Source organism: Flagellimonas hadalis, from assembly GCF_007785775.2.
Lineage (GTDB): Bacteria > Bacteroidota > Bacteroidia > Flavobacteriales > Flavobacteriaceae > Flagellimonas > Flagellimonas hadalis.
The window spans coordinates 1-212,800 of the sequence record NZ_VNIK02000002.1 but is presented as its reverse complement, the minus strand read 5'-3'; the positions used below and the strand labels follow the sequence as shown (position 1 = coordinate 212,800).

Genomic DNA, 212,800 nt, shown 5'->3' with positions numbered 1-212,800 from the left:
CCACAACTGTCAGGTTAAGTAGTGGCTAGTACAATTCAACAATTTGAAAAATCCATAAAAAAGGGGGGGCCTTGGATAAAGTCCACCCTTTTTCGTGTTTCTCGGAATCGAATAATACGTTGTCAGTGTTCTATTCTGGCCATCATCCTATTTTTTCGACCACCAGACTGTTCTCTTTTCCTTTTACGACAGCAGCCTTCACCAAACTTTTTCCTGAGCCCACATCCATCACTTCAATGGTATGGTCTTCTTTTTGGGCCAATAGGATGTTCTTGGTAATGGAAAACCCTTTCACTCTTGGCATGTCCAGAATGGTTTTTCTATTGCTGTTTTCCACATCAAGTTCACAAAGGCTGCTCATATCCGTATAGATGTAGGCCTTATTTTTTTCCATGTTCACAAAAAACTGGTCTTGCTTTTTATCCAAAACAAAGTGGTTCAACCTCTCACCGGTTTTGGCTTCATAGACGAACACATTTTTCTCTCCCTTTACGATTGCCTTATTGCCACAAGCCATCAAATCAACAGGTTCATAAGAGCCATCCCATTTTGCCTTTATGGAACCTGTTTTGATCTTGGAACCTTTAAAAACATACTTATTGAACCAAAATTTTTCTCCGACCCCTCCTCCAATATAACCCAATATCTCCAGTACCATACTTTTGTCCTCTAAAGAGAACATATCACTTGTGGAAGCATCAACCTGCATTTCCATGATTTCATGATCTTCCAATTCATCATCCCCGTCGAGCTTCAATCCATAATGCCCCGAGTCTTCATATCCCTCTTCCTTGAACAATTTTATATCCACCTCTATGATACCACCTTGGCCGGAAGTAAAAACTACCCTTTTGTCATCCAACCAGCCCAGCACCGGACCGCCGATGGTCAGATAGTAGAGCTCGCTCACCTCCCCACTTTCCAGGTTCCACAAAAATCCGCATTCCCCCTCACAACCCAAAGCAATATGTTTTTTGTCGGGCGATAGGGCGCCATTCTTTATCGTCAAGTATTCTGTTCTGAAATGTTTTAGTGTTTCGCCTGTGTGAATATCTATCAAAAAACACTCTGACCCCGAATTGACCACCGCCCACTCATCACTTACCAGAAAAGCCTTTTTCATATGTTGCGGTTGTTTTCCACCATTTTTGGATCGCTTTTGGTCACTCTCCAGTTCTATCACTTTGAATGTATCGCCAAAATCAGGATTGGCCCAGTTGTTTGGGAGGCCAAAACCAATATAACTTCCCGATGGGCTCACTCCCAACACCTTAAAGGTTTGGTCCAATTCAAACGCATTATCCAGATTGAATGTCTTTGGTTCCGGTTCATTGCCTGAAAAAACCATTCCCACATGTTTCTTCGCTTCCAGATCAAAACACAGGACTCCTGGTTTGTGAAATCTTGCGGACAGCCAAACCCTCTTGCCATTTTCTTCTATGCGTATGTTCGTAAGTCGTTTTGCAAAATTGTCACGTACTTCCCTATATTCTTCAGATCCTTGGTCTCCATCGATAAGGACAGGGTCCACATGGTCTTTGGGTATGGCATCGCAGGGAATGCTATATTGCCGTTCCCCAGTGCTCAACCGGAATACTTCAGCCGAAAGCTGGTAATCCCCATCTTCATTTTTTTGCAGTGGGTGATCGTCCAACCGGACCCCAATATCCAATGTAGTACTGATGTCTATGATCGGATCGGAGACCAAGTTCTCTGGGGTCAGTTGTCTGTACTTCAACGGAATGGTTTCAAAGGTCTGTTTTTCAAAATCAACGATGATCAATTGCTGCGTTGCCAACTGGATGTAGAATGCCGCCCTGTTTTCATCCAAGGCGATAGGTCTGCAGCCCCAATCGACAAATTCCGGCTCTATGCCATGCGTAGCCTCTTTTGGGGCATGGACCTTGTTCCCGGAACTGATATCGATTTTCACAAGCTCAACGCCATCATCAGTCACACTCCCCATATAAATGACCTTACCCTTTACATCCGAGTGGGCCAAAACGCAGGACATCTTTGACTTTCCCTTGCGGACGAGTTCCCCGGAAATCGAATGATAGGCCCATTTACCATCTTCATCGACAGAAATGACATGGCCATCCGAAGTAATGCGCAAATGGACAATGGCCTCTTCGTGACGATTGATGGTACAGATTGATTTTTCCGGTTTGCCTTTGGACTTTTTGCTGACCTCATGCAGGTCGATTCGTCCTTGTTTATGGCCTAAGGCCACGATGGTCTCGTCTGGCGAGTACGCGATTTGGATTGCATTCATTTGGTTAAGTTTTAAGGGTTTGGGTGTTCTCAGAAAATTGCTGAGATGATTAAATAAAATTCTAAGTTTTTTTGCGAGTTCTGCCTGAAAGGGAAATTCATACGGATCAATTTGCCCGCTACTGTTGTGAGGAACCACAATAGTTTCGTCTGACGAATGCGCAACTGGGATTGCATTCATTTGGTTAATTTTTAAGGATTTAGGTGCTGCCAAAATATTTAAGATCAAAACAGCACTATGGTTTTTTAACAAATTTTTAAGTTTTATGGAGGGCTTATACCTGTTCCGAAGAATAAATTATAGATGAGTGACACCCGTGAACAATCCTTGTCCAGTTTTTTTTGCACTCTTGTATAAATGGATTTAAAAAATAATCTACATTTAGCACATCGCATACACAACCTCATCGACATCTTATTGGACTGAATTTGAAAAGAGTCATACAACTCCTATGACCTCTGATAATTCTACTGGCCCAATAGGATAGCACAAAAGATTAGGGAAAGTCAATAACCTCAACGGCTTTCGTTCACTCATTCTTTAGAATTAACAAATTGATCGTGTAGATTCAGATCAAACCATTATGAACAATCCCAAACAAGAACAATTATGGACTTAAAAGAACAGTTTGCCCAAAAAATGTTGGATGAAAAATTAAGGTTCCTCCCTATTGAAGATGCCTATGAGCTATACAAGCAAGGAATCATCGTCCCATGCAATGATTATTATGTGCTACCTGAAAAAAGCGATTTTGACGAATGGGATGGCGAAGGGAGCGAAACGGATCATTACATAGACCAAATTCTGAGCGAGTACGATGGCGATTGGGAAAGTGCTCTGGAGGATACACTGGATATCGGGACTGCCGAGGAACTCAACGACGAAGATAGCCTTGAGCTTTTTCCGGCCCCAACATACGAAGAATTGACCAAATGATTTTTCACTTATCCCCATGTGATAAAAGAGACTTTGTATCTTAGCCGAATCCAGAAAAATAGGAAATGGCCAAGACGAAAACTGCTTTTTTTTGCCAAAACTGCGGCACCCAATATGCCAAATGGGTAGGCCAATGTTCCTCCTGCAAGGAATGGAACACCGTTGTGGAAGAGGTGGTACAGAAGGAAGAAAAAAGAAGTTGGAAAACGGACACGACCTCGGTCAAACAGGCCAGCAAACCCCTTCGCGTTTCTGAGATCACCCATGAGAAAGAGCTTCGATTGGACACATTGGATCAAGAGTTCAACCGCGTTCTGGGCGGGGGATTGGTCCCAGGCTCCCTTACTTTGTTGGGAGGAGAGCCTGGGATTGGAAAAAGCACCCTCTTGCTTCAGATTGCCCTAAAACTGCCTTATAAAACATTATATGTTTCGGGAGAGGAAAGCCAACGGCAGATCAAGATGCGGGCGGACCGGATTCTGCCCAGCAGTGACAATTGCTACATCCTCACCGAGACAAAGACCCAGAACATCTTTCAGCAGATTGCTGCCTTGGAACCCGATCTGGTGGTTATCGATTCCATACAGACCTTGCACACCGATTATATCGAATCCGCTGCCGGAAGCATTTCACAAATCCGTGAATGTGCCGCGGAACTCATCAAATTTGCCAAGGAAAGTCACACTCCCGTAATTTTGGTGGGCCACATCACCAAAGACGGGACCATAGCCGGCCCCAAAATTTTGGAACACATGGTAGATACAGTACTTCAGTTTGAAGGTGACCGTAATTATGTGTACCGCATTCTTCGTTCACTAAAAAACCGATTCGGCTCCACTGCCGAATTGGGTATTTACGAAATGCAGGGCAGTGGGCTCCGCGAAGTGAACAACCCATCCGAAGTATTGATCTCCAAAAATGAGGATGACCTCAGCGGTACTGCCATAGCCGCCACCGTCGAAGGCATGCGCCCTTTGCTGATTGAAATCCAAGCCTTGGTTAGTACTGCCGTTTATGGCACACCGCAGCGTTCCGCAACCGGGTTCAATGCCAAACGCTTGAACATGCTCTTGGCCGTTCTCGAGAAACGGGCAGGATTTAAATTGGCCGCCAAGGATGTCTTTTTGAACATCACCGGGGGCATTTCGGTGGATGATCCTGCCATCGACCTTGCCGTTATGGCCGCCATATTGTCGAGCAATGCGGACATCTCCATTGAAAAGGGCATCTGTTTTGCTGCGGAAGTGGGCCTCGCCGGGGAAATCCGTCCGGTACAGCGGGTGGACCAACGCATTTTGGAGGCTGAAAAACTGGGCTTCTCCACCATTTTTGTTTCCAAAAACAATAAAATCGGTCTGAAGAACACGGGCATCCAAATCCGCAAGGTTTCCAAAATCGAGGATGTGGTGCACTTCCTTTTTTAAGCTGCTTTTCTATATCCTTGCTTTTTAAAACCTATATTTAGGAAACCTTCCCTTGCACATGAAACGATTTTTACTTTTCCTGTGGGTTGCCGTATTGGCTTCCTGTTCCAATGAAAAAACAACATCTTCCGACAAAGACTATTTTACTACTTGGGAACATTATTTAGGTGATCCCGAACGCACCCACTACTCCAATCTCGACCAAATCGATACTGCCAACGTTGGTCAATTAAAATTGGCCTGGAGCTATAAAAGTGGTGGGCTTCATGAAGGAAGGACCACCCAAATCCAGACCAGCCCGTTGATGATCGGCAATGTGCTTTATGGGGTAAATGCCGCCATTGAACTCTTTGCCATTGATGCGGCTACGGGCAAGGAAATCTGGAAATTCAAACCCGTTACCAAAGACGAGTCGGGATTGGGCATGAACCGAGGGTTGAATTACTGGAAATCGAACGGCGATGGACCCAGCCGTATCTTTTTCAGTTCGGGACCTCGTCTCTACGCCATTGACATAGAAACAGGTAAACCGATTCTTTCCTTTGGAAATAATGGCAGTATCGACCTACGGGATGGCCTGGGCCGGGATCCCGAAAAACAATCCGTGGTTTCCAATACCCCTGGGGCCATTTTTGAAAATATATTGATCCAGGGCACCCGTGTTGGGGAAGGACCTGGCGCTTCACCTGGGCATATTCGGGCCTACGATGTGCTCACGGGAAAGATTGTATGGCCCTTCCACACCATTCCACAACCCGGCGAATTCGGGCACGATACTTGGCCCGCCGAAGCCTACAAAACGGTCGGGGGTGCCAATAATTGGCCAGGGATGGCCTTGGACAACGAAAGGGGCATCGTTTATATTCCTACGGGGTCGGCGGCCTTTGATTGGTATGGAGGAGATCGGGAAGGGGCCAATTTATTTGCCAATTCCCTTTTGGCACTTAACGCCAAAACTGGGGAGCGCATCTGGCATTTTCAAATGGTGCACCACGACATTTGGGACCGCGACCCACCAGCCCCACCCAACTTATTGGAAGTGAAAAGAGACGGAAAAACCATTCCTGCCGTGGCACAAGTGACCAAAAGTGGACACGTTTTTGTGTTCAATCGGGAAACGGGGGAGCCACTGTTTCCCATTGAGGAAAAAGCCTATCCGAGTTCCAAACTTATTGGCGAAAAAGCCTATCCCACACAACCACTTCCCTTGAAACCGGAACCCTTTGCACGTCAAATTTTAACTGAAAATGATTTGTATGCCCCCAACGAAAAAGCTTTTGTGGATGATTTGGTAAAGGGCAATACAAATCATGATGCGCCAATCGTTCTTGAAAAATTCAAATCCATCACTTCCAATGGGCAATTTGTTCCGATGGACACTACGGGGGTTCTTTTATATCCAGGAGCTGATGGAGGTGCAGAATGGGGCGGTGCCGCCATCGACCCAAGAAACGGTATCATGTACGTGAACGGCAATGAAATGGCTTGGATCATCAGAATGAAGGAAGTGGGCGGAGATGGTGGTTCGAGTATGGGACAATCCTTGGCCCAGATCCATTGTGCGCGTTGCCATGGCGGAGCGCTGGAGGGACTTGCTGGAATTCCAGAACTCCAAAAGGTGAAATTGCGCTTGCAGCCCGATTCCATCAAGACCATCATTCAAAAAGGAAGGGGTGCCATGCCCGGCATGCCCAATCTTTCCGAAGCTGAAATTGATGCGATTACCGAGTTTTTGACCGATATGGAAGAAGCAAAGGACCATCGGGTGGAAAAGATCAAAATCGATGTGCCCTATTCTGTGGCCAGTTTTGCCCGTTTCAAGGATGATAGAGGTTATCCTGTGGTCAAACCACCTTGGGGCACCTTGAACGCCATCGACCTGAACACAGGGGAATTTCTTTGGAAAGTCCCTTTGGGCCATGAGGAAAGTCTGAACGACCCCAATGTGCCTGTTTCCGGGCTTGAAAATTACGGCGGACCCGTGGTCACCAAAGGTGGAGTGCTTTTCATTGCTGCCACCAAGGATGAAAAAATACGGGCCTTTAGCATGCGAACTGGTAAAATGTTATGGGAAGACCAATTGCCAGCAGGAGGATACGCCACGCCCATCACCTATGAAATTGATGGTAAGCAATACATTGTCATTGCCTGTGGTGGTGGCAAAATGGGAACGGCCTCCGGGGATGAATACCGGGCCTATGCTTTAGATTAAGGAGCCGGATTCGGAATAGCATTATGGATGGCCTCGATTCCTTCCAACACCTCATCCGAAAGGTCCACATCAATGCTTTCGATGTTTTCCTCCAACTGTTCCATGGTCGTCGCACCAATAATATTGCTCGTTAAAAAAGGGCGCGTATTCACAAAGGCCAACGACATCTGCGCCAAGCTCAACCCATGTTCTTGGGCCAATTGGGCATATTTCTCCGTGGCTTGGGTGGCCGTTTCCCCACTGTACCTGTTGTAATTGGGGAAAAGGGAGACCCTGGCCTTTCTTGGGGGGATCTCTGTCAAATATTTTCCACTGAGTACCCCAAATGCCATGGGCGAATAGGCCAACAGCCCTATTTTTTCACGGGTCGATATTTCGGAAAGCCCTACCTCGAACAAACGGTTCAAAAGGTTGTAAGGATTTTGGATGGTCAACATCCGTGGGAGGGTCCGGTGTACTTTGCTCTCCTCCAAAAACCGCATGGTTCCCCAAGGGGTTTCGTTGGAAAGCCCCACGTGCCTGATCTTTCCTTCGGCGATCAGGTCGCGAAGGGTTTCCAGGACTTGGTGGATATTGTCCTCCCAACCATCAATGATATGGGCATTGAATCCCCTTTGCCCAAAATAATTGGTGTTCCGTTCGGGCCAGTGCAGTTGGTACAGGTCGATATAATCTGTTTGGAGCCGCTGCAAACTTCCCTCCACTGCACTTATGATGGATTCCTTGCTGAACCCGGTATTTCTGATGTGTGTAGCGGCATGTCCTTTCCCCGCAATTTTGGATCCCAATACCACTTTGTCCCTGTTCCCTGTCTTTTTGAACCAGTTCCCGATAAATTCCTCGGTCACCGCATAAAGTTCCTTCTTTGCGGGAATGGGATACAGTTCCGCCGTATCAAAAAAATTCACGCCTTGGTCCAAGGCATAATCCATCTGTTCATGGGCCTCTTCCTCGGTGTTCTGCCTGCCCCAGGTCATGGTGCCGAGGCATATTTTGCTTATTCGGATGTCGGTATGTGGGATTCTGGTATATTTCATCATATCAAAATTAGGACGGTCAAAGGTAACTAAACCAAAATATTGACCTTTAAGCCAAGGTTATCTTTCCACTTCCAACAGAATGGGGCAATGGTCACTGTGCATGGCCTCGGACAGAATCACCGAACGTTTCAACCTATTTTCCAAGGGCTCTGCCACCATGCCGTAGTCCAAACGCCAACCCTTGTTATTGGCCCTGGCATTGGCCCTATAGCTCCACCAGGTATAATTGTCGGGCTCTTTGTTGAAATGTCGGAAGCTGTCAATAAACCCACTGTTGATAAAACTGCCTATCCATTCCCGCTCCACGGGCAGAAAGCCGGAAACATTCTTGTTCCGAACGGGGTCGTGGATGTCGATGGCCTCGTGACAGATGTTGTAGTCCCCGCACACAATCAGGTTGGGACGCTCTTTCCGAAGTTCATCGGCATATTTTTGAAAATCGGCCATGTACATCAGCTTATGGTCCAACCGGGCCAGGTTGGTCCCCGAGGGCAAATACATGCTCATGATGGATAGGTCTCCATAATCCACACGCAGGTTGCGCCCTTCAAAGTCCATATAATCGATTCCTGTACCATATTCCACATGGTCCGGCCGTTCCTTACAAAGTAAGGCCACGCCGCTATATCCCTTCTTTTGGGCACTGAACCAATAATGGTGTGGGTATCCCGCTTCTTCAAAAACAGTGGTGTCCACTTGGTCCACCATGGCCTTGGTTTCCTGTAGGCAGACCACATCGGGATCTACAGTCTGCAGCCATTCCACAAAACCTTTGTTGAGTGCGGCCCTGATGCCGTTCACATTGTAGGAGACGATCTTCATCTTTCAAATTTTTCCTAAAAATAGCTATTGTAGGCTTCTTCTTAAAATTGAATTTAACAATGGTCCTATTTCAAAATCAGATTGCTGTTCCTTTTGTCGTAATTTTAAGTCCAAACACTACCCAATGACGGCACTTGTTCTCATCGATATCCAACTTGGCCTTCAGGAAATGGCCTTTTATGGCACAGAGCGCAATAATCCCATGGCCGAGGAGAATTGTCAGAAAATCCTGTTGGCTTTTCGGGAAAAACAATGGCCCGTGTTCCATGTGAAGCACGATTCCACCAATCCGGATTCTCCCCTGCATCCTTCCAAAAAAGGGAATGCGATACATCCGTTGGTGCAACCCATTGAGGGTGAGCCCATTTTTGCCAAAAATGTGAACAGTGCCTTTATCGGCACCGACCTTGAGGCCCAACTCAGGGCAATGGGTATTTCGGAACTTGTAATGGTTGGACTTACCGTGGAACACTGCATCTCCACTTCGGTGCGGATGGCGGCCAATATGGGTTTTGCTGTTGTTTTGATCTCCGATGCCACTGCGGCCTTTGACAAAGTGGGCGTGAACGGACAAGTGTATGGGGCCGACCTCATCTACCACACCGAACTGGCCAACCTGAAGGATGAATTTGCCCAGATCATGGATACGGACACGTTCTTGAAGAGTCTGTAAAATTCTTTATCTTTTCATTTTTTCCAATTTTAAATAAAATATTTTATGAAAACTTGAATTGCGCTGCTACGAGGCATCAATGTTGGTGGAAATCACATCATCCCCATGAAGGAACTGAAACAGTTGATGGAATCCAACGGATTTTCCAATGTCAGGACCTATATCCAAAGTGGCAATGTGGTTTTTGAAAGCCCGCAAAGGCCTCTGGACAAAATTGGGCAACTGATAGAGCAGCAGTTTGGGTTCATGCCCTACATTTTGTTTTGGATAGGGACGAACTCATGGGTGCCGTGGCCAATTGTCCCTATGAAAGCGACCAAGGGAAAACCATCCATTATTTTTTTCTGGACAAGGAACCCAAGATTTTTGATGAGGCACTTTTGGATTCCTTGAGAGCTGACAGCGAGCGGTACATCCTAATCGAAAGGGTATTTTACCTCTACGCGCCGGAAGGCATCGGTCGTTCCAAATTGGTGGACAAAATGGGTAAGGCCTTGCCAGGCGTGACCATGACGGCCAGAAACCTGAACACCATCAACAAGTTGGTGGAGATGGTGGGGGAAGGTTGATTTTAAAATTCTTTTGGTCAACCGTTTAAAAAAATTCAAGTTGTTTTGAAATCTCATTTAATATTTAGATATTTATCTAAATAACTAATGAAATGAATTCCCTCTTCAAGGCCCTGAACGATGAAACCCGACGACAGATCGTGGAATTGCTCAAGGAAAGGGACATGAACGCAGGGGAGATTGCCGAACGGTTCAATATTTCCAAGCCCAGCATTTCGCACCACTTGGACATTTTGCGCCAGGCCAACTTGGTGACCAGCGAAAAAAAGGGACAGTTTGTGGAATACTCCCTCAACACCACCATCTTGGAAGATTTGCTCAATTGGATACTAACTTTAAAGAAATGACCATGAAACTGACCAAAGAACTGCCCTTGATCGGCATTGTGTTGCTCCCCTTTCTGTACCTGGCCTATATATGGAACCAACTGCCCGAACAGGTGCCCTTGCACTACAACATCAAGGGCGAAGTGGACCGCTATGGCGACAAATCGGAACTCATCATGATTCCCATCATGCTGCCCTTGCTCATCTACGTGATCTTCTTGGTGGTACCCTACATCGACCCCAAAAAGCAATTGCACAAAATGGGCAACAAATACTACACGCTAAAACTGTTGCTGACCGTTTTCATGTCCATACTGGCGCTGGTCATCCTCTACACGGCGAAGAACCAATCGTGGTACAATCCCAGCTATATCCTGCTGATGATGGGTGTGCTTTTCATCATTTTGGGAAATTATTTTAAGACCATAAAGGCCAATTATTTTATCGGCATCCGCACCCCCTGGACACTGGAGAGTGAGTCCGTTTGGAAGGAAACCCATAAAATGGCGGGCAAACTCTGGTTCGTTGGAGGTATTTTGGTGGTACTTTTTAGTCTGATCTTGGACCAGAAAACCAATTTTATCACCTTCATGTCCATTACCACAATCTTGGCACTGGTTCCCATAATATATTCCTATCTCTTGTACAAAAGACAAAAGGAAACCAAATAACGGCAGGGCCTGTCTCCTTCGACTGCGCTCAGGATGACAGCTCAACTTGATCTGAAAAAACTATCAGTTCAATTTCACTTGTGAAAAAGTCTGTCGACCAGTGGAAAGATGTTGAAAACTTGGTTTTATATTTTCTGCAACCAGTAGCGCATGTCCACTTCCTTGGCGATGATGTCCTTCACTTCGGACAATTTCACCCGATTTTGTTCCATGGTATCCCGATGGCGGATGGTAACGGTATCATCTTCCAAGGTTTGATGGTCCACGGTGACACAGAATGGCGTTCCTGCGGCATCTTGACGACGGTAACGACGACCCACGGCATCTTTTTCATCATAGTCCACATTGAAATCCCATTTCAGTTCGTCCACCAGTTTTTGGGCGACTTCTGGAAGTCCGTCCCGTTTCAGCAACGGAAGAACGGCCACTTTGTTGGGCGCCAACACGGCAGGAATTTTCAAAACGGTACGAGTGGTACCGTTCTCGAGTTCCTCTTCTTGCAACGAATTGGAGAACACGGCCAGGAACATACGGTCCAGACCAATGGAGGTCTCCAGCACGTAAGGCACGTAGCTTTCGTTCAGTTCCGGGTCGAAGTATTGCAGTTTTTTACCGGAATATTTTTCATGATTGCCCAAATCAAAATCTGTACGGGAGTGGATTCCCTCCAACTCCTTGAACCCGAATGGGAACTTGAATTCGATATCGGCGGCCGCATCGGCGTAGTGGGCCAATTTTTCATGGTCATGGAAACGATAATTGTCGGCCCCCATACCTAAAGAAAGGTGCCACTTCATACGTTTTTCCTTCCATGCCTCGTACCACTCCATTTGGGTGCCCGGCTTGATGAAGAACTGCATTTCCATCTGTTCAAACTCCCGCATACGGAAAATGAACTGACGGGCCACGATCTCGTTACGGAAGGCTTTCCCTGTTTGGGCAATCCCGAAGGGAATCTTCATTCGCCCACTTTTCTGAACGTTCAAAAAGTTGACAAAAATACCTTGTGCGGTCTCCGGCCTAAGGTAAAGGTCCATGGCACTATCGGCAGAGGCACCCAATTTGGTGCCGAACATCAGGTTGAACTGTTTTACATCCGTCCAGTTCTTGGAACCGGAAATGGGACAAACGATTTCCAACTCTTCGATCAGGGCCTTCACATCGGCGAGATCCTCTTTTTCCAAGGACCTTGCCATGCGTTTCAGGATGGTATCGGCCTGGGCCTGATATTCCACGACACGCTGGTTGGTGGACAAAAATTGTTCTTTATCAAAGCTGTCACCAAAACGCTTTTCTGCCTTGGCCACTTCTTTATCGATCTTCGCTTCGATCTTGGCCACATGGTCCTCGATCAAAACGTCGGCACGGTATCTTTTTTTGGAATCCTTGTTGTCGATCAAGGGGTCGTTGAAGGCATCCACGTGACCAGAGGCCTTCCAAGTGGTGGGGTGCATAAAAATGGCGGCATCGATGCCCACGATGTTCTCGTTGAGTTGCACCATGGCCTTCCACCAATATTCGCGAATGTTTTTCTTTAGCTCGGCCCCGTTCTGTCCGTAGTCATAAACTGCGCTGAGTCCATCATAAATCTCACTGGATTGGAACACGTACCCGTATTCCTTCGCATGGGAGATTACCTTCTTAAAAATGTCTTCCTGATTTGCCATTGGGCAAAAATAGAATTTTACCTAAAAAGAAATGCGCTATTTCAACTGAAATTCAGTGGAGGCGAGCAATCTTTCGTCCTCAAACACATTCAAGGTATAGATTCCCTCCACCAATGATGCTTCGGGGACGGTTATAGCGTCGCAAATACTGATTTCCTTTCCGGTGTACACAATCTCCACTTTCTTACTGTAGGTGTTCCCGCTCACGGAAATAGTGTTGGCATTGTCCTCGATAACGGCCATGTTCGGGTCCAAAAATTGGAGGTACAGCACCTTGATGTCGCCTTTTTCATTGGCGTCGCTCAAAATGGTGACACATCCCCGCAATTTTTCAATCGTGGAGGCCTTGTTGGTCTTGATGGGCCTGCCTGCCCTCAATCGGAAACCACTTCCCTCGGCGTCCTGTAGTTTCAAATAACTTTTGATCTTGAGTTCCCGTGTGAGTTCCTTGTTGGTTTCCCGCAGCAGGGACTCTGTCCGCTCCATGTTGCTGGCCCTGCCCCTCAAGTCCTCAAGCTGTTTGCGGGTCTCTTCGTACCTGTTGGCCAGAAGACTGTTGTTATACCTAAGAAAATTGTTCTTGAGCTTTAGACTGTCAAATCGGTTCTCCAATTTGAGAAGCTCTTTCCGGGTCTCCTTCAATTTGGTGATGCTGAAGTTCAATCGGCCTACGGAATCCAACAATTGCTGTACCTTGAACCTTGAGGTCTGCAGTTCGATGTCGTTCACCTCATTGAGTCCCGACAAGCGGTCCACTTCGGCCTTCATCAAGGTAAGATCCTTCACCAAAAGGGATTTTTCCTGCTCCAAGAAGGACATTTGGTTCTTGGATTGTGCATAACTGTAATAGAAGGCTATCAAAATACCCACAATGACCGCAACAAGCGCAGCAAAGATAATCTTGTAGTTGAAATTGTTATCTTGGGGGTTCATGGGTTGACAGACTACTCTAACGCGTATAAGATTTGACACCAAAAAGGTTGGCTAAGATAATAAACGAGATTAACAACATCCTATTGCCGAGGGCATGTTTTGGATGTAATGCCCAATTATTTAGGGGAGAACACATTTTGTGTGCAGTTTGTCGACATGATGTGCCACTCACCGATCATAACTTTCTGGAAGAAAACGCAGTAGACCGTATGTTTTATGGAAGAATCCCGATAAAAAAGGCTGCTTCGTTCATTTATTTTCCAAAAAATGGGCTGGTAAAAAACTTGATCCATTGGTTAAAATACAAAAACCAAGAGGAGATCGGAAGCTTTTTGGGAGATTGGTGCGGCGCCCATCTACAAAATGATGCCGGACTTGAAAAAATAGATGTGGTGGTCCCTGTTCCATTGCACCCTAAAAAACAGAAAAAAAGGGGCTACAACCAAGTGTCGCTCTTTGCACAAAAAATAGTGGAGAGCCTTCAGGCCGAGTATAGGGATGACATCCTCGTAAAGGGCGTGAACATAACATCGCAGACCAAAAAAGATAGGCATCTGCGTTGGGAAAGTTCCAAGGAGGCTTTTCGACTGAACCCCGACTGCAATGCCAATTTCAGGCATGTGCTTTTGGTTGATGACGTGATCACCACGGGTTCCACCATGGAATCCTGTACAAGAGCCCTATTACAACTTGAAGAGGTGGAAGTTTCCCTGTTGAGCATGGCCGTGGTGCAGCAGGGTTAAAATTTGTGAATCCCTTGCCCCAGTTTTCAAATTAGTTGTTTCTTTGCCCCACATTGGTTTTAGGCATGGTGTACTTAAAAAAAGTGTTGGGTTTTCTTTTCTTCGCCTTCATCGTTCTGGCGCTTTGGCAATGTGCCAAAAGAGGATCCCCGAGCGGTGGGCCCAAGGACATAACACCCCCAAAACTGGTGCGCACGGAGCCTGAAAACTTCAGCATCAATTTCAAGGCAAAAAAGATCAGGCTTTATTTTGATGAACTCATCAAACTGGAAGATGTACAGAACCAACTGGTGGTTTCCCCTCCATTTAAAAATGCGGCACAGATCATGCCCCAGGGTATTCCGAGCAAGTACATCGAACTGACCATAAAGGACACCCTTCGGGAAAATACCACCTATACCATCAATTTTGGGCAGAGCATCGTGGACAACAACGAGGGCAACCCCAATCGGTTTTTGACCTATGTTTTTTCCACTGGTGATTACATTGATTCCCTTTCCGTTTCAGGTGCCGTAAAGGATGCCTATGACCGAAAAGCAGAAGAATTCATCAGTGTGATGCTCTATGAAATGGACAGCACCTATTCCGATTCCACTATCTACAAAAGTCCCCCGCTATATATTTCCAATACCGGGGACAGTCTTCCGTTGTTCGAGCTCAAAAACCTGAAAGCAGGAAAATATGCCCTCATAGCGCTCAAAGATGTGAACAAGAACAACATGTTTGACCAGAAGCAGGACAAGATCGGTTTTGTACAAGATACGATCACCATACCCACAGACTCCACCTACGTGTTGAGCCTTTTTAAGGAAATCCCCGATTATGTTGCTTCCGTGCCCAGTTATGTGGCCAAGAACAAGGTCATCTTTGGCTTTCAGGGTGACCACAGGGACATGAAAATCGAACCATTGACCGTTTTGCCCGATTCCGTAAGGACCACCATCCAAAAGGAGCGGGGCAAGGACACCCTCAACTATTGGCTGACCCCCACCGACTTGGATTCCATTATTTTTACGGTGGCCAACGATAAGATGAAAATGATCGACACCTTCACCGTAAAGACCCGAAAACTGCCTTTGGATTCCCTGAAGGTGTCCACCACTGCCAGTGGGAAGTTCAATCTGGAAGACACTTTTAGCCTGCTCGCCAATACGCCCATCACCGAAGTCGATACCAGCAAGTTTGGGCTGATGGTCAGTGATTCCATCCCCATTCCATATACCCATGCCCTGGACACCTTGGGGAACAAAGTAGATTTTGATTTTGAGGTGGAACCCAACCAAAAATACCGCTTCTCGTTTCTTCCAGGGGCCATTACCGATTTTTTTGGGATGCAGAACGATACACTTGACTATAGTTTCTCCACCAGTAGCCTAACGGATTATGGCGTTCTTCGCATGAACCTCGGCGGTAGTGTGACCTATCCTGTGATTGTACAATTGACCAATGAAAAAGGGGATGTGATACGTGAGATCATTGCCACGGAACCCCAAGTTTTTGAGTTCAACAGCCTTGAGCCGTCCAACTATGTGGCCCGTGTTATTTTTGACGAGAACGGAAACGGGAAATGGGATACGGGAAGCTACCTCAACAAAATACAGCCTGAACGCATCAGTTACTATCCGGGTTTGATCGAAATTCGGGCCAATTGGGAAAAGGAAGAAAGTTTTATTCTTTCCAACTAAAATTGTCCCTATCTTCTAAAAAACGAAGTTTTTTTCGGGTAGATTCTATTTGATTCTTGTCCAATGTGACATATAGGATTTCCTCTTGATCGGAGTAGGCAATCTGTTTTCCCAACTCATCATAAACGGCCGAATGTCCGGGATATTCATGTTGTAAATCGTCCAGACCGGTTCGGTTTACCCCGATGCAGTAGGCCATGTTCTCAATGGCGCGGGCTTTTAACAGGGTATCCCAAGCCTCTATTCTGGGTTTTGGCCAATTGGCCACATAGATCAGCACATCATAATCTTCCACATTTCTGGCCCAGACCGGAAAGCGAAGATCGTAACAGATCAGCGGGCAGATCTTAAAACCCCTGTACTCTACGATCAGTTTTTGTTTCCCAGCCTCATATACCTTGTCCTCTCCTGCCAAGGTGAAGGTGTGTTTTTTATCATAGGTACTGTATTTTCCGCTAGGTTCCACAAAGAAAAGGCGATTGAATTGGTTTCCATTTTCCTGAAAGACGATACTCCCTATTACGGCCGTGTTCTTTTGTTTGGCCAATCGTTGCATCCATTCCACCGTTTTCTTTCCTTCGGATGGGTCAATATGCCCTGGTTCCATGGTGAACCCACTGGTGAACATTTCGGGAAGCACGACCAAATCCACATCCTCCGAAATGGTATCGATTTTTTCCCCGAACATTTTTCTGTTTTGTTCCGGGTTCTCCCAATGAAGATGTGACTGTATGAGTGCTATGCGTAGAATTTGGGCCATCATTTGTTTTCCAAAAGTTTCACCAATGGTTGTATGCCCAGTTCCTTGGCATGGTCCAAAGCGGATTTTCCTTTGGCATCTTTGATGGAGACATCGGCCCCATGTGCCAAAAGCAGTTCCGCTATATCTTCCCGATTGAAGGTCACCGCATAGATCAAACAAGTGGCTCCCATGGCATTTTTGTGGTTCACATTGGCCCCAGCTTGGATCAATTGCTTTGCAATGTCCACATAACCCTTGAAACAGACCCCCATCAAGGCGGTGTTGCCGGACCCGTCCTTGGCATCTACCTTGGCCCCTTTTTCCAATAAGAGTTCCACCACATCCCCATGGCCGTAATAGGCGGCCAGCAAGAGCGGGGTAGAGCCTCTTTGATCTTGGGTCTCCAAGAGTTTGGGGGCGGCCTGCAACTGGGATTCAACGGCATCCACATGTCCGTTTCGGATATGGTTGAAAAAATCTTCGTTACTGCTCATATTAATTTGAAAGTTATAAAAAAACTGCCACAACCTAAATCGGTCATGGCAGTCTTTTGCAGTTTCTTTTCTTTTTCTATAGACTTAGATCATTTGCCAGAATTAGGCCAAATCGAAACGATCTAGGTTCATCACTTTGGTCCAAGCGGCCACAAAGTCCTTCACAAATTTCGCCTTGCCATCTTCTGAAGCATATACTTCGGCCAAGGCTCGCAAAATGGAATTGGAACCAAACACCAAGTCCACTCGGGTACCGGTCCATTTAAAATCTCCTGTTTTGCGGTCACGCCCTTCATATAGTGATTTTTCTTCGTTGGTAGCCTTCCATTCGGTACCCATATCGAGCAAGTTCACAAAGAAATCGTTGCTCAATACACCGATAGTATCGGTAAGGACACCATGTCTTGAACCATCAAAGTTGGCTCCCAATACGCGCAAACCGCCGACCAAAGCGGTCATTTCTGGCGCTGTTAGGGTCAACAACTGGGCCTTGTCCACCAACAAATGCTCTGCTGGTACTTTTAGTCCCTCCTTCACATAATTTCGGAAACCGTCAAACGGAGTGTTCAAATAATTTACGGAATCAATCTCGGTCTGTTCTTGGCCTGCATCGTTACGCCCTGGAGTAAAGGGTACTTCTGTAACAACACCTGCTTCACCAGCAGCTTTTTCAACGGCTGCACTTCCAGCCAGAACAATCAAATCTGCCAAAGAGATTTTCTTGCCACCACTTGCTTTGCTGTTGAATTCATCTTTGATTCCTTCAAGAACCTGGACGGTTTTATCCGTGCCTTTGTTCACTTCCCAACTCTTCATGGGCTCCAAGTTGATACGCGCCCCATTGGCACCTCCACGCTTATCACCACCACGGAATGTGGCTGCGGACGACCATGCAGTATATACCAAATCAGAAACGGAAAGACCGGATTCCAACACTTTGGATTTCAATGCTTTTACATCAGTGGCATCCACCAAGGTATAATCCACGGCTGGGATAGGATCTTGCCAAATCAATTCTTCTTTGGGCACTTCTGGACCCAAGTAACGGGAAATTGGTCCCATATCTCGGTGGGTCAGCTTGAACCACGCACGGGCGTAAGCATCGGCAAAGGCCTGGGGGTCGTTCAAGAATTTACGGGAAACCTTTTCGTATGCGGGATCAAAGCGCAAAGACAAGTCGGTCGTCAACATCGTTGGCTTCCTGTTGGGGCCTCCAAACGGATCGGGGATGATGGCCTCGGCATCCTTGGCCACCCATTGGTGCGCCCCTGCCGGACTTTTGGTCAATTCCCATTCGTACCTGAACAAGAATTTGAAGAAATCATTGCTCCATTGTACCGGGGTGGAGGTCCAGATCACTTCCAAACCAGAGGTAAAGGCATCGGAACCTTTTCCCGAACCATTTTTATTCTCCCATCCAAAGCCTTGTGAAGCCAAATCTGCTGATTCCGGATCTGCATCCATCATTACTTTATCGCCAACTCCATTACCATGCGTTTTTCCGATGGTGTGACCTCCAGCAATCAATGCTACGGTTTCTTCATCGTTCATGGCCATACGTTCAAAAGTTTCGCGGATATCATGTGCAGCAGCCACTGGATCAGGGTTACCGTCCGGTCCTTCTGGGTTCACGTAAATCAATCCCATTTGAACAGCTGCCAATGGGTTCTCGATCTCTCGTTCCTCTTTATTATGCTGATAACGACTGTTCGGGGTATCGCTAGTAGCCAACCATTCAGTTTCATTACCCCAGTATACATCTTGGTCTGGTTCCCAAACGTCCTCACGACCTCCAGCAAAACCAAAAGTGCGGAACCCTGTGGATTCCAAGGCCACGTTACCGGCCAAGATCATAAGATCAGCCCACGAAATTTTCTGGCCATATTTTTGTTTGATGGGCCACAACAGACGACGGGCCTTGTCCAAGCTCACGTTATCTGGCCAAGAGTTAAGGGGTGCAAAACGTTGTTGCCCACGGCCACCACCTCCACGGCCATCTTGCACGCGATAGGTACCGGCACTGTGCCATGCCATCCGGATGAACAGGCCGGCATAGCTGCCAAAATCGGCTGGCCACCAATCCTGCGAATCGGTCATGACATCCAAAAGGTCTTTCTTGAGCGCAGTGTAGTCCAATTTCTTGAACTCTTCGGCATAGTTGAATTTCTCCCCAAACGGATTTGATTTTTCCGAATGTTGGCTCAAAAGTTCCAACTTCAGTTGGTTGGGCCACCAATCTTTGTTGGTCGTACCTCCACCAGCTACCTGGCTCAGTTCACCGTTTAAAAAAGGGCACATTCCTTCGTCAGCCCCATTCGCCAATTCTTTACTCATGATTGTATGTTGTTTTAATTAGATTTTTCGCCTCCATAAAATTACAAAAATGCCGTTCTTCAGCATAGACAATTCATATTAAAATATTATAAAATCATAGATTAAACCTATTTCAACAAGTGGTTTCATAGATTTTTCCATTTTGGATGGACGAAACCCTCAATTTGGCGCATTTAACCCTCTTGGGGGTGAATATTTACCATATCTTTATATTGGATTACATTGAGCAATCCAAAAACACAATCACAACAACCTAAAACACTGTAGAAATGAAAAAAATGATGCTACCCATGTTGGCGTTGGTCCTCTTCGGCTTTAGCAGAGATACGGGAAAGCTTACAGAGGAAGAGCGCAGGATGGCAAACCAACATTTGGCCGAAACCCGGGACCATATGTTGAACGTTTTGGACGGCCTTACCGATGAGCAATTGAACTTTAAACCAGGTGATGGCTCTTGGTCCATTGCAGAAGGAGTGGAACACCTTGCTATTCTGGAAACCACCTTTGGGGATTTGGTGCACAAGTCCGTGGCCGATGGCCCCAACCCGGCCTTAAAGGATTCCTTGGTGTTCAAAGATGAACAGATCGTGCCCATGGTAACGGACAGGAGCAGCAAAGTGAAAACCTCCGAAGCTTTTGAGCCCAGTGGTAAATTTGGTTCCCACGAGGAAACATTACAAGCTTTTTTGGAGAAGCGCAGCGAACTCATGGATTATGTAAAAACCACTGATGACGACCTGAGAAACCGCTTCAACAGCGATTTCCCATTTGGTACGGTGGATGCATTGCAACTTATTATATTCACTGCTGCCCATACTGAGCGCCATGTATTGCAAATGGAGGAGGTCATGGCCCATCCCGATTTTCCCAAATAGGCGGCCAAACAATACCATTTCATTAACATTAATTGGCAAACCCTTTCCAAAATGGAAGGGGTTCGTTTTTTACCTTTGGTGAAACACTAAAACACACGTATTATGAAAATCGCAAAATCAATTGCACTGGCTATGACGCTGCTGTTTGGAGTTAGTGTCTTGGCCCAGAGCAAAAAAGATCAAAAAATAATGGACGATGCGCAAAAGGCTAAACAGACCCTTTTGAATGCCCAACCGGGACTGGAAGATTTTTTTGAGGATTCGGCAGGTTATGCCCTCTTCCCCAATGTGGGCAAGGGAGGCTTCATCATTGGCGGGGCCTCTGGGAACGGGGTCGTTTATGAAGACGGTACTGCCGTGGGCATGGCCGACCTTAAAAAATTGAACGTGGGGCTACAGGCCGGTGGACAGGCCATCATCGAGGTCATCTTTTTTGAGACCGATGTGGACCTGGAACGCTTTAAGGGCGGTGAGTTCCAATTTGCAGCAGAAACCTCTGCCGTGGCCCTGAAATCTGGCGTGGCCTTCAATGCCAAATATAAGGATGGCGTGGCCGTGTTTGCCCTGCCCAAGGCCGGCTTGATGGCCGATGCCTCGGTAGGCGGACAGAAGTTTGGGTACAAAGCGTTTTAATTTAATTTTTAATCCCGCTGCCCCGGTGTAAAATCCTGTGGGGCATTTTGGGGCTGGTTGATGGTCCCCGCATCACCGGTATCATTAAATATGGTCCATTCCGAGAAGGTATAGACCACATTTCCTTCGGTAATATTGCTGTTCCGCACTGCACGGCCATCCTCAAACTCGTGGTCGGTGCCGGAACCGTCCTCGCGGATTCTTCCAAAGACATCGATTACGGTACCAAAAGGGTCCACCAGTTCCAGATTGTCGTCCCCGTTGGAGTCCGCAGGGCTATTGGTGGAGACACCAAGATTTGGAGGAAAGCCATAGACCAGTTCAAACTCTGGAGCATTTGGGGAAATCACGAGTGTGCTTTCTGCTCCTATGATCAATCCCGACAAATCGATGGTGGAACTGATCTCCGTATTTTCGTTGGTATATCTTCGAAGCGTCCAGAGGTTCAGGTCCAAAGGCTCCGGGGCCGAATTGTAGAGTTCCACAAAACGTGCCCCTGCGTTGTTGTCCGGGTCGATAAATTCTGAAATATTGCTAATTATCTTCTAATTTAATCTTATGGAGGGATTGGTAAATTCCATTAAAAGTTGTCTCAAAGTCGTTTCTGGAGACTGGTTACACCAAGCTTCAGATATAAAAGAATCCTGAGAATCAGAATAAAATAAAAATGGATAATACCGTAGAATTGTACTTAGAACAAAGGCAAATAAATAATTTGACAAAATAGGTCGCCAGACTAAACGCCTTGCACCTACATCTAACTTTGTAATAAAGTACCAGTAATTTTCTTGTAGGTTTTGGTGAGAAGGATAGACAAAAAAACCTGCTAGAGCAATCTGTGCTTCCCTAGAAATTTCTTGTATTCTGACCTGCAAACTGGACCCATTCAAACTTAATGGCTTAAAATTGATTAAAGTATTTCTTGAAAACTGACTAGAATGAACATTGTATTCTGATTTCCAATCAGAAAAATCAAATCTCGATACAAATTTTTTGTGAACTAAAGAATATAATTCAAAAGGCAAATCATTTAATAGATTATTTAAATATTCATCATTACATAAAATTTCAAACCAAGCTTCCTTATTAGAGTATCTTATTGTCGAATAAACTGGAAGCACTTTTTTATCTATCCCATAGAAATTTGTTGACTCATGTTCAATATCTTGGCAATATGATATTATATCACCTACAGTAACTTTAACATTATGATTGAAAGGCCATTCAACCCCAGTTACTGCTTTGTAAAAAATTGCGAATATATTTTTCTTACCCCTGGAGACCTTAGGATGAATCTCGATTTCAAAATCTAGAAGGTTATTAATTGACTGTGTTTGAGCGGATAATCCATGATAAACATTAGTTGAAGCTAAATACGTGCCCGACAAATATCTTTTAGACACAATCAATGCTTTTGCCAAATTTAAAAAGCTATAGTAATAGATAAGTCCTGACGATTTCCAATTTGATTTAACTGCGTCATTAAAATAGGTCTTTGCTTGATCAATATAGGGGGCTGTTACTTTTTTTCCATACGGTGCCTTGCCCCCTCTTAAATATCTGAGCATTTGCAACTCTTGCCATAATTGCAAATAGACATCATTATTCGTGGTCGAAATATTATATATTTCTTTTTGAGTTGGTTTATAACCACGAACACCCATTTTTTAATCCTTTTATTGATTAAAATAATGATTATTTCCCATATTTGAATATTAGGTGAAATCATTCTTAACTGGTTTCCAATTTTCAATTTGAAAAAAATGACAATAAGAATCCCAAAAGACGAAGACAAACACATTTCTGGCACAAGTGATATTGCTCGTATTATGCAAAAGGTGCTGTGGCGACAGAATAAGCTACACAGACAAAAGGAATATTTTTGGACTGTAGGACTTAATGCTGCTAATGATATTGAATATATCTAACTAGTGACCATTGGCACCAGCAATCGAAATATTGTTGATCCTGTGGACGTATTAAGCATGCCTGTATCCAAAAAATGTAAAAAGATAATTCTCTGTCACAACCACCCCTCGGGAAACTTGGAGCCCAGTGAGGCTGATATCCTGTTTACGGAGCGGATGGAAAAAGCGGCAGCCATAATGAAAATAGAGCTACTGGACCATATCATCATTACGGAAACAAACTATGTTGCCATTTAATGTAAGGACAATTACAAAGTAAATTGGATTGAGATTCCCGCCCCTGTCTGCCGACAGGCAGGTTCACGGGAATGACAATTAAGCGAACCACTGGCCCCAAGGGATACGGCTCAAGATGAGCAATAAACCTAGGCCATAAAAAATGGAGATGGTCTTGAACTTTTTGTCACTCTCCATAAACTTTTTGTGCCTGGACCACCCAATGGTGATCAACGCGAGGGCAATGATGTTGATGAAAGGGTGCTCCAAGGCCAAGAGACGCGCAGGGGCATTCAACCCACCCATACCCAAGGTTTGGATGGCCTTTAGGCCATTGGCCGAAACAAAGTACAGCAACAGGCCCACCAACAGTTGGATGTGGCTCAGGATCAATGCAAAGAGACTAATGCGCAAATCCTTGTGCATGGTAAAATCCTTTTTGCCCAACCAACCCATCAGGGCGTTGACGACTGCAAAAACAAGTACGGCCAGTACAACGTAGGCCATGTAAGAGTGAAGGTTCTTGATAACTTCCATCGGTGTAGTTTGTGTGGTCTAAAAATACGGAATTTATGTATAAAAAAACCCTGCCGGGCGGCAGGGTTTTAATTTATTATGGGTTGGGTCGACTTATTAGAAATCGTAACGCAAAGTAACGTTCCAAGTTCTTCCCAAACCAAAATATCCTTGGTTGGTCACGTTTATACCGTCATAAGTTTCGTCTCCAGGCTCCACAAAGTTGGCCGTGGTAAGCTCAGAAAGGTACTCCTTATCCAGAACATTGTTCATGTTGGCCCTGATCTTCAAAGCTTTTGATTTGTCGATTCCCAAAGGCATGGTGAAGGTCACACCGGCATCCAACAAGCTGAATGAGGGCAATTCCAAGTTTTCCTTGATGGCACCAACATCAGCATATAATTTGTCGTAATATCTCCAATCTGAATCCACAGAGAACATGCTGTTGATCCTGTAGGCCACTCCCAAACCTCCTGAAAGTTGGGCAGCCCCTCCTACTTTACCACCATCATAGTCAATGTTTTCTGTGCTGATTACAACACGGTCCTCATTGGTAATCTGGGTCACTGCATCTCCTTTGTACTCCCAATTTCCAACGGAGGCAAAACCATTGAAAGTAAGTCCTTGTGTTGGTTTTACTTTAAAGTCCACCTCTACTCCAGAGTGCAATTGTTCTGTTCCGAAGTTGGACGTATAGGTCAATACATCATCAACTATGTTTGAACTGGTAACCACCCTGTCCTTCCATGACGTTCTGTACAAGTTCAAATTGGCAGAGAACATGGTACTTGAGTAACCGTAACCAGCTTCCAATCCAAGGATTTTTTCATTCTCGGTCAATGGATTGATGGCATTGGTAAAGTTCAAGTAGATGTTATCATGGTAAGGTTGACGACTATAGTAACCTGCATTGGCATAAAAACTGTGCTGACTGGTTGGGTTATAGCTAAGACCTCCCTTAACGTTATACCCAATGTTGTTCACTTTTTCAGAATCCACTCCTGGAGTTATCCCTGCAGGCAAAGCTGTTCCGGTGCCTTGCTCAGAAGTTCCATTGATAAGGGATTGATCGGCATACTGATAGTGATCGAACCTTTGGTGGTACTGATTGGACAATGCGCCTTGGAAGAAAGCAGAGAAATCATCGGTAGCATACTCTAACTGGGTAAAGACACCTCCGTAGGAAATACGCTCATCATTACTATAATCTGTCTTTTGAAGTTCAGAGAAACTTCTAAAGGTATTTCCCCAAGCACTGGGTTTGTAGCTCTCTGTCGCCAATGAATATTTATATTCACCAGAATCACCGTAAGGTTGGTGGTCGTTGTTTTGGTCGACCAACCTGATATTTTCTCTCCAGCCATCCAAGCCATGGAAATCGGCAACCACCCTAAAGTGCTCACCATAATATGTCCTTAAATCCACACCCACGTTCCAAGTAAGGTTTTCGGAGAATTTTTTCTCAAAGTTTGAAACCAAACCGTACCAGCTGTGCAAGTTCATGGAAGAACGGGTGATGTAGGCAGGATCGAATCCTGAGTTGTTATAACCAATACCTCCTGTGACTGCTGCATTTTGGGCATAAATGGCGTCATAATCGATACGGCCCTCAGCAGTCCTGATTCGACGACCCAAGTTCCCTGTTCCACCACCACGGCCCCAAGAGGCATACAATACGGTAGAAAGTTGGGATGTCTCACTGATGTTCCAGTCCCAGTTCAAGTTGGCGACCGGTTTGTGGTAGAAGTTTCTTCTTTCGGTCATGTACTGACCATTATAGACCCCCCAGTTATTGTTGTAGCGGAGACCATACTCCAAGTAGCTTGATATGGATTTGGTAAAGTTTTGATCGTGGAACTGTGGAGCTCCTGTGATCAAAAAGTTGAATCCGTGGGTATCGTTGGGCCTATATCCTACAGAAATGAAGTAGGTCTGTCCCTCACCAAAGTTTCCTTCATTGTACCCATCTCCTTGCCAGTGGGAAAGCATAACGCTCATACCCCATCCTTTTTCGGAGATTCCTGTATTATATCCTGCAGAAGTTTTCAAATAGTTGTTGTTCGCCACAGTGGCATAACCAAAACCTCCTTCGTTCATTTCAGTGGCCTTGGTCACAAAGTTCACGGTACCACCCACAGAAGAAATGGCCAATTTGGAAGATCCGAGACCACGCTGGATCTGGATACCGTTGGCGATATCGTTCATCCCGGACCAGTTTGACCAATACATCAAACCATCTTCCATACCATTGATGGGCTGACCGTTCAAAAGGAATGCGGTGTTGTCCTGTTCAAAACCCCTGACCCTCATGTTGGTGTCACCAAAACCTCCTGCTTGTCCTGAAACATATACAGATGGGGTGTTGACCAAGGTCATGGTAACATCCTGTGTACCAATTTTTTCTTGGATTACTTTGATCGGAACTGAAGAAACCGCAATAGGAGTTCTTCTGTCTGTCGCAAGGTCAATGATACCAGACCCTACTACAACGACACCTTCCAATTCCTCGGCATCAGGCTGTAGGGCAATGGTGCCAACACTGCCTGTAGTAGTAAAAGGAACACTTTTGCTCACAAATCCGATATAGGAAATGAGCAGGGTCCCGGAACTTTGGTTGACTTCCAAAGTAAAGTTTCCATCAAAATCAGTTGATGTACCTGTGCTGGTTCCCTTCACCATCACAGTTGCCCCTGGAAGCGGACCGCCCAGTTCCCCGTCTGTGACCGTACCAGTAAGAGTTCCTTGTGAAAATGCCATTGCGGACATCAAAACAGCCGCAAAAGCCAAGTAGATTCTTTTCATTTAATTCAGTGTTTTTAAGTAATTAATTAGCCCTGCAAATGTGATTTATTTTTGACACACCGCGATTAAGCCAAGGTTAAAAAAGAACGTTTTGATTAACACAAAATTAACAAACAAAGTTAGCTGACAAACAATTGTTTATGGTTTTTATTCACAAATAAGAACCTCGCAGCCTACTCCTTAAAAAATTGCAGAAGATGTAGCGTGGAGCTATCGTGCTTGCCGATTTCTGAATTCCCCATCTCGGAAAGGATGGTATTGGCCAATTGTTTTCCCAATTCCACCCCCCATTGGTCATAACTGAAGATGTTCCACACGATGCCCTGAACGAATATTTTATGCTCGTAAAGGGCAATCAGGGCACCCAAACTCTTGGGGGTGAGTTTTTTGATCAAGATGGTATTGGTGGGCTTGTTGCCCTCGAACACTTTAAAGGGATAAAGTGCCTGAAGTTGGTCTTCGGGAAGCTTTTTCAATTCTGCCTTGGCCTCTTCCGCAGTCTTTCCGTTCATCAGTGCCTCGGTCTGGGCAAAGAAGTTGGCCATTAGTTTGTCGTGGTGGTCCTTATCGCCATAAAGCGATTCCTTGAAACCAATAAAATCCGTGGGGATCAGTTTGGTCCCTTGGTGGATCAGTTGGAAGAACGCATGTTGTGAATTGGTGCCGGGCTCTCCCCATATAATGGTCCCGGTCTGGTGGGAAACCCTGTTCCCGTTCCGGTCCACACTCTTGCCATTGCTCTCCATGATGCCCTGTTGCAGATAGGCCGAAAAGCGATGCAGGTATTGTGTATAGGGAATGATGGCTTCCGTTTCGGCACCAAAAAAGTTATTGTACCAAACACTGATCAGCGCCAAAACAACGGGAATGTTCTTCTGGAATGGGATTTCTTTGAAATGAAGGTCCATTTCGTGTGCCCCGTCCAACAATTCCTCGAAATTTTCGTATCCCACGGATAGCGCAATGGAAAGCCCTACGGCACTCCAAAGGGAAAAGCGGCCTCCTACCCAGTCCCACATGGGGAATACATTTTCATCGGCAATGCCAAATTCCCCGATTTTTTCCAGATTGGTGGAAACTGCCGCAAAATGAAGGGCCACATCTTTCTCAGCGGCACTCTTCAAAAACCATTTCTTAATGGTAAGTGCGTTGGTTAGGGTCTCCTGTGTGGTGAATGTTTTGGAAACGATCACAAAAAGGGTGGTCTCTGGGTCGAGTTCCTTCAGCACTTCATGTACGTGGTCTCCATCCACATTGCTCACAAAATGCATCTTAAGATGATTCTTGTAGAATTTCAGGGCCTCGGTGACCATTACAGGTCCAAGGTCGGACCCCCCGATGCCGATATTGACCACATCGGTAAAGGCCTTGCCCGTAAATCCCTTTCTCTTTCCGGAAATGACCTCTTCGGAAAAGGATTTGATTTTTTCCCTGACCTCGAAGACCTCATCCACGATGTTCTCCCCGTCCACAAAAATTTTGTCCCCTTTTTTTGCCCTAAGGGCAGTATGGAGTACGGCCCTTCCTTCGGTCTGGTTGATAAGGTCCCCTTCAAAATAGCTTTTGATGGCCCCTTTCAGTCCCACCTCTTCGGCAAGCTCAAAAAGCAACGACAGGGTTTCTTCGGTGATCCTATTCTTTGAATAGTCCACCAAAAAATCGTTCCAGGACAGCATCAGGTTTTTACCGCGGTCCTTGTCCGCAGCAAACAGTTCTTTTATCTGTGTGTCCTTATGTTGTTCGTAATGCGCTAAAAGTTTGTTCCAGGCCTTGGTGGTAGTGGGGTCTATTTTGGGTAATGCCATTACTGGTTATAGGTTATGAGGGTTTCTTCAGGTTCTGGGGCGGGTTCCATAAATTCTATGCAGTCCAATTGTGTTCTTAGGGGCTCTATGTGTTCCATATATTGTGTGCGGAGCGAATCGACAATGGGTTCTGCCGTGGGGAGTTCTTCCCTCAGGGGATCCACTTGCCTGTCGTTCTTCCAAAAACGATAGCATACGTGGGGGCCTCCCGTATTGCCGGTCATCCCTATCCAACCAATGACGTCCCCTTGGCGCACAAAATCGCCCTTTTTCACATTCTGGGCCTTCATATGGAGGTATTGGGTACTGTAGATGCTGTTGTGTTTGATCTTTACATATTTTCCGTTGCCACCCCTTCGGGTAGATTCGGTCACTGTCCCATCTGCCGTGGCAATGATGGGTGTGCCTATCGGAGCCGCATAGTCCGTTCCTTTGTGGGGACGCACTTTGTATCCGTAATAGGCTATCCTTCGATTTAGGTTGTACCTTGATGACAGCCTGTACCCAAACTTAATCGGCGCCCTAAGGAAAGTGCTCCTCAGGTTATTGGCCTCCTGATCATAGTAGTCCAAAATATTGTTGACAGAATCGGTCACATAGGGAAAGGCGTAAATGGGCCTGCCCTTGTGCTCAAAATAGGCTGCTTTTATACGGCCACGGCCAGCATAGATGCTGTCGTTGATGTATCGCTCATCAAAGATGACCTTGAATTTGTCTCCCTTTTCCAGTTTGAAAAAGTCGATGGTCCAGGCATAGATTTCCGAAAGTCCGATGGTGACGCTGTAATCCACACCCAAATTGTCCATGGTCAAGGAAAGGTTGTTGTCGATGATGCCACCCACTTCCCTTTCCACCAATTTCACTTTTCGTTTGCTCTTGTAGGCCACGGCACTGTCCCGAAGGTCCACCACGGTATAGTTGATCCTGTCGTCTTGGTAGATGAACACTTTGGCCACTTCGGAAGTGTCCCTGGATTTGAGGATAAGATAGGGGTTGCCAATTTTGATCTTCCGTACATCGAAAGTGTCCCTGTAGTTTTCGGAAATGGCAGCAATCTTGGGGTAGTCCACTTTGTTTCGGAGCATGAGCTCGCCAAAGCTGTCGCCCGATCTTACGGTATCGCGGACCACGTTGAACTCCTCCAAATTGAACCCATAATGCAGGACGGGAGGTTTTTCGATCGTTTCCACTATTGCCACTTCATCGACCGGTTCCTTGGCCTGTTTGCACGACACCAGTACCATCAGTGTCAAGATTGCCCCAATACATTTTTGCATCACTATTCTAATATTCCTTGTATTCTTTATTTGCTGGGTTAAAAATATGATCTACCCATTGTTTTCCCCATGTCTCCAATTCCTCTTCGGAATACAAATTTGGGAAAAATATTATTTTCTGAAAACTCGGAGGCAAAAACTCCTTCCAATTGGTACCTCCCGTGGCCTCCACTTCTTTGCCCTCCCTTGCCAAATATCGGTAGGCAGAGCCCATGTGCATCAATGGCCAGTTCACATTGGCGTTCAGGTCCAATTCCTTTAACGCTTTTTTCAGTTCTTCATTGTTCTTGGACGCATCGGGAAGTTGAAGGTATTTGTGGTATATGGTATTGTCCTTCACTTGGTTGGCTATCCGCAGAAGTCTTGGGGTGTATCGGATCTCGAATTGTTTCAAGGTCAATGTTTTTTGCCCCGTGGCCAAATCGGTCGCTCCTTTTTTCCAATAAATCTGTTCAAAAAGCTCCTCAATACTATCCTGGGACGAAAACGAATCCCTCTCTGAGTGGTGCACCAAGTGTTCCAAAGGGGTCGCGTAAAGTTCGATCATCCGATATTGGGCGGACTGGAAACCACTGGCCGGGAGCAGGGCCATACGGTAGCGAAGGAACTGCTCGCGCTCCATTCCCTTGATCATGATGCTGAACGAGGAGATCAATGCCTTGAAATAGTTGTTGGTCCTGTTCACTTTTTCTATGAAGAACGGAACATCTTGGGATTTGTCCTCCACAATCTGTTTTTGTTCATGGAGGATGAGCTTGAAATAGAGCTCCGTGATCTGGTGGTACATGATGAAGATTTCCTCATCGGGGAAGTGGGTGCGGGGCACTTGGATGCTCAAAAGGGTGTCCAGGTGGATGTAGTCCCAATAGGTAAGGTATCTTTGGTAGAGGAGCCCGTCCAGATAGGAACTCAGGTCCTGGCCCGAATTTTTGTACTTTTCTTCAAGTTTGTTGATCTGGGACTGGATTTTTTCACCATTCTTCATCAATGCCGATCTACTAATTCATTATAATTTTAAACTGGTTCCTTAACCCATTATATGCCTCCAAGTCCGCTTTCAGTGACCCAACGGCCAAATCTGCCTTGATCCGGATGGGAATCTTGTTCAAGTCATTGGATATCCAAAGGGTAAGACTCTCCTTTTCCTTGAAAACACGGCCTGATTGAACATAAGGCCTAAATTTAAGACATTCCACTTTTCCAAACTTGGTTCTGATGACTTCTTTTCCCAAATATTTCAATTTGAACTGGAATACACCATCATCGTCAAAGAGCATGTCCAAATTGATGGACTGTCCTTCTTCAAACGTCTCCAGATTGTAATTGTTCCTTAAATAATAGGAAGCTGAGATCAGGTCCTGGATCTGGTCGTGTACGGGAATATCCATTTGAGTACTGTTCTTATGGTCCTTTAGGACGGCCTTTTTCTCGTTGTAGTCAAAGTTGATCTCTATGTCCTTGGTATATCCTCCCTCATCGATCTTACGGATAAATTTATAGGGTTTTCCGTTCCTGCGGCCAAAATAGCTCTCATAGGTGTCGTCCACCTTGAAGAATATGCTGGCAAAACCCGTAGTCTTCCCAGTGCCCACCACATGGTACACGGGAATGCTGTCGAGGGTCTCGGAGCTCAGGTGCAACGTGGCATAGCTGGCATTGAGCAAGCCATAATGTATCCTGAACTTCAGCCATTCCCCCGACTTGAATGCAGGCTGGAACTTTTGCCCCATCAGAGGGACGGCCATGAGCAGGAAAAGTAGGGGCAGTATTTTTTTCATAGGTTTTTTTATGGATATAAAATTAACAAAATCAGTGTTCGGGGCATTTGGTTTACATATACTTAAACAAAACTTGTTCCAAAATAGTATGTACAAAAAAAGCCCAGTCTTAAAACTGGGCTTTTCCTAAATAACCAACCAAACTTTAAATTATGAAAAACCAATACTTAAAGTTATAAGGGAACCACCCCTTATCGGGAACAAATATACGCCAAGCTTTTGTAGGAAAATGAGTTTTTAACGGACTTTAACTATACTCCTCCTTTTTTGATGGCCAAAGACTATTTTTTTGACAAAATATTAAGAATATTGGGGGTTTTGATAAATTCTTAACACTAGAACCAAAATCCCACACTAAAGAAAATACTGTCATTTTTTATCTCTGGCGACCACGAATAGTAAACCTGTACCGGACCCAAAAACGACTCAAACCCATAGCCCAATCCATAACCGGAATAATTGGGTTGGGTGAACCAGTCCCCGGTCCTAAAAAGATCATCCGCGACATTGGCAAAATTGGCCGAGAAAAGGATATGGTTCTTGGGTGCAAAGTTATAGTCCAATCTGCCGAATGCCTTCACAAAACTGTTCCCGGGTATGCTTAAAAAATCATATCCGAAAAAGGGCACAAAATTGTTCACAAAATCATTCCCGAAACCTCCCAGCACAAAATCAAAGGAAGTCACCTCGGAGGTACCCAGTTTTACGCCGCCCGATGCTTCAACGTTCAGAATCAGTCTGTTCACCAAGGGAATCACGGTGCCCAAGCGGCCCTTGGCAATGGAAAACTCCCTGAAATTGTCATTGAAATCCGAAGAGAACAGGTAAACGTGGTAATCGCTATCGAAAAGCAGTCCCTTTGTGGGGAAATATTTGTCATCATAAGTGTCCAAGGTAATCTTCCCAAAACCACTGAAATAATTGGAATTTTCAAAATAGGTCCTCTCCGAGGTGGGTGTCGCCTCAAGGTCCTCCCCCAACTGGTTGAGCGTCCTTGTACTATACTTCAAGAGTTTGTGCTCCGCACCTATGGTAAAGGCAAATTCTTCCCGTAGCACCGTCTGTAAATAGATCTGATTGGTCAGATCGGTGACATCAAGACTGATTGTGCGGATGTTGGGGTCGGTAGGCACGTTAAAATTTCCCTGGATCAGGGAAAAGTCGATTTCCGAATCAAAGTCCGTGAACTTGGAATTGATCCCTAAACTCCAATAGTAGCCTTTGTCCAGATAATACTGCATGTTGTACCGAATGTGGTCACCGAGGATAAAATCAAAAGAGGCCACATCGTCCTTCATCAAAAAATTCTTCTTGGTCAGGTTGATGAGTGCCGCACTTTTATAGAGGTCATCATAGTGTGCGGACATTTTGATGAACATCTTGGTGGGGTTCTCCTTCAATTTCAAGATCAGGTCCGTGCCCAAGCCATTGGACACCAGTTCATATCTGATGGCCCTGAAGTTTCCGGTAGCCGAAAGGTTGTTGATTCCCTGCTTTAGGTCGTCAAATGCAATTTTCTCGGCCAGATTGAACCTCAATTTCCCCTTGATGTACCCTCTGGTGTACTGATCGTTCCCCCTTATGATCATTCTATTAACGACCAAACTGTCCATTCCCTGTATCCGTTTTCTGGGGTCAGGGGCATATTTCTGGGCCTCCGCAATTTTCTTTAACTCCTCTATTTTGGCCTTGGCCGCCTCCTCCCCGCTCTTGACAATATCCTTGCTCCGACCAAAATCGATCACAGAGAATTCATCGATGGCCGGCCTGATGTAGATGTCTGTTTCTTCCGATTTCTTCTTCATGTCGTTCACCGTGCGATAGTTGTTGATCTGCAACAATATCTCTGTGGCCGAGGAGAGGGATTCGCGTGTGGCCAGATCGTGCTGCACGTCCACCCCAATGATAAAGTCTGCGCCCATGGCCCTGACCCTTTCTATGGGATAATTGTTCACCACCCCACCATCGATCAAAATGGCCTCTTCTATTTCCGAAGGTTCAAAAAGGGACGGGAAGGTGCCACTTGCCACAATGGCTTCGGGAAGATAGCCGTGGTCCAACAATACCTGCTCACCGGTCTCCACGTTGGTGGCCATGCAGAGAAACGGAATCGGCAGTTTATTGAAATCGTTCACATCCTTGACATGGAAGAGCAACCGAACCAGTTCATTATAGATGTTTTGCCCTCCGGAAATGGCCTGGGGAAAGCTCACCTTAAAATTGGTGAACGGTAGGCTAAGTGCATATTTCTCCGAATTTTCCTTTTCGTAGAAAGTCTTGGCTCCCCTGGGCACATTGTCCTGGATAAGCTCCGTAAAGTCCGTCACCCTGAAAATGGAGTCCAGCTCCTTGGCAGAATATCCCGATGCATAGAGCGCCCCGACTATGGCCCCCATGCTGGTCCCTCCAATATAATCCACTTTCACCCCGGCCTCCTCGATGACCTTCAGTGCCCCGATGTGGGCCAAACCCTTCGCGCCGCCCCCACTTAGCACAAGTCCCACTTTGGGGGGCGGGTCGTTGCTCTGGTCTTGGGCCATCCCCAGAAGGCCCAACAAAACAAACACCAAGGTGATCTTTATACGCTTATTGTGCATGGTTCACTAATGAAAGGATTTATAAATTTTTTTTGCCTTTGCCATCCCCACAGATTCCGCGAGGCTCTCCACAGAGGCTTCTTTTATCCGCTTTACGGATTTGAAACTCTTCAGCAGTTGTTCCGCCGTTTTCTCCCCGATTCCCTCAATGCCCACCAGCTCAGTGCCTATGGCTCCCTTGCTCCGCTTGTTCCTGTGGTGCGTGATCCCGAACCTGTGGGCCTCGTTCCGCAATTGTTGGATGATCTTCAATGTTTCCGACCTCTTGTCCAGATATAAAGGTACGGGGTCTTCGGGAAAATAGATCTCCTCCAACCTTTTGGCAATGCCAATGATGGCTATCTTTCCTCGAAGATCCAAGGCTTCCAAACTTTTGAGGGCCGACGACAATTGCCCTTTCCCTCCATCGATCACTATCAGTTGGGGCAGGGGTTCATCCTCGTTGAGCAATCTTTTGTACCTTCTGAAAACCACTTCTTCCATGCTTGCAAAATCGTCAGGGCCCTCCACGGTCTTGATGTTGAAATGCCTATAGTCCTTCTTGGACGGCTTACCGTCCTTAAAGACAACACAGGCGGCCACAGGGTTGCTTCCCTGGATGTTGGAATTGTCAAAACATTCAATATGGGTGGGTTCCACCGAAAGCCGAAGGTCAGCCTTCATCTGGGCCATGATTCGTTTGGTATGCCTGTCCGGATCGGTGATCTTGATCTGTTTCATCTTGTCCTGTCTGTAGAAACGGGCATTACGCTCGGACAGTTCCAAGATCCTGCGCTTGTCGCCCAATTTGGGCAAGGTGACCTTCACATCTTCCTCCACCGTCACAGGGAACGGCAGGTAGATTTCCTTCGTCCGGGAATGGAACCGTTGTCGGATCTCGGTAATGGCCAATTGGAGGAGTTCCTCGTCCGTCTCATCCAATTTCTTTTTGATCTCCAGGGTGTGCGACCTGATGATGGCCCCGTGTGATAATTGCAAGAAGTTCACATAGGCATGGGTCTCATCCGAAATAATGGAAAAGACATCCACATTGTTGATCTTGGGGTTCACCACCGTGGACTTCGCTTGGTAATTTTCCAGAATATCTATCTTGTCCTTTACCCGCTGTGCCTTTTCAAATTCCATTTTGTCGGCCAGTTCCTTCATCTGCTGCCGGAACGAATGCAGGGAACTCTTCAGATTTCCTTTGATGATCTGCCGGATGTCCTCTATCTGGCCGTTGTATTCCTTCTCCCCTTGAAGCCCTTCACAAGGGCCCAAACAGTTGCCCAAGTGGTATTCCAGACATACCTTATACTTGCCGGCCTCGATCTTTTCTTCGGAAAGGTCATAGTTGCAGGTCCGGAGGGGATAAAGACTTTTCACGAGTTCCAAAAGGGTCCTCACCGTTTTCATGCTGGTGTAGGGACCATAATATTCCGATCCGTCCTTGATGAGTTTACGTGTGGGGAAAATTCTCGGAAAGCGTTCATTTTTTATGCAGATCCAAGGGTAGGACTTGTCATCCTTGAGCAGCACATTGTAGCGCGGCAACAGTTTTTTGATGAGATTGTTCTCCAACAAAAGGGCATCCGACTCCGTAGAGACCACAATATGTTTTATGGTATGGATCTTTTTTACCAACACCCGGGTCTTGCCATACTCCTGTTTCTTGTTGAAATAGGACGACACCCTCTTTTTAAGGTTCTTGGCCTTGCCCACATATAGAATTTTCCCTGCAGCATCATAAAACTGGTACACCCCGGGGTTATCGGGCAAGGTGCTTATCTGTACATTGATGGATGGTGGGTTGGACATACGGTTTTTGGAAAAATTACCCTGTTCGACTTTACAACAAAGTTATATTTTAATTACCGTGTTTTCTGTTAAACTTGATTCTTTGCCCTTTTGCATTGATATCTGCCCGGTTTGGATCCATGGAAATGACAACGGCATCAATTTCAATTCTTTCCCCTTTTTGAAGCATGACACCAAAAACTGGGGTTTTCCTCTAAAAAAACTATGGAAAATCCCTAATGGACAATTAAAAAGTGTTAAACTGTTGCAAAAAATGATGCATTTCACCGATAAAAAGTGCATTTCGTGGTAGATTTTAAAATTCTTTTACCTACATTTAACGGTATAAATACAATCCTATGGAAAACTATGTCATCGTTTTGGGAATGTACTTGATCTTGATGCTTTTCTTCAAGATATTCTTCTCTGTTTCAACAAGCAAGGGAGAATAAGACCATAGTGCCCCCAGAACAACCTCTAAATCTTCAACACCTAGATGTTGAAACATGAACTAAGAAAAAAATACAAGAATCTGAGAGCAGGAATCAGCCCATCACAAGCCTCAGACTTCAGTTTGATTTTAGCAAACCATGTACTTCAAATCCCAATCTGGGATTTTTTTTATTACCATATCTTTTTGAGTATCGAGGAGCAGAACGAAGTGGACACCCTCCCTATCATCACCCTGCTACAAGGGAAGGACAAAAACGTGGTCGTACCTAAGGTGAGCGGTGAAAATTCCATGGACAACTATTTATTGACCGACGGCACTGCCTTCAGAAAAAACAAATGGGGCATTCCGGAACCCGTGGACGGCATAACGGTTCCCGAAGAAAAGATCGATGTGGTCTTCATCCCTCTCTTGGCCTTTGATGCCTTGGGCAACCGTGTGGGCTATGGAAAAGGGTTTTATGATATCTTTTTGGACAAATGCAGAAAAGATACCCTCAAAATCGGGCTATCCTTTTTCGGTGCCGAAGAAGAGCCCATAACCGATGTGCATGAAAACGACGTGAAACTGGATTACTGCATTACCCCAGAGAAGGTCTATGCATTCTGATCGGCGACCTCTTCCTTTTTTTCCGCTTGCTTGGGAAATGCCTTCTTGTTGAAAACGATCAAAATACCCACCCCTGTACTGATGGCCGTATCGGCGATATTGAACACAGGTTCAAAGAACCGGAAACGATTGCTCCCCACCGAGGGGACCCAATCGGGCCATGTGGTATCTATCAATGGAAAATAGAGCATGTCCACCACCTTGCCATGGAACAGGCTTCCATATGGGTTATCGGAAAAGAGGGTGGCCACCTGGCCATTGCTGTGATCAAAGATCAACCCGTAAAAAACCGAGTCGATGATGTTGCCCACCGCACCGGCAAAAATGAGTGAAACGGCCAAGATCAAGGTTTTTGGGGATTGCTTTTTTACAATGTCCCAAAGCCAATAGCCAATCCCGAGCACGGCAAAGATCCTAAAAATGGTCAGCACCAGTTTTCCTGTGGGTTCCGAAATGGGCATAAGGTCGCTCAATTTGGTCCCCCAAGCCGCGCCTTCGTTCTCAATGAAAAGTATCTTGAACCAACCGAAGACATCATGGGACTCCCCCAAAATAAAACTGGTCTTGATATAGACTTTGCTTATTTGGTCAACAAGCAAAATCAGAACAATGATCAACAGGGATTTCTTTAAACTCATGCTTCTACTAAAGAGGTTGCAAAAATATGGATATTATTTTGTTTTCTTGAGATGGATTTGACCTTCCACCGTCTTCAGTATAAATTGGTTGTCCCCGAAGGGTATGGTTTCCTGATCCACCTTCCCGTAGGCACTTTCGGCCAGGATGTGCCCGCTGGGCGCAGTGAGCCATATATCCCCTTTTTGGGTGGCCACCTCAACCGTTTCGGAAACGTTCTCCAACATACATATCCCATCGGAAAGGGTGATGTGCAGATTTTTATACTTGCCCGTGGCATTCACATTGCTGTTCGTTCCAAAAACGGAGACCTCCTTATATTCCGGCACGCTGATCTGCAACGCTATGGAAACCACCTTGTGGGCACTGAGCTTGTCGTTGGGGTTGATGAAAATGGGCTGGAACCCGGCACTGACCAGCACCGTTGTCCCCTTTTCCTCTATGGAGACCAACAAATCCTTGGCATACTCGCCCTCAATGCTCGCAGATACCTGTACCTCATCGGTCGGCGAAGTAGTAAGGTCTATCCGATAGCAATATTGGGCATCTATCTGGATGGACTCGGTCCTGGGTCCAATGAAAGCTTTCTTTACCAATTTTTGACCCTGTAGGTGTACAAGGAAAAAAAGGGCCGGTAAAAACAATAAGGTCTTCATAACAAAAAACGCCCTAGGGCGTTTTTATCATTTTTGCATGTTCTTCGCCTCTATGCTCAAGGTGGCATGGGGAACCAGCTTCAACCGCTCTTTGTTGATGAGCTTTCCGGTCACACGGCAGATACCATAGGTCTTGTTCTCGATCCGCATAAGGGCGTTCTTCAGGTCGCGGATGAATTTCTCCTGACGGATGGCCAACTGCGTATTGGCTTCCTTGGACATGGTCTCCGAACCTTCCTCAAAAGCCTTGAAGGTGGGTGAAGTATCGTCCGTACCGTTGTTTCCATCGTTCATATAGGAACTCTTCAAAAGTTCCAAATGGCTTTTTGCCTTTTCCATTTTTTCCTCTATCAAGGTCCTGAATTCCTCCAGGTCCTTATCGGAGTATCTTACTTTTAAATCTTCTGCCATGTCTAATGCTTTTGAATAAACAATTTTGTATTCACCTCGTCGAAGGCAATCGCTATGCCCTCATCCAATTTTTCCTCAAAGTTCAGCACTGCGGTAAGCGTCTCCGTCTTGATGTATTCCTCATTACTGGAAACCGCATTTTCCACAAGGCCGTCCTTCAATATTTTGATGTCGATCTTGTCGGTCACCTCAAACCCGGAATCCTTTCGGATGTTCTGGATCCTATTGACCAATTCCCTTGCGATCCCTTCCTTTTTAAGGGCCTCGTCAATGGTTACGTCAAGCGCCACCGTAAGCGGTCCTGAACTGGCCACCAGCCACCCTTCGATGTCCTGGGAACTGATCTCTACATCGGCTAACTGTAAATTAACGGTTTTATTTTCCAATTGGAGTGTTAATTCTCCTTCTTGTTCCATTTTTTGGATGTCGTCCTGCCCCAATTGGTTCACTGCTCCCGCTATGGCCTTCATGTCCTTACCAAATTTCGGGCCCAAAACCTTGAAATTGGGTTTTATCTGTTTTACCAGAACGCCCGAAGCATCATCCAGCAATTGGATTTCCTTTACGTTCACCTCGGATTTGATCAACCCGGATACCGCTTCGATGTCCTTTTTCTGTTCTGCGTTCAAGATCGGGATCATGATCTTTTGCAGGGGTTGGCGTACTTTTATCTTTTCCTTCTGACGGATGGAAAGCACCAAAGACGATATTTTCTGTGCCAACTGCATCTTTCGCTCCAATTTTTCATTGACCATGGAGGCGTCGTACTTTGGAAATTCAGCCAAATGCACACTTTCAAAACCTTCCTTACCGGTGACTGCATCCAAATCTTTGTACAATCGGTCCATAAAGAAAGGCGCCACTGGTGCGGAAAGCTTGGCAACGGTCACCAAACAGGTGTAAAGGGTCTGGTACGCAGAAATCTTGTCCTGCCCATATTCACCCTTCCAGAAACGTCTTCTGCACAAACGCACATACCAGTTGCTCAGGTTTTCCTGTACAAAATCCGAAATCATCCGTGAAGCCTTGGTCGCTTCATAATCTTCATAGGCCTCATCCACATTTTGGATCAGGGAATTCAGCTCGGACAAGATCCATTGGTCTATCTCTGGCCTATCCGCCAAAGGAATCTCGTCCTCAGCATAGCTGAACCCATCAATATTGGCATAGAGTGCCATGAAGGAATAGGTATTGTAGAGCGTTCCGAAGAACTTTCGCTTTACCTCGACCACTCCTTCAATATCAAATTTAAGGTTGTCCCAAGGGTTGGCATTGGAGATCATGTACCAACGGGTGGCATCGGGTCCGTGCTCTGGCAAGACTTCAAAGGGATCTACCGCATTGCCCAAACGCTTGGACATTTTTTTGCCTTCCTTGTCGAGCACCAATCCGTTGGAGACCACATTTTGATAGGCAATACCATCAAACACCATGGTGGCAATGGCATGGAGGGTATAGAACCATCCGCGGGTCTGGTCCACCCCTTCGGCGATGAAATTGGCCGGAAAGGCAACCCCATCGTCAATCAATTCTTTGTTTTCAAAAGGGTAGTGCCATTGGGCATAGGGCATGGAGCCACTATCGAACCAAACATCGATAAGGTCCGATTCCCTTTTCATGGGTTGACCACTTGGCGATACCAAGGTGATGCCATCCACAATATTTTTGTGCAGGTCGATCTTGTCGTAATTGTCCTCGCCCATATCGCCCACCACAAAATCGGCAAACACATCTTTTTCCAGAACCCCAGCTTCAACGGCCTTGGCCATTTCCGCCTTGAGCTCTTCCACGGAGCCAATGATCAGTTCCTCCTTGCCATCGTCCGTTCTCCAGATAGGCAACGGAATGCCCCAATATCTGGATCGGGAAAGGTTCCAATCGTTGGCATTGGCCAACCAGTTGCCAAATCGACCTTCTCCGGTTGCCTTTGGCTTCCAATTGATGGTCTGGTTGAGTTCGAACATCCGATCCTTCACATCGGTCACTTTGATAAACCATGAATTCAGTGGATAGTACAAAATGGGTTTATCGGTTCGCCAGCAGTTTGGGTAGCTGTGGACATACTTTTCGACCTTGAAGGCCTTGTTCTCTTCCTTTAGTTTGATGGCAATCTCGACATCCACCGATTTTTCGGGGGCCTGGCCATCGTCATAATATTCGTTTTTGACATATTTCCCTGCCAATTCGCCCATTTCTGGACGGAAACGTCCCTGTAGGTCCACCAAGGGCACCAAGTTGTCGTTCTCATCTTTTACGAGCATGGGCGGGACCTCTGGCTCTGCCTGTTTGGCCACCAAGGCATCATCCGCACCAAAGGTGGGTGCCGTGTGCACGATCCCGGTACCATCTTCCGTGGTCACGAAATCCCCAGCAATGACCCTAAAGGCATTTTCGGGGTTGTCGTTGGGCAATGTGTACGGAAGAAGCTGCTCATACCGAATTCCGACCAAATCTTTTCCCAAACAGCTCTGGCCTACCCAGTATGGGATTTTTTTGTCCCCTTCTTTGAAATTGGACAATTCTTCGGCGGTCTCGACCTTGGCAAACTTCCCTGAAAAATTATAGCTGACCAGGTTTTTGGCCAATATCACTTGGATGGGTTCGAAGGTATATTGGTTGAAGGTTTTCACCAATACGTATTCAATTTTTGGCCCGACGGTCAAAGCGGTGTTGGAAGGAAGGGTCCAAGGAGTGGTGGTCCAAGCCAAGAAATAGGCCTCCCCCGACCCCTCCGGTGGAGGGGAAATTTTAAAAGCATCCCACACAGATTTTCCACCATTGGTGGGCAGGAGACTCTTGAACTGTGCCGTTACCGTGGTATCCGTCACATCTTGATAGGTGCCGGGTTGGTTCAGCTCGTGCGAGCTCAAACCTGTCCCCGCCTTTGGCGAATAGGGCTGTATGGTATACCCTTTATATAGAAGTCCTTTATCGTAGATCTGTTTCAGCAACCACCAGACGGACTCCATGTACTTGGGTTTGTAGGTGATGTAGGGGTCATCCATATCCACCCAGTACCCGATCTTTTCGGTCATTTCGTTCCAAACGTCCGTGTAGCGCATCACCGCTTTTTTACAGGCGGCGTTGTACTCCTCTACCGATATTTTCTTGCCGATATCTTCCTTGGTGATGCCGAGTTCCTTCTCCACCCCTATCTCTATGGGCAGTCCATGGGTGTCCCAACCGGCCTTTCGCTTCACTTGAAAGCCCTTCATGGTCTTGTATCTTGGGAAAATATCCTTGATGGTGCGGGCCATCACGTGATGGATGCCGGGCATGCCATTTGCAGATGGGGGGCCTTCATAGAAGACGTAGCTTTCCTTGCCCTCCTTGGTGGAAACACTCTTTTCAAAAATCTGTTTGTCCTTCCAAAAGTCCAGAACTTCTTCCGATACCTTGGGCAAATCCAATCCCTTATATTCCGCAAACTTCATAAACTGCTACTTCTTCTAGAATTCAAGTTTGCAAAATTATAAATTTAGATGGAATTATGGCCTACCCATCGTCTATTAGAATTTCCTTAATCTCCTTAATGTAAATATGATAAGGGAACAATCCCTATTTCAAGTAAATTTTTGTTATTTTGATTCTACATTAACACTAATCCATTATTTGAAATGAAAAAAGTATGTATCGCCGTAATGGCCCTATCGCTATCCCTGTCGGTAATGACCTCTTGCAAGGATGCGCCTGAAAAAGCAAAAGAGGCTTCCGAGGAGGCTGGTGAAGCCCTTGAAGAAGCTGGTAAAGACCTGAAAGAAGCTACCAACGATGCCATCGACACGGCAAAAGAAGTGGGCGAGGACGCCAAGGAATTGGGTGAAAAAGCCATTGACAGTCTTGAAAAGGCTGGCAAAGAGATGAAAGAGGCCGCCAAAAAGGCCATTGATAGCATCTAGAAGCCATTTTTATCAAACCAAGGCTGTCTAAAAAGTGTCATTCTGAATGAAATGAAGAATCTTTTAAAATTCAATTATCTGATAATAGAGATTTTTCGCCTCTCCCTTCGACTGCGCTCAGGGTGACAGCTCAAAATGACAATTTAATCACTTTTTAGACAGTCTTTTTTCTTCTAAAACACATAACCTACTCCCAGAATCAAATTGGTCCCCGGTGCCACTATCCCAGACGAATAGGTCCTGTAACGTTGGTTCGTCATGTTTTCCAAGGCCATGGTCGCTTTGAGGGCATTGGAAATCTGGTATTGCGACCTGAAATTCAAGGTGTACCACGAAGGCGAATACGGATTTCCATTACGATCACTGGCATAGATATAATCCTTGCTTTGTTCAGAAAGGGACAACCCCTTGTTACTGATTTCCCCATTGTAGTTCACGAACACATCCGCCTTTAGTTTTTGGTTCTGCCAGATCAGGTGCACGTCACCAAACGTCGGGGCGGCATGTCGGGCAGGAGTATCCGTACCGCTGTCATCTTCTTCCGTACCTTCCGTGAGGGTGAGGTTGGACAACAGCGACCAATGTTCATCAAAATAGGCTTCCAGCCCGAATTCAAATCCATAGACATAGGCCTTGGCCGCATTTTGGATGGCCTGCACATTGCTCAGTTCGCCATTGTATTCAATCTCGCGCTGCCCATTGAAGGTAAAGTCCCTTCGGACCAAAGCATCCACTAAATAGGTGTAATAGGCAGCCCCTTTGAACACCACCACATCATCAAAATTCTTCTTGATGCCCAGTTCCCCGTTATAGGCATATTCGGGTTCCAGATCTGGGTTGGGCACCACCACGGAGCCGGGTTCCGAGTCGAAAATCTTCCCAATATCGTCAATATTAGGCGCCCTAAACCCTGTGGAACCGTTCAAGGTGACCTGAAAATCCGACCATGGGAACCAACTGACCCCCAAACTGCCCGTGAGTGCCCCGGTCACAATATCGGCCTCTTCAAACGGGAAAGGATAAAAGGTGTTTTCAAATTGGGCATCCACCCAAACCTGGCTATACCGTATTCCCGACAGCACGGTGAGGTTGGGCTTCACTTGATATTCTCCATTGATGTACCCGGCAAAAGTCTGCCATGTGGCCCCATCGGGATATCGGGAGGCGGTCAACTCCCGCTCATCCGTCTCAATATCTTTCACACTTCCTTCCGAGTGGACCTTGTTGAAAATGTACTCCGCACCATAAAAGAGGTTCAGGTTGCCCATTTTTTTGTTCTCAAAATCCAAATTCATAGAAATGGCGTCCACCTTTTCCCGTGTGGAATAGAGCTCTACATCTCCAAATCCACGATCGTGTCTGCTTTCTTCAAAAAATTGATAGGCCGTCGTCAACTTGACGCCGTCATAAAACTTGTTCTTCCCCTTTTGGGTGACCTGAAAATTCCCCATGAACCATTTTTGGGGACCGTAGTACCATTCTGCGGAACGAAGTCCCAAACCATCGCCGGTGGGGCGTATCAACCTATCGTATCTGGAATAGTCCGATGTTTCCGAATAGTACAGCCCCAAATCATAGTTCCACGAAGTATTGGGCCTGTAGGCGAACTTCTGGAGAAAATTGAACTGATCATATCCGGAGGTCACTTGCTTTCTGGGATCATCATTTTCCACCAAAACATCGGTGCCGTTCTGCCGCACCACATAATTGTTCCGCAAATAGGAATCGGGGCCATGCTTTCCCATCTTCAAATCATCAAAATCATTGTAGGTGAAACTGGTGTAGGATGCCCATTTCCGTTGCCCAAAATTAAAATCCACATGGGCCGTGTTCTCATTGTTCGCCGTGGCGTAGCGATAGGTTGCATGACCCGAAAAGGCAAGACTGTCTGTATATGAAAAACGGGGTCTCTCCGTATAGAAGTTCATGACCCCTCCAATGGCATCACTACCATAGATCACGGAACCTGGTCCGAAGGTGATCTCGGTCTTTGCTATGGAAAACGGGTCTATGGATATCACATTTTGAAGGTTGCCACCCCTGAAAATGGCATTGTTCATCCGAACGCCATCCACGGAAAGCAGGAGCCTGTTGGTGGCAAAACCGCGTATCATTGGGCTTCCTCCGCCCAATTGGCTTTTCTGCACAAATACCTTCCCACTGTTCTGCAAAAGATCGGCAGAGGTTTGGGGTGAGGTAAAGTAAATGTCCCGCGCGCCGAGGGTCTCCACTTTTTGGGGAATCCGTTTTTTCTGCTGCTCCCACTTGGAAACGGACATGACCACTTCCTGTAGTTCTTCAGCCTTTGTCTGGAGGTACACCCGATGGCCCCTTCTACCGATCTGCGATTTGGTGGCCGTGTAGGTCTCATAACCAATATGCCGAAAGGTGATTTTCTCATCTTCCCCAAAAATGCCCAGATCGGTATTACCTCGGGAATCCGTAATAGTTGTTTTGCTCTGGTCCTTGTTGAACAGGGCCACATTATCCACAGGTATTCCGCTATCGGCGTCCAAAACGGTTATCTGTTGGGCATAAAACGTGAAGGAGAAAAGTAAAAAAATGAGGGCCGAGGCTAGTTTTTGGTTTTGCATTTCAATGGAATACTTCATTTAGTACGGCAAGCGACTTTGGTTCCCTGAATCCGTGCACATGCAACCGGAAATACAAGATCACCGTTTTCAAAAGTTCCCGCCTTTGGAATTTAGTTAGTTGTACAGTCTGAAGTGCATCAAAATCCATGCCCAAAAATTTCTTAAAACCGATTAGGTTTTCACTCTGTATCAACGGGTTAAGTGATGGTGTTTCACAGAATTCCCCTTCTTGAAGGTCAAAGAAAGGAGCTTCTTCCAAGGAAGTGTCCGGGTAGAAGCCCAGATATTTGGTTAGGTTCAATAAAAAGAGGATATGGAAATTGGGGGAAAGGGCATGTTCATCCAACCATAGCAGGGCATGCTCCAAATAGTTGAAGAGTCCTTGGTCCTGCTCTTGTTCGTGGATGCTGCTGCCCAACATTTCCGCGAGAAAAAGCACCACGCTATTTTTTAGGATGTCTGTGTGGACGGTACGGTAAGGCGTTGCCACCTTCACTTCCCGGATGCCTTCCAAAGTGCCTTTGTTCCTGTGGCTGGCCACAACCTCCAATTGCATCAAAGGAAGAAAATAGGCTGGTTTCAGTTTTCCCTTTCCAGAAGAAAACACCCCTTTCAACAAATAGGATTTCAATCCATCGGATTCGGTAAATGCCCTGACGATGAGACTGGTGTCTCCATACTTCAATGAGGAAAGAACGATTGCCTTTGTGGTGATTTGCATGGGCCAAAAAAAAAGAAGCAGTTACCAGAAGTGTAAAAATAAGCACTCCTTCCGGTAACTGCCAATCAAAAACTATTTTAGGTCAAACGGCCTAAATGACCCCTTGGGCCAACATGGCATCCGCAACTTTTACGAAGCCGGCAATATTGGCTCCTTTTACATAGTTGCAGTATCCACCGTCTTCTTTTCCATATTCGATACAGGCATCGTGGATATCGGACATGATCCCTTTCAATCGCTGGTCCACCTCTTCACGTGTCCAACTGATCCTGAGTGAGTTTTGGGACATTTCCAGACCTGAAGTGGCCACACCCCCTGCATTGGAAGCCTTGCCTGGTGCAAACAAGATCTTGGCATCGTGGAAGGCATGGATGGCTTCCGGGGTGGAGGGCATATTCGCTCCTTCGGCCACGGCGATACAGCCATTTTTAATCAATTGAGCGGCATCGTCACCGTTCAACTCGTTCTGGGTGGCACAGGGCAATGCAATGTCGCACGCCACTTTCCATGGGGTCTCCCCTTTGCGGAACTCTGCCGAAGGATACTTGGCAACATAATCCGAGATCCTTCCCCTACGGTTGTTCTTCAAGTCCATCACATAGGCAAGTTTTTCCTCGTTTATTCCGTCCTTGTCATAGATGTAACCGCCCGAATCTGAAAGGGTCAATACTTTTCCTCCCAATTGGAGGACCTTTTCGGCAGCGTATTGGGCCACGTTCCCAGATCCTGATATCACTACTTTCTTGCCTTCAAAAGATTTTCCTTGGGTCTTGAGCATGCTATCGGCAAAGTAAACGGTGCCGTATCCGGTCGCTTCGGGACGGATCAATGATCCTCCCCATGAAAGTCCCTTCCCGGTCAATACGCCGGTGAACTCGTTGCGTATTTTTTTGTACATCCCAAAAAGGAACCCTATCTCGCGGGCACCTACGCCAATGTCTCCTGCGGGAACGTCGGTGTTCGGGCCAATGTGTCGGCAAAGCTCTGTCATGAAGGCATGGCAAAAGCGCATCACCTCATCGTCCGACTTGCCTTTTGGGTCAAAATCGGAACCTCCCTTTCCTCCGCCCATGGGCAAAGTGGTAAGACTGTTTTTGAATACTTGTTCAAATGCCAAGAATTTCAGTACGCTGGCATTTACTGTGGGGTGAAATCGGAGCCCTCCTTTGTAGGGGCCTATGGCCGAGTTCATTTGAATGCGGTATCCGCGGTTCACATGGATTTCCCCTTCGTCATCGACCCACGCCACACGGAACGAGATCAATCGTTCCGGCTCGACCATTCTCAGGAGGATGTTCTTTCCATTATAGATGTCGTGCTTGGCAATATAGGGTATTACCGTTTCCGCCACCTCTTGTACCGCTTGTATGAATTCAGGTTCATGGCCGTTCCTGGCCTTCACCTCGTCCATAAATGCTTTTATTTTTGCTTCCATAAACGGATTAAGATTAATTGTCCCCTCGACTTAGCTTGGGGTTATTTTTATTGAATTATGAATTTGAGGGCAAAATTATACTATTTCAATATTTCAAATACTGGTTTTTTGAAAATTTTTCAAAATCATTGTGTAAGGGCCTGTTCCAAATCGGCTATCAGGTCTTCCACATCCTCAATGCCGACACTGAGCCTGATCAACGCATCGACCACCCCACTTTTCTCACGTTCTTCTTTCGGGATGCTGGCATGGGTCATGCTGGCAGGATGTCCTGCCAGACTTTCCACTCCTCCCAACGATTCGGCAAGGGTAAATAGTTTCAGGTTTTCCACAATTTTTATGGCATCTCCATAATTCCCTTTGGGCACAAAGGAAATCATTCCCCCAAAACCCTTCATCTGCGCCATGGCCACCTTGTGGTTGGGATGTGTCTCGAAACCGGGCCAATAGACCTTTTCAATCTTTGGATGGGCCACCAGATATTTCGCAATGGCCGCCCCGTTCTCACAATGCCGTTGCATCCGCACATGCAGTGTCTTGATTCCGCGGAGAGTCAGGAAACTGTCCATGGGGCCACACACAGCACCACTTGCATTTTGGATAAAATACAGTTGATCGGCAAGCGATTTGTCCTTCACCACTAATCCGCCGACCACTACATCGCTGTGTCCGCCCAAATATTTTGTGGCAGAATGCATCACGATATCGGCTCCCAAATCCAACGGTTGTTGCAGATAGGGTGTGGCAAAGGTATTGTCCACGGCCAACAGCAGCCCATGCTTTTTGGTAAGCTCGGACACTGCCTTGATATCGATAATGTTCATCATGGGATTGGTGGGGGTCTCCACCCAGACCATTTTGGTGTTCGGGTTGATATGCGCTTCGATTGTCTCCACATTGTCCATCTCCACAAAGTGGAAATGGATCCCGTATTTTTCGAATATTCTTTTGAAAAGTCGGTAACTGCCCCCATACAGGTCACTAGTGCAAATGACTTCATTCCCTGGGGACAATAGTTTAAGCACGGCATCGATGGCGGCAAGTCCACTGGCAAACGCCATTCCGTAGCTTCCATTCTCTATGCTTGCCAGAGCCTGTTCCAAGGCAGTCCTGGTCGGGTTGGCACTTCTGGAATATTCATACCCTTTGTGTCCACCGGGGGTGGATTGGGCATAGGTAGAAGTTTGATAGATGGGGGGCATCACCGCCCCATAGGCCTTATCGGGTTGTTGCCCTCCATGGATGGTCTTGCTGTTGAACTTTAGGTCTTTTTTCATCCTGTTCCGATCTACTTACAAATGTATCGCTATCTTTCGGAGTATTCAATGAAGTCTTATTTTTGAAGACCCAAAAACCTCTTTTATGAAAAAAATCCTTGTCCCTGTCTTATTCCTATGGTTCGTTTTGGGCTGTGAAAGTGAATCCCGATTGACTTTTGAGCCGTTGTTGCTCAATGGGGAAACTTGTGCCACTTGCCCCAATGTTGAGATCAATATACCCAAAGCAATCGATGGGTCATCGGTGGCAACGGCCATCAACCGATCATTGAGCGAAGAGATCATCAGCCTTCTTTCCTTTAGTGAGGGACAGGAGGACATCGACACGGCCGATAAGGCCATCGCCTCTTTCACCAATAGTTATAAGGAACTGAAGTCCAAATTTCCCGATGAAGTGGCTTGGGAAGCAAAAATAAATGGGGATGTGATCTATGAGGACCTCAATATCGTGACCGTGGCGGTCAATTCCTATTCCTTTACCGGGGGTGCCCATGGCTATGCCTCCACTTCCTTTTTGAACTTTGACAAAACCAAAGGGATTGAACTGGACACTCCCGACCTTTTTGATGATATGGAAGGGTTTGAAAAATTTGCCGAGGCCCAATTCCGTGCCCAAGAAAAGGTACCGGAAGGCCAAAACATCAACGCTACGGGTTTTATGTTCGAAGGGGATGCTTTTCATCTCCCCTATAATGTGGGCTACACCCCGGACGGTATCCAGCTCATCTATAACCCATACGAAGTGGCGTCGTATGCCGACGGGCCAATCGTACTGACCCTGCCCTACGATAAGGTCAATCCTTATTTAAAAAGAAAAGTAACCCTTTGATAGGTCTCTATGTCGCATCACAGCACAGACAACTATTTGAAATAATAACGAAGACCGGCCCCCAATAAGAGGGTGGAATCGTGAAGGTCACTGTTAAAATGGTAAAATCCATTGATGGGGACGATCACGGAAAATGCATCCGATAGGAAGAAATCCATTTCAAAGGAAGCGTAGCCGCCATAAATGAAACTGCTCTCGGCCTCTATGGCATCAAAGGGGAAAAAGGTGTCCCCATTATTGATGTACTTGTATCCCAAGGAGGGCCCGCCACCAAAATAAAAAGAGATCCCTCGTTTGGGAGAGGTCAGCACCGTGGTAAAATAGCCCAGGTTAAAAAAATAATCCTCATACGGAAATTCTACCCCTGAATTGGGGGTTTCCTTGGAAAAAGTTGCCGCCAAGGATACCTGAAAATAATCCGTGGCATTGTGGTAATAGTTCGAGTTGAGCTGAATACCGTAGCCATCTGTTTTGTAGGTGGGCACCGCGCCAATGGATAAGTAGCTTCGTTGGGAAAAGCCCTGCTCGCATACCAAGGTAAATAGCAAGCAAAAGAGCCCCCAGCATAATTGGAAGTTTTTCATTTTGATAAGATTTGGGTCTTACAATAAATCAACAGCAAATATAACTGATTTTCAGTGTGTTTTGCTTTTCACCGATTTATCTGGATTTGGGAAGGAAAATTGGGCCTGGACCATCGTCCGAACATATAGTTTTGAGATGAAAAAGAGGCCTTTCAACGGTCTGTTTCCAAGGTTTTTTTCAATGCCCCGATGGCTCCTAGGTGGAGCCCTTCGTGGAAGACGTTGAACGCGATGGCATCCTCAGCGCTGGCCAAGCCTATCTTAGGGGTCGTCATGTACTCCTTGAACGTTTTGAACTTTCCGTGTGAATAATCCAATTGGATCAGCTTTACGGTACTAAAAAGGTAGGCGGATATCTTTTCCACTTCTTGTTTGGAAGGTTCCCCATCAGGAAAAGTTCCTTTTCGGTACTTGTCGATCAGTTCCTTTTCAATGGTAAAGTCAAGACCGCTCAGGCCGTACAACAGCAATTGCGGGGTTACCACCACATGGGCTATGTTCCACCAAATATTGTTGTTGAACCCCTTTGGGATCCTGAACAGGTCCTCTTTTGGGGTGTTCTGCAAATGATCATGTAGAATTTTTCTGTTCTTCAGCACTATATCAAACAACTTTTCCATAACCTTATTTTTCAAAAAGCAATCTTCTTCTGACGTAAAACTAGTTTTAAAATATGAAACGGATCTATGAAAAACACATAAAATCACTTCTTCTTTATAATTGGAACAACCTTTCGAAAAGCTGTTGAATTTGCACTATCTTAATATGAATTGATGGAAATTTCCCTTCCTTTGCAATACAGCACCATTTATCATGAAAAAAATATACCACTTGGGCACCTGCACTACTTGTCAGCGGATCATAAAGGAATTGCAGCCTTTGGACGGAGTTGAATTGCAAGAGATCAAATCGGAACCCATTACTCCCGAACAATTGGAAGAAATGGCAGCCCTTTCTGGCAACTACGAATCCCTTTTCAGTAAAAGAGCCATGCTGTTCCGCCAAAGGGGGCTCCACGAAAAGGAACTCTCTGAAAACGATTATAAAAACCTGATCCTGGAACACTATACCTTTTTAAAACGGCCCGTGATCCTTGTTGATGGACAGATCTTTGTCGGGAACTCCAAAAAAGTGGTCGAGGCCGCTAAAGAGGCCCTGCACGCATGAGCAGAAGGACCTTGGCCATTTTGGCCGCTATTGGTGCCACTACCATTTATGGCATAAACCATACTGTTGCCAAAGGGGTCATGCCCACCTATGTGAAGCCGTATGGGTTCATCATGTTGCGGGTTGCCGGGGCGGCCTTGCTGTTTTGGATCATCTCCCTGTTCGGTCCCAAGGAAAAAATCGAGAAGAGGGACTGGCTGCGGATTTTGGTGTGTTCCATTTTGGGCATGGTCATCAACATGCTTTCCTTTTTCAAGGGACTCCAGCTTTCCACCCCGATCAACAGTGCGGTCTTGGTGACGATTACCCCAATTATTGTTGTGATCTTGTCCGCCTTCTTTTTGAGCGAACGGATCACCCTGAACAAAGGGCTTGGGGTTTTCTTGGGCTTTGCCGGGGCTTTGGGGCTCATCCTTTTTGGAGCGGAAGTTCGGCAAGATGCCCCCAACATTCCCCTCGGCAATTTTTTGTTTGTGCTGAACGCCACTTCGTATGGCGCATACCTTACCGTGGTGAAGACCCTCATTGAAAAATACCATCCCTTTACCTTGATGAAGTGGCTTTTTACCATTGCAGTCATCATCAATCTGCCCATCACCTTGCCTGAGGTCATGGAGATACAATGGTCCACCATGCCACTTTGGGCCTATGGTTCGATAGCTTTTGTGGTCATTGGCACTACCTTTATGACCTATCTGTTCAATGTGTTTGCCCTCACCGAACTCAAGGCGTCCACTGTTGGGGCCTTTGTATATATGCAGCCTTTGGTGGGCATTCTGTTCGCCCTTTTTTCGGGGAAGGACCATCTTACCTTGGTCAAGGTCGTGGCCACGGCCTTTGTGTTGGTGGGCGTGTATCTGGCCAGTAAACGGGCAAAGGCAGGGCTAAAGAACGATTAACCCTCCAAATCCCTCGGAACCTGCACAAACTTTCGGGTGTCGGCCTTGGTCAACGTCTTGAAATCCTTGGATTTTTCCATGGCCTGGAAGGCTTCCAAAAATTCAGTGGGGAGAGCGGTCAATTTCCGTTCTTTCAGATCGATCCAAGCACCCATCATCTCACAACGCGCAAAATTCTTGCCCTTGATGTCATAAAAATTGTGTCTGAATTCAAAGAACATTCCATCCTCGCTCATGCCCACCAACTCCAAGGAAACTTTCACAGGTCTGCCCGGAAAGGCCTCCTTGAAATAATAGACATGTTCATAAAAGACCACAGGGCCGATATTGTGGATGGCCATGCTCACCTGGTTGAATCCCAACTGTCCCAAATAGGCCATTCGGGTGTGGCTCATAAAGTTGATATAGGCCGAGTTGGCCATGTGCCTATTGGCATCCAGATCGCTCCAACGGATCTCAAATTCCTTAAAAAACATAGCGGGTTATTTTGTTATGCGTGCATAATAATTGTAAAAATACCATAGTTTTGAGAACTGGGCCCAATGGGTCAACAGAATTAATCCTATTTTTAAACATAGTTTAACACCGATCCCATGAGCCAAAAAGCAGAATTTGCCAAAAACCTTTCCCTACCCGTCATCGCCGCTCCCATGTTCTTGATCTCCGGACCCAAATTGGTCATTGAGTGCTGCAAGAACGGTATTGTCGGAACGTTTCCTGCATTGAACCAACGCACCAGTGAAGGTTTTGAAGAATGGCTTATCCAAATCAAGTCGGAGCTGGAACAGTTTGAAAAGGAAACAGGGAAAAAGCCCGCTCCATTTGGGGTCAACCTAGTGGTGCACCCCACCAATCCGCGGTTGGAGGCCGATGTAAAACTCTGCATGAAGCACAAAGTCCCCTTGGTGATCACCTCCCTTGGTGCCGTGAGCATGGTGGTGGATGCCATTCACAGCTATGGCGGGCTGGTGTTCCACGACATTATCAAAAAACGCCATGCGGAAAAGGCTGCCGAGGCAGGTGTGGACGGACTCATCCTAGTATCAGCGGGAGCAGGTGGACACGGTGGCACCATCAACCCGATGAGCCTCATCACAGAGGTCAAAAAATTCTTTGACAAGACCATTATCCTTTCGGGCTGTATCAGTACGGGAAGGGATATCGCGGCTGCCATGCAGATGGGGGCCGATCTTGCCTATATGGGCACCCGTTTCATCAACACGGAAGAAAGCCAGGCCACTGACGAATATCGAAAAATGATCGTTGATGCTGGGGCCAGTGACGTAATCTATACGGCTTCCATTTCCGGGGTACATGCCAATTTCTTGGCTGCCAGCCTCAAAGCTGCCGGAATCACGGAAGAAGACCTGAAAAAGGACACCAAAATCGATTTTGGCAAAGAGCTGAACACCGAGGCCAAGGCCTGGAAGACCATTTGGTCGGCAGGGCAGGGAGTGACTTCCATTGACAATGTGCTCCCGGTTTCAGAATTGGTCCAGACCCTAAAAAAAGAATTTAGATCCGCCATTGAGGAACAGGCCAAACTTTTGGCGGTTTTCCCCAAGGATTGATATCAACCTTAAGACCCATGCCCCAAGTTACTTCCAGTTATAGCCCCCCACTGTTCTTCAAGAGCGGCCATTTGTCCACTATTTACTCTGGCATCATCCGTTCGGTAAATGGGGTGGTCCAAAAAAGGGAGCGTATTGCACTTTTGGATGGTGATTTTTTGGATCTGGACTGGAGCGAGGCCAATTCCCCGACCCAAAAGTTGGTCGTGTTGCTCCATGGTCTGGAGGGAGATGCCCAACGCCCCTACATTACCGGCAGTGCCAAGATCCTGAACCAAAACGGGTTCGACACCTGTGCCGTAAACTTTAGAAGTTGCAGCGGGGAACCCAACAAACTTTATCGCTCCTATCATTCCGGGGCCACAGAGGACCTGGTCGAGGTCATTGACCATGTCCTCAATACAAGGGACTATGCGGAAATCTACCTGAAAGGATTCAGTCTGGGAGGCAACCTCTTGCTGAAATACCTCGGGGAAGGAAATGCGGTTCCAAAGGAAATCAAAGGTGCGGTGGCCGTATCGGTGCCCTGTGACCTCCACAGTTCGTGCAGGCAACTGCTCAGCGCAAAGAACATCCTCTATGCCCAACGTTTTAAGAAGAACCTGTTGGACAAATTGCGACAAAAGCAGCTTCTTTTTCCCGACCTCATCCCCGATGCCGACATCAAGCGCATCAAAACATTAAAGGATTTTGACGATATCTATACGAGCCGGGCGCACCATTTTACGGATGCCGAGGACTATTATGCCAAATGCAGTTCCCTTCAGTTCTTGCCCAACATCACTGTGCCAAGCCTCATCATCAATGCCAAAAACGATTCATTCCTGGGACCCGAATGCTATCCTTTTGCGGAAACGGAAAAAAACCCCCACCTCTTTCTGGAAACTCCCCATCACGGTGGACATGTTGGCTTTTGGGGCAAAAACAACATCACCTATACCGAAAACAGGGCCTTGCATTTCTTTAATTCATGGCCAAAGAAAACGTTGTAGTGGGTTTTATGGCTTTGGAAAACAAAAAACCGATGAATTATTCGTCCCTAATTGCCTATCTTAGTAGCTCTATTTGCACAAACAAACTTCAATAGAACGTAAACAATGAAAAAAGCAATCCTGTTCTTGGCCTTGGGAGCCTTTATGGCAAGTTGTGGCGGGAAAAAAGAAGAGAAAAAGGACGGTTTTGAAGTAAGCCGTACGAAAACAGAAGAGAAAAAAGCCGAAACTGGCGGGGGAGTCCCCGTGGATCTGGACAATAAAGGTGTGGGACCCATCAAGAACTTGGATTTCCCTGATGAGATCGACCAAGAAATGGCCGCTCGCGGACAGGCCAAGTTTGATGCCGTATGTGTGGCTTGCCACATGGTGGACCAACGTATGATAGGACCTGCCATGAAAGGCGTCTATGACAGAAGGAGTCCGGAATGGGTGATGAACATGATCCTGAACCCTGATGGGATGCTCAAGGAAGACCCGATAGCCAAAGCTTTGTTGAAAGAATACAACAATGCCATCATGCTGAACCAGAACCTGACCGAGGAAGAGGCCAGGGACTTGGCGGAATACCTCAGGACACTGTAAAAGTCCCGCCCATAAATTCTTTGAAATGCTGTTGTTTTTAAGTAAAGCAACAGCATTTTGCGTTCTATAAACTAAACAAACATGAGACAATTTCTTTTTACCTTACTCGGTTGCCTGTGCGCGACCGCAATGACCGCGCAAGACCTGCAAGGGGCTTGGGAAATGACCCAGAACGATGGGCAGGGGACCGAGGTACAGCACATTGCCATCATAGCAGGGGACTATATCTCCAAGGCCTTTTTTGAGAAGGAGACCGGAAAGTTCATCGGCACCAAAGGTGGGAGTTACAAAGCAGACGGTCAAAATTTTACGTATCTGTTCGAATATGCCTCATTGAACCCCGACCTGGTGGGAACCCAAAAAAGCGTTCCTTACGAATTTGTGGACGGCAAACTCCATTTGGGCGATGTGGCCTGGACCAAAATCGATGATGGTACACCCGGAGACCTGTCCGGCGCTTGGCTCATATCCGGAAGGAAGCAGGATGGCGAGATCGTAAAGCGAGATACATCGGGCCCACGCAAGACCATGAAGATCTTGTCCGGCACCCGTTTCCAATGGATCGCCTACAATACGGAGACCAAGGAGTTCATGGGCACGGGCGGTGGAACCTACACCACCGTGGATGGAAAATACACGGAGACCATCGGCTTCTTTTCCCGGGACGATTCCAGGGTAGGTGCCAGTTTGCAATTTGATTACAGTCTGGAAGATGGGGATTGGCACCATTCCGGATTGAGCAGCAAAGGACAGCCCATATACGAAGTCTGGAGCAGACGAACGGAGTAAAAGTCATTTCAGGTTACGGGGGGCAATGTTTGATTTATTTTTTAGTATTTTTCCTAAACATTAACCATTAATTTCTGTAAAAAATGAAAACCTCTATCCTATTGTTTTTCTTTGCCATAGCCTTGGCAGATTCTTGCAGCAATTCCAAATCCAGCGCCGAGGCACTCTATGGCCCTACTTGGGAACTGGATTACATCACTGGCCCAAGGATTGCCTTTGAAGGGCTGTTCCCTGAAAAAAAACCACAGATCACTTTCGACAAGGAATCCTCCAAAGTTTCCGGTACGGATAGCTGTAACGGTTATTCCGCTGACTATGTTCTGGAAGGAAGCTCCATTTCCTTTGGCGAGCCTGGCCCCACCACCATGATGTTCTGTGGTGGCAGCGAGCGCCAATTTTTGGAAATGATGAAGAAAATCGACGGTTTTTCCTTTGATGAAGATGGAAAACTCAACCTGCTGATGGGCGAAGTCCCGATGATGCGCTTTAAAAAAGTAGGATCATGAAAAAAAACGTTATGGCCGTCTGCTTCCTAGTACTCCTTTCCAACTGTGTGGAAAGAAAAAAGCAGGATGAGGAGCAGAAAGAAGCCACCGAAGAACAGACGGACACCATCAAAGACGAAGAAAACACAAGGGCCCTTGCCGTAGCACACGCCGAGAACTATTTCAAGGCCACAGGGACAGAGCCGTTCTGGGGACTTAAGATCTATGGGGACAAGGTGGAGCTGACCACGATGGAAGGGGACACCATCATTGTGCCCCATACCGAACCCATCAGGGTGCAGGATGCGAACATCAAAATGTACCGCGCGCAGACCGAGGCCACGGCCATGGATGTCATCATCTCCCAAAAAGAATGTACCAATGCCATGTCCGGAGAGGTTTCCCCGTATTCCGTGACCATTTCCTATAAAAAGACCGGGGAGGAAGAAACCCATGCCCTGGAAGGTTGCGGCTCCTACGTGACCGATTATAGGCTCAATGACATTTGGGTGTTGGAGGAAATGATGTCCCAAAAGGTCTCCAAAGAGGATTTCAACGGGAAGGATGTACCCTATATGGAAATCTATACCGAGGACAATCGCTTTTCAGGTTTTTCGGGCTGCAACCGAATGACAGGAAGTCTCTTCTACGAAAAGGACCTGCTGCGATTTGCCCAGATTGCCTCCACCCAAATGGCCTGCCCCAAGATGGACAGGGAATCCGAGTTTTTGAAGGCCCTGCAAAGCAGCACCAACTATAAAGTGGAAAACAATAGACTCTACCTTTCCAACGGTAGCGAAGAAAACCTGCTCATATTCAAAAAAATAGACTGATCATGAAAAAACTACTTTTTGTCTGCTTCGCCCTCTCCGTAGTGGCCAGTTGCAAGACCAAGGAATCCAAAGAGGTGGACAGCGTCCCTCAAGAACCCGTAACCGTGGCCCCGCCCCAGCCTGTTCCTGCTTTGGAGGAAGGTTGTTACACCTATGACGCCAACGGCAACCACATTGTGCTGGAGATCACCGAAATGAACGGATCTGTTCTCGGGAACCTGGACTATGCCCTCAAGGAAAAGGATGCCAACAAGGGAACCTTTGCCGGCGTGTTGAAGGACAGTGTGCTCCTCGGCAGTTACACCTTTATGTCCGAAGGCACGGAAAGCACCCGCGAGGTGGCCTTTTTGGTGAAGGAGGGCCAGTTGATCGAAGGTTTTGGTGCACTGGACGAGACCGGCACCGCCTTTCAGGATCCAGCTACCCTCAGTTTCAGTTCGTCCATGCCGTTGTCCAAAACGGATTGTGAACATGACTAAACTGTAATACGAGTTAGAAAAGGATCAAATACATCGATTTTATACCATATTGGGTGTATATGGATGTATTTTACATCTATATAAACAAGTTAAAAACATGATTATGAAAAACATACTTTTTTTAATATCATTGATACTTTTACTCGCATCTTGTAATAATGAACCTGTAGATTTCCAACCAATTCATAATGACCATTATCAAACTGCTTTAGATTCATTAGTTAATTATGACAATTACTTTATTGGAGAGTTTAACGGAGAAGTTTTAGTTAGCACCGAGCCATTTACATATGGGTGCAGTGTTGGCAATCTATTAAAAGATTCTGTTTCTATTAAATTTCATTATTCATATAAAATATCGAATAGTGAAGAATTAAAAACGCCCTTCATTGAATTTATAGCATATGAATCAATCAATAAACTTGATCCAAATACTCATTATCGATATGATGAATACAATAACTTTTATACTTTTTTCAACAGAAATGAACTTGAATATTGGGAAGTTGACAATTATAAAAATTTGACACCTCAAGTCAGAATATTACATATTGATTATTCACAATTAATAAATAATTCTGCTCTAAGATATCTATCAACAGATTTTGGAAAACCCCCGTTTGATGAAAATAATTTTCAAATTGAAAACATTAGAGAAATAGAAAATCCTTCTTTTGGAATTGAACTAACATATTCTTTTAACTGTACTTTACTTTCGGATTCTAATGAAGTACTAGAAATTAAAAATGGAAAAGGAAAATGTACATTCTTGTATTAAAAACCAGTTGCCAACACTGGCAACCGTTGTACAATGATGAAGTTATAGAAAAATAAGCAGTTCTATCTAGGGGAAGCTTATAAACGCAAACTGTCACAAGAGAAAAACTTTTTCAATGGAATGGTAGAATCGGAAAATAAGGTCGGTAAAATATTTGGAATATCAATAGGAATTTTGGCTCAATAAAACTAACTGCTTCAAAAACATTGCTTTCATCTCCCTTTAACTAAATTCCCTACTTTTAATAAAAGTAAACAACCAAGGGAATCGTTTCGTCATACCAATCCTCAACGACACGAAACCATAACCAAAACTGTTACCAATCCTATGAAAATCAACCTTATCCATAAACCTTTTATGGCCATCCTGTTTTTGGTGATAGGGGCCTGTCCGATGCAATCACAAACTGGGGAACAAATTGTCCTCGGCACAAAACACACCCTTAGGTCCACCATTTTGGAGGAAGACAGGGACTATTGGATCAGCCTTCCCGAGTCCTATCATGATAAAGGACCGACCTATAAAAGGTATCCCGTGCTCATCGTACTCGATGGAAATGTTCACTTCAAGCCCATAGCGGGAATGGTAAACTACATGAGCGCCGACGCTTACAGAAACCAAAAAATCCCGGAGATGATCGTGGTCGCCATCCAAAATGTGGATCGGAGAAGGGACTACACCCCGGACAAAATCATTACCACTAGAGCGAACACTTCCGGCGGAGGGGACCACTTCCTTCAATTTTTGGAAGACGAACTTTTGCCGGACTTGGACCAGAAGTATAGAACGGTGCCCTATCGAATCCTTTTTGGACATTCGTTGGGAGGTCTCTTGGCCGCCCATGCCTACATGAAAGAAAAAACACTTTTCAATGCATTCCTTGCGGTCGACCCGAGTTTTGGAACTTGGGATTCAGAAACCATGGACCATAAACTGGACGCAATAACCGATGCTTCCTTTAAAAGGTTTCTTTACATGGCCACGGCAAATTGGGGCAAAAGAAATATCCGGAACCGGGATCGCCATGTAAGGTTGTATGAGGCATTGAACAGCAAATACCGCGGTACGCTGCCCGCCAAATTGGAATACTTCGAGCATGAAAACCATAGCTCGGTCCCCATCATTGCCTTTCACAACGGAATCTCCGCAATTTTTGAAGGCTACGGAATTTCCTATCGGGACATCGCTGCCAAAGAGCAGCTCACGGAGCATTTTCAGGAAATTTCGGAGCGGCTCTCCTGGGATTTTCCGCCCCCCGAACACCTGGTGAACCAACTGGGTTATGCCCTACTGCAAAGCAGAAATGCGGAGGACAGACCCAAAGCATTGGAGTTTTTCCTGTTGAATGTGGAAAACTTCCCTAAGTCGCCCAATGCATACGATAGCTTGGCAGAGGCCTATGAGACGCTGGGAGACACCCAAAAAGCAATCGAAAACTATAAAAAAGTCCTTGGCCTGGAACCGGACAATGCCAACGCTTCACTAAAAATAAAGGAGTTGAACCGGTAAAATGATGACCCTAAAAATCAGTTTGTTCGATGGACAATAGCTTTTCATTCAATTATGACGAATATGATTTTTGGCCCTTATACCATTCCATCCTAAGGTATTACCCCATCGGGATCAAAAAACACCAGGAGTTTGATATTTACCGACAGTACCTCGGCATACAGGAACTGGAAAAATTGCTCAATGAAAAAATTGTCGACAAGAAGACGTATGAAAAAAATTGGGGGGCATTCCTAAAGAGGGTCAGTGCCGAATTGGGAAAAAGTACCCAAGGAACAACTTTTGGTTTCGTACCCAGTTATAGCGGTTATTTGACATTGGACTCCAATGGCACTGGAAATAGATGGAACTACAAGGAGCTCCATTTTGCGGTCAGCCATTTGGGAAAGTATTTTCAGGTGTATGGCCTCGAAAAATCAGTTTTGAGTTACGAAAACGACTTGATTCCCTATCAAATCCAAAATCTTAAAGAAATCATGGTTTCTCCCATGGGAGCGTACAAAGATTATTTTGAGAAAATGGAAAACTATATCACCGAAGAATTCAAGGACTATCGTCTGGTCCCTTTCAGTATGGGACAAACCATCATCAATGGACTTCAAATACTACATTTGGACAAAGAAAATTGCTCGATAAACATGGCATTGTTCAATGACTTTTTGGGAATGGGGGAACAGGTGAACGAAATGGAGGCCCAAGGAGATTTGACCTATGGGATGGAACATTGGAAAAAACAACGGAACTAACAACACCCCTATGTAACGTTTTTATAAAGGGTGCATTGAATGAACAAGCTGATCTTGGTTCCTCTTTTTGCCAAAAAATGGCCGAGGGTGGCTTTCAAATGGTTATTTTTAACTTAAAAACCATCAATATGTACCCAAGAATCATTTTCCTTGTCTTTTTGATCAGTGGCTTTGCGGGCACGGCGCAATCCACATCGGAAGATACAGCCGTGAAGAAATCTGACGAAGTCCTGTACGATGCCGAAAAAGCGGCAAAGTACGGCGCTGATGACTATGGCATGAAAAAGTACATCTTTGCCTTTCTGAAGCGTGGCCCAAACCGCACGTCGGACAAGGAGGAAGCGGCCAAATTGCAAACAGCCCACCTCGAGAACATCGGAAGGTTGGCCAAGGAAGGGAAATTGGTGCTGGCAGGTCCTTTTTTTGGAAATGATGACCTTCGCGGCATCTACATTTTTAATGTGGAAACCCTGGAAGAGGCCAAGGAACTTACCGAGACCGACCCTGCCATAAAAGCGGGTAGCTTGGTCATGGAACTCAAAGAGTGGTACGGCTCCGCAGCACTCATGGCAATCAATGAAATTGCCCCTACTCTGGCCAAAAAATCGATCATGGATTGATCTATATCAATGAGAAACTTCCCGTACCTTATAATTATCACCCTCTTCAGTGTTGGCCAGATGGAGAATGTGAATGCACAAAACATGGAACTCCCCTATAAAGAAATACCCGCCCATCCCGAAGCATATACCCCTGGAAACTTGGTTGCCCGTATGATTGATGGTCTGGGTTATCGGTTTTATTGGGCCACCGAAGGCCTTACCGAAAAGGACCTCGCCTACAGACCTTCCGAGGACGGCAGGAGCATTTTGGAAACCATGGCGCACATCAACACCATGTCCAACAACATTTTGTTGGCCCCGGATGCCCAGCCTTTTGAAAAGTCCCTCTACCCAACACCAGCTTCGTATGCCGAGTTACGGGCCCAGACCCTTCAAAATTTGAAAGCGGCCAGCGCCAAAATGTTGGGAAAAAGTGCCGAGGAGATGGAAAAATTCAAGGTCATTTTTAAAAGAGGGGAGCAACAATCGGAGTTTGCCTTTTGGAACCTCATCAATGGCATGATCTCGGATTGCATCTACCACACCGGGCAGATCACACTCATGCGAAGGGCGAGTGGCAACCCACAAAACCCCAATGTGAACCCGTTTTTGGGGCAAACGAAAACCGAGTAACCCCAGTTGTTTGTAACATTTCTTGAAAATCCATTACCAATATATAAATATCTGGTCTATGGGTTCTGCAAGTCAACCAATGTTAGTGGTCAAAGCCAATCGTGCTTTGTTGCGAAAGCGGCGTAGTTTCAAAGAAATTCGAGAAGCTTACGAAGGCTATGTGGGCGATACCGAACTGAAGTTCAAGGACCTAACTCCCTTTGAGCAAAAGAAAATCCGTGACAAGATCATTCAACAAGCCAAAATGGATAGATTGGAAGAAATCCAAAACTATTGTATTGCGCTCGTTATCCTAATTGTTCTGGGGGTTGTTCTTTATTATCTTTTTTCGAGTTAGCAGCACCTACTCAATCTTATCGACCACAACCTTATAGGTTGGGTCTTCCAAAACGTTCACTTCGATAATATCGTCTGCATTGGCCAAAAGGCGTTGACAGTCCTTGCTCAAATGTTTCAGATGGAGTTTTTTGCCCACTTTGCGGTAACGTTCCGTGATCTTGTTTACGGCTTCAATGGCGGACATATCCACCAAACGGCTTTCCTTAAAGTCGATGATGACTTCTTCGGGATCGTTCAGCACATCAAACTTTTCGGCAAAAAGGGTGGTGCTGCCAAAGAAAAGCGGCCCATAGATCTCGTAATGCTTAACACCTTTCTCATCCACATACTTTCTCGCCCTGATCCGCTTTGCATTGTCCCAAGCGAACACTAAGGCGGAAATGATCACCCCTACCAATACGGCCAAGGCCAAATTGTGCAGGAACACGGTCACCAAGGTCACGAGTACCATCACCAATACATCCGATTTGGGCATGCGGCGAAAGGTTTTTAAACTGGCCCACTCAAAGGTGCCCAGTGCCACCATGATCATCAACCCGGTGAGGGCGGCCATGGGTACTTTTTCAATCAAACTGGAACCGAACATGATGAACACCAAGAGCATCAAGGCGGCAAAAATTCCTGATAGTCTTGCCCTTGCCCCGTTGGAGGTGTTGATCAAACTTTGCCCGATCATGGCACAACCGCCCATCCCCGAGAAAAATCCGGATAAGATATTGGCCGTTCCCTGGGCCACGGCTTCCTTGTTGCCCCTACCTCGGGTTTCAGTGATTTCATCCACAATATTGAGCGTCAACAGACTCTCTATCAACCCCACTCCGGCCACAATGGCCGCAAAGGGAAAAATGATTTGCAACGTCTCCCAAGTCAAAGGCAGGTTGGGGATATGAAATGGGGGGAACGTTCCTTGAATGGAAGCAATATCGCCAATGGTCCGGGTATCCAATCCCATGAAAAAGACAATGCCGAACACCACCAAAATAGCAGCCAAGGAGGCAGGAACCACTTTGGTCAATTTGGGCAATCCCCAAATGATCAACATCGTCAACAACACCAATCCCAAGAAAATGAAGAGCGTGCTACCCGTTAACCAATGCCCTTCCGGAGTCTTGAACTGTGTCAACTGCGACATAAAAATGATGATGGCCAGGCCGTTCACAAATCCAAAAATTACGGGGTGGGGCACCAAGCGCATCAACTTGCCCAATCGAAGGATGCCCGCCAATAGCTGTAAAATACCAGCCAAAACCACGGTCGCAAACACGTATTCCACGCCATATTGCTGGGCCAGGCTCACAATCACCACCGCAACGGCACCTGTGGCCCCGGAAATCATTCCCGGTCTGCCACCTAAAATCGAGGTGACCAATCCCATCACAAAGGCGGCGTACAATCCGGTCAATGGGGACAGACCGGCAATGAAGGCAAAAGCGATGGCTTCGGGCACGAGTGCCAAGGCCACGGTAAGGCCTGACAAGATCTCTGTTCGGTAGTTTACCTTTTGGGAAAAATCAAAAAGGTTGAGGTATTTTTTCATCTTTCGATTTTAAGGGGGCAAAAGTACCACTTATTATGGGTTTGTCCTCCTCCTGAAAAAGAATTGGGAATATGGCAATCACATGCTAAATCGTTGAAAATCTGTCAGTATTTCCTCAAATGCCTTGATAGATGGTAAAGAGTAGCCAACAAAAAAAACCGCCCTGGACTTTATTGCCCAAGGCGGTTCTTAACTAAATAACCAACCAAAAAAACTTGTTTGTATAGTCGAACAACTTTGTTTTTCCTTACATATTTCGTTGTCGGGTCACGTTCATTTGTGGGTTGGTCACCTTGGAACGTTTTTTGCCCGTATCTCCAGATTTCAAAAACTGCATGTATCCTCTTCCTGTAAACTCATATACCGTTCCGCTGGACACATGGTACAACTCTATTGTACTATCATTGATAACGTACAGTTCAAAATAATCATTGCCCAAGAAGTCATAATCCAGTGTTAAAGTTTTCAGGGAAGCATCATTGGCCACATCATATACCTCATAATCACCCTGATAGTCCCATTGGATGTTGGAAAGCGGGATTCCATTTCCATCAATGGATGATCTAAAATACCCGCCGCCATCAGAAAAGAACTGAAGGTAGTTTTCCTCATCAAACTCGTTCAGGGCTCCATACTCACTGGTATAGGTCTTTTCCCAAACCTGATATTCCTGCAAGAAATAGTGGATGTTGTCATAAAAGACCATATCATAATCGAAGGAGTTCCTGTAATATCCCCTCAACACATAGGACGTATTGGAGCTGGGGTCGTAAAGTTCCAAGGTATTGTTGTTGACGGCATACACATCCAAAAGCCAAAGACCGTCCACATCATGGTCCACTTCCACCGCGCCGCTGTAGGTGCCATACGTGCCCACATCCACTCCCAATCCGTTGCCCGTTTTACCGATTCCCACCAAATTGTTGTTGGCATACACCACCCCACGGTCAAAAGATAGGGTAAAGGCGCGTTGCAAAAACGGCACTTCGCCATTTCCCGTTGTTGCGTTGATGTCCACATACCAGATGTCGTAGTTTTCCAATACCAAGGCGGTGTTGATCGGCGATTCCTCAATGAAATCATCCTCCACGATAACCTCGGTGTAGCAAGAGCTGGCCAAAAGACCTATCATCAAAATTCCCAAGAGTAGTTTTCCATTTTTCATAATCGTGGATTTTAAGGTTCAATGATGGCAGACCAATCTTTGTGCCAAATTTTTTAAACAATTGATAATCAGTATTTGATGAACGGTCAATTTTATTATTCGGTTTTACGGCGTAATTTTGCCTTATGGAAGAAAAATTGAGATTTGGAGTTTTTGGAGGGGGAAGCTGGGGAACCGCCATTGTGAAGATGTTGTTGGAAAATTTGGACAGTGTGGGGTGGTACATGCGGAGTGATTCGGCCATACGGCATATCAAAAAAGAGGGGCACAACCCCAACTATTTGGGCTCTGTGGAGTTTGAAGTGGAGCAATTGCACCTCAGCCACGATATCAATGAGATTGTGGCAGCTTCGGATGTGCTCATATTTGCCATCCCCTCGGCTTTTTTGGAGAGCGAGCTCAGTAAACTGACCCTTTCCTTGAAGGACAAGATTGTTTTTTCGGCCATCAAAGGCATTGTTCCCGAGACGGGGCTCATCGTAGGGGAACATTTCCATGAACATTACGGCATTCCGTTCGAGAACATTGGTGTACTGACGGGACCCTGCCATGCGGAAGAGGTGGCACTGGAGCGTCTGTCTTACCTCACCATTGCCTGTGCGGATGCCGAAAAGGCAAAACTGGTGGCCAAACACGTGAAAAGCGAATACATCCGCACCAAGATCTCGGACGACATCATCGGCACGGAGTATGCGGCCATGCTGAAGAACATCTATGCCATTGCCGCGGGCATTGCCCATGGATTGGGGTATGGCGACAACTTTCAGAGCGTGCTCATGAGCAACGCCATTCGGGAGATGAAACGGTTCATCGACCGGGTGTACAAAATGAAACGGAACATCAATGCATCCGCCTATCTGGGTGATCTATTGGTAACAGGCTACTCGACCTTCAGCAGGAATCGAATGTTCGGAAACATGATTGGCAAGGGCTATACCGTAAAAAGTGCCATGATGGAAATGAACATGGTGGCCGAAGGGTATTACGCTACCAAAAGTGCGCATTTGCTGATGGAGAAATTGGAGAAAAAGTCCAAAACGCCCATCATCAATGCGGTCTATCAAGTGCTTTACAAAAACAAGAGCCCGAAAAAAGTCTTTGAGAAACTGACGGAGAAGTTGGATTAGTGCCTATCCAACGAAAAATTGGAATGGTGGTCCAACTCCTTTTCCAGTTCCTTTTGAAAAGCATCCACTTCCTCAGCGGAATAGTTATATGCTTTTTGGAACTCTTCCAAAACTGGGACCATGTGGTTACGGACGCTGTCAATATCAAAATACAACCGTCCCGTCCTTCTGATGAAAAAATCCAAAGGGGTGAGTGCCATTTCGTATGCTATGGTGAACTGGGCCTCGGCCCTGACCATTCTTTCCAGCGGATCTCCGGCCTTGGTCTGGGCATATAGCTCCAAGATGGTCTCGGTCTGTTTGCCATAGGTGGTCACCAAGTACCACGCATCGTATTCTGAAAAGCCACTGTCGTGCAGTCGGTCAAAGACCGTGGCAATGTATTTTTTGACGTGTTTGAATTTCTTGAAATCGTTGCCACAAAGGGGAATCTTATCCGTAGTGCAAGGTTTTAGGTGGATATCATGGTCTTCCTCCATATTCCTGGCAATGCGGTTCACCACCCGTTCCGCCATTTTTCTGTACCCCGTGAGCTTGCCCCCGGCAATGCTGATCAATCCCGTGTCCGAAGTAAAGATCTCATCCTTACGGGAAAGTTCCGATGCCGATTTCCCTTCTTCATGGATCAAGGGGCGCAACCCAGCCCATGAGGAGATAATATCCGACAGTTCCAGATGGATGTCCGGGAACATATGGTTCACTGCCGAGATCAGATAGATGGCATCGGCAATGTCCGTGGTGACATGGTCCTTGTCCGCATTGAAATTGGTATCGGTGGTACCGATGTAAGTCACCTTTCCACGGGGAATGGCAAACATCATCCTGCCATCCGGAATATCAAAATACACGGACTGTTGTACCGGCAACTTTTCCCTTGGGAACACCAGATGCACCCCTTTGGTCAAATGCAGGCGTTTTCCCTTTTTGGACTGGTTCAAGGTGCGAAGTTCATCTACCCAAGGTCCCGCAGCATTGATGACATATTTGGAGGATATACTGTATTCGCCCCCAAATATCTCGTCCCTAAACGTGACTCCGGCCACACGCTCATTTTCATACACAAAATCGATGACCTTGGCATAGTTCACTGCCTTTGCCCCAAATTGGAGGCTGGTCTTTATGTTTTCCAGGGTAAGTCGGGCATCGTCGGTGCGGTATTCGGCATAATAGCCCGCCCCGTTCAATATCTTTTTGGGCAAAAGGGGCTCCAGTTTCAGGGCCTCCTTCTTTTCCAGCATCTGCCTTTTGTCCTCCCCTTCCACTTGGGCAAGGATATCGTACACCTTCAGCCCGATGGAGGTCAGCCATTTTCCGTAGGATCCCCCCTCGATCAAGGGAAGCAACATTTTCTCGGGAATCACCAGATGGGGTGCCAACTTATGCACAATGGCCCTTTCAGAACCCACTTCCTTCACCAACCAAAAATCGAACTGCTTCAAATAGCGGAGCCCGCCATGAATGAGTTTGGTGGATTTGCTGCTGGTGCCCGATGCAAAGTCACCCTTTTCGAGCAGCAGCACTTTCAACCCACGGGCAGATGCATCCAGGGCGATACCCGCTCCCGTAATGCCCCCACCGATCACCACAAGGTCATAAGTCCCCTTGGCCAAGGTTTGAAGACTGTTTTTTCGGTCTGTGTTTGAAAAAGCTATGTTTTCGCCCATAGTGTTTACTTGTTGAACTCGTATTCCCGTTCCACCCGACAGATCCTGACTTTATACCAGGAATACCATTTTTTGATCCCGTTCCTTTGGGCCTGCCTGTGATCCATGTTCGCCTTCCAGTTGGCAATGGCCTCCAGGCTTTCCCAATAGCTTACGGTGATGCCCAGACCGTCGCGGGCACTTTCCACTCCCAAGAAACCGGGTTGCTGTTGGGCCAGTTCTTCCATTTCTTGGGCCATTTGCCCATAGCCATCATCACCCTCTGTCCTTAGACTGCTAAAAATTACGGCATAATACGGTTTGTCGAGTTCCATATTTTATGTGATATAGTCTTTCTCCAAAAAATAATTGACCAGGGCCTCCTTCATCAAAACGGTCTGCTCCCCGGCCTTGAGTGGCGGCAATTGTTCCTTTACTTTGTAATGTGGCCAGCCCTCATCATCAAAAAAATCAAAATCGTAATAGCCGTAGGGTTCCAACAGCCTACAAATGGCAATGTGCATCAGGTTTACTTTTTCGTCTTTTTTGAACTTTCGATGGTAATTGCCGAGTTCCTGTACGCCCACCAAATAGATGATACCGTCCAATTCCAAGGGGTCCCCATCGGAAAACTGTCCCGACAGTTTCTCCACCAAATGCTCCCATCGTTCCTTTAATTTTTCGTCTCTGGACATCTGTTCTAACTATGATTCCAAAGGTACAAATCAATATGCTATATTTGTTAAAATCAGATATGAGCTTTTTGGACATCATCATCGGGATTCTTTTGGTCTGGGGCCTCTACAAAGGCCTCAAAAATGGCCTGTTTGTGGAAGTGGCCTCCTTGGTCGCCCTCATTGCCGGGATATATGGCGCCATCCATTTTTCACACATCACCGGGGAATATCTTGCCCAACAATTTGATTGGAGCGAGCAATACCTTAAGTTGGCCGCATTTCTCATCACCTTTTTTGCCATCATCATCGTGGTGAACCTTGCGGGCAAGTTTTTGACCAAGATTGCGGATTTTGCCATGTTGGGACTGTTGAACAAGATTGCAGGGGCCATCTTCGGCATGTTGAAGATCGCCATTATCCTCGGGGCCTTGTTGATTTTCTTCGAAAGGTTTGCCGAACCGCTGGGCCTGATCAATGAAGAGACCAAAGAGGAATCCGTTTTCTATGAACCCATAAAGGAAATCGGCGCCCTTGTTTTCTCCTATGTGTTGGATGATGAGGAAAAGGAGCCTGAAGTACCCGAAGAGCCACAGGCACAGACCATATAAAAGGTCGCTTTTTTCCGATTAATGGAGCGTAATCCATCGCCCAAAACCCATCAAATCCCATTTTTTTGCCATTCAACGTAAGAATCTGCCCTCATGTGGAAATTTTATGGCAAAGGACCTGTACTCCATTAGCTTAGCGAACAGAACACTAAGGAGCGTAGAACACTCCTGGAAATACCCCGAAAATGAAAAAAATATATGTCCCGCTGATGGCCATGGCATTGCTATTTGTATGTGGTCAATGCAGTACAACCTCCCCCGAAGAAGAGCAGGAATATACCGAGGCCCAACTCGGAAATGAAAAGGTGACCATAGATCCCGTGACCCTGGAAGATGAAATCGTAAACCTAGTGAACCAACATCGAAATTCCATCGGGTTGGGCCCTCTCCAAGACAATCCCGTTTCATACAAATATGCCGAGGAGCACAACGACTACATGATTTCCAAAAACAAGTTGAGCCATGACAATTTTGAATCACGCGCCACCAAAATAGCACAGGAGACCCAGGCCATAAGTGTTTCGGAAAATGTAGCGAGATATTATACTACGGCACAAAAAACCGTGGAGGGGTGGCTCAATAGTTCCTCCCACAAAAAAGCCATGGAGGGGGATTACACCCACACTACGCTCAGCGTTCAATTGGACAAGGAAGGCAGACCTTACTTTACCCAGATTTTCATAAAAGTGGAATAACGAACCATCTGACCATATAAAAAAGACCCGCAATGAGTGTGGGTCTTTTTTGTTATTCCCTATGTTGCCACCGAGGTTTTTTTTACCTTTCGTAAAATCTTTGATCATGGCGATACAGGCACCCTTCAACCTCAACAAATGGGTCGAGGAAAACCGAGACACCCTCAAACCCCCCGTGGGCAACAGAAACCTTTATAAAGAGTCGGGGGACTATATTGTCATGGTCGTTGCCGGACCCAATGCCCGCAAAGACTACCACTACAACGAAACAGAGGAACTGTTCTATCAGTTGGAGGGCAACATTGAGGTGCACATCCAGGAAGATGGGAAGAAAAGGACCATGAAACTGGGTCCCGGTGATATGTACCTCCACCCTGCCAAGGTGCCCCATTCCCCAGTGCGCCATGAAGGCTCCATCGGGCTGGTGGTGGAACGAAAAAGGGCCGATATGAATGTGGACGATGGGCTGTTGTGGTTTTGTGACAACTGCAACCACAAACTTTATGAGGCCTATTTTACCCTCAACGATATCGAGAAGGACTTTTTGGCCCACTTCAAGCACTTTTATGGTTCCGAGGAACTGCGCACCTGCGACGACTGTGGAACTGTTATGCCTGTTGATGAACGTTTTGTAGCCAAAGAGAAATGATACTGTTCGTCGCAAAGATCATCATCGCCGTTGTGGCCTTGCTCCATTTCTACTTCTTATGGTTGGAGATGTTCGCATGGACCACCAAGGCAAAAAAGGTGTTCCGGAAGTTTCCCGAAGACCTTTTCGAGCCCACCAAGACCTTGGCGGCGAACCAAGGGCTGTACAATGGTTTCCTGGCCGCGGGGCTGGTGTGGTCCCTCATCATCCAAGACCCCAACTGGCAGGTATATGTCGCTTTGTTCTTTTTGGGCTGTGTGGCCGTTGCCGGGATTTATGGGGCACTGACCGTTTCCAAAAAAATCTTCACCGTCCAGGCCTTGCCCGCTCTCTTGGGAATCGCATTGCTATTGATCCATCAAATGCTTTGAAAAACATCATTTTTCTTGTGAAGTATTATTTGTATTTTCGTCAAAATATAACAATTCACATATAAAAAGTTATAAATGTCAAAAACAGCTGCTGCTTTTGGAATAGACGAAGCCTTGAAACAACTTGGTCTTCAAGAAACCAACCATGGAACTTCAACAGGATCGGAAAATTTTGGTTCGGGAGACATTATCTCGTCCTTTTCCCCGGTAGATGGAGCGCTCATCGGAAAAATAAAGACCACCTCCCCAGCCGATTATGAAAAAGTAATGGCCGCCGCCACTTCCGCTTTCAAGGAATGGCGTATGGTCCCCGCACCGCAGCGTGGAGAAATCGTCAGGCAGTTTGGCGATAGATTGCGCGAACTCAAGGAACCCTTGGGCAAATTGGTCTCCTACGAAATGGGAAAATCCTATCAGGAAGGTCTGGGCGAGGTCCAGGAAATGATCGATATCTGCGATTTTGCCGTGGGACTGTCCCGACAATTACACGGGTTGACCATGCACTCGGAAAGGCCCGGGCACCGCATGTACGAGCAGTACCATCCCCTTGGCGTGGTGGGCATCATATCTGCCTTTAACTTCCCCGTTGCCGTTTGGGCATGGAACACTGCCCTTGCATGGGTCTGCGGCGATGTCTGTGTGTGGAAACCTTCTGAAAAGACACCGCTTTGCGGTATTGCCTGTCAAAATATCATTGCTGAAGTACTGAAGAAAAACAACCTTCCCGAAGGCATTTCCTGTCTCATCAATGGGGATTACAAGGTGGGCGAACTCATGACACAGGACAAGCGCATTCCATTGGTCTCGGCCACGGGATCCATCCGAATGGGAAAAATAGTGGCCCAGGCCGTAGCGGCCAGATTGGGCAAATCGCTTTTGGAACTCGGGGGCAACAATGCCATCATCGTTTCGCCCGATGCCGACATTAAAATGACAGTGATCGGGGCCGTGTTCGGAGCCGTTGGCACCGCAGGTCAGCGCTGCACATCCACTAGAAGATTGATCGTGCACGAATCTGTTTACGATAAGGTAAAAGATGCCATCACAGAAGCCTACAAACAATTGAAAATCGGCAACCCATTGGACCAATCCAACCATGTTGGCCCTTTGATCGATACCGATGCCGTGAAAATGTACCTCAGTGCCTTGGAAAAGGCCAAAAAGGAGGGCGGTAACATATTGGTGGAAGGCGGTGTGCTGGAAGGCGGGGGATATGCCAGCGGTTGCTATGTAAAACCGGCCATCGTGGAAGCCCAGAACAGCTTCAAGATCGTGCAGGAAGAGACCTTTGCCCCAATCCTTTATCTTTTGAAATATTCCGGAGGGGTCGAAAATGCCATTGAGCAACAGAACGGAGTGGTACAGGGGCTTTCCTCTGCGATAATGACCAACAGTTTACGGGAGGCCGAACACTTTTTATCGGCTGCAGGCAGTGATTGCGGAATCGCGAATGTAAACATTGGAACCTCCGGCGCCGAAATCGGGGGTGCCTTTGGTGGGGAAAAAGAAACCGGAGGCGGTCGTGAAAGTGGCTCCGATGCTTGGAAAGTGTATATGCGCCGACAGACCAACACCATCAACTACACCACGAAACTTCCTTTGGCGCAAGGCATTAAGTTTGACCTATAAAAAAGCCGCCCATTTAGGATGAACACTAAATGGGCAGTCTTTAAAACCAACTTAACTAACTCAAACTTAATTTAAAACCCTACTCCAATGCCGGATCTTTGTCGGGAGAAATAGGGTTGTTTACCTAATATTCCACCCCAATTTCCAACTATTTTAACTGGTTTCCACAGGGTATCTTACAAGTGGTCAAAAAAAGTGTATGGTTGGTTATTTTTAACCTGTTTCCTGTTTTTGATTTTTCCAACCTCTCTTCATACTTTTTCTAAATAGCTCAAATTGTATGGATTATATTTAAAAATTTAAGATTTTTTTAATATTTTGGATATACTGTTTCACCAACCTAATCAACCTCAACATGAGCCTGGAAATTTCAACATTATGGTTTTGCATCATCTTGGGCGTCACTGGTATCATCTCTGGGTTGATCGGTTATCTTTTTGGAAGGGTCAACGCAACGCAGAATCCAGATAATTCATTTGAAATCAATTTATTGGAAATTCAAAATGCCAAACTGAAAGCAGATCTGGATACTTGTAAAAAGAGATTATCGACCACAAAAACACCTAAGGAAAGTATTGCTGTTCCCCTTGTTGTCCATCAAAAAAACACTCCATTATTTCGTCCATATGAGGCAAAATTGGCCTTCGGGAAGAGCATCAAAGAGGACGACTTGAAAATAGTGGAAGGCATTGGCCCCAAAATCGAGGAGCTTTTCCATAATTTCGACATCAAAACATGGAAAGCACTTTCGGAAACCTCCGCGGACACCTGCCAGAAAGTGCTCAATTCCGGGGGCAAAAGATACCGAATCCATGACCCGGCCTCATGGCCCATGCAGGCGAAAATGGCCTATGAGGGCCACTGGAAACAGCTGGCGGAATGGCAGGAAAAGCACAGAGCGGGCAAATACTAGCCGGACTGACCAGTCTTTCTATATCATTCCATTGGCCTCGACCCATTTGAAGGTCTGCTGCTTTTGGGAAAACTGCATCCGTTCGGCTATGCGCTGCAATCTATCGGGGAGTTTCATCAGGTAATCCCTGGCCTTTTCCGCTTGATCGGTGAGTCCGCCCAATTGTCCTATTTCCCAATAATCGTTCAGCTTTTTCAAAATTTCGATATAGTCTTGGGCCGTATAGACCCCCAATCGTTGTGCACAGTTGGAGAACTGCTCGAAAGCTTCACCGATACTTCCCCCTGATTCCCTCAAAAAGTGGGCAGGCATCACAATTTTTTTCTTCATCATATCGGCAAAGGCAAGTACCATACCATCCGGGTCCTGACCCATAATGGTCTTTACAAACTCGCGATAGGCCAAATGGTGCCGCATTTCGTCCCCTGCAATGATGGTGCACATCTTTGCCAACAATCCATTGCCTTTCTGCCTCGCCATTTTTCCGACCCGTTTATGTGAAATGTTGGTGGCCAGTTCCTGAAAAGTGGTATAAACGAAGTTCTTGTAGGGGTCCCTGTCCGTTCCAATATCAAAACCATCAGCGATCAAGTGCTGGGTGGTGATCTCCACCTCACGCATGTTCACGCGCCCGGACAGGTAAAGGTATTTGTTCAGCACATCCCCGTGCCTGTTCTCTTCGGCGGTCCACGCCCTTACCCATTTGCTCCATCCATTGTCCTTTCCACTGTGTTGATCTATTCCTTCAACATCCATCAACCAGGATTCATAAGTGGGAAGTGCTTCTTCGGTAATGGTATCTGCCACGAGGGTCACCCAAAAATCATAGCCGAGTTCCTTCGCTTCGCCACGGATCTGCTCCACTTGATCAAAAAAATCATCACTCTGGGAATCCGGCAAAAAGTCGGTAGGTTGCCATATTTTCTCAATGGGTACCAAAAATTCTTCCATAAACCCCTCAACCTTAGGTTCTATGGCCTGCATCACCTCCAATCGTACATTTTTAATCGACATATAGCTGCTTTTTACAAAGGTCTCGATTAAAATTCTATTATGGATGGAATAATGCTAATTTCTTCCCCGCTCGCCGGGATAAAACGTATGGACGGGATCGCTTTGCCAAAATTCCTTGGTGTTGGCATCCATCATGGTCAGCTTGCCCATGAACGCGGCGCCTGTATCCACGTTCCAGACATTGGCTGCATTCTGCGGGGGAACCGCTTTGATCTTGGAAATGGGGGTATGCCCAATGAAGACTTCTTTGTAGTGGGTCAATCGTTTGGGGAATCTAGGGTCTGTGGGTTCCAAATCGGGGCTCAGCGCCGTTGCCAATTCCCACAAGGTTCGGTCCCAGTAGAAGGATTGTTCAAAATATTCAAAATCGATGCCCTTGAGGTTGGTGTAGCCAGCATGGAGATACAATCGGTTGTCATTGGCCAGATGATAGTTCTCCAACCCTGCGTAAAAATCCAGATGAAGTGCCCACTTATCCTTATTGGCGTCCAAATACGACTGCCGGGTGGCCGTTCCGCCATGTGCGAGCCATTGTGGATTTTCCCTTTGGGTAAGGAGCCATTCCCTACAAAGCTCATCGTGGTTGCCCCGTATGAAGGTACAATTGTGTGTGTCCTTTATCTGTATCAAAAAATCGATGGTCTCAACGGCCGTGCTCCAGCCATCTACATAATCTCCCAAAAAAATAATGTGGTCCTCCGGTGAAACATTGGCCCTGTCCATGAGTTGTTCCAAGGCCCTTATCCCGGAATGGACATCTCCCACAACCAGCGTGCGCATAAAAAAAGTTTTTCGCAATATTACACACAAATGATCGGGCACCTATGAAATTAAGGCAAAGTTTATCAACCGATCCAAAGCATTTCCCTCAAAAAAAGGGACATCCATTTTTGGTCGTGGTATGATTTTCTATGTACCTTAGGATATTTCGAGAACTATGAAAAAAGTATTCTGTGTCGGCGAACTGTTGATTGATTTTGTTGCTGAAAAACAGGGGAACGACCTTTCCAAAGCCACGGATTTTACGAAGAAAGCGGGTGGAGCTCCGGCCAATGTGGCCTGCGCCATTGCCAAGTTGGGTGGCCGGGGCATTTTTCTGGGCTGTGTGGGCAACGACCCCTTCGGAACATTTCTTTTGGATGTCCTTAAAAAAGAGGGGGTCGATATCTCTTTGGCACAACGGTCCAAAACATTTACTACACTTGCCTTTGTGTCTCTGGCCGAGGACGGGGAACGCGATTTTGTGTTCTGTCGGGGAGCAGACAAAGCACTGGAATATGACCCCACCCTTCGGAAAATCCTCCACGGCAATATCCTTCATCTGGGTGCTGCCACCGCGCTTTTGGGCGGTTCGTTGGAAAAGGCCTATGGCAAATACCTATTCGATGCGCTCACCAAGGAAATGTTCATCAGCTTTGATCCCAATTTTAGGGGAGATCTCTGGAGAGGGGACGAGGACACTTTTATAAAAAAGTGTACGCCCTTCATTGAAAAATCGCATTTGTGCAAATTCAGCCTGGAGGAAGCACAGCTCTTGTCTGGAAAAACCGACCCAAGCGAGGCCTGCGACGTGCTCCATGACGTGGGAACCAAGATCATTACCGTCACCATGGGCAAGGAAGGGACCCTGCTGAGCATGGGTGGGACCAAAAAAACCATCCCGAGCATCGAGGTTTCCCCTGTTGATACCACTGGGGCCGGGGATGCTTTTATCGGTTGCCTGCTGTACCAGATTTCGGGCCTTGGCAATTTTGATCCCGTTTTTGAAGACTTTGCACTTTTGGAAAAGATGGTCGCCAAAGCCAATGTGGCCGGGGCCATTACCACGACCAACTACGGCGCCATCGCCGCCCTTCCCACAAAAGACCAGATCGGAATCTAAATGAACCAGGCTCAGTTACATCGGCTCGTGGCCCAACAGTCAAAGGAAAAGGATGGCACAGCGCTCTTCGAACTTCGATTGGCCACCAACCTGACCCTTATACAACAGTTGTTTTTTTCACTTTATCCTGAAAATCAACACCAAGCACATTTCAAAAAACTGCTGGACCTACTTCCCAAACTGTTTGCTTCCAGGCCAACAGACCTGAAGGAACAGGACCTTCTCCGATTGAACGCCGGGAACTGGTACCAATCCGAAAAAATGTTGGGCATGCAGATGTATGTGGAGCATTTCAACAAAGACCTGAACGGGCTGCGCCAAAAAATCCCTTATCTGAAAGAATTGGGGGTGAACTTTCTGCACCTGATGCCCATCACCTCCAGACCCATGGGCGAAAATGATGGGGGCTATGCCGTGAACAGCTATCTTCAGGTGGACAAAAGATATGGAACCAAGGAGGACCTGCTCGCACTCACCTCCGAATTCAGAAAGGAGGGCATCTATTTGATGTTGGATTTTGTGGTGAACCACACTTCCAACGAATTCCCATGGGCCAAAAAAGCCATCAAGGGCGATAAAAAATACCAGGGATACTACTATACGTTTGACGACCGCACCATTCCGGATGAATTTGAAAAGACCCTACCTGAGGTGTTCCCGGAAACCTCTCCGGGCAACTTTACCTACATTCCCGAAATGGAAAAATGGGTAATGACGGTCTTCAACAGCTACCAATGGGACCTCAACTACACCAATCCGGAAGTGTTTTTGGAAATGCTCATCAATTTGGCAAAGTTGGCGGACATGGGTGTGGATGTGGTGCGGTTTGATGCGCTGGCCTTCCTTTGGAAGAAGATAGGATCCATCTCCCAAAACCTTCCCGAGGCCCATGCCCTTGTTTCCTTGTTCCGGATGTGCCTCCAAGTGGTCGCTCCCGGTGTTATCCTTTTGGCCGAGGCCATTGTGGCCCCAACGGATATCGTAAAGTATTTTGGACAGGGACAAACACTGGGCAATGAATGTGAAGTGGCCTATAATGCCTCGTTGATGGCCCTGCTCTGGAACTCCATTGCCACCAAGAAAACCAATCTGCTCTACAAAAGCCTGGCGCACGTCCCCGAAAAACCAAAAGACTGCACTTGGATCAACTACATCCGCTGCCATGACGATATTGGGCTGGGCTATGAGAACCAGTTGATATGGGAACTGGGCTGGTCGCCCGAACTCCACCGTAAGTTTTTGTTGGACTACTATTGCCAAAAACTGGACTGGTCGCCGGCCATGGGGTTGCTTTTCATGTACAACCCAAAAACGGGCGATGGGCGCATCACGGGGAGTGCGGCATCACTTTTGGGATTGGAAAAGGGCATCTTGCTGAAGGATAAGGAACTCATCGATCAATCTATTGCCAAAATCATTATGCTGCATGGCATCACTTTTGCCTTTGGGGGCATTCCATTGATCTATGCCGGGGATGAGATCGGTACCCTCAACGATTATTCCTTCCGAAATGATGATGCCAAAAAAGGAGACAGCCGATGGGTGAACCGACCGCAACAGGATTGGGAAACCATTTCACGCATAGGGAAAGAACCTTCGCCACAATCCCGGATTTTCCATGCTTTACAGAAACTGATCCAGATCCGGAAGGAAAATCCGTTGTTCGCGGACAACAATGATCTGGAACTGTACCATACGGGCAACGACCACATCCTTGCCTTTGGGCGGAGCAATGAAAGCAAGCAAGGGTTATTGGTCCTTTGCAATTTTGACGAAAAGCCCCAAGTGATCGAAACGGGGTGGATCAAAAAAATGGGCTATTTCACCAAAGGTGAACCTCTAGATCTGGTGTCGGACCAGCAAATCTCCGTGAAAAGTGGACTATTGGAAATCTTGCCCTATCAAATGATCTGGTTAAAAAGGGGCTAAGTTTTATAATTCCTTACAAGTATTTCAAACAATAAATCCAACTTGTCACTTCGAGCGAAGTCGAGAAGTCCTTATAAAATGATTTATTTGTGAAAAGGTCTCGACTGCGCCTGTCTGCCGACAAAGGCAGGCTCGACCTGACATCCGCTCAACAGTTCACTTTCAATTCATTTAGCTGTACCGAACCTTCCTCAGTACGCGTTGCGATTCTTTCAGGGATTGATAGATGCCACTGTCATAGGACTTTAGGATGGGCCTGGAACGGTCCATCTGCTCCTTGGCCTCTTCAAAACCATTCAGATAGCAGATGAGATAGGTGGCGGGAAGATGGGTCAGGTCCCGCTGTTCCGATTCGGTCAAGGGAATCCTGTTCTCCACTTTTTTCAAGAGCGCATTGTTGGTGTTGTACACATGGTAGAGCGTTTTCTTATCGTACTGTGGCGGCTCAAAGACCAGCTTGCTGTTGATGGTATATTTTCCGTTCTCCGAAAATGTGATCACCATTTCTTCCAAAGGATAATATTTCTGTTCGGACCCCAGTCCCAGTTGGACATACTCCAAAGTGGCAAAGGAATCATTGTCATAGTCGATGGTAATTTCATCCAAAGCGGAATAAAACAGTTTCACCTGCTCATTGATGAGCTCAATGTCCACTCGGGAATAATAGGTCTTGTTCTTTATTTTCTTTTTGATGCCTGCCCAGCAGACCACGAACTGTTCCTTAAAGACCTTGTAATTGCTGGTAAGGTCGGGGTGACGGGTATTCATGAAATTGATCACGGCATCCAAGGTGAGTTCTATGTTGTTCCTGGCATGTTGCTCAATGGTCGCGACCTTTTCGGAATTGATGTCCTTCAACTCTATGCCATAAGCCTTGGGAAGGCTGATGCTCCCTTCCCTGAAGAATACCGAACCTCCATAGTATTTCCAGATGTTTTTCCGAAGGGCACAGACCTTTCCGTTGGAACGGATGGTGACCAAGCCGACCACTTTCCCTTCGGGCAGGTGTGGGAACGGGATGTTCTCGTAGGAAATAATGGGGGGATTGTCCAGATAGGCATTGACCAGGTTTTGGATCTTGCTGTCATCAAAGAAATCGACCCCGACGATATCATTGTCTGCATCCTCCACGCCTATCACGATGAAGGAATTGTTCTTGGGATTGCTGTTGGCCAAGGCACAGACATGCTTTAGAAATTTTGCCTTTCCCTCCTTTTCACCTATGGATATAAAACGCTTTTTGTCATAAAAACTGTTCTCATCATTATGCGCTAAAAGATTTTTTACCAGTAGGCGTTTGTTGATCATGACATCAGGTTTCGAGATTCGCGTTGAGGGCAAAAAGCTTGTTTTTTAATCATATTTTGCCCCTTTTCTTTTAGATTTCTTGAGATATGCCATAAATGCCCCTATTTTTTTGCCTTCTATGATGGTCTTTGAAAAAACCCGGTCTAGCCATATATTTCCAAGTCTTCAAAACTGTTCATCTTGCTTGTTTCAAACGTTAAACCCGAAACACAAATCCCGCAACTATGCTTTGTTCACAATTGTGCCGCTTGCTTGGGCCGTGGGAAAGACTGTCAGATCTGCAATGTTGACATGGTAGGGCCGTGTCACCATAAAAAGAATGATGTCCGCAATGTCCTCCGGTTTTAGGGGTTGATAGCCTCGGTACACATTTGAGGCACGTTCGGTGTCCCCTTTGAACCTCACATCACTGAACTCGGTCTCCACCAAACCTGGGTTCACAGCACCCACACGGATACCATGTGCGTTCAGGTCTATGCGCATGCCTTGGTTGATGGCATCCACGGCGTGCTTACTGGCACAATACACGTTCCCGTTCGGATAGACCTCCTTCCCCGCTATAGATCCAATGTTGATGATATGCCCTGATTTTCGCTCCACCATCTTTGGCAATATGGCCTTTGACATGTACAGCAGTCCTTTCACATTGATGTCCAACATGGCGTCCCAATCATCCGGGTTTCCCTTGTCAATAGGGTCCAATCCATGGGCATTTCCCGCATTGTTCACTAAAATATCGATTTGGGAATACCCCATGGGCAGTCCTTCAATGGCAGCAAAAACTGCTTTTCGGTCCCTTACATCAAAATGGAGAAGGTGCACCCCCGTCCATTTTTCCAAGTCTTTCTTGATCTCATCCAATCGTTCCTTCCTGCGACCACACAGAACAAGGTTGAACCCTTGCTTTGCAAAAAGTTCGGCCGTTGCCCTGCCTATGCCACTGGTGGCCCCAGTGATCAATGCTGTTGTTGTCATCTCTTTTGCTCTTTAAGGAACATCATGCCCTTGGCTGGCCACCAAAAGGGCAAACCAATCCTGAAGTTCCAGTTTCATCTCCGCGGCTTTTGCCGAGAGGGTTATCCTTTCTTTGCTCGTGGTCCCTATCACCGGATAGATGTTGGCCGGATGCCTTAAAATCCAGGCCAGAAGCAATTGGCTTTCATCTGCCCCATATTTTTCCATCAATGGCCCCATCACCTTTTTGATGCGTTTTGTCCGATCATTCTTTTCCCGAAAGAAATTACCCAAAGGGCTCCATGCCATCGCCAATCTTTTGTTGGCAATGCAATCGTCAAAGGTCCCGTCGTACATGGGTTCATCATGCGTCAGTGAAAATTCCACTTGGTTTGCGGTAACCGGAATGGCCTTTTCCAATAGAGCCACTTGCGAGGGCGTAAAGTTGGAAACCCCAACTTGTTTTACCTTTCCGCTATCGATCAATTGCTGAAGCGCTTCGGCCATTTCAAAAGGTTCCATCAATGGACTTGGGCGATGCAAAAGCAGCAAATCCAAATATTCCGTTTGGAGCTTTTTCAGGCTTTGCTCGGCCGACCAGATGATGTAATCCTTATCGTATTGGTAATGGTTGATCTTGTTGTCCCTACCCCGGGTCAACTGGATGCCACACTTGGAGACCAATTGGATGTCCTCCCTTTTTATCCCACTATCGGCAAAGGCGTTGCCAAAATCCGCTTCGGTGGAATAACTCCCATAAATGTCGGCGTGGTCAAAGGTGGTCAATCCGTTTTCGATACAATGGTGCATCAATTCCACCATTTCTTTTTGGGAAAGTTTCTTGCCCCAACTTCCCCATGTCATGGTTCCAGATACGATTCTGGAAAATTTGTCTATCTTTCGCATATGGGATGAAAGTATAAAATTAAACCCTTAAATCCTTCATAAAACTAGGGGTTTACCTTTTATTTTAACCATTAATTAACAGGTGGATTTTAAATAAATTTTCATTTTGCACACCCTAGTAAAATCACTGACAGTAATACCTAACAATAGAAGTTATAATGGAAGAAAACACTACTATCGATATTAGTGCTGTGAATGAGAAAATTGCCCAAGAGAGTGCTTTTATTGATCTTCTAAAGGTTGAGATGAACAAGGCCATTGTGGGCCAGAACCACATGGTGGAGCGTTTGCTCATCGGCCTGTTGGGAAAGGGACACATCCTGCTCGAAGGGGTTCCCGGACTCGCAAAGACATTGGCCATCAACACTTTGGCCAAAGCCGTCAAGGGAAGTTTCAGTCGGATTCAGTTTACTCCCGATCTTTTGCCCGCCGATGTGGTCGGGACGCTCATATACAACATCAAGGAAAATGATTTTTCCATCAAGAAAGGGCCCATTTTTGCCAATTTCGTATTGGCGGACGAGATCAACCGTGCACCCGCCAAAGTACAGTCCGCCCTTCTTGAGGCCATGCAGGAAAAGCAGGTCACCATTGGGGACGAGACCTTTAAACTGGCGCCTCCCTTTTTGGTCATGGCCACCCAGAACCCTGTGGAGCAGGAAGGTACCTACCCCCTTCCCGAAGCACAGGTGGACCGTTTCATGTTGAAGACCGTGATCGACTATCCAAAACTCAACGAGGAGCAGCTCATCATCAGACAAAACCTCCGGGGTGACATCGAGGAAGTAAAGCCCGTTGTGTCCCTTAAACAGATCTTGAGCGCACAGGATGCGGTCCGCGAGGTCTACATGGACGAAAAAATAGAAAAATACATCCTGGATCTCATCTTTGCCACCAGGTATCCAGAAAAATATAACTTGGGGGACCTCAAACCCCTGATCAGTTTTGGTGCTTCGCCAAGGGGAAGTATCAATTTGGCCAATGCCTCCAAATGCTATGCCTTCATCAAGCGAAGGGGCTACGTGGTGCCAGAGGATGTACGGGCCGTGGTGCACGACGTTCTCCGCCACAGGATCGGGATCACTTACGAGGCCGAAGCGGAAAACATCACTTCCGAAGAGATCATCAACAAGATTGTTAACGAGGTAGAAGTGCCGTAACGGTTCAATGTTTCTCGGTCGAAGTAGCAATACTTTTTAGCCAACCCGAAAACCTATCTCTTGAACCAAATGGATACAAAAGAACTACTTAAAAAAGTACGTAAGATTGAAATAAAGACCCGGCGTCTTTCCGACCATATTTTTGGTGGGGAATACCATTCTACGTTCAAAGGTAGGGGAATGACTTTCAGCGAGGTACGGCAATACCAGTTCGGGGACGATGTAAGGAGCATTGACTGGAACGTGACAGCCCGGTACAACGAACCTTTTGTTAAGGTATTTGAAGAAGAAAGGGAACTTACCATGATGCTGATGGTGGACGTGAGCGGATCGGAGCTTTTTGGCACCGCCGATCAGTTCAAGAAAGAGGTCATCACGGAAATCTCTGCCACACTTGCCTTCTCGGCCATGCAAAACAACGACAAAGTGGGCGTCATCCTTTTTTCCGATGAAGTGGAACTCTACATCCCGCCCAAAAAAGGAAAGAGCCATGTTTTGCGGATCATCCGGGAACTGTTGGAATTCACCCCAAAGAGCAGCAGGACCAACATTGCAGAGGCCTTGAAGTTCCTCACCAATGTGATGAAGAAAAAAGCCATTGTCTTCGTACTCTCGGATTTCATTGCCGATGATTATGACAACACGCTGCGAATTGTGGGCAACAAACATGACGTGACCGGCATCCGAATATTTGACGAAAAGGAAGAATCCATCCCCAATCTGGGCATGGTGCAGATGCAGGATGCGGAGACCGGGACCCTGCAACTGGTGAACACCCAATCCAAAAAAGTACGCTACGCCTATGGCGAATTCCACAAACAAAAGGTGGCCTATTTTATGGATTCGTTTACCAAATCGGGCTGCGGGGTCATCAATTGTCGGGTGGATGAAAGCTACGTAAAAAAACTATTGGGATATTTTAAACGAAGGGGATAATGCAAGTTGAAAATTCAAAATTGAAAATTCAAAATGTCCCAACACCATTTGTGTTGATGACACTGCTGTGTCTTTTTCTTTTGCCCAACATAGGTTTTTCCCAAACGGAACCCAAAATCTCCACGGAGGTGGACACCCTTTCCATCAAAATTGGGGAACAGATCCATTATAAGATTACTGTTGAAACGGATTCCACCAATGTGGTCCATTTCCCCGAAGGACAGTCCTTCTCCCCATTGGAAACCGTGGAAGCCATCATAGGCGATACCATAAAGAACAAAAACAGGGTCACCCTGCAGCGGATCTATGCCCTGACCCAATTTGACAGCGGCGCGTACACCGTGCCCCCACAAATTGTCACCGTCAACGAGAAACAATTTTTCACGGATTCCTTCCGCATCAAAGTGGCAGATGTGGCCGTGGACACCACCAAGCAAAAGATGTACGACATCAAGCCCCTTATCCAAGTGGAGCGCAGTCGTGCCAAGCTCCTAAAAATAGTGCTCTGGGTGCTATTGGGACTTATCATAGTCGGTGGGCTGGTCTATTGGTTCTTCCTAAGGAAGAAACCTTTGACCGAGGAAGAAAAAGTGGCCTTGCTGCCCCCTTATGACCGGGCGTTATTGGAACTTAAAAACCTGGAAAACTCCAAATACCTCATCCAAGACCAATACAAAGAATATTACTCCGAGCTTACCGATATTGTGCGTTCGTATCTGGAAGACGAGGTACATGTGACCGCCATGGAAAGTACCACCGGGCAGTTGATCGCCAAACTGGAACTGTTGAAGGACGCCGGTGAGCTCAAGCTGGACGACGACACCATCAAACAGTTCCAACAGATTCTGGAAACGGCCGATTTGGTGAAGTTCGCCAAATCAAAACCGGCAACCTCCGTTGCGGAACAGGACAGAAAACTGGTGGAACACATCGTGGTAAAGACCCACGAAGCCATCCCCGAACCCACTGAGGAAGAACTCTTGCGGAACGAGGAGTATTTGGATGAACTGGCCAAGAAAAAACAACGGAAACGCATCTATTGGGCCGCTGCCATCTTCATCGGGATATTGTTTCTCGGAGGTGTTTTCTCGGTGGTCTATTTTGGTTTCAAACAAGTCAAGGACACTGTTTTTGGCTATCCCACCAAAGAACTTCTGGAAAACGAGTGGGTATCGAGTTCCTACGGTTTCCCTCCGATTGAACTGGAAACACCGGACGTACTGGTCCGACAGGAGGTGGAGCTGCCCAAAGAGACCCAAGAGCTCATCAAAGAACTACAGGCCTTTTCGTATGGCAGTTATGTGGGCATTTTTTCGGTAAGCGCCAGTTCCGTGACCTATAAGGAGCAGTCCGATCCCGATTTTGAGACTGCGGTAGGTTCCGTTTTGACCGGTTTTGAACAACTGGGCCTGAAAAACATCATCACCAAACAGGAAGAATTTACAACCACTTCGGGTGTCAAGGGTATCAAAACCTATGGAACGGGAACTTTTGAAAACCCGACGACCGGTGATTCCAAAAGGGCCAAGTACAATATCCTTTCCTTTGGCGGAAAGGGCTTCATGCAGCAGGTAATCATCACATGGGAAGAGGGGGACGAATATGCGGAACAGATCGTGGACCGAATACTGAACAGTTTGGACGTAAAAACACAGGCATAAATGTTTGAGAATATAGAATTTGCAAATCCTGAATTTTTCTGGCTGCTCCTGTTGCTGCCATTGGCTTTGCTATGGTATTTTTTCAAACGGAAAAAGGAAACCGCCTCCCTTCGCATTTCAAGCATCAAAGGATTCACCATCAGCAGTTGGGCCTCAAAGGCCAAGCCCATACTTTTTATTTTGCGCATCTTGACCTTGGCGGCCATCATCACTGCATTGGCACGACCACAGACCGAGGATATTTCGACCAAGACCAAGACCACAAAGGGCATCGACATTGTCATGGCCATAGACGTATCATCAAGTATGCTGGCCCGCGACCTGAAACCCAACCGTCTTACTGCCCTGAAAGAGGTGGCTGCCGACTTTATCGAACAGCGCCCCAACGACCGCATCGGCATCGTGGGCTACGCCGGGGAAAGCTATACCAAGACCCCGATCACCAGCGATAAGGCCATCGTCCTGAACGCGCTCAACGAAATCACCTATGGTGAGTTGGAAGATGGGACCGCCATCGGGATGGGGCTTGCCACCGCGGTAAACCGCCTGAAGGAAAGCAAGGCCATCAGCAAGGTCATCATTTTATTGACCGATGGGGTGAACAATTCCGGGTTCATTGAACCCAAAACAGCCGCTGACCTTGCCACGGAATTTGACATAAAGACCTATACCATCGGGCTGGGCACCAACGGAAATGCGTTGACGCCCATTGGATACACCCGAGATGGTTCATTTAGATATGGAATGCAAAAGGTGGAAATAGATGAGGGCCTCCTAAAGGAAATCGCAGAAGTCACCGGCGGAAAATATTTCCGTGCCACCGACAACGAATCCTTGGGGGAAATCTATGACGAGATCAACAAATTGGAAAAAACGGAGATAGAGGAGTTCAAATATTACAAGTATGATGAGAAGTTCCGGCCATTGATATTTTTGGCAGGGGCTTTGCTGTTGTTGGAATGGGTATTGCGCAATTCCGTGTTTAAAAGTTTTATTTAGGAAATGATTCAGTTCGACGAAAAAATATATTTCTATCTGTTGGCCATTGTTCCCGTAATGGTCCTGGCTTTCCTTATGCTCCAAATCTGGAAGAAAAAGACACAACGCCGATTTGCAGACTCCAAACTGTTGAAGCGTTTGGCCCCGGACAGGTCCAGTTTTAAATCTACCCTAAAACTGATCTTTCTTTTGCTCGGGCTTTCGTTCCTTGTGCTCGGACTCGTCAATCCCAAGATCGGCACCAAACTGGAGACCGTGAAACGGGAAGGGGTGGACATTGTCTTTGCCCTGGACGTTTCCAAAAGTATGTTGGCCGAAGATATTGCCCCCAACCGATTGGAAAAAGGGAAACGCATCGTATCGGAGATCATCAACCAATTGGCCAGTGACCGTATCGGTATCATCGCGTACGCGGGCCAGGCCTATCCGCAACTTCCCATCACCACGGACTACGGTGCGGCAAAAATGTTCCTGCAGAGCATGAACACCGACATGTTATCCTCCCAGGGAACCGCCATAGACGCCGCCATAGATCTGGCCAGCACCTATTATGATGATACCCAACAGACCAACAGGATCCTTTTTATCGTTTCCGACGGGGAAGACCATTCCGAAAGTTCCACGGCAGCAGCAGTGGAGAAGGCCACACAAAACGGCATACGCATCTTTACCATTGGCGTAGGGAAGGAAAAAGGAGCCCCGATTCCGATCAAAAGAAACGGAATTGTGGAAAGTCTTAAAAAAGACAATGAGGGGGAAGTGGTCATCACCAAATTGAACGAACCCATCCTCATCGAAATTGCCGAAAGGGGCAATGGGGAGTATATTGATGGCTCCAGTACCGAAAAAGCTGTGGAATACATCAAGGAACAGTTGGACCGGATGGACAAGACCGAGTTTGAAGCTAAGCAATTTGCAGAATATAAGGACCAGTTCCAATGGTTTCTTGCTGCTGGCTTTTTATTTTTATTTTTGGACATCTTCGTTTTGGACAGAAAAACACAATGGCTGAAAAAACTGAATCTTTTTAATGAACATGACGATGAATAAGATAAGATTGATGTTTGTCCTGCTGCTTTGTTTTGGTTTTGTACAGGCACAGGACGAGACAACTGAAAAAGAGAACAAGGAAGCTGAAAAAGCTCTTCGGTCATCCACCAACATCACGTGGGAGGCCAACAACGAACTTACCGCCAACGATTTTGTCAACTCGGAGGCCAAGTACAGGAAGGCCATCTCCAAAAGCAAGCAGAACGTAGCGGCACCCTTTAATCTGGGCAATGCCTACTATAACCGTGAAAGTTACGGGGAAGCCTTTGGACGGTTCAAACAGGCAGGTGAAGCGGCAACCGAAAAACCTGAAAAACACAAGGCCTACCATAATATGGGCAATGTGTTCATGAAGAACAAGGAATATGAAAAGGCCGTTGAGGCCTACAAACAGGCCCTTCGTAGCAATCCGGATGACGACGAGACCCGTTACAACCTTGCCCTGGCAAAAAAAATGCTTGAAAAACAACAAGACGAGCAAAAGAACGACCAGAACAAGGACAACGAGGACAAACAGGACCAGAAGGATCAAGAACAAGATCAGAACAAGGACCAGAACAACGAAGGGGGCGACAACGAGAAAAACGACGAAGGAAAACAGGACGAGAACAAGGACAAGGGCGACGAAGGGGATAAGGGAGAGAACAAACCCGAGGAGAACCAAGAAGGGGACGGGGACAAGAAAAAGGAACAGGAGAAAAAGCCCAACGAGGGTGACCAGCCCAATGAGCAAAAACAACAGCCCCGACCCAACCAACTCTCCGAACAACAGATCCAGAACCTCTTGGAGGCCATGGAGAACGAAGAGAAAAAAGTACAGGAAAAAATGGAGGCCAGAAAGGTCCGGGGTAAAAAAATCAGGAACGAAAAGGATTGGTGATGAAGGCGTTGAGGGGCAACATTGTGTTTTTATGGATTGCAGTCCTTTTTTGGGGCCACTTTGTCCATGCCCAAGAAGAGGAAGGGGTCGCTTTCGATATGGCACTCAGCAAGGAAAAATTGGGGATCAACGAACGGCTCAGGGTAGATTTTACCATGAACAAGGACGGCGACAATTTTACACCTCCTCCCTTTGATGGTTTCAATGTGGTCATGGGCCCCTCACAATCCATCAGTTCTTCTTGGATAAACGGAAAACGTAGTTTTTCCAAAACCTATACCTATATTTTAATGCCCACGGGAAGGGGCAACTTTACCATTGGACAGGCAACCATAGAGATTGGTGGGCAAACCTACAAAACCTTACCCAAGGAAGTCGAGGTCACCGCTGCTGTGGACAAACCCAATGACCAAAAGACCGTGGACGACGTCGCAGACGAAAGTCTTCACCTGGTAGCGGAAGTCTCCAAGGGCAACCCATACCTGAACGAGGCCGTAACCGTGGTCTACAAATTGTATGTTAGCCCAAATATCAGTGTGACCAACTACCGCCCGTTGGACAACCCCACGTACAACAATTTCTGGAGCCAGGATATTCCCGTTACCAAGCACACGGCCCAAAACGGCACCTATGAGGGCAAACCCTATAGGTTTGTTGTACTGAAAAGGGTAGTGCTCTACCCGCAAAGATCTGGGGAATTGGAAATAGAGCCCCTTTCCTTGGAAATTTTTGTGGACGTGCCCACCAACAAACGTGATTTCTTTGGGGGCAGGATATATACCCAGACCACCAAAACGGTTTCTGCCGGGAGAAGGACCTTGAATGTTAAGCCCCTCCCAGAAGCAGGAAAACCAGCAGACTTTGGCGGTGCCGTAGGTGATTTCGGTTTTTCGGTGACCACCAGCAAAAAAGAATTGAATGCCTCCGAATCGTTACAGGCAACCGTGGAGGTCTCAGGAAAGGGGAACCTCAAGTTGTTCCAACTGCCCGAGCCCGAACTGCCCAGTTCCTTGGAAGTCTATGACCCGGAGCATGAAGAGAACATCCAGACCTATAGTTCGGGAATGGAGGGCAAAGTGTCCAACAACTACACCATAGTTCCTTCCTTTAGAGGCAAGTATCCAATTCCAAGCATCTCTTTCAGTTATTTCAACCCCGAAACGGAAAAATATGTAACGCTGCACTCGGAAGAGATCAACATTGAGGTGTTGGAGGGCCCCATGGCCTCCTCTGGCAATGCGGTTCCTGGACCGTCAGTCAACAAACAAGCCGTAGTGGCCACGGGCAAACAGTTCCATTTTATAAAACTTGACCCTGATCTAAGACCGAAGAAAGTCAGCTATTTTTTGGGCTCGCGAACTTTCTTTCTTCTGCTTTTCATTCCTCTTTTACTTATCCCCATTGCCATCTTCTTCTTCAAGAAAAGAGAGGCCATTGCCAGTGACGTAGTGGGCAATAAGATAAAACAGGCCAATAGGTTGGCGAAAAAATACCTATCCACGGCCAAAAAGGAATTGGGCAACAAAGAAGCTTTCTACGTTGCCTTGGAAAAAGGGCTGCACAACTACTTGAAGGCCAAACTGAAAATAGAGACCTCGGAATTCAGCAAGGAAAAGATAACCGATATCCTAACGAAGAAAGGAGTTGCCGTGGAGGACATCAATGCCTTTATCGAGCTTTTGAAAAACTGTGAGATGGCCCGATACAGTCCGTTTTCCAATGTGCAGATGCAGAACGATTACGATAAGGCCAGTGAGGTGATTTCTAAATTGGACAAACAGCTATGAGCATGAAAAAGATCTTTTTTTTGATAGGCCTGTTATCCATGTCCCTTGGATTCTCCCAAAATGAGACCCTGTTCTCGGAAGCAACAGAATTGTACAATAAGGGGGAATACACCAAGGCCATAGAAAACTATGAGCAGATCTTGGAGAGTGGCCAACATTCGGCGGCCGTCTATTTCAATTTGGGCAATTGCTATTACAAGACCAATGCCATCGGTCCCAGCATCTACTATTATGAGAAGGCCCTACTGTTGTCTCCCAATGACAGTGAGATAAAAAACAATTTGGGCTATGCCCAGAACATGAGGTTGGATGCCATAGAAGAAGTTCCAAAGACCGAGATTGCCCAGGCCTATGATAAAGTCATCAATCTGTTCACTTCCGATCAATGGGCCTACATTGCCGTGACACTGGTGTTGTTTTTTGTCCTAGCCTATCTCGCCTATTATTTCCTTCGTTCGGCCAACCAAAAGCGTATTTCCTTGATCACGGGAATTTTCTCATTGACACTTGGTCTATTGAGTATTTTGATGTCCTATCTCCAACACGAACAGTATAGAAAAGACAATCCGGCCATTGTGTTCAGCAAGGAAGTCAGGGTGTCTTCCGAACCCAATGGGAGCAGTGAAACCATCTTCTCCCTGCATGAAGGCACCAAGGTAAATGTATTGGAGGAACTTGATGGTTGGGAGAAAATAAGGATTGCCGACGGCCAAACTGGCTGGCTTTTGGGCGAAAACATCAAACACATCAAGGACTTTTAGACATTCTTTAACAAAATATCGGGGAGTTCGCCTTATTTTTGGGAAAAATTAAAGTATAGTGCTGAAACTATTGGCTCTCCCTTTTGTATCGGTGATGCTCGTTTCCATTTTGATGGCATCCCCCTTTGTCCCGCTTCTGGGCAGGGAATACAGCACTGCACTTATACTTGGGGCCTCAGAAGAGGAGAACAACAGCCACGAAACAGCAAGCTGCAAAAACTTTGACGGCAAGTTCTTCGTGTTCCGCAATTTTTTCTCAGTCGACCCTTCCTTCAAACAAGAGCAAAATTTAAGCTCGTTGCGGTACATATTCCAAGTTATGGAACACACCGTTGAGATTCTTGACCCTCCCCCTAGGGAATTGGTTTAGTCCCTGAAACATTCACATTCAAATCAATTTTCTAACTGTCTTCAATCCAAAAAGCGCTTGAAGGCAAAACTTTTTTAATTATGTTCAAGTATATCAAAAATGACTTGCCGGCCAGTGTTGTGGTCTTCTTTGTGGCATTGCCGCTCTGTTTGGGCATTGCCTTGGCCAGTGGAGCCCCTCTCTTTTCCGGTCTGATTGCTGGGATTGTAGGGGGTATAGTTGTAGGCGCATTGAGTGGGTCCCAATTGGGGGTCAGTGGTCCCGCAGCTGGACTTGCCGCCATTGTGCTCACTGCCATAGGTACCTTGGGAGGCTTTGAAAACTTTTTGGTAGCGGTTGTACTGGGCGGCATCATACAAATCCTGTTCGGTGTCCTCAAAGGAGGTATCATCGCCTATTATTTCCCCTCATCCGTGATCAAAGGTATGCTTACCGGGATAGGAATCATCATTATCTTAAAACAGATTCCCCACTTTTTTGGCTATGATGCCGACCCAGAAGGGGATCAGGCCTTTTTCCAGGTCGATGGTGAAAACACTTTTAGTGAAATCCTTGTAGCACTGAACAATATAAGCCCCGGAGCTACATTGATCGCTGTTATTGCACTTGCCATTCTTATTCTATGGGACAAGGTGCTGACGAAAAAATCAAAAATATTCCAGTTGATCCAAGGCCCTTTGGTGGCTGTGGTACTGGGCATTCTTTACTTTATATTTACCCAAGGGAATTCCAACTGGGGGATTTCTCCGGAACATCTTGTACAGGTGCCTGTCCTGGAAAGCTTCGCCAATTTTGGAAGCCTGTTCCAGTTCCCTAATTTTTCCGTTATCGGCAACCCTGAAATTTGGATCACGGCCTTTACCATTGCATTGGTGGCCAGTTTGGAGACGCTGTTGTGTGTTGAGGCCACTGATAAATTGGATCCCTACAAAAGGACCACGCCTGCCAACAGGGAATTGTTCGCACAAGGCGTTGGAAATTCAATATCCGGCCTACTTGGTGGATTGCCCATTACACAGGTGATCGTGCGTAGCTCGGCCAACATCCAGTCGGGTGGCCGCACCAAATTGGCGGCCATTGTGCATGGCTTTTTATTGCTGATTTCTGTGTTGTTGATTCCCAGACTGCTCAACATGATTCCCTTGTCCGTACTTGCCGCTGTGCTGTTCATCGTCGGTTTCAAACTGGCCAAGCCCAGCCTGTTCAAGACCATGTACCAATTGGGATGGAAACAATTCGTTCCTTTTATAGTCACCGTGGTGGGCCTTGTCTTTACCGACCTTCTCATCGGTATTGCCTTGGGTCTGGCGGTTGGTATCGTGGTGATCCTGATCAAGAGTTACCAAAATTCGCACTTCCTGCATATCGAGGATAAAGGCAATGGGGAGAACATGATCAAAATGACCCTTGCGGAAGAGGTGACCTTCATCAACAAGGGGGCCATCCTGAAAGAGCTGGATCGCCTTCCAGAAAATTCCTATCTGGAACTGGATGTCCGCAAGACCAGATATCTTGATAACGACATCATTGAGATCTTGGAAGATTTCTCGGGCAAGGCCAAGAGCAAGAACATCAACATAAAACTGATTTCTGAAAGAGGTGTGGTCGAGAACCCAGAGAGTTACATCAAATTTTTCAACCTAAGACCGAAACAAACGGCATAAGATAAAAATATGAAAACACATACACTAGAAACACAGGCCACTATGACGCCCAAAAAGGCGATCCAATTTTTGAAGGAAGGCAATGAGCGTTTCCAAAATAACCTAAAGGCCAATAGAAACCTGTTGCAACAGGTCAACGAAACCAAGGATGGACAGTTTCCCTTTGCCACCATCCTTAGTTGTATCGATTCAAGGGTGTCTGCAGAGCTGGTCTTCGATCAAGGACTTGGAGATATTTTCAGTATAAGAATTGCTGGCAACTTTGTCAACGAGGATATTCTGGGAAGTATGGAGTTTGCCTGCAAATTGGCCGGCACAAAACTGATCGTGGTCTTGGGCCACACCAGCTGTGGGGCAGTAAAAGGTGCTTGTGACCACGCCCGCCTTGGCAACCTCACCACATTGATCAACAAGATTGAGCCTGCGGTAGATGCTGTCAAAGAACCAAAGGACGAGTCATTGAGAAATTCCAAAAACTTGGAGTTTGTGGATGCGGTCGCAGTAAAGAACGTAGAAATGACCTTGGACAACATTAGATCGCAAAGTCCTATCCTAAAAGAAATGGAGGATGAGGAGCAGATAGCCATCGTCGGGGCCATGTATGACCTCTCTGATGGCAAGGTGGTCTTTTTGTAAAATACCGTTCCATACATACAAAGGGTCGAAGGGTTATCAAATCCTTCGACCCTTTTTTTATTCCAGAATTGTTACCTTCACCCTCACAACCGAAAGCCATGTTCAAACATTTTAAAGGAGATCTTTTTGGTGGAATCACTGCAGGGATTGTTGCGCTGCCCTTGGCGCTTGCCTTCGGGGTAAGTTCGGGACTGGGCCCAAGTGCAGGATTGTATGGCGCCATTTTCATCGGTTTTTTTGCCGCTCTTTTTGGAGGCACCAACACACAAATTTCTGGACCAACTGCTCCCATGACCGCAGTGAGCATGGTGATGATCTCAGGTATCCTGGCCCTCAACAATGGAGATATCAATCGAGCCCTCCCGGCCATTCTGACCGTTTTTTTACTGGCGGGACTTATGCAAATTGGCCTTGGACTCATCGGTCTGGGAAAATACATTAAATATATCCCTTATCCTGTCGTCTCTGGATTTATGACCGCCATTGGGGTCATTATACTCATCACCCAAATACTCCCCGCCATTGGTTATTACCCCAAGGAAGACACCTCCTATGTAAACAGTTTCAAACCCAAGGCAGAAGAGAATATCTTGACCCGCATTCTCAGGGAGGAAACCGAAAAGGGCATTCTGGTCCTTGAAGATTTTGAAGAAACCATCAACAGGGCCGGGAACATCACTGCCGATGACATGGACAAAGAGGCAAAGGGTTTGGCAGGAAAGCATGCCTCTGGGGTCATCGGCACTTTCAAGGTATTGCCTAGGGCCCTCACTAATATTGATTGGTTGGAACTGGCACTGGCTTTGGGTACCATTCTCATAGTGTATGGGTTTAAACGCATCACCACCGCTGTGCCCAGTACCTTGGTCGCTTTGGTGGTCGTATCCGGTCTTGCCTATGCCCTTGGTCTGGACTATCGCCCCATAGAACAGATCCCCAGTGGTCTTCCTGTTCCCCGTTTGGAAATTTTCACCCAGTTCAATCTCGGGGCCATTGCACCCTATTTCTTTACCGCACTCACCTTGGCCCTGCTCGGGGCCATTGATTCCCTACTTACATCCGTGGTTGCGGACAATATGACCCAGACCAAACATAACCCCAACAAAGAATTGATGGGACAGGGAATCGGGAACAGCGTAGCAGCCCTGTTCGGCGGAATTCCCGGTGCGGGTGCCACCATACGAACAGTGGTGAACATCAATTCCGGGGGGAAAACAAGGCTTTCGGGCATGATTGCAGGCTTGCTCTTGTTGGTCATCCTACTTGCGTTGGGGCCTGTCGCCTCACAAATTCCCGCAGCAGTATTGGCGGGACTTCTCGTCACCGTTGGGATCGGCGTTATGGATTATAAAGGGCTAAAGGCCATTCCCAATATGCCCAAAGACATTACCCTCGGGCCCATCAGATTAAGTTCTGAGGTCATTGTGATGCTGGTGGTCATGGTGCTTTCCTCGGTTTGGAACCTCGTCTATGCCGTAGGGATCGGTCTGATCATGGCCTCGTTGATGTTCATGAAAAAAATTGGTGACATTACCGCCAAAAGATCAAATGTGACTTCTTTGAATGAAGAAATTTGGCCCGATGAAAAAGACATTCCAAAAAAATTGAGGGACGAGGTATTCATAAAACATATCAATGGCCCACTTTTCTTCGGTTCCACCAATGAATTTCAAGAATTGGCCGACCAAATCCCAAAGAATGCAACCATCGTCATCATTAGGATGGGCCGCATGCCCTATATGGACCAATCGGGCCTGTATGCCATGGAGGAAGTGCTCCATGCCTTGAAACGAAAACAGATCACCGTGTTGTTGGTAAAGATTTTGGAGCAGCCAAAATATATGATGCAAAAAATAGATATCGTTCCAGGTCTGATCCCGAACGAGCATGTTTTTGACAATTTCAAATTGTGCATGAATTGGTTGGGCGGCCGTAAAGAACGCCTTGACACCTGACCACCACCTTTGATTTTTTTGATGTAAGGACAGTACATTTGTCCATTGCCCATTTATTCAGGTACAATTTGCTAAATTTGTCCGCCAATAGCACTAAACATGATCGAGACCATAAAGGAACACTTGGCCGAAGTAGAAAAATTCTCTTCCACCTCAAGCGATGAAATTGAAACTTTCCGAATCAAATATTTGGGGAAAAAAGGCTTGTTGAACACCTTCTTTGCCGAGTTCAAAAATGTGCCCAACGGGGAAAAGAAAGAATTTGGGCAGGTCATCAACCAATTGAAGAGTGCAGCGACCGAAAAGGTAAACACCCTCAAGGAAGCCTTGGAAAACCAAGTGGAGCCCGAAGGTAAATTTGGTGATCTCACCCGACCCGGGGAGCCCATTGAAATCGGGGCAAGACATCCTATCTCCATCGTAAAGAACCAGATCATCGACATCTTTTCCAGAATTGGGTTCAATGTTTCCGAAGGACCTGAGATAGAGGACGATTGGCATAATTTTACGGCATTGAACCTGCCCGAGTACCATCCGGCACGCGACATGCAGGATACTTTTTTCATCCAGACCGATCCCGATATCCTCTTGCGTACCCATACCTCCTCCGTACAAGTGCGATACATGGAAAGCCACAAACCACCCATCCGTACCATTTCCCCGGGAAGGGTGTACCGGAACGAGGCCATTTCGGCACGCTCCCACTGCTTTTTCCACCAAGTGGAAGGGTTGTATGTGGACAAGAACGTCTCCTTCGCCGATCTGAAGCAGACCCTACAGTACTTTACATCTGAAATGTTCGGGAAATCCAAGATCAGGCTGCGCCCATCCTACTTTCCTTTTACGGAACCCAGTGCTGAAGTGGATGTGTATTGGGGACTGGAGACCGAAACGGACCATCGCATGACCAAGGGTACCGGTTGGTTGGAAATCATGGGTTGTGGCATGGTGGACCCCAATGTCCTCAAAAATTGCGGTATCGACCCCGAAGTATATTCCGGGTTCGCTTTTGGAATGGGCATAGATCGAATTGCGCTCCTCCTCCACCAAATTTCTGACATTAGACTGTTGAGCGAGAACGACGTCCGCTTTTTGGAACAGTTCAAGAGCGCCCTTTAGTCGCGAAATGCCTGCTTGAGTCGGCTGCCAGTAAATCGCTCGGAGCCAAGGACCGGGGGTCAGGAATTGGGAACCGGTTTTTAGGATGCAGTTTGCAGTTACCCAAGTCCATATTAAATCCAATGAAAATTAACAAAGTAATCGAACAACTGCGCCCAGAAACATCTCTTTTCTATTTTCTATCGTCCATTTTCTAGCATCCAACATCTGGCAACAAGCATTGAACTTTTAACACAACTTTAAGTTCGTTTGGTTTTGTTTGTTCCGAACCAATATTAATTTTGCGCCTTCAAATTATCAGATATGGTAAAGACGAAGGATGAGTTGATAGAGACCTTGGGGCTCCACTTGGAAGGTGAACATAATCTTCCCCCTTTGGCAGCCCGAATCTATGCCATTTTGGTCATGACCAATGAGGACGGATTGACCTTTGAGGATTGTCTCGAAAAACGTGGGGCCAGCAAAAGTTCAACATCAACCTCCCTTAACTTGCTGCTCAACATGGGCATCGTCACCTATTTCACCAAACCGGGCGACAGAAGAAGGTATTTTACCCTTGCCAAAAAAAAGACATTCTTCCTTACCAAATTACAGGAAAACCTGAAACGCCTTGAAAACGAAAAAAAAATCATCACCTCGGTAATGGGCTACCATGAAAAAAACAGTCCAAAAAAATTTGAGGAGGGCAAGGCCAGAACCAGCATTTACCTTGACTATATCCATAAGAACGAGACCCTTTTAAAAGAATCCATCAAAAAACTTGAAATCATATTGGATTAAAAATCCAATGTCCAACTATCTAAACCTTAACACATTAAGTTCGTACATGAAAACAATCAAGATACCCTTTGTACTGGCAGGAATAGTTCTTTTAATGTCCTGTGGAGGCAAAACCCAGCAGCAATCCGCCCCGCCACCACCATCTTTAAAAACCACTGCCCTGAAAAAGCAGGATATCACTGTTTACAATACCTACTCCACTTCGATGGAGGGGGTACAAAACGTACAGATTTGGCCCAAGGTTTCAGGTTTTGTCCAAAACATTTATGTGGAAGAAGGGCAAAAAGTGAAAAAAGGGCAGCTGCTCTTCAAATTGGAGACCCAGACCCTGTCCCAAGACGCCAACGCCGCCAAAGCTTCGGTGAACGTGGCCCAAGTGGAAGTGGACAAATTGGTCCCCTTAGTGGAGAAAGGCATCATCAGCAATGTACAGTTGGAAACTGCCAAGGCCCAATTGGAACAGGCAAAGAGCAATTACAACAGCATCACCGCAAACATTGGGTATTCCAACATCGTGAGCCCCGTGAACGGTTACATTGGGGGGATTCCCTACAAAGTAGGGGCCCTAGTGAGCAGTACCATGGCCCAACCCCTGACCGTGGTCTCGGACATCAGTGGCATCAGGGCCTATTTTTCCATGAACGAAAAAGAATTGCTCCAGATGAAAACACAAATGGCAGCAAATGCCAATGAAAGTGCTGCCAGTTCTACCCCAGAGGTGGAATTGGTCATGATCAATGGCCAAACATATCCCCACAAAGGGAAAATCGCCATGATCAACAATATCATCAACCCCACCACGGGAAGCGTTTCCCTTCGGGCCGATTTTGAGAACCCAGATCTGTTGTTGAGTTCTGGGAGTACTGGAACAATCAGGGTTCCTTCCACATACAAAGATGTGTGGGTGATTCCCCAATTTGCCACAGTGGACCTTCAAGGGACCAAAATGGTGTATGTGCTCAATGGGGATACCGTGAACACAAAGCCAATCAATATCGTGGCACAGACTGCCACGGAATTCATCGTATCCGAAGGCCTTGAAGAGGGAACGACCATTGTGACCGAAGGTGTCTCCAAATTGAGGGATGGACAGACCATCAACCCTATCAAATAATTGTACCGTCAAACTTATTAGAACAAACAACCCATGTTCCAAAAATTCATAGACCGTCCCGTACTGTCCACAGTCATATCCGTCATCATTTTGATCTTGGGTGTACTGGGACTCAGCGTTCTCCCCGTAGAACAATATCCAGAAATAGCACCGCCCACGGTTCAGGTCACCGCCAACTATACAGGTGCCAGTGCTGAAACCGTGTTAAAAAGTGTGGTCATCCCCCTCGAAGAACAGATCAACGGGGTGGAGGGCATGACCTACATGACCTCTTCCGCCAGTAATGACGGTGCGGCCAATATCAGCGTATATTTTGAATTGGGTGTCGATCCCGACATTGCGGCCGTTAACGTACAGAACAGGGTGTCCCGTGCCAACAGCCTTTTGCCCCAAGAAGTGATCCAAACGGGTGTCAATACCCAGAAAGCGCAGAACAGTGCCTTGCTCTTTTTCTCCATTTTTTCCAAAAATGAAAATTATGACGGGACTTTTGTGGAGAACTACGCAAAGATCAACCTGGTGCCCAAGCTCCAAAGGATCAAGGGAGTCGGTAACGTAAACGTGTTCGGGGCCAAGGACTATTCCATGCGGATTTGGATCTCCCCGGACAAAATGGCCGCCTACAATCTAGTGCCTGCCGATATCCAAGCAGCCCTTCGGGAACAGAACCGAGAGGCCGCTACGGGTAAGATCGGGGAAAATGCCGATGGTATCTTCGAATATGTGATGAAATACAAGGGCCGCCTCTCCGAGGTGGAAGAATACCAGAACATCATTCTAAAAACGACCGAAGATGGAGGGTTTCTGAGGTTAAAAGATGTTGCCGAAATTGAACTCGGCGCATTCAGCTACGTCAGGAAGAACTCGGGGATGGGTAATCCAGGGGTTGCCGTTGGGGTCTATCAGACCTCAGGTTCCAATGCCAATGAGATCATAGAGCAGATAGAACTTATTTTGGAAGAGAGCAAGGCCGAATTTCCAAAGGGGATGGACTATGTGATCCCATTCAACTCCAAGGATTTCCTGGATGCTTCCATAGACCATGTGGTCAAGACATTGATCGAGGCCTTTATCTTGGTGTTCATCGTGGTGTTCCTGTTCCTTCAGGATTTCCGATCCACATTGATTCCGGCCATTGCCGTGCCCGTGGCCATTGTGGGAACCTTTTTCTTCCTTCAGTTGTTTGGGTATTCCATCAACATGCTTACCCTTTTCGCCATGATCTTGGCCATTGGTATCGTGGTGGATGATGCAATTGTAGTGGTAGAGGCCGTCCACGCCAAGTTGGAGGAAGGCGCCACCTCTGCGAAAACTGCATCGAAGAAGGCCATGAGCGAAATTTCGGGGGCCATTATCTCCATCACCTTGGTGATGTCCGCCGTGTTCATCCCGGTATCCTTTATCCAAGGGTCGTCAGGGGTATTTTACCAGCAATTCGGTATCACGCTGGCCGTGGCCATTCTTATCTCGGCCATCAACGCGTTGACGCTCAGTCCAGCTTTGGCCGCATTGTTCCTAAAACCACATGATCCCGAAAAAGGACATAAGTCCAATTTAATGACTCGCTTTTTCAAGGCATTCAATGTTGGGTTCATGGCAATCACCAATAAATACACCAATGCCGTGGGCAACATGGTCAAGAGAAAATGGATCACGGTCGTGCTTTTGTTGGCCTTCACCGGACTTGCCATTTTTCTGTTCAAATCCACTCCATCCGGCTTTGTCCCCGATGAGGATAGGGGTATCATTTTTGCCAATCTGAGCATGCCCCCCGGAACGACCATAGAGAAAACGGAAGAGACCATCATGAAGCTCGATTCCATCTATGAATCCATGGACATCATCGATGCCAGGATGAGTGTGGCCGGTTTCAGTTTGCTGAGCCGTGTAAGTGCCGGTTCCTATGCATTTTCCATCATGAAACTGAAGGATTGGGGCGAGAGAAAGGCAGATTCCCTCTCGGTTGAGGCCACTTTGCAAAAATTGTATGGTATGTCGGCCCAGTTCAAGGATGCCCAGATCATCTATTTTACCCCACCCAGCATACAAGGTTTTGGTACCAGTTCCGGTTTTGAGGTACAGTTGCAGAGCAAAGGCGGTGATGATTGGCTTTCCATCAACGATGTGAAGAACCAATTTTTGGGAGCCCTTAACGCAAGGCCTGAAATCCAGTATGCCATTTCCCAGTTCGACCCAGGATTCCCCCAATATGATCTGGACATTGACATCGAAAAGGCAAAAATGTCAGGATTCTCAGCGACAGATATCTTCAATGCACTGCAAGGGTATTATGGAGGAATATACGCCACGGATTTCAACAAGTTTGGAAAACAGTACCGTGTCATGATCCAGGCCAAGCCCGAAGATCGTGCCGATGAAAATTCATTGAACCATATTTTTGTGAGAAACGCCAATGGCGAATCCGTAGCGGTGAGCCAGTTTGTGGACCTCAGGAAAATCTACGGCCCGGAAGTGGTGGAACGCTTTAATCTGTTGAGCTCCGTGAAGATCACCGGGGTGCCCAATGCGGGCTACAGTACGGGTGATGCCATCAATGCCATTGAGGAAGTGGCCGCCCAAGTGCTGCCCAATTCCTATACCTATGACTATTCCGGACTTACCCGTGAAGAGACCAATGCAGGGTCGCAGACCATCCTCATTTTTATATTGAGTTTGGTGTTCGTTTATTTCTTGTTGAGCGCACAGTATGAAAGTTATATCCTACCCTTTTCCATTTTGTTGTCGCTCCCCGTGGGAATTGCAGGTGCTATTCTCTTTATTAACTTGGCGGGGCTCCAGAACAACATCTATTTCCAGATTGCACTCATCATGCTGATAGGTCTGTTGGCCAAGAACGCGATCTTGATCGTGGAGTTTGCCCTTCAGCGTAGAAGGGCCGGACTATCCCTGTTCGATGCCGCTGCCGATGGTGCACGGGCGAGGTTGCGTCCTATTTTGATGACCTCTTTCGCCTTCATCTTTGGTCTGCTTCCCCTGGCGTTGTCATCGGGCATCGGTGCCATCGGGAACCAATCCATAGGATTGAGCGCCGTGGGCGGAATGCTCATCGGGACCATTTTGGGTGTCTTTGTCGTGCCGGTTCTCTTTGTCGTGTTCCAAGCGTTGCAGGAACGGATTTCGGGCAAACCCTCAGAAATAAATGCATAACCACAACTTATCACACATGAAAATAAAACCCACATATAAACTGTTCCTCTTACTTTCAGCTCCTTTGCTCTTGCAATCCTGCTTTGTGGCAAAAGACTATTCGCGCCCCGAATTGGAGACCGAAAGTTTATACCGAACGGACAATTTGCCCCAAGACAGTATCTCCATGGCCAGCGTGTCATGGAGGGAACTGTTCAATGATGAGCAATTGAAATCCTATATTGCCCAAGGATTGGAGAACAACCTCGATATTCGAATTGCCCTTCAAAATGTAGTGGCCGCAGAGGCTTACCTCAAACAAGGAAAGGCAGGCTATTATCCAACGCTTTCCGGAACGGCCAGTTTCACCAGGACCAAAAACTCCAGTAACAGCCAGTTCGGTAGTTTCTTTACCCGTCCATTGGAGCAATATGAGCTTTCCGGTTCGCTTTCATGGGAGGCCGACATTTGGGGAAAGATCCGAAGCAACAAAAGGGCTTTTGGGGCCTCTTATTTGCAAAGTGTTTCGGCGCACCAAGCGGTAAAGACCAATTTGGTGGCCTCCATCGCCAGTACCTATTATCAACTTATGGCCCTCGACAAACAACGCCAGATAGCTGAGCAGACCCTTGAGGCCCGAAAAAGCAGTCTGGAAACCACTTTGGCCCTGAAGGATGCCGGACAGGTCACCGAAGTGGCTGTCAAACAGACCGAGGCCCAAGTGCATACCACAGAGATCATTCTCATCGACTTGGAAAACAATATCAAGTTGTTGGAAAATGCCTTCTGCATCTTGATGGGTGAAACGTCCCACAAAGTGGAAAGGGGCAGTCTGGATAACCAGACCATCGGCACCGACCTGAAAACTGGCGTACCCTACCTCCTCCTCACCAACCGTCCCGATGTGATGCAGGCAGAATATGGTCTTATCAATGCCTTTGAATTGACCAATGTGGCCAAGAGCAGCCTATACCCTTCCCTGAGCCTTTCAGCCAACGGTGGGTTTCAAAGTCTGGAGTTTGAAAATTGGTTGGATGCCAGCTCGCTGTTCTCCCAATTGGTGGGTTCCCTGACACAGCCCATCTTCAACGGACGAAGGTTGCGCACCCAAATGGAAGTGGCTAAGGCCCAACAGGAGCAGGCCTTGTTGTCCTACAAAAAAACTTTGCTCACCGCGGGCAGGGAAGTAAGCGATGCGCTGTACACCTATAACGCGGAGACCGAAAAACTGGAGGCCCGCTCCAAAGAGCTTGAAGCATATTCGACCGCGGAAGATTATTCAGAAGAACTGTTGAACAACGGTCTTGCGAATTATCTGGAAGTATTGACCGCAAGGCAGAATGCACTGAACTCAGAGCTCAGCTACGTGGATTCGCAGTACGGACAACTAAATGCCATGGTGGAACTGTACCGGGCCCTTGGCGGTGGATGGAGGTAAAACCCTTATATTGTGGAGTCTAGGAAAGAATTGTTGGAATATGCCATAGAAAACTTCACCAAGTTTGGGAGCAAGCGTTTTTCCATGGACGAGCTGGCCCAAAGTCTGGGCATCTCCAAAAAGACCATCTATAAACATTTTGGCAGCAAGGAAGAACTCGTTACCGAAAGCCTTCGGTTCTTCTTGGGAAAGATAAGGAGCAATGTGGACAACTATATGCTTGAAAACCCCAACGAGGACCAACCACTGTCCACCATCATCTTCATTTATAAACAAGGGTTGATGGTCCTACAGGAAATGAACCCTTCCTTTCTTTATGGATTGGACAAATATTACCCCAAAGCATCCGAACTGTATTCAGACTTTAAAAAGGACATTGTTTGGAACATTGTATGCCCTTTGTTGAAAAAAGCACAAAAAATAGGGCAGGTTCGGGCAGATGTAAAAGTTGAACTGGTCTGTATGCTCTTTCTTTCCCGGATGGAGGATACCGTTTACTCCAACAGCAGCCTGTTTGATGAATATAGCATCCAAGAATTGTTGGAACATATCATCATCAACAACCTCCGGGGCATCCTGACCTTGGATTACCTTCAAACTTGCTGCCCTTTGGAAAAATAACCCCTCCCAAAAACCCAAAGTGGTGACAATATGAAAAAAAGAGCCCTCTTATTTTTCAATAGCCATATTTTAAGGTGTTGATTTTTATGTTTTTAGCATAGGTTTTAGCGGAATGATCCCCTAAATTTAAGTTCAGCTAAAAACTCAACTCAAATGGGAACAACCAACATCAACCGAAGAGACTGGATACGAAAAAGTATGCTCACCGCAGGTGGGGCCATGGCCCTGCCTTATTTTGGCTTTGCCGAGACCCCAAGGATGCCCTTACAATTGGACGCCAAGGGAAATGCAATCTATAGTCCATTTTTTAAGGAATACCTTCCAAATTTGGAAACGGGCATGCCCGACCTTGTCGCCAAACTGAATGCGAACGAAAACCCTTATGGGCCATCCCCCATGGCCTTGGAAGCATTCAAAAATGCAGCTGCGGGAGGCAATCGGTACGCTTGGAAGGAACTGTTCCAACTCGTGGGGAAGATTGCTGATTTTGAAGGTGTCCAGAGCAAGAATATCATGATGGGCCCTGGATCCTCCGATCTTTTGGAGAAAACGGCCATGGTGCTGTTCATGAACGGAGGCAATGTGGTTTCCGCGGACCCTGCCTACATGTCGCTCATCCGAGTGGCCGAGTCAGTTGGGGCCACGTGGAAGCCCGTTCCACTTAAAGACGATTGGTCACATGATCTGAAGGCCATGGAAGAGGCCATTGATGCCGATACCAAATTGGTCTATATCTGTAACCCCAACAACCCCACCGGGACCATCACCGAACATCAAGAACTTGTGGATTTCTGTTCCCGGGTTTCCCAAAAAGTCCCTGTTTTTGTGGATGAGGCCTATTTGTGGTTTTTGGAAGACGGGGCCAAAAAAAGTATGGTATCCCTTGTCAATGAAGGCAAGGATGTGATCATTGCCCGTACCTTTTCCAAAATACATGGTATGGCCGGTCTTCGCGTAGGTTATATCGTTGCACAGGAATCCACCTTGAACAAGCTCCAAAATATCACCCGCGGAGGTATGGGTATTTCCTACCCTTCCGTCTATGCTGCCATCGCTGCCATGGACGATGTGGCTTTTATCGACAAGTCAAGGAACCTCAATGCAGAGTGTAGGGACTATGTTTACCAAAGCTTGGACCAGATGGGCATTGAATACGTGCCTTCACACACCAGCTTCCTTATTTTCCCCATTGAGATGGAAGGTAAGGCGTTCTTGGATAAGATGACCGAATTGAAAGTAGGGGTAAGGGCCTTTGAGTTTATGGGAAAAAATTGGTGTAGGGTGAGCATGGGAACCATGGACGAAATGAAAATGTTCACTGCTGCGCTCAATAAAGTGTTGGTATAGTGGATATTGGATTTCAAAAAACTGTCGTATTTCTTTTTTTCATCTTCATTGGAATCTTGCTCAAGAGCAAGTTCAAATCCAAGGAAGAGATTTCGGGCATCAAAAAAATAATCCTCAACCTGGCCCTCCCCGCCACTATTTTTATTGCGCTCTTGGGCATAAAGGTCGAGCCGCACCTTTTGGTGTTGCCCTTGTTGGCCCTTGGGCTCAACCTATTATTGTTCTTGGCCATGCCCTTCATATTGCCGGTAATGGGCATTGGCATGGGGACCCCTGAGTTCCGGACGGCAAAATTGTTGGTCCCGTCGCTTGCGCCTGGGTTGTCCTCCTTTCCGTTCATCTTGGAATTTTTGGGAGAAGACTATCTGGCCAAAGCAGCCATGTCCGATCTGGGAAACAAGGTGTTTGTGCTCTTCTTCCTATATCTGGTCGCCATGAACTGGCATTATGGGATTCAATCCAGCGGCAAAAAAAATGAGGGGAAAAAACTCGTCCCCATGATCAAGGCCATGGTCTTCGAACCGGTCAACATCTTCATTGGAGTGGCGTTGGTATTGCTCGCTTTCGGCATGTCCATGGATTCACTGCCCTTTTTCCTCAGCGAAACATTGGAGAAACTCAGTTTGATCATGACCCCTTTGGTGTTGCTTTTCATCGGCTTGGCCGTAAAGATCAAAAGGAAACAGTTTTTTCAGATTTTTTCCCTGCTTTGCACAAGAGCTGGATTGGTCCTCTTCATCTGTGGCGCCTTTGTCCTGATTTCAGGGATACAGGCCCAAAACGAGATATTGCTCATCCTGGCCTTTGGCCTGAGTGCCTGTAGTTTTTGGCCCTATGCCCATATCGCTGCGGTGGACAGTATGGAAATGGGAGTGGAACCACAGAAAAAGACCTTCAGCAGTAGTTTTGGAGTGGCCGTTTTGGCACTGTCGTTCCCCTTGTCCACCATGCTCATTCTTGCCGTTTTGAACAGTGGTTCCTTTTTTGAGCATTCCTACACCATCTTGTTGGTTGCTCTTTTGTTGCTCGCCATCGGATTGTCCATTCCCCTATGTATCGGACTCAACAAAAGATGGTCTATCCAAAGGATAGTCGGGTACAAATTAAAGTCGGCAACGGAGAATGCTTGATTTTTAACCCTTCTCTTTGGTGACAACGTGGTATGTGGCATTGGCAATCAGGGCTATACTGAGCCAATAGGTCCCTAAAATGACCAAGCTGGACAGGTAGAAGGGTGATTTGAACTTTGCTATGGCTATCATCGTATCGGAAAACATGAACAACAGCACCGCCACGGCAATCCATCGGTAGGGTTTTGCGCGGTCCCGCAAAAAAGTTCCTATCCCCTGCCACGCCATGAACGAGATCAGAAGCACATAGAGTGCTACGGGCACCATGAATGCCCCCAAATCGGGTTTCAACCAAAAAAACAGGGCGGTGGCAATTCCGAATAGGGCCACAAAAGAGCCCCAATGGAGATAAAACCCTTTGTGCTTGATAAAAGCAAGGGCAAAAAGTACATGCCCTACCAGAAAAGTGGCCAAACCATAAACGAAGTATGACTCAAAGAGCAACAGTACATCGCCCACCAAGCAGAAAAACAGCGCGGCCAAAATCCCACTCCTGAAAGAAGTATTGGGAAGAAAAAAGAGATGGGACATGATCAGTATCGTAGTCAGGGGTTTCAGGAAAACATAGATTTCCCTGTTTCCCACCATCTCAAAATAGATGGCCAAACTGGCGGAAACCAGACACAGCAGATTGATGAAAAAAGGTCTTTTGAGTGTTGTTACCATTCCTTGAAAGGTGTTTTGCTCAATTGGGAATTATAATATTTTCGTTGGCCCGTGACCTCTTCCCCGAGCCATTCGGGTCTTTCAAAAGGTTCGTCCTCATGTTCAAGTTCCACTTCGGCCACAATGAGGCCTTTGTTCTCCCCCAAAAACTCGTCCACTTCAAAAATGTGCTTGCCTGATGGCACTTCGTACCGATTTTTTTCAAGAATCCCACTTTCACATAAATCGATAAGGTTCGTGGCTTCTTTGACAGAAATCTCTATTTCCCATTCAAAACGGGTGGTGCCCGAATCGTTGGAAGCCCCCTTCACCGTCAAAAAACCCTTTTCCCCCATGATCCTGACCCGTACAGTTCGGCTTGGATCCGTGTTCAAAAATCCCTGTGCTATTCGTGTCTGGGATGTGGCCTCTTGCTTATAGGCATCCGAGCTGACCAAAAATTTCCGTTCTATTTCCAGATGTTCCATCAAACTAAATATACCCTAAATTTGGGTATGGATTTCGATTTTCCCTTCAGAAAAATCATTCATGTGGACATGGATGCGTTCTATGCTTCCGTGGAACAGCTGGACAATCCAGAGCTGAAGGGAAAACCTGTTGCCGTTGGCGGGGGCTCGCCTCGTGGAGTGGTCTCTGCCGCCAGTTATGAGGCCAGGAAGTTTGGGGTGCGCAGTGCCATGTCGGGCTATTTGGCCCAGCGAAACTGTCCGGATCTCATCTTTGTCAAACCCCGCTTTGACCGCTACAAGGAGGTCTCCAAACAGATCCGCCGCATTTTTTTGGAATATACGGATCTCGTGGAACCGCTTTCTTTGGATGAGGCCTATCTGGATGTGACCGAAAACAAGGTCGGGAATCCGTCCGCGACCCTCATCGCCAAGGAAATCCGGCAAAAAATATGGGACAGAACAGGTTTGACGGCTTCTGCCGGAATCTCCATCAACAAGTTCATCGCCAAGGTGGCCAGTGATTACAACAAGCCCAACGGCCAAAAGACCGTGAACCCCGAAGAGGTGATCCAATTTTTGGAGGAGCTCGATATCCGAAAGTTCTATGGGGTGGGAAAGGTCACTGCCGAAAAAATGTACAAACTGGGCATTTTCACGGGAAAGGACCTCAAAGAAAAGTCCCTGGAGTTTCTGGACGGGCACTTTGGCAAAAGTGGAAAATTCTACTACAACGTGGTCCGTGGCATTCACCACAGCACCGTGAAACCGCACCGCATCCCAAAATCGGTGGGAGCCGAGCGCACTTTCTTTGAAAATCTGAGCAGTGAGGTCTTTATGTTGGAAAAGCTGGATCATATTGCCCAAGAACTGGAAAGGAGGCTCCAAAAGTCCAAAATAGCGGGCAAAACGGTCACCCTGAAGATCAAATACAGCGATTTCACCCTGCAGACACGCAGCAAAACGCTCCCGTACTATGTGGCGAGCAAGGACCTCATCCTTGAAACGGCCAAAGAACTCCTCTACCAATCCGCTTTGGAAAACTCTGTCCGATTGCTGGGCATTTCACTGGCCAACCTCAACACCGAAAAAAAGAAAAAGGAAGAGACCCAAAAAGAAACGGTCTCGGTACAGCTCAAGTTTGATTTCTAAAAAAAAACCTCCCGTTTGGGAGGTTTTGATCTTTAATTTTTAATATCCTTTTCCATCGGTTTGACCGTCGGGGTCTTGGGATTCCCATCCGCATCGATTTCCACGATGTTGTCAAAACCAAGGGCATCCAGTTTGTTGATGATCTCGGCCCTGTCGCCCACCATGAACCAATTGATCTTTTCCGGTTTCACCACTTGGTTGCTCACTTTCTTGATGTCATCCACAGAAAGATTTCTTACATTTTGATCGTACTTTTGGTAATAATCATCAGGCAGGTTGTATCGGACCAAATTCCTGATAGAGCCATTCACAGAGCTATTGGTCTCCCATTGTCCGGGGAGTTTCAGCACTTGATTGTTCTTCACTTTTTCAAGCTCTTCCTTGGTCGCGGGCCGTGTAGAGGTGAATTCTGAAATTTCCTTTCTGATCTCCGTCACGGATTCCGCGGTCTTATCGGTCTGCACGGGGGCATACACGATGAACGGGCGCGCTTCTTTGGACCCTATCACGAAGCCTCCTGCGCCGTAGGACCAGTGCTTGTCTTCCCGCAAGTTCATATTGATCCGCGAAGTGAAGTCACCTCCAAGGATGTTCACCATTTGCTCCAAGGCAATCTCGGAAACATCCCCATACTTTTCGGTCAAGTGCCCTGCCAAGATCACCGATTGTTGCGATTCTGGCCTGTTCATCAGGTAAAGGGTGTTCTTGGAATCGGTTTTGGGTGCGTTGAAGGTAATCTTCGGCACATCCCCCTTCTTCCATTTGCCCAATGTTTTTTCCAATTTGGATTTCAACTCGCTCATCTCCACATCCCCTGTCACGATGATTGTGGAGTTGTTCGGCTTGAACCAAGTGTTGTAAAAATTTACCACATCTTCCCTGGTCAGTTTTGAAACGGTGTCCTCATAGCCTGTTCCGGTATAAGGGCTGCTGTACGGATGATCCTCTCCATACAAATACTTGTTCATGACCCTCAGTGCCATGGTGATGGGTTGTGATTTTTCCTGTTTGATATCGTTGATCTGTTCGTCCCGTAGTCTTTCAAACTCCTTTTCGGGGAACACTGGGTTGAGCACCACGTCCAAAAAGAGGTCCAGACTGGCATCCAAGCTCGGTTTCAGGGTAGTCATATACACATTGGATTCGTCCTGACTGGAGAAAGTGTTCAACGAGGCGCCCAACAATTGCAGCTGTTCGTTGATCTCGAGGGCGTCCATGTCCTTGGTGCCCTCATCCATCAAGTTCATGGCCAATTTGGCGGTACCGGGGCTGGACAGGTAATCGGTCTTATACCCTGCATCCGCGACCAAATTGATCACAATGGTGGGCACTCCCTTGCGTTGGGCCAAAATCACATTCAGCCCGTTGGAAAGTTGAGTACGCTGCAATTCCGGGAATTGGGAACTTTTCTGGGGTCCCAATTCCGGCAATTTGCTCCTGTCCACAGAGGATTCCACAATTCCATATTCTGGAAATGGATTGCAGATCAGGACATGTTTTCCTTTGGAAAGCCATTTGGCTGCTGTGTTCTTCAGATCGGCAATGGTGGCCTCTTCAACATATTTCAAGGTTGTTTTATAATAGGCCGGGTCTTTGTGATAGGTTTGGTTGGATGCCAGGATATCGGAAATTCCTCCAAATCCTCCTATACGCTCCATACCTTTGATGAAACCCGAAAAATAGCTGGCCTTTGCCCTTTTGAGCTCTTCTTCGGTCGGGCCTTCCTTGATGAACCTATCAATTTCTGCCCAAAGTTCCTTTTCCAATTTTGCGGGGTCTTGACCCTGCTTTACGTTCACCCACGTGATGAACTCACTGGCTATTTCACTGGACGATTGGAAAGAGACCGCTGCACTGGCCGATTGGTCTTTGTAAATGAACTTTTGATAAAGTCTTGAATTCTTTCCACTGGAGAGAATGGAGGATATCAGGTCAAAATGAAGGTCTTCCCTAGATCCGAACTGAGGGGTATTCCAAGCAAAAAGTACCCTGGTTTCCGGAACACGGTCCTCGTATACCTGTCGGGAATCATTGACCTTATTGGGGATGTTCACTTCCTGTCGTTCCACAGTAGGGCCCGAAGGGATGTCCCCGAAATACTTGATCACTTTTTGATGGACTTCCTCCGCATCGATGTCTCCTGCGACAGCAACCACGGCATTGGCAGCTCCATAATACGATTTGAACCAGTCTTGTACATCTTCCAAGGAAGCTGCATTCAGATCTTCCATTTCCCCGATCACTGTCCAGGAATAGGGGTGGCCTTTAGGGTACATTGCCTTGGTCAAATAATCCCACTGCATCCCGTAGGGTTGGTTTTCGCCTTGTCTTTTTTCGTTTTGCACTACCCCTCGCTGCTCATCCAGTTTTGCTTGATCTATGGCGCCCAGCAAATGCCCCATCCGGTCGGACTCCAAAAACAGTACTTGGTCCAGCGCGGACACCGGCACATTCTGAAAATAGTTGGTCCTGTCCGTGTTCGTGGTTCCATTGAGGTCGGTTCCCCCGATGCTCTCCAAGGCCTGGAAATAATCGGTGTTGTAGTTCTCGCTTCCATTGAACATCAAATGCTCAAATAGATGGGCAAACCCGCTTTTTCCGGGTTTTTCGTTTTTGGACCCTACGTGGTACCAAACGTTCACGGCCGCTATGGGCGCTTTATGATCTTCATACACCAAAAGGGTGAGCCCATTCTCCAAAGTGTACTTTTTGTAAGCGATGTCTATGTCATCCGCTTTAAACTGAAAACTCTGCCCATAGTTCGCAGGACAGAACAATAGGCCTATGATCAAGGCCAGAAGTAATTTTTTCATTGAAAAAGTTTTTATTGTTTGATTGATAAAATTGAATACAACAAGATATGAAATAGTTTACAATCCACACGATTTTAATCAGTTAGCATCCCTATAAATGAAGTGAATGACCTCGAGAACCTCTTTTATAGCACAATCAACCCACCAACCATGCATCAACTCTTTTGGTATCTTCCTTTTTGTTAAATTTGTAAGCATGCAGCGTCCTGAATTGCACCAACATATCATTACCACAGCGGGCAACCTGTTCTATGTACAGGGTTACAATTCAACGGGGATCAATGAAATCATTGAGAAGTGTGACATTGCCAAGGCGACGCTCTACGGACACTTCAAATCCAAAGAAGACATCTGCGTGGCCTATCTGGAGCAACGGCACGATGCCTTTATGAACTCCCTAAAGAGTTATGTTGGCTTAAAAAAGAAGGGGAAAAGTCGGTTGTTGGCCATTTTTGACCTCTTGCAGGACATGTATCGCGAAGAAAACTTCCAAGGTTGTTGGGGCTTAAAAACCCTTGGGGAACTGTCCCCCCATCAAAAAAAGATACTTGGCGTCATCCAGAAACAAAAAAAAGACCTGTTGTTGTTCTTGGGCGAAGTTGTTGGGGAGAACATTCCCAATCTGTCCCGTGCCGAAATGGAAAAGACCTCGGGAGGGCTTTATTTGCTGTACGAGAGTGCTATTACCGAAAGTCATCTGTTCAAGAACGACTGGCCCATCTACATGGCGAAGAGCATCGCTCCCTCCTTGTTCACGGAGCTGGAATAAAAAACCCTCTCACGACAATGAAAGGGTTTTCTTTTTAGCTGTCCCAACTATTCTTAGGCTTCCACTTCTTCCAAAGGTTGTACTTCGGGAAAATCTATAGGCGTGTCCACCACATTGTTGATATAGTTGGAGATGGTCTTGTCGCCCACCAAAACTATGGTGTCGATCAGGTTTTCCTTGGTCCATCCGGCAGCGAAGAAATTATCCACAATTTCAGGACTGGCAATTCCCCTGTTCTCGGTGATGTTCTTGGCCAATTTTGCCAAAGCGTCCAATCTGTTGTCAAAAGAGGCTTTACCTGCTCTTAGTTCCAAGATCTGGCTGTCGGTAAATCCGTTCATTTTACCAATGGCCGTGTGCGCTGCCAAACAATAGAGACAGTCATTCACCTGGCTCACTGCCAAGTTCACCACTTCCTTTTCTTTGGCCCTAAGGGAAGTCTTGGCATTGGCAAAGGTCAAATAATTTCCCAATGCATTTTCCGAATGGGCAAAGGTGGCATAGAGGTTGGGGACAAATCCCAACGCTTTTTTAAGGTTGTCAAAAATGGTCTGGTTGGCCGGACTTACTTCTTCTCTTGTGGGTACATTGAATGTGCTCATGATTTTCAAATTTTAACTATTTATACTGATTATGATTTTTGTACGAAGGGTTTTTCTGCATCACAGTAGTAATCGTGATGGTATTTTTGCTCACAGTGTTCTGCAACACTTACAATTGGTGGTGCGGTTCTGCGCATCTGCCGAAAAATCTCAATGAGATTAAAAATGGGTCTGTCCATTGCTTTCATCTTTTACCTTGATTTGAATTACATGGCAAAGATGCTGCGAAAGAAGGGGTAAGGGTTAGGAACAATTTCCCGATGGCTTGCCCAATTTTCCCTTAGGTGCCCAAAACGGGATTTCCGCGGTATTCGGAGGGGGTCATTTGGGTCATTTTCTTAAAAAATCGGCTGAAATGGGCAGGGTCGTTGAACCCCAGTTCAAAGGCAATTTCCTGATTTTGCTTATCGGTGTAGTTGATCAGCCGTTTTGCTTCCAAGGCAATGCGGTCCAAGATGATCTGTTGTGGGGATTTTTGGTTGTAGATGGCAAACAGATTGGAGAGGGTCTTAGGCGACTTAAAGAGCATATCGGCATAATCGCTGACCCTCCTTTTGGTCTTATAGTGCAGGTCCACCAAAAAATTGAACCTCCGGATGGTATCGATCTGTTCATTGTCCAGCGTTTGGACGATAAGTTGTTCCTTGGCCAATCGGGTGCCCATGATGATGAGACGTTTCAAGAGCATCTGAAGCATATCCCCCTGGATATTGTCCGGGGTGGAAAATTCCTCCACGAACATGTCGTACAACAAATTGAACTTGGACAGTTGCTCCTTGGGCAAAGTGATGATGGGCACATCCTGTGTACCAAAAAACAAAATCCCATTACAGGAAACCTCACTGTCATGGTCAAAAACACAATAGAACTCCCTGTTGAAAAGAATGGCCGAAAGCGGTAACGTGGTCTTGGCGAGGGACACATGCTGTAAATAGGTGACCGTGATCAACTGGTTGGGCAAAAGTTCCAAGGGCACTCCATCCACTTCAATGGTCAGCGCCTGCTCATTCCTGTTCCATAAAAACTTGATGGTCTTCGAGGTGTCGGAAAACCGTTCTTTATCATTTTTAAAGTCCTCGGCAAGACCCAGAACGGCCCCTAATTTTTGATCCGTGTACTCGTACCTCATGTGTGGTTTGGTGTCAGTTGAAAAATTAGTCTTGCCGGCCCGACCAAACTTACAGTTGGAACAGGCGTAAAAAAAACGGGACCCAAGTTTTGAAAAAACTTAAGGTCCCGCTATTATAGTAAGGAATACCGTAAACTTAAAAATTGCAGCTTGTGATCTCGGTCACCCTAAGAGTGTTCACCATTCCTTTGTCCTTGATGGGCATGGCCGCCAAGCTGACCAACATGTCCCCGACCTCCAAGAAACCTTTCTTGCAGGCCATCTGGTTCACATCTTCTATGGTCTGGTCGGTAGATACAAACTTATCATAGTAAAAAGCCTTGACCCCCCAAAGCAGATTCAGTTGGGTCAATATCCTTTTGTTGGAGGTAAACACCAAAATGTGGGCACTGGGTCTCCAAGCCGATATCTGAAAGGCCGTATAGCCACTGTTCGTAAGTGTGGAAATGGCTTTCGCTTGGATTTCATTTGCCATCAGGGCAGCGTGGTAACATACCGATTTGGTGATGAACCTATTGGTCCTGATATGTGGTGGTGTCTGTGGCACCTTGATCAAACTGGAGTTTTCCACACTGGTCAGGATGCTTGCCATTCTTTCGATCACTTGTACAGGATAGTTCCCTACCGAAGTCTCACCGGACAACATCACGGCATCGGCCCCGTCCATGACCGAATTGGCCACGTCGTTCACCTCGGCACGGGTCGGCGTAAGGCTAGTGATCATCGTCTCCATCATCTGGGTCGCAATGATTACGGGTATCCTGCCTTTTTTGGCCCTCAATACGAGTTTTTTCTGGATCAATGGAACCTCGTGGGCGGGCACTTCCACACCCAAATCGCCCCTGGCCACCATAAGTCCGTCGCAGTGCGTAACGATTTGATCAATGTTCTCCACCGCTTCGGGTTTCTCTATCTTGGCAATGATGGGGATTTTATGATCGGAATGTTTCTTGATCAGTTCTTGAAGGTCGATAAGGTCCTGCCCATGTCGTACAAAGGAAAGAGCCATCCAGTCCACCTTGTGTTCTATGGCAAAAATGGCATCCTTTATGTCTTTCTTGGTCAGTGCGGGCAAGGAAATAGCGGTGTTGGGCAGATTCACCCCTTTTTTTGACTTTAAGGGACCTCCCTGTATCACCGTAGCCGTCACCTCGTTCTCCCCATTGGTAGACTTTACCTCAAAAATGAGTTTACCATCATCCAATAGGACACGTTCCCCAGGTTTTACGTCCTTGGGGAAGTTCTGGTAGTTCATATAGACCTTTTGGGCGGTTCCCTCGAAAGGTTCCCCTGTTGCAAAGACCACTTCATCACCTGGGGCCACAACGGCCTCGCCCCCCATTACCCCTACTCTCAGTTTGGGGCCCTGAAGGTCTGCCAGGATGGATGTGTTCACCTCCAACTCTTCATTCAGTTCCCTTATCATTCTGATCCTTTCCGCTACATCATCATAAGATGCATGGGAAAAGTTTATCCTAAAAACATCCACACCTGCCTCGATCATCGCCTTGAGGGTTTCCTTTTTACTGGTGGCAGGTCCCAAGGTTGCTACAATTTTAGTCTTCTTTCTAGTTGGCATTGTTAAAAGATTAAGTTTCTTTTTGATTTTAATGTCTGTGTTTCCAAAGGGTATGCTGTTATAACCCTGTCTATCTTTTTGATGTCCCTTAGTTTTTGGGAAAGTGTGGCCTCATCGGCCGCCTCCACTTTTAGGAAATAATCGATCTCTTTTCGTTCCTTGATCAGATGATCGGTCCTTGCGGAAACGTTGTTCTCAAACAGACCTCCTGAAGGTATAACTTCCTCGACCACACATTTGTTCGAAATCAGCGTCCAATAAATATCGTTCATCCCATCGTCCCAGTCAAACACAGAAAAAGATAGATTTTCATCCAGATGAAGGTCTATTTTCATCCTTTTCAAATACAATCCGCATTTGGAATTTATGGCATAGGTCATTGCATAATCTTCCAAATCACTGTGTATGGCGATGAGCCTGAAACTATCGTCATATAAGTCTGCCGATATCCTATGTGTTGTCATCATGCCCTTAACACGAAATGTAAATATACTCTTAATCCAATTGAATGCCTAGTCAATACAAAACAATACACTTGTTAAACCCTTCGAAAACGATTGAGTTTACCTTTTTTTAATGTTATTGATTTTCCATTTTGTTCTGTAGGGCAAAATAGGCTCGCTTCGATGCTTTTTCTTCGGCTTTCTTTTTGGATGTGGCCCTTGCCTTGGCCAAAATGCGCCCTCCAATGGTCAGTTTTACCGCAAAATGTTTCAGCTCGTCATTGCCAGTGTCCTCATAGACATTATAACTGAAAGGCGTCTTCTGTTTTTGGCACCACTCGATCACGAGGCTCTTGTAACTGATGACCTTGCCTTCCAATTGCTCAATGTCCACGTAGGGCTCTATGACCCTTTCATGGATGAATTTTTCGCAATAGGGATAGCCCCTGTCCAGATAAATGGCCCCGATGAGTGCCTCGAACACATTGCCATGGATGTTTTCCCCAAAATGGGTCTTGGGTATCCTGCTCTCCACAAAGCGCAAAAGTCCCAGATCTTTCCCCAGCTCGTTCAGATGTTTGCGGCTCACCACTTTGGAACGCATTTTGGTAAGGTAACCCTCGTCCCCTTCGGGCACCTCATTGTACAGGTGTTTTGATATGATGGTCCCCAACATGGAATCCCCCAAAAACTCCAAGCGTTCATAGTTCATTGGGTTGCCGTTGGCGTCCTTTTTATTGACGGAACGGTGAAGAAAAGCTTTTTTGTAGATCTCCAGATTTTTGGGCTTGAACCCTAGAATCTTTTTCATTCCCAAAAAAAAATCCCCATCCGAGCTGGGATGGGAATTGAATATTTTGGAGGTGAATTTCATGTTACAAAACTACCCCAATTTTTTGAATACCAGACACGCATTGTGCCCTCCGAAACCAAAAGTATTGCTCATGGCCACGTTTACTTCCCTCTTCTGCGCCTGGTTGAGCGTCAGGTTGAGCGAAGGATCGATCTGATCGTCCACCACACTATGGTTGATGGTCGGTGGTACCATTCCGTGTTCCATGGCCAAAATGGAGGCAATGGCCTCAATGGCCCCTGCCGCTCCGAGCAAGTGACCGGTCATGGATTTGGTGGAGTTGATGTTGATGTTGGGTGCATGTGCGCCAAACACCTTGGAAATGGCTTTGAGCTCGGCCACATCGCCCAGTGGGGTGGATGTTCCGTGCGTATTGATGGCGTCCACGTCCTCAGGTTTCAGCCCTGCATTCTGTAGACAGTTTTCCATTACTTTGACCACACCGATACCTTCTGGGTGTGGGGCGGTCATGTGATAAGCGTCGCTGGATAGGCCTCCGCCGAGTACTTCGGCATAGATCTTCGCCCCTCTTGCCTTGGCGTGTTCGTATTCTTCCAGGATCAGTGCACCTGCACCTTCTCCAAGAACAAAGCCGTCACGTGTGGCATCAAAAGGTCTGGATGCCGTTTCGGGGCTTTCGTTCCGTGTGGAAAGGGCATGCATGGCATTGAAACCACCCATACCTGCCATGGTAACGGCAGCTTCACTTCCTCCGGTCACGATAACGTCGCAATGGCCCAAACGGATATAATTGAGCGCATCGATCATGGCGTTGGCCGCCGATGCACAGGCCGAAACGGTGGTATAGTTTGGCCCCATGAACCCATGCTTGATGGAAATGTTCCCTGGTGCGATGTCCGCGATCATTTTTGGGATGAAGAAGGGGTTGAAACGGGGCGTGCCATCTCCCTCGGCAAACCCGATTACCTCATTTTGGAAGGTTTCCAATCCGCCGATACCGGCTCCCCAAACAACACCTACCCTGAACTTATCCACTACATTGAGGTCGATTCCAGAGTCTGCAATGGCCTCATCCGAAGAGACAAGGGCATATTGTGCAAACCTGTCCAGTTTTCTTGCCTCCTTACGATCAAAATAATCTTCGGGGTTATACCCTTTCAGCTCACAGGCAAATTTTGTCTTGAACTTCTCGGTATCGAAATATGTGATGGGTGCAGAACCACTCTTTCCGGTCCGTAGTCCTTCCCAATAAGCCTCCAAATTGTTGCCTATTGGAGTAAGTGCCCCCATTCCGGTAACCACAACTCGCTTTAACTGCATTGAACTATTTTTTACCCTTTAGACCTAAATTATAAAAAAAATTATCCATGCGATAATCACCACATGGATAATTTAAAATCTTTAGCGATATATCATAAAATTATTTAGCTTCTTCTATATAGCTAATGGCCTGACCAACAGTGGCGATGTTCTCTGCTTGATCATCTGGTATTTGGATATCAAATTCTTTCTCAAACTCCATGATAAGTTCAACAGTGTCCAAGGAATCCGCACCTAGATCGTTGGTAAAGCTAGCTTCAGCTACAACCTCATTCTCATCAACGCCCAGTTTATCAACGATAATAGCCTTTACTCTTGATGCAATGTCTGACATAATTATTGTGGTTTTAAAAATTTAATCGTTGGCAAAAATATAAAACTTTGGATTAAATACACTATTTGTCGATAAATTGTGTCCCAAATTAAACATCTTAAGGCTCAGTACATTACTTTAGCCGCTTGAAGTTAATCCAAAATCACGTCAATTCCTAACCCAATGAAACGAATTGTTATCTTGGCTTCGGGCAGTGGCTCAAACGCAGAAAACATTATCACTTATTTTACGGAAAACCCAAAGATCCAGGTGGCTGCCGTACTTACGAACAAGAGTTCCGCCAAAGTGCTGGAGCGGTGCGATAGGCTACAGATTCCTGCTTTTTACTTCAATAGGTCCGCTTTTATGGCATCGAACACAGTGGTCCAATTGCTCAAGGGGATTGGAACCGATATGGTCGTGCTTGCCGGCTTCCTTTGGAAGATCCCCCAAAACATCATAGACACCTATCCCAACCAGATCATCAACATACACCCTGCGCTATTGCCCAAATACGGGGGAAAGGGCATGTATGGGGAACGGGTACATCAGGCTGTAAAAGAAAATGGTGAGACGGAAACGGGCATTACCATACATTATGTAAACGAACATTATGACGAAGGTGCCATCATCTTCCAGGCAAAAACTGCCGTGGAACCTTCCGACAACCCCGATAGCATTGCCCAAAAAGTGCACCAATTGGAATATGAGCATTTCCCGAAGGTGATTGAAAAACTCCTTATATAAATGGCAAAAAAGAAGTTTTATGTGGTCTGGAAGGGCAAGCACCCTGGTATTTTTGAGTCCTGGGCCGATTGCAGGGCACAGATAGAGGGATTCAAGGGCGCCCAATACAAATCGTTTCCCACCTTCGCCGAGGCCAAAAAGGCCTATAACGGCAACTACTCGGATTATAAGGGTACCACAAAAGGCAAATCGGAACTTTCGCCACAAGAGCTTCTCAAAATAGGTGACCCCAACTATAACTCCATCGCAGTGGATGCTGCCTCCAGTGGCAATCCGGGCAAAATGGAGTACCGCGGCGTGGACACCAAGACCAAAAAGGTGCTGTTCCACCAAGGGCCCTTTGAGCAGGGAACCAGTAATGTGGGGGAGTTTTTGGCATTGGTGCACGGTCTTGCTTTTTTAAAGCAGAAAAAAAGCGATCGCATCCTGTATTCCGATTCGAGGATTGCCATCGGTTGGGTCCGAAAGGGCAAATGTGGCACCAAACTGGACAAGACGGCCAAAAACGCAAACCTTTTTGAGCTCATCGAACGCGCCGAAGACTGGCTGAAAAAAAACCGATACACCACCCCCATCGTGAAATGGGAGACCAAGGCATGGGGTGAGATTCCCGCAGATTTTGGCAGAAAATGAAGTTTGAGACTTGAGACAAAAGACGTAAGACATAAGACTTGGAAAAATCTTGTCCTTAAAAACATCCTTGAACTGAATTTGAACTTATGCTTGGGGTTGAACGCGTACCTACCCTCTTTTCTTAAATCCTTCACCAATGATTCCAATATGGAATATCAAAACGTATATTTGCACCAAATTTTAACGAATGGGCAAATTGCTGATCGTGGGAAGTATGGCCTTTGATGCCATTGAGACCCCATTTGGAAAAACAGGCAAGATCTTGGGAGGTGCCGCAACGTTCATCGGTCTGGCCGCCACCCAGTTCAAGGTAAGGTCCGCCATCGTCTCCGTGGTGGGCGAGGATTTTCCCGAAGCATACATGGATATTTTGAAGGACAGGGACATCGACCTTTCCGGGGTAGAAGTGGTAAAAGGGGGAAAGACCTTCTTTTGGCAGGGCAAATACCATAACGACCTCAATTCGAGGGACACTTTGGTGACCGAACTCAACACCTTGGCCGACTTCAATCCCATCGTTCCCGATGGTTTTGCCGATGCGGATGTGGTCATGTTGGGAAATCTCCACCCCAATATCCAACTGAGTGTAATTAATCAGATGGAAGAACGACCAAAACTCATTATACTGGACACCATGAACTTTTGGATGAACCACACATGGGATGAGCTTATGGACGTTATCGCCAAAATAGACGTCATCACCATAAATGATGAGGAGGCCCGACAAATGACCAAGGAATATTCCCTGGTGAAGGCCGCTGCCAAGATCCAAGAGATGGGACCCAAGTATGTGGTCATCAAAAAAGGGGAGCATGGTGCACTTTTGTTCCATGAAAACAATATTTTCTTTGCCCCCGCTCTTCCTTTGGAAGAGGTTTTTGACCCGACGGGTGCCGGGGACACCTTTGCCGGTGGTTTTGCGGGCTACTTGACCCAGGCCGGGAACATTTCGTTCGAGAGCATGAAAAATGCCATCATACACGGTTCCAACTTGGCTTCCTTTTGCGTGGAACGTTTTGGTACCGAACGCATGGTGGAACTGAAAAAACACGAGGTGGAGGCCCGTTTGATGCAGTTTAAGGAATTGACACAGTTCAATATTGAATTAACATAAATACCCGCCCTGAAATTTTCGGGGCTTTTTTTATTCGGTTTGTTATGAGTGATGCCATTAAGCACGAATGCGGAATATCACTGATCCGTTTGCTTAAACCCCTGGAATACTACAAGGAAAAGTACGGTACGGCTTTCTATGGAGTGAACAAAATGTACCTGATGATGGAGAAGCAGCACAACCGCGGACAGGACGGTGCCGGTTTTGCAAGCATAAAGTTGGACATGAACCCTGGAGAACGCTATATGAGCCGGGTACGCTCCGCCAACCAACAGCCCATCCAGGATATTTTTGATCAGATCAATGCCAGGATCAACACCACATTGGCAGAGCACCCAGAGCATGTAAACGATGTGCCATGGCAAAAAAAGAACATCCCCTACATCGGCGAACTTTTGATGGGGCATGTGCGCTATGGCACCTTTGGAAAGAACAGTATAGAAAGTGTTCACCCGTTTTTGAGGCAGAACAACTGGATGCACCGTAACCTTATCGTGGCGGGCAACTTCAACCTCACCAACGTTGACGAGCTTTTTGGCAATCTGGTGGAACTGGGACAGCATCCCAAGGAAATGGCCGACACCGTGACCGTTATGGAAAAGATAGGTCACTTTTTGGACGATGCCGTGGCCAAACTCTACAAACAGATCAAAAAGGAAGGGTACAACAAAAGGGAGGCCTCCCCATTGATCGCGGAACGCCTGAACGTGGCCAAGATATTGAAAAAAGCTTCCAAAAACTGGGACGGCGGCTATACCATGGGTGGGCTTTTGGGCCATGGGGACGGTTTCGTGGTCCGTGACCCCGCAGGTATCCGACCCGCCTATTATTATAAGGATGATGAAGTGGTGGTGGTCGCTTCGGAACGGCCCGTGATCCAGACCGTTTTCAATGTAAAGTTTGAAGATGTCATGGAATTGGACCCAGGGCATGCCATCATCGTGAAGAAAAACGGCTCCGTCTCCATCAAGGAGATTTTGGAACCTTTGGAGCGTAAGGCCTGCTCCTTTGAGCGCATCTATTTTTCCCGTGGCAGTGACAAGGAAATCTATCAGGAACGAAAAATGCTCGGGAAGCTGGTCTTCCCCCAAATCCTGAAATCGATAAATGACGACCTGCCCAACACCGTGTTCTCCTATATCCCCAACACTGCTGAGACTTCTTTCTTTGGATTGGTAAAAGAGGCCCAGAGCTATCTCAACAAAAAGAAGGAGCAACAGATCTTGGCTTTGGGCCCCAATATAACAGGGGAACAGCTGCATGAAATCTTGGATGTACGGCCACGGATCGAGAAAGTTGCCATAAAGGATGCCAAGCTGCGCACCTTCATTACCCAAGATAGCAACCGGGACGATCTGGTGACCCACGTTTACGACATTTCCTATGGCTCTGTGAAGGAGACCGACAACCTCGTCATCATAGATGACAGTATCGTGAGGGGAACCACATTAAAAAGGAGTATCCTAAAAATATTGGACAGGCTCTCGCCCAAGAAAATCATCGTCGTCTCCTCCGCACCGCAAATCCGTTATCCGGATTGCTACGGTATCGACATGGCCAAGTTGGAAGACTTTGTGGCCTTTAAGGCCGCCCAGGCCTTGCATGAAGAGCAAGGGACCACACATAAGATCAAGGAGATCTACGAAAAATGCCTTACGCAGTTGAAATCCAAGGACAAGGATGTTGTCAACTATGTGAAGGAATTCTATGCCCCGTTCACACCAGAGCAGATTTCCAAAAAGATTGCCGAGATATTGAGCCCAGAAGGGATAAAGGCCGAAGTGGATATCATCTACCAGACCGTGGAAAGCCTGCACGAGGCCTGCCCCAAAAATTTGGGTGACTGGTATTTCACAGGGGATTATCCCACTCCTGGCGGCAACCGCGTGGTGAACCGGGCCTTCATCAACTTCTTTGAAGGGAAGAACGAAAGGGCTTATTGATTCTATATATCCATCGGCCCATATAAGAGTGTGCATTTCATCGATGAAACGAGTAGATTAGCGGCTTTTTATACGATGGGCAGGACACAATCCTACTTTAGTATTGCCATAGCATAAGTAGGTTAAGTTCATGGTAAGATTTGGGGCAAAAAAGGTGGAATTTCTTCCACCTTTTTTATTTTCTACCATCCCCATTCAGTTCTGTTTCCTCCGACTCCGATACAACTTTCACCAAAGGATTACGGGAAAACCCCGGTTTTTTTAAGGTTTTTGTCCAATGGGGATTGGGGCATAGTTATTATCTTGTGCCAACACACAATCCCCATACTTGCCCAGTGCAGCAGAACCGTATATGAGCACAATGTTCATTTACAACATGTTGCCGTGGATGCTTTAAAGATTCCCCCAGATCTTATTATTAATTTAAAGCTTGACAAGTATGAAACAATTAAAAGACCTACTATCGGCAATACTATTGGTCCTGATGTTTTGCGGTTGCGAAAAAGAGGAGGGAATCCCTGAAAAAGCCGCAAAAGAACAAGAGTTCTCTATTGAAGAAATCAACTTTGGACAGATAAGCGACAAGTCACTCATATCGGAAGTATTCCAAAAGGTCAAGAATCCCACAAAAGGTAGTTTTGCTGACAAAGCGGAACTATACAACTTTACGATTGATTCCTCAAGAATCAAAAGGCTGGAGAGGAACGGACGCACAACTTACATTTTCCTTGTAAAGCGTGACAGTCTGGATCTGGAACGCTTCGAGAACCTTGTGGTATTCAAAGACAGTAACAATACCACTAAAGCATTCCTGCTCGAATACCTTACTGACTATGCCGAACTGATGGAGGCTCATAGCTCATTCTCCTATGCGGGCAACCCAAAGATAACCCCCTTGTTGGACACGGAAGGCCTTGACATCGCCTCCAAACAGGTGCAGTTTTGCTATTCCGTCACCGTGACCTATTGTTCCTGGGGCGGCACCCACATTGCGGGGGCCGCCTGCCTGGCCGCCAACGATGGCCGCACCTATACCGTAAACCAGACCAATTGTGTCTGGTTCGATGATGGAGGGGACGGTGGAGGAGGTCCTGGCGGTGGGGGCGGTGGAGGAGGCGGGGGCGGAGGACCCGACCCTGGGGATGATTTTGACAACTCACCCATTGGTGACGATCTTACCCTTGAACTGAAGAACTTTGTGAAGTATTCCCTCTCCTTAACAGAAAGATCTTGGTTTTATGCAGCATCCGATACCTTTAGGAAACAGATGGCCACTTTCTTGGATGCACACAATTTTTCAGACCAAGCAAAGACACTTGCCGATGAGATGGTAGTGCTAAACCACCGGCTCAATTATTCAATGGGTCACTCAGAACTGTCCTATCTGATAGAGAATCCATATATGGCGGAAGAAATCAATAACTTTTTAGATATAAACACTTCACCAGAAGCCAAGGACTACGCAGTTGAGACATTCATAGATTTTGACAATGCGGAATTAGAAGATTTTGAACAAGACTACAAAGGGAGAATGTCTGTTTCTGAAAGAACAATATTCGATGCCATGACAAGGTTTAAACAGCTTGGTTATCTGCTAAATGCACAAAAAGCAACATGGGAGTCTGAAAATCTCTATCCAAATTCCCTCTACAATGGAAAGGGGGACGCCTTCAGGCATACCTACTTTAATGGATTAAATGCTATTCTATTGGGGGCCACATTGGCAGAGGACTTGGCAACCGCCCATGAAGATAAGCCTGCTCCACCGAATTACCCCAATTATTTTAAAGAAGTACAAATGGACCTGTTCAACAATGCAGTGGGTAGAAATAAAAGAAACTGGCTGTCCGATGGTTATGATTCCTTATCGGAAAGCATTCAGGATGCCATGGTAAATGGTGAGTTAAGGTACTTGTCAAATCTTCAGGGAAGTGGCACAAGTGGAAGGGCAACCAACCAATCGCAGTTAATCCCAACAAATTAAACAAAATGAAAAAGGTATTATTTATTTTTCTTTTATCCATCTTATTCTTGTCCTGTGATTGTAAAAATTGCGGAGATCACAGAAATTTCGTTGTTACTGATTTTTCTAAAAAACGAGTAGATACACTTATCCCATATGAAAACAAAACCTATGTGGGTTACATAATTAAAATTAAAGGCAATGTCAACGATACTATCAAAATCCAGATGGTAAATTATGGAGGCCATTACATGATACCGCCCGGAGAAATTGATACACTTTTGAATGCAGACTATTATGGGAAGGATACTTTAATTTGGGCTTTTGACCCCTATAGGGCAACCAAAGGAAAACTGGAAATTGAATATGGGCTTTAGATAAAAGAGTCAACAGATTGCAACGTTACTCAATGCTAGCTAGTAGAAGACCAAATGACTCTATAATTGGTAATAAGACATAAAGCAATAATGAAGACAGTAGGTTATATTTTAGTGGCGGCCCTCATGGTCATGTGCAAGCCTTTGCATATAAAGGAATTTGAACTTGAAACAATTCCTGGTTTGAGGGGAAAGGTAGAAAAAATGGTGATAACGGATGTTGGTTACGACAGTGATTCCCTGAATACGGGCAATACAGAGATATTAAGAACCGTAAGCACTATTCTTTTAAACAAAAATAATAAGATCTTAAAGCAAATGGACCTTTATCTGTATTCTAAATCAAGGGAAAGACCCATTGTTGCCGATTTCCATTATCAAGATAAATTATTGACCTCTATTGAATCCAATGTATATGGCAGAAGGGACAGGAAAGAATACAAATATGATAAAAGGCGGAATTTAATTGAGACCAGGGATTTCGAAAATGACACATTGGTTTTTATTCTATCGGTAAAATATGACAAGAAAAACAACCCTGTTGAAGTAAAAAGACATAGGATTTCATCAGGAAAAACTTCGACCGAAGAATATAAATATGACTACAAAGAGGGAATTGTCACGATACAAACTGTTCCCGTCGAACATTCAAGTGATTCAAGAGAATACTACGATGAAAATTATTTAAGGAACCACTATGATAAAAAAGGGCGCATAACAAAAACAGAAATCATAACCCAAAATAAGATCATAGATCACACCACTATTTATCAATACAATGCCCAGGGGGATGTTATTAAGAGCTTCTCTCTTGACGAAAACGGTCATACAATTGGTATACTTAAAAGTTATGAATATACATATGATAACGAAGGGAACGTAATTGTTAAGAAAATTTTTGAGAATGGTGGATTGGTCGGCAAAACGACTTATGATATAAATTACAGGTAGGAAGAAAATATAAAGAATTCAAAAAAGCATCATTTAACTGGTACTGATAGCCAAATCAAAGCTCCTAGTGCAACAAGAGGCCAATACAGGTACATAATGGAAGTCTTGTCAAAAAAAGGTGGAAAGAGATTCCACCTTTTTTATTTTCTACCCTTCCCAATCCGAAAAATCACTTCTTTTCTTGACAAATGTCAATTATTAACCAAAGTTGTACACTTCAACGCATTTAAGAGAGTTTCATCCAAAAATTTATCGGGCCGGCTGCCCCTTGGCGTACATTTGGAGGACCATAGCATAAGTAGGTTAAGTTCATGGTAAGATTTGGGGAAAGAAGGCGGAGCATGCTCCGCCTTCTTTATGTTTGACTACCAAGGATTTATCCATTTCATCGACGAACTGCACATTTTCTTTTTTCCACAAAAAGCAAAAATTTCCCCAAAAGCCTTTGTTATTTTACACAATACCAGTATTTTAGTCCCGCCATAGCATAAGTAGGTTAAGTTTATGGTAAGATTTGGGACGAAAAGGGCGGGGGCTTCCTCGCCCTTTTCTATTTACCAATGGCCTGGAAACAAAAAAGCCGTGCACAAGTGCACGGCTTTTCATTTTAAGGAATGCTTTTCCGCTATTTCGCGGCCTTGTAGTTTTCTGAAACCTTATCCCAGTTCACCACATTGAAAAAGGCCGAAATATAATCTGCCCTTCTGTTCTGGTAGTTCAAATAATAAGCATGCTCCCAGACATCCAATCCCAAAATGGGTTGTCCTTCACAGCCAACATTGGGCATGATGGGGTTGTCTTGGTTGGGTGTGGAACAGATTTCCAATTTTCCACCCTTGTGCACACATAGCCAAGCCCACCCGGAACCGAAACGGGTTGCGGCAGCTGCGGCAAATTTTTCCTTGAAGGCATCAAAAGAGCCAAAAGCATCATTGATGGCCGTGGCAAGGTCTCCGCTTGGCGTGCCACCTCCATTCGGGGACATCACTTCCCAGAAAAGCGAGTGGTTGTAAAATCCTCCACCGTTGTTTCGCACGGCTCCGTTGTTCATATCCAAGTTGGACAGAATGTCCATGATGTCCTTTCCTTCCAGATCGGTGCCTGCAATGGCATTGTTCAAGTTGGTCGTGTAGCCGTTGTGGTGCTTGGTATGGTGGATCTCCATGGTCCTAGCGTCTATATGTGGTTCCAGCGCATCGTACGCGTACGGTAACTTTGGTAATTCAAAAGCCATAATATTTGTGTTTTTATGTTAGTACTTAATTCCTGTAAAAATACGGGTTTTAACAAACATATTCCGCTAAAACCCTGTTAAGTTAAAGCTCGGAATCCGTATTTTGCAACAAAAATCTCCTTGGAGGCATCACATTTTAAAATATACAGTGCGTCGGCAGGTTCGGGCAAGACCTATGCCCTGGCCAAGGAATATATCAAATTGTTGCTCTCCAATGATTCCCCTTCGAAGTTCCGTCAAATTTTGGCCATTACCTTTACCAACAAGGCCGTGGACGAAATGAAGACCCGGATCTTGGATAATCTCTATGCTTTTGGACAGGACCCCGTGCCCGAAAAACAGCAAGGCTTGTTCCGCTCACTTTGTGATGAGCTTTCCCTGAGCGAAGACCAATTGCGAAAAAAGGCCTCATTGATCCTGAAGCGCATTCTCCACAATTACTCTTTTTTTGAGATATCGACCATTGACAAATTCAACCACAAGATCATCAAGACCTTTGCCCGTGATCTTCAGATTTCCCAAAATTTTGAGGTAGAGCTCAATCTGGCCCTTCTTTTGGAAGAAGCTGTGGGGAGATTGCTGGAGCGGGCGGGCGATGATGAAAAACTGACCGAGGTCCTGATTGCCTTCTCCCTCGAGAAAATCGATGATGACAAAAGCTGGAACATTGCCTATGACCTTGTGGAAATCGGGAAATTGTTGTTCCAGGAAAACCATGCGGAACATATTGACCCACTGCGCACCAAAACCATTGGAGATTTCCAGGACATCCAACAACTATTGGCATCGGAAACCAAGGTCATCGAGGAAAAGATTAAACAACTTGCCCAAGACGTACTTCAGGAAATAGAACGCCAAGGGTTCAATATGGGTGATTTTCCCCGACAGACACTGCCCAATCATTTCCAAAAAATGATGGATGGGGAATTCAACCCCAAAAACATCTATACGAGTAAAACCTTGGAAAGCAATCTTATCGATGGCAAATTGCTCAAAGCTGCGGATAAAAGGGAGGTGTCCGGTCTGGCCGCTTTCATTTTGGAGCACTATCTGACCATCAAGCAACTCGTCTATCGGCACAGCTATCTGAAAAATGTATATGGCAATATCGTCCCCATGACGGTCCTGAACGAAATCGCCAAAGAGATCAAGAACATTGAACTGGACAGGGACATTGTTCCCATTTCCTCCCTCAATTCAATTCTTTCCAAAGAAATCAAGGACCAACCCGTGCCATTCATTTATGAACGGATGGGCGAAAAGTATCGGCATTATTTTATTGATGAGTTTCAGGACACCTCCAAAATGCAATGGGACAATTTGGTGCCACTGATCGGCAACGCATTGGAGAGCGAGACCGAAAGACAGGAACGGGGCTCCCTTTTTTTGGTGGGCGATGTGAAACAGGCCATTTACCGATGGCGGGGCGGAAGGGCCGAGCAATTCCTTGACCTGCTCACTGGAAAGGCACATCCTTTTGCCGTGGAGCCCAGTATCCATTCCCTGGACACCAACTGGAGGAGCTGTGATGAAATCGTGGACTTCAACAATAGTTTTTTTACAGAAGTGGCACCCGTTCTTGGCAATGAGGATTATCGAAACCTCTTCTTGAACGACTCCCACCAAAATACGAACCATAGGCCCGGCGGTTATGTCCAGTTGTCCTTTTTGGACAAGGATGTGGAAAACAAGGATGAGGCATACTGTGCCCAAGTATTGGGAACAATCAATAAGATTGCTTTGGAAGGGCATGCTTTTTCAGACATCTGCGTACTGGTTCGGGACAATAAAAAAGGTATGTTGTTGGCCGATTTCTTGGCGCAACAGAACATCCCCATCATTTCCTCGGACGCCCTGTTGCTGGACAACAACGACAAAGTGACTTTTTTGATCTCCATTCTCCGGATCTTTGAAAACATACAGGACCGGGAAGCGGCATACCATATTTTATTATACCTCTCCAAAGAAAATTCGGAAAGACACCAGATCATTTCAAAAAACCTGGACCATGTGGCCCATTTTCTGGCCAACGGGTATGGCTTCCATATCGATCGATTGAAGGGAACGTCCGTTTTCAATATCCTGGAGCAGGCCATTGTATATTTTGGCCTCGCCGAAGGCTCAGTGGCCCATATTTCATTTTTGATGGACGAGGTCCTGGATCTGGAAAAAAGACAAGGTCCCAGCATCTATGCTTTCCTTAAGTATTGGGAGGTGAAAAAAGAATCCCTGTCCATAGCTGCACCCGATGGTGTGGATGCGGTGAAGATCATGACCATCCACAAGGCCAAGGGGCTGGAATTTCCCTTTGTCATCTTTCCCTTTGCCAATGCCGTACTGGACGATAAGCGAAAGAAAAAGAAATCGTGGGTGCCCGTTCCACAAAATGAAACGGTTTTGGGCCTTGATGAGTTTCTCATCACCAACAATAAGGATATGTTGGAGTACAATGAGATTGCCCAGCTGAAATATGTGGAGGAAGAGCAGAAAACCTTGTTGGACTCGATGAACGTGCTCTACGTGGCCCTGACCCGTCCGGTAAAAGGCCTGTTCGTGATCTCGGAAACGGCCAAAACGACTTCTTCCATTGACACTGCCACTTCATATACCGACCTTTTTCTGTGGTATATCCAGCAAAAGGGCATTCCTGAAAGCCGCTCTGGTGTATATACCATCGGAACTTTTCCAAAAAAGGAACAGGGCAGTACCCCAGCCATTTCCAACGAAAACCATATTCCCTACATCACCCGCCCCAAAGCGGATGCGGCATTTACCATTTCCACCAAATCGGGCCGTATGTGGGACGATGGGCGCGTGGAGGCCATTGAACTGGGGAACCTTGTCCATTATGCATTGAGCCAAATCCGAACGGCGGCCGATGTCGATCCTGTTCTGGAGCGACTGGAGCGGGAAGGGCATTTTTCCAAAGAGGCCGTTGTTGACATCAAACAAAAAATCATGGCCGTAGTGGACCATCCCAAGTTGCAGGTTTTCTTTCAGGACGGTCCCCAAATATGGAACGAGCAGGAAATCCTCACGGCAAATGGCCCTTCGCTACGCCCGGACAGAATCGTCATTTTTAAAAATGAAGCCACCATCATCGACTATAAAACAGGAAAGCCCTCCCCTTCCCACAAGGAACAGATCGTGCAATATGCGGATATCCTGGAAGGAATGGGCTATTCCATCAAAGATTCCATTATTGTTTATATTGACCAGCAAATAGAACCTATTTTTGTGTAAAATGAATTAAAGATATGTACGGTAAAATCAAAGAACATTTGGCCCAAGAGTTGAAAGAAATCGAAGAAGCGGGCCTGTATAAAAAAGAACGGATCATTACCTCGCCACAAGGGGCCGTGGTAAAGATCTCCACGGGGCAGGAGGTCATCAACTTCTGCGCCAACAACTATTTGGGGCTGTCCTCCCACCCCGATGTGATCCAAGCGGCCAAGGATGCCATGGACACGCACGGTTTTGGGATGTCGTCCGTAAGGTTCATATGCGGCACACAGGACATACACAAGGAACTGGAGCAAAAAATCGCCGCTTTTTATGGCACGGAGGACACCATATTATATGCAGCGGCATTCGATGCCAACGGCGGGGTGTTCGAGCCGTTGTTGACCGCGGAGGATGCCATCATTTCCGATTCACTGAACCATGCCTCCATCATAGATGGAGTACGGTTGTGCAAGGCCATGCGCTACCGGTATGCCAACAACGACATGGCCGATCTGGAGGAGCAGTTGAAGCAAAGTGTGAAAGACGGGGCACGGTTCAAGATCATTGTGACCGACGGTGTCTTTTCCATGGACGGGCTTGTGGCGCCATTGGACAAGATCTGTGACCTTGCCGATAAATACGATGCCATGGTCATGATAGACGAGTGCCACGCTGCTGGATTTATTGGGGAGACTGGCCGTGGAACCCTGGAGGAAAAGGGCGTCATGGACCGCATCGACATTATTACCGGTACCCTTGGAAAGGCCTTGGGAGGTGCCATGGGTGGCTACACCACAGGAAAAAAGGAAATCATTGAGTTACTTCGTCAGCGTTCCAGGCCCTATTTGTTCTCCAATTCGTTGGCACCCGCCATAGTGGGGGCGTCCATTAAGGTGTTTGAGATGTTGGATAAGGACACTTCGCTGCGAGACAAACTCCAGAGCAATACGGAATATTTCAAAAAAGGGATGAAGGAAGCGGGGTTTGACATCATTGATGGGGATTCTGCCATTGTTCCCGTGATGCTCTACGACGCCAAATTGTCCCAAAAAATGGCCGATATGCTCTTGGAAGAAGGCATCTACGTCATCGGTTTCTTCTATCCGGTGGTCCCCAAAGGAAGGGCAAGGATTCGAGTACAATTATCGGCCGCCCACGAAAAGCATCATTTGGACCATGCAATAAATGCATTCACCAAAGTTGGAAAATCCCTAAAAATCGTTTAAATGCTATAAAAGTTCCATGTAATGCGTTAAAAAAAAAGAATATTTGATTTTGTTAATAGTTTTTAACAACTTACATTTGCAGCTGATAAACACTTAAACTTAAAATTTTGAGCATGAAACATCTTAGCAAATTATTGGTTGTTGCCCTAGTATTTGTAGGGTTTAACAACATACAAGCGCAAGACGAGAATAATCCATGGCAAGTGAGCATTGGAGTGAATGCAATAGATGCTTATCCTACCAATGATGAAAACAACCCGTTTTCAAGTACCACGTTGTTCGATGAGTACTTCAACGTCTCTGACCACTGGAACATCTTGCCTTCTGTATCTTACGTAGGTGTGTCCAAGTACATCGGTGACGGATTCTCTGTTGGAGCTAGAGGTTCCTTGAACAGAATCGAAAAAATCGGTGATGTTTCTGTAGATGACCTTTCACACTACGCTATAGATGGTACCATTAAATATAACTTCCTCAAGAACACAACCATCGATCCTTTCGTTGAAATTGGTGGTGGTTACACTTGGGTTGATGAAATTGGTGCCGGTACTGCAAACGGAGGTGTTGGTTTGAACATCTGGTTTTCTGAAAACATCGGTTTGACCCTTCAAACACAGTACAAGCACGCTTTCGAAGATTACTTGGTTAAGCATTTCCAACACCTGGCTGGTCTTAGCATCAAATTTGGTGGTACTGACACTGATGGTGACGGTATCTATGACAAAGACGATGCTTGTCCAGAAGTAGCTGGTTTGGAAGCTTTCAACGGATGTCCTGATTCTGACGGTGATGGTATCGAAGATTCCAAAGATGCTTGTCCTAACGAAGCTGGTTCCAAAGAAATGAACGGATGTCCTGATGCTGACGGTGACGGTGTTGCCGATAAAGATGACGCTTGTCCTAACGAAGCTGGTCTTCCTGCCCTTGGTGGATGTCCTGATGCTGACGGTGACGGTGTAGCTGATAAAGATGACGCTTGTCCTAACGAAGCTGGTCTTCCTGCCCTTGGTGGATGTCCTGATGCTGACGGTGACGGTGTAGCTGATAAAGATGACGCTTGTCCTAACGAAGCTGGTCCTTCTGCCAACAAAGGTTGCCCATGGCCTGATACCGATGGTGACGGTGTACTTGACAAAGACGATCAGTGTCCAGAAGTTGCTGGTACTGTTGCCAACAAAGGCTGTCCTGAAGTAACTGAAGAAGTTCAGAAGCAATTGAACGACTACGCTAGAACTATCTTGTTCGATACTGGTAAATCTTCCATCAAAGCAGAGTCTACTTCTGTAATGGTTGACATCATCCAAATCTTGAACGAGTATCCTAACGCTAAGTTCACTGTAGAAGGTCATACTGACAGCGTTGGTAGCGAAAGCTTGAACCAAAAACTTTCTGAAGAAAGAGCTAACTCAGTAAGAAGCTTCTTGATTGACAAAGGAATCTCTTCTAGCAGATTGACCGCTATTGGTTACGGTGAGGCCAAGCCTATCGCCACCAACAATACAGCTGCTGGTAGAAAGCAAAACAGACGAGTTGAAATCAACTTGGTAAAATAATAAGGAAACCCAAAGTTTTCTTTTCAAAAGGCTCCCGTTTTTCGGGGGCCTTTTTTACTTTTATACATGCACACTACATTCCTTGAACATGTTCTGGACGACCTAGAGAAAAAGCAATTGGCCATTGCATCATGCATCTTCGTGCTGCCCAGCAAACGTTCGGGGACCTTCCTCAAAAAACACATTTCAAAAAGACTGACCAAGAGTGTGTTCAGTCCACAGACCCTATCCATACAAGAGTTCATAGAAGCCCTGACCGGACTATCACAGTCCAGTAATGTGGATCTGTTGTTCAACCTATATGCCGTTTATAAAGATGCCGATATCCGTCAACACGAGGATTTCTCCTCCTTTATCAAATGGGGACAGACGCTTCTCCACGATTTCAATGAGATTGATGGCTATCTGATCCCTGCCAAAGACATCCTCAACTACCTTTCTGCCATCAAGGAACTCAACCACTGGTCCCTGCAAAAGGAAAAAACGGAACTCGTTGAGAATTATCTTCAGCTTTGGGGCAAATTGGAGAACATTTACGGGAAATTTACCACAGCACTTCTAAATCAAAAAACGGGTTATCAGGGTCTCATCCAAAGGATGGCCGTTCAAAATTTGTCCGAACAGACAAAAGCATCCAGTGCCAATCCGGTCATTTTTGTCGGTTTCAATGCACTGAACAATGCAGAGTCCCAAATCATCCAACATTATCTGGAACAGGGGAATGCACACATCTATTGGGACATTGACGCCTACTTCTTGAACGACCCCATCCACGATGCCGGGCTTTTCATCAGAAATTACCAACGTGAGTGGCCCTATCTCAAAAACCAACCCAAAATAACGACACAGGATAGTTTCCTGTCGCCCAAAAAAATATCCATTACCGGGGTTCCCAAAAACATCTCACAAACAAAGTTTGTGGGACAACTGCTCCACAATTTGACAACCAACGAGCAGATCGACCTAAAGAACACTGCCCTTGTACTGGCAGATGAAACCCTGTTGGACCCCATGCTCAAGGCCATTCCGGCAGCCATTCGCGAAGTGAACATTACCATGGGCTACCCGCTGCACAAAACCGTACTGCATTCGTTCTTCCTTACCTATCTGGAACTTTGCCTGAACGTTTCAGAAAGGGGCTGGTTCTACAAAAACGTGTTGGAATTCATTTCAAATCCGTATGTGTCAGTACTTTCTGTTTCCGAAAAAACCGATTTTGCAAAAGCATTGGCGAAGGATATCAAAGAGGGCAATTGGCTGTATGTGTCACCAGATATGCTTTCCACCTATGATGGCTCAAAAGAACTATTGGCAGTGATGTTCCCCGAGAAATCCATTTCGCCCAAAGAATGGGTAGATCATTGCCTTATGCTCATTCAACAGCTGAAAACCATCTTTCAATCCCAAGAAAATGCATTGGAGCTGGAATATCTCTACCGCTTCCATACCCTTTTCAACCAATTGGGGCAATATTTGGAAAAAGTGGACTTCATGGCGGAACTGAAATCCATCAAAAATCTATTCAAGCAGCTGTCATCCGTGGAAACCTTGGATTTTATCGGCGAGCCCCTTACCGGGCTTCAACTGATGGGCATGTTGGAAAGCAGGAACCTCGACTTTGAAACCGTGATCATCACCTCTGTGAATGAGGGCATTCTTCCATCGGGCAAATCCAACAATTCTTTCATTCCTTTTGATGTAAAGCGGGATTATGGCCTGCCCACCTACAAGGAAAAAGACGCCATTTACACCTATCACTTTTATCGGCTCATACAACGGGCAAAGAATGTGCACATCATCTATAACACAGAACCAGATGTATTGGAAGGCGGGGAAAAAAGCCGGCTTATTACCCAATTACTGACGGATGCGAACATACGGCCCTATGTGGAGCACTCCATTGCGGCCCCGGAAATCAAAATAGATGCCAGGCCACTTTTGCATATCGATAAGGGTGCAGTGCTGATGGAAGATTTAAAGGCCTTTGCCGCAAAGGGATTTTCTCCCACGTCCCTGGCCAATTACATCAAGAATCCAATAGATTTCTACAAAAGGAACATATTGAAAATCAATGACCTGGATGAAGTTGAGGAAAACATTGCCGCAAATACCTTCGGCACCATTGTGCACGATAGTTTGGAACAATTGTACACCCCACTCATCAATTCCGTCCTAACTTCAGAAAATGTGTCTCCCCTAAAAGCACTAATTCCGAAGATTGTCACCCAACATTTTCAAAAAAGTCTGGCGGGTGTGGACATTTCCAGAGGAAAGTTCCTGTTGGTCTACAATGTGATCATAAAATACCTACAGAATTTCATCAACATGGAACTGCAACGAGTCAAGAGGCACAATATCAAAATTCTGGCCTTGGAGGAAAAATATGAGGTTTCGCTCAACATTCCTGGCCTTGATTTTCCCGTAATATTGAAAGGCACTTTGGACCGTGTGGATGAAATCGATGGGACTGTTAGGATCATTGACTACAAAACAGGGAAGGTGGAACCCAAAAACGTCAAAATAACGGATTGGGAAGAGCTCATCACTGAATATGACAAGAGCAAGGCCTTTCAATTGCTTTGCTATGCCTATATGTTCCACAAAAAACATGGAACAACTCCTTTATTCGCCGGTATCTATTCCTTTAAAAATCTAAGCCAGGGGCTTTTCTCGTTTGTTGAGGATAAAAATACCCTTATCAATCAAGATACACTTGTCTCCTTTGAAAACCGGCTCAACAATCTGATCATGGACATTTTTGAAGCAGAATTGCCCTTGACCGAAAAAAGGGACTGATCATTTGAGGTCGGGGCGCGTGGGCCTCACCTCAATTTTGCTGGGCAAAGTTCGGGGATGCATCAACAGAAGGTCCACCACAAGTTTTCCAATATCTTCCGGCTGAATCTTCCAGGCATCCTTTTCCGATGGCTCATGGTCATTGAAATGACTGGCCACGGAACCGGGCATTATGGTCGTTACCTTGATATTGTATTGTCTGAGGTCCAACATGGCCGCTTGGGTGAAACCGACCACGCCAAACTTGGTCGCATTATAGCCCGCAGCAGTGGCAAAAAAGTTGGTGCCCGCCAAACTGGCCAAGGTCATATAGTACCCTTCCGATTTTTTTAACGCCTCCACAGAGGCTTTAAGCGTATGGAAAACCCCGTTGAGATTGGTATCGATCATTTGGTGCCAATCTTGCTCCGACATTTCATCAATCGGTGCAAAGTGTCCGACCCCAGCATTGGCCATAACCACATCTAACTGTCCCCACGCAGCAATAATGGCCTCCACGGCCCTTTTCTCGTCTTCCAATCGGGACACATCCGACACAAGTCCGATCACTCGGTCCTTATCGCCCAGTTTCTTGATGGCCGCGTCCACACTTTGGGCGCTCCTTCCGCTGATGGCCACTTTCATGCCCTGCGCCAGAAGACTTTCCGCAATTCCGTATCCTATTCCTTTGGTGCCTCCCGTGATGTAGGCCACTTTACCTTTCAGTTCCATGATCATTCTTTTTATATATCAAAGTTGGGAAATGAAATGGCCCCAAGCAAAAAATCCATCCTAAAGGATGGTTAATTTTGCGGTGATCATTCCTGCGCATTCGTTTCCTGCCGAAAAGCACTACATTTATAACAACTCGAAAGGTTGGATGAAAATTCTTTGAACGCATGGATTATCAACATCTTTTCAGAAACCAACTTTAAGAATATGAAGTTTAAAATCAGACTGTTGGCACTATTTCTTTTAATGTTCAACGGAATATCGGCCCAAGGCGATAATGAAATTGTCCAGTTTAGCAGCACACTCAACCAATTTCTGAATGTCCGTGATTTTTGCATTTCCGAAAGCGGGGACGAGGCCTATTTTACCCTCCAGAGCCCGTTTCAGGAAATTTCGCAAATTGCCCGTATCACAAAAAAGAACAATGAGTGGACAGCCCCCGAACTATTGCCGTTTTCTGACACTTACATGGATCTGGAACCTTTCTTGTCCAGTGATGGAAAACGGCTGTATTTTGTTTCCGACAGACCTTTGGACGATTCTACCCAAGAGAAAAAAGATTTTGACATTTGGTATGTGGAACGAAATGGCCCAAGAGAGGAATGGTCAAAACCAAAGAACTTGGGGGCTCCCGTCAACTCAACCCTGGACGAATTTTACCCAACCCTGAGTGAGAACAACAACCTGTACTTCACCTTGGAATCCCCCGATGGGCTAGGGAAGGATGATATTTACTTCTCACGATGGGAAAATGGCACCTATTCCACCCCCGTTTTGTTGGATGAAAACATCAACAGCTCTGGTTATGAGTTCAATGCGTTTATTTCAAAAAAAGAAGATTACCTGCTGTTTTCCAAATACAATGAAGAAGGGGGCCTTGGAAGTGGCGACCTTTATATCTCCAGAAAAGGTGCCAATGGCAACTGGACAAAAGCGGAAAACATTGGTGCGCCCATTAACACCAAATACATGGAGTACTGCCCGTTCTATGATGAGAAAAACCAGATTTTGTACTTCACCAGCAGAAGGAACGATATGGCACCTAGGGCTTTTGGCTCTGTTTCAGAGTTCCAGGAATACATTTACGGGAGCAACAATGGCCTGAGCAAGATTTACATGACTACATTAATAATTAAATAGTTCCATTTAACCCTGACTACAAAGGCACAAAAAAAGCACCCCGTTTGAGGTGCTTTTCATTTTTGGTGGAGAATACCGGATTCGAACCGGTGGCCTCTTGCATGCCATGCAAGCGCTCTAGCCAACTGAGCTAATCCCCCAAAAGTGTGCGCAAAGGAAACACTTTTTCCAAAAGTATCAAAATTTATGGGCCTTCCTTAGTCTTTTTTAACGCTCAGGACCAATACGGGGATTGGCACGTAAAACTCAGATTTGGGAATGGTGTTCTTTTCCCACAGTTTTTTGAAGAACCCTCTTTTCCTCCGGAAGACGCACAGCACGTCTGGATGTTCATTCTGGAAATGTTCCATGACACCCAAATAGGTCGTGGCATTCTCGGTGATGGTGAGTTGCTTGCTCAGGTCCATGAGGGCCGTGTTTACCTTCAGGTCGGCCTCGGAATAACCCGGTCTTTTGACCAATAACAGACTAACCTCGGATTTGAACTTGTTCTTTATGGTGATCAAGGGGTTCAAGATACTGTTCCTTTTCAAGATCCCAGATCCAAAAGCGGTCAATATTTTTTTGATAGGCTTGAACTGGGCCCCTTTGGGAACAATGAGTGCGGGAATGTCCGTCTGTTTGATCATCTTCCCAGATGTGTTCCCCAGATAAAGCTCTTCCTGAATGTCATTGCTCTTCGGGGAAATGATCATCAAATCGATGCCGAGCTCTTTATCTATGCTCTTCAAGCCATCCACAATGTCCCCGTTATAGGTGGCAATCTTGATGTCGATGCCCTTGGTGTCCACCTTGTCTATCACCTCCTTCAATTGTTCCTTACTGCTCTTGGCGACTTTTTCCTCAACATTGGCCAAGCTTCCTACTGCGGAAATGACCGAAAAAACATCCATCACAAAGATCTTGGCGCCAAAATGGGAGGCAAAGTCTATCGCATATTGCAATGTGTGCGAGGAATCGGGTGAAGTTCCAATAGGTACAAGGATGTTGTTCATGGTTTGGTGATTATGATTAAACCTTAAATTTACAATTAAATTGAAATGAAGCAATGATACGACCCGCAAAGATATCTGAAATCCCCGATATCTTATCCATCACCCGGGCATGCGCCCAAAAAATGGAGCAAAATGGCATCCATCAATGGAACGAGCATTACCCTTCCGAGGCCGCTTTCGTAAATGATGTGGAACGTGGAGAACTTTATGTTATTGTGGAAAAGGGTTCCATTTTGGGCACTATTGTGGTTTCCACCTTCATGGACGATGAATACCGTCCCATCCAATGGTTCACGCCCAATGGCAACAGCACTTATATCCACCGGCTTTCCGTACACCCCGACCATCAGGGCAAAGGCTTGGCGCAACAATTGATGGATTTTGCCGAAACCTATTCCAAAAACCACCGATTTGTGTCCGTTCGATTGGACACTTTTTCACAGAACAAAAGAAACCAAAGGTTTTACGAACAAAGGGGCTATCAAAAATTGGGGGACATCTTCTTCCCCAAACAAAGCATCCATCCCTTTCATTGTTACGAATTGGTGCTGTAACTTGCAGCCGGTTTGAGTACACAGATAAATTTCAAGAGCATCAACCGCCTCGCTGTCCCAGCGACCATATCGGGCATCGCTGAACCCCTGCTTTCCATCACGGATACGGCCATTGTGGGCAACATCCCAACGGACAGCTTGGAATCCTTGGCCGCAGCAGGCATTGTGGGTTCCTTTTTGTCCATGCTGATTTGGGTCTTGGGGCAGACCCGAAGCTCCATTTCGGCCATCATCTCGCAATATTTGGGCGCCGGAAAACTGGAAGAAGTGAAAAACCTGCCCGCACAGGCCATTTTCTTCAACATTTTGCTCAGTATCGTGGTGCTATTGTCCACCGTTTTTGTGGTCGAGGAAATCTTTACACTGTTCAACGCCTCTGGAAAAATCCTGGACTATTGCATCTCGTACTACTCCATACGGGTTTGGGGCTTTCCACTCACCTTGTTCACCTTCGCCGTTTTCGGTATTTTCAGGGGATTGCAGAACACCTTCTACCCCATGGTGATTGCCATGCTGGGGGCAGGACTGAATATTTTGTTCGACTTTGCCCTTGTATATGGGATTGATGGATGGATTCCCGCAATGAATCTGGAGGGCGCCGCTTGGGCCAGTTTGATTTCCCAGGCCATCATGGCCGTTTTGGCCTTCATCCTATTACTGAAAAAGACCGAGATCAGTATGAGGTTGGTACTCCCCCTCAACAAAGAACTGAAACGGGTGGTTTTTATGAGCCTCAATCTTTTTGTGCGGGCCATAGCTCTCAATGTCGCCCTGATCCTGGCCGTTCGCGAAGCCACCGCCTTGGGCGATCGTTTCATAGGGGCGCACACCATCGCCATCAACCTATGGTTGTTCGCGGCCTTTTTTATTGATGGGTTTGCAGCAGCAGGCAACAGCATGGGCGGAAAACTATTAGGGGCCAGCGATTATGATGGACTTTGGAAACTGGCCAAAAAAATAGTGCTCTACGGCATGGTGGTCAGTTTGGTCTTGATGATGGGCGGTTTTCTGTTCTATCGCCCCATCGGATATCTGTTTTCCAATGACACTTTAGTGTTGGATACCTTTTACGGCATATTCTACATTGTGATTTTGGGACTGCCCATGAATACGTTGGCTTTTGTGTTCGATGGATTATTCAAGGGGTTGGGCGAAATGAAATATTTGCGGAATGTGTTGCTCACCGCAACCTTTTTGGGATTTGTACCCTGCCTCTACCTCGGTAAGTTTTTGGGCTGGGGTTTCTATGCCATCTGGGTGGCCTTTGTGGTCTGGATGTTGATCCGTGGATTTGCCCTGCTCTGGAAATTTGATCGAAAATTCAGGCCCTTGGTCCAAAACCTGTAATTTAGCAACATCAGAAGTCGGACATCAGACATCAGATAATTGTAATTTGTTCATTGTAAATTGAAATATGTCCACAGATAGAGTCAACGGAAGTTTATATACCAAAATAGAAAACAGGGTTGCCACCATTGAATTTGGCCATCCTGCCAGCAATTCCTTTGTTTCGGAACTGTTGGACCGCTTGACCAAGGAGTTTAACAAATTGGCCATGAACAGCGAAGTCTCAGTCATTGTGCTAAAATCCGAAGGCGACCGTGCCTTTTGTGCCGGCGCTTCCTTTGATGAACTGGTGGCCATTTCGAATCTGGAAGAAGGCAAACAATTTTTTAGCGGATTTGCCAACGTGATCAACGCCATGCGCAACTGTCCCAAGCCCATCATCGGGCGGGTACAGGGGAAGACGGTTGGTGGAGGTGTCGGTCTGGCCGCAGCCTGCGATTATGTCCACGCCACCGTGGAGGCCGCCATCAAATTATCGGAGATTTCCATCGGGATCGGTCCTTTTGTGATTGCCCCGGCCGTGGAACGTAAGATGGGCAAGGCGGCATTGGCTGAACTCTCCCTCTATCCCACGGAGTGGAAAAATGCCTATTGGGCCAAAGAAAAAGGGCTGTTTGCCAAGGTTTATGACTCCATCCCCGAAATGGACAAGGAGTTGGACATCCACCTTCAAAAGTTGGCCACCTATAACCCTGAGGCCCTATCACAAATGAAAAAAGTGCTTTGGGAAGGTACGGAGCATTGGAGCAAACTCCTTTTGGAGCGAGCCGAAGCTTCCGGAAAATTGGCCCTGTCACCAAACACCAAACAGGCACTGGAAAAGTTCAAAAAATAAATGTTGAAAAGATGAGAAGTATATTCCCCATTTTGGCCTTGGTCGTAGCCGTGATCTACGTTGTCAACAAAATGCGAAACAACAGGAAGTTCAAACGATAGATGAAGGATATTACCTTGCCCGAGGGCAAAAAAGTCTATTTCGCCAGCGATAACCACCTTGGGGCACCCACCCGAAAGGACAGTCTGCCACGGGAAAAAAAGTTCGTGGCCTGGCTGGATTCCATCAAACACGATGCGCATGCCATTTTCTTGATGGGCGACCTGTTCGACTTTTGGTTCGAATACAGGACCGTTGTGCCCAAAGGTTTCACCCGCACTTTGGGGAAACTGGCCGAGCTTTCGGACATGGGTATCCAGATCACTTATTTTGTGGGCAACCACGACCTGTGGATGAACGGCTATTTTGAGGAAGAGTTGAATATTCCCGTTTATCACAAACCGCAACAGTTTTTGATCAACGGCACCTCTTTCTTCATCGGGCATGGAGATGGACTTGGGCCACACGACAAAGGTTTCAAGCGGATGAAAAAGGTATTCACCAATCCCGTGGCCAAATGGTTCTTTAAATGGCTGCATCCTGATTGGGGTGTTCGTCTGGGACAGCACCTATCCGTGAACAACAAGATCATTTCCGGGGAGGCCGACGCCAAATTCTTGGGAGAGGACAAGGAATGGCTCATCCTGTATGCCAAGCGGAAGTTGGAACAGCAACATTACGACCATTTTATCTTCGGACACCGACACCTTCCGTTGGAGATCCAACTCAATGAAACATCCACCTATACCAATCTTGGCGATTGGATTTCCTTTTTTACCTATGCTGTTTTTGATGGGAAAAAATTGAGCTTGGAGAAACTGGAGGGTTAATCCTTTTCGTGCTCATCAATGTCCTTCTGAAGGTCCAGTTTTCTAAACGTAGGCGAGGCAATGGCCGTTGCACTTACGGTGAGCAAGGTCATACAGCCCCCGAACACCACCGCTGTAACGGTTCCCATCAATTTGGCGGCAAGTCCGCTTTCAAAAGCGCCCAACTCATTGGAAGAACCCACGAACATGGAATTTACCGAAGCGACCCTCCCCCGCATATTGTCGGGTGTTTTCAACTGCAAAATGGTCTGACGGATGATCATGGAAACGCCATCGACCGCCCCACTGAGAAACAGAGCGACCACCGATAGCCAGAACAGTTCGGAAAGACCAAACACGATGATGCAGATACCGAAGGCAAACACGGCCAGCAACAGTTTTTTACCCGCATTCTTGTGCAACGGAAACCGGGTCGAGCCCAACATGGTTATGGATGCACCCACTGCCGGTGCCGCCCTCAAAATACCAAATCCTTCGGAACCCACATGCAAAATATCCTGGGCATACACGGGCAAAAGCGCCACGGCCCCACCAAAAAGCACCGCGATCATATCCAAAGTCAATGCTCCAAAAATGGCCTTGCTGCCAAAAACAAATCGGAGACCATCCCTCAAGCTTTGAAAAACAGGCTCGCCAATTTTGGGGTTCAAAATGGGCTTTTTGGGTATCTGGAGCAAAAAGAGCAGGGCCATCAACGAGAACCCGAAGATGACACACATGCTCCAGTGCACGCCTATCCAGCTAATGGAAAATCCTGCCAAAGCAGGCCCCAAAACTGCAGCCAATTGCCAAGTGGAGCTGCTCCAGGTGGCTGCATTGGGATAAATTTTCTTGGGAACGATCAATGCGATCAGCGAGAAAATCGTCGGACCTAAAAATGAACGGACAAAGCCGCCCAAAAATACCAGGGCATAAATGGAATACAGGATGGTGTTGGAGGGCCAAGAATCTTCAAGTCCGGGCCAACTCAACAAAAACAGACCCAAGCTGATCACTGAAAACCCTGCGATACAGGTGACCAAAAGGTTCCGCTTTTCTTTTTGGTCCACGATATGTCCGGCAAAAAGGGCCATGCCCACAGCAGGAATTACTTCCATCAACCCAATGATTCCCAAGGACAATGGGTCTTTGGTCAACGAATATACCTGCCACTCGATCACAATGAACTGCATGGACCATGCAAACACCATGGCAAACCGAACCAATAAAAAAATGTTGAACTCCCTATATCGGAGTGCTGCGTAGGGATCCATAAATGTCTAGCGAATATCTCTTAGTTTCAGTTGAAGGCTCACCGTTCCGTTCCATTCATTTTCATCCAACGAAAATACGGCATCGAAAGATTTTATCCGCTTGACCACATCCAATTTATCTCCCAAATTAAAGCCAATGGCGCCAATGGGGTTTGACCCATTTTGAGACAGGGCCGCCTTCAAGTGTTTTTCTCCATCTCCTACTCCCCTTGCATAGCCTGAATCCTTTACTCCTTCGGCCAGAAAGACCGGGGTCATGTTACCGGGGCCGAACGGTGCAAACTGTTTGAGGATACGCATCAATTTTGGGGTGATTTCTTCCAGACCAATCTGGGCATCAATACTTATTTCAGGCTGCAAAAGGTCTGGGTCGATGGTCTCCCTGACCACTTTTTCAAATTGCTGTTTGAAGGTTTCGTACTGTTCTTCCAAAAGGGTGAGTCCGGCAGCATACATGTGCCCGCCAAACTGTTCCAAACAATCTGAACAGCCTTCCAGCGCATTGTAGATGTCAAATCCCTTTACCGAGCGGGCCGAGGCGGCCAATTTATCCCCACTTTTGGTGAAGACCAGTGTGGGCCGGTAATAGGTTTCGGTGAGCCGGGAGGCCACGATGCCTATGACGCCTTTGTGCCAGTTTTCATTGTACACTACGGAAGTGAAACGTCCTTCTTCCTCATTTTCCCGGATCTGCACCAAAGCTTCTTCCGTGATTTCTTGATCCAGTCCCCTCCGCTCTGTGTTGAAGAGTTCAATTTCTGAAGCGAACTGCTGCGCCGTGGTAAAATCCGTCTCTGAGAGTAGTGCAACGGCATGGTGCCCATGCTTCATCCTTCCCGCAGCATTGATCCGTGGTGCTATGATAAAAACAACATCAGTGATGGTGAGTTCCCGTTTCTTGGTCTGATCGATAAGGGCCTGAATCCCGATTCTTGGGGAGGAATTGATCACCTGCAATCCATAATGGGCAAGCACCCTGTTCTCTCCGGTGATGGGAACAATGTCCGCCGCAATGGCCGTCGCCACCAGATCCAAATACGGAACCAGATCTTCCATGGTCCTACCCTGTTTTGAGGCCAAGGCCTGGATCAATTTAAACCCAACCCCACATCCGCAGAGTTCTTTGTACGGATAGGTACAATCTTCTTGTTTGGGATCCAAAATGGCAACTGCTTCGGGCAAAATATCCCCTGGCCTGTGATGGTCGCATACAATGATGTCGATTCCTTTTTTCTTCGCGTAGGCTACTTTTTCAACAGCCTTTATGCCACAGTCCAGGGCAATGATCAAGGACACATCGTTGTCCTCGGCAAAATCGATTCCCTGAAAGGAAATGCCATAGCCTTCGGAATAACGATCGGGAATATAGGTGGCCACGTTGGGGTAAAACTCCATCAAAAAAGAAGACATGAGGGAGACAGAAGTAGTGCCATCCACATCATAATCCCCATAGACCAAAATGTTTTCCCCATTAACTATTGCCTGTTCAATGCGTGCCACGGCCTTGTCCATGTCCTTCATCAAAAAAGGGTCGTGCAGATGGTCCAGTTCTGGCCGGAAGAATGCCTTGGCTTCGTCGTAATCGGAAATGCCCCTTTGCAATAGCAACTGGGCGATCAACTTTTCAACATTGAGTTCTGCGGAAAGCCGGTCGATGTCTTCTTGGGCAGGTTTTGGTTTTAGGGTCCAGCGCATGGTTTTAAAATTCAAGTTCAAGCTCAATTTCAAGGTTCAGGGATGGCTACTTTTTACTTTTGATTATGGTCGCCAATATTTTGATCAATTGCTCATCCTCGTCCAATAATTTTTTGCGAATCGCTTCATTTCCATAGTCCATTCTACTTAGAATTTTAAGGTTTACCCTCGATTCTTTGAGTTCCCGTAATGATATGGTGGCTTCATGGATATAATCCTTATCCGTATTGGTTCCTTGCGCCTCCCCAAAGTTCAAGGCAGCACTTCCCGCAGATCTGAGCAGTTGATTACCATAATATTGGCCTGTAAAATCATTGGGTAGGTCCTTGCAAAAAAAAGCCGTGGCCGCTGCCAAATCGACAAACCTCTCCTCTAAATCAAATTTCTTTTGGGTCATAGGTCATTTTCTATTTGATTTGAGGTTGACCTAAGTGCTAAATATAGATGAATTATCCCAGTTCAAAGGAACGTTGTATCCCTGAGCTTGAACTTTACTCTTGTACTTGCTCTTTCTTGAGTTTGAGACTTGTTCTTGAACCTTACCGATGATGAAAAATTGTCTTGATCTCCAATTTGGCGAACCTTCGGAACATCTCCATGACCCCGCAATATTTTTCCACCGAAAGGTCCACTGCCTTTTTTAGCTTGTCCTCATTCAGATTGGAGCCGGTAAAGTGGTATTCCACCACCACGGAATCGTAGTATTTGGGGTGTTCCTCGGTCAAGTTGGCAATGGTATCTATTTTGAAGTCCTCCACCTCAAGTTTCATTTTTTTGATGAGAGAGGCCACGTCCAGTCCGGAACATCCGGCCAAAGCGGAAAGCATCAATGCCTTGGGGCGCAGTCCTGCCCCAGACCCGCCATCGTCCGGTCCTGCATCTATTCGGACGGTATGCCCGGAGGGGTTGTTGCTTTCAAAGGCCATTTCGCCCAACCATTTGGTAGTGATATGATTTGTCATGAAGTCAATTTTATTTCTTGTAGATTCAAAAATACGATTTAAATGCCTCTCCCAATTATCAACACGACCAAGTTGCTTATGACAGGGGCACGCTTTCCAACACCCTGGTCTTTAAATTAGGCAGCACCTTTTCCTCAAACCACGGATTTTTGCTCAACCAAAACCGGTTTCTGGGAGATGGATGGGGCAAGACAAAATATTGGGGCAAATACGCTTTGTAGTTTTTGACGGTCTCCGTTAAATTCTTCCCTCTTTTATTCCCCAGGTAATATTGCTGTGAATACTGCCCTATCAACAGTGTCAATTTCAAATTGGGCATATTCCCCAAAAGTGCTGCGTGCCATTGGGGGGCACATTCGGGCCTTGGGGGCAAATCGCCCGTTTTTCCCTTTCCAGGATAACAAAACCCCATGGGCATTTGTGCAATTTTGGTCCCATCATAAAACTCTTCATCCGTAACACCCATCCATTTCCGCAATTGTTTTCCACTTTGATCGTCCCACGGGATGCCTGTTTGGTGGACTTTCGTCCCTGGGGCATGCCCAATAATGAGGATCCTTGCTTTTGGGTTGGCCACCACGATGGGCCTTGGTCCCAGGGGCAAATGTTCCTTGCAATAGGTGCAGCTTCGGATTTGGGAAAGCAATTGTTCCATGGTTCTTTTTTGGTCGAAAAACAGGGATACAACTAACAGGATTATTTCTTCCCACCCACGATGACGACAAATTCTCCCTTGGGCGCTTTTTGGGTGAAATGCTCCAAAACCTCGGAAAGGGTGCCACGAACAGTCTCCTCGTACAATTTGGTGAGTTCTCGCGATACCGAGATTGGTCTATCCGCCCCAAAATAGTCCACAAACTGCGCCAATGTTTTCAACAATTTATGGGGAGATTCATAAAAGACCATTGTTCGGGTCTCTTCGGCCAGTTCTTGCAGTTTGGTCTGGCGACCTTTCTTTATGGGCAGAAACCCTTCGAACACAAAACGGTCGTTGGGCAGGCCACTGTTCACCAAAGCCGGTACAAAAGCGGTAGCACCGGGCAGGCATTCCACCTCAATATCATTTTCTACACACGCACGGGTAAGCAAAAACCCAGGATCTGAAATCGCTGGAGTGCCCGCATCCGAAATGAGTGCATAAACGGCCCCTCCTTTTAGCTTTTGCACAAGTGCCTCCACTTGTTTGTGCTCATTATGCATGTGATGGCTCTGCAATGGGGTCGCAATCTCATAGTGTTTGAGGAGTTTGCCACTGGTTCGGGTGTCCTCGGCCAAAACCACATCGACCTCTTTCAATACTTTTATGGCGCGAAGCGTGATATCTTCAAGATTTCCTATTGGTGTCGGAACCAGATATAGTTTTCCCATAAACCAAAGTTACGCTCTTCTCTAGAATTAAAACAAACTCTTTCCTTGGGTTTTGCAGGGCAATAACTGTTATTCCGTTAATGGGTTGTTGAGTTATTGATTGGTGCGAACCACCCCAATAACTGAGTACCCTAACTTCTGGAGCGTATCCCGTGACTGTTGGACGCACTCAATCATATCATCGGGAAATCAATAAAAGGCGATTATGCGAACCTTCTTCCAATCAAGGTGATAAGGCGGGCCTCATACTCATCCTTACCCTCCCAGTTGTTGTACTCGGGTTTGACCATATTGTTGATGAAAGCGATGGAACGTTCCTCGGTGTCGATGGTGTTGAGCTGCGACAAGACCCGGGTATAATCTTCCATACTGTTGTTGAAAAGGTGCTTTACAAAGGCCAATTTGTCGTTCAGCCCAATCTGAAAGTCCTTGCCCAGCCTATCGTTCAACGATTTTGGAAGCACGGCCTGTCCCTGTTTGACCTCTTCTTTCAATGGGGCAAGGTTTTCCTTGTCGTTCTTCATAAAATCGGGCTTTGCCACAAATTCGGCAAATATTTGGTCCAAGGCGGTTTCAGTGGGCATTTCGGACACAATGTCCTTGATGGTGTCCATTCCCGGTGTCATGATGTCCTCCTCGTGTGGGTTGCTCTCCGGTACCGATGTGTTTCCGCTCAATACGGCATTTGCCACTTTTTCGAAACGAGATGCCACTACGTTCTTTGATACATCTACCTGGACATCGTTCAGTTTTTCCTCGATAAATTTCAGCACGGCCAATTTCTCATAAATGATCCTAGCCTTGTTGTACAGCTCCACAAGCTCCACATCTTCCTTTGCTGTTATGATCTCTGTGGACAGTTTTACCAGTTCTTCCCTTAATTTCTTCATCATAGCTATACTCTTTACAATAAAAATAAGGCCATTTTGTAAATTCTACTGCTTACAAAAGGTTAAATTTCAACCCTCGGTCAGGGGCACATTTTTTTAGTAGCTTTGTGCCTTGTCCCAATATAACGGAAAAACACAAAGTTTCGTTCAAAAATACGGTATGTTTCTCGAAAATACGGTCAACCCTAAAGAACAGTTTGGATGGATAGAGGTCATCTGCGGCTCCATGTTTTCGGGAAAGACCGAAGAACTCATCCGAAGGCTGAAACGGGCCCAGTTCGCCAAACAAAAAGTGGAGATCTTCAAACCCATTGTGGACACCCGATACCACGAGGATATGGTGGTCTCCCATGATGCCAATGAAATACGATCCACCCCTGTACCTGCAGCAGCGAACATCCGTATCTTGGCCGATGGCTGTGATGTTGTGGGCATTGACGAGGCCCAATTCTTTGATGATGAGATTGTTACCGTGTGCAACGACCTTGCCAATCGAGGTGTGCGTGTGGTGGTGGCCGGACTGGACATGGATTTCAAGGGCAATCCCTTTGGCCCCATGCCCGCCTTGATGGCCACCGCGGAATATGTCACCAAGGTACACGCCGTTTGCACCCGAACCGGGAACCTTGCCAATTACAGTTTTCGGAAATCCAGCAATGACAAACTCGTGCTCCTGGGTGAGACCGAGGAGTACGAACCGTTGAGCCGGGCCGCTTTCTACAAGGCCATGCTCAGGGAAAAAATAAGTCAATTGGATGTGGACGCAGAGGAGGTGGATCCCAAAAAGAAAAACTCCCATGGGTAAGGTAGGTGAAACCACCTTGTTTCTGGACTTGAACGCTCTGGAACACAATTTTGCATATCTGCGGTCCAAGATAGCCCCCAGCACCAAATTTTTGGGCGTGGTCAAGGCATTTGCCTACGGAAGTGACATGGTCGCCATCGCCAAAAAACTGGAGCTTCTTGGGGCCGATTACCTCGCTGTGGCCTATGTGATCGAGGGCGTCCTTCTTCGCAATGCGGGCATAAAAACCCCGATTCTCGTTCTTCATCCCTTGGCTTCCAATTTTGAGGAAATGATAGACCGCTGTCTGGAGCCCAGCCTCTATTCCCAAAACATATTGACCCAATTCCTTGAGGCGGCCCGTGCCAAAAAACAAGTGGCCTACCCGGTACATATCAAATTCAATACAGGGCTCAACCGGCTTGGGTTCAAGGAAAATGAGATCGGTTTCATCGCAGAGCGGCTCAAGACAAGCCCAGAAGCAAAGGTTGTCTCGGTTTTTTCCCATTTGGCTGCCTCGGAAGACCCCAATGAACGCGCTTTCAGTTTGAACCAAATAGATACTTTTAAAAAATGTAGTGATGTCTTGGCCCAAAAACTGGGATATGCTTCCATAAGGCACATGCTGAACACCTCTGGCATCATCAATTACGCCAGCGAGGCACAATTTGAAATGGTCCGGAGCGGCATCGGACTTTATGGGTATGGGAACGATGCACTCATCGACCCAAATCTAAGGCCCGTGGCCACTTTGAAGACCATCATCTCCCAAATCCATGAGATAGGTGACGGGGAAACCGTGGGATACAACAGGGCATTCAAAACGGGTGGAACAACAAAGACGGCAACTTTGCCCATTGGCCATGCCGATGGTATTGGCAGACAGTATGGCAAGGGAAAGGCTTCGGTGCTCATCAATGGAAAAGAAGCTCCCCTGATTGGCAATGTCTGCATGGACATGATCATGGTAGATGTGACCGGAGTGGACTGTGAGGAAGGGGACAAAGTCCTTGTTTTTGGACCCCAACGGTCGGCCGAAAATTTTGCTTCAGGTGCGGGCACCATTTCCTACGAAATCCTGACCGCCATATCGCAACGAGTAAAAAGGATTGTCATAGACCATTGATTTTTCGTCTTTTTGATGGAACAAAACCCCTTTTTTGCTTAATTTGTTTCCCATTAACCAATACTACACTATAAAAATGGGATTTCTAAAAGAATTTAAGGAATTTGCCATGAAAGGGAACCTAGTGGATATCGCCGTAGGTTTTGTCATGGGCGCTGCTTTCAATAAGGTGGTCTCTTCATTTACCGGGGGGATCGTTTCCCCTTTGGTGGGACTTTTGTTCCAATCGGATTTCAACGATCTCAAATACACGATCAAGGAAGGCACCGTGAACGATGCCGGAGAGGTCGTGGGGGAAATAACGGTGCTCTATGGGGAATTCCTCACCAATGTCATCGACTTTTTGATCGTTGCCTTTGTGATGTTCATGATCGTAAAAGGGGTAAACCGTATGAAGAAGAAAGAGGAGCCTGCTCCTGAAGCTCCAAAAGGCCCAACCCAGGAAGAGCTGTTGGCAGAGATTCGCGACTTGTTGAAGAAATAAGAATCGTACGTGCCGAAATTATCGGTACGACCGCTATACCACAATAACCCTAAAAACCATCAATGTGTTTCGCAGACATGTTGATGGTTGTTTTATTTATAACATTTTGTTATTTTTTAATTATTGGCAATGAAAATGCTTGTATAACTCCCTGACTGGAGTACCTTTGTCCCAAGAAATTATTTTAAAGATGAAAGTAGCAGTCGTTGGAGCCACTGGAATGGTTGGCGAGGTCATGTTGAACGTATTGAAGGAACGCAATTTTCCCATCACCGAATTGTTGTTGGTCGCTTCGGAGCGTTCCGTGGGCAAAAAGCTCAACTATAGGAACGAAGAACACACCATAATTGGCCTGGCTGATGCCGTGGCCGCACAACCTGATATTGCCATTTTTTCGGCAGGAGGCGACACCTCTTTGGAATGGGCCCCAAAATTTGCAGAGGTCGGTACCACCGTCATCGACAATTCATCTGCTTGGCGCATGGACCCCACTAAAAAATTGGTGGTCCCCGAAATCAATGCGGATACTTTGACCCCCGAGGACAAGATCATCGCCAACCCCAACTGCTCCACCATCCAATTGGTGATGGCACTGAACCCTTTGCACAAAAAATACCAAATGAGGAGGGTGATTGTTTCCACTTACCAATCCGTTTCGGGCACCGGTGTGAAGGCCGTACAGCAAATGGAGAACGAGGCTGCCGGCATTGAGGGCGAAATGGCCTATCCATACCCCATCAACCGTAACGCATTGCCCCATTGCGATGTGTTCTTGGACAACGGCTACACCAAGGAAGAGATGAAACTGGCCCGCGAGCCACAAAAAATATTGGACGACCGCACGTTTTCCGTTACCGCGACCGCAGTGCGCATCCCAACTGCTGGTGGACACTCAGAATCCGTGAACGTGGAGTTCCACAACGATTTTGACCTTGCGGAGATCCGCAAACTCCTCAGTGAGACTCCTGGTGTCGTGGTGCAGGACAATCCCCAAACCAACACCTACCCCATGCCGATGTTCGCCAATGGCAAGGATGAAGTGTTCGTGGGACGCATCAGACGAGACGAGACCCAACCCAATACCCTGAATATGTGGATCGTGGCGGACAACCTACGAAAAGGGGCGGCCACAAATGCGGTGCAGATTGCGGAGTATTTGGTCGAGAACCAACTGGTTTCCAATACTTCCGAAGCGATTTCATAAAATACGTTAAAGCTTGGGCCACAGCCAAGAGATTGTCAGTTTTTATGGTATTTTTATCAGAATCAATCTGAAAAAAAATGAAAAACGTAAGTCTTTTGGCTGCTGCCATTTTGTTTGCAGCCTGTCAAGAAACACCAAAAAGAGAACCAATTGTGGTGAACTATCCCACTACCAAAAAAGTCGATACCGTGACCAACTACTTCGGTACCGATGTGCCAGACCCTTACCGTTGGCTGGAAGATGACCGAAGCGCCGAGACCGAGGCCTGGGTAAAACAACAAAATGCCGCCACTTTTGGGTATTTTGACAAGATTCCATTTCGGGAAGACCTGAAAAACCGTCTGGAAAAGCTCTGGAACTACGAAAAGGTAGGTTCCCCGTTCAAGGAAGGTGACTATACCTATTACTACAAGAACGACGGACTGCAGAACCAATATGTGGTCTATCGGAAAAAAGGCGAAGGTAAGGAAGAGGTCTTTTTGGATCCCAATACCTTCTCCGAGGACGGCACCACTTCGTTGATGGGCCTCAGCTTTACCAAAGATGGTTCATTGGCCGCTTATCTCATCTCCGAAGGAGGAAGTGATTGGAGGAAAGGAATCGTGATCAATGCCGAATCCAAGGAAATTGTGGAGGACACCTTGGTCGATATCAAGTTCAGTGGCATTTCCTGGAAAGGCAACGAAGGATTCTTCTACTCGAGCTATGACAAGCCCGAAGGCAGCGAACTTTCCGCAAAAACGGATCAGCATAAACTCTACTATCATAAAGTGGGCACCCCACAATCCGAGGACAAGATCATTTTTGGCGGTACTCCAGAAGAAAAGCACCGCTATGTGGGCGGTTCCGTTTCCGAAGATGAAAAATACCTGTTCATTTCGGCCTCTGTTTCCACTTCGGGCAACAAATTGTACCTCATGGACCTCACCGACCCGAATGCCAAATTGGTCACCATCTTGGATGATACGGATTCCGACACCTATGTAATTGACAATGTGGGCTCCAAGTTATATCTGGTCACCGACAGGGATGCTCCCAACAAAAAAGTGGTGGTTGTGGATGCTGCCAACCCAACCCCTGACCACTGGGAGGATTTCATCCCTGAGACCGAGAACGTGCTTACCCCAGGTACTGGTGGAGGTTATTTCTTTACAGAATATATGGTCGATGCCATTTCCAAAGTGATGCAATATGATTATGAAGGGAAATTGGTCCGCGAAGTAAAACTACCTGGTGTGGGAAGTGCTGGTGGTTTCGGCGGTAAAAAAGAGGACAAGGAATTCTACTTCTCCTTCACCAATTACAATACGCCCGGCTCCCTCTACAAGTACAATGTGGAAACGGGCGAATATGAACTGTATTGGAAGCCGCAAATCGATTTCAACCCAGACGATTATGAGTCCAAACAAGTGTTCTACAACTCCAAGGACGGCACCAAAGTGCCCATGATCATCACTTACAAGAAAGGATTGGAGCTCAACGGTAAAAATCCTACCATGCTGTACGGTTATGGCGGGTTCAATATCAGCCTTACACCATCTTTCAGTATAGTGAATGCCGTTTGGATGGAACAGGGCGGTGTATATGCCGTTCCCAATCTAAGAGGTGGCGGCGAATATGGCAAGGAATGGCACATAGCCGGGACCAAACTCCAAAAACAGAACGTTTTTGACGATTTTATTGCGGCTGCCGAATATTTGATCGCGAACAACTACACCTCCAAAGAATATTTGGCCATCCGTGGCGGGTCCAACGGAGGTCTATTGGTGGGCGCCACCATGACCCAGCGCCCGGATTTGATGCAGGTTGCATTGCCCGCTGTGGGTGTAATGGACATGCTCCGCTACCATACCTTTACAGCCGGTGCAGGTTGGGCCTACGATTATGGCACCTCTGAGGACGATGCGGAAATGTTCAATTATTTGAAGGGCTATTCCCCTGTGCACAATGTAAAGGAAGGAACGGAATATCCGGCCACCTTGGTCACCACGGGCGATCATGATGACAGGGTAGTGCCCGCGCACAGTTTCAAGTTTGCAGCGGAACTCCAGGAAAAACAGGCTGGGACCAACCCGACCTTGATCCGCATCGAGACCAACGCCGGCCACGGAGCGGGCACCCCTGTGAGCAAGACCATTGAACAGTATGCCGATATATACGGCTTTACCTTCTTCAACATGGGGTATGATGAGCTACCCAACCAAGCGGTGCTCAAGGAATTTAAGGATTAGAGAATTGATAAAGAGGCTGTCCAATATATTTTTGGACAAAATGTTGGACAGCCTCCATTTAAATGTATGCTGAAAGTCCATATTGGGTCCTTTGGTTATAACGACCGGGACATTTTAAAAAACATTTTCTTTGAAGTCGCCAAGGGTGAGCATCTGGCATTGATGGGTGAAAGCGGTTCGGGCAAAAGCACCTTGCTGAAGATCATCTATGGAATGCTGCACGTAGAGGACGGTTCCATTTTTTGGGGAGACCAACAAGCGCTTGGTCCCAACTTCAATCTGGTTCCCGGAGAGCCCTATATGAAATACCTGGCCCAGGATTTTGACCTGATGCCCTACATTACCGTGGAGGAGAACATTGGGCAATTCCTGTCCGTTTTTGAAAGGGAAACACACCGAAAACGTATCGATGAGCTTTTGGCCCTCATCGAAATGGAGGCTTTTGCCAAGACCAAGGTGCAACAGCTCAGTGGCGGACAACAGCAGCGGGTGGCCCTCGCCCGGGTATTGGCACAGGAGCCCGAAATTCTCTTGCTGGACGAACCCTTTGGCCATATCGATAATTTCAAGCGCAATGCACTGCGTAGAAAATTGTTCCCCTATCTGAAGGAAAAAGGGATAACGGTGCTCACGGCCAGCCACGATCCCAACGATGTGCTTCCCTATGCGGAACGGACCATCGTTCTGGAGAAAGGGGAGATCATTGCCAACCAAAAGACCAGGAAACTGTACAAAAACCCTCCCAACCATTATACAGCCTCCCTTTTTGGTGAAGTGAGCGAGGTGCCCATCAAGCTTTTGAAATCTTATGCCAAAATAGAACGGTCGGTGTTGGTCTATCCCCACGAGTTCAAGGTCTCAAGCACGAGCGGGGTACGGGCAGAGGTACAACATTCTTTCTTTCGGGGGGAGCATTACCTCAATGAAGGAAGGGCGGACGATGGGACCCTTTTGTATTTCAACACGCCAAAAAAACAGACTAAGGGACAATTTGTTTTCCTTAACATATCTTTGAAGACCATCAACAAGCGCCTTCAGGTTGAACAAACAGCAAGTACATAGCGAACTGGCCTTCAAGGCCGTTCGGAGCAGTGGAGCTGGCGGACAGCACGTGAACAAGGTTTCCTCCAAAGTGGAGCTTACCTTTAACATCCCTTCCTCCGAAGGACTCTCCGATGCCGAAAAGGAACGTTTGTTGCTTAAGCTGTCCTCCCGATTGACCAACGATGGCACCCTATTGCTGCAATGTGACGAGGCACGGAGCCAGCACAAAAACAAGGAGTTGGTAGTGAAGCGTTTTTTCGAGGTGCTGAAAAAAGCCTTGGAGGTCCCCAAAAAGCGGAAACCTACCCAACCCACCAAATCTTCCATTGAAAAACGGTTGCAGTCCAAAAAGAAGGCTGCTGAAAAGAAGTCCAAAAGAAAACCACCTGATTTGGGGTAGTTGTAGGTGGATTTGGAAAATGATGCTTTGCCATTTCATGTCATCATTAGCACTTTCATATTGTTACAATCGGTTCATCAACAACGCAGCTCCACATCAACAAAAACAATCTTTTAGGCAAATCATAAAACGTGTTTAAAAAACACTTATATTGTGTCTGACAAAAAATGCTCTTTTTGTTGATGAGATATATTTTACCGTAATGATTCAGATGATGTCCCCAACATTATTTTTACGGAAGCAGGAAGATTCCATTCCCTCCACAGTCCCCAAAAAGGGGGCGATGCCCTTTTTTCTTATGCTTTTTATCCTTTGTTGTGGAAGCGCGCAAAACAAGAAGGCGCAAAACCCCATCATTTTCGCTGATGTACCCGATATGTCCATGGTGCGCGTCGGGGAGAATTACTATATGAGCAGTACCACCATGCACATGAGCCCAGGGGTTCCCATTATGAAATCCACGGATTTGGTCAATTGGAAATTGATGAACTATGCCTACGACACCTTGGCCGATGTGGACGCCCTTACTTTGGAGAATGGAAAAAATGCGTATGGGAGAGGGTCTTGGGCCAGTTGTATCAGGTATCACAAGGGCACTTTTTACGTGTTCACCTTTGCCGCGACCACAGGAAAAACCTACGTGTATTCCACTAAGGATATCGAAACGGGTCCGTGGGAGGTGAAATCCTTTGAACCCTCTTACCATGATCTTACAGTGCATTTTGATGATGATGGCAAGGTTTATATGATTTGGGGCAATGGAAAACTGATGATGGCCGAGCTAAAGCCTGATCTATCGGGCGTAAAGGAAGGCACGGAAAGGGTGCTCATCGAGAATGCCAGTGCCCTGGCAGGTGACGATATCATGTTGGGAGCGGAAGGTTCACAATTGTTCAAGGTCAATGGTAAATATTACCTGTTCAATATTACCTGGCCCCACAACGGCATGCGCACCGTATTGATCCATCGGGCCAATGCGATCACTGGTCCGTATGAAGGCAAGGTGGCATTACAGGATAGGGGCATTGCCCAAGGTGGGCTGATAGACACCCATGATGGTGATTGGTATGCCTATCTTTTCCGGGATTATGGCTCTGTGGGAAGAATACCGTATCTCGTCCCGGTCACATGGGAAGATGGCTGGCCTATTTTAGGTGTTGAGGGCAAGGTCCCCGATACTTTGCCCCTGCCTGCGGGTAAGGGACCTATTCCCAATATTGTGGCCAGTGATGAATTCAACAGAACCGAAAACGATCCCAAATTGCCCTTGGTCTGGCAATGGAACCATAACCCTGTGGACAGTCTATGGTCCTTGACCGATAGGAAAGGGCATCTAAGATTGACCACGGGGCGCATCGATGAAGATTTTGTGCAGGCAAGGAACACGCTGACCCAAAGAGCCATTGGTCCGGTCTGTTCGGGAACAACCGCTTTGGATGTATCAAACATGAAAGAAGGCGATTTTGCCGGATTGGCATTGCTTCAAAAGAAATACGGACAGATTGGGGTGAAAATTGAAAATGGCGCAAAAAAATTGGTGATGGTGAGTGCCGAGAACGATCAACCCAAAGAAATGGAAAGCCTGCCCTTACAGCAAAATGTGGTTTACTTAAGGGCAGATTGCGATTTCACCGACCTCCAGGACACGGCCAAGTTCTACTACAGTTTGGATGGAAAACAGTGGTCCCAACTCGGAAGCCAACTGAACATGTCCTACACCTTGCCCCATTTTATGGGGTATCGTTTTGGGCTCTTCAATTATGGAACCAAGAAAATAGGCGGCCACGCAGACTTCGATTATTTTAAAATAGCGGATTCATATTGAGCTGGACCCAAGGCAAAAAGAAAGGGTTTCGGGCATTTAAAAAACCCCTCACCCAACTTCCAAAACAGTATGGGAATTCCCATTGAACACAAAGGTTTCGCCCTTTTTCTTGCCCATCAACAGTTGCGCAATGGGCGCTTCCTGGGAAATGCAGTAAATCGGCTTCCCTCCTTGCTTAAAAGCTCCTGCTGATATGGCAATGAAATAATCGGCCGCATTGGTCCTTACCAAACTGCCCAAACCTATGGTTTCTGTCCTTTTTCGCACGTCCACCCGTTGTAGGGTGTTCTTTATTTTTTCCAGTTCCATGAACTGCTGGGCCAGTTTTTCCTGTTCCAGCTGCACCATGGCCCTGCCTGTTTCGTGCTTGTCCCCTGTGGAGTTCTTGGTCTCGGAGTCCAAGGATTCCTGAAGGTCTGCATGACTGTTCTTTAGCCTTTGGGACTTTTCACCAACGTAATCCCAACAAAATTTCAAAAGTTGTTCCTTTATCACCATCTGCAAATATCATTATACAAATGTCAATCTAAAAATAGTTTCTTGATTTGGTAAGGACCTGACTTGGATGCCCCCTCCGTGCAATTGCACCACTCTTTTGGAAAGGCTCAACCCAATACCGGTTCCCTCACTTTTGGTGGTAAAGAAAGGCACGAAGATCTCATCCATCACCTCTGGTGGAATGCCCGGGCCATTGTCCTGTACCTCAATATATTTGGTGCCGTTCCCATCCTGTCCTGCTACGATGCGCACCTTTCCCTTTTCAATGTTTTCCACGGATTGGAGGGCGTTCTTGGCGAGGTTGATCAGCACTTGGGCAATCTGCTTTTCGTCAATGAAGAACTCCAAATCCTCCGGATGGCAGCCCACTTGAAAATCCACTTCGGAATCGTGCAGCCTGGCGGACATGAGCACATCTATCTTGTCCAAAAGCTCCTTGCCCCTCACAATGGTCTTGTTGGGTTCCGGCACATGCAGCAGGCTTCGGTACGATTGCACAAAATCCATAAGGTTGCCCCCTTGTTCCTTGATCACCTCCAATCCTTTGAGGGTGTTCTTGATCTGGCTTTCCTCCAATTCTTCCAATGGGGTTATCCTGCCATGGTTCCGGTAATACCTGATGATGGAATCCGAAATGGAAGCAATGGGCGTGATGGTGTTCATGATCTCGTGGGTAAGCACCCGGATCAACCGCACCCAGGATTCCGTTTCCTTTTCGTCCAGTTCCTTGTGGATGTCCTGTACCACCACCAACAGCAGCGACTTTCCGTCCAGTGTCAAAGGTGTCGATTTTAATGACAGTTGGGTCTGTTCACGTTCATTGGAAAGTTGGAACAGTTTCCGTTCAAAAGGCTGGAAGTCCTTGAAAACGTGGTACAGTTTTTCATCCACCTGCATCAATTGTTTGATGTGGTTCAATGGAGAATGGTCCAAAAGTTTTTCCAGTGTGGGGTTGGAGAAAAGGATATGCCCCTTTTCATTGTAGGTCATGATCCCTATGCTGGCCTGCTTCAAGATCTCTTGATAGTATTGTTCCCTGATCTGAAGCTGAAGGTGCACTTCTTGGATAAGTCCGTTCACCCGGTTCAGGCTTTGGTTGAGCTCTTTGAAGGACTTTATGGCCACCCTTTCCGGAAAACGGAGCGTAAAATCCTCGTTTCGGATGGCGTCAAAAAAATAAGCAATCTTTCTGTTGGTGCTGTTGATAAATGAAATCAACGCATAGACCTGTGCCCCAAAAAGGATGGTACAAAAAGATAGCGCAAGATACTTCTGCCATGCCACTGAAAAAGCCAATCCCAGTGCCGTAAGCGCAATCAGGATTACCCTGATGATAAGCTGAAAATAAAAGTTGCGGCTGGCCATTAGGGGTTCTTTTTCTTCAACTTGTTGTAGAGGGTCTGTCGCGAAATGCCCAATTGCTCTGCAGCGGCGCTATAGTTCCCTTCGTTCTGGTCCAATGCCCTGGAGATCATCTGCTGCTCCATCTCGTTCAAGGTCAATGGTTGCCCGTCAAAAGACTGTGTGGGTTTGGCATGCAACAAAAAATCCGTGGGTTTGAGCACGTTGCCATCGGACAAGATCACGGCCCGTTCCATGGTGTGCTGCAGTTCGCGCACATTGCCCGGCCAGAGGTATTCCATCAACTTTTCCTGGGCCAGGTTGTTCATCTTCAACCCAGGTTTATCGTATTTGTGCGCAAATTTTTTGAGGAAAAATTCGGCCAGTACCAAAATATCCTCGCCCCGCTCCCTTAAGGGAGGCACCTCTATGTGGATGGTGTTGATCCTGTAAAGCAAATCTTCCCTGAAAAGTCCGTCCACCACCATTTGTTCCAAGTTGCAGTTTGTGGCGCAGATTAATCTGATGTCCACATTGACAGGCTTGTTGGAGCCTACCCTGACCACCGATCGGTTCTGGATGGACGACAGGAGTTTTGCCTGCATCTGCAAGGAAAGGTTGCCTATCTCGTCCAGAAAAAGAGTGCCCTGGTGCGCCGCCTCAAACTTGCCCGCACGGTCTTCCTTGGCATCGGTGAACGATCCCTTGGTATGCCCGAAAAGCTCGCTTTCAAAAAGGTTTTCCGCAATGGAGCCCATATCCACCCCAATGAAGACCTCATCTTTTCTGGCAGACAAACGGTGCAGTTCACGGGCGATGAGCTCTTTTCCTGTACCGTTTTCCCCTGTGATCAATACGTTGACGTCCGTTTTGGCCACTTTGGCCGCAAGATCCAACACGGAGCCAAGGGCCTTGGATTGGCCTATGATCAAATTCTTCCCCTCATTGATGACCTGTTTCAAACTGCTCTCCTTCTTTTTGAGGTTATGGATTTCCTGCTTCGACTTCCTGAGTTCGTAGGCCGACCTCACCGTGGTCATCAACCTTTCGTTGTTCCAGGGTTTTAGTACAAAGTCAGAGGCCCCTTGCTTTATGGCGGTCACCGCCAGGTCCACCGCTCCATAGGCGGTCATCATGATGACGGAGGTGTTCGGGGATTTCTTTTTGATCTCGTTGAGCCAGAACAACCCTTCGTTGCCCGTGTTCACCCCAGCCGAAAAATTCATGTCCAGCAGCACAATATCGATTTCTTCCATGTTCGGGAACGAGGAAATCTGGTTCGGGTTGAAAAGGGTCTGGACGCTTTTGTACTCAAACTGTAACAAAATCTCCAAAGCGCTCAACACGCTCCTATTATCGTCTATGACCAAGATCTTGGCGTCAACCATTTGGATTCTTTTATAGCATCCAAAGCTACAAATTGGAACCATACACTCCGATGGGGTGTAAAATATTTGGACGTTTTTTGTACAATTTTTTTACACCAAATTTTAAATACGTATTTTTAAATAGCCATATTTAATTGATTTTCAGTTTAATACATATTTGGCACAAGAATGGTCTCTATTTTTGGCACAGGATAAAACTATGAACCTTAAAACATACATTGTCAGTCTGTTCTTCTTGGCCTCCTTGGTCGGGTTTTCACAAGAAACCTGGAACTTGGATGAATGCGTGGCCTATGCCATTGAGCACAATCTCCAGGTGAAGAACACCAATTATGACAAAGATTCGAGCAAAGAAAGCTATCGTCAATCCATTAGGGACCTGCTTCCATCGGTAAGCGGATCCACCAACTATACCATCAATTACGGTAGGTCTGCGGATCCGAACACCAACGATTATGTGAACACGGAGTTTTTTAGCAACAACTATTCATTGGGGGCCAGTCTGGATCTGTTCCAGGGCTTTCAAAAAATGAACACCATCAGGGCGTCCAAGTTTATCTACAAGGCCACCCAAGAGGATGTGCTCCAACAAAAGTTCCTTTTGGCCTTTAGGGTAATGAACGCCTTTTATGATATCAAGTTCAACGAGGGCCTTGTGGCCAACAGTCTGGAGCAGTTGGAAATTTCGCAGGCCAACTACGACCTTGTCAAAAAACAGGTGGATCTGGGAATGATGGCCGGAGCCGACCTATACGAAGCGGAGTCCGCTCTATTGGCCGATAAACTGCTGGTGACCCAGAACAGGAACCAATTGGCCAATGCCAAACTGGTCTTATTGCAGGAGATGAACCTTATCGATCAAAACGACATCGTGCTCCAAGAAACATTGGACCCCACTGCCGAAGAGACCCAGGACAGTATTTCCCTTGACACGCTTTACCAAACGGCCAGAAGCTTTGTGCCGCTTGTAAAATCGCAGGAATACCGGGTAAGCGCAGCCAAGAAGCAGTTGCAGGCTACCCGGGGAACGTTGTACCCCTCCCTGTCGTTGACCGCTGGCTATGGAACCAGCTATTTTGAGACCAATGTGGACGAGAACGGCAACATCATTCCCTTCAAGACCCAGTTCAACGACAATGCCTCAAAGTACATGGGCGCCCAGTTGAACATTCCCATCAGCAACGGATGGTCTGCCCACTCCAGGGTAAAGCAGCAAAAAATTGCCTATCTGCAAGAAAAGAACAACCTTGAGATACAAGAGCAGGAACTGTTTCGGCTGTTGCAACAGCTAGTTCAGGACAACCTTTCGTTCACTGTCGAATATGAACAGAGCAACCAAAAGGTGAAGGCTCAGCAACTGGCCTTTGACATTGCACAAAAAAGGTACGAGAAGGGGCTGATCAATGCCTTGGACCTCTTTCAGGCCAAAAACCTTTTTGCCGTTGCACAAAATGAAAACCTACAGGTGGGGCTGAAATTGAAAGTCAACCAAAGTACCATAGACTTCTATAGCGGACTGCCCATTTTTAATATCAACTAAAACGAACCATGGATATACAATTAGAAAAAAAGAAAGGACTCAAACCAAAACATTACGGATACATTGCCTTGGGCTTGCTCCTATTGTTCGTGGGCTGGAAATTGCTCTTTGCCACTACCATGTCCACCTTCAGGACCGAAAAGGAACGCCTTTCCATCTCCGCCGTGACCGCGGGCAAGTTCGATGATTACATTACCATCAACGGAAACGTGGCGCCCATTGCCACCATCTATATGGATGCCTACGAAGGCGGTCGTGTTTCTGAAAAATTGATCGAGGAAGGGTCCATGGTAAAAAAAGGGGATATCATCCTCAAATTGGAGAACATGAACCTGTATGAGCAGATCTTGGCGAGCGAAAGTAATCTGGCACTAAAGCAGAACGACCTCCGTTCCACCAAACTAACCTTCGATTCCAGACAGGTCGAGGGGAAAAAATCTTTGGCCAATGCGGAATATGACCTTGAGCGTCTCAAGCGTAATTATGAACAGAACAAGGCCCTTTTTGAAGATGAGTTGATCTCCAAGGAAACTTACCTCCTCTCCAAGGCGGATTATGAGCTGGCCCAAAAACAGTTCGAGATCGTAAAGTTGCAAACAGAGCAGGACGACCAGCTGCGTGAGACTTCCCTAAAAGGCTTGGATGCCGATCTGGCGCGGATGCACCAGACCCTTTCCATGGTCTATGAGCGGTTGGACCACCTCAACGTGCGTGCCCCCGCAGATGGTCAATTGGGCTTTCTGGACGCGGAGATCGGGCAAAACATAGCGCAAGGACAACGGATAGGACAGATCAATGTACTCACCGACTTTAAGATCGAGGCCGACATCGACGAGCATTACATCGACCGGGTGAAGCGGGACCTTTCGGCAACATTGGAACGCAACGGGAACGAATATGGCCTTCGCCTGCGCAAGGTGTATCCCGAGGTACGAAATGGGAGATTCCGGGTGGACCTCGTTTTTACAGGTGAAAAACCGGAGACCATCCGTGCCGGACAGAGTTATAACATCCGATTGCAATTGGGCGAGTCCAACGATGCGCTGTTACTGCCCAAGGGCGGATTTTTCCAGAGCACTGGCGGGCAATGGGTGTTTGTGGTGTCCCCCAATGGAGAGGAAGCCATCAGGCGGAACGTTCGGTTGGGCAAACAAAATTCGAGATATTATGAGGTCCTGGAAGGACTTCAACCCGGGGAGCAGGTCATTACCAGCAACTATGACAGTTTTGGCGATGCGGAACGGATTGTTCTAAAATAAACGCAAAGTGTAACACCGATCAAATTTTATCAGTCTTTAAAAAACAACCATTTAAAAATGATACAGATACAGAACCTTAAAAAGAGTTTCCGGACAGAAGAAGTGGAAACCTTGGCCCTGAACGGGGTCAACCTAAAAGTGGCCGAAGGGGAATTTGTGGCCATTATGGGCCCTTCCGGGTGCGGGAAGTCCACTTTGCTGAACATCATAGGCATGTTGGACAACCCCACGGATGGCAGCTACAAGTTTGCGGGCCACGAAGTGGGCGGGCTGAAGGAGAGCCAACGGACCCAATTGCGAAAGGGAAACCTGGGATTTGTGTTCCAGAGCTTCAACCTTATTGACGAACTCACCGTTTTTGAAAACGTGGAGCTTCCGTTGATCTACCTTAAAATGAGCAAATCGGAAAGAAAGGAAAAAGTACAGAAAGTTCTGGAACGCATGAAAATTGCCCATAGAGAGAAGCACTTCCCACAGCAACTTTCGGGAGGGCAGCAACAAAGGGTCGCCATTGCCCGCGCCGTGGTCACCAATCCAAAACTGATTCTGGCGGATGAGCCCACGGGTAACCTGGATTCCAAAAACGGGATCGAAGTAATGAACCTGTTGACAGAGCTCAATCAAGAGGGCACCACCATTGTGATGGTAACGCACTCCGACCGCGATTCACACTATGCGCACAGGGTCATCAACCTGTTCGACGGACAAATTGTGACCGAAAGCCAGAACAAGCCTATGGGAGCCATGGTCTAGGGGTTTATTCATCAATCAAAAAAAATCAAAAACCCATTATGTTCAAAAACAATCTAAAAGTCGCCTGGAGAAACCTGAAATCGAACAAATTGTTTTCAGGAATCAACATCATTGGGCTTTCCATGGGGCTGACCATCGTCATGCTCCTTTTTCTGTTTATTTCCCATGAGAGGAGTTTCGACTCCATGTTTCCCAAAAAAGACCGGATCCAACGGGTTCTCTTGAAAACCGATGGTGACTTCGGCTTTGAAATTTGGGCCACTGTGCCTCCGGTAACCGCTTTGGCCATGAAGGAAGAAGTGACCAATGTGGAAAGTGCGACAAGGTTGTTAAAACATAATTTTGGCAGACCCGCATCCTTGCGTATAAACAACCAAAACTTCACCGAGGACCTCTTTTATTGGGTGGACAAGGAGTTGTTGACCATTTTCGATGTTGAACTGGTAAAGGGAGATGCGGCCACAGCTTTGGACAGGCCCGGAACGGTCATTCTTTCCGAAACGGCTGCGCAGACCTATTTCAACCAGGAAAATCCGGTCGGCCAAACCATTATGGTGGATAACGAACGTGAACTTGAGGTGACCGGGGTATACAAGGATTTCCCTGAAAACAGCACACTTGACGCAGAAATCATGGCCTCGAGCAACGGATACTGGTTTTACGATCGAAAATCTTGGAGTAATGCCAGTTTTGAGACCTATTGCTTATTAAAGGAAAACGTTTCTATAGATGCCACCCAAACACAGATAGATCAAATGCTGGATGCAAACCTCGCCAAAGAAAACCAATGGTACTCCTTCGGTTTACAACCATTGGGCAAGGTACACCTGTATTCCGCCTCTTACGGAAATTCCTATACCTCCCGCATTGGGGACATCAACGAAGTACGCAACCTGACCTATTTGGCCATTTTGATCCTTCTGATTGCGTGTGTCAATTACATGAACCTTACCACGGCACGTTCCCAAAAGCGTTCCAAGGAAGTGGGCATCAGTAAAACCTTGGGAGCCTCTTCGGAATCTTTAGTGGGTAGGTTCTATGTGGAAACCGGGTTGATCACCGCTATTTCCATTGTCTTGGGAGTTGCACTGACCCTGTTGTTGTTGCCCAGCTTTAATGCCTTGACAAATCAACACTTGACCCTAGATCTATTGCTCAACCCATCCTTTGTGTTGGCCGCGTTGGGGGTTTGGCTTGTAACGACTTTGTTTTCTGGATTGTACCCTTCCATGTATCTGTCCCGTTTTATGCCGAAGGAAATCCTATCTCCTTCCTTAAAAAGGGGAAAAGGGAATGTGGTCATCCGTAAAGGTTTGGTAGTGATGCAGTTTGCCGCTTCGACCGCATTGATCGTTGGGGTGATGGTCATCTACCAGCAAACCCAATACATCCAAAACAAGAACCTTGGTTTTGCGGCGGACAACGTCATGGCCGTTTCCATAGGTGGATTGCGTGGGGAAGAAAACAAGGATGCCTTGGTACAGGAGTTTAAAAACCTCTCGGAGGTAACCGCCGTATCCATGGTCCAAGGATATCCCGGTATGGATGTGAGCGGACGGACACTTAAGAGAAAAGGCACGGATGAACAGGGTCTGAACATTCAGACCAATGTAACCGATGCAAGTATTGTGGATGCCCTTAAGCTACATCTTTTGGCTGGCAGTAGCCTGCCCAAGTTCAAAAATGAAAAAGATACGTTGGTGGAAGTGGTGTTGAACAAAAAGGCCATCGATTATTTGGGATTCTCCCCAGAAGAGGCCATCGGAAAGGAAGTGTATATCGGGGTTCCCAATACCATTGTTGGGGTGGTGGATGATTTCAACTACGAATCGTTGCACCAGCCCATTGGGGCCTATGCATTCCATAACAGTCAAAGTGAAGGTAAATCGTTCATGCTGGTGCGTTTCAAATCTGGGAATTTGGGCCATACGGTTGCCGGCCTTAAAAGTACATTCACCAGAATTGTTCCCAATCTGGATTTCAACTACTCCTTTTTGGATCAAAATATTGCAAGGATGTATGCTCGTGAAAAGCGGGCGGGACAGATCAGCATTGTATTCTGTCTGTTGGCCATTTTTGTGGCGGCCTTGGGCCTTTTTGGCCTTGCAGCCTATACGGCCGAACAGCGCAGAAAGGAAATCGGTATCAGAAAAGTGTTGGGAGCATCGGTGGGCAAGATCAGTCAAATGCTTTCCATGGATTTTGCCAAGTTGGTCCTTATCGCCTTGCTCATAGGATTCCCGCTTGCCTATTTTTCCATGGAAAATTGGCTCGAAGGTTTTGCCTATCGAATCGATATACAATGGTGGGTGTTCCTGCTTGCGGGAACGATTGCCTTGGGCATAGCTTTACTGACCGTTAGCTTTCAATCCATTAGGGCTGCATTGACCAATCCCGTAAAAAGTTTGCGGACCGAATGAATTGACATCATCAAAAAATAACCATCATGATCAAAAACCATTTCAAAATCGCCTGGAGAAGCCTTACCAAAAGGAAGGGCTTTGCCTTTATCAACATTTTTGGCCTATCCCTCGGCTTTGGTTGCAGCATTTTGGTTTTTCTTTTTGTGAGCCACCATTTACGGTACGATAATTTCCATGCTAACGCTGAGCGCATCTACAGGGTAAATACAGAAGAGCACAGGGACATCATCGATTACGAAGCGGCCGTGCCCCCTGGTTTTGCCAATGCATTCAAGCAAGATTACGATTATGCCGAAATCGTGGCCAAGAATGTGACCAAGGATGATTGGCTGGTGACCACTGAAAACGGAACTGGGAAAAAACAGTTCAAGGTCGATGTGGCCTTCACCGAAACTGGATTTTTTGAAATATTCAACTATCCTTTGATAGATGGCACCAATGGAGCGCCCATATCGGAACCCAACACGGCCTTGATCACTGAACAGCTGGCCAACACAATTTTCGGCGATACCGATCCCATCAACCAGACTTTTGTTTTGGAGAACAGTGAGACCATCCGTGTTACCGGAGTGCTGAAGGACCTGCCCAAAACAACGTTGACCCAATCCCAAATTTTTGTGTCCTTCGAGACATTGAAAAGCTATGATGAATTTACGTCATCCGAAAACTGGGGAGGAATCAACTCTTCACTGCACTGTTATGTGCTCATGCGCCCAAACCAAGATATTGCGCAGATCGAGGAACAACTCAAAGGATATGTCCAAAAATTCAGGCCCGTACACAAAAATGTGCACCGCTATAAATTGCAGCAGCTATCGGACGTCCATTTCGACAAACGCTATGAGGGAGGTATGGATCCCAAAACGCTTTGGATATTTTCCTTTGTGGGCCTTTTTATCCTTATCGTGGCCAGCATCAACTTTATCAACATATCAACCGCACAATCCACCTATCGTTCCAAGGAAGTCGGGGTGCGCAAGGTGCTGGGCAGTTTTAAGGGACAGTTGTTCTGGCAGTTCATGGCCGAAACCTTCATCATTTGCATTTCCGCCTTGGTGTTGGGCGCTGGCCTATGTCTTTTGGCACTGCCTTCCTTCAATGCTGTTTTTGACCTGGAACTTTCTTTCAAGGAACTCTTGAATGTCAAGTTCTTTGTTTTTGTCCTTTCCATTTTGGCATTGGTCACATTCTTGTCCGGAAGTTATCCTGGAGCCATCTTGACGCGCATAGCTCCCGTCTTGGCCCTAAAAAGAAAGATATCCCAAAACGATGCGGGTGGATATCTCACCCGAAAAACATTGGTGGTCACGCAATTTGTCATTTCCATTGTGCTGATCATTGGTACCATAGTGGTAGGAAAACAATTGAAATACGCCATCAATTCCGATCTCGGTTTTGAAAAGGAGAGCATTGTGATGGTAGAAATACCTGATGATATTGAATCCATTAAACTTCAAGGCCTTAAAGATCGGATTACAAAAAATTCTGGTGTGGAAATTGTTACGGCCTGCTTTGCGTCCCCAGGAGCTGGTAACAACTCATGGGGGACCAGTGTAAAGTTCAACAATAACCCTGAATCAGAAGAATTTAATCTTCTGGTAAAGGCAGGTGACAAAAATTATTTGGATGTCTTCAACCTGAAATTGGTGGCTGGCAGGGAATTTTATGAAAAGGATTCTGTGTACGAAGTCATCGTCAATGAAGATTTTGTTCGGAAGGTTGGCCTTTCCAATCCACAAGAAGCCCTGGACAAGTCAATCATCATCAATGGTGATTTGGTCAAGGGAAGGATTGTAGGGGTAGTCGCTGATTTTCATGATGAAGATTTTCATTCCAAAATCAATCCCATTTTTATTGCTCCACATCCAATGCTTTATACAGATTTGGCAATAAAAATCAATTTGGCAAATGCTAAAGGTGCCTTGCAACATATTGAAAGGGAATGGTCTGCCGCCTTTCCCGATTATATTTTTGAGTATGCCTTTTTAGATGACCGTGTCGCGCAGCTTTATGAATCAGAACAACGGTTTTTATCACTGATCGGCGTTTTCTCGGGACTTGCCATTTTCATCGGTTGTTTGGGTATTTATGGTCTTATCCTATTTTTCATAGTTCAAAAGACCAAGGAAATAGGCATCCGGAAAGTTTTGGGGGGCAGCATACAGCATTTGGTGGGCATTGTGGTCCAGGATTTTTTCAAGCTGATCATCATAGCTGGGCTCATCGCCGCACCAGTGGCTTGGTATTTTATGGACAGATGGCTGGAAAACTTTGAGTACCGTACCAATATAAGCTGGTGGATCTTTGTTGTGGCGGTCGCCGTTGTGATGGCCATCACCCTGATTACCATTATCTATCAAGCATTGAAGGCCGCATTGACCAATCCCATAAAAAGTTTGCGGACCGAATGAACTGACATCATCAACATCATCAAAAAACAATCATCATGTTTAAAAACCATTTACGAATCGCTTGGCGCAACATCAAAAAGGACAAGCTTTTTACCACCATTAAAATTGGTGGTTTTGCCGTAGGTATAGCCGCTTGTCTTCTGATTGCCCTTTTTATTGGGAACGAGCTGAGCTACGACACCCATTACCGGAACAAGAACCGGATTTACCGTGTGGTGATGCAGGGCGTTATGGGAGGCGAGCAATTGAAGAGCGTCCATTTTCAACTCCCGTTCGCCGAAACCTTGGAAGCCACCTTTCCGGAAGTGCTGAAGGCAGGCAAAATAAACACCAGCGAGCTTTTTGGTGCCGGAAGAAGACCATTGCGGGCCGCCGGGACCTCCCAGAACAATTTTGAGGAAGGCTTCATCTATGCAGACCAGCAGGTTTTCGATATTTTGGAACTTGAACTGTCCGAGGGCACGCCGGAGAACCTTTTGACCAATCCCGGAAGCGTGGTGATGACAGCCAAAAAGGCCGCCAAATATTTCCCAGAGGGCAATGCTGTGGGGAAAACCGTCTATTTGGACGATAACTCCACCCGACCTTACACGGTGACCGGGGTCATAAAGGAAGACCTTTCAAAGAAAACCCACCTCGATTTCGATTTTCTTCTGGCCATCGAGGACACTAACATGAGCTGGTCCAACAGCAATTACTTCACCTATCTGTTGCTCGATGACAAAGCGGATGTGGCGGCCTTGGAGAAGAAAATGCGTTCCATTCTCGAGCAATATGTCATCCCGGCATATAAGGAAAGAATGAGGGGAGAGGAATTCATGGAAGTTTTAAAAACGTTGGAATACAAACTACAGCCCATTGCGGACATTCACCTAAGATCTGATGCCAAAATGGGTGATGGGCTAAAACATGGCGACATCCGTTTTGTTTGGTTGTTTGCTGCCATTGCCGGGTTTGTACTCTTGTTGGCGGTAATCAATTTCATCAATCTGTCCACTGCAAAATCCGCTAACAGGGCCAAAGAGGTGGGGCTCAAAAAAACTGTTGGTGCCTTTAAAAGCCATTTAGTGGGCCAGTTCCTGACCGAATCTGTCATCTATAGCCTCATTTCCTTTGTTATCGGAGTTTTTCTGGCTTGGCTGTTGCTTCCCACCTTCAATACCATTGCGGCCAAAAGCATCGTCATGCCCTGGTCGGCCTGGTGGTTCTTGCCCACCATTGCACTGGCGGCCTTGTTCGTTGGGATCATGGCCGGTCTTTATCCCGCCTTTTACCTCTCCGCCTTCAAACCGGTGAACGTGCTCAAGGGCACCCTGAGCACCGGGAGCAAAAGCGGCAAACTCCGTAGTGGTCTGGTCGTTGTCCAATTTACCACCTCAGTGGTGTTGATCATCGGCACCTTGATCATCTACAACCAAATGAATTTCATTTTGGACAAGAAATTGGGCTTCAACAAAGATCAAGTACTGGTCATAAAAGGGACCAATCTTCTAAAGGACAACTCGCAGTCCTTCAAAGAAAGGCTTCTTGGGCTGTCCGATGTGAAGGCGGTTTCCATAAGCGATTACCTTCCCATTGAGGGCACCAAGCGGAACGGGAACACTTTCGGGGCAATCTCCAACGGAAGGCAGGAAATTTCAGTGCCCGCACAGATATGGCGTGTGGACCACGATTACATCAACACGCTTGGGTTGCAATTGAAGGAGGGACGCGGCTTTTCGAAGGATTTTGCCAGCGATTCATCCGCTATTGTGATCAATTCCACCATGGCCAAGGAACTGGGTTTTGAGGATCCAATAGGAAAACGCATCAACAACGGGGAGGACTGGACCATCATCGGGGTGGTGGAGGATTTCCATTTCAAGAACCTTAAAGAGGATATTGCCCCTGTTTCCCTGGTCATTGGCGACAGCCCCAGCATGGTGTCCGTCAAACTGAACAGTAGCGAAGCCGCGAACGCCATCCGTGACATACAAGCAATCTGGCAACAATATGTGCCGCAACAGGCCTTTGAATATACCTTTCTGGACCAGGAATTTGCCCACATGCACGACGATGTCCAGCGTATGGGGAAAATATTCAACAGTTTTGCCCTGTTCGCCATTTTTGTGGCCTGTTTGGGACTCTTCGCCCTCTCCGCATTCTTGGTGGAACAACGGAAAAAGGAAATCAGTATCCGTTTGGTTCTTGGAGCTCCCTTCAAAAGCATTTATCAGCTGCTCACCATGGATTTCATGAAATTGATCCTATTGTCGATCATCATCGCCATCCCCATAGGTTGGTATATGATGGGCCGATGGCTGGAGGATTTTGCATACAGGGTCCATATCTCATGGGGAACTTTTCTATTGGCCGGGCTTTTGGCCCTGTTGATCGCATTATTGACAGTAAGTTTTCAATCCATACGTGCCGCATTGACTAACCCCGCCAAAACATTGAGGGCAGAATAAACAGCAACCAAAAAAACGAACCACCATGTTCAAGAACAATCTAAAAATAGCCTGGAGAAGCCTGAAAAAACAGCCATTCCTCACCTTCCTCAATACATTTGGATTAGCTATAGGAATGGCTGGTGGGCTTTTGCTCGGGCTTTACATCCATGATGAGCTGAGCCACGACACCATGTTTGCCGATTCGGAGCGCATCTATCGGCTCAATGCCGATATGAAATTTGGCGGCAAGGAAGAAGCCCTTGCCGAAGTTTCCGCTCCCATGGCCCAAGCTGTGCTGAACGACATCCCTGAAGTGGAACTCACCACTAGGTTCAGGGGCATTGGCAGTACATTTGTCCGCACCCAAGAAGCCCTCAGCAACGTACGCGAAGCCTCGTCGACCTATGCCGATTCCACTTTTTTTAAGATGCTGGGGGTGGAATTGTTGTATGGGGACGAAAGGACCGCCTTGACGGAACCCAATACGTTGGTGATGACGAGGACCGCCGCCGAAAAACACTTCCCGATCGATCAAGCTATTGGAAAGACCCTGGTACTGAACGACAACGAAGTCTTTACGGTAACAGGGGTTATGGAAGATCTTCCCAACAATTCATTTCTCAATGATCGGAGCCTTTTCCTTTCCATGGCAGGATATGAGGATGCCCAACTGGCCGAATGGGGAAGTCACAACTATTATACCCTTATCAAAATGACCCCAGGCGCCAAGGCCGAGGATATCCATGAACAATTGCAGGAAATGGTGGGCAAATATGTCATTCCCTACGCCCAGACATTTTTCCCGGGCATTACGGAGCAGCAGTTCATAGATTCGGGAAATTACATGCGCTACTCCACAATCCCTATGGAGGACATCCATTTGTATTCCAGAAGAAGTCCGGAGTTCAGTGCCGTGAGCGACATCAAGAACGTTTATATCCTTGGGGCCATTGCCCTTATCCTATTGGTTCTGGCAAGTGTCAACTTTATGAACCTTTCCACGGCGCATTCCCTCAAAAGGGCAAAGGAAGTGGGCATCCGAAAAACCTTGGGGTCACAGCGCAAAAGCCTTATCGGGCAATTCTTGACGGAATCGGCATTGATTGCTTTGGGGTCCCTCGTGGTCGCGGTGATCATTGCATCGGCCGTTCTCCCCTTATATAATGACTTGAGCGGGAAGGACCTGTCCCTGCCCATATCCAATCCCCTGTTTTGGTCAATCCTTTTATTGGCTGCTTTGGCATTGGGGTTCCTGTCCGGAAGCTATCCCGCACTTTTTATGTCCCGTTTTGTGGCCGCCAAGGTGCTCAAGGGACAGGGAGACCAATCTGTGGGCGGGGGCCGCGTGCGGAATGTCCTCGTTATCCTGCAGTTTTCCATTTCGGTGTTTTTGATCATGGGAACCCTCACGGTCTTTCAACAATTGCGATTTATTCAAGGTAAAGATTTGGGATATGCCAAAAACCAAGTGCTGATTGTTCAAGGAGTCAATGCCCTTGAAGGTAAAAGACAGGCTTTCAAAGATGCCGTCTCCCAGCTCAGCCAAGTCAACACGGCCACTTTGAGCAGTTTTTTGCCCACTCCTTCGGCTAGGAGCAGTGGCACTTTTTTGCGCGCAGAGGACCAAAGCATGGAAAAAGCCCTGAACATGCAGCAATGGCGAGTGGACGAGGATTACCTCTCCACCATTGGGTTGGACATGGTTGCCGGAAGAAATTTTGATATTGAACATTTTGCCACCGATTCCTCTGCCATCTTGCTCAATGAAAAGGCCGTTGCGGTTTTGGGAAAATCCATTGAAGAAGTGATAGGTTCACAGTTTGTCGATGATTTTGACAATGGCTCCATCGGTACTGTCATAGGTGTCGTGAAGGATTTCCATTTCGAGAGCCTCAGGGACGAAGTAAGTGCCCTGGGCCTGTTCTACGGCTCGGACTTTGCCGGCAATTTGGCCATAAAGCTCCATGGTGGGGATGTTTCCCGAACCCTTTCGGAAATAGAGGGGATTTGGAACGATATGGCACCTGCGCAGCCTTTTGAGCATTATTTTATGGACGATTCCTTCAACACCAGTTATGATGCGGAGCAACGTTTGGGCCAGATCTTCATGATCTTTACGGTACTTTCCATCATCATTGCCTGTTTGGGCCTTCTTGGTCTGGCGGCCTTCAATGCACAAAAGAGGGTGAAGGAAATCGGCGTGCGGAAAGTATTGGGTGCAGGTGTGGGTCAAATCGTTTACCGACTTTCCATGGATTTCCTAAGGCTTGTTGGGCTGTCGGTCATCATCGCCCTGCCCTTGGGCTGGTATGCCATGGACCGCTGGCTACAGGATTTCTCGTACCGTATCGACATCCCTTGGTGGATCTTTGCGCTATCTGCCCTCATGGCCGTGGGCGTTGCTCTCTTGACGGTCAGTTATCAAAGTATAAAAGCCGCCGTGGCCAATCCTGTAAAAAGTCTGAGAACCGAATAACCCATCAATCAAAAACGAAAAATCATGTTCAAGAACTATCTAAAAATTGCGTGGAGGAACCTTACCAAGAACAAGGCCTATACCGTTATCAATGTGGGGGGGCTTGCGCTGGGCATGGCCGTGACCCTCATCATAGGCTTGTGGGTGAGGGACGAACTCAGCCATAACAACTACTTTTCCCACAAGGACAAAATCGCGCAAATTTTTCAGTCACAGACCTTTAATGGGCAGACCGGGACCGGGCCGGCCATTCCCCGGCCATTGGAAAAAGCTTTTAGGGATGGCTATATGGACAATTTTGAGCATTTGGTGATGTCCTCTTGGAACAATTCCCAATACTTGAAATATAAGGAAACCAGCATATCTCGGGATGGCAACTTTATGCAGCGCGAAGCACCTGAAATGCTGGACCTCAACATCCTCAAAGGCGAAAAGGACGGTGTGAGGGAAATCAACTCCATCATGCTGAACGAATCGACAGCCAATGCCCTTTTTGGGAGCGAAGACCCCATTGGTAAGGTTATAGAAGTCAATAGCCAATATGATATGATGGTAACCGGCGTGTATGAGGACATTCCTTTCAACAATTCTTTTAGCGATGCTCAATTCATCATGCCTTGGGACAAATATGTCTCGGTGAATGAATGGATAAAAAATGCCGAGGACCAATGGGGGAACAACTCTTTCCAAATGTTCGTGCAGATTGCCGACAACACTACCATGGAACGGGTAACTTCCACCATAAAAGATGTAAAGAAGACCCTCAACAAAAATACGGAGGAATTCAACCCGCAATTGTTTCTCTTCCCTATGAAGGATTGGTATCTGCGTGGCAATTTTGAAAACGGGAAACAGGTTGGCGGACGCATCAAATATGTTTGGCTTTTTGCCATCATCGGTGCTTTTGTACTGCTATTGGCCTGCATCAACTTTATGAACCTTAGCACGGCCCGGTCCGAGAAAAGGGCCAAGGAAGTGGGCATCCGAAAATCCATTGGCTCCCAGCGTCGTCAACTGATCAACCAATTTTTGGGCGAATCCTTTTTGGTGGTGCTTTTCGCTTTTGGCATTGCCGTGCTCATTGTTGTCCTATCCTTGAACGGGTTCAACGACCTTGCCAAGAAAGAAATGTCATTCCCATGGGCTTCCATTGGGTTTTGGGTGGTGTCGTTGGTCTTCATTCTGTTCACCGCTTTGCTGGCGGGCAGTTATCCCGCCCTTTATCTGTCGTCCTTTAGGCCCGTGGATGTGCTGAAAGGCACCTTCAAGGCCGGGAAGCATTCCGGATTGCCCAGAAAGATCCTAGTGGTCGTCCAATTTACGGTATCGGTGGCCTTTATCATCGGCACCGTGATCGTGATGCAACAGATCAACTACGCCAAGAACAGGCCCATTGGGTATGATAAAGAAGGTCTGATCCAGATTCCGACCATGAGTCAAGATTTCACGGGCAAGTTTGAATTGATGCGGGATGAGTTCATCGCTTCTGGTGCGGTCATGGAGATGTCTACCTCCAGCGCCCCGACCACCAATATTTGGTCCAACCGGAGCGGGTTTGTCTGGGAAGGCAAACCGGAGGGTTTTCAGGAAGATCTTGCTTGGACCGAGGTTTCCCCTGAATATGCCAAAAGCCTTAACTTGAAGATTGTTCAGGGAAGGGATTTTTCCAGGGAGTTCCCATCGGATTCCAATGCAGTGCTCATCAATGAGACCGCGGTCAAATACATGGGGCTGAAAAACCCAGTGGGCCAATTCATCAAAGATGATGATGAAGAGGACCCCGCAACGCCCATGAAGATCATTGGCGTGGTGGAGGACATGATTGCCCAATCGCCCTATGAACCTGTAAAACAGGGTATGTACGTTTTCGATAAGTATGGCAATGGTTCCTATTACAACATGAGGTTGAACCCCAACCAAAGTGCCAGTCAGAACATTGCCGTCATTGAGCGAGTATTCAAGGAACATTTTCCCAACATTCCTTTCCAATATGATTTTGTGGACGAGGAATATGGGGAAAAATTTGCTTCTGAGGTGCGTATTGGCACCCTCTCCGGCATCTTTACGGCCCTTGCCATTTTGATCAGTTGCTTGGGGCTTTTCGGTCTTACTTCCTTTGTGGCGGAACAGCGTACCAAGGAAATTGGGGTCCGCAAGGTTTTGGGCGCCTCCATTTTCAATGTCTGGAACATGCTTTCCAAAGACTTTTTAAAACTGGTCATCATCTCCTGTTTCATTGCCGTCCCCATTGCCTATTATGTTATGAACGGATGGTTGCAGGAGTATCCCTACCGTGTCATCTTGAAGTGGTGGATCTTTGGTCTTGCCATGCTAGGGGCCATGCTGGTCACGGTCATTACCGTGAGCTTTCAGGCCATAAAAGCTGCAAGGTCCAACCCCGTAAAAAGTTTGCGTACAGAGTAAAAAAGAAAACATATGTTCAAGAACCACCTAAAACTCGCCTGGAGAAGCATCCTCAAGAACAAACTCTTCTCGACCATCAATGTGATCGGGCTTTCCATTGGACTTTGCGCCGCCATGGTCATTGGGGCCATTGTGTACTATGATTTTTCATTTGATCGGTTCCATCCCGACAGTGATCGGATCTATAGGATCACCACGGTGTTCAAATCCAACGATGCGGAGTTTTCCAACCGTGGGGTGTCCGTTCCTTTGATGCGCACCTTTCAAGAGGGCGTGCCCGGGGTGGAGCTGACGGCTCCTTTCTTCAACACCTCTTTTTTCAAGGTTGAGAACAGGGAGGCTGACCTGAGTTTTAGGAACGCTGAAAACGCCATACTTGCCGATGATGCCTATTTTAAGTTGTTCCAATACAAGTGGCTGGCAGGGGAAAGCAAATCCGCCCTGTCGGAACCGGGCCAAGTGGTCCTTTCCCGAGAAAAGGCCGAAAGATACTTTCCGCATACCCAAATGGCAAACGTTGTGGGGCGTACCCTGATCTACAATGATTCCATTCCCGTGAAGGTCACCGGAGTGGTCGCCGACTTCGAAAAGAAAAGCGATTTGAGGTTTACCGAGTTCATGTCCCTTGCCTCTGCCAAGATGTTCGATGGAAAAGATGTGGCTTCCAACGATGCCTGGAACAGTACAAGCTCTGGAGATCAGCTTTTTATTAGAATAAAGGATGTGTCCAGCGTCCCTGCCATCCAATCCAGACTGGATGCTTTGGCATTGGAACACAAAAGCACGGAGCCTTGGGCCATCAACGACGAGCGGTTGTTCGTTCTCCAGCCCTTGGCCGATATCCACTTTGGCGGAAAACATGGCGACTATCCATTCAACAATTCAGACCATGTCGCAAGCATGACCGTTTTGAAGAGCCTTGCCTTTGTGGCCCTCTTCCTACTGTTGTTGGGTTGTGCCAACTTCATCAATCTGACCTCTGCCCAAGCTTTGACAAGGGCCAAGGAAATCGGCATCCGCAAAACGTTGGGAAGTTCAAAGAAACAGGTGGTGCGACAGTTCTTGGTGGAGACTTTCATCATGACGTTGCTCGCCGCAGTACTGTCCTTAGTGTTGGCACCTGTACTCTTGCGCCAGTTCACGGACTTTTTGCCCGGGGACATCGATCTTTCGGTGCTTTACAGTGCCAAAGGTGCAGTCGGCATATTGGTATTGGTCATTGTGGTCAGTCTTCTTTCCGGGTTTTATCCTGCTTTTGTGCTGTCCAAGTTCAGGCCAGTTCTGGTCTTGAAAGGTCAGTTCAGCAAGGGGGACAAAGGTGTTCGACTTAGAAAAACATTGACCGTTTTCCAATTTGTCGTGGCACAGGTCTTTGTCATCGCCACCGTATTGGTCGGCAAACAGATCTACTATGTAATGAACAAGGACATGGGCATCAAAACCGATGCGGTGGCCTACGTGTACCTGCCTTGGAGCAATAATTCCGATGTGAAAAAAGAACGCTTGTTCCATCAAATTAAAGACATCAAGGGTGTTTCCAATGTAAGCTGGGGCAACAACCCGCCTACTTCCAATAACACTTCCTCTTCGATACTTACCTATTACAAGGATGGGGCGGAAATGCACCAAGAAACTGAATTCTTGTGGGGTGACCTTTCCTATTTAAAAACATACCAAATTCCCCTATTGGCCGGAAGGGAGCGATTAAATGACAGTATCCGGGAATATGTGGTGAACGAAACCTTTGCCAAGGCCTTGGGGTTCCAAAATGCTCCTGATGTAGTTGGGGCCACTGTTAAATTGGACACCATGAGCATTTCCATTGTGGGCTTGATGAAGGATTTTAACCAACGCTCCCTACGGTCCACTATCAACCCCATGGCGCTTACGGGTGATTGGGGCAATGGCGGATACTCGAATTTCCGAAGCATCCATTTTGACTTGGGCAAGGATACGGGACAGTGGGCAACATCCATCGCGGAGATTGAAAGGGCATGGGCCTCCGTGTTTCCCGACGAAGAGGTGGAGGTCGAGTTCATGGATGAGACCGTGGAAGGTTTTTACAGAAGGGAACGCAGCACCATGCAATTGTTAAAATGGGCCACGGGCCTCGCCATTATGATCAGTTGTCTCGGACTTTTGGGATTGGCTGTCTATACCACGGAACGAAGGGTAAAGGAAATCGGGGTACGCAAGGTCCTGGGTGCCAATTTGGCCCAACTGAACCTTTTGCTGTGCAAGGAATTCTTACTGTTGGTCGGTATCGCCTTCATTATTTCCGTGCCCATTTCGTGGTACCTCATCCATGAATGGATGCAGAGTTTTGCCTACAAGACTTCCATGAGTTGGTGGGTCTTCCTTTCCAGTGGACTGGGAATGGTGATAGTGGCCTTGGCCGTCATCGGGTCAAGGACCTATAGGGCGGCCAACATCAATCCTGTGGAAAGCTTGAGAACGGAATGACCACAGCCCATCAACCAAAAAATAAGAAATCATGTTGAAGAACTATTTTAAGATCGCTTGGCGAAACCTTATCAAGAACAAGGTGTATTCCTTCATCAACATTTCCGGGCTCAGCTTGGGGCTGGCCTGTGCGATGCTGATCATTCTATATGTAAAGGATGAGGTGAGTTATGACAGGTTCCATGAAGGCGGTGAGCATATTTACCGCATCGTAAGCCAAAACTATAACGAAAGTGGTGTCCCGGAAAACAAAAACTCCAGTACCGGCTTTCTGCAAGGGCCAAGGTTTACTGAGAACATTCCGGACATCAAGGAATATGTGAGGATACAAAATGCCAGAAGGGATGTAAAGATTGGGGCGGAGGTCGTTTCCCGAGATTTGTTCTATGCCGATTCCAACTTCTTTTCCATGTTCACTTTCCCGGTACTCTCAGGAAATCCCAAGACCTGCTTGTCCGAACCCTTTTCCGTGGTCATTTCGGAAGAGCTTGCGCTCAAGCAGTTTGGCACCACCAATGCGGTGGGCAAGACCATGATGTTCCGCGACAATGAGGATTTTGTTCCCTATACCGTGACGGCCGTATCCCAGAAAAGTCCACAAAACTCTTCCATAAAATTTGACATGCTCCTGCCATTGCATGTTACTGAAAAGGACCTTGCCAACAATTTCAACTGGTTCAATTCTTTCTTGAACACCTTCGTTTCCTTGAGGCCCGGGGCCAATGTGAGCTTGGTCAATGACAAAATGCAGGAGTTATATTTGGCGCAAACTTCCGAAACGGCAAAAATCATCAAAGAGCAGTATGGGAACAATAGATTACCCCCAAAACACTTCCTACAGCCTTTTACGGACATGCACCTCAACAAGGAACTCCCTGCCCAAAATGGTTTGACGGATGCCAGCAATCCCACTTTTTCCTATGTTTTATCGGGCATTGCCTTGTTCATTTTGTTGATTGCCTGCATCAATTTTGTGAACCTCACTGTGGCCCGTTCCGTAAGACGATCACAAGAAATCGGTATCCGAAAAGTGGTAGGGGGCAAAAGAAAACAACTGATTCTTCAGTTCTTGGGAGAATCCTTCTTGCTGTGCTTTTTTGCCTTTGCAATGGCCGTTCTTTTGGTACAACTGGCCCTGCCCATTTTTAATGGGTTGGCCAACAAACAATTGGCCCTCTCCTTTTTGTTCGATGCCAAATTGGTGTTGGGGTATGTAACATTGTTCGTTATCACGGGTTTATTGGCCGGGTTCTACCCTGCCCTCGTTCTATCCAGATATAGCCCTGTGGATACCTTGTACAGCCGTTTTATCCTCTCTGGGAAAAATTACCTTCAGAAATCCTTGGTGGTGCTTCAGTTTACCTTGGCCTCCTTGTTGATCATATGCACTTTTGTCATTTACGAACAGTTCAACTTTTTGACCACCCAGGAATTGGGTTATGATGATACTGATCTCGTGTTGTTACAAAAAAACAACTTGACCCCGGATGAATTTGACACCTTCAAAACCCGTCTTGCTTCCCATGGAAACATATTGAATGTTGCAGGTAAAAATGCCGGTTATTGGTTCACGGTTGCCAAAGTGGGAGCGGACAAGCAGATAGATTTTGCCAATGAAACGGTAAACCAGTCCTACATCCCCACTTTGGGCATACAATTAAAGGAAGGCAGGAACTTTTCCGAGGACCATCCTTCGGATGCCACACAATCCGTTTTGGTGAACGAGGCCTTTGTGAAGGAAGCTGGGTGGAACGACCCCATCGGCCAAACAGTGGATTTCTGGTACAATGATGAAAAATACACCGTGATCGGTGTGGTAAAGGATTATCATTACGAATCCCTTGGTCAGACCATCCGCCCACAGCTCTTTACCATGAAACCATCCTATGATCTGGGGATGCTTTACGTGAAAATAGCCCCGGGAAGCGCCACATCATCCATAGCGAACATTGAAAAAGTATTCAGGGACATGTTCCCCTTTGACCCATACAGTTACCAATTTCTGGAAGACCAGAACTATCAAAGCTATGAGGCCGAGGCCAAGTGGAAGCAGATCATGCTCTTCAGTGCCATTCTCACGATTTTTATTTCCTGCATTGGCCTGTTCGGTCTATCCGTGCTCTCCGCCGAGAAACGGACCCGGGAAATCGGGATCCGAAAAGTTTTGGGTGCTTCCATAAACAATGTGGTCGCCATCCTTTCCAAGGATTTTATAAAATTGGTGTTGGTCGCCCTGTTGATATCCATCCCTGTCGCATGGGCCATAGCCAATAAATGGCTGGAATACTACCCGTATCGGATTCAATTGGGCTGGCAGGTGTTTGCCATTGCCTCCCTATTGGTCATTTTGATAGCGTTGTCCACCATCAGCTTTCAGTCCATTAGGGCCGCAATGGCCAATCCATCGGACTCTTTAAAGACACAATAAATTGTTCTTAGGAACCTTTAAACCAAAAAACGGAAATCATGTTGAAGAACTATTTTAAGATCGCTTGGCGAAACCTTATCAAGAACAGGGTCTTTTCCCTTGCCAATATTGTAGGTCTCAGCTGCGCCTTTGCCGTGGCCATTCTCTTGACCATGACCGCCCTTTTTGAACTTTCCTTCGACCAATTCCATGAAAACAAGGATTCTGCGTATCAGCTTTACCTTTCCAACCAAACCCCAAGAGGTTCGGAAATCAGTACTTCCAATCCAGTGCCCTTGGCCCCTGCTCTAAAAGAGGAGGTATCTGGTATCAAGCATATTGCACGGGCGGTGAGCGAGGATGTGTTGGTGACCTACAATGCCAAGGAGTTGAGCTTGGATGCGGAATATGTAGATCCAGCGTATTTTGACATCTTTACCTATCCGACCCTTTTTGGAAACACCGAGAACCCATTGCCGGAAAAGAACACCGTCGCAATTTCGGAGGAAACGGCACAAAAAATATTTGGAACCACCGACAATGTGGTCGGCAAGACCATTTCCCTTAAAATGGGAAGGGAAGAACAGCCTTTCACCATTGCCTCGATACTGGCCGAGACCCCAAAGAACAGCAGTGTTGACTTTGAAATTGTGGTGCCGTTCGAGAGCCATCCCGATTACCTGTCCAACAAAGACGTGTGGGACTCCCAGTTCCATCCGATATACCTCCAACTGGAAAAAGGCGTCTCTGTGGCTCAGTTTGAAGAAAACACCATTCCCTTTACCGCCCTCCACTACAAGGGAAGTATAGAAAGTGAGATGCGTGATGGTGCAGTTCCGGATGCCGATGGGAGGTACAAGCAGTTCCATTTGATGCCCATTGCCGATAGACATTTTGCCTCTTACACGTCTGGTGTCGCCAAAGTGGACCGTGTTTTCCCTTATATGATCTTGGGAATCGCCTTCGTGATCATTTTCATTGTAAGTGCCAATTTCATCAACATGAGCATTGCGCTCAGTGAAAAACGATTGAAGGAGATTGGGATGCGAAAGACCTTGGGCGCGATTAAAAAACAACTGTTCTTCCAGTTCTGGATGGAAAGTCTCGTAGTCTTTGCCGCATCCGTGCTATTGGGTTTGGTGGCGAGCAACCTGCTCTTGAATCCGTTCAAGACCCTTTTTAGAACCAAGGCCTCATTTTCAGATGTTACCCAACCCAGTGTCATCATTCTTTTTGTACTTGCCCTCTTTATCATCACGCTGATTGCGGGAGGCTATCCTGCCCTATTGATGAGCAAATTGGGCACATTAAAGGCCCTTAAGGGAAAATTGGAGGTGGGAAGGAACCGTCTGCGCAACAGCCTCATCGTTCTTCAATTTGTCATTGCCATCATCCTCATCAGCGGAACCTTGGTGCTGCATGGGCAGATAGAATTCATGCGCAATAAGGATCTGGGCTATAACAAAGAACAGGTGGTCTCCATTCCCTTGAACGGAAAAAAGAACAGCTACAGTGTGGTGAACCTCCTTCGTGACGAGCTTAAGGGCAATCCGGACATCTTGGGCGTTTCGGGTGCCGATAACAATCTAGGCCGTGGACGAGACGGGAGCCAATCCAGTAGCATGATGGGCTTTGACTATAAAGGAAGGGGCGTCATCACCAATGCCCTGACCGTGGACTATGACTATGCAAAGACTTTGGACCTTCAGTTGGTTGCCGGGCGGGCGTTCGATAGGGATTTTGCCACGGACAGCCTCAGTTTGGTCATCAACGAAACCATGGCAAAACAACTTGGGGACGAGGATCCACTCTCCATCCGCATTCCCATGGACGATGGCGCGGTGACCTATTCGGTGATCGGTGTCATCAAGGATTATCATTTTCAAGAAATAAGCAGGCAGATAGAACCCCTGACCCTGTTCATGAACAAAGATTGGGACCTGTACTATGCCTATGTGAAAGTGGCCCCTAAAAATGTTGCAAAATCCTTTGATGCCATAAAGACCGCTTGGGGGAAAATAGAGCCCCAGGCCGAATTTTTAGGGTCTTTCCTTGATGAGAACGTGGACCGTACCTTCAGGCGTGAAAAAACCATGGCAACCATTGTCTCCAGTGGAAGTGTCCTGGGCATTTTATTGAGTTGCATCGGTCTCTTTGCCATTTCCATGTTGGTGGTGGCACAGCGTACCAAGGAAATTGGGGTACGCAAAGTAGTGGGGGCCAGTGTTTCCTCCGTGGCCCTGTTGCTCACCAAAGATTTTTTAAAGTTGGTGGGCATTGCCTTTGTGATTGCCACCCCTATTGCCTGGTACTTTTTGAATGAATGGTTGCAGAACTATGCTTTCCATGTTACATTGAGCCCATTGTTCTTTATGGGGGCTGGGTTTTTGGCAACCCTCATTGCGTTCATCACGGTGGGTACCCGAACCGTAAAGGCCGCATCGGCCAATCCTGTAACAAGTTTACGAACCGAATAGGTCAAACTGAATTAAGGATATATACCAACAAATCAAAAAAAGAAAATCATGCTTAAGAACTATCTGAAAATTGCCGTAAGGTATCTTCTTAAGAACAAACTGTATTCTATCATCAACATCTTTGGTCTGGCCGTGGGTATAGCTTCATTTGTTCTTATAATGCTCTATGTGAACCATGAAAAGAGCTATGATACATTTGAAGGTTCTGAAAATGTGTACAGGACCTACATGGATTACCTTGAAGGTGATACTTATGTGCCCGGTGATGCAATGACGTACAATTCCTCGGGACCAGCCTTAAAGGAAATGTTTCCCGAAGTAGTGGACTATGTACGATTTTACTATTTTGAAAAATTAACTTTTAAAGTAGGGGAAAAGATTTTGGAGCAGCCTTTTGGCTCTCTGGCAGACCCTTCCTATTTTGAGATATTTGATTATCCGTTGCTAAAAGGGGATTCAAAAAAAGTTTTGGCAGAGCCCAATTCCATAGTGCTTTCAAAATCATTTGCCCAAAAACTTTTTGGGAATGAAAACCCCTTGAGAAAAACAGTTTCCGTCTTTGAGGATGGCAAAGAGACACAGCTTACGGTGACAGGTGTCATGGAAGATGTCCCCGAGACCGCCCATTATAGAAATTCGTTCCTTATTTCCTTTGAGACAGAAAAAACGTTGACAGATTTTGGCCCCACGGCCCATGAGCTGAATTGGAACATGAACAACTATTATACCTATCTGAAGTTGGCCCCAAATACCAATATTGATGTGCTACGTCAGAAAATAATTGACAGTGATATTGAAAAAAATGAAACTGAAAGACACAATATAGAACCGATCGAAGACATTCATTTGTATTCCGATAAGCCTTATGAGGTCACTGCCAACGGTAGCATTCTTAGAATAAAGTTCTTAACGGCCATAGCCTTTATAATCCTTGTTCTTTCTTGGTTGAACTATGTCAATCTTTCGACGACAAAGTCTATGGAAAGGGCAAAGGAAGCGGGTATTCGAAAAGTTGCGGGTGCAAAAAGGTCGCAGCTCATCGTCCAATCCTTAATGGAATCCATACTGCTCAACTTTTTCGCCATGACCATTGCCATATCATTGGTTTTTGGTTCACTGCCCCTATATAACAGCATTACCGGAAATGAGCTCGACCTTGATTGGGAAGCTCTCCTGAAATTTGCCCCCTATTTTATTTTTATTTTGGGCGGCATAATCCTGGCAGGGCTTTACCCTGCCTTCTTGCTCAGTAGATATTCGCCGGCCAAAGCGTTGAAAGGGAAGGTTAAGGCCTCCACAGAGGGCATTGGGTTGCGGAAAGGACTTATCGTCACACAGTTTTTTGCTACCATTGTCCTATTGACAGGAACATTCATTATCACCAAACAGATCAATTTTTTGGACAATCAACCCATTGGTGCCGATGTTGGCCAAGTCATGGCTCTGCACGGGACAGTGGTTTCCAGCAAGTCGGATTCTTTGGTCAACAATGACTTTAGGGTGTTGAAAGAGCAATTGGAAGGTTTTCCGTTTATTGAGAAGACGGCCATTGCCCAGACTTATCCCGGGGATAGTTTTGATAATCTGTCCTCAAGTCGTGGAATTGGGTTGCCCGACGGGAGAAGTGATAAGACCAATGTTTTTTATACCTATCATGCCCAACCGGATTACTTTGACTTGATGGACATTGAATTTTTGGCGGGGGGGACCTTTGTCCGGAATTCTGGTTTCGAGGGAAATCAGATTGTAGTAAACGAGACCTTTTTAAAAACCATGGGGATTTCATCTCCAGAGGAACTACTGAATAAAACGGTGAGTTTCTGGGGGAACAATGAATGGAAAGTTGTGGGGATTATCAAGGACTATTATCACTTCGGGTTGAAAAGCCCGATATTGCCAATGATCATCAGATATCAGGACAACATGAGCAACCTATTGATAAAACTTGATAAATCTGCCATGTCTATTGCCGGACTGGAATCTGCGTTGGACCAAGTTGAAAACAAATGGCGTGAAGTTTTTCCGAAAAGCACATTCGACTATACCTTCTTGGACGAAAAGTTTGAGGCCCAATATGAGCAGGACAAGGCGTTTGGAAAAGCCTTTCAGATTTTCACCATACTTTCCATTCTCATAGCATCATTGGGTCTTTTTGGTCTAACGGCCTATACCGTTGTCCTGAGAAAAAAGGAAATAGGCATAAGAAAGGTGAATGGTGCCACAATAACACAAGTACTGACCTTATTGAACAAGGATTTTGCGAAATTGTTGGGGTTGGCCTTCCTTATTGCCATACCATGCTCATTATATGTGATGAACCAATGGTTGGAAGGATTCACCTATAGAACAAATTTCAGTTGGTGGATTTTCGCCTTAGCGGGAACAACTGCACTTCTGATCACTTTTCTGACCGTAAGCTGGCAAAGCTTTAAAGCTGCTATCGCCAATCCTGTGGAATCATTAAAAGATGAATAAATACAACATACTATGCTTTTACAACTCAACAACTTGTTCAAATGGGTCAACTCCGGTGGCCAACGTATTTTTTTATTGAAGGACATCAACCTCGAGGTAGAGGAAGGGGAATTCATCTCCATCATGGGCCCTTCGGGTTCCGGAAAATCCACTTTGCTCAACGTCATCGGGATGCTGGATGGCTTTGATGAGGGCGAATACCACTTTTTGGACGAGTCTGTCCATACACTCAAAGAAAAGCACAGGGCCAACCTGTACAAGGAATACATTGGATTTGTGTTCCAGTCCTATCACCTGTTGGATGAGCTTACGGTGAAGGAAAACCTTGAAATGCCCCTCATCTACAAAAATTTCAAGGGTTCGGAACGAAAGGCCATGGTAGCCGATATGTTGGACCGTTTCAGCATCGTGGGCAAAAAAGATCTTTTCCCCTCACAATTGAGTGGTGGTCAACAACAATTGGTGGGGATTGCACGGGCACTCATTTCCAATCCAAAATTGATCTTGGCCGACGAACCGACCGGCAACCTCAACTCCAAACAAGGAGAGGAGATTATGGACATCTTCAAGCAACTGAACGATGACGGGGTGACCATCATCCAAGTAACGCACTCGGAGAAAAATGCGGAATATGGCAGTAGGGTCATCAATCTTTTGGATGGAAGGATGATTTGATTAAAAAAGTTCAAGCCCAAGTATCAAGTTCAAGGAATTTCTCTTGCTTTTGAACTTGATACTTGTACTTGCTACTTTAGTCTGCTAGTTCGGCCAATTCCTTGCCCACCAAACTGCCCAGGGCCACACCCATTCCGCCGAGACGCACCCCGCAGAAAACCGAATTGGAAACTTGTGTGACCATCGGGGTCTTTTGCGCGCCCACGCCCATGATACCGCTCCATCTGCGGTCTATTTTTACCGGCTGATGGGGCAAAATGATGTTGTGGAGCAATTCCTCCAGTTTGGCCTGTATGGTCTGGGTCTGTCCAAATTCCATGGTTTCTTCCGTTTTGAAATCGAGGTTGCGGCCCCCACCAAAAAGAATCCGATCATCAATGTTCCTAAAGTAGTAGTACCCCTCCTCAAAATGGAACGTACCCTTGATCTTTAGATCTTTGATGGGTTCCGTGATCAAAACTTGGGCACGTGCCGGCCTTACGGTTTCGGTCTTCAACAATTTGGAAGCAAAACCATTGGTGGCCACAAAAACCTTTCTGGTCGTGAACTGAAAATCGGGGGTTACAAGAGTGGCTCCATTGCCCTGTTCCAACAACTCCTCCACTTGTATCCCATTTAAAATGGGAACCCCTTTGGACAAACACTTTTGGATGAGCGCATGCATCATCTTGCCCGTATCCAATTGTCCCTCAAATTGATGGGTGATATATTTTTCGCGAATATGCCCAAATCCAAAGATATTCCCAGTGACCACAAACGGGTTTTTCCCAAAAACGGGTTGGAGCAGTCGGTTCAAATGCTCCATTTGTTCCAAACAGTTTTCGTAGAGTTCAGGATTGTTTTCCGCAAAAAGTTCATGCCCTCCCCTTTGCTCGAAACCGATGGTCTTATCTCCCAAAAGTTGCCGAAGGTTATGAATGCCCTCCCAGCGTTTCTGTACGAGGTTCACCACCTCTTCCTTGGAATGTGACCTCAGGTCGGACAATACTTCGGAAATGCTCCCGAAACAGGCAAACCCTGCATTTTTGGTACTTGCCCCTTGGGGCAAACTGCCCTTTTCCAACACCAAAATCTTGCTCTTGGGATACCTTTCCTTAAGCTGAATGGCACAGCTCAGGCCGACAATGCCACTACCAATGATGGTGAAATCCACATTGGAGAACCATGATTTATATTCCCAATAGCTGAGTTGCATAAAATAAAAACCCCGATCAGATCGGGGCTTGTATTATTAATGATTGTCTTGATATTTTGGATCCATCTTGAACCCTTCCATGAATTTGGTGGTGTAATTACCCGCCAAATAATCCGGATGGTCCATCAACTGGCGATGGAACGGAATCGTGGTCTTTATCCCTTCTATCACAAACTCGTCCAGGGCCCTGCGCATCTTGTTGATGGCCTCTTCCCTTGTTTGGGCCGTGGTAATCAACTTGGCGATCATGGAATCGTAGTTGGGCGGAATCATATAACCGCTATACACGTGGGTGTCCAAACGTACCCCATGCCCACCTGGAGTGTGTAGGGTCGTGATTTTTCCCGGGGATGGCCTAAAGTCGTTATAGGGGTCCTCCGCATTGATCCTACACTCGATGGAATGCAATTTTGGATAGTAGTTTTTTCCTGAAATCGGCACACCTCCCGCTACCAAAATCTGCTCTCGGATCAAATCATAGTCCACAACTTGCTCTGTGATCGGGTGCTCCACTTGGATACGGGTGTTCATCTCCATAAAGTAGAAGTTCCGGTGTTTGTCCACCAAGAACTCAATGGTTCCCGCACCTTCATATTTGATGTATTCCGCAGCCTTTACCGCTGCTTTTCCCATTTCTTCCCTTAGGGAATCGGTCATAAAGGGCGAAGGGGTCTCCTCGGTCAATTTTTGGTGCCTACGCTGCACGGAACAGTCCCTTTCGGACAAGTGACATGCTTTTCCGTACTGGTCTCCCACCACTTGTATCTCGATGTGTCTGGGCTCTTCGATGAGTTTTTCCATGTACATGCCCCCGTTGCCAAAGGCAGCAGTGGCTTCTTTCACGGCACTCTCAAAGTTTTTCTCTATTTCTTCTTCGGACCAAATGGCGCGCATTCCTTTTCCCCCACCACCTGCAGTGGCCTTGATCATTACAGGGTAACCCATTTTTTTGGCCTCCTTCTTGGCATGGTCCACATCTTTCAACAGGCCTTGGGAACCTGGAACGGTAGGTACACCGGCTTTCTTCATGGTTTCCTTGGCCGTGGCCTTGTCGCCCATTTTGTCTATCTGCTCCCCTGATGCCCCAATGAACTTGATATCGTGCTCGGCACAGATCTTGGAAAACTTGGAGTTTTCGGAAAGGAAGCCATATCCGGGGTGGATGGCATCTGCATTGGTGATTTCCGCTGCAGCTATAATGTTGGGGATCTTCAAATAGGACTCGCTACTTGGCGCGGGACCGATGCATACGGCCTCATCCGCAAAGCGCACGTGGAGGCTCTCCTCATCGGCCTTGGAATATACCGCCACGGTCTTGATCCCCATTTCCTTGCAGGTACGAATGATCCGCAGTGCTATTTCCCCCCTGTTTGCAATCAATATTTTCTTGAACATAGAATACAATTTTAAATTCTGGATTCTAAATTTTAAATGGTTTTAAATAACTAACAATTAGTCAATTAAAATTTAGCATTTAAAACTATCTATGATGGGTCCACTAGGAACAATGGTTGATCGAACTCCACTGGGGAAGAATCATCTACCAATATTTTGACAATCTTACCGGAAACCTCGGATTCGATATCGTTGAAAAGTTTCATGGCCTCGATCACACAAAGCACGTCTCCCTTTTTAATGGATGTACCTACCTCAACAAAAGCAGGTTTGTCCGGGGAAGGTTTTCTGTAGAAGGTCCCAATGATGGGGGATTTTATGGTAATGTATTTTGAATCTTCCGTCTTGGGTGTGGCTTCCGAAGCGGGGGCTGCGGGAGCGCTTGCTGCAGGAGCTGTGGCCACTGGGGCTGCTGCCGGGGCCTGGGCCATTGGAATTTGCTGTACAATGGTGGTTTCGGGATGATTTGAGTCTCCTCCGGTGCGAATGGTGATCTTAAAATCCTCCATTTCCAACTTTACCTCACTGGCACCCGATTTGGCCACAAACTTGATTAAATTCTGAATTTCCTTAATGTCCATCGAATATGAATTTGTTAGTTGCGTGATTTATGAATTATAGGCCCATTTCAAATAAATGGATCCCCAAGTGAACCCTCCCCCGAAAGCAGCAAAAATAAGGTTGTCCCCTTTTTTCAATTGCTTTTCGTAGTCATACAACAACAAGGGCAGTGTGGCCGATGTCGTGTTTCCATATCGGTCAATGTTGATCATGACCTTACCGGGCTCCACACCCATCCTATTGGCGGTGGCATCGATGATCCTTTTATTGGCCTGGTGCGGTACCAACCATTGCACATCTTCGTGGGTAAGGTTGTTGCGCTCCATGATCAATGCGGAAACATCGGCCATATTGGAAACGGCAAACTTGAAAACGGACTTGCCGTCCTGGTACACATAATGTTGTTTGTTCTTCACGGTCTCTTCGGAAGCGGGCAATATGGAGCCGCCTGCGTCTATCTTCAAAAACTGTCGTCCGATACCATCTGAGCGAAGGTATTCGTCCTGAAGGCCGAGACCTTCCTCATTGGGTTCAAAAAGTGCTGCGCCCGCACCGTCCCCAAAAATAATACAGGTGGTACGGTCCGTATAATCAATGATGGAGGACATTTTGTCCGCCCCGATCACCAATACTTTTTTATACCTGCCGGACTCGATATAACTGGCCGCTGTTGACATTCCGTACAAAAAACTGGAGCAGGCCGCTTGCAGGTCGTAGGCGAAAGCGTTTACCGCTCCTATCTCCGAGGCCACATATGCTGCCGTGGACGCGACCGGAAGATCGGGAGTTGCCGTTGCCACCAGTACAAAATCAATCTCGGACGCATCTATCCCCCTTTTTTGGAGCAGATCTTCCGCGGCCTTGATGGCCATGAACGAGGTGCCCGCATTCTCCTCTTTTAAGATTCTACGCTCTTTGATTCCTGTTCTCGTAGTGATCCACTCATCGTTGGTATCTACCATGGTTTCCAACACTTTATTGGAAAGAACGAAGTCTGGAACATATCCTCCTACAGCTGTGATCGCTGCTGTTGTTTTTTTCATTTTAGCCTCTCTTTTTTTGTCAAAAACAATGGTATTTGACCCAAAAGCGGTGAAAATTAGTCATTTTATATGACTTTCCCGCCAAAAATGCCCCGTTTTTGGATTTAACAGTGACCCATAAAAAAACTCCCGCTGTCTTGTAACGGGAGTTGGTTTATGTAGTGGAGTTTACGGTTAGGCCGCAGTTTCTTCCTCTGTTTTGTCGATCAATACCTGACCTCTGTAGTACAATTTGCCCTCATGCCAATGAGCTCTGTGGTAGAGGTGCATTTCACCTGTTACAGAATCTTTGGCGATGGTGGGTGCCACTGCTTTGTAGTGGGTCCTTCTTTTGTCCCTTCTGGTCTTCGATGTTTTTCTTTTAGGATGTGCCATTATAAACCTATTTGTCCGTTAGTAACTTTTTTAAATCGTCCCATCTGGGATCTGTTTTGTCCGTTGGTTTCTTTTTTTCTTTTGGCTGCAGCTCTTCGAGCTTTTCCAAGATATCCGACTTCAACGTTCCGTCCGCAATACCGGGGTGTACCCTTTTTTGAGGAACGGCCAACACCAACATTTCATATATATATTGTGCAATGTTGAATTGGTGCTCTCCGTGGGGTATGATCAGGATCTCATCGTCCTCATCATTGTATTCTTCCCCAAACTTGACAACGAGCTGCAAATCTGAGCTGATGGGCTGGTCATAGGGCTCTCCCGTCAGGTCGCAATCCACATTCACCGTTCCCTTGGCCTTGATCTTCAGCTCCATCATGGTGCCCATCTTTTCCAAGATGGCCTTTACCTGGATTGAAGCTCCGTTAAACTCTTGGTAGTCAAAAGATTCAAAGAACGCATTTTCAATCTCGTACACAAATTCATGTTTTCCCAGCTTCAGACCTGAAAAAGGGATATTAAACTCTTTCAGCTTCATCATTTCTACACTTAAGGTTTGTGTACCAGCCTCTAAAGGCGGGTGCAAAGATACTACTTATTTGCAAAACTGCAATTCCACAGCAAACAAATATCACTTCAGGGCCAACTTTTTAGCTTGCCCGTCGTGTCTTTTGCTTTTGCAATGGGTTTTTGGTCAATTCCAGATACTCGGTCCTGTTCCTGAATACCTGTATCGCGGTGAACACGGCCTCCTTGAACGAGCTCTCGTCCGCCTGTCCTTTTCCTGCAATTTCATAGGCGGTCCCGTGGTCCGGCGAGGTGCGCACCTTGTCAAGTCCAGCTGTGTAATTCACTCCTTTTCCAAAGGAAAGGGTCTTGAAAGGAATCAACCCTTGATCGTGGTACGCGGCCAAGATCGCATCAAAGTTCTTATGGGTGTTGGACCCAAAGAAACTATCGGCCGAGTAGGGCCCATAGACCAGTGTACCCTTGTTGAACAGTTCTTGGATGGTCGGTTTCAGGATTTTATCGTCCTCTTCGCCAATCGTGCCATTATCGCCACTGTGCGGGTTGATGCCCAGCAGCGCGATCTTTGGCCTCCGGATGCCAAAGTCCATCTTTAGGGATTTTTCCATGGTCACCACTTTGTTGCGGATCAATTTTGGGGTTATGGCCTGTGCCACATCCTTCACCGCAATGTGATCTGTCAATAAGCCTACGCGCAAAGAATCGGCCACCATGAACATCAGGCTTTCTCCCTTGAGCTCTTGGGCCAGAAAATCAGTGTGGCCGGGAAACTTAAAGTCCTCGGCCTGTATGTTGTTCTTGTTGATCGGGGCCGTCACCAAAACATCTATGGTGCCTTCTTTGAGTGCCTGCACAGCCGCCTTCAGCGATTGAATGGCATAGGCACCCCCTTCCTTGGTGGCCTGGCCATATTCAATTTGGGGAACTTCCTTCCACACGCTCACGATATTGATCTTACCCTCAACGGCTTGGGAGGCATCCCTTACCCCATTGAAGGTCAGGTCAATCCCTAAATCGTTCTTTTGCTGGGTTATGGTCTTGTTGGATGCGAAAATGACCGGGGTACAAAAATCCAACATCCTTGCATCCTCAAAGGTTTTCAACACCACTTCGCACCCAATTCCGTTGATGTCCCCAATGGAGATCCCCAACCGTATTTTTTGACTTTCTTCCATAAAATCATTGCCGTTATGGCTACTTTTGCATTACAAAACTAGTCAATTAATAAGACACATGTTCACAGGGATCATAGAGACTTTGGGGAAAGTTGAAAAGCTTGAAAAAGAAGGGGGCAATCTGCACCTCACCATTTCTTCGGATATTACATCGGAACTGAAAATAGACCAGAGCGTATCCCATAACGGGGTGTGCTTGACCGTGGTTTCCCTTAACAACGACCAATATACCGTGACGGCCATAGAGGAGACCCTGAACAAGACCAATCTTGAGGAACTTACCTTGGAAAATGAGGTGAACTTGGAACGCGCCATGGTGCTCGGTGCCCGATTGGATGGCCATATCGTCCAGGGCCATGTGGACCAGACCGCTGTGTGCACTTCCATTGAGCAGAAAGACGGCAGTTGGATCTTCACCTTTGAATACGATTCCAAATTGAACAACGTCACCATTGAAAAAGGGTCAATAACCGTGGATGGAGTGAGCCTTACCGTGGTGGATTCCCAAAAAGACCGTTTCAGCGTGGCCATCATTCCCTACACGTATGAGCATACCCGGTTCCATACCTACAAAGTAGGCACCACAGTGAACCTGGAGTTTGATGTGGTGGGCAAATATGTGGCGAGGCTTCTGGAACTTCGAAATTGATCTGGGTTATTTTCCCGATCCCAGAACCTATTATTCCCATAGGTTGATCAGATAGAATTTCAGATAACTTGTTGTTCATTCTAATTGGAATAGGTCAGTTCGTGTGAAATTCCAGCGGAATTTTGCCTGCCTGCGGTAGGCAGGTATCGAGAACAGGTCCTAGGCTAGAACTGATGGTTTTGACCTAAGACACCCCGAGTTGTGGGGTCGTTTTTTTGGGTTACTTTTGTGAACGAGTAAAAAATCTGCATGTTTCTCTCCGCTTTCACCGAAATTTCCGTGGCTGCTTGGGTCATGGCCACTACTGCCGTTTTTCTAATGGGCATTTCCAAGGCGGGGCTCAAGGGCATGTCCATCTTCAATGTGACACTGATGGCACTCGCTTTTGGATCTAGGGCGTCCACGGGTCTTTTTATTCCCTTGCTCATTGTGGGCGATATTTTTGCCGTGGTCTATTACAACAGGCACACCCAATGGAAATACATTCTAAAGTTTATCCCTTGGATGATTGCGGGCATCCTCATCGGGGTGCTTATCGGGAAAGACCTGCCCGAATGGGAGTTCAAGTGGGGCATGGTGGTGGTCATTTTTCTCAGTTTGGGCCTATTGTTGTGGTGGGACAGGCGAAAATCTGAAAGGGTACCCTCCCACTGGGCGTTTGCAGGTTCCATGGGAATCTTGGCGGGTATTTGCACCATGATCGGAAATCTCGCTGGGGCCTTCACCAATATTTTCTTTTTGGCAATGCGACTGCCCAAGAACGAATTTGTGGGCACTGCGGCCTGGCTGTTTTTTATCACCAACGTGTTCAAGCTGCCCTTTCATATTTTTGTATGGAAGACCATTTCCGCGGAAAGCCTGTTGATCAACCTAAAATTGCTCCCCGCCATTTTTGTTGGGCTTTTTCTAGGTGTTTTCCTGGTGAAAAAAATCAATGAAAAAAATTACAAGCGTTTTATTCTGATCGTGACGGCCATTGGGGCTGTGGCGATTCTTTTTAGATAAGAAAAAACTTTCAAGTATAAAAAGCCCCATCCAAATGGATGGGGCTTTTGTACTCAAAGAAGGTTCTCCTTATTCCGAAGCACCTTCATAAATCGCATTGAAAATGAGCTTGTACGTGCCTCTGGGCTGTGCCCTGAACTGTGGCCTGAAGGCAAAAAGGACACAAGAGCCCTTGCCATATTTGGTCTTCACCAAGGCTGGCTTTTTCGCAATGTACCTTTGCTCCCCCAAAGCCCATCCGCTCATGAGCAGGTCCTTGGAGGCATAGGTGGCAATCACCTCTACTTCGGGGGCCGGGGCATCTTTGATGTCCTCTTTTCCTCCCTCACCGGTCTTGCTTTGCTTGTCTATCGTGAATGCCCTACTCCTATTAAAAGAAACGGCAACAGTGTCCTTCATGCCAAAAGCAATGGGATGCGAGGTGTCTACCCCTGTTTTGATAAGCGATCCCGGAATGAAGAAGTCCTTGCTGTCCGCTCCTTCCGTGGCATCGCGCAGTGGCAGTCCGAACTGCTCGATGACAAAATCACTGGCCTCGTCAAAAGCGATCAAGGTGCCCCCATCCTTCACATACTTGCTCAGGGCCATGGAGCCATCCAAGCCTATTCCCCCGGTAAATTTTTCCGGCATGTCCAAAACACTGTTCCCATGGAGTATGGATTTGGATCGTTGGGAGGGTAAAATGATCGCGTCATATTTGGACAGATCCATGGTTTTGATGTCCACATCGTGTAAGGTGTCCATGTCAAAGGCGTACTCATCCATCACAAAACGGGTCCACCCTTCATCCATATTGGACACCCACGATTTGTAGAGCCCCACTTTGGGCAGATGGATCTTGGTCAATTGGACTTCTGGTTTGGCGGCCAATCCGGTAAATTCCAAGCCATATTCTTTGGAAAGGGACTCCACTAGGGCTTCGTCCCCAGAAACGACAAAAGATCCTGCTGGAAAAGTTGATTTCCCTGCCTTGAACTCGGTCATGGCCTTGAAGGCCGTTCCACCTGATTTCAAAATTTTGTTGGTGGCGGCCACCGAGGCATTGGTATTCACGCTAAGGGCATATCCGAAGGAGCCATTTTTGGCAATACTTCCTTCATAGTAGCTCACCTGTGGGGTGGAAACCTTTTCCGTGGGGGCCTTGAAGGCTTCCTTGATCTTGTCCACATCGATTCCCATCTGCATGGGCAAGGTCCATCCGGCCAAATCGTATGGGGTATCCGGCGGACCTCCAGGATATTGGAAACGTGTGGGGTAGTCCTGCTTTTCCATCAGGTCCAGAAGGTACGGCCTGAAGGCTTGGCCTGCATAGATCACATAGGTGCCCTTTTCATATTTTTTGCCGTTCACGGTAAAGTCTTTTGTGGCCTGTTCCACCTCAATGCCTCCACGTAGAAGTACGTTTACCAAATTCACGGCCTCAAAGGAATCCCATTGGTTTTTGTCAATGATATAGGCAAAAGGGCCTTCGGTCCTGCCTTTTTCAATGGCCGATTTCCCCATTTTATAGATGTTGTGCAGGTAGTTCTCCTTTCGGTCCGCAGCCAGGTCCAATGTGGCCCAAGTGGCCGTCAACATATAGTCCACAGCATCCCTGAAGTGCGACTCGCCTCCTTTCCATGGGTCTGGGTACATAATATCCGTCCCGTCCGTGGGAGTTCCTCCGGCAACGGTCTTGGGCAATTTTTCGGGATCATAAAACCTTGGGGTTGGTGTGGTATGGCCTGTTTCGGTAAGGATGCCTATCATATTGTGGTAATAGGGAACGGTGCGTCCGCCGCCATTCCAGAACATGGTATAGAAGTTATCCGCAATGGCCCCAGGCATGTTTTCCAATGAAAAACGCTTGGTCATGGCCGAGCCCACCTCACTCACCGCGGCAGTGACCGCCGGATGTATCTTGGGGTTTACCGGATCGGCGTAGGGCGGAAGGGAAATCTTGGTCCAGGCCGGGGAAGATTGGTGGTGGTTGTACACAATCTGTGGGTACCATTCGTTGTAGAGAATTTTGGTGACATTGTACGTTTCCGGCATGTTGTTCATGAACCAGTCCCGGTTGTTGTCGTGGCCCATATAGTAATGGTACAGTATCGGGGGGCGGGAAGTTTCATAGGGTGTGCCCATGTTCTTTCGGTACCAGTCCACCACAATGTCCAATCCATCAGGGTTCATTACGGGCATGAGCAGGGTGATGACGTTTTCGCGGATGTTCTTCATTTCCGCGGTTTCGGAAGTGGCCAAGGTGTAGGCCAGCTCGGAGGTCATCTGCCCATGTGCGAGTTCGGTGGAGTGCATTCCCCCATCGATCCAAACAATGGCCTTTCCTTCCTGGGAAAGTTTTGCGGCCTCTTGGTCGCTCACCGATGCCCTGGCCAACTTGGCGCCGATGTCCTTCCATTTGTCCAGTTGTGCCAGGTTTTTCTCCGAGGAAATGAACAACAGGTACATTTTTCGGCCCAAAACGGTTTCGCCTATCTCAATTTTTTTGATGCGGTTGGATGCATTGTCCAATTGGGTCAGGTAATCTTCAATCTGGGCATAATCCGCCAGTTTGTAATCGTCTCCCACCCTAAATCCATATACATCTTTGGGGGATGGGACTTTCTGCGCCTCGGCCAAAGAAGCGCAGGCCAATAAAAGTACTGCGGCCAGCAGTGCTTTTGGTGCCTTGGTTTTTGAAATCATTTTTGAATTAGTTTGAATTTTGTTGAAAATTAAGGATTTGTAGGGAGGAAATTAAGCGAATGTGGATTGAATTATCCATACTATTGCGCTTTTTGGGTTGATGTACGACTCACCACTAAAAATCAGTTATTCCATGACTGCCTTTTTTCTTTATGGGCTAAACGCAAAGGGCCTCCCAAATAGGAGGCCCTTTTACTATTGTATAGCCGAATCTATTCGGACCAAGCCTTTCCGCCTGTGAGTTCCTGCAAATCTCCACAGGGAACATACTCCCCGGGTATGGGCAAGTAGGCCAGTACTTCTTCTCCGACCATCTCGGAAGACTTGTAGGCCCATATGGCCAAATCCCTGAGTTCGTTGGCAAATGTATAGCACGCCACTTCCGAATCCAGAGTGGTCTCGCCCCCTTGTTGTATGGTCTGAAAATAGTTCATCACGGCCTCCCTGTGCGCATCCTCTTCTTCGTCGGTGCGCTTCCGAAGATAGGTCGTCAACACGGAATCGATATCTTCCGCCTCCAGGTCCGCCAAGTTGTCCTTTCCAGAGCTTTCCAAAATCTTATCGTAGAACTTCCCCATCTTCATCATGGTGAAATCCCTTTGTTCCAAGGGCATCACCTCATCCATGTAGGAGTCGATAAAGGTGTGCACGTTCACCTCTGTGGCCGATGGTGTATCGGTCTTGGGAAGGATCACGTCCAGGGTCAGGGCCAAGGCCTGTCCTTGTTCCTTGCTCAGGAAGCTGGGTACCCATTCGGCATAGGATGGCTTGTCCTTGCAGCTTTGGAGCAGGCTTAACAGTGTAGGGGTTGCCACGGCGTAGCCGAAGGCCATCCCCATGTTCTTGAGTGCTGATCTTCTTTCCATTATATGTTTCCTTTTTTAAGTTCTTGGGCGGCATGGTCGGCGGCCCTTGCAGTGAATGCCATGTAGGTGAGCGAAGGGTTTACACAACTGGCCGAGGCCATAAAGGCGCCATCGGTCACAAACACGTTCTTACAGGTGTGTACTTGATTGTAGCCATTGACCACAGAGGTCTTTGGGTCCAGTCCCATACGCGCCGTGCCCATTTCGTGAATCCCGAGACCGAGGGCCCCTGGGTTGTCAAACGGTTGAACATCCCTCAAACCTGCTTTGGTAAGCATTTGAACGGCCTGTTCTTTCATGTCTTCCCGCATCTTCCATTCGTTGTCCCTAAATTCGGCATCAAAAGTGACGGTGGGAAGCCCCCATTGATCCTTTTTGTCATAATCAAGGGTCATTCGGTTGTCCTCATACGGAAGTACCTCACCGAAACCTCCCATTCCAAAGGTCCATCCACCGGCATTCAGCATGGCGTCCTTATATTCCTTTCCGTGGGAAAGTTCTGCTACGGTCTGTTCCCAGTTGCCTCTTCCGGCTCCTCCTTGGTATCCATAACCACGGATGAACTTGTCGGAATTGGTTCCTTCGCCCAAATTCCTGAACCTTGGGATATAGATGCCGTTCGGCTTTCTTCCTTTATAGTATTTGTCCTCATAGCCATCGAACTTGCCACTGGCCCCGACGCCGAGGTGGTGGTCCATGATGTTTCTTCCCAATTGGTCCGAGTCATTTCCAAGACCGTTGGGGAACCTATCGGAGCGGGACTGCATCAAAATGGAGCTTGAAGCTATGGCCGAGGCGCAAAGGAAAATGACCTTGGCCTTGAACTCGAACTCTTCTTTTGTTTCCCTATCGATGACCTTGACCCCTGTTGCCTTTTGGGTATTGGGGTCATAAATGACCTCGTGAACGATACTGTCCGGCCTTAGGGTAAGGTTGCCTGTTTTCTCCGCTGCGGGCAAGGTAGATGACAAACTGCTAAAATAGGCCCCAAAGGGACACCCTCGGATGCAACGGTTCCTATATTGGCAACGCACACGGCCGTCACCCTCAAATTTTTTATCACTGTTGATGTGTGCCGTACGTCCTGCGGTGACGACGCGACCGTCAAAATTTTCGGCCACTTTTTCGCGGAAATGCTGCTCCACACAGTTGAGCTCCATCATGGGCTCAAAAATGCCATCTGGCAATTGGGGCAATCCCAAGGCTTCACCGGAAACACCGATATAGCTTTCCACCTTATCATACCAAGGGGCAATGTCTTTATAGCGTACGGGCCAGTCCACGGCGATACCATCATTTTTGTTGGCCCCGAAGTCGATGTCGCTCCAGCGGTAACTTTGGCGGCCCCACATAATGGAGCGGCCTCCCACGTGATATCCCCGCTGCCAATCGAAACGCTTGGTTTCGTTGTAGGGGTGGTCCACATCGTCCACGAACCAAAAGTTATGGGCGGAATTGCCCAAATAGCCCGTCCGTAATTGCTTTTCCTGTCTGGCCTTTTGCTCCCTTGTCAATTGTCCGCGGTGCGGAAGGTCCCAAGCGTCCAAGTTGGCCGTTGGGTAATCCTCGCGGTGTTTTTTCATAGGGCCACGTTCCAAGACCAGGGTCTTCAGACCTTTCTCGCACAGTTCCTTGGCTGCCCAACCGCCACTGATGCCCGTGCCCACCACGATGGCATCATAGGATTCCTGTTCCTCGTTGAAATAAAATTTGCTCATTTAGTATATTCTTAGTCGGCTCAATTTACCAATTATTATGAATGCATGGACTATGTTTCGCTGAATAACAACCCTTTATCCGTAAAAATGAAATGGGATGGGGTGAACAGAATGCATGAAAACCTTGGTTAAAGTAGAGATTTACAGGGATATAAGTGTTGAAACAACCCTTATGGTGTGTGGTGTTAAAACTAAAAACCCTTCCAGACCAGTCGTTTGGAAGGGTTTTGACGACTAACTCCCTACTTATAAGTTTTAACTGTTCATCCTTTTTGGATGTCATTACGGTTGTTGGTGTAGAAAAATTACTCCGGCCTGAAAACCCATGTCCATCCCGTACCTCCCTCATTGTTGGGCACATACAGAATCATTTCATCCTCGGTCAGGGAAATAATCGTGTACACTCCATTGGGGTTTCCCCTAGGTGCTTCAGCCCCTAAAATATTGGCCCCTGTCACTGTCAAGGTCTGGTCTATAACACTTAAAACAAAATTTCCTTCCACTGGATCCGCCGATGGCCCAGAATAATAGGTATAATTGGCGGCACCATCCAAGTCAAATACCATTCTTCCTGCTGCATCAACGGGTGGACAACAATCTCCTGCTGCATTCCACCAAGCGGTCTGCCATGACGCTGGATCATTGTTGGGTGACATATACCACCACATTCCCCCATCGGGGTCTGGACCCCCGTCAAACACCCAGGTCTTCCCCAAAGCGGTCTCTTCTCCCACCAGATCGTACCAATCTTGATCTAGGGAATGATCCAATTGATCAATCTGTACTTCTATGGTCTTGGAAAAAAACTCGGCCCCCAAGGTCCCTGTGAAGGTGAAGGTTGCCGTTCCCGGTATAGGGTATATGAATTCGACCCTATCAGTATAGGCTCTTCCGAGGTTATAGTCCCAATACCCGGTAACACCTGGTGTTGTCATGTGAAGTTCAATCTGATTGCCCCCTTGTGTACTTTGAGTTGCCACAAGTTCCACTCCTGCCACATCGGTATTGTTCTCTAAATAGCTTCTGTCCTCTATAGGCTCACAGGACATTAGAGCGATGGCTGCGTACAAGCTCGCCAACATTATGATCGTAATTCTATTTTTTTTCATCTCTGTTGAATTGAGTTATTGTTTTAATCTACCAACCAGGATTCTGTTGATATACCCCATTGGAAAGCCTGACCTCAGTTTCTGGTATAGGAACCAATCCCTTGGTCTCGGGTCTGTACTGCACACTATATTTTGCGTCTATTCCCGAGTTCCTAACATCGATGGTCTCTCCGAAGGCCGATTCCAGATCGCCCCAACGTACCAAGTCAAACCATCTCAGTCCTTCGAATGCCAATTCGTGCATTCGCTCTTGTTTTATGGCATCCAAAGAGTATCCTACGGGCCCTAGGCCCACCCTTTGTCTGACCAAGTTAAGACCTGTATTGGTACCTGATATCTCCGAGTGCATCAAGAGCACATCGGCAAACCGCATCAATATATAATCCTGGGCCGCCCAGAGCTGCATGGGATCCCCGTGGTTCATATCATAGAGATAGTAGAACATGCCCCGCACTCCATCGGCACCATCATGTTGAACAGTAGTATACTTTTTATTAAAATACCCTGTTTCGTGGTCACCTTTGTCCGCCTCATATCCATCTGTTCCTTGATCTGCATTTCCCAATTCGATAATTGACCCCTCTTTTCGGGGATCGGCGTTGTCCCATTGGTTCCAGAGCTTCGGATTTACAGTGCCCCAACCCCAGCCTTGCCCGAAAGGCACCATGGAGTTATCCCTAATTCCAAAGAATAGGGGCATTCTGTTGTTGTATTTTTGACCCTCGCTCCAATCCCAGTTTCCGAAGGCATACCGAACCATGAACATGGTCTCGTAGTTTCCAGTACCAAAGGTTGGTGAGTGTCCATCCTGGCCCACCCATGATAGTCCTTCCGCATCGGCCCATGGCAATACTACGGCTCCAGCACTTTGGTTGACGTAGGAATAAGGCCAAAGGTTCCTAAAGTCAGAGGCCAACCCATAACCACTGTTATCTATACAGTTATCCAAATAGGCGAGTACCTCACTGCTCCCCAATGTGCCTCCCGAGGCCAATGGAAGCTGATCTGTGGCCTGCCCCTCGATGTTTGTCATATATCCTGTATAAAACAGATATGCCCTTGCCAAGTATGCCTCGGCAACCCATTTGTTCGCATGCCCGTACTCAGAAGTCGGAATTTGCTGGAACTGAACTGATGGCATAGTGTTGATTGCAGCGACAAGATCTTCGGCAATCTGGGCAAAAGTTTCGGTAAAAGATGATCTGGGCGCATCGCGAGGGTCGTCAATCTTAAGTATCAATGGCATACCACCAAAGAACTTGGCCGCCCTGAAATAATAGAAGGCCCTCATGAAATATGCTTCCCCTATGGCTTGGGCCTTGAATGTCTCTGCTTCTGTCGCTGTATCAAAATAGGATGAAAAATCGGCTTCCTCTGTTTTTTCCAAAATGGCGTTCGCCCTAGTGACCCCATTGTAGGTCTGAATCCAAAGATCTCGATATGTATCTTCTTCCGGGTCTTGGAACTGATCTACGTTCTTTGCCGATTTGTCATCGGGTCCGCCCCCGCCCAACATCATGTCGGAGAGGAGGTTGGCCGCTATGGCCTCATCACTGTGTACCCCGCCCGTGTACATGGCATTATAGACCCCTGACATGGCCTCTTGAATGTCTTGTGGCGTCTGGTAAAAGTTATCCAGACTCTTTTCATACAGGTTGTCGGTCTCCAAAAAGTCCTCACTACAACCTATCATAACAGACATGATGGTCAAGGACAAAAGGTATATTGATTTTTTCATAGTGTGTTTTATATGGTTAAAAGTCGATACTAAGCCCGAACATCACTGTCCTTGGCAGGGGATAAAGCCCTAGGTCTATTCCTGATGCCCAGCTGGCATCATGGCCAAAAGATACATCCGGATCCATTCCGTCGTACTTTGTGAAGGTGTACAGGTTGTTCACTGCACCATATATCCTTATTTCCGAGATGTAGTCTATATTCGAAAGATACCTGCCCAACTTGAAGCCGACCGTAAGGTTATTGATCCTGAGGAAATCGGCATCGTGCATATAGATGTCAGAGATAAAGTTGGTGTTCCTGTTGGACACCGAACTCATGCGCGGCAGTCTATTGGATGTGCCCGCCCCGTGCCATCTATCAAAAATTTCGGTCGTATAGTTTTGGTCAAAATTATCCGAAAAGGACCGGTAGGACTGCATCACTTGCATACCAAACTTTCCTGCCATGGTAATGTTGGTGAAAAAGCCCTTGTATTCCATGTCCAACTGTATGCCCAACTGGAAATCGGGGTTGGGATCGCCCAACATCACCTTGTCCGCCTCATCAATAATACCGTCTTGGTTTTGATCGACAAACCTTACGTCTCCTGGACGCTGATCACTAAAATATGGTGTCCCGTCGGTAGGTTTTACATAAGCATCCACTTCCTCCTGTGTCTGCAAGATTCCATCTGTCTGGTATCCATAGAAAAAGCCTATGGGTTTGCCCACCTCGGCCCTGGACACTTCTGCCGTTCCCTGGGCCAGTACCGAACTGGGGCCATGTATGATCCCATCGGCATTTGCAATTCTGGTGATTTCATTCTTGTTGTACGATCCGCTCAGCGTGATCCCATATTTAAAATCATTGGCCGAATCGTTCCATGACAGCATTGCTTCCAATCCTGTGTTCTCGATATCCCCTCCATTCACATAGGGGGCACCGGCACCCGATGTGCCTTGAATGGGTGCCACGACCAACCAATCCTTGGTGGTCTTTTTGTACCAATCGAAGGTTAGTCCGAGCCTAGACTGGAGCAGCCTCATGTCCACACCAAAGTTTAATTGTTCCGATGTCTCCCAAGTGACATCGGGATTTGTAACCCTTGCAGGAACAGCTGTTGGCTGGGAAATGGGCTTTGTGTCCCCGAAAAAATATCCCGGGTTCAGGTATGCTATGTTGGAGCTATAGATAAAATTATCTATGGACTGGTTTCCGTTTTGTCCCCAGCTGGCCCTTAGCTTGGCAAAGTCAAGTACCTCCTTGGCCCCTGACAGAAAATTCTCTTCTGTAAGGATCCATCCTGCCGAGAGGGATGGGAAATAGCCCCATCTGTTCCCTTTGGCAAAATTGGAAGAGCCATCGGCACGCATGGTGGCCGAAAGCAGGTATCTTTCCTTATAATTGTATTGTGCACGTGCAATATAGGAGAGCAGTCCACCACCACCTGCGGCGTTGTCCCTGCCCCAAGTGTCTATTGAGTTGACATCCGTCTTGTCCACATTGTCCAAATAGGCGTATTCGGGAAAACCGAAACGGGTGTTTGCCTTGGAACCGCCCACATTGGTGTTGATCTGGTTTTTGTACATCTCATACCCCACTAACGCATTGACCTGGTGGTCCCCAAAGGAACGATCATAAGAAATGGTATTGGTCCAGGTCCAGTTATTCCCAAGGTACTGGCTTTGTTCGGCCCGGTCGTTCGTATTGCTGTACAGTACCCCAAGGGCATAAGTGGGTGCCCAAGAACGACTATGTCCGAACCATGCATCGATACCATACGATGACCTTAATTTCAGGTTTTCGATGGGTTCAATCTCCAGATACACGTTTCCGACCACTGTATTGTTCCGGTTGCCCAAATTGCTATAGTTGTGCCTATAATACATCACGGCCAATGGGTTTGTCTGATTGTTGGAAAGGCCGTCCAGGGTAGGGGTAAACCCATGTTGATCGGGGGATTGGTCCCAATAGGCCGGCATCAATGGATTTTGTACCAATGCATTGTGGAGGTCGTTCCAATAGATGTTCCCCGTGGCCACGCTCCTGTTCTCACTATTGGTGTAGGTGAGGTTTTCCCCAAGGGTGATCAGGTCACGTTCATCCTTCTTGAAAAGGGTGAACTCCGTGTTCATCCGCAAAGTAAGTCGTTTGAAACCTGCATTGGTCAAGCTGCCCCCAAGGATACCTGTCTGGTCAAAATAGGACATCCCAAAGGCATATGTATTGTCTTCCCCTCCTCCGGTCACGTTGATGGTGTGGTTGGCGACCGGCGCATTTCTCGTGCTCATTTCATTTATCCAGTTGGTCCCTTGCCAACCATTTTGGAGCATGTCCCAAATATCGACACCCAGTTGGGTTCCCAGATTGCCCGGATAGTTGGTGTCCAGCCATGCATTGTTCTGGAGAATTGCCTCCCAATTGTTGGGCTCCAGACCATCGTTCACCCTTCCTTCGTCCATGATATACATGTATTCCTGGGCATTTAAAGGGGAAACGTTCTTATAAATTTTTTGGAAACCATAATATGTATCATACCTCACATGGGCAGATCGGCCCCTTCTTCCCTTTCTGGTGGTGACCAATATAACTCCGTTGGCCGCCCGTGACCCATAGATTGCCGCAGATGCAGCATCCTTGAGCACATCCATCGACTCTATGTCGGAAGAACTGAGGTAATCGATGTTGCCCACTGCCACCCCGTCCACAATGTAGAGTGGGGAGGAGTTGCCAATGGTCCCGAGTCCACGGATGGTCACTTTGGTTCCTGCTCCCGGTTGTCCACTGTTTCTCGTGACACTTACACCTGGGGCAATGCCTTGTAAGGCCTCCATGGCCGTTGCGGTGTTCAGCCCTTCAATATCGTCTCCCCGCACGTTTAGGTTCGCTCCTGTGGTCAAGGCCTTTTTTTGCACCCCGTAACCCACAACCACGACTTCTTCCAAGGATTCCAAAGACTCCTCAAGAACAATGTTAATGGCAGTCCTGCCATTCACGGCCACTGTTTGCGCCTCCATTCCTATATAGGAGAAGAATAGTTCATCGGTAGTCTTTACCCCTTGGAGGGCAAACTTTCCATCAAAATCAGTGCTTGTACCGTTCGTTGTCCCCTTTACCAATACGGACACTCCCGGTATGGGCATGCCATTTGTATCAGCAACGGAACCTGTCACGGTCACTGTCTGTGCCCACATGAACATCGGACAACATAGCACCAAAACAATAATTAGTAATTTAGGATTTATCATTATGTAAGCAATTTTAGTTAGTATTTCAACAGAGTACCAAAGGGCCTTTCAACATTCCTATAGCACATACATGATGAGGAACATAAAAAGACCAATAATTACGACCACGAGAACTATTTCTGCGTATTCCCAATATTTTTCATAGAAATATTTTCGTTTCATCAAACAAATGTTAATTTTTTAATAATTACTCAATATCAAAATCGAGCCAGCAATCAACACAAATGTTGCAGAATCAAAAGAAAAATGCTTTTTGCTTCATATTTTATAGGGTATGGCACATTTGTTTTAGCGCTTTTTCTTCAACTTTTCAGCACACTACCCTCTAGAGCAATGTCATTTGGTAGGATATGTCATACTTCCCCAGAAAAAAGAAGTCAAAAATCGAGTAAGTAGTTGAAGGAAGGCAGGGAATATTTCCGTCGTTTGTATGCCAGGTCCAGATCTAGACCACAATGTGGGCGTAAAACGCTAGGTATGTCCCCAAGAAATAGTAATGCTCAATCCATATCGGTCATCAAAGCTTGTGACCTTTAAAGATCGATTTGCAGGATGGGGGTCCTTATGATATTTCAGGGCTGTTTTTCAGAGCGGCCAATTGGGTGGGGATGACCCCAAAATGGTGCTTGAAACATTTGGTGAAATAGGAAGGTGAGGAAAACCCGACCCTATAGGACAATTCCCCAATGTTGGTCTCCCCTCCATTTTCAAGAATCTGTTTGGCCACTTTCAGGCGGACGCTTCTTATGAACTCCGAGGCCGTCATTCCTGACAGGGTCTTGATTTTTCTATATAACTGGCTTCGACTGAGTTTAAGCTCTGAGGCCAAGGATTCTACTCCCAGAAGAGGGTCTCCAATATTGGCGTGGATATGTTCGAGTATTTTTTCAATAAATTCCTTGTCAACGGGATCCGTATGGCCGAATTCAACCTTTGTGCCGAGTTCTCCAAAGTATTTGTTGAAAATAAGCTGTCTAGTAGTGATCAATTGTGAAAGCCTGCTTTGCAACAATCTCATATCAAAAGGTTTCACCAAGTACTCATCAGCACCTTGTTCTATCCCCTGGATATGGTCGTCCGTCAATGATTTTGCAGTAAGCATCAAAACTGGGATATGGCTTGTCCGCATATCTCCCTTTATACGTCTACAAAGCTCATATCCATCCATTTCGGGCATTATCACATCGGTTAGAATAACATCGGGCAACAGCTGTTTTGCCAACATAAGCCCTTCTTTGCCATTTTTTGCGACCCTTGTCCTATAGTGGGCCGAAAGCTCTTTAAAGAGATAGTTTCTGAGCTCTGCATTATCCTCTACAATGAGCAGTGTGTGGGGGCAAGCCGTTTGGCCGACCTTATCCGATGGCACAATTGCTGTTTGGACATTGTCATATTGGTTCATAGCCTCTTTATGTATAGTAGGATCCTGCAAAATCTCCTGTTCGGTGAAGTGGGCATTCCCTGCGGGCAAAATGACCCTAAAGGTCGTTCCCTCTCCCAATCTGCTGTCCACCGTCACTTTACCCTTGTGCAGTTTCACAAAGCTTTCCACTACTTCCAACCCTATTCCGGTCCCGCCATAGTAGGTGTTGTTGAGATTCTGCACTTGATAAAAGCGTTCGAATATCTTTTCCAACTGGTCTTCATGGAGTCCTGGACCCGTATCCGATATGCTGAATTCCACTGCCTGGACCGGAACGACCGAATCCACCAATGGCAATAACACGGGTTCTTCGTACCGATACATTTCAATATTGATGGATCCCCCATCTGGCGTCACCTTGAAGGCATTGGAAAGGATGTTGAAGGCTATCTTCTCCAACATATCCGAATCTGCCCAAAGTTCTATTACCTGACATTGTGTGGTGATGTCCATTTGTATGCCCCTGGACCGGGCCTCTTCCTTAAAATGGTCGGTGACCCTGACCATAAAGTCACCAAGGCACAATTTGGATGCCCTTATCTCCACTTTATTGATCTCCAATTTTCTAAAATCCAACAGCTCGTCCACCAATCTGCTGAGCCTATTGGTATTCCTGTATATCGTCCTATGTTTTTCCCTAACGTCCTCGGGAAGTTGCAGAGCTGTATCTTTTAGAATATCCTTTAGCGGATTGGCTATAAGTGTGAGCGGTGTCCTAAACTCATGGGATATGTTTGTGAAAAATTGGAACTTCCTTTCGTTCAGTTCTGCTTCCTGTAGTCTTTTTTCCCTTTCGTTGGATACCATTTGTCTTTCCTGTATCCTAATGTTCGTCAACCAGTTAAGCAGGTAAAGGGCGGACAACAGCAATATGACATATAAGATGATGGCCCAACTTGACTTCCACCAAGGCGGAAGCACTTTGATCGCCAATGTAAGGGGTGATTCGCTCCAAACACCATCATTGTTTGAGGCTTTCAGTTTGAAGACATAGTTGCCAGGGGCCAGGTTGGTATATGTTGCACTCTTGGCATTGCCCACATAGTTCCATGTTTTTTCGTACCCTTCCAGATAATAGGCATAATTGTTCTTCTCCGGTCTTGTGTAGCTTATCCCGGCATACTCAATGGTGAAAACCGATTGCTTGTTGTTCAGAACAATGCTGTCGGATTCGGATATGACCCTTGCCAAGGGGGACCCTTTTTCCAGTGGGGTGACCTTTTGATTGAACAGTTTTAGATCCTTTAGATATAGTGAAGGTCTGTCCGTGTTTTTGATAATCTCTTCTGGGTCGAAATAGTCAATGCCTTGGTAACCTCCGAAATAGATATACCCTTTGTTGTCCCTAAAGGTGGAATTCATATTATAATCATTGGAAAGAAGTCCATCGTTGATGGAATAGTCCGTAAATTTTCCGGTACCTAGCTCCATTTTGGTGATGCCGGAGTTTCCCCCCAACCATATGTTTCCCCTATCGTCCCCTATAATTCCACAAACATTCTCTTGCTTCTGCCCCTTGTAGGTATTGTACCAGACAAAAGTGTCAGAGGTTTTATCGTATCTACAAATGCCTGCTCCTTTTGTTCCTATCCAGAGTATATCATCTTCAGTTTGATAGAGGGAAAGGATATGGTTGGCCGTAACAGGGTTGTCGTATTCCTTTTGCATACCTTCCTGCAAACCTTTCACTGAAAGTCCCCCGTTCTTTGATCTGTAGACCCTATAAAGTCCTTTGGTAGTTCCCATCCAAAGATCACCATCGTTATCGAACAATATCTTCCATATGAAATACCCGTTGGGACCATTCTGCCCAACTATATCCCCATGGTGCGCAAAATCCCCTGTTCCAGGACGGTATGTGTAGAGTCCGTTACGGTAGGAGCCAATCCAAATGTCACCATTGGGGCCTTCGTCAATACTCATCACCGTATTCGCCGTAAAAATGCCATTGGTGTTGTTTGGACTGTAATTTATGAAATGGGTAGACCCCTTTTTAAGAAAAAAGAGTCCTTTGTCCCAACTCCCGGCCCATAGGTTCTGATGGCTGTCCAAGAAAATCGTCTGTATGTAGTCGCTGGTCAGCCCCGAATAAGCCCCATGGGTCCTGGTATTGATATGCGTGAAATGGTTTTTGTCTGGGTCATAGATATCAATGCCACCACCATCCATACCTATAAAGAGTTTGCCGGACGAATCTTCCACTATGGATGTGACGGAACTTACCTGTAGGGAGTTTGGATTGTTATAGAGGCTCTCCAATTCGGGAAACTTGTCAAATAACGGATCATAGACACTCAGCCCCTTATTATAATATCCCATCCAAATTTTGCCGTCCCTATCTTCCAGTAAAGCCCAAATGGAATTGGACAGAATTCCTTTTTCATCCTCTTTACTGTACAAATATCGCCTCCTTACCGATCCATTGGGGTCCATGTGGAAAAGTCCATCGTTTTCCGTTCCACAAAGCAGGCTACCATCGGAGAGCTTGGTCATGGAAAGAAATGTGTTCTGCGAAATGGGAAAATGATCGGCCCCCGAAAGCAAGCCATTTGAGTTTCTGTTCACCCGGTAGAGTCCTTGGGAAAAAGTTCCTGCCCAAATACGGTCATCACCATCAATGACCATAGATCTGATGACACCGCCTATGCCAATTCCTTCTGATTGAACGCCCAACTGAACCGGAATCAGTGCCTTTTCGTGAAAATCCAGTTTCAACAACCCGTGGTCTGTTCCCACGTATACCCTGTCTTTGCTGTCCCGCTGTATGGCATGGATAGTCAACTCGCCCTCACCGGGCACTTTTGCTTCAACGAATTCCACCACATGTGTTGCTGGGTCCATTTGCAACAACCCTTGTCCATAAGTGCCAATCAACATATTTCCTCTGTCGTCTTCATTGAGACTGCTGACAGATACTTGCGAAGAGGTCCCATCGGCACTGAAAAGCCTGATTCTTTTGAATTGGTCCCGTTCGCGGTCATATAAATCCAATCCTTCATCAGTGCCGATCCATATTCGCCCCTTGGCGTCTTGATAGCTACAAATGACCAGACTGCTACTAATAGAGGTTTTGTCCCTAATGTCATTCTTATAGGAAACATGATCCATGCCATCATATCGATAGAGTCCCGAACCACTGGTTCCCACCCAAATAAAACCTTGATTGTCCTGCAAAATGGTATATATCCCCGCCTTGGACACATCTTTCATGACATTCACAAAAGTGAAATCGTCAAAAGTGTCCTGTGGGAATGCCACATCCATGAAAAACACGACCAAGAAAAAGGAGAGCATTCGCTTCATATGGTGCAAGTACTGATGGAACAATATTGGATTGGTTCTTCACCTATTTGAAAAAATCTTGGGCATGGTTCGCGCCACTTCTCGGTAGGCGTTGATTTGAGTTCCCAAAAATTTTAACTTCCTCTTCTGAACCTCTTCAAAACCACGGTGTGATTTGGAATTTGCCAAAACAAGACACAATGTAATAATAATATGTTAAAATTTTAAACATAATGTTGCCAAACCCCCTGTTCCGGTCATTGACGGACTTTATCCATATGTTTCATTCCTAACCATGAGGACCACATTCAACCATTTAGGAGAGCAGCTTGATAATCATGTAAGTTTTGTAGAAAACCTTGTCCTAAAGATCGGGGTATCCACAGAAAGGAAATTATAACAGCCCAATGGCAAAACGAAAATCCCTTTAGGCATTGTTCGGATGACAAGTAAAAAAACAGCAATGGCAGTCGATTGGTAGTTGTTAGTAACGCAATCAAAGAACCTTTTACGGAAATCAATTATGATTCCGGCATGCCGGTAAGCGAAAAAACCATTGCAGATGCCTAAAATCCCCCTCTCCATGGCAACGTTATGTAAGTAACCCAGATGTTTCGACCAAAAGTATGTTTGACCAAATCTATTCCCCGACCAAATATTCTATGGGCTTTTGTATAAAATGGACCGTATTGTATCCTTTTTTATGGGCTTCATGTTGGATCACTTCTTGCAAATAAAAGGCAATAGATCCGACAAAGTATATGGGACAGCACTCCATTTCTTCCCTGTAAGGCCTCAGCACATGCTCAAAAACTTTGTCAATCCCATCCTTGATCACCTCTTGCATGAATAGATGGTCTTGATGCTGTATCATGAATTGGGCAAAGTTGGCCAAATAAGGGCTAGGGTTGTCCCCATGATAGAGTTCTTTTACCAAGGTATTGTAAATCGTACTGGTCTTCAAAAATTTTCCGGAGATCTACAGGCATATATCTATAAGCATAGCTTCGGAGAAGTTCTCTTCCAAAGTAATTTCCGCTTCCCTCATCCATCACGTGGTAGCCCAGATCTGGTAGTCGCTTATGGGTTTGGACACCGTCAAAAAAACAGCTGTTGGAACCTGTTCCCAAAATGCAGACTACACCCGGCAAACCTCGGGTAGACCTCGCGGCCATTTCCAAATCGTCGGCAACAAAAATTTTTGCTTTTGGAAAATGCTTTTGGAACAAATTCCCCAATCCTGACTTGGATTCCTCATGATTACCGCCAGCGCAAAAGAACTCTACCTTTGACACACATTGGGGGATATCTTTTTTTACTTCTTGAAAAACTGTTTCTATTTCAACATCGGAGAGCAACATGGGGTTCACCCCCCATGGTCCTTTTTTGAAAAATCCTTACACCTTTGGAGTCATGACCGAGCCAATCACATTTGGTGGAACCACTCTATCCGCAATCAAAATCATATAGCCCTATTTCTTATAGAAATCATACCGTACAAAAGCCTCCATTGCAGCATAGCTGGCCAACCCAAGGGATTGGTATCGTTGTGCCGTTTCCTTGTTCCTGTCCTCGGCACGCACCCAAAACTCCCTCAGGTCTTCCCCTTGGAACATAACTCCATCCTTTTGGGTTTGATGAAAAAATATTGCCTTACGCTTTCTCAAGACCTGCTCCGGACTCATCGGGACGGCCATCTCTATCTCGTGTGTGTCCCACTCGTGCCATGCCCCGCGGTAGAGCCAAACCCAACATTCCTCCATAAAAGATTTTGATTTCAGGGCATCCAAGGAGGCAAAAAGGGCCTCCAAGCATACACGGTGAGTTCCATGGGGGTCGGCCAGATCCCCAGCTGCATAAATCTGGTGTGGTTCGATCTTTTCTATGATATCGTTCATGATCTGGATGTCCTGCTCCACAAGTGGATTCTTCTTGATCGTACCGGTCTCATAGAACGGAAGGTCCAAAAAATGCACCTGACTGTCCGGTATACCCATATATCGGGTGGCCCCATAACTTTCGCTCCTGCGGATGGTC

Annotated in this window: 177 protein-coding genes, 1 tRNA gene and 2 pseudogenes; 101 read left to right on the top strand and 79 right to left on the bottom strand. The window is 46.7% G+C overall.

Going from position 1 to position 212,800, the window contains the following annotated elements; all coding sequences use genetic code 11:
* Nucleotides 1–142 precede the first annotated feature (142 nt).
* A complete protein-coding gene (locus tag FOT42_RS05090; RefSeq protein ID WP_151889500.1) occupies nucleotides 143–2,275 on the bottom strand; it encodes a hypothetical protein in 2,133 nt (710 codons plus the stop codon).
* Between the two features lie 609 nt (nucleotides 2,276–2,884).
* Between FOT42_RS05090 and FOT42_RS05085 the strand changes: the two genes are divergently transcribed.
* The 3 genes from FOT42_RS05085 (at nucleotide 2,885) to FOT42_RS05075 (ending at nucleotide 6,847) form a co-directional block, all read left to right on the top strand.
* The gene (locus FOT42_RS05085; protein ID WP_151889499.1) at nucleotides 2,885–3,211 is read left to right on the top strand and encodes a hypothetical protein; all 327 of its coding nucleotides are present in this window, start codon (nucleotides 2,885–2,887) and stop codon (nucleotides 3,209–3,211) included.
* A gap of 65 nt (nucleotides 3,212–3,276) precedes the next feature.
* A complete protein-coding gene (gene radA, locus FOT42_RS05080; RefSeq protein ID WP_151889498.1) occupies nucleotides 3,277–4,635 on the top strand; it encodes a DNA repair protein RadA in 1,359 nt (452 codons plus the stop codon).
* A 58-nt stretch (nucleotides 4,636–4,693) separates the two neighbouring features.
* A complete protein-coding gene (locus FOT42_RS05075) occupies nucleotides 4,694–6,847 on the top strand; it encodes an outer membrane protein assembly factor BamB family protein (protein WP_151889497.1) in 2,154 nt (717 codons plus the stop codon).
* On the opposite strand, the gene FOT42_RS05070 is transcribed toward FOT42_RS05075, so the two are convergent.
* Nucleotides 6,844–7,884: an aldo/keto reductase gene (locus FOT42_RS05070; protein ID WP_151889496.1), complete on the bottom strand. Its 1,041-nt coding sequence runs from the start codon at nucleotides 7,882–7,884 to the stop codon at nucleotides 6,844–6,846. The two genes, FOT42_RS05075 and FOT42_RS05070, sit on opposite strands and share 4 nt — an antisense overlap.
* Before the next feature lie 60 nt (nucleotides 7,885–7,944).
* Nucleotides 7,945–8,709 (bottom strand): exodeoxyribonuclease III, encoded by a 765-nt coding sequence (locus FOT42_RS05065; protein WP_151889495.1) that lies wholly within the window; start codon nucleotides 8,707–8,709, stop codon nucleotides 7,945–7,947.
* Between the two features lie 124 nt (nucleotides 8,710–8,833).
* Here FOT42_RS05065 and FOT42_RS05060 point away from each other — a divergent pair, with 124 nt between their 5' ends.
* From FOT42_RS05060 to FOT42_RS05040, 5 genes and pseudogenes are all read left to right on the top strand, one after another.
* Nucleotides 8,834–9,382: a cysteine hydrolase family protein gene (locus FOT42_RS05060; RefSeq protein WP_151889494.1), complete on the top strand. Its 549-nt coding sequence runs from the start codon at nucleotides 8,834–8,836 to the stop codon at nucleotides 9,380–9,382.
* A gap of 57 nt (nucleotides 9,383–9,439) precedes the next feature.
* Nucleotides 9,440–9,613: pseudogene (locus FOT42_RS18470) on the top strand (DUF1697 domain-containing protein); the annotation flags it as partial.
* A gap of 32 nt (nucleotides 9,614–9,645) precedes the next feature.
* Nucleotides 9,646–9,951, top strand: coding sequence for a hypothetical protein (locus FOT42_RS18265; protein ID WP_226789807.1), 306 nt, complete (start codon nucleotides 9,646–9,648; stop codon nucleotides 9,949–9,951).
* A 92-nt stretch (nucleotides 9,952–10,043) separates the two neighbouring features.
* Nucleotides 10,044–10,298 (top strand): autorepressor SdpR family transcription factor, encoded by a 255-nt coding sequence (locus FOT42_RS05045; RefSeq protein WP_072876099.1) that lies wholly within the window; start codon nucleotides 10,044–10,046, stop codon nucleotides 10,296–10,298.
* Nucleotides 10,299–10,300: 2 nt separating this feature from the next.
* Nucleotides 10,301–10,948, top strand: a complete 648-nt coding sequence (locus FOT42_RS05040) for an SdpI family protein (protein ID WP_151889492.1) — start codon at nucleotides 10,301–10,303, stop codon at nucleotides 10,946–10,948.
* Between the two features lie 125 nt (nucleotides 10,949–11,073).
* On the opposite strand, the gene FOT42_RS05035 is transcribed toward FOT42_RS05040, so the two are convergent.
* Both FOT42_RS05035 and FOT42_RS05030 read right to left on the bottom strand, forming a co-directional pair.
* Entirely contained in the window at nucleotides 11,074–12,615 is a 1,542-nt protein-coding gene (locus tag FOT42_RS05035) for a glycine--tRNA ligase (protein WP_151889491.1), read from the bottom strand.
* Between the two features lie 36 nt (nucleotides 12,616–12,651).
* A complete protein-coding gene (locus FOT42_RS05030; protein ID WP_151889490.1) occupies nucleotides 12,652–13,548 on the bottom strand; it encodes a hypothetical protein in 897 nt (298 codons plus the stop codon).
* A 209-nt stretch (nucleotides 13,549–13,757) separates the two neighbouring features.
* On the opposite strand from FOT42_RS05030, the gene FOT42_RS05025 reads away from it, so the two are divergent.
* Together FOT42_RS05025 and FOT42_RS05020 are read left to right on the top strand one after the other, a co-directional pair.
* A complete protein-coding gene (locus FOT42_RS05025) occupies nucleotides 13,758–14,291 on the top strand; it encodes a ComF family protein (protein ID WP_226789806.1) in 534 nt (177 codons plus the stop codon).
* 65 nt (nucleotides 14,292–14,356) lie between these two features.
* A complete protein-coding gene (locus tag FOT42_RS05020) occupies nucleotides 14,357–15,976 on the top strand; it encodes an Ig-like domain-containing domain (protein ID WP_151889488.1) in 1,620 nt (539 codons plus the stop codon).
* Here FOT42_RS05020 and FOT42_RS05015 read toward each other — a convergent pair.
* The 3 genes from FOT42_RS05015 to katG all read right to left on the bottom strand — a co-directional run bounded on the left by FOT42_RS05015 (nucleotide 15,960) and on the right by katG (nucleotide 19,546).
* A complete protein-coding gene (locus tag FOT42_RS05015) occupies nucleotides 15,960–16,736 on the bottom strand; it encodes an amidohydrolase (RefSeq protein WP_151889716.1) in 777 nt (258 codons plus the stop codon). The genes FOT42_RS05020 and FOT42_RS05015 overlap by 17 nt on opposite strands.
* Nucleotides 16,736–17,212, bottom strand: coding sequence for an ankyrin repeat domain-containing protein (locus FOT42_RS05010; RefSeq protein WP_151889487.1), 477 nt, complete (start codon nucleotides 17,210–17,212; stop codon nucleotides 16,736–16,738). The genes FOT42_RS05015 and FOT42_RS05010 overlap by 1 nt, the downstream gene beginning before the upstream one ends.
* Nucleotides 17,213–17,314: 102 nt before the next feature.
* Nucleotides 17,315–19,546, bottom strand: coding sequence for a catalase/peroxidase HPI (gene katG / locus FOT42_RS05005; protein WP_226789805.1), 2,232 nt, complete (start codon nucleotides 19,544–19,546; stop codon nucleotides 17,315–17,317).
* A gap of 269 nt (nucleotides 19,547–19,815) precedes the next feature.
* On the opposite strand from katG, the gene FOT42_RS05000 reads away from it, so the two are divergent.
* Both FOT42_RS05000 and FOT42_RS04995 read left to right on the top strand, forming a co-directional pair.
* Nucleotides 19,816–20,421 (top strand): DinB family protein, encoded by a 606-nt coding sequence (locus FOT42_RS05000; protein WP_151889486.1) that lies wholly within the window; start codon nucleotides 19,816–19,818, stop codon nucleotides 20,419–20,421.
* Nucleotides 20,422–20,523: 102 nt separating this feature from the next.
* Nucleotides 20,524–21,054: a lipid-binding SYLF domain-containing protein gene (locus tag FOT42_RS04995; protein ID WP_151889485.1), complete on the top strand. Its 531-nt coding sequence runs from the start codon at nucleotides 20,524–20,526 to the stop codon at nucleotides 21,052–21,054.
* Between the two features lie 8 nt (nucleotides 21,055–21,062).
* On the opposite strand, the gene FOT42_RS04990 is transcribed toward FOT42_RS04995, so the two are convergent.
* Both FOT42_RS04990 and FOT42_RS04985 read right to left on the bottom strand, forming a co-directional pair.
* The gene (locus FOT42_RS04990; RefSeq protein WP_226789814.1) at nucleotides 21,063–21,572 is read right to left on the bottom strand and encodes a lamin tail domain-containing protein; all 510 of its coding nucleotides are present in this window, start codon (nucleotides 21,570–21,572) and stop codon (nucleotides 21,063–21,065) included.
* Between the two features lie 27 nt (nucleotides 21,573–21,599).
* Nucleotides 21,600–22,718, bottom strand: a complete 1,119-nt coding sequence (locus tag FOT42_RS04985) for a YaaC family protein (RefSeq protein ID WP_151889484.1) — start codon at nucleotides 22,716–22,718, stop codon at nucleotides 21,600–21,602.
* Nucleotides 22,719–22,985: 267 nt separating this feature from the next.
* Between FOT42_RS04985 and FOT42_RS04980 the strand changes: the two genes are divergently transcribed.
* The gene (locus FOT42_RS04980) at nucleotides 22,986–23,219 is read left to right on the top strand and encodes a JAB domain-containing protein (protein WP_151889483.1); all 234 of its coding nucleotides are present in this window, start codon (nucleotides 22,986–22,988) and stop codon (nucleotides 23,217–23,219) included.
* A 78-nt stretch (nucleotides 23,220–23,297) separates the two neighbouring features.
* Here the strand turns inward: FOT42_RS04980 and FOT42_RS04975 are convergent, their stop codons facing one another.
* The 8 genes from FOT42_RS04975 to uvrC all read right to left on the bottom strand — a co-directional run bounded on the left by FOT42_RS04975 (nucleotide 23,298) and on the right by uvrC (nucleotide 35,770).
* A complete protein-coding gene (locus FOT42_RS04975) occupies nucleotides 23,298–23,735 on the bottom strand; it encodes a hypothetical protein (protein ID WP_151889482.1) in 438 nt (145 codons plus the stop codon).
* 96 nt (nucleotides 23,736–23,831) lie between these two features.
* Nucleotides 23,832–26,516: a TonB-dependent receptor gene (locus FOT42_RS04970; RefSeq protein WP_151889481.1), complete on the bottom strand. Its 2,685-nt coding sequence runs from the start codon at nucleotides 26,514–26,516 to the stop codon at nucleotides 23,832–23,834.
* A 173-nt stretch (nucleotides 26,517–26,689) separates the two neighbouring features.
* Nucleotides 26,690–28,321 carry a glucose-6-phosphate isomerase gene (pgi, locus tag FOT42_RS04965; RefSeq protein ID WP_151889480.1) on the bottom strand — a complete coding sequence of 544 codons (1,632 nt, stop codon included), beginning with the start codon at nucleotides 28,319–28,321 and terminating at the stop codon, nucleotides 26,690–26,692.
* Nucleotides 28,321–29,598, bottom strand: a complete 1,278-nt coding sequence (locus FOT42_RS04960; protein WP_151889479.1) for a M23 family metallopeptidase — start codon at nucleotides 29,596–29,598, stop codon at nucleotides 28,321–28,323. The genes pgi and FOT42_RS04960 overlap by 1 nt, the downstream gene beginning before the upstream one ends.
* Nucleotides 29,599–29,605: 7 nt before the next feature.
* Nucleotides 29,606–30,583: a tryptophan 2,3-dioxygenase family protein gene (locus FOT42_RS04955; RefSeq protein ID WP_151889478.1), complete on the bottom strand. Its 978-nt coding sequence runs from the start codon at nucleotides 30,581–30,583 to the stop codon at nucleotides 29,606–29,608.
* Nucleotides 30,584–30,596: 13 nt separating this feature from the next.
* The gene (locus FOT42_RS04950) at nucleotides 30,597–31,376 is read right to left on the bottom strand and encodes a DUF3108 domain-containing protein (RefSeq protein ID WP_151889477.1); all 780 of its coding nucleotides are present in this window, start codon (nucleotides 31,374–31,376) and stop codon (nucleotides 30,597–30,599) included.
* A 335-nt stretch (nucleotides 31,377–31,711) separates the two neighbouring features.
* A complete protein-coding gene (locus FOT42_RS04945) occupies nucleotides 31,712–33,973 on the bottom strand; it encodes a patatin-like phospholipase family protein (protein WP_151889476.1) in 2,262 nt (753 codons plus the stop codon).
* A gap of 6 nt (nucleotides 33,974–33,979) precedes the next feature.
* On the bottom strand, nucleotides 33,980–35,770 hold the full coding sequence (gene uvrC, locus FOT42_RS04940; RefSeq protein ID WP_151889475.1) for an excinuclease ABC subunit UvrC: 1,791 nt from the start codon (nucleotides 35,768–35,770) through the stop codon (nucleotides 33,980–33,982).
* Between the two features lie 475 nt (nucleotides 35,771–36,245).
* Here uvrC and FOT42_RS04935 point away from each other — a divergent pair, with 475 nt between their 5' ends.
* Nucleotides 36,246–36,809 carry a 5-formyltetrahydrofolate cyclo-ligase gene (locus FOT42_RS04935; RefSeq protein ID WP_151889474.1) on the top strand — a complete coding sequence of 188 codons (564 nt, stop codon included), beginning with the start codon at nucleotides 36,246–36,248 and terminating at the stop codon, nucleotides 36,807–36,809.
* Here the strand turns inward: FOT42_RS04935 and FOT42_RS04930 are convergent.
* From FOT42_RS04930 to ileS, 4 genes are all read right to left on the bottom strand, one after another.
* Nucleotides 36,797–37,447: a lipoprotein signal peptidase gene (locus FOT42_RS04930; protein WP_151889473.1), complete on the bottom strand. Its 651-nt coding sequence runs from the start codon at nucleotides 37,445–37,447 to the stop codon at nucleotides 36,797–36,799. The two genes, FOT42_RS04935 and FOT42_RS04930, sit on opposite strands and share 13 nt — an antisense overlap.
* Before the next feature lie 33 nt (nucleotides 37,448–37,480).
* Nucleotides 37,481–38,041 (bottom strand): hypothetical protein, encoded by a 561-nt coding sequence (locus FOT42_RS04925; protein ID WP_226789804.1) that lies wholly within the window; start codon nucleotides 38,039–38,041, stop codon nucleotides 37,481–37,483.
* A gap of 87 nt (nucleotides 38,042–38,128) precedes the next feature.
* Nucleotides 38,129–38,512, bottom strand: a complete 384-nt coding sequence (locus tag FOT42_RS04920) for a TraR/DksA family transcriptional regulator (RefSeq protein WP_108422488.1) — start codon at nucleotides 38,510–38,512, stop codon at nucleotides 38,129–38,131.
* A 2-nt stretch (nucleotides 38,513–38,514) separates the two neighbouring features.
* Nucleotides 38,515–41,946, bottom strand: coding sequence for an isoleucine--tRNA ligase (gene ileS, locus FOT42_RS04915; RefSeq protein WP_151889471.1), 3,432 nt, complete (start codon nucleotides 41,944–41,946; stop codon nucleotides 38,515–38,517).
* A gap of 183 nt (nucleotides 41,947–42,129) precedes the next feature.
* On the opposite strand from ileS, the gene FOT42_RS04910 reads away from it, so the two are divergent.
* Complete coding sequence (locus FOT42_RS04910; protein ID WP_151889470.1) at nucleotides 42,130–42,411, top strand: hypothetical protein; 282 nt, start codon at nucleotides 42,130–42,132, stop codon at nucleotides 42,409–42,411.
* Between the two features lie 173 nt (nucleotides 42,412–42,584).
* On the opposite strand, the gene FOT42_RS04905 is transcribed toward FOT42_RS04910, so the two are convergent.
* The 4 genes from FOT42_RS04905 to FOT42_RS04890 form a co-directional block, all read right to left on the bottom strand.
* Complete coding sequence (locus tag FOT42_RS04905) at nucleotides 42,585–45,023, bottom strand: TonB-dependent receptor (RefSeq protein WP_151889469.1); 2,439 nt, start codon at nucleotides 45,021–45,023, stop codon at nucleotides 42,585–42,587.
* On the bottom strand, nucleotides 45,007–45,726 hold the full coding sequence (gene recO / locus FOT42_RS04900) for a DNA repair protein RecO (RefSeq protein ID WP_151889468.1): 720 nt from the start codon (nucleotides 45,724–45,726) through the stop codon (nucleotides 45,007–45,009). Before recO ends, FOT42_RS04905 begins: the two co-directional genes overlap by 17 nt.
* Before the next feature lie 91 nt (nucleotides 45,727–45,817).
* On the bottom strand, nucleotides 45,818–47,161 hold the full coding sequence (gene gdhA / locus FOT42_RS04895; RefSeq protein ID WP_151889467.1) for an NADP-specific glutamate dehydrogenase: 1,344 nt from the start codon (nucleotides 47,159–47,161) through the stop codon (nucleotides 45,818–45,820).
* Between the two features lie 125 nt (nucleotides 47,162–47,286).
* Nucleotides 47,287–48,438, bottom strand: coding sequence for a cystathionine gamma-synthase (locus FOT42_RS04890; RefSeq protein ID WP_151889466.1), 1,152 nt, complete (start codon nucleotides 48,436–48,438; stop codon nucleotides 47,287–47,289).
* An 85-nt stretch (nucleotides 48,439–48,523) separates the two neighbouring features.
* Between FOT42_RS04890 and FOT42_RS04885 the strand changes: the two genes are divergently transcribed.
* Entirely contained in the window at nucleotides 48,524–49,267 is a 744-nt protein-coding gene (locus tag FOT42_RS04885; protein ID WP_151889465.1) for a DUF3298 and DUF4163 domain-containing protein, read from the top strand.
* A gap of 32 nt (nucleotides 49,268–49,299) precedes the next feature.
* Here the strand turns inward: FOT42_RS04885 and FOT42_RS04880 are convergent, their stop codons facing one another.
* Both FOT42_RS04880 and FOT42_RS04875 read right to left on the bottom strand, forming a co-directional pair.
* The gene (locus FOT42_RS04880; RefSeq protein WP_151889464.1) at nucleotides 49,300–49,851 is read right to left on the bottom strand and encodes a conjugal transfer protein TraO; all 552 of its coding nucleotides are present in this window, start codon (nucleotides 49,849–49,851) and stop codon (nucleotides 49,300–49,302) included.
* Nucleotides 49,852–50,003: 152 nt separating this feature from the next.
* Entirely contained in the window at nucleotides 50,004–50,471 is a 468-nt protein-coding gene (locus tag FOT42_RS04875) for a DinB family protein (RefSeq protein ID WP_151889463.1), read from the bottom strand.
* A gap of 193 nt (nucleotides 50,472–50,664) precedes the next feature.
* Between FOT42_RS04875 and FOT42_RS04870 the strand changes: the two genes are divergently transcribed.
* Together FOT42_RS04870 and FOT42_RS04865 are read left to right on the top strand one after the other, a co-directional pair.
* Nucleotides 50,665–51,018 carry an arsenate reductase family protein gene (locus tag FOT42_RS04870; RefSeq protein WP_151889462.1) on the top strand — a complete coding sequence of 118 codons (354 nt, stop codon included), beginning with the start codon at nucleotides 50,665–50,667 and terminating at the stop codon, nucleotides 51,016–51,018.
* Nucleotides 51,015–51,917, top strand: a complete 903-nt coding sequence (locus FOT42_RS04865; RefSeq protein WP_151889461.1) for a DMT family transporter — start codon at nucleotides 51,015–51,017, stop codon at nucleotides 51,915–51,917. The genes FOT42_RS04870 and FOT42_RS04865 overlap by 4 nt, the downstream gene beginning before the upstream one ends.
* On the opposite strand, the gene FOT42_RS04860 is transcribed toward FOT42_RS04865, so the two are convergent.
* Nucleotides 51,914–52,393, bottom strand: a complete 480-nt coding sequence (locus FOT42_RS04860) for an acyl-CoA thioesterase (RefSeq protein ID WP_151889460.1) — start codon at nucleotides 52,391–52,393, stop codon at nucleotides 51,914–51,916. The two genes, FOT42_RS04865 and FOT42_RS04860, sit on opposite strands and share 4 nt — an antisense overlap.
* A gap of 117 nt (nucleotides 52,394–52,510) precedes the next feature.
* Here FOT42_RS04860 and FOT42_RS04855 point away from each other — a divergent pair, with 117 nt between their 5' ends.
* The 13 genes from FOT42_RS04855 to FOT42_RS04795 all read left to right on the top strand — a co-directional run bounded on the left by FOT42_RS04855 (nucleotide 52,511) and on the right by FOT42_RS04795 (nucleotide 62,256).
* Nucleotides 52,511–53,488 carry an NAD(P)H-dependent flavin oxidoreductase gene (locus FOT42_RS04855; protein WP_151889459.1) on the top strand — a complete coding sequence of 326 codons (978 nt, stop codon included), beginning with the start codon at nucleotides 52,511–52,513 and terminating at the stop codon, nucleotides 53,486–53,488.
* 17 nt (nucleotides 53,489–53,505) lie between these two features.
* Complete coding sequence (locus tag FOT42_RS04850; RefSeq protein WP_151889458.1) at nucleotides 53,506–54,480, top strand: YheT family hydrolase; 975 nt, start codon at nucleotides 53,506–53,508, stop codon at nucleotides 54,478–54,480.
* A gap of 105 nt (nucleotides 54,481–54,585) precedes the next feature.
* Nucleotides 54,586–55,065: a c-type cytochrome gene (locus FOT42_RS04845; RefSeq protein WP_151889457.1), complete on the top strand. Its 480-nt coding sequence runs from the start codon at nucleotides 54,586–54,588 to the stop codon at nucleotides 55,063–55,065.
* 81 nt (nucleotides 55,066–55,146) lie between these two features.
* Nucleotides 55,147–55,854: a membrane or secreted protein gene (locus FOT42_RS04840; protein ID WP_151889456.1), complete on the top strand. Its 708-nt coding sequence runs from the start codon at nucleotides 55,147–55,149 to the stop codon at nucleotides 55,852–55,854.
* 83 nt (nucleotides 55,855–55,937) lie between these two features.
* Entirely contained in the window at nucleotides 55,938–56,360 is a 423-nt protein-coding gene (locus FOT42_RS04835) for an META domain-containing protein (RefSeq protein ID WP_151889455.1), read from the top strand.
* Nucleotides 56,357–57,172 carry an META domain-containing protein gene (locus FOT42_RS04830; RefSeq protein WP_151889454.1) on the top strand — a complete coding sequence of 272 codons (816 nt, stop codon included), beginning with the start codon at nucleotides 56,357–56,359 and terminating at the stop codon, nucleotides 57,170–57,172. The genes FOT42_RS04835 and FOT42_RS04830 overlap by 4 nt, the downstream gene beginning before the upstream one ends.
* A 2-nt stretch (nucleotides 57,173–57,174) precedes the next feature.
* Nucleotides 57,175–57,651, top strand: coding sequence for a hypothetical protein (locus tag FOT42_RS04825; protein WP_151889453.1), 477 nt, complete (start codon nucleotides 57,175–57,177; stop codon nucleotides 57,649–57,651).
* A gap of 103 nt (nucleotides 57,652–57,754) precedes the next feature.
* Nucleotides 57,755–58,429, top strand: a complete 675-nt coding sequence (locus FOT42_RS04820; RefSeq protein ID WP_151889452.1) for a hypothetical protein — start codon at nucleotides 57,755–57,757, stop codon at nucleotides 58,427–58,429.
* Between the two features lie 327 nt (nucleotides 58,430–58,756).
* Nucleotides 58,757–59,938 (top strand): alpha/beta hydrolase-fold protein, encoded by a 1,182-nt coding sequence (locus FOT42_RS04815; protein WP_226789803.1) that lies wholly within the window; start codon nucleotides 58,757–58,759, stop codon nucleotides 59,936–59,938.
* Between the two features lie 29 nt (nucleotides 59,939–59,967).
* The gene (locus FOT42_RS04810; RefSeq protein WP_151889451.1) at nucleotides 59,968–60,684 is read left to right on the top strand and encodes a hypothetical protein; all 717 of its coding nucleotides are present in this window, start codon (nucleotides 59,968–59,970) and stop codon (nucleotides 60,682–60,684) included.
* Between the two features lie 128 nt (nucleotides 60,685–60,812).
* A complete protein-coding gene (locus tag FOT42_RS04805) occupies nucleotides 60,813–61,304 on the top strand; it encodes a YciI family protein (RefSeq protein ID WP_151889450.1) in 492 nt (163 codons plus the stop codon).
* A 9-nt stretch (nucleotides 61,305–61,313) separates the two neighbouring features.
* Nucleotides 61,314–61,919 (top strand): DinB family protein, encoded by a 606-nt coding sequence (locus FOT42_RS04800; protein ID WP_151889449.1) that lies wholly within the window; start codon nucleotides 61,314–61,316, stop codon nucleotides 61,917–61,919.
* Between the two features lie 58 nt (nucleotides 61,920–61,977).
* Nucleotides 61,978–62,256 (top strand): hypothetical protein, encoded by a 279-nt coding sequence (locus FOT42_RS04795; RefSeq protein ID WP_151889448.1) that lies wholly within the window; start codon nucleotides 61,978–61,980, stop codon nucleotides 62,254–62,256.
* 6 nt (nucleotides 62,257–62,262) lie between these two features.
* Here FOT42_RS04795 and FOT42_RS04790 read toward each other — a convergent pair whose 3' ends face one another.
* A complete protein-coding gene (locus tag FOT42_RS04790; RefSeq protein ID WP_151889447.1) occupies nucleotides 62,263–63,795 on the bottom strand; it encodes a SulP family inorganic anion transporter in 1,533 nt (510 codons plus the stop codon).
* A 247-nt stretch (nucleotides 63,796–64,042) separates the two neighbouring features.
* Nucleotides 64,043–64,960 carry a nicotinic acid mononucleotide adenyltransferase gene (locus tag FOT42_RS04785; RefSeq protein ID WP_151889446.1) on the bottom strand — a complete coding sequence of 306 codons (918 nt, stop codon included), beginning with the start codon at nucleotides 64,958–64,960 and terminating at the stop codon, nucleotides 64,043–64,045.
* Between the two features lie 125 nt (nucleotides 64,961–65,085).
* Here FOT42_RS04785 and FOT42_RS04780 point away from each other — a divergent pair, with 125 nt between their 5' ends.
* On the top strand, nucleotides 65,086–66,087 hold the full coding sequence (locus FOT42_RS04780; RefSeq protein ID WP_151889445.1) for an NAD(P)H-dependent glycerol-3-phosphate dehydrogenase: 1,002 nt from the start codon (nucleotides 65,086–65,088) through the stop codon (nucleotides 66,085–66,087).
* Here the strand turns inward: FOT42_RS04780 and FOT42_RS04775 are convergent.
* Genes FOT42_RS04775 through FOT42_RS04765 form a run of 3 tightly spaced genes read right to left on the bottom strand, consistent with a single transcriptional unit; the run spans nucleotide 66,084 to nucleotide 68,425 of the window.
* Complete coding sequence (locus FOT42_RS04775) at nucleotides 66,084–67,751, bottom strand: glycerol-3-phosphate dehydrogenase/oxidase (protein ID WP_151889444.1); 1,668 nt, start codon at nucleotides 67,749–67,751, stop codon at nucleotides 66,084–66,086. The genes FOT42_RS04780 and FOT42_RS04775 overlap by 4 nt on opposite strands.
* Before the next feature lie 5 nt (nucleotides 67,752–67,756).
* Nucleotides 67,757–68,065, bottom strand: coding sequence for an antibiotic biosynthesis monooxygenase family protein (locus FOT42_RS04770; RefSeq protein ID WP_151889443.1), 309 nt, complete (start codon nucleotides 68,063–68,065; stop codon nucleotides 67,757–67,759).
* A gap of 3 nt (nucleotides 68,066–68,068) precedes the next feature.
* Entirely contained in the window at nucleotides 68,069–68,425 is a 357-nt protein-coding gene (locus FOT42_RS04765; RefSeq protein ID WP_151889442.1) for a hypothetical protein, read from the bottom strand.
* Nucleotides 68,426–68,484: 59 nt separating this feature from the next.
* On the opposite strand from FOT42_RS04765, the gene FOT42_RS04760 reads away from it, so the two are divergent.
* From FOT42_RS04760 to FOT42_RS04735, 6 genes are all read left to right on the top strand, one after another.
* Nucleotides 68,485–69,015 (top strand): CvpA family protein, encoded by a 531-nt coding sequence (locus FOT42_RS04760; RefSeq protein WP_151889441.1) that lies wholly within the window; start codon nucleotides 68,485–68,487, stop codon nucleotides 69,013–69,015.
* Nucleotides 69,016–69,200: 185 nt separating this feature from the next.
* Nucleotides 69,201–69,710, top strand: a complete 510-nt coding sequence (locus FOT42_RS04755; protein WP_151889440.1) for a CAP domain-containing protein — start codon at nucleotides 69,201–69,203, stop codon at nucleotides 69,708–69,710.
* A 106-nt stretch (nucleotides 69,711–69,816) separates the two neighbouring features.
* A complete protein-coding gene (locus FOT42_RS04750; RefSeq protein WP_151889439.1) occupies nucleotides 69,817–70,359 on the top strand; it encodes a 3-hydroxyanthranilate 3,4-dioxygenase in 543 nt (180 codons plus the stop codon).
* Complete coding sequence (locus tag FOT42_RS04745; protein ID WP_417937810.1) at nucleotides 70,356–70,730, top strand: DUF1304 domain-containing protein; 375 nt, start codon at nucleotides 70,356–70,358, stop codon at nucleotides 70,728–70,730. The genes FOT42_RS04750 and FOT42_RS04745 overlap by 4 nt, the downstream gene beginning before the upstream one ends.
* A gap of 75 nt (nucleotides 70,731–70,805) precedes the next feature.
* Nucleotides 70,806–72,359, top strand: coding sequence for an L-piperidine-6-carboxylate dehydrogenase (amaB, locus tag FOT42_RS04740; protein WP_151889438.1), 1,554 nt, complete (start codon nucleotides 70,806–70,808; stop codon nucleotides 72,357–72,359).
* Nucleotides 72,360–72,714: 355 nt separating this feature from the next.
* A complete protein-coding gene (locus FOT42_RS04735; RefSeq protein ID WP_151889437.1) occupies nucleotides 72,715–73,272 on the top strand; it encodes a hypothetical protein in 558 nt (185 codons plus the stop codon).
* A gap of 18 nt (nucleotides 73,273–73,290) precedes the next feature.
* Here the strand turns inward: FOT42_RS04735 and FOT42_RS04730 are convergent, their stop codons facing one another.
* On the bottom strand, nucleotides 73,291–74,286 hold the full coding sequence (locus FOT42_RS04730; RefSeq protein WP_151889436.1) for an acyl-ACP desaturase: 996 nt from the start codon (nucleotides 74,284–74,286) through the stop codon (nucleotides 73,291–73,293).
* A gap of 54 nt (nucleotides 74,287–74,340) precedes the next feature.
* Nucleotides 74,341–75,066 carry a metallophosphoesterase family protein gene (locus tag FOT42_RS04725; RefSeq protein WP_151889435.1) on the bottom strand — a complete coding sequence of 242 codons (726 nt, stop codon included), beginning with the start codon at nucleotides 75,064–75,066 and terminating at the stop codon, nucleotides 74,341–74,343.
* Nucleotides 75,067–75,223: 157 nt separating this feature from the next.
* Here FOT42_RS04725 and FOT42_RS04720 point away from each other — a divergent pair, with 157 nt between their 5' ends.
* Together FOT42_RS04720 and FOT42_RS04715 are read left to right on the top strand one after the other, a co-directional pair.
* Nucleotides 75,224–76,168 (top strand): carbohydrate kinase family protein, encoded by a 945-nt coding sequence (locus FOT42_RS04720; RefSeq protein ID WP_151889434.1) that lies wholly within the window; start codon nucleotides 75,224–75,226, stop codon nucleotides 76,166–76,168.
* Nucleotides 76,169–78,097: an alpha-amylase family protein gene (locus tag FOT42_RS04715; protein ID WP_151889433.1), complete on the top strand. Its 1,929-nt coding sequence runs from the start codon at nucleotides 76,169–76,171 to the stop codon at nucleotides 78,095–78,097.
* A 171-nt stretch (nucleotides 78,098–78,268) separates the two neighbouring features.
* Here FOT42_RS04715 and FOT42_RS04710 read toward each other — a convergent pair whose 3' ends face one another.
* The 3 genes from FOT42_RS04710 to FOT42_RS04700 form a co-directional block, all read right to left on the bottom strand.
* The gene (locus FOT42_RS04710; RefSeq protein WP_151889432.1) at nucleotides 78,269–79,405 is read right to left on the bottom strand and encodes an ATP-binding protein; all 1,137 of its coding nucleotides are present in this window, start codon (nucleotides 79,403–79,405) and stop codon (nucleotides 78,269–78,271) included.
* Nucleotides 79,406–79,627: 222 nt separating this feature from the next.
* Nucleotides 79,628–80,380: an SDR family NAD(P)-dependent oxidoreductase gene (locus tag FOT42_RS04705; protein ID WP_151889431.1), complete on the bottom strand. Its 753-nt coding sequence runs from the start codon at nucleotides 80,378–80,380 to the stop codon at nucleotides 79,628–79,630.
* Between the two features lie 12 nt (nucleotides 80,381–80,392).
* Nucleotides 80,393–81,265, bottom strand: a complete 873-nt coding sequence (locus FOT42_RS04700; protein WP_151889430.1) for an aldo/keto reductase — start codon at nucleotides 81,263–81,265, stop codon at nucleotides 80,393–80,395.
* Between the two features lie 158 nt (nucleotides 81,266–81,423).
* Between FOT42_RS04700 and FOT42_RS04695 the strand changes: the two genes are divergently transcribed.
* The 20 genes from FOT42_RS04695 to FOT42_RS04600 all read left to right on the top strand — a co-directional run bounded on the left by FOT42_RS04695 (nucleotide 81,424) and on the right by FOT42_RS04600 (nucleotide 105,820).
* Nucleotides 81,424–82,425 carry an AAA family ATPase gene (locus FOT42_RS04695; protein ID WP_151889429.1) on the top strand — a complete coding sequence of 334 codons (1,002 nt, stop codon included), beginning with the start codon at nucleotides 81,424–81,426 and terminating at the stop codon, nucleotides 82,423–82,425.
* Nucleotides 82,426–82,494: 69 nt separating this feature from the next.
* A complete protein-coding gene (locus tag FOT42_RS04690) occupies nucleotides 82,495–83,361 on the top strand; it encodes a DUF58 domain-containing protein (protein ID WP_151889428.1) in 867 nt (288 codons plus the stop codon).
* A 56-nt stretch (nucleotides 83,362–83,417) separates the two neighbouring features.
* A complete protein-coding gene (locus tag FOT42_RS04685; RefSeq protein WP_226789802.1) occupies nucleotides 83,418–85,022 on the top strand; it encodes a BatD family protein in 1,605 nt (534 codons plus the stop codon).
* Complete coding sequence (locus FOT42_RS04680; protein ID WP_151889426.1) at nucleotides 85,023–86,021, top strand: vWA domain-containing protein; 999 nt, start codon at nucleotides 85,023–85,025, stop codon at nucleotides 86,019–86,021.
* A 3-nt stretch (nucleotides 86,022–86,024) separates the two neighbouring features.
* Nucleotides 86,025–87,071: a VWA domain-containing protein gene (locus FOT42_RS04675; RefSeq protein ID WP_151889425.1), complete on the top strand. Its 1,047-nt coding sequence runs from the start codon at nucleotides 86,025–86,027 to the stop codon at nucleotides 87,069–87,071.
* Nucleotides 87,064–87,951: a tetratricopeptide repeat protein gene (locus FOT42_RS04670; protein WP_151889424.1), complete on the top strand. Its 888-nt coding sequence runs from the start codon at nucleotides 87,064–87,066 to the stop codon at nucleotides 87,949–87,951. The genes FOT42_RS04675 and FOT42_RS04670 overlap by 8 nt, the downstream gene beginning before the upstream one ends.
* The gene (locus FOT42_RS04665) at nucleotides 87,951–89,738 is read left to right on the top strand and encodes a BatD family protein (protein WP_151889423.1); all 1,788 of its coding nucleotides are present in this window, start codon (nucleotides 87,951–87,953) and stop codon (nucleotides 89,736–89,738) included. The genes FOT42_RS04670 and FOT42_RS04665 overlap by 1 nt, the downstream gene beginning before the upstream one ends.
* 2 nt (nucleotides 89,739–89,740) lie before the next feature.
* Complete coding sequence (locus FOT42_RS04660; RefSeq protein WP_192938321.1) at nucleotides 89,741–90,499, top strand: tetratricopeptide repeat protein; 759 nt, start codon at nucleotides 89,741–89,743, stop codon at nucleotides 90,497–90,499.
* A 58-nt stretch (nucleotides 90,500–90,557) separates the two neighbouring features.
* Entirely contained in the window at nucleotides 90,558–90,869 is a 312-nt protein-coding gene (locus FOT42_RS04655) for a hypothetical protein (protein ID WP_151889421.1), read from the top strand.
* A gap of 80 nt (nucleotides 90,870–90,949) precedes the next feature.
* Complete coding sequence (locus tag FOT42_RS04650) at nucleotides 90,950–92,533, top strand: SulP family inorganic anion transporter (RefSeq protein ID WP_151889420.1); 1,584 nt, start codon at nucleotides 90,950–90,952, stop codon at nucleotides 92,531–92,533.
* A gap of 9 nt (nucleotides 92,534–92,542) precedes the next feature.
* On the top strand, nucleotides 92,543–93,169 hold the full coding sequence (locus FOT42_RS04645) for a carbonic anhydrase family protein (RefSeq protein WP_151889419.1): 627 nt from the start codon (nucleotides 92,543–92,545) through the stop codon (nucleotides 93,167–93,169).
* Nucleotides 93,170–93,267: 98 nt separating this feature from the next.
* Nucleotides 93,268–95,124 (top strand): SulP family inorganic anion transporter, encoded by a 1,857-nt coding sequence (locus FOT42_RS04640; RefSeq protein WP_151889418.1) that lies wholly within the window; start codon nucleotides 93,268–93,270, stop codon nucleotides 95,122–95,124.
* Nucleotides 95,125–95,223: 99 nt separating this feature from the next.
* The gene (gene pheS, locus FOT42_RS04635; protein WP_151889417.1) at nucleotides 95,224–96,243 is read left to right on the top strand and encodes a phenylalanine--tRNA ligase subunit alpha; all 1,020 of its coding nucleotides are present in this window, start codon (nucleotides 95,224–95,226) and stop codon (nucleotides 96,241–96,243) included.
* A gap of 303 nt (nucleotides 96,244–96,546) precedes the next feature.
* Nucleotides 96,547–97,023: a GbsR/MarR family transcriptional regulator gene (locus FOT42_RS04630; protein ID WP_151889416.1), complete on the top strand. Its 477-nt coding sequence runs from the start codon at nucleotides 96,547–96,549 to the stop codon at nucleotides 97,021–97,023.
* A 46-nt stretch (nucleotides 97,024–97,069) separates the two neighbouring features.
* On the top strand, nucleotides 97,070–98,137 hold the full coding sequence (locus FOT42_RS04625) for an efflux RND transporter periplasmic adaptor subunit (RefSeq protein ID WP_226789801.1): 1,068 nt from the start codon (nucleotides 97,070–97,072) through the stop codon (nucleotides 98,135–98,137).
* Nucleotides 98,138–98,170: 33 nt separating this feature from the next.
* A complete protein-coding gene (locus tag FOT42_RS04620; RefSeq protein WP_151889414.1) occupies nucleotides 98,171–101,305 on the top strand; it encodes an efflux RND transporter permease subunit in 3,135 nt (1,044 codons plus the stop codon).
* A 16-nt stretch (nucleotides 101,306–101,321) separates the two neighbouring features.
* On the top strand, nucleotides 101,322–102,722 hold the full coding sequence (locus FOT42_RS04615) for an efflux transporter outer membrane subunit (RefSeq protein ID WP_151889413.1): 1,401 nt from the start codon (nucleotides 101,322–101,324) through the stop codon (nucleotides 102,720–102,722).
* A 12-nt stretch (nucleotides 102,723–102,734) separates the two neighbouring features.
* The gene (locus FOT42_RS04610) at nucleotides 102,735–103,343 is read left to right on the top strand and encodes a TetR/AcrR family transcriptional regulator (RefSeq protein ID WP_192938320.1); all 609 of its coding nucleotides are present in this window, start codon (nucleotides 102,735–102,737) and stop codon (nucleotides 103,341–103,343) included.
* Nucleotides 103,344–103,496: 153 nt separating this feature from the next.
* On the top strand, nucleotides 103,497–104,690 hold the full coding sequence (locus FOT42_RS04605) for a pyridoxal phosphate-dependent aminotransferase (RefSeq protein ID WP_151889411.1): 1,194 nt from the start codon (nucleotides 103,497–103,499) through the stop codon (nucleotides 104,688–104,690).
* A gap of 56 nt (nucleotides 104,691–104,746) precedes the next feature.
* Nucleotides 104,747–105,820: an AEC family transporter gene (locus tag FOT42_RS04600; RefSeq protein ID WP_151889410.1), complete on the top strand. Its 1,074-nt coding sequence runs from the start codon at nucleotides 104,747–104,749 to the stop codon at nucleotides 105,818–105,820.
* Between the two features lie 3 nt (nucleotides 105,821–105,823).
* Here the strand turns inward: FOT42_RS04600 and FOT42_RS04595 are convergent, their stop codons facing one another.
* Nucleotides 105,824–106,486 (bottom strand): lysoplasmalogenase, encoded by a 663-nt coding sequence (locus tag FOT42_RS04595; protein WP_151889409.1) that lies wholly within the window; start codon nucleotides 106,484–106,486, stop codon nucleotides 105,824–105,826.
* Nucleotides 106,480–106,953: a CYTH domain-containing protein gene (locus tag FOT42_RS04590; RefSeq protein ID WP_151889408.1), complete on the bottom strand. Its 474-nt coding sequence runs from the start codon at nucleotides 106,951–106,953 to the stop codon at nucleotides 106,480–106,482. Before FOT42_RS04590 ends, FOT42_RS04595 begins: the two co-directional genes overlap by 7 nt.
* Before the next feature lie 27 nt (nucleotides 106,954–106,980).
* On the opposite strand from FOT42_RS04590, the gene dinB reads away from it, so the two are divergent.
* On the top strand, nucleotides 106,981–108,084 hold the full coding sequence (gene dinB / locus FOT42_RS04585) for a DNA polymerase IV (RefSeq protein WP_151889407.1): 1,104 nt from the start codon (nucleotides 106,981–106,983) through the stop codon (nucleotides 108,082–108,084).
* Between the two features lie 32 nt (nucleotides 108,085–108,116).
* On the opposite strand, the gene FOT42_RS04580 is transcribed toward dinB, so the two are convergent.
* Entirely contained in the window at nucleotides 108,117–110,897 is a 2,781-nt protein-coding gene (locus tag FOT42_RS04580) for a M16 family metallopeptidase (RefSeq protein WP_151889406.1), read from the bottom strand.
* Between the two features lie 196 nt (nucleotides 110,898–111,093).
* Here FOT42_RS04580 and FOT42_RS04575 point away from each other — a divergent pair, with 196 nt between their 5' ends.
* On the top strand, nucleotides 111,094–111,666 hold the full coding sequence (locus FOT42_RS04575; protein WP_151889405.1) for a TetR/AcrR family transcriptional regulator: 573 nt from the start codon (nucleotides 111,094–111,096) through the stop codon (nucleotides 111,664–111,666).
* Between the two features lie 53 nt (nucleotides 111,667–111,719).
* Here the strand turns inward: FOT42_RS04575 and FOT42_RS04570 are convergent, their stop codons facing one another.
* The 7 genes from FOT42_RS04570 to FOT42_RS04540 all read right to left on the bottom strand — a co-directional run bounded on the left by FOT42_RS04570 (nucleotide 111,720) and on the right by FOT42_RS04540 (nucleotide 117,887).
* Nucleotides 111,720–112,268, bottom strand: a complete 549-nt coding sequence (locus FOT42_RS04570; RefSeq protein WP_151889404.1) for a carboxymuconolactone decarboxylase family protein — start codon at nucleotides 112,266–112,268, stop codon at nucleotides 111,720–111,722.
* A 280-nt stretch (nucleotides 112,269–112,548) separates the two neighbouring features.
* Entirely contained in the window at nucleotides 112,549–113,397 is an 849-nt protein-coding gene (locus FOT42_RS04565; protein WP_151889403.1) for a helix-turn-helix domain-containing protein, read from the bottom strand.
* A gap of 136 nt (nucleotides 113,398–113,533) precedes the next feature.
* Nucleotides 113,534–114,976, bottom strand: coding sequence for a pyruvate kinase (gene pyk / locus FOT42_RS04560; protein WP_151889402.1), 1,443 nt, complete (start codon nucleotides 114,974–114,976; stop codon nucleotides 113,534–113,536).
* 2 nt (nucleotides 114,977–114,978) lie between these two features.
* Nucleotides 114,979–115,443 carry an IPExxxVDY family protein gene (locus FOT42_RS04555; protein WP_151889401.1) on the bottom strand — a complete coding sequence of 155 codons (465 nt, stop codon included), beginning with the start codon at nucleotides 115,441–115,443 and terminating at the stop codon, nucleotides 114,979–114,981.
* 112 nt (nucleotides 115,444–115,555) lie between these two features.
* Nucleotides 115,556–116,293: a ribonuclease III gene (rnc, locus tag FOT42_RS04550; RefSeq protein WP_151889400.1), complete on the bottom strand. Its 738-nt coding sequence runs from the start codon at nucleotides 116,291–116,293 to the stop codon at nucleotides 115,556–115,558.
* 9 nt (nucleotides 116,294–116,302) lie between these two features.
* A complete protein-coding gene (gene fabF, locus FOT42_RS04545) occupies nucleotides 116,303–117,553 on the bottom strand; it encodes a beta-ketoacyl-ACP synthase II (RefSeq protein WP_108422421.1) in 1,251 nt (416 codons plus the stop codon).
* A gap of 100 nt (nucleotides 117,554–117,653) precedes the next feature.
* Entirely contained in the window at nucleotides 117,654–117,887 is a 234-nt protein-coding gene (locus FOT42_RS04540) for an acyl carrier protein (RefSeq protein ID WP_009778413.1), read from the bottom strand.
* A gap of 162 nt (nucleotides 117,888–118,049) precedes the next feature.
* Between FOT42_RS04540 and purN the strand changes: the two genes are divergently transcribed.
* From purN to FOT42_RS04505, 7 genes are all read left to right on the top strand, one after another.
* On the top strand, nucleotides 118,050–118,613 hold the full coding sequence (gene purN / locus FOT42_RS04535) for a phosphoribosylglycinamide formyltransferase (RefSeq protein WP_151889399.1): 564 nt from the start codon (nucleotides 118,050–118,052) through the stop codon (nucleotides 118,611–118,613).
* Nucleotides 118,614–119,246, top strand: a complete 633-nt coding sequence (locus FOT42_RS04530) for a ribonuclease H1 domain-containing protein (protein WP_151889398.1) — start codon at nucleotides 118,614–118,616, stop codon at nucleotides 119,244–119,246.
* Between the two features lie 187 nt (nucleotides 119,247–119,433).
* Nucleotides 119,434–120,360, top strand: coding sequence for a PfkB family carbohydrate kinase (locus FOT42_RS04525; protein ID WP_151889397.1), 927 nt, complete (start codon nucleotides 119,434–119,436; stop codon nucleotides 120,358–120,360).
* A gap of 44 nt (nucleotides 120,361–120,404) precedes the next feature.
* Nucleotides 120,405–122,303, top strand: coding sequence for an amidophosphoribosyltransferase (locus tag FOT42_RS04520; protein ID WP_151889396.1), 1,899 nt, complete (start codon nucleotides 120,405–120,407; stop codon nucleotides 122,301–122,303).
* Between the two features lie 439 nt (nucleotides 122,304–122,742).
* Entirely contained in the window at nucleotides 122,743–124,287 is a 1,545-nt protein-coding gene (locus FOT42_RS04515; protein ID WP_151889395.1) for a DUF6973 domain-containing protein, read from the top strand.
* 5 nt (nucleotides 124,288–124,292) lie between these two features.
* Nucleotides 124,293–124,643: a hypothetical protein gene (locus FOT42_RS04510; RefSeq protein ID WP_151889394.1), complete on the top strand. Its 351-nt coding sequence runs from the start codon at nucleotides 124,293–124,295 to the stop codon at nucleotides 124,641–124,643.
* A 90-nt stretch (nucleotides 124,644–124,733) separates the two neighbouring features.
* Nucleotides 124,734–125,594 carry a hypothetical protein gene (locus FOT42_RS04505; protein WP_151889393.1) on the top strand — a complete coding sequence of 287 codons (861 nt, stop codon included), beginning with the start codon at nucleotides 124,734–124,736 and terminating at the stop codon, nucleotides 125,592–125,594.
* A 625-nt stretch (nucleotides 125,595–126,219) separates the two neighbouring features.
* On the opposite strand, the gene FOT42_RS04500 is transcribed toward FOT42_RS04505, so the two are convergent.
* Nucleotides 126,220–126,828 carry a superoxide dismutase gene (locus FOT42_RS04500; RefSeq protein WP_151889392.1) on the bottom strand — a complete coding sequence of 203 codons (609 nt, stop codon included), beginning with the start codon at nucleotides 126,826–126,828 and terminating at the stop codon, nucleotides 126,220–126,222.
* Nucleotides 126,829–126,948: 120 nt separating this feature from the next.
* Here FOT42_RS04500 and FOT42_RS04495 point away from each other — a divergent pair, with 120 nt between their 5' ends.
* From FOT42_RS04495 to FOT42_RS04480, 4 genes are all read left to right on the top strand, one after another.
* Nucleotides 126,949–130,071, top strand: a complete 3,123-nt coding sequence (locus FOT42_RS04495; protein WP_151889391.1) for a UvrD-helicase domain-containing protein — start codon at nucleotides 126,949–126,951, stop codon at nucleotides 130,069–130,071.
* Between the two features lie 14 nt (nucleotides 130,072–130,085).
* Nucleotides 130,086–131,279, top strand: coding sequence for a glycine C-acetyltransferase (gene kbl / locus FOT42_RS04490; protein WP_151889390.1), 1,194 nt, complete (start codon nucleotides 130,086–130,088; stop codon nucleotides 131,277–131,279).
* A 113-nt stretch (nucleotides 131,280–131,392) separates the two neighbouring features.
* On the top strand, nucleotides 131,393–132,832 hold the full coding sequence (locus tag FOT42_RS04485) for an OmpA family protein (protein WP_151889389.1): 1,440 nt from the start codon (nucleotides 131,393–131,395) through the stop codon (nucleotides 132,830–132,832).
* 66 nt (nucleotides 132,833–132,898) lie between these two features.
* The gene (locus FOT42_RS04480) at nucleotides 132,899–135,628 is read left to right on the top strand and encodes a PD-(D/E)XK nuclease family protein (protein WP_151889388.1); all 2,730 of its coding nucleotides are present in this window, start codon (nucleotides 132,899–132,901) and stop codon (nucleotides 135,626–135,628) included.
* Here FOT42_RS04480 and FOT42_RS04475 read toward each other — a convergent pair whose 3' ends face one another.
* On the bottom strand, nucleotides 135,629–136,339 hold the full coding sequence (locus FOT42_RS04475; RefSeq protein ID WP_151889387.1) for an SDR family oxidoreductase: 711 nt from the start codon (nucleotides 136,337–136,339) through the stop codon (nucleotides 135,629–135,631).
* Nucleotides 136,340–136,546: 207 nt separating this feature from the next.
* Here FOT42_RS04475 and FOT42_RS04470 point away from each other — a divergent pair, with 207 nt between their 5' ends.
* Nucleotides 136,547–137,479: a TolB family protein gene (locus tag FOT42_RS04470; RefSeq protein WP_151889386.1), complete on the top strand. Its 933-nt coding sequence runs from the start codon at nucleotides 136,547–136,549 to the stop codon at nucleotides 137,477–137,479.
* 63 nt (nucleotides 137,480–137,542) lie between these two features.
* Here FOT42_RS04470 and FOT42_RS04465 read toward each other — a convergent pair.
* Nucleotides 137,543–137,619, bottom strand: a tRNA-Ala gene (locus tag FOT42_RS04465).
* 57 nt (nucleotides 137,620–137,676) lie between these two features.
* Nucleotides 137,677–138,474, bottom strand: coding sequence for a universal stress protein (locus FOT42_RS04460; protein ID WP_151889385.1), 798 nt, complete (start codon nucleotides 138,472–138,474; stop codon nucleotides 137,677–137,679).
* 53 nt (nucleotides 138,475–138,527) lie between these two features.
* On the opposite strand from FOT42_RS04460, the gene FOT42_RS04455 reads away from it, so the two are divergent.
* The 4 genes from FOT42_RS04455 (at nucleotide 138,528) to FOT42_RS04440 (ending at nucleotide 142,079) form a co-directional block, all read left to right on the top strand.
* Nucleotides 138,528–139,028 (top strand): GNAT family N-acetyltransferase, encoded by a 501-nt coding sequence (locus tag FOT42_RS04455; RefSeq protein ID WP_151889384.1) that lies wholly within the window; start codon nucleotides 138,528–138,530, stop codon nucleotides 139,026–139,028.
* Nucleotides 139,029–139,040: 12 nt separating this feature from the next.
* Nucleotides 139,041–140,375: an MATE family efflux transporter gene (locus FOT42_RS04450; protein WP_151889383.1), complete on the top strand. Its 1,335-nt coding sequence runs from the start codon at nucleotides 139,041–139,043 to the stop codon at nucleotides 140,373–140,375.
* A 67-nt stretch (nucleotides 140,376–140,442) separates the two neighbouring features.
* Entirely contained in the window at nucleotides 140,443–141,210 is a 768-nt protein-coding gene (locus FOT42_RS04445; protein WP_151889382.1) for an enoyl-CoA hydratase/isomerase family protein, read from the top strand.
* A 101-nt stretch (nucleotides 141,211–141,311) separates the two neighbouring features.
* Nucleotides 141,312–142,079, top strand: coding sequence for a UDP-2,3-diacylglucosamine diphosphatase (locus FOT42_RS04440; protein WP_151889381.1), 768 nt, complete (start codon nucleotides 141,312–141,314; stop codon nucleotides 142,077–142,079).
* On the opposite strand, the gene FOT42_RS04435 is transcribed toward FOT42_RS04440, so the two are convergent.
* The 7 genes from FOT42_RS04435 to FOT42_RS04405 all read right to left on the bottom strand — a co-directional run bounded on the left by FOT42_RS04435 (nucleotide 142,076) and on the right by FOT42_RS04405 (nucleotide 148,250).
* Nucleotides 142,076–143,332 (bottom strand): MFS transporter, encoded by a 1,257-nt coding sequence (locus FOT42_RS04435; protein ID WP_151889380.1) that lies wholly within the window; start codon nucleotides 143,330–143,332, stop codon nucleotides 142,076–142,078. The two genes, FOT42_RS04440 and FOT42_RS04435, sit on opposite strands and share 4 nt — an antisense overlap.
* Nucleotides 143,333–143,338: 6 nt before the next feature.
* The gene (gene recJ, locus FOT42_RS04430; protein ID WP_151889379.1) at nucleotides 143,339–145,027 is read right to left on the bottom strand and encodes a single-stranded-DNA-specific exonuclease RecJ; all 1,689 of its coding nucleotides are present in this window, start codon (nucleotides 145,025–145,027) and stop codon (nucleotides 143,339–143,341) included.
* A 46-nt stretch (nucleotides 145,028–145,073) separates the two neighbouring features.
* Nucleotides 145,074–145,424, bottom strand: a complete 351-nt coding sequence (locus FOT42_RS04425) for a four helix bundle protein (protein ID WP_151889378.1) — start codon at nucleotides 145,422–145,424, stop codon at nucleotides 145,074–145,076.
* A gap of 142 nt (nucleotides 145,425–145,566) precedes the next feature.
* A complete protein-coding gene (locus FOT42_RS04420) occupies nucleotides 145,567–145,989 on the bottom strand; it encodes an OsmC family protein (protein WP_151889377.1) in 423 nt (140 codons plus the stop codon).
* 76 nt (nucleotides 145,990–146,065) lie between these two features.
* Nucleotides 146,066–146,644 (bottom strand): uracil-DNA glycosylase family protein, encoded by a 579-nt coding sequence (locus tag FOT42_RS04415; RefSeq protein ID WP_151889376.1) that lies wholly within the window; start codon nucleotides 146,642–146,644, stop codon nucleotides 146,066–146,068.
* Between the two features lie 41 nt (nucleotides 146,645–146,685).
* A complete protein-coding gene (rsmI, locus tag FOT42_RS04410; RefSeq protein WP_151889375.1) occupies nucleotides 146,686–147,357 on the bottom strand; it encodes a 16S rRNA (cytidine(1402)-2'-O)-methyltransferase in 672 nt (223 codons plus the stop codon).
* A 203-nt stretch (nucleotides 147,358–147,560) separates the two neighbouring features.
* Nucleotides 147,561–148,250, bottom strand: coding sequence for a hypothetical protein (locus tag FOT42_RS04405; RefSeq protein ID WP_151889374.1), 690 nt, complete (start codon nucleotides 148,248–148,250; stop codon nucleotides 147,561–147,563).
* 157 nt (nucleotides 148,251–148,407) lie between these two features.
* Here FOT42_RS04405 and FOT42_RS04400 point away from each other — a divergent pair, with 157 nt between their 5' ends.
* From FOT42_RS04400 to FOT42_RS04365, 8 genes are all read left to right on the top strand, one after another.
* Entirely contained in the window at nucleotides 148,408–149,052 is a 645-nt protein-coding gene (locus FOT42_RS04400; RefSeq protein ID WP_151889373.1) for a thymidine kinase, read from the top strand.
* Entirely contained in the window at nucleotides 149,045–150,157 is a 1,113-nt protein-coding gene (gene alr / locus FOT42_RS04395; protein ID WP_151889372.1) for an alanine racemase, read from the top strand. Before FOT42_RS04400 ends, alr begins: the two co-directional genes overlap by 8 nt.
* A gap of 76 nt (nucleotides 150,158–150,233) precedes the next feature.
* Nucleotides 150,234–150,641, top strand: coding sequence for a large-conductance mechanosensitive channel protein MscL (mscL, locus tag FOT42_RS04390; RefSeq protein WP_151889371.1), 408 nt, complete (start codon nucleotides 150,234–150,236; stop codon nucleotides 150,639–150,641).
* A 190-nt stretch (nucleotides 150,642–150,831) separates the two neighbouring features.
* Entirely contained in the window at nucleotides 150,832–151,845 is a 1,014-nt protein-coding gene (locus tag FOT42_RS04385; protein WP_151889370.1) for an aspartate-semialdehyde dehydrogenase, read from the top strand.
* A gap of 77 nt (nucleotides 151,846–151,922) precedes the next feature.
* Nucleotides 151,923–154,076: a prolyl oligopeptidase family serine peptidase gene (locus tag FOT42_RS04380; protein WP_151889369.1), complete on the top strand. Its 2,154-nt coding sequence runs from the start codon at nucleotides 151,923–151,925 to the stop codon at nucleotides 154,074–154,076.
* 66 nt (nucleotides 154,077–154,142) lie between these two features.
* Nucleotides 154,143–155,138 carry an ABC transporter ATP-binding protein gene (locus tag FOT42_RS04375; RefSeq protein WP_151889368.1) on the top strand — a complete coding sequence of 332 codons (996 nt, stop codon included), beginning with the start codon at nucleotides 154,143–154,145 and terminating at the stop codon, nucleotides 155,136–155,138.
* Nucleotides 155,116–155,520: an alternative ribosome rescue aminoacyl-tRNA hydrolase ArfB gene (arfB, locus tag FOT42_RS04370; RefSeq protein ID WP_151889367.1), complete on the top strand. Its 405-nt coding sequence runs from the start codon at nucleotides 155,116–155,118 to the stop codon at nucleotides 155,518–155,520. The genes FOT42_RS04375 and arfB overlap by 23 nt, the downstream gene beginning before the upstream one ends.
* 283 nt (nucleotides 155,521–155,803) lie before the next feature.
* The gene (locus FOT42_RS04365) at nucleotides 155,804–157,345 is read left to right on the top strand and encodes a glycoside hydrolase family 43 protein (RefSeq protein WP_151889366.1); all 1,542 of its coding nucleotides are present in this window, start codon (nucleotides 155,804–155,806) and stop codon (nucleotides 157,343–157,345) included.
* A 48-nt stretch (nucleotides 157,346–157,393) separates the two neighbouring features.
* Here FOT42_RS04365 and FOT42_RS04360 read toward each other — a convergent pair whose 3' ends face one another.
* Genes FOT42_RS04360 through FOT42_RS04350 form a run of 3 tightly spaced genes read right to left on the bottom strand, consistent with a single transcriptional unit; the run spans nucleotide 157,394 to nucleotide 160,572 of the window.
* Nucleotides 157,394–157,843: a 3-oxoacyl-ACP synthase gene (locus tag FOT42_RS04360; RefSeq protein WP_192938319.1), complete on the bottom strand. Its 450-nt coding sequence runs from the start codon at nucleotides 157,841–157,843 to the stop codon at nucleotides 157,394–157,396.
* A gap of 12 nt (nucleotides 157,844–157,855) precedes the next feature.
* Nucleotides 157,856–159,208, bottom strand: a complete 1,353-nt coding sequence (locus FOT42_RS04355) for a sensor histidine kinase (RefSeq protein ID WP_151889365.1) — start codon at nucleotides 159,206–159,208, stop codon at nucleotides 157,856–157,858.
* Nucleotides 159,208–160,572 (bottom strand): sigma-54-dependent transcriptional regulator, encoded by a 1,365-nt coding sequence (locus tag FOT42_RS04350; RefSeq protein WP_151889364.1) that lies wholly within the window; start codon nucleotides 160,570–160,572, stop codon nucleotides 159,208–159,210. Before FOT42_RS04350 ends, FOT42_RS04355 begins: the two co-directional genes overlap by 1 nt.
* Nucleotides 160,573–160,771: 199 nt before the next feature.
* Between FOT42_RS04350 and FOT42_RS04345 the strand changes: the two genes are divergently transcribed.
* From FOT42_RS04345 to FOT42_RS04285, 13 genes are read left to right on the top strand one after another with little or no spacing between them, the layout of a single operon-like run.
* Entirely contained in the window at nucleotides 160,772–162,112 is a 1,341-nt protein-coding gene (locus tag FOT42_RS04345) for a TolC family protein (protein ID WP_151889363.1), read from the top strand.
* A gap of 8 nt (nucleotides 162,113–162,120) precedes the next feature.
* On the top strand, nucleotides 162,121–163,371 hold the full coding sequence (locus FOT42_RS04340; RefSeq protein WP_151889362.1) for an efflux RND transporter periplasmic adaptor subunit: 1,251 nt from the start codon (nucleotides 162,121–162,123) through the stop codon (nucleotides 163,369–163,371).
* 57 nt (nucleotides 163,372–163,428) lie between these two features.
* Nucleotides 163,429–164,124 carry an ABC transporter ATP-binding protein gene (locus tag FOT42_RS04335; protein ID WP_151889361.1) on the top strand — a complete coding sequence of 232 codons (696 nt, stop codon included), beginning with the start codon at nucleotides 163,429–163,431 and terminating at the stop codon, nucleotides 164,122–164,124.
* 38 nt (nucleotides 164,125–164,162) lie between these two features.
* Nucleotides 164,163–166,544, top strand: coding sequence for an ABC transporter permease (locus FOT42_RS04330; protein ID WP_151889360.1), 2,382 nt, complete (start codon nucleotides 164,163–164,165; stop codon nucleotides 166,542–166,544).
* A 26-nt stretch (nucleotides 166,545–166,570) separates the two neighbouring features.
* Entirely contained in the window at nucleotides 166,571–168,958 is a 2,388-nt protein-coding gene (locus FOT42_RS04325) for an ABC transporter permease (protein WP_151889359.1), read from the top strand.
* Nucleotides 168,959–168,993: 35 nt separating this feature from the next.
* Nucleotides 168,994–171,408, top strand: a complete 2,415-nt coding sequence (locus FOT42_RS04320) for an ABC transporter permease (protein ID WP_151889358.1) — start codon at nucleotides 168,994–168,996, stop codon at nucleotides 171,406–171,408.
* Between the two features lie 25 nt (nucleotides 171,409–171,433).
* Nucleotides 171,434–173,866: an ABC transporter permease gene (locus FOT42_RS04315; protein ID WP_151889357.1), complete on the top strand. Its 2,433-nt coding sequence runs from the start codon at nucleotides 171,434–171,436 to the stop codon at nucleotides 173,864–173,866.
* Nucleotides 173,867–173,890: 24 nt separating this feature from the next.
* Entirely contained in the window at nucleotides 173,891–176,290 is a 2,400-nt protein-coding gene (locus tag FOT42_RS04310; protein ID WP_151889356.1) for an ABC transporter permease, read from the top strand.
* A 12-nt stretch (nucleotides 176,291–176,302) separates the two neighbouring features.
* Entirely contained in the window at nucleotides 176,303–178,753 is a 2,451-nt protein-coding gene (locus tag FOT42_RS04305) for an ABC transporter permease (protein ID WP_151889355.1), read from the top strand.
* A 31-nt stretch (nucleotides 178,754–178,784) separates the two neighbouring features.
* Nucleotides 178,785–181,181 (top strand): ABC transporter permease, encoded by a 2,397-nt coding sequence (locus FOT42_RS04300; RefSeq protein WP_151889354.1) that lies wholly within the window; start codon nucleotides 178,785–178,787, stop codon nucleotides 181,179–181,181.
* 38 nt (nucleotides 181,182–181,219) lie between these two features.
* On the top strand, nucleotides 181,220–183,637 hold the full coding sequence (locus tag FOT42_RS04295) for an ABC transporter permease (RefSeq protein ID WP_151889353.1): 2,418 nt from the start codon (nucleotides 181,220–181,222) through the stop codon (nucleotides 183,635–183,637).
* A gap of 48 nt (nucleotides 183,638–183,685) precedes the next feature.
* Nucleotides 183,686–186,112, top strand: coding sequence for an ABC transporter permease (locus FOT42_RS04290; RefSeq protein WP_151889352.1), 2,427 nt, complete (start codon nucleotides 183,686–183,688; stop codon nucleotides 186,110–186,112).
* 12 nt (nucleotides 186,113–186,124) lie between these two features.
* Entirely contained in the window at nucleotides 186,125–186,787 is a 663-nt protein-coding gene (locus FOT42_RS04285; protein ID WP_151889351.1) for an ABC transporter ATP-binding protein, read from the top strand.
* A 76-nt stretch (nucleotides 186,788–186,863) separates the two neighbouring features.
* On the opposite strand, the gene FOT42_RS04280 is transcribed toward FOT42_RS04285, so the two are convergent.
* The 7 genes from FOT42_RS04280 to pdxA form a co-directional block, all read right to left on the bottom strand.
* On the bottom strand, nucleotides 186,864–187,982 hold the full coding sequence (locus FOT42_RS04280) for an NAD(P)/FAD-dependent oxidoreductase (protein ID WP_151889350.1): 1,119 nt from the start codon (nucleotides 187,980–187,982) through the stop codon (nucleotides 186,864–186,866).
* 36 nt (nucleotides 187,983–188,018) lie between these two features.
* A complete protein-coding gene (gene accC, locus FOT42_RS04275) occupies nucleotides 188,019–189,377 on the bottom strand; it encodes an acetyl-CoA carboxylase biotin carboxylase subunit (RefSeq protein WP_151889349.1) in 1,359 nt (452 codons plus the stop codon).
* An 89-nt stretch (nucleotides 189,378–189,466) separates the two neighbouring features.
* Nucleotides 189,467–189,958, bottom strand: a complete 492-nt coding sequence (gene accB / locus FOT42_RS04270; RefSeq protein WP_151889348.1) for an acetyl-CoA carboxylase biotin carboxyl carrier protein — start codon at nucleotides 189,956–189,958, stop codon at nucleotides 189,467–189,469.
* 27 nt (nucleotides 189,959–189,985) lie between these two features.
* The gene (locus tag FOT42_RS04265) at nucleotides 189,986–190,981 is read right to left on the bottom strand and encodes a beta-ketoacyl-ACP synthase III (protein WP_151889347.1); all 996 of its coding nucleotides are present in this window, start codon (nucleotides 190,979–190,981) and stop codon (nucleotides 189,986–189,988) included.
* 174 nt (nucleotides 190,982–191,155) lie between these two features.
* Complete coding sequence (gene rpmF, locus FOT42_RS04260) at nucleotides 191,156–191,356, bottom strand: 50S ribosomal protein L32 (protein ID WP_072876398.1); 201 nt, start codon at nucleotides 191,354–191,356, stop codon at nucleotides 191,156–191,158.
* A gap of 7 nt (nucleotides 191,357–191,363) precedes the next feature.
* Nucleotides 191,364–191,897 carry a YceD family protein gene (locus FOT42_RS04255; RefSeq protein WP_151889346.1) on the bottom strand — a complete coding sequence of 178 codons (534 nt, stop codon included), beginning with the start codon at nucleotides 191,895–191,897 and terminating at the stop codon, nucleotides 191,364–191,366.
* Nucleotides 191,898–192,006: 109 nt separating this feature from the next.
* Entirely contained in the window at nucleotides 192,007–193,059 is a 1,053-nt protein-coding gene (gene pdxA / locus FOT42_RS04250) for a 4-hydroxythreonine-4-phosphate dehydrogenase PdxA (protein ID WP_151889345.1), read from the bottom strand.
* 58 nt (nucleotides 193,060–193,117) lie between these two features.
* Between pdxA and FOT42_RS04245 the strand changes: the two genes are divergently transcribed.
* Together FOT42_RS04245 and FOT42_RS04240 are read left to right on the top strand one after the other, a co-directional pair.
* On the top strand, nucleotides 193,118–193,708 hold the full coding sequence (locus FOT42_RS04245) for a riboflavin synthase (protein WP_151889344.1): 591 nt from the start codon (nucleotides 193,118–193,120) through the stop codon (nucleotides 193,706–193,708).
* 249 nt (nucleotides 193,709–193,957) lie between these two features.
* Entirely contained in the window at nucleotides 193,958–194,713 is a 756-nt protein-coding gene (locus FOT42_RS04240; RefSeq protein WP_151889343.1) for a sulfite exporter TauE/SafE family protein, read from the top strand.
* 69 nt (nucleotides 194,714–194,782) lie between these two features.
* On the opposite strand, the gene FOT42_RS04235 is transcribed toward FOT42_RS04240, so the two are convergent.
* The 9 genes and pseudogenes from FOT42_RS04235 to FOT42_RS04195 form a co-directional block, all read right to left on the bottom strand.
* Complete coding sequence (locus FOT42_RS04235; protein WP_151889342.1) at nucleotides 194,783–197,398, bottom strand: M14 family metallopeptidase; 2,616 nt, start codon at nucleotides 197,396–197,398, stop codon at nucleotides 194,783–194,785.
* A gap of 212 nt (nucleotides 197,399–197,610) precedes the next feature.
* Nucleotides 197,611–198,264 carry a gluconate 2-dehydrogenase subunit 3 family protein gene (locus FOT42_RS04230; protein ID WP_151889341.1) on the bottom strand — a complete coding sequence of 218 codons (654 nt, stop codon included), beginning with the start codon at nucleotides 198,262–198,264 and terminating at the stop codon, nucleotides 197,611–197,613.
* A complete protein-coding gene (locus FOT42_RS04225; protein WP_151889340.1) occupies nucleotides 198,264–199,982 on the bottom strand; it encodes a GMC oxidoreductase in 1,719 nt (572 codons plus the stop codon). The genes FOT42_RS04230 and FOT42_RS04225 overlap by 1 nt, the downstream gene beginning before the upstream one ends.
* A 305-nt stretch (nucleotides 199,983–200,287) precedes the next feature.
* Nucleotides 200,288–201,091: a hypothetical protein gene (locus FOT42_RS04220; protein ID WP_151889339.1), complete on the bottom strand. Its 804-nt coding sequence runs from the start codon at nucleotides 201,089–201,091 to the stop codon at nucleotides 200,288–200,290.
* Nucleotides 201,092–201,119: 28 nt separating this feature from the next.
* Nucleotides 201,120–202,829, bottom strand: a complete 1,710-nt coding sequence (locus tag FOT42_RS04215) for a RagB/SusD family nutrient uptake outer membrane protein (RefSeq protein WP_151889338.1) — start codon at nucleotides 202,827–202,829, stop codon at nucleotides 201,120–201,122.
* 16 nt (nucleotides 202,830–202,845) lie between these two features.
* Nucleotides 202,846–206,004, bottom strand: coding sequence for a SusC/RagA family TonB-linked outer membrane protein (locus tag FOT42_RS04210; RefSeq protein WP_151889337.1), 3,159 nt, complete (start codon nucleotides 206,002–206,004; stop codon nucleotides 202,846–202,848).
* Nucleotides 206,005–206,620: 616 nt separating this feature from the next.
* The gene (locus FOT42_RS04205) at nucleotides 206,621–210,784 is read right to left on the bottom strand and encodes a hybrid sensor histidine kinase/response regulator transcription factor (protein ID WP_151889336.1); all 4,164 of its coding nucleotides are present in this window, start codon (nucleotides 210,782–210,784) and stop codon (nucleotides 206,621–206,623) included.
* A 619-nt stretch (nucleotides 210,785–211,403) separates the two neighbouring features.
* Entirely contained in the window at nucleotides 211,404–211,727 is a 324-nt protein-coding gene (locus FOT42_RS04200; protein WP_151889335.1) for a hypothetical protein, read from the bottom strand.
* A gap of 508 nt (nucleotides 211,728–212,235) precedes the next feature.
* Nucleotides 212,236–212,800, bottom strand: a pseudogene (locus FOT42_RS04195) (PIG-L family deacetylase); the annotation flags it as partial.

Excerpts from the sequence above, each read along its gene's own strand:
- FOT42_RS05090 (WP_151889500.1), bottom strand. The coding sequence starts at position 2,275 with ATGAATGCAATCCAAATCGCGTACTCGCCAGACGAGACCATCGTGGCC.
- FOT42_RS05085 (WP_151889499.1), top strand. The coding sequence starts at position 2,885 with ATGGACTTAAAAGAACAGTTTGCCCAAAAAATGTTGGATGAAAAATTA.
- radA (WP_151889498.1), top strand. The coding sequence starts at position 3,277 with ATGGCCAAGACGAAAACTGCTTTTTTTTGCCAAAACTGCGGCACCCAA.
- FOT42_RS05075 (WP_151889497.1), top strand. The coding sequence starts at position 4,694 with ATGAAACGATTTTTACTTTTCCTGTGGGTTGCCGTATTGGCTTCCTGT.
- FOT42_RS05070 (WP_151889496.1), bottom strand. The coding sequence starts at position 7,884 with ATGAAATATACCAGAATCCCACATACCGACATCCGAATAAGCAAAATA.
- FOT42_RS05065 (WP_151889495.1), bottom strand. The coding sequence starts at position 8,709 with ATGAAGATCGTCTCCTACAATGTGAACGGCATCAGGGCCGCACTCAAC.
- FOT42_RS05060 (WP_151889494.1), top strand. The coding sequence starts at position 8,834 with ATGACGGCACTTGTTCTCATCGATATCCAACTTGGCCTTCAGGAAATG.
- FOT42_RS05045 (WP_072876099.1), top strand. The coding sequence starts at position 10,044 with ATGAATTCCCTCTTCAAGGCCCTGAACGATGAAACCCGACGACAGATC.
- FOT42_RS05040 (WP_151889492.1), top strand. The coding sequence starts at position 10,301 with ATGAAACTGACCAAAGAACTGCCCTTGATCGGCATTGTGTTGCTCCCC.
- FOT42_RS05035 (WP_151889491.1), bottom strand. The coding sequence starts at position 12,615 with ATGGCAAATCAGGAAGACATTTTTAAGAAGGTAATCTCCCATGCGAAG.
- FOT42_RS05030 (WP_151889490.1), bottom strand. The coding sequence starts at position 13,548 with ATGAACCCCCAAGATAACAATTTCAACTACAAGATTATCTTTGCTGCG.
- FOT42_RS05025 (WP_226789806.1), top strand. The coding sequence starts at position 13,758 with ATGTTTTATGGAAGAATCCCGATAAAAAAGGCTGCTTCGTTCATTTAT.
- FOT42_RS05020 (WP_151889488.1), top strand. The coding sequence starts at position 14,357 with ATGGTGTACTTAAAAAAAGTGTTGGGTTTTCTTTTCTTCGCCTTCATC.
- FOT42_RS05015 (WP_151889716.1), bottom strand. The coding sequence starts at position 16,736 with ATGGCCCAAATTCTACGCATAGCACTCATACAGTCACATCTTCATTGG.
- FOT42_RS05010 (WP_151889487.1), bottom strand. The coding sequence starts at position 17,212 with ATGAGCAGTAACGAAGATTTTTTCAACCATATCCGAAACGGACATGTG.
- katG (WP_226789805.1), bottom strand. The coding sequence starts at position 19,546 with ATGAGTAAAGAATTGGCGAATGGGGCTGACGAAGGAATGTGCCCTTTT.
- FOT42_RS05000 (WP_151889486.1), top strand. The coding sequence starts at position 19,816 with ATGAAAAAAATGATGCTACCCATGTTGGCGTTGGTCCTCTTCGGCTTT.
- FOT42_RS04995 (WP_151889485.1), top strand. The coding sequence starts at position 20,524 with ATGAAAATCGCAAAATCAATTGCACTGGCTATGACGCTGCTGTTTGGA.
- FOT42_RS04985 (WP_151889484.1), bottom strand. The coding sequence starts at position 22,718 with ATGGGTGTTCGTGGTTATAAACCAACTCAAAAAGAAATATATAATATT.
- FOT42_RS04975 (WP_151889482.1), bottom strand. The coding sequence starts at position 23,735 with ATGGAAGTTATCAAGAACCTTCACTCTTACATGGCCTACGTTGTACTG.
- FOT42_RS04970 (WP_151889481.1), bottom strand. The coding sequence starts at position 26,516 with ATGAAAAGAATCTACTTGGCTTTTGCGGCTGTTTTGATGTCCGCAATG.
- pgi (WP_151889480.1), bottom strand. The coding sequence starts at position 28,321 with ATGGCATTACCCAAAATAGACCCCACTACCACCAAGGCCTGGAACAAA.
- FOT42_RS04960 (WP_151889479.1), bottom strand. The coding sequence starts at position 29,598 with ATGCAAAAATGTATTGGGGCAATCTTGACACTGATGGTACTGGTGTCG.
- FOT42_RS04955 (WP_151889478.1), bottom strand. The coding sequence starts at position 30,583 with ATGAAGAATGGTGAAAAAATCCAGTCCCAGATCAACAAACTTGAAGAA.
- FOT42_RS04950 (WP_151889477.1), bottom strand. The coding sequence starts at position 31,376 with ATGAAAAAAATACTGCCCCTACTTTTCCTGCTCATGGCCGTCCCTCTG.
- FOT42_RS04945 (WP_151889476.1), bottom strand. The coding sequence starts at position 33,973 with ATGCACAATAAGCGTATAAAGATCACCTTGGTGTTTGTTTTGTTGGGC.
- uvrC (WP_151889475.1), bottom strand. The coding sequence starts at position 35,770 with ATGTCCAACCCACCATCCATCAATGTACAGATAAGCACCTTGCCCGAT.
- FOT42_RS04935 (WP_151889474.1), top strand. The coding sequence starts at position 36,246 with ATGTTGAAACATGAACTAAGAAAAAAATACAAGAATCTGAGAGCAGGA.
- FOT42_RS04930 (WP_151889473.1), bottom strand. The coding sequence starts at position 37,447 with ATGAGTTTAAAGAAATCCCTGTTGATCATTGTTCTGATTTTGCTTGTT.
- FOT42_RS04920 (WP_108422488.1), bottom strand. The coding sequence starts at position 38,512 with ATGGCAGAAGATTTAAAAGTAAGATACTCCGATAAGGACCTGGAGGAA.
- ileS (WP_151889471.1), bottom strand. The coding sequence starts at position 41,946 with ATGAAGTTTGCGGAATATAAGGGATTGGATTTGCCCAAGGTATCGGAA.
- FOT42_RS04910 (WP_151889470.1), top strand. The coding sequence starts at position 42,130 with ATGAAAAAAGTATGTATCGCCGTAATGGCCCTATCGCTATCCCTGTCG.
- FOT42_RS04905 (WP_151889469.1), bottom strand. The coding sequence starts at position 45,023 with ATGAAGTATTCCATTGAAATGCAAAACCAAAAACTAGCCTCGGCCCTC.
- recO (WP_151889468.1), bottom strand. The coding sequence starts at position 45,726 with ATGCAAATCACCACAAAGGCAATCGTTCTTTCCTCATTGAAGTATGGA.
- gdhA (WP_151889467.1), bottom strand. The coding sequence starts at position 47,161 with ATGGAAGCAAAAATAAAAGCATTTATGGACGAGGTGAAGGCCAGGAAC.
- FOT42_RS04890 (WP_151889466.1), bottom strand. The coding sequence starts at position 48,438 with ATGAAAAAAGACCTAAAGTTCAACAGCAAGACCATCCATGGAGGGCAA.
- FOT42_RS04885 (WP_151889465.1), top strand. The coding sequence starts at position 48,524 with ATGAAAAAAATCCTTGTCCCTGTCTTATTCCTATGGTTCGTTTTGGGC.
- FOT42_RS04880 (WP_151889464.1), bottom strand. The coding sequence starts at position 49,851 with ATGAAAAACTTCCAATTATGCTGGGGGCTCTTTTGCTTGCTATTTACC.
- FOT42_RS04875 (WP_151889463.1), bottom strand. The coding sequence starts at position 50,471 with ATGGAAAAGTTGTTTGATATAGTGCTGAAGAACAGAAAAATTCTACAT.
- FOT42_RS04870 (WP_151889462.1), top strand. The coding sequence starts at position 50,665 with ATGAAAAAAATATACCACTTGGGCACCTGCACTACTTGTCAGCGGATC.
- FOT42_RS04865 (WP_151889461.1), top strand. The coding sequence starts at position 51,015 with ATGAGCAGAAGGACCTTGGCCATTTTGGCCGCTATTGGTGCCACTACC.
- FOT42_RS04860 (WP_151889460.1), bottom strand. The coding sequence starts at position 52,393 with ATGTTTTTTAAGGAATTTGAGATCCGTTGGAGCGATCTGGATGCCAAT.
- FOT42_RS04855 (WP_151889459.1), top strand. The coding sequence starts at position 52,511 with ATGAGCCAAAAAGCAGAATTTGCCAAAAACCTTTCCCTACCCGTCATC.
- FOT42_RS04850 (WP_151889458.1), top strand. The coding sequence starts at position 53,506 with ATGCCCCAAGTTACTTCCAGTTATAGCCCCCCACTGTTCTTCAAGAGC.
- FOT42_RS04845 (WP_151889457.1), top strand. The coding sequence starts at position 54,586 with ATGAAAAAAGCAATCCTGTTCTTGGCCTTGGGAGCCTTTATGGCAAGT.
- FOT42_RS04840 (WP_151889456.1), top strand. The coding sequence starts at position 55,147 with ATGAGACAATTTCTTTTTACCTTACTCGGTTGCCTGTGCGCGACCGCA.
- FOT42_RS04835 (WP_151889455.1), top strand. The coding sequence starts at position 55,938 with ATGAAAACCTCTATCCTATTGTTTTTCTTTGCCATAGCCTTGGCAGAT.
- FOT42_RS04830 (WP_151889454.1), top strand. The coding sequence starts at position 56,357 with ATGAAAAAAAACGTTATGGCCGTCTGCTTCCTAGTACTCCTTTCCAAC.
- FOT42_RS04825 (WP_151889453.1), top strand. The coding sequence starts at position 57,175 with ATGAAAAAACTACTTTTTGTCTGCTTCGCCCTCTCCGTAGTGGCCAGT.
- FOT42_RS04820 (WP_151889452.1), top strand. The coding sequence starts at position 57,755 with ATGAAAAACATACTTTTTTTAATATCATTGATACTTTTACTCGCATCT.
- FOT42_RS04815 (WP_226789803.1), top strand. The coding sequence starts at position 58,757 with ATGAAAATCAACCTTATCCATAAACCTTTTATGGCCATCCTGTTTTTG.
- FOT42_RS04810 (WP_151889451.1), top strand. The coding sequence starts at position 59,968 with ATGGACAATAGCTTTTCATTCAATTATGACGAATATGATTTTTGGCCC.
- FOT42_RS04805 (WP_151889450.1), top strand. The coding sequence starts at position 60,813 with ATGTACCCAAGAATCATTTTCCTTGTCTTTTTGATCAGTGGCTTTGCG.
- FOT42_RS04800 (WP_151889449.1), top strand. The coding sequence starts at position 61,314 with ATGAGAAACTTCCCGTACCTTATAATTATCACCCTCTTCAGTGTTGGC.
- FOT42_RS04795 (WP_151889448.1), top strand. The coding sequence starts at position 61,978 with ATGGGTTCTGCAAGTCAACCAATGTTAGTGGTCAAAGCCAATCGTGCT.
- FOT42_RS04790 (WP_151889447.1), bottom strand. The coding sequence starts at position 63,795 with ATGAAAAAATACCTCAACCTTTTTGATTTTTCCCAAAAGGTAAACTAC.
- FOT42_RS04785 (WP_151889446.1), bottom strand. The coding sequence starts at position 64,960 with ATGAAAAATGGAAAACTACTCTTGGGAATTTTGATGATAGGTCTTTTG.
- FOT42_RS04780 (WP_151889445.1), top strand. The coding sequence starts at position 65,086 with ATGGAAGAAAAATTGAGATTTGGAGTTTTTGGAGGGGGAAGCTGGGGA.
- FOT42_RS04775 (WP_151889444.1), bottom strand. The coding sequence starts at position 67,751 with ATGGGCGAAAACATAGCTTTTTCAAACACAGACCGAAAAAACAGTCTT.
- FOT42_RS04770 (WP_151889443.1), bottom strand. The coding sequence starts at position 68,065 with ATGGAACTCGACAAACCGTATTATGCCGTAATTTTTAGCAGTCTAAGG.
- FOT42_RS04765 (WP_151889442.1), bottom strand. The coding sequence starts at position 68,425 with ATGTCCAGAGACGAAAAATTAAAGGAACGATGGGAGCATTTGGTGGAG.
- FOT42_RS04760 (WP_151889441.1), top strand. The coding sequence starts at position 68,485 with ATGAGCTTTTTGGACATCATCATCGGGATTCTTTTGGTCTGGGGCCTC.
- FOT42_RS04755 (WP_151889440.1), top strand. The coding sequence starts at position 69,201 with ATGAAAAAAATATATGTCCCGCTGATGGCCATGGCATTGCTATTTGTA.
- FOT42_RS04750 (WP_151889439.1), top strand. The coding sequence starts at position 69,817 with ATGGCGATACAGGCACCCTTCAACCTCAACAAATGGGTCGAGGAAAAC.
- FOT42_RS04745 (WP_417937810.1), top strand. The coding sequence starts at position 70,356 with ATGATACTGTTCGTCGCAAAGATCATCATCGCCGTTGTGGCCTTGCTC.
- amaB (WP_151889438.1), top strand. The coding sequence starts at position 70,806 with ATGTCAAAAACAGCTGCTGCTTTTGGAATAGACGAAGCCTTGAAACAA.
- FOT42_RS04735 (WP_151889437.1), top strand. The coding sequence starts at position 72,715 with ATGAGCCTGGAAATTTCAACATTATGGTTTTGCATCATCTTGGGCGTC.
- FOT42_RS04730 (WP_151889436.1), bottom strand. The coding sequence starts at position 74,286 with ATGTCGATTAAAAATGTACGATTGGAGGTGATGCAGGCCATAGAACCT.
- FOT42_RS04725 (WP_151889435.1), bottom strand. The coding sequence starts at position 75,066 with ATGCGCACGCTGGTTGTGGGAGATGTCCATTCCGGGATAAGGGCCTTG.
- FOT42_RS04720 (WP_151889434.1), top strand. The coding sequence starts at position 75,224 with ATGAAAAAAGTATTCTGTGTCGGCGAACTGTTGATTGATTTTGTTGCT.
- FOT42_RS04715 (WP_151889433.1), top strand. The coding sequence starts at position 76,169 with ATGAACCAGGCTCAGTTACATCGGCTCGTGGCCCAACAGTCAAAGGAA.
- FOT42_RS04710 (WP_151889432.1), bottom strand. The coding sequence starts at position 79,405 with ATGATCAACAAACGCCTACTGGTAAAAAATCTTTTAGCGCATAATGAT.
- FOT42_RS04705 (WP_151889431.1), bottom strand. The coding sequence starts at position 80,380 with ATGACAACAACAGCATTGATCACTGGGGCCACCAGTGGCATAGGCAGG.
- FOT42_RS04700 (WP_151889430.1), bottom strand. The coding sequence starts at position 81,265 with ATGCGAAAGATAGACAAATTTTCCAGAATCGTATCTGGAACCATGACA.
- FOT42_RS04695 (WP_151889429.1), top strand. The coding sequence starts at position 81,424 with ATGGAAGAAAACACTACTATCGATATTAGTGCTGTGAATGAGAAAATT.
- FOT42_RS04690 (WP_151889428.1), top strand. The coding sequence starts at position 82,495 with ATGGATACAAAAGAACTACTTAAAAAAGTACGTAAGATTGAAATAAAG.
- FOT42_RS04685 (WP_226789802.1), top strand. The coding sequence starts at position 83,418 with ATGACACTGCTGTGTCTTTTTCTTTTGCCCAACATAGGTTTTTCCCAA.
- FOT42_RS04680 (WP_151889426.1), top strand. The coding sequence starts at position 85,023 with ATGTTTGAGAATATAGAATTTGCAAATCCTGAATTTTTCTGGCTGCTC.
- FOT42_RS04675 (WP_151889425.1), top strand. The coding sequence starts at position 86,025 with ATGATTCAGTTCGACGAAAAAATATATTTCTATCTGTTGGCCATTGTT.
- FOT42_RS04670 (WP_151889424.1), top strand. The coding sequence starts at position 87,064 with ATGAATAAGATAAGATTGATGTTTGTCCTGCTGCTTTGTTTTGGTTTT.
- FOT42_RS04665 (WP_151889423.1), top strand. The coding sequence starts at position 87,951 with ATGAAGGCGTTGAGGGGCAACATTGTGTTTTTATGGATTGCAGTCCTT.
- FOT42_RS04660 (WP_192938321.1), top strand. The coding sequence starts at position 89,741 with ATGAAAAAGATCTTTTTTTTGATAGGCCTGTTATCCATGTCCCTTGGA.
- FOT42_RS04650 (WP_151889420.1), top strand. The coding sequence starts at position 90,950 with ATGTTCAAGTATATCAAAAATGACTTGCCGGCCAGTGTTGTGGTCTTC.
- FOT42_RS04645 (WP_151889419.1), top strand. The coding sequence starts at position 92,543 with ATGAAAACACATACACTAGAAACACAGGCCACTATGACGCCCAAAAAG.
- FOT42_RS04640 (WP_151889418.1), top strand. The coding sequence starts at position 93,268 with ATGTTCAAACATTTTAAAGGAGATCTTTTTGGTGGAATCACTGCAGGG.
- pheS (WP_151889417.1), top strand. The coding sequence starts at position 95,224 with ATGATCGAGACCATAAAGGAACACTTGGCCGAAGTAGAAAAATTCTCT.
- FOT42_RS04630 (WP_151889416.1), top strand. The coding sequence starts at position 96,547 with ATGGTAAAGACGAAGGATGAGTTGATAGAGACCTTGGGGCTCCACTTG.
- FOT42_RS04625 (WP_226789801.1), top strand. The coding sequence starts at position 97,070 with ATGAAAACAATCAAGATACCCTTTGTACTGGCAGGAATAGTTCTTTTA.
- FOT42_RS04620 (WP_151889414.1), top strand. The coding sequence starts at position 98,171 with ATGTTCCAAAAATTCATAGACCGTCCCGTACTGTCCACAGTCATATCC.
- FOT42_RS04615 (WP_151889413.1), top strand. The coding sequence starts at position 101,322 with ATGAAAATAAAACCCACATATAAACTGTTCCTCTTACTTTCAGCTCCT.
- FOT42_RS04605 (WP_151889411.1), top strand. The coding sequence starts at position 103,497 with ATGGGAACAACCAACATCAACCGAAGAGACTGGATACGAAAAAGTATG.
- FOT42_RS04595 (WP_151889409.1), bottom strand. The coding sequence starts at position 106,486 with ATGGTAACAACACTCAAAAGACCTTTTTTCATCAATCTGCTGTGTCTG.
- FOT42_RS04590 (WP_151889408.1), bottom strand. The coding sequence starts at position 106,953 with ATGGAACATCTGGAAATAGAACGGAAATTTTTGGTCAGCTCGGATGCC.
- dinB (WP_151889407.1), top strand. The coding sequence starts at position 106,981 with ATGGATTTCGATTTTCCCTTCAGAAAAATCATTCATGTGGACATGGAT.
- FOT42_RS04580 (WP_151889406.1), bottom strand. The coding sequence starts at position 110,897 with ATGAAAAAATTACTTCTGGCCTTGATCATAGGCCTATTGTTCTGTCCT.
- FOT42_RS04575 (WP_151889405.1), top strand. The coding sequence starts at position 111,094 with ATGCAGCGTCCTGAATTGCACCAACATATCATTACCACAGCGGGCAAC.
- FOT42_RS04570 (WP_151889404.1), bottom strand. The coding sequence starts at position 112,268 with ATGAGCACATTCAATGTACCCACAAGAGAAGAAGTAAGTCCGGCCAAC.
- FOT42_RS04565 (WP_151889403.1), bottom strand. The coding sequence starts at position 113,397 with ATGAGGTACGAGTACACGGATCAAAAATTAGGGGCCGTTCTGGGTCTT.
- pyk (WP_151889402.1), bottom strand. The coding sequence starts at position 114,976 with ATGCCAACTAGAAAGAAGACTAAAATTGTAGCAACCTTGGGACCTGCC.
- FOT42_RS04555 (WP_151889401.1), bottom strand. The coding sequence starts at position 115,443 with ATGATGACAACACATAGGATATCGGCAGACTTATATGACGATAGTTTC.
- rnc (WP_151889400.1), bottom strand. The coding sequence starts at position 116,293 with ATGAAATTCACCTCCAAAATATTCAATTCCCATCCCAGCTCGGATGGG.
- fabF (WP_108422421.1), bottom strand. The coding sequence starts at position 117,553 with ATGCAGTTAAAGCGAGTTGTGGTTACCGGAATGGGGGCACTTACTCCA.
- FOT42_RS04540 (WP_009778413.1), bottom strand. The coding sequence starts at position 117,887 with ATGTCAGACATTGCATCAAGAGTAAAGGCTATTATCGTTGATAAACTG.
- purN (WP_151889399.1), top strand. The coding sequence starts at position 118,050 with ATGAAACGAATTGTTATCTTGGCTTCGGGCAGTGGCTCAAACGCAGAA.
- FOT42_RS04530 (WP_151889398.1), top strand. The coding sequence starts at position 118,614 with ATGGCAAAAAAGAAGTTTTATGTGGTCTGGAAGGGCAAGCACCCTGGT.
- FOT42_RS04525 (WP_151889397.1), top strand. The coding sequence starts at position 119,434 with ATGGGCAAATTGCTGATCGTGGGAAGTATGGCCTTTGATGCCATTGAG.
- FOT42_RS04520 (WP_151889396.1), top strand. The coding sequence starts at position 120,405 with ATGAGTGATGCCATTAAGCACGAATGCGGAATATCACTGATCCGTTTG.
- FOT42_RS04515 (WP_151889395.1), top strand. The coding sequence starts at position 122,743 with ATGAAACAATTAAAAGACCTACTATCGGCAATACTATTGGTCCTGATG.
- FOT42_RS04510 (WP_151889394.1), top strand. The coding sequence starts at position 124,293 with ATGAAAAAGGTATTATTTATTTTTCTTTTATCCATCTTATTCTTGTCC.
- FOT42_RS04505 (WP_151889393.1), top strand. The coding sequence starts at position 124,734 with ATGAAGACAGTAGGTTATATTTTAGTGGCGGCCCTCATGGTCATGTGC.
- FOT42_RS04500 (WP_151889392.1), bottom strand. The coding sequence starts at position 126,828 with ATGGCTTTTGAATTACCAAAGTTACCGTACGCGTACGATGCGCTGGAA.
- kbl (WP_151889390.1), top strand. The coding sequence starts at position 130,086 with ATGTACGGTAAAATCAAAGAACATTTGGCCCAAGAGTTGAAAGAAATC.
- FOT42_RS04485 (WP_151889389.1), top strand. The coding sequence starts at position 131,393 with ATGAAACATCTTAGCAAATTATTGGTTGTTGCCCTAGTATTTGTAGGG.
- FOT42_RS04480 (WP_151889388.1), top strand. The coding sequence starts at position 132,899 with ATGCACACTACATTCCTTGAACATGTTCTGGACGACCTAGAGAAAAAG.
- FOT42_RS04475 (WP_151889387.1), bottom strand. The coding sequence starts at position 136,339 with ATGGAACTGAAAGGTAAAGTGGCCTACATCACGGGAGGCACCAAAGGA.
- FOT42_RS04470 (WP_151889386.1), top strand. The coding sequence starts at position 136,547 with ATGAAGTTTAAAATCAGACTGTTGGCACTATTTCTTTTAATGTTCAAC.
- FOT42_RS04460 (WP_151889385.1), bottom strand. The coding sequence starts at position 138,474 with ATGAACAACATCCTTGTACCTATTGGAACTTCACCCGATTCCTCGCAC.
- FOT42_RS04455 (WP_151889384.1), top strand. The coding sequence starts at position 138,528 with ATGATACGACCCGCAAAGATATCTGAAATCCCCGATATCTTATCCATC.
- FOT42_RS04445 (WP_151889382.1), top strand. The coding sequence starts at position 140,443 with ATGTCCACAGATAGAGTCAACGGAAGTTTATATACCAAAATAGAAAAC.
- FOT42_RS04440 (WP_151889381.1), top strand. The coding sequence starts at position 141,312 with ATGAAGGATATTACCTTGCCCGAGGGCAAAAAAGTCTATTTCGCCAGC.
- FOT42_RS04435 (WP_151889380.1), bottom strand. The coding sequence starts at position 143,332 with ATGGATCCCTACGCAGCACTCCGATATAGGGAGTTCAACATTTTTTTA.
- recJ (WP_151889379.1), bottom strand. The coding sequence starts at position 145,027 with ATGCGCTGGACCCTAAAACCAAAACCTGCCCAAGAAGACATCGACCGG.
- FOT42_RS04425 (WP_151889378.1), bottom strand. The coding sequence starts at position 145,424 with ATGACCCAAAAGAAATTTGATTTAGAGGAGAGGTTTGTCGATTTGGCA.
- FOT42_RS04420 (WP_151889377.1), bottom strand. The coding sequence starts at position 145,989 with ATGACAAATCATATCACTACCAAATGGTTGGGCGAAATGGCCTTTGAA.
- FOT42_RS04415 (WP_151889376.1), bottom strand. The coding sequence starts at position 146,644 with ATGGAACAATTGCTTTCCCAAATCCGAAGCTGCACCTATTGCAAGGAA.
- rsmI (WP_151889375.1), bottom strand. The coding sequence starts at position 147,357 with ATGGGAAAACTATATCTGGTTCCGACACCAATAGGAAATCTTGAAGAT.
- FOT42_RS04405 (WP_151889374.1), bottom strand. The coding sequence starts at position 148,250 with ATGATGAAGAAATTAAGGGAAGAACTGGTAAAACTGTCCACAGAGATC.
- FOT42_RS04400 (WP_151889373.1), top strand. The coding sequence starts at position 148,408 with ATGTTTCTCGAAAATACGGTCAACCCTAAAGAACAGTTTGGATGGATA.
- alr (WP_151889372.1), top strand. The coding sequence starts at position 149,045 with ATGGGTAAGGTAGGTGAAACCACCTTGTTTCTGGACTTGAACGCTCTG.
- mscL (WP_151889371.1), top strand. The coding sequence starts at position 150,234 with ATGGGATTTCTAAAAGAATTTAAGGAATTTGCCATGAAAGGGAACCTA.
- FOT42_RS04385 (WP_151889370.1), top strand. The coding sequence starts at position 150,832 with ATGAAAGTAGCAGTCGTTGGAGCCACTGGAATGGTTGGCGAGGTCATG.
- FOT42_RS04380 (WP_151889369.1), top strand. The coding sequence starts at position 151,923 with ATGAAAAACGTAAGTCTTTTGGCTGCTGCCATTTTGTTTGCAGCCTGT.
- FOT42_RS04375 (WP_151889368.1), top strand. The coding sequence starts at position 154,143 with ATGCTGAAAGTCCATATTGGGTCCTTTGGTTATAACGACCGGGACATT.
- FOT42_RS04365 (WP_151889366.1), top strand. The coding sequence starts at position 155,804 with ATGCCCTTTTTTCTTATGCTTTTTATCCTTTGTTGTGGAAGCGCGCAA.
- FOT42_RS04360 (WP_192938319.1), bottom strand. The coding sequence starts at position 157,843 with ATGGTGATAAAGGAACAACTTTTGAAATTTTGTTGGGATTACGTTGGT.
- FOT42_RS04355 (WP_151889365.1), bottom strand. The coding sequence starts at position 159,208 with ATGGCCAGCCGCAACTTTTATTTTCAGCTTATCATCAGGGTAATCCTG.
- FOT42_RS04350 (WP_151889364.1), bottom strand. The coding sequence starts at position 160,572 with ATGGTTGACGCCAAGATCTTGGTCATAGACGATAATAGGAGCGTGTTG.
- FOT42_RS04345 (WP_151889363.1), top strand. The coding sequence starts at position 160,772 with ATGAACCTTAAAACATACATTGTCAGTCTGTTCTTCTTGGCCTCCTTG.
- FOT42_RS04340 (WP_151889362.1), top strand. The coding sequence starts at position 162,121 with ATGGATATACAATTAGAAAAAAAGAAAGGACTCAAACCAAAACATTAC.
- FOT42_RS04335 (WP_151889361.1), top strand. The coding sequence starts at position 163,429 with ATGATACAGATACAGAACCTTAAAAAGAGTTTCCGGACAGAAGAAGTG.
- FOT42_RS04330 (WP_151889360.1), top strand. The coding sequence starts at position 164,163 with ATGTTCAAAAACAATCTAAAAGTCGCCTGGAGAAACCTGAAATCGAAC.
- FOT42_RS04325 (WP_151889359.1), top strand. The coding sequence starts at position 166,571 with ATGATCAAAAACCATTTCAAAATCGCCTGGAGAAGCCTTACCAAAAGG.
- FOT42_RS04320 (WP_151889358.1), top strand. The coding sequence starts at position 168,994 with ATGTTTAAAAACCATTTACGAATCGCTTGGCGCAACATCAAAAAGGAC.
- FOT42_RS04315 (WP_151889357.1), top strand. The coding sequence starts at position 171,434 with ATGTTCAAGAACAATCTAAAAATAGCCTGGAGAAGCCTGAAAAAACAG.
- FOT42_RS04310 (WP_151889356.1), top strand. The coding sequence starts at position 173,891 with ATGTTCAAGAACTATCTAAAAATTGCGTGGAGGAACCTTACCAAGAAC.
- FOT42_RS04305 (WP_151889355.1), top strand. The coding sequence starts at position 176,303 with ATGTTCAAGAACCACCTAAAACTCGCCTGGAGAAGCATCCTCAAGAAC.
- FOT42_RS04300 (WP_151889354.1), top strand. The coding sequence starts at position 178,785 with ATGTTGAAGAACTATTTTAAGATCGCTTGGCGAAACCTTATCAAGAAC.
- FOT42_RS04295 (WP_151889353.1), top strand. The coding sequence starts at position 181,220 with ATGTTGAAGAACTATTTTAAGATCGCTTGGCGAAACCTTATCAAGAAC.
- FOT42_RS04290 (WP_151889352.1), top strand. The coding sequence starts at position 183,686 with ATGCTTAAGAACTATCTGAAAATTGCCGTAAGGTATCTTCTTAAGAAC.
- FOT42_RS04285 (WP_151889351.1), top strand. The coding sequence starts at position 186,125 with ATGCTTTTACAACTCAACAACTTGTTCAAATGGGTCAACTCCGGTGGC.
- FOT42_RS04280 (WP_151889350.1), bottom strand. The coding sequence starts at position 187,982 with ATGCAACTCAGCTATTGGGAATATAAATCATGGTTCTCCAATGTGGAT.
- accC (WP_151889349.1), bottom strand. The coding sequence starts at position 189,377 with ATGTTCAAGAAAATATTGATTGCAAACAGGGGGGAAATAGCACTGCGG.
- accB (WP_151889348.1), bottom strand. The coding sequence starts at position 189,958 with ATGGACATTAAGGAAATTCAGAATTTAATCAAGTTTGTGGCCAAATCG.
- FOT42_RS04265 (WP_151889347.1), bottom strand. The coding sequence starts at position 190,981 with ATGAAAAAAACAACAGCAGCGATCACAGCTGTAGGAGGATATGTTCCA.
- rpmF (WP_072876398.1), bottom strand. The coding sequence starts at position 191,356 with ATGGCACATCCTAAAAGAAAAACATCGAAGACCAGAAGGGACAAAAGA.
- FOT42_RS04255 (WP_151889346.1), bottom strand. The coding sequence starts at position 191,897 with ATGATGAAGCTGAAAGAGTTTAATATCCCTTTTTCAGGTCTGAAGCTG.
- pdxA (WP_151889345.1), bottom strand. The coding sequence starts at position 193,059 with ATGGAAGAAAGTCAAAAAATACGGTTGGGGATCTCCATTGGGGACATC.
- FOT42_RS04245 (WP_151889344.1), top strand. The coding sequence starts at position 193,118 with ATGTTCACAGGGATCATAGAGACTTTGGGGAAAGTTGAAAAGCTTGAA.
- FOT42_RS04240 (WP_151889343.1), top strand. The coding sequence starts at position 193,958 with ATGTTTCTCTCCGCTTTCACCGAAATTTCCGTGGCTGCTTGGGTCATG.
- FOT42_RS04235 (WP_151889342.1), bottom strand. The coding sequence starts at position 197,398 with ATGATTTCAAAAACCAAGGCACCAAAAGCACTGCTGGCCGCAGTACTT.
- FOT42_RS04230 (WP_151889341.1), bottom strand. The coding sequence starts at position 198,264 with ATGGAAAGAAGATCAGCACTCAAGAACATGGGGATGGCCTTCGGCTAC.
- FOT42_RS04225 (WP_151889340.1), bottom strand. The coding sequence starts at position 199,982 with ATGAGCAAATTTTATTTCAACGAGGAACAGGAATCCTATGATGCCATC.
- FOT42_RS04220 (WP_151889339.1), bottom strand. The coding sequence starts at position 201,091 with ATGAAAAAAAATAGAATTACGATCATAATGTTGGCGAGCTTGTACGCA.
- FOT42_RS04215 (WP_151889338.1), bottom strand. The coding sequence starts at position 202,829 with ATGAAAAAATCAATATACCTTTTGTCCTTGACCATCATGTCTGTTATG.
- FOT42_RS04210 (WP_151889337.1), bottom strand. The coding sequence starts at position 206,004 with ATGTGGGCACAGACAGTGACCGTGACAGGTTCCGTTGCTGATACAAAT.
- FOT42_RS04205 (WP_151889336.1), bottom strand. The coding sequence starts at position 210,784 with ATGAAGCGAATGCTCTCCTTTTTCTTGGTCGTGTTTTTCATGGATGTG.